The sequence below is a fragment of the Frigoribacterium sp. CFBP 8759 genome, assembly GCF_014841655.1.
Lineage (GTDB): Bacteria > Actinomycetota > Actinomycetes > Actinomycetales > Microbacteriaceae > Frigoribacterium.
In genome coordinates, this window is record NZ_JACYUH010000002.1 from 57,045 (window position 1) to 286,988 (window position 229,944).

Below are 229,944 nucleotides of genomic sequence, written 5' to 3' on the forward strand. Positions count from 1 at the left end.
CGATCGACGGGCTCGAGGACGGCGTCTACACGGCCACCGTCCGGTCGTCGACGGCCGTGGCCGTGGCCGCCCGGACCTCCACGGTCGCCGCGGACGCGGGAGGCGTCGACCTCAGCTGGGCCGCCTCGTCGCCCCGTCTCTCCGGTGACACCGAGGTGGTCGTGCCCGACGGCGAGGGCGGACGCCTCTGGCTCGCCAACCCGGGCCAGGACGCCGTCACGGCCGAGGTCACGGTGGGCGACGGCGACGAGCGGGACGTCGAGGTACCCGGTGGGTCGACGGTCGGCGTCGACGTGCAACGGGGCGACGCCGTCCGGCTCGGGAACGCCGACGACCTGCGCGCGGGCGTCAGCTTCTCGGCCCCCGGAGCCGTCGCCGCCTGGCCGGTGACCTCGCCGCTGCCGGCGTCCACCCCGGTGACCGTCTACCCCTGACGTCGGGGGCACACGCCCCGACGACCCCGACGACCCCGACGACCCCGTCGCGCGTCAGCCGTCGCGCCAGCGGTCGGGAGCGAGCTCCCACGGGTCCTTGCCGAGGAGGTCCGCGACGGCTCGGAACACGTAGCCCTCGACGAGCACCCGGTGGTTCCACTCGTCCTCGGCCGCCCCCCGCCGGTCGTGCGAGGGGGCGAGCCGTTCGATCGGCAGGCGGTACAGCACGACCCGGCCGGCGGCCCGGTCGACGGACCACCGTTCGACCCGGGTGCGGTCCGGTTCGGCGGGGAGGCCGGCGACCTCGAACGACGTGTCGGCGAGCTCGTCGGGCCACGCCTCGCGGAGGTAGTCGGCGGTGGCGGCGACGATGTCGTCGAAGAGGTCGACCCTCGTCCGCAGGAAGGGCAGGTGAGGCCCGGCGGCGGACGACCGCAGCCCGCGTCCATGGCGGTCGCGCCGACGGGAGCGGTCGGTGACGCGTGCGCGGCGGGGCCTGCTCATCAACCCATCGTAGGCCCGCCCAGGAGGCGCGGGTCGGCCCCCGAGGACCCTCGCGATAGTCTGTCGGGCAGATGAACGGTCGACCCTGCAGCAAGGTGACGTGCCACGACGAGGCCGTCGCCACGCTGACCTACGTGTACGCCGACTCGATGGTCGTGGTCGGGCCCTTGAGCGACCGCGTCGAGCCGCACGGCTACGACCTGTGCGCCCGCCACGCGGGCTCATTGTCGGTCCCGCAGGGCTGGGAGGTCCTGCGCCGGGTAGTTTTGGGTCATGACCTCTGAGAACGCCCCCGTCGACCTGACCGCCTTCGTCAAGACCTACGACGTCAGGGGACTGGTCGGCACCCAGCTCACCGACGAGGTGGTCGAGGCGTTCGGTGCGGCCTTCGCCGACGAGATCGACGGCGCCGGCCACGACCTGGTCGTGGGTCACGACATGCGGGACTCCTCGCCGGGCTTCGCCGAGGCCTTCGCCCGCGGGGCCCGGGCCCGGGGTGCGAACGTGGTCGCCCTCGGCCTGTGCTCGACCGACGAGTCGTACTTCGCCTCCGGCTCGCTCGACGCCCCGGCGGCCATGTTCACCGCGAGCCACAACCCGGCCACCTACAACGGCATCAAGATGAGCAGGGCGGGCGCCCAGGGCATCAGCCTCGACACGGGGCTGAGCTCGATCCGTGACCGCGCCTCCTCGTTCCTGGCCGACGGCATCGAGGCCGTCGCCGAGCCGGGCGCCGTGCGGGAGCACGACGCGTTGCCGGGCTACGCCGCGTACCTCCGCGGTCTCGTGGACCTCGCGGGCATCCGGCCCATCAAGGTCGTCGTCGACGCCGGCAACGGCATGGGCGGGCTCACCGTCCCGGCCGTGCTGGGCGAGGCCGCCGGGCTGCCGAAGCTGCCGATCGAGATCGTCCCGCTGTACTTCGAACTCGACGGCACCTTCCCGAACCACGAGGCCAACCCCCTCGACCCGGCCAACCTGGTCGACCTGCAGAAGGCCGTCCTCGAGCACGGGGCCGACCTGGGCCTCGCGTTCGACGGCGACGCCGACCGCTGCTTCGTCGTCGACGAGAAGGGTGACGCCGTGACCCCGTCGGCCGTGGCGGCGATCGTCGCCGTCCGCGAGATCGCGCGCGTCCGGGCCGCCGAGCCCGACGTCGAGATCTCGGTGATCCACAACCTCATCACGTCCCGCGCGGTGCCCGAGGCCATCGAGGCGGCCGGCGCGACGCCGGTGCGCACCCGCGTCGGCCACTCGCTCATCAAGGACGAGATGAGGGCGACCGGGGCCATCTTCGGGGGCGAGCACTCGGCGCACTACTACTTCCGCGACTTCTGGAGCGCCGACAACGGCATGCTGGCCGCCATGCACGTCCTGGCCGAGTTCGGGTCGCAGGCCGAGCCCCTCTCGACCCTGACCGACCGGTACACGCCCTACGCGGCGAGCGGCGAGATCAACTCGACCGTCACCGACGTGCCGGCGGCGTACGCCCGCATCGTCGAGGCCTACACCGGGGTCGGCGAGTTCGACGAGCTCGACGGCCTCACGGTCAGTGGTTCGTCCGACGACGGGTTCTGGTGGTTCAACGTCCGGCCGTCGAACACCGAGCCGCTGCTGCGCCTCAACGCCGAGGCGGCGACGCCCGCCGGCATGGAGCGCGTCCGCGACGACGTGCTCGGGCTCATCCGCGGCTGACGGTCGGCCGGGTGCGGCCGAACGGGCGGAGCGGTTACCCCCTGGGGGTATCCTGGCGGGACCGGTCGACACGGCGTGACCGGACGACACACGAGGAGGCGCGGGTGGCGCAGCAGGGTGAGCACGCGACGGCGACGCACGTCGGCTACAGCGGCGACAAGGAACAGATCGTCAAGCGCCTCCGCCGCGCCGAGGGCCAGGTCCGGGGCATCCAGCGCATGGTCGAGGACGACACGTACTGCATCGACGTCCTGACGCAGGTCAGTGCCGCGACCCGTGCCCTCGAGACCGTGGCGCTCCAGTTGCTCGAAGACCACCTCGCCCACTGCGTCGCCCAGGCGGCCCGAGAGGGAGGCGACGTCGCGGACGCCAAGGTCCGCGAGGCCTCGGCGGCGATCGCGAGGCTCGTCCGGTCCTGACGCGGAGGCCGGGCTCGACGGCGACGCGGGTCAGCGCCGGGGGAAGCCCCGGACCGTCTCGGTCAGCGCCGGGGTGAGGCGGTCGAGCAACGCGGACTCGCGAGCGAGGGCGGCGGACTCACGCCGACGCCGGAGCGCCGAGACGCCGGCCAGGAGGAACTCCGGGTCGCCGGACGGCACGGGCGAGACGTAGGGCGTGGTCTCGGCCGCCAACTCGTCGGCGACGCGTCGCCGACTGGCCGGGGAGAGCTGCGGCGCCTGCTGCAGGAACGACGCGATGCGACGGGCCAGGCCGTCGGGCAGGCGCCCCACGTCCGCGATCTCGGCCCACCCCTGCAGGTGCGCCGGCACGCCGTAGACCACGTGAGCGGCCTTGGGCACGCGTTCGTTGCGACTGTACGTGCCGGCCATGAGGTCGCCGAGACGCCGCGACGAGCCGTTCAGCAGGGCGACGACGACGGCCAGGCCGCCACTGGTGAACACGATCTCGAGCAGCCCCACCAGCGCTCGGGTGAGGGCGTGGCGCAGGCCGATCGCCCCTCCGTCGGTGCGGACGATGCGCGCGCCCACGGCGAGTCTGCCCAGGGACCGCCCGTGGCTCGCGGTCTCGACCACCGTCGGCACGACGATGAAGCAGATCGCGATCGACGCCACGAGGAACGCCTGTGACAGGGCGTCGTCGAGCACCCCGCCGTCGTTCAGCAACGAGACGAGCACCAACGCACCGACGAGCAGCAGGGCGTAGGCCAGGTAGTCGATGAGCACCCCGGCCGCGCGCAACACGAAGCTCGTCGGTCGGAGGTCGAGGGCGACCGCCTCGCCCGTGACCAGTTCGTCCCCACCCGCCGTGAAGGCCTCGACCTGGTCGGGTCGCAGCACCACCGGGGAGGCGCCTCGTGCCTTCGTGCGGGACATGCCTAGTATCTAAGCAGAATGGACATCGACGCCTACGCCGCCGCCCACGGCCACGACTGGGCCGAGCTCGAGCGCCTCGCCCGGCGCGGGCGACTGAGCGGGCCCGAGGCAGACGAGCTCGTCCGCCTGTACCAGTCGGGGGCCGGGCAACTGTCGGCGCTGAAGACCGCCACCGGCGACTCGGTCGTGGCCGACCGGCTCTCCATGACCCTGTCGCGAGCACGCCTGCGGTTCACGGGCGCGGGTCGCAACCTGTTCAGCCAATTGCCGACCTTCTTCGTCGTGCAGCTGCCGGCCGCCCTCTACCGCGTGCGGTGGCTGTCGCTCGTGTTGACGCTCGTGACGGTGGTCGTCGCGGCCGTGTTCGCGACCTGGGCCGCGAACACACCCGCGCTGCTGGCCTCGTTCGGCAGCGAGGAGTTCCGCCGGCAGTTCGCCGAGCAGGACTTCGTGAACTACTACTCCGAGAGCGCCTCGACGTCGTTCACCGGCCAGGTGTGGACGAACAACGCCTACATCGCCGCGCAGTGCGTGGCGTTCGGCATCACCGGGGTCTGGGTTCCCTACGCGATCCTCAGCAACGCCATGAACGTCGGGATCTCGGCCGGGCTCATGGCCGACCAGGGGCGGCTGGACCAGTTCTTCCTGTACATCGCTCCGCACGGTCAGCTCGAGCTCTACAGCATCTTCGTCGCCGGGGCCGCCGGTCTGATGATCTTCTGGTCCTGGGTGGCACCCGGTGCCCGCACCCGGGGGCAGGCGTTGGCCCAGGACGGACGCGCGCTCGTGACCATCGCGGTCGGGTTGATGCTCTCGTTGTTGGTCTCGGGCGTCATCGAGGGGTTCGTCACCCGGCAGGCCTGGCCCTGGCCGATCAAGATCGGCATCGGCACCGTGGCCCTCCTGGGGTTCCTGGCCTATCAGTGGCTGCTCGGCGGACGGGCCCACCGGGCGGGACAGACCGGCGACCTCGACGAGTTCGAGGCCGGGGCCACACAACTCGTGGCCGACTGATCCCGCGTCGTCGGCCACCGAGCCTGCGTCAGAGGCGGCCGGCCGCCTTGAGCGCGAGGTAGCGGTCGGCGAGGGCGGGGGGCAGGTCGGCCGGCGCTCCGGTCACGACGTCGGCGCCGACCTGACGCAGGGCGGCGGCGACCCGGCCCTGGTCGAGTCGGGCCCGCTCGGCCGAGGCGGCCCGGTAGACCTCGTCACGGGTGACCCGTCGCATCACCGTCTCGTCGAGGGCCGGATCGGTGACCGACGCGACGACCACGAGGTGCTGGCGGGTCAGTTGGGGGATCGCCGCCAGCAAGGAGCGGGAGGCACCGGGGCTGTCGACCGTGGTCGCGAGGACGACGAGCGCCCGACGGGACGTGACCGAGCGGACGAGGGCCGGCACCGCGGCCCAGTCGGTCTCGACCAGTTCGGGCTCGACGGGGGCCATGGTCTCGACCATCGACGAGAGCAGGGCGGGCCCGGTCGCACCCTGCACCCGTCCCCTGACCCGTCGGTCGAAGAGGACGACGTCGACCCGGTCGCCCGCCCGCGAGGCCAACGCCCCGAGCAGCAATGCCGACTCGAAGGCCGTGTCGAGCCGCGGTTCGTCGTCGATGCGGGCCGCGGAGGTCCGCCCCGTGTCGACCACGACGACCACCCGACGGTCGCGTTCGGGCCGCCAGGTGCGCACGACGAGGTCGTCGCGGCGTGCGGTCGCCCGCCAGTCGATGGAGCGGACGTCGTCCCCTCGCACGTACTCGCGCAGGCTGTCGAACTCGGTGCCCTGGCCGCGGATCATCACGCTCGTGCGCCCGTCGAGTTCTCGGAGACGGGCCAGACGGGACGGCAGGTGCTTGCGCGACGAGAACCGCGGGAGCACGCGGACCGCGCCCGGCACCTCGTGCGTCGCCTGTCGACCGGCGAGCCTCAGGGGACCGACCGTGCGGACGGTGACGCCGCCGGCGCGGCGTTCGCCCCGGCGGAACGGGGTCAGCGTGACGGTGAGCGTCGCGGCCCGCCCCGGTCGCAGGGACAGGCGACGGCGGGTCGGGGTCGCTCCGGCGGACGGCTGCCATGCGTCGCGCACGAGTCCGCGCAGCGTGCGTCGGCCGTCGTTCACCACGGTCAGCCGGGCGGGTGCGCTCTCGCCGAGACGGATCGCCCCCGGCAGTTCGCGCCGGATGGTGAGCGACCGGGGCGACGCCGCGAGGGCCACGTCGAGCACCGTCAGCGCGGCGACGACGCCGAGCCAGCCGACGATCGCCCATCCGCTGCCCGTCAGGACGACGGGCACGACGCCGAGCGCGACGAGCGCCACGAACCAACCGGTGATCGCCATGGCTAGAGCGGGACCCGGACCTGCTGCAGCACCGAGCGGACGATGGCGTCGGCGTCGACGCCCTCGAGCTCGGCTTCGGGCCGCAGCTGCAGGCGGTGTCGCAGCACGGGCAGGGCCATGGCCTGGACGTGGTCGGGCGTGACGTGGTCGAAGCCGGTCAGCCACGCCCAGGCCTTCGAGGCGGCGAGGAGGGCCGTCGACCCTCGGGGGCTCACGCCGATCTTGACCGACGGGCTCTCGCGCGTGGCCCGGGCCAGGTCGACCATGTAGGCGAGCACGTCGGGGGAGGCACCGACCCGGGCCACCTCCGCCTGGGCGCGGGCGAGGTCGTCGGGCCCGAGGACCGGGGTGACGCCCGCGGCTCGCAGGTCGCGGGGCGAGAAGCCGGCGGCGTGACGGCCGAGCACCTCGACCTCGGCCTCGCGCGGCGGCAGGTCGAGCGTGAGCTTCATCAGGAAGCGGTCGAGCTGGGCCTCGGGCAGCGTGTAGGTGCCCTCGTACTCGACGGGGTTCATGGTGGCCGCGACCAGGAACGGGGTCGGCAACGCGCGACTGACGCCGTCTACCGAGACCTGGCGCTCCTCCATGGCCTCGAGCAGCGCCGACTGCGTCTTGGGAGGCGTGCGGTTGATCTCGTCCGCGAGCAGGACGTTGGTGAACACCGGCCCCGCCCGGAACTCGAACTCGCCCGACTTCGCGTCGTACACGAGCGATCCGGTGATGTCGCCGGGCATCAGGTCGGGCGTGAACTGCACGCGGGCGGTGTCGAGCGAGAGCGAGTGGCTGAGGGCGCGCACGAGCAGGGTCTTGGCCACGCCGGGGACGCCCTCGAGCAGGGCGTGACCCTGGGCCAGCAGGGTCACGATCAGGCCCGTCACGGCACCGTCCTGGGCGACGACGGCCTTGCCCACCTCGGTTCGGACTCGGGCGAAGGTCTGCTGCAGTTCTGAGCTCATCTGGTGGTCTTCTCCGGGGTGGGGGTCGATGCGGGGGCGATCGGACGAGGCGGGGGAGGCGCGGGGCGGGTCACGACGGAGTCGTCGCCCGTCGGACCGCACCCTCGAGGTCGAGCAGGCTGTCGCTCAGCGCGACGAGCTCGCGGTCGTCGACCGGGTCGGCGTCGACGAGCACGTGCCGCAGGCCCCGGGGGTCGGCCGAGATCAGTGCGGCCACCCGGGCGACGATCTCGTCGACCGACGCGGTCGAGGACAGGCCCGTCGTGCGCGCGAGTCGCCCGAGCGTGCCGATGCGGAGCTGGTCGAGGGCATGGCGGCGCTGCCCGGAGCGCTCGTAGAGGCGGGCGCGCCCCTCGGTGGTCTCGGAGGCCTTGACGGTGACCGGCAGCCGCTCGACGACGAGAGCTCCGAGGCGTCGACCCCGCCACACCATCGCGGCCACTCCGGCCAGGAGGAGCACGACCAGCGACGGCGTCACCCATGACGGCGTCAGCGTGGCGAGAGTGCCCTCGCCCTCGGGCAGGTCGCCGGCCGAGGGCAGGTACCAGGTCAGCTCGGAGGACCCGCCGAGCAGCGCGAGTGCGAAGGCCGCGTCGTCGTGCGTCCCGATCGAGCCGTTGGTCAGGGCGTCCGTGGCTCCCAGGACGGACACGCGCGTGTCGCCGTCCTCCAGCTCGACGAGCCCGTAGCCGTCGTCGGTCGGCAGGCAGCGGACGGCGCCGGGGGCGTCGACGTCGTACGCGACGCCTGCGACGTCGACCCGGGACGTCTGCGCGAGGGCCGGTGACGAGCAGGCGGGCCCGGCCGTGCCCTCGTCGACCGGGCCGGTCGACGCGACGCCCGCGGCCACGGCGTCGAGCGCGGCGGGCCCCGGGGCGGGGAGCACGAGGTGGGAGGTCGCCGTGACGAGACGCCCCCACTGGTCGCCGACCAGGAACCCCGAGGCGTCGTCGACGAGGAGCGTGCCGCCACCGGACCCGAGTCGGTCCAGGGTCTCGTCGAGGGTGGTCGTGACGGTCACGTCGACGCCCTGGCGGCCGAGCACCTCGACGAGTGCCTTGGCCCCGCCGGGGGCGGCGTTCGCGGGGCCGAGGGCGCGGCCTTCTCCCGAGCCCGAGCCCACGAGGAGAGCCGCCCCGACGCCGAGGGCCAGGACGAGGGCGAGTGCGACCCAGAACCGGGCACGTCGGACCGACACCGCGACGGTGGGGGTCGAGACGGAGGTGGGCGCCTCGGACGGTGCGGCGGCGGTCACGCGGGCACCCGCCGGGACGAGGTGACGCGCCGGTCGAGCTCCGTGACGGCCCGGTAGTCCTCGTCGGTGCCCGGGCGGTCGAGGTAGCGGACGCCGTCGAAGGCCGTGGCGGCGTCCGCGAAGTCGGCCCGGAGGTCGGGGAAGACGTCGCCCGCCCGGCGGGCCACGTCGCGTGCGGTGGTGCCGGGGGAGACCGCGACGTCGCCCCGCTCGGCCAGCGAACGGGCGATCGCCCGGAAGGCCTCGGCGACGGCGAGCGTCAGATCGCCCCGGGAGGCCGCCTCCCGGGCCGCGGCCCGCATGGCGTCGGCGTCACGGACGTCGTCGTCGCCGAAGAGGGCGAGGTCACGCGCGGACCGGCGGTTGAGTCGCGGCACCCCGTAGACGAGCAGCACGACCACGACGACCACCACGACGACCGCGAGCAGCACGATCAACGCGACCGCCGGCGCCCCCTCGGTCCCTCCGAACCGGATCGACCCCAGCCAGTCCCAGAACGCCTGCGCCGCACGGTCGAGCCAGGACGGCTGCGCCGCCACGTACTCGGGCCCGGTGAGCTCGCGCAGGACCTCGCGCCGGGCGTCGTCGGCGTCGGGGGTCAGGGGAGGCCCGGCGGCGAAGGGCAGCGGGCTCACCAGCGCGGTGCTCCCGGGTGCGTCGTCGGCGGGACCGGGGCCTCGGGCGTGCGGTACGGGTCGGGCTGTCCTCCGACCGCCCGCCCGCCGCGCTCGACGTAGCGCACGAGTTCGAGGTCGAGCCCTTCGGTGCGGATGCGTCGGTCGACGTAGACGAGGCCGGCCGACGCCGCCTGCAGCACGGACCCGATCGCGCCGATGACGGCCGTGATGCCGAGGGTGACGGCGTAGGTGCCCGCCGTGAGGGCCAGGAAGGTCGGGTCGGTCACGTCCCCCGTCGGCGCGAGCGTGCCCGTCAACACGCTGAACAGCACCGAGAACGGCGTCGCGACGACCTGCGACGCGACCTGGACCATGAGGAACACCAGGGCGATCACGCCGAAGGTCCGCCAGAAGGAGGCGCGGGTCAGCGACCACGAGCGCCTCACGGCCGCGCCCAGCGTCAGCCGTTCGAGCATGATGGCGCTCGGCACGAGGGCAGTCTTCACGGTCAGCCACACGCCGAGGACGAGGAGGCCCAGGCCGAGGAGGACCGCGAGCACGACGCCGACGGCGATGCTCGGCCCGGAGCCGACGGCCACGCCGACGACGACGACGCCGGCCACGAGCGCCAGCGCCACGACGTAGGCGACCGTGAGCAGGGCGGACCACCCGACGAGCGTGCCGACGCGGCCCTTGGCCATCGCCCAGAGGCCGCCGAGTCGGAGCTTCTCCCCGAGCGTCTGCCGCGAGGTCTCGAGCACGAAGAGCCCCTGCAACAGGGCCGTGACGATCACCTGCAGGGCGATCGGCACGAGGGCCGACGCGGCGACGACGGCGACGGCGCCGGCAAGGACCGCGTCACGGTCCCGGGGGAGGGCCTGCTCGACGCGTCCGAAGGCGAGGAAGGCGCTGCCGCCGGTGATCACCACGGTCACCACGAGCAGGACGACCTGCGACAGCAGGGCCGTGCCGAACGTGGTCCGTGGGTTGCGGCGGAAGACCTGGAACGAGGCACCCAGGATCTCGCCGAAGGTGAGGGGGCGCAGCGGGACGAGGCCCGGCTTCGGCGGCGGAGCCCAGCCGGGAGCCGGCGGGGTGCTGCCACCCGGGGCGGCCCCCGGGACGGGCCCGGCGGGGACGGGGCCGGGTGACGTGGGGTCGACGCGCTCGCCCCAGCGCGGCGGGGACGTGTCGCCCCCCGGTGTGCTCCAGGCGTTCGGATCGCTCATGGTCCCCCTGGTCGTCCTGACCGTGAGGTCGTCCTCACGAGTGTGTTCATGTTTCCACACCGGACCGGGCGCTGCCAGCCGACGAGCGCCTCCTGCACTAATCTGTCCTGACGTGCCGCCTCCCGAGCGGCCCAGCCCAGACGGAGAACATGAACCCGCGCATCCTCGTGGTCGACGACGACCCGGCGCTCGCCGAGATGATCGGCATCGTCCTTCGCGCCGACGAGTTCGACCCCCACTTCTGCGGCGACGGCGCGGCCGCCCTCGAGGCGTTCCACGAGGCCTCACCCGACCTCGTCCTGCTCGACCTGATGCTGCCCGGCCTCGACGGCATCGAGGTCTGTCGCCTCATCCGGGCCGAGAGCGGCGTGCCGATCATCATGCTGACGGCGAAGGGCGACACGGCCGACGTGGTCCGCGGTCTCGAGAGCGGGGCCGACGACTACGTGGTCAAGCCGTTCAACCCGAAAGAACTCGTCGCGCGCATCCGCACCCGGCTCCGCCCGGCCACCGAGCCCACGAACGACGTGCTCACGGTGGGCGACCTCCGCCTGGACGTCGCCGCGCACGAGGTGCGGCGCGGTGACACCCCGATCGCCCTGACCCCGCTCGAGTTCGAGCTGCTGCTCGCGCTCGCCTCGAAGCCGCAGCAGGTCTTCACGCGCGAGATGCTGCTCGAACAGGTCTGGGGTTACCACTACAAAGCCGACACCCGTCTGGTGAACGTGCACGTGCAGCGGCTTCGCGCCAAGGTGGAGCACGATCCGGACGCGCCCCGCATCGTCACGACCGTGCGCGGCGTCGGGTACCGCGCCGGCGCGGGTTCGTAGCCCGGTCGGGTGGCGCTCGTGTCGACGGTCGCGGGGCCCGACCAGGGCGGACCCGTCCGCTCGGGCGGTCCGTGGTCGTGGCGGGCGCCGGCGTGGCGCACGTGGCCGACCCGGGTGGTCGGCTTCTGGCGGTCGTCGTTGTCGTTCCGCACCGTCGCGCTCACGGTGGTGCTGTCGACCGTCGCCGTGACCGTGATCGGCACGCTCATCTCGGTGACGATCGGCACGAGCCTCTACGACCAGCGCCGGGAGCAGGTCGAGGCCGAGAGCGTCCGGGCGACGCTCCTCGCGCAGAACATCTTCGACTCGGCCACCGCCACCGAGGACGCCAACCAGGTCGAGCTCGACGCGCTGCAGAACGAGGCCCAGACCGCCATCCTGGGTTCGACCTCGAGCCCGGGCGGGACGAGCATCGCGATCCTCCGGACGCCGGGGCAGAACAGCCCGCAGACCATCCAGAACATCGCCAGCCCCGACTTCCCCGACTCCGTGATCTCGCCGGCCCTCCGCGAGGCGGTGGCGGCGGACGACGAGCGTCTCTCGATGCAGTCGGTGTCGCTCCCTCCGACCTCGCAGGGCGGGGGGTCGCCGGGCATCGCGGTCGGCTCGACCCTGCAGGTGCCCACCGCGGGCCAGTACGAGCTCTACCTCGTCTACGACCTCAGCGACGCGCAGGCCACGCTCGACCTCATGCAACGGACCCTCGGCATCGGCTCGCTGGCGCTCGTGCTGTTGATCGCGGCGATCACCTACCTCGTCGTCCGCCTGGTCGTGGGGCCGATCCGCACGGCGGCCGAGACGAGCCAGAAGATCGCGGCCGGCCACCTGGAAGAACGCATCCCCGAGAAGGGGCAGGACGTCGTGGCCACGCTCGGGCGCTCCTTCAACGGGATGGCCGACGCCATGCAGCGCCAGATCTCGCAGCTGGCCGAGCTGTCGCGCGTCCAGCAACGCTTCGTGAGCGACGTCTCGCACGAGTTGCGGACGCCGCTGACCACGATCCGGCTGGCCGGCGACGTCCTCTACGACCAGCGCACGTCGTTCACGCCCTCGGCCGCCCGGACGGCGGAGCTGCTGCACACCCAGGTCGACCGGTTCGAGCTGCTCCTCGCCGATCTGCTCGAGATCTCGCGGTTCGACGCCGGTGCCGTCGAGCTCGAGACCGAGCCCGTCACGGTCGTCCGTCTCGTCGAGGACGGTGTCGACGAGTTCGGGCCGCTCGCCGACGGGTCCGGCAGCGTCGTCTCGGTCGTCGCCCGGGGCGGGTACTTCGAGGCCGAGATCGACCCGCGGCGGCTGCGCCGCATCCTGCGCAACCTCCTGGGCAACGCCATCGAACACGGCGAGGGGCGGCCGATCGAGGTCGAGGTCGACAGCGACGCCACGGCCGTCGCGGTGGCCGTCCGCGACCACGGTGTGGGCATGAGCCCGGCCGATGCCTCGCGCGTGTTCGACCGGTTCTGGCGGGCCGATCCCTCTCGCAAGCGCACCATCGGGGGTACCGGGTTGGGCCTGGCGATCAGCCTCGAGGACGCGGCCCTGCACGGCGGCCGGCTCGAGGTCTGGTCCGAGCCGGGCTCGGGCAGCCGGTTCGTCGTCACCCTGCCCCGCGTGGCGGGCGGTCGCATCGAGGGGGCGCCCCTGCCGGTCGTGCCGCCGGACCGTCGGGGCGAGACGACCGTGCCGGTGACGGGCGAACCGTGGTCGGGTTCGGTCCCGGTGGCCGAGACGCCGGGCGTGCCGATCCCGTCGCGGTCGGCGGGGGGTGCCGACGATGACTGACCCACGACGGAACGCCCGGCGGGGCCGCTGGTCCGTGGTGCTGGCGGTCCTCGTGGGCGCCGCGATCACCCTGACCGGGTGCGTCGGCATCCCGGACGCCGGTCAGGTGCAGCAGGGCGACACCGTCAGCGACGACGTGGTCAGCGACTTCGTGTTCCGGCCCAACGGGCCGGTCGCCGGCAGTTCGCAAGAGAGACTGCTGCGCGATTTCCTCTCGGCGGGCACCGGGTCCCAGGACAACTACGGGGTGGCCCGGCAGTTCCTCAGCGCCGGCTTCGCCGACGAGTGGGAGCCGCGGGCCAGCGTCACCATCAGGCCCGGGGTCGGGTCGACCTCGCGGGTCGGGGAGTCGACGCTCGACTACGCGTTCGTGGGCTCGGCGACGGTCGACTCGGCGGGGCACTACACGCCGGCCACGTCCTCCACGACGACGTCCCTGGCGTTCTCCTTCGTCCGCGAGGGCGGCGAGTGGCGCATCAGCGACGCCCCCGACGGCATCGTCCTCTCGCCGGCCACGTTCGACTCGGTCTTCCGGTCGCACGCCGCCTACTTCTACGACCCCACCTTCACCTATCTCGTGCCCGACGAGCGGTGGTTCCTCGCACGGTCGTCGACGAGCACGCGCCTCGCGACGGCCCTGCTCGACGGACCGTCGGACTGGCTGCAGGGTGCCGTCGTCTCGGCCTTCCCCGAGGGCACCCAGCTGTCGTTGACGGCCATCACGGTCGACGACGGGACGGCCCGCGTCGACCTCACCGCCGACGCCCTCGAGGCGACCCCCGCCGCCCGGGCCCGGATGCAGGCGCAGCTGCTGGCGAGCTTCTCGACCCTCGCGACCGTGACCGCCGTCGAGCTCAGCGTCGAGGGCGCGCCTCTGACCGTGCCGGCCATGCAGCAACCCGTGCCGGTGCGCGACCCCGCGGTCGACGCCCGGCCCCTCGTGCTGGCCGACGGCGTGCTGGGATTCGCCACCACGAGCGCCACGAGCCAGCTCCCGGGCCTCTCGGACGCGGTGGAGGCGCTCCGCCCCCGGTCGGTCGAGCTGTCCGCAGACCAGACGACCGCCGCCGTCGGCACCTCGTCGGGCGCGTACGCGGTCACCTCTCAGGGAGGAGCCCGGTTGGTCGACGCCCGGACCGGACTCGTCGCCCCCTCGCTCGACGACGCGGGATTCGTCTGGTCGCTCGTCGCCGACGACCCGACGAGCCTCACGGCGTACGCCCTCGACGGCACGCCCCACCCGGTGGTGACGTCGCTGCCGGCGGGGCCGAGCGTCACGACCTTCCGCATCTCGCGCGACGGCACCCGCGCGTTGCTGCTGCTCGACGACCAGGGCGAGTCGCGCCTCCTCGTGGCCGCCGTCGTGCGGGACGCCGACGGGGTCCCGCTCCGGCTGGGCCCGACCCTCGAACTGTCGGCTCCGGACGGCGCCCCCGTCGACGCGACCTGGGCCGACCAACTGACCGTCGCCGTCCTGACCACCGTCGGGGAGTCGTCACGGGTGACGATGTCCGAGGTCGGCGGGGACTCCTCGAGCGCCGGCCGTCCGTCGGGCGAGGCGGTCGCGATCGTCGGGGGCAACGGCTTCGACCGACTGCTGCTGCTGGGTGCCGACGGCGACGTGCTCGAACCCCGGGGCAGCAGCTGGCAGGCCACGGGGTTGACGGCCGACCTGGTGGCGACCCAGCGCTGACGCGCCGGGGGTCGCCTCCTCCCCAGGGCAGGTGGGGGGACGGTCGTCCTCCTCCGACGACGGAGGCGCGGCGTGCGCACCTGGGGGAGTCCACGCTGTCGGTGTGCCCCGGTCGCCGCGTCCTCGTTCCCGTCCCGCCGTCGATGCGCGGTCCGCCCTGGCGCGGGCCGCCCGCGAGGCGCTGTCCGTCGTGTCGCCCGTCTCGTGCGCGGGCTGCCACGTCCCGGACGTCGGCCTGTGCCGCGACTGCCGGGGCCGGCTCGTCCCCGAGGTCGTGCGGATCGACCTCCCCGACGGGCTGACCGTCTTCGCCGGACTCGTCTACGCCTTCGAGGCGCGGGGCGTCGTGTTGGCCTTCAAGAACGGCGGACGCGTGCGCCTGGCCGAGGTGCTCGCCCCGGCTCTCGGTGCCGCTCTCCGGTCCTGCGCCGGTCAGGTGACGGCCGAGGGGGCACCCGACGGGGACGCGCGCCCGGGCGGCCGGTCGCTGCTGGTCGTCCCGGTGCCGGCGTCACGACGGGGGCGGCGTCGGCGGGGCTACGACCCGGTCGACCTGGTGCTGCGTCGGCTCGGTCTCGTGGTGGGCTCGCGCGTCCTCGTGCCGACGGCGCGGGCCGGCGGCGGACAGAAGGGCCGCGACCGACAGCAGCGTCTGAGGGACCGCGAGGGCAGCCTCCGCGCCACCCGCGATCTCACGGGGTCGCGGGTGGTCCTCGTCGACGACGTCGTGACGACCGGGGGCACCCTCCAGGAGGCGCGTCGTGTGCTGGTCGCCCGGGGCGCGATCGTGGTCGGTGCGGCGTGCGTGGCCGCCACCCCGTCGGGCTCGGGCGCCGGTCGCCCCTGAGCGAACGGTGAACGGTGCGTGACACGGGGGTGTCCGGGTGGCTACGGTGGGGCGAAAGGCGTGAAAGGACATCCGCCTGGCTGACAGGCGGCACGTCGATAGCCACAGGAGGTCGTCATGGAAATTTCCGTCACGGGTCGAAACGTCGGCATCACCGATCGTTTCCGCGAGTACGCCACCGAGAAGGCAGACAAGGTCGCCGCGCTGGCCACGAAGGCCCTCGCCCTCGAGGTCAAGGTGTCGCGGCACCACGAGAAGTCCGGTGGGCAGGCGGGCGACGACCGGGTCGAGATCACGCTGATCGGCCCCGGCCCCCTCGTGCGGGCCGAGTCCACGGCCGCCGACAAGTACGCGGCGTTCGACCTCGCGATCGGTCGGCTCCTCGAACGGGTGCGCCGGGCGAAGGACCGGCAGAAGATCCATCGCGGGCAACACCGACCGACGTCGCTGCGCGAGGCGGCCACGGCCGACTTCAGCGGCGTGGGCGTCACCCCCGCCGCGGCGGAGACGCTCGACCAGGTCCGCACCGGGGCCGTGACGGTGGTGGGCGACGAGGCCCCCGCCGACGAACTCGAAGAGGAGTACTGCCCCGTGGTCATCCGCGAGAAGGTCTTCGCGTCGACGCCCATGTCGGTCGACGACGCGCTCTACTACATGGAGCTCGTCGGCCACGACTTCTACCTCTTCATCGACGCCGAGACCGAGCGTCCGAGCGTCGTGTACCGCCGCAAGGGCTGGGACTACGGCGTGATCGGGCTCGACCAGGACTCGCCCGACCTGCAAGAGACGGCGACGGCCCTGCGGGCGGGTCTGGCGAGCTGACCTCCTGACCCACCGGGTGGCCGACACCCCGGGAGGCGCGGGCACGTCCCTGTCGCCTCCCAGGGGGTCGGCCACTACGCTTGCTACGATCGTGGGCCGGTCCAGGACGGACCTTCGACACCTCGGTGCTCCGATGCGGATCACCTCAGCGAGACCGCGGAGCGTTCCGCGGGTTCGACCGAACACATGGGAGCACACCAGTGGCCAACGTCCTCGAGAAGGTCCTCCGCGTCGGCGAGGGCCGCACGCTGCGCAAGCTGAAGGCCTACGCCAAGGCGGTCAACGAGCTCGAGGACGACTTCACGACCCTCACCGACGACGAGCTGCGCAACGAGACCGTCGAGCTGCGCGAGCGGTACGCGTCGGGTGAATCGCTCGACGACCTCCTGCCCGAGGCCTTTGCCGCCGTCCGCGAGGCGTCCAAGCGCACCCTGGGCCTCCGGCACTTCGACGTGCAGCTGATGGGTGGCGCGGCCCTGCACCTCGGCAACATCGCCGAGATGAAGACCGGTGAGGGCAAGACGCTCGTCGCCACCACGGCGGCGTACCTGAACGCCATCGCGTCGCGCGGCGTGCACGTCATCACGGTCAACGACTTCCTCGCCAGCTACCAGTCCGAGCTCATGGGGCGCGTCTTCCGGGCGCTCGGCATGACGACCGGCTGCATCCTGTCGGGCCAGACCCCGGCCGAGCGTCGCGAGATGTACGCCGCCGACATCACGTACGGCACCAACAACGAGTTCGGCTTCGACTACCTCCGCGACAACATGGCCTGGCAGGCGCAGGACATGGTGCAGCGTGGCCACTTCTTCGCGATCGTCGACGAGGTCGACTCGATCCTGATCGACGAGGCCCGCACGCCGCTGATCATCTCGGGCCCGTCGTCGGGCGAGGCCAACCGGTGGTTCACCGAGTTCGCCACGGTCGCCCGGCGCCTCGTCGCGGGCACCGACTACGAGGTCGACGAGAAGAAGCGCACCGTCGGGGTCCTCGAACCCGGCATCGAGAAGGTCGAGGACTACCTCGGCATCGACAACCTGTACGAGTCGGCGAACACCCCGCTCATCTCGTTCCTCAACAACGCCATCAAGGCCGACGCGCTGTTCAAGCGCGACAAGGACTACGTCGTCATCAACGGCGAGGTCCTGATCGTCGACGAGCACACGGGTCGCATCCTCAGCGGTCGTCGCTACAACGAGGGCATCCACCAGGCCATCGAGGCGAAAGAGGGCGTGACGGTCAAGGCCGAGAACCAGACCCTCGCGACGGTCACCCTCCAGAACTACTTCCGCCTCTACAAGAAGCTCTCCGGCATGACCGGTACGGCCGAGACCGAGGCCGCCGAGTTCATGAGCACCTACAAGCTCGGCGTCGTGCCCATCCCGACGAACCGTCCGATGCAGCGCATCGATCAGACCGACCTCGTCTACAAGAACGAGACGAGCAAGTTCGACCAGGTCGTCGAAGACATCGTCGAGCGGCACGAGAAGGGCCAGCCCGTGCTGGTCGGCACGACCAGCGTCGAGAAGAGCGAGTACCTCTCGCGACTGCTCGCCAAGAAGGGCGTCAAGCACGAGGTGCTCAACGCCAAGAACCACGCTCGAGAGGCCGCCATCGTGGCCCAGGCCGGTCGCGCCGGCGCCGTGACCGTCGCCACCAACATGGCCGGTCGCGGGACGGACATCATGCTCGGCGGCAACGCCGAGTTCCTCGCCGTCGCCGAGATGAACGCCAAGGGTCTCAGCCCGGTGGACACCCCCGACGAGTACGAGGCCGCGTGGGACGACGTCTTCGCCGCCCAGAAGGCCGCCGTGCAAGAAGAGGCCGACAAGGTCATCGACGCCGGTGGGTTGTACGTCCTCGGCACCGAGCGCCACGAGTCGCGTCGCATCGACAACCAGCTGCGCGGTCGGTCGGGTCGTCAGGGCGACCCCGGTGAGAGCCGTTTCTACCTGTCGCTGACCGACGACCTGATGCGCCTGTTCAACTCGGGCGCCGCCGAGTCGTTGATGGGTCGCGGCAACGTGCCCGACGACCTCGCCATCGAGAACAAGATCGTGGGGCGGGCCATCCGCTCGGCCCAGTCGCAGGTCGAGTCGCGCAACGCCGAGATCCGCAAGAACGTCCTCAAGTACGACGACGTCCTCAACCGTCAGCGCGAGGCCATCTACGGGGACCGTCGCCACATCCTCGAGGGCGACGACCTGAAGGACCGCAGCCAGAAGTTCCTCGAGGACGTCGTCAACGAGGTCATCGACCAGCACACGGGTGACGGCAGCCCCGACGACTGGGACCTCGACGCCCTCTGGACCGAACTCGGCACCCTGTACCCGATCTCGATCACCATCGACGAGGTCATCACCGAGGCCGGCTCGAAGGGCAAGGCGACCCGGGCGTTCCTCGGGCAGGAGATCCTCTCCGACGCCAAGGTCGCCTACGAGGCGCGCACCGAGACCCTCGGCGAGCCCGCCATGCGCGAACTCGAGCGTCGGGTCGTGCTGTCGGTCATCGACCGTCGCTGGCGCGACCACCTCTACGAGATGGACTACCTGAAGGACGGCATCGGTCTCCGCGCGATGGCTCAGAGAGACCCGCTCGTCGAGTACCAGCGCGAGGGCTACGCGTTGTTCCAGAGCATGATGGGCCAGATCCGCGAAGAGACCGTGGGCTTCCTGTTCAACCTCGAGGTCGAGGTGCAGGGCCAGGTCGGCGCCACCGAGGCACCGGTCATCGCGGCCAAGGGGCTCGAGGCCGAGAAGCAACCGCAGGCCCAGCTGGCCTACTCGGCTCCCAACATCGACGGCGAGGTCGAGGTGCGCAACCAGCGCGGGCAGCTCGAGAAGGGTGCGACCGCGAAGGCCCAGAAGGCACAGGACGAAGCCGAGCGTTCCGATTCGCCCGAGATCGCGGCTGCTCGCGCCTCCGGTGGCCCGGCGGCACGTCAGGCCGACGACGGCAAGGTCGGCGCCTTCGGCCAGAAGACCGGCGACGGCGAGGCTCCGGTGAACCGTGCCGAGCGTCGGGCGGCCGGTAAGAAGACCCGCTGATCCCGTCGTCCGTCCGCGGTGACCGGGCCGACCGTCAGAGCACGTGCACGGCCGCTGCTCGCCACCGGCTGTCGTAGGTCTCGAGTCGGACGGCGACCGCTCGGCTCCGAGCGCGGCCGTGCACGACGACGACGGATTCGATCACCCCGTCGGCGGGCGAACTCGACCGGATGCCACCGATCGTGAACACCGGTCGCCGAACACGCATGCCATGTGCGGACCGGGCCCGGGCGGCCAGGACGACCCGCTTGTGCAGGGTGCGGTAGACGTCCTCGGTGACCCACCGCGAGACCTGGTCGAGTTCTCGTGCCCCGGCCAGGATCTCGAGGACGCAGCGGACCAGGTTCTCGACGAGCAGGTCCGGATCGTCCGGGAAGGGGGACCCGGACGAGGTGCCGACGCGAGGGACCGTGCGGACGGCAGGTCGGGGACCGGACGGTCGACCCTCCGCCGGCGCAGCGCCGGGGCCGGGGTCGGTCGGGCCTGGCGCCGCGAGCGGCGGGACGGGTCTCAGGTGCGGCCGAGGTGGTGCGGTGGGCCCCTGGGGCTCGACGAGGGCGAGGGCGTGGTGGTTCGAGGGCATGGGCAGTCTTCCTGTTCACGTGCGTCCGGGCATGACTAGAAGATATGACATGTGAGATTGCAAAACCAGACCGACTCGACGGTCTGTGGAGAAGCGGTGGTCGGGTCGTTCCGCCGGGGAGTGGCCGACGTCGCCGGACGGACCGTCGACCTAGACTGGGCGGGTGTCGACGCTCAGTGATCTCGTTCTCGCCCAGGGCCTCTCGAGCGAGGTGGACGTCGAGTGGTTGCACCTGCTGGTGGGGGACTGGCAGCTGCTCGCCGACCTCGCCTTCGCGGACATCGTCCTCTGGGTCCCCACGAAGGCCGACGGCTTCGTCGCCGTCGCCCACGCCCGGCCCTCGAGTTCGGCCACGCTCTTCTACCGCGACTTCGTCGGACAAGAGGTGCGGCCCGAGTGGCGCGAGCAGATCGAGCAGGCGTTCACGACGACCCGCATCGTCGACTCGGCCGCACCCGACTGGTACGAAGAGACGCCCACGCGCGTCCGGGCCGTGCCCGTGCTCCGCCGCCTGGGGGCCAGCCGGCCCGACGTGACCGACGCACCGATCGCCATCATCACGAGGCACACGAACCTCAGCGAGGCGCGCACGCCGAGCCGTCAAGAACTGACCTTCAACCAGTGCTCCAACGACCTCTTCGCCATGATCGCCGCCGGCGACTTCCCCGACCTGGGGGCGCCGACGGGTCCGCGACGGGGCGCACCCCGCGCCTCCGACGGGCTGCTGCGCCTCGACGTCGACGGCATGGTCACGTTCGCCAGCCCCAACGGCCTGTCGGCCTTCAACCGCATGGGGTTCGCCGGCGAACTCGAAGGCGAGTCGCTGGCCGAGGTCACCACCGGCCTGCTCGCGGGCAAGCTCGTGATCGACGAGTCCCTGCCGTTGGTCGTCACGGGCCGGGCGCCCTGGCGCACCGACATCGAGGCGCGAGGGGTCACGGTGTCGTTGCGCGCGATCCCGCTGCGTGACCGCGGTGAGCGCGTCGGGGCGATCGTCCTCTGTCGCGACGTGACCGAGCTGCGTCACCAAGAGCGCGAGCTGATCACCAAGGACGCCACGATCCGCGAGATCCACCACCGGGTCAAGAACAACCTGCAGACGGTCGCCTCGCTGCTGCGCATCCAGGCACGTCGCACCCACACCGACGTCGCCCGCGAGGCACTGACCCAGGCCATGCGCCGAGTGCAGTCGATCGCCGTCGTGCACGACACGCTGTCCGAGGGGCTCAGCCAGAACGTCGACTTCGACACCGTCTTCGACCGGGTCCTCATGCTGATCGCCGAGGTCGCGTCGAGTCACAACACGACGGTCCGCCCCACCATGACGGGCAGTTTCGGTGCCCTGCCGAGCGAGTACGCGACGCCCCTGGCCCTCGCTCTGACCGAACTCGTGACGAACGCCGTCGAGCACGGCCTCGACGGTCGCGACGGCGAGGTCGAGATCGTCGCCGACCGTCGGGCGGAAGAGTTGACGGTCAAGGTGCGCGACAACGGGGTCGGGCTGCCCGAGGGCAAGGTCGGCTCGGGGCTCGGCACCCAGATCGTCCGCACGCTGATCCAGGGCGAACTCGGTGGCACCATCGACTGGCACACCCTCGTCGGCAACGGCACCGAGGTCACCATCGAGATCCCGTTCCGCTGGCTCACCCAGCCCTGAGCCACAGCGGAGGCCGGCGACGACCCCGCCCCGGACGCGACGAAGCCCGGCACCTGCGATCAGGTGCCGGGCTTCGTCATCGGCCCCGAGGGCCGGAGGTCGACCGCAGCGGGCGGTCGACGGTCGATCAGCTGGCGCGGCGGGCGCGGGCCGCGCGGCGCTTGAGCGCGCGACGCTCGTCTTCGCTCAGGCCGCCCCAGACGCCGGAGTCCTGCGAGGTCTCGAGCGCGTACTGCAGGCAGGTCTCGGTCACGGTGCAGCGGCCGCACACGGCCTTGGCCTTGTCGATCTGGTCGACGGCGGGACCCGTGTTGCCGACGGGGAAGAAGAGCTCCGGGTCAGCCTGCAGGCAAGCGGCTTTGTCGCGCCAATCCATCGATGGGTACTCCTTAAAAGTGCAGAACCAGGCACGTCGAAGCGCCTGGTTCGGGATGGGGAAAGAGAAGAATTCGGGAGGCGCGCACCGCAATGTGCGCGTCACTTCGACCTCAAATATGGTCGCATACTGGTACGGCCAAATCAAGGATTTTTCGGAGGCTCACACGTGACCACAGCAGGCCCGGACGGCGCCCGAGACGAGACCGGTCGGTCTGCCGAGACCCGTCGACCCGCGCTGCTCTGGGTCGTGATCGTCCTGCTCTCGGCCGAGTTCCTGCTGGTCGCCGCCACGGCGGCGTTCCTGCTCGTCGAGCTGCTCGTCGCCCGTCCCGACTCGTACCCGTCGGCCGTCGCGATCTTCGTCCTGACCCTGCTGGCGACCGCCTGGCTCGGGTCCATCGTGATCGGCGCCCTGCGCGGCCGGGCCTGGATCAGGGGAGCGGCGATCGTGTGGCAGGTGCTGCAGTTCGCGGTGGGCATCGGCAGCCTGCAGGGTGTCTTCGCCAACCCGACCATCGGCCTCGCGCTCCTCGTGCCGGCCGTCGCCGTCGTGGTCCTGCTGCTCGTGCCGTCGGTCGTCGCGGCCACCTCGGCCCGCGACTCGGACCCCCACGTCTACTGACCGACCCGCCCGCCGCCGTCGCGAGGCGACACGCAGGAGGCGCGGTGCCGGTCCTCGAGACCGGCGCCGCGCCTCCTGCGCTCCTCGTCGCCGAAGGGGTCAGTCGAGGCCGAGCTTCTTGCGGAGCGACGCCACGTGCCCCGTCGCCTTCACGTTGTAGAGCGGCAGCTCGACGGCGCCCTGCTCGTCGACCACGAAGGTGGACCGGATCGTGCCCGTCACGATGCGCCCGTAGTTGTTCTTCTCGCCGTAGGCGCCGTACGCCTGGTGCACCGTCAACTCGGGGTCGCTGAGCAGCGGGAAGTTCAGCCCCTGCTCGTCCTTGAACTCCTGCAGCGCGGCGGGCTCGTCCTTCGAGACGCCCAGCACCTGGTAGCCCGACGACTTCAGCGAGTTGATGTTGTCGCGGAAGTCACACGCCTCCGTCGTGCAGCCCGGCGTCGACGCCGCCGGGTAGAAGTACACGATGACCTTCTGCCCCGAGTAATCCGCCAGCGAGACGGGCGAACCGCTCTCGTCGTCGAGGGTGAACGTCGGCGCCGCAGCGCCCTTCTCGAGCTTCGTGGACATGGTGCTCCGATCTGCGGGCGCCGCGGACGGCGCCGGTGGTTCTGAGTGGGTCAGATCTCATGCTAGTGTTGACCGTCGTTGCGAGAGATCGCAGCACGCACCTCTAGCTCAATTGGCAGAGCAACTGACTCTTAATCAGTGGGTTCTCGGTTCAAGTCCGAGGGGGTGCACGAAAGAATTGGGTCCCCCGTGTTCTGCAGTCGCAGAAGCGGGGGATTCTTTCGTCGTATGGGTCTGGTCCGCTCCGCGGACCGCGGCCCACCTCGCACGGGGAACCAGCCGGGCCCGCCAGGTCGCCGTTGCTCGGGGGTGACGTCGCTTCGCTCGTCACGGGGGGATGACATCGCTTCGCTCGTCACGGGGGTGACGTCGCTTCGCTCGTCACGGACGGGGAGCAAGCCGGGCCCGCCAGGTCGGCGTTGCTCGGGGGTGACGTCGCTTCGCTCGTCACGGGGGAGTGACGTCGCTTTGCTCGTCTCGGGGGTGACGTTGCTTCGCTCGTCACGGGGGTGACGTTGCTTTGCTCGTCACGGGGGAGTGACGTCGGGTGGGTCGTCAGCGGGGGGAGACGGCAGGAGGCGCGGGCGGGACGGCCCGCGCCTCCTGCGCTCAGGGGGTGGCGGGGTTACTGGCCGTCGCGGGGGACCTGCGAGGCGGCGTCGCGGCCGGTCACGGGGTACGGGCCCGTCATGCCCTCACGGAGGCGGGCGGCAGCCAGGATGCGGTCGCGCTGCAGGTGCCACCCGAGCATCAACAGAGGGATGATCACGACGAGCGACATGACCGTGAACGACCCGATCGGCCAGTCGATCGCCATCAGGACGACGACCGCGGCCAGGAAGGCCAGCGTCAGGTAGCTCGTGACCGGCGCCCCCGGCAGCCGGAACGAGGGCTCCTTGGCCTTGCCCTGCTTCGCCCACTGACGCAGTCGCATCTGGCAGAGGATGATCGTGCCCCACGCCGTCAGGATGCCCAGAGACGCGATGTTCAACACGATCTCGAACGCCGTGTTCGCCCCCACGATCGCGTTCAGCACGACGCCCAGGAGGGTGATGCTCGCGGTCAACAGGATGCCGCCGAACGGCACCCCGCCCTTCGACATCTTCGTCGTGAACTTCGGGGCCGAGCCGTTCATGCCCATCGAGTGCAACACGCGGCCGGTCGAGTACAGCCCGGCGTTCAGGCTCGACAGCGCGGCCGTCACGACCACGAAGTTCATGATCGACCCCGCGACGTCGCCCACCTCGGGGCTGCCGATGCTGCCGAAGAACGTGACGAACGGGCTCTCGCCCGCCTTGTACGCCGTATAGGGCAACAGCAGCGAGAGCAGCACCAGCGACCCGACGTAGAAGACCGCGATGCGGATGATGACCGTGTTGATCGCGCGCGGCACGACCTTCTCGGGGTTCTGGGTCTCGCCCGACGCCGTGCCCACCAGCTCGATCGCGGCGTAGGCGAAGACGACGCCCTGCACCACGATCACGGCCGGCAGCAGGCCGTTCGGCAGGATGCCCGACGACGCCACGAGGCCCCAGCCGGTGTCGACCGCGGCACCGTCGTGCGTCACGGGGAACGCCGCCGCGAGCCACACGACGCCGACCACGAGGAACACCACGAGAGCGGCGACCTTGATGATCGCGAACCAGAACTCCATCTCGCCGAAGACCTTCACGGCCAGCAGGTTGACCGAGAGCACCACGGCGAGGGCCACCAGGGCCAGCAGCCAGTCGGGTGCCGCGGTGAACGCGGACCAGTAGTGCAGGTACAGGGCGACTGCGGTGACGTCGACGATGGCCGTCATCGCCCAGTTCAGGAAGTACATCCACCCGGCCGCGTAGGCGAACTTCTCGCCGAAGAACTCGCGGGCGTACGAGACGAACGATCCCGAGGAGGGGCGGTGCAGCACCAGCTCGCCGAGGGCACGCAGGATGAAGAACGCGAAGACGCCACAGATCGCGAACACGATCGCGAGAGCCGGACCGGCCGAGGCCAGTCGACCGCCGGCGCCGAGGAAGAGCCCCGTGCCGATCGCCCCGCCGATGGCGATCATCTGCAGCTGACGCGGCTTGAGCCCGTGCTGGAAACCCTCTTGCTCGTGCGAGAAGTCTTGCGGGAGGTGCGTCTCGGTGGAGGCGTCGCCGCCCCCGTTCGTGGGACTCGTCATCGGTCGACCGTAGCCCCTATCGCTTTCGCCCGCATCACCGCCGCGAGACGGGCGAACCCCCAGGAGGCGCGGTGCCGATTCACATGCGGGTAACGAATGGGTGACGATGACCAGGCCCGCAGGCATGGGCGACACGCCGGGACGCAGGGTGCGCGGGGTACACCCGCGGCGACGTCGGGCCGGTTCGCAATTCGGATGGACGACGGATGTCGGCTACGGTCGTGGAGGCCCGGGAGACCGGGCCCGTCATCATCAGGACGCGCCGACCGATGGTCCGATCAGTTCGGGTTCCGGTCGTCGTACGGTCTGGTGGCGCGAGGGTCCGGTCCCATGACCGACCCGGCGGAGGACAGGTTCGCCCCGTGGTTCCACGGTGGGCTTGAGCCGACACGGTCCGCACGCGTCGTCGACCCGTTCGCCCGACCCGATCGCCGCCGACGGCGAACCGGCCCGAGCGGCCGGTGCCCCCTCGGCGCGCCTGGAGACACCTGTGACCACTACGCCTGCCGTGCGTGCCCGGAACCTGTACAAGGTGTTCGGCCGCCGACCCAAGGACGCCGTCGCCCGACTCGAGGCGGGTGCCTCCCGTTCTGAGGCCGCGGGCCTCGGCACCGCTGCGGTCATCGACGCGTCGTTCGACGTCCGGCCCGGGGAGATCTTCGTCGTGATGGGGCTCTCCGGCTCGGGCAAGTCGACCCTCATCCGCATGCTGAACGGCCTGCTCGAGCCCACGTCCGGCTCGGTCGAGGTCGCGGGCTCCGCGATCTCGGACGTCCCGGCCAAGCGGCTCCGCGAGGTGCGTCGGCAGAACGTGTCGATGGTGTTCCAGCACTTTGCGCTGCTGCCGCACCGCACCGTCATCGACAACGTCGCCTACGGCCTCGAGGTGCAGGGGGTCGCGAAGGCGGCTCGTCTGGCCAAGGCTCGGGAGGTCACCGAGATCGTCGGCCTCGCGGGTTGGGAGGACGAGCTGCCGAGCCAGCTCTCGGGCGGCATGCAGCAGCGCGTCGGCCTCGCCCGCGCCCTCGCCGCCGAGACCGACATCCTGCTGATGGACGAGGCGTTCTCGGCCCTCGACCCGCTGATCCGCCGCGAGATGCAGGAGCAGCTCGTCGAGCTGCAGGCGAAGCTCGGCAAGACGATCGTCTTCATCACCCACGACCTGAACGAGGCGATGTTCCTCGGGGACCGCATCGCCGTGATGCGCGACGGCCGCATCGTGCAGATCGGCACGCCCGAGGACATCCTCACCGACCCCGCCAACGACTACGTCGCCCAGTTCGTGCAGGACGTCGACCGGGCGCGGGTCCTCACGGCGGCCAGCGTCATGGAGCCCGCCCGGGCGGTCGTCCCGCTCACGGTCGGCCCCCGGGGCGCCCTGCGTTCCCTGCGCGACCTCCAGACCGCCGCCCTGTTCGTCACCGGCCGTGACCGCAAGCTCCTCGGCTGGGTGCGCGACCGGCACGTCATGCGCCAGGTCAAGGCGAACGACACCGACCTCGCCGCCATCGTCAACGCGGAGTTCTCGAAGGTCGGGCCCGAGGCCGCGCTGGTCGACCTCTTCGAGTTGGCGGTCGAGAGTCCGCTGCCGATCGCCGTCGTGGACGACGCCGACCGCCTGCTCGGCGTCATCCCCCGCGTGACCCTGCTCGCGGCGCTCGGCAACGTCGACACGACCACCTCGCCCATTCCCGTGCTCGAGCCCGTCACCCGCATCTCGGACGTCGAGCTCGACGCCACCCTCGAAGGAGCCACCCGATGAACGAGTACCTCCGCATCCCCTTCGGCTCCTGGGTCTCGGACGTCGTCGACTGGATCACCACCCACCTGGGCGGCTTCTTCGACGTCGTCCGCCTGGTCTTCACGTTCTTCTACGAGTGGGTCGCGTACTTCCTGGGCGCACCTCCCTTCTGGGCGGTCGTGATCGTGATCGCCGCCCTCGCCTTCGTCGCGAAGGGCTGGAAGTTCTCGATCGGCACGGCCGTCGGCCTGCTGTTCATCGGAACGGTCAACCAGTGGGACAACGCGATGTCGAGCCTCGCCCTCGTGCTCGTCGCCAGCACGCTCGCCATCGTGCTGAGCATCCCTCTGGGCGTGCTCGCGGCGAAGTCGAGCGTCGCGTCGCAGATCATCCGGCCCGTGCTGGACTTCATGCAGACGACGCCCGCGTTCGTCTACCTCATCCCCGCCCTGCTGCTCTTCCGCGTCGGAGTCGTGCCCGGCATCGTCGCGACCATCGTCTTCGCGATGGCCCCCGGCGTCCGCCTGACCGAGCTCGGCATCCGCGGGGTCGACAAAGAGGTGGTCGAGGCCGGCCAGGCGTTCGGCTCGTCACCGTGGCGCATCCTGCGTCAGATCCAGCTGCCGCTCGCGAAGCCCAGCATCATGGCCGGCGTCAACCAGGTGATCATGCTCTCGCTCTCGATGGTCGTCATCGCCGGCATGGTCGGCGCGGGGGGACTGGGCGGCGACATCGTCGCGAGCCTCAACCGCATCGACGTCGGGCTGGGTGCCGAGGCCGGCATCTCGGTCGTCATCCTGGCGATCGTCCTCGACCGCATGACGGCGGCCCTCGGGTCCGACCGTCACGCCCGACGGCTGGCCCGGGCGCAGAACCGCCGGTCCGTCCCGCCGACCCCGGCTCCCGACCGCGCCGAGGCCGAGCAGCCCCTGCCCCCGGCCGACCGCCGCGAACGCGCGACGGCCTCGGCCTAGACCCCGACCACCTGCGGGACGGGAGCAGCACGTACCCACCCGACCCGCGCCTCCTGCACCACCCGAAAGGAACACATGAAGAAGCGCACCATCGCCGCATCGATCGCCCTCGGCACCACCGCCGTCCTCGGACTGGCCGCCTGCTCGCCTCCCGGCAGCGGCTCGTCGGCCGAGGGCGAGACCCTCGACAACGGCGACCAGGCCGTCGTCGACCTCGCCGTGTTCAACGGCTGGGACGAGGGCATCGCGGCCTCGTGGCTGTGGAAGACCGTCCTCGAGGACGAGGGCTACACGGTCAACCTCGAGCCGGCCGACGTGGCCCCCGTCTACAGCGGGCTCACCACCGACGACTACGACGTCGTGCTCGACACCTGGCTGCCCACCACCCACGCCTCGTACATCGAGCAGTACGGCGACGACCTGACCGATCTCGGCGCCTGGAACGACGGCGCCAAGCTCGCAGTCGCCGTGAACGAGGACGCCCCGATCGACTCGCTCGACGAGCTGGCGGCCAACGCGGACCTGTTCGGCGGAAAGATCGTCGGCATCGAACCGGGTGCAGGCCTCACGGCCGCCGTCCAGGACGAGACCATCCCCACCTACGGCCTCAGCGACCTGCAGCTGCAGACCTCGTCGACCGCCGCCATGCTGACCGAGCTCAAGAGCGCGACCGACGCGGGCGAGAACATCGCGGTGACGCTGTGGAGCCCGCACTGGGCCTACGACGCGTTCCCCATCAAGGACCTCGCCGACCCCGAGGGCACCCTGGGCGACGCCGAGGGCATCCACTCGTTCGGTGGCAAGAGCTTCATGGCGGACTTCCCGCAGCTGACCGAGTGGCTGCAGGGCTTCGAGATGGACACCGAGACCCTGTCCTCGCTCGAGAACGCCATGTTCAACGGTGACGAGGTCGACGGCGACGACTACGCCCCCGTCGTCGAGAAGTGGATCTCCGAGAACCAGGACTACGTCGACGGCCTGACCAGCTGATCCGATCCGCCTAGGACGTCGCCCCGGCCGAGCCCCGCTCGTCCGGGGCATCGTCGTACCGGGCGCCCGGCGGGGTGCCGGGGCGGGGCCCGGTGGGTGGGTGACGGAGCCGGGTGAAACCACAGCCGGACGACACCCGACGCACAGCGAACCCCGAGGTCACACCCCGGGAGGCGCGGGTAGCGTCGTCGACGGACGTCACCGAGACGTCGTCGCACCACCCGCACGAGCACCACGAGAGGCACCACCCGTGAGCACCACCGCACCGACCGACGTCCTGAGGAGAATGGCCCGCGTCATCACGCGCACCGTCTCGTCCGACCTCGTCCAGGTGTCGACCCCGGACCGCGTGCTCGGCCACGTCCGGGCCGAGCAGGGCGCCTTCGTCGCGCTCCGCGGCGCCGACCCCCGCTGGGGCGAGGTCGTCGGGCGGTACCCCTCCGAGGGGCTCGCCCTCGAGGCCCTGCGGCAGCGCAAGCGTTCGATCTGAACCGCCGCCGGGCCCGCCCGTCCGTGCGGCGCCGCCGGTAGGAGGCCCTCGGGGGCCTAGACGCCGACGCCCGCGAAGAACGACGTGAGCTGGCGCGTGATGCGCTCGCGCGCCTCCTCGTCCGAGATCGTGGCCGAACCGTCTCCGGACTGCGCGCCGTAGCTGCCGAACTGGGCGTGGTTCGACCCGTCGATCTCGACCATCGACGCGCTGCCCGGCAGCATGTCGCGGTAGGTCGCGATCTTCGCCGGGGTGCTGAGGCCGTCCTCGGAACCACCGAGGCTGAGGACGGCCAACTCGTCGTCGTCCGAGAGGTCGGTCGTCGCGCAGTACGAGCCGAGGAGCACCAGGGCGTCCACCGACCTGTCGTCGGCGGCGTACTGACAGGCACGCACCCCGCCGAGCGAGTGACCGCCCACCGCCCACGCGTCGACCTCGGGGGCGAGGTCGGTGAAGGTCGACAGCGGGCGGGGGTCCAGGATGCCGAACCCGAGCGTGGGTCGTTCGACGACGACGGTGACGCCGGTGGCGACGAGACCCGCGAAGGTCTGCTCGTAGGCCTGCGGGTCGACCCGGGCACCGGCGACGAAGACGAGACCCTGGCCGGTGGCGGCCGTCTCGGTCGGTCGCATCACGACCGTGTCGGGTCTGCTCGTCACCTCGACCCGTTCGTCGGCGGACACCGAGGCGAGCGAGGACGCCGTCGCCGACATCGGCGTCTTGGCCATGACGAAGAACCCCGTGGCGGCGAGCACGACGACGGCGAACAGTCCGAGGGCCACGCCCTTGAGCACGCGTCGTCGCCGGGAGGCGTGACGCCGGGGAGGAGCGGGCGGGGCGGACTCGCGACGGGAAGCTGTGGATCGTCTCACCGTTCCATCGTCCCAGGGGCCAGCCGGGACGGAGCCGTGCGTCATGCGACAGGCTCGGGGGATGCCCTGGATACAACTCGTCATCTCGCTCGTCGCCGCCGTCGTCCTCACCTTCGTCATCTCGGCCGTCGTCGGCCTGGTCGTCGGCGTGGTCGCCAAGCGCAAGGAGTGGGCGCAGGCCTTCGTGACGCGCATGCGCCGCCCCTTCCGCGCCACGCTGCTCGTCGTGCTGCTCGTCGTCGCGCTGACCACGTCGTTCGACGCCCTGCTCCCCGCCGACTACCCGGGGGAGGGGTGGGTGTCACAGGCCTTCCGCTGCGCCGTCATCGTCGTCGTCGCCTGGTTCGTGGGTGCCCTCGCGATCTTCTTCGAGGACCTCGGCCTGTCGCGCTACCGGGTCGACACCCCCGACAACCGGGTGGCGCGTCGGGTCCGCACCCAGGTGCTCATCCTCCGACGGCTGACCGTGGCCCTGATCGTGATCCTGGCCGCGGGCACCGTGCTGCTCGGGTTCCCGGGGGTCGAGGCGGTCGGTGCGAGCGTCCTCGCGAGTGCGGGGCTGGTCTCGGTCGTCGCGGGCCTCGCGGCGCAGTCGACCCTGGCGAACGTCTTCGCGGGCATCCAACTGGCCTTCAGCGACGCCATCCGCATCGACGACGTCGTCGTGGTCGAGGGGCAGTGGGGCCTGATCGAGGAGATCACCCTGTCGTACGTCGTCGTCCACGTCTGGGACGACCGGCGTCTCGTGCTGCCGTCGACCTACTTCACGACCACGCCGTTCGAGAACTGGACGCGGCGCAACAGCGAGCTGCTCGGAGCGGTCGAGTTCGACCTGGACTGGCGGGTCGACCCGGGGGCCATGCGGAAGGAGCTCGACGTGATCCTCGCGGGGACGGACCTCTGGGACGGACGCACCAAGGTGCTCCAGGTCACCGACGCCCAGGCCGGCTACGTGCGGGTGAGGGTGCTTGTCACGGCCAAGGACGCACCGACCCTGTTCGACCTGCGCTGCCTCGTCCGCGAGGACCTGATCGCCTGGCTGCACGCGAAGAGCCCGCAGTCGATCCCGCGGACGCGGGTGCAGATGGTCGAGGCCGAACCGGCGCCGAAGGGACGGGCCCACCGGTCGACGTCGGAGGCCTCCGCCCTGTTCAGCGGCGACAACGCCGACTCCGAACGCACGGCGCTCTTCACGGCGGCCATCCCGATCCACGACGTCGCCGAGTACCAGGCCTCGCTCGGCGCCGAGGCGGAACACGACCCGCACGTCGCGGGACGACCCGGTGGCCTGCCGACCGGCCGTCCCGACGGCGACCCGGCCGGGCCGACGCCCGGCGTCGACGGGCGTCGCTGACGCGACCACACGGACGAGGAGGCGCGCCCCGCCAGAGCGGGACGCGCCTCCTCGGTGTCTCGGCAGACGTCAGTCGTCGTCGTTCGCGGCCTCGATGACGTTGCCCACGGCGATCGCGGTCGACGCCGCCCAGCTGATCGCCATGAGGGCGAGGCGCCAGTCACGAGGGCCGGCGCTCAGGCTCTTGAGGAGGCTGATGCCGGAGAAGATCGCGCTGATGATCGCGCCGTTGAAGAGGAATTTGCGCACGGTGGGGCTCCCAGGGGTCGTTTCGACCACGGTACCGCGTGACGTGGCACGAGTCCGGGTGGGGGTAGGTTGAGCTGCCCGGCGTCCCGTGCCGGTGCGTCCTGCGGTCGAAGGAGAATGCCGTGCGCACTGCCCTGCTCGGAGGCGTGTTCGTGTCGCTCGGCCTCGTGGCCGTGTTCACCGGCGTCCTGACCGGTGACGAACTGCTCGCGCTCGTCGAACGGGTCGCGCCCGTGCTCGGCTTCGTCGTCGGCCTGACGATCGTCGCGGAGCTCGCGGCGGAGGCCGGACTCTTCTCGTGGCTGGCGTCCGCCTCGGCCCGGCTGGCCGGAGGGCGGGTGCTCGTGCTGTGGCTCCTGGTCGTGGCGCTCGCGGTGCTCTGCACGGTGTTCCTCTCGCTCGACACGACGGCGGTGCTGCTCACGCCGGTGGTCGTGATCGTGGCCCGGCACGCCGGCCTGCCGCCGATGCCGTTCGCGCTGACGACGGTGTGGCTCGCGAACTGCGCCTCGATGCTGTTGCCGGTCTCGAACCTCACCAACCTGCTCGCGCTGCACGAGCTCGGATCACCGGCCCCCGTGCAGTTCGCCGCCTTGGTCGCACCCGCCGCCGTGGTGGGCGTCGTCGTCCCCGTCGTGGCCATCGGACTGCGCTACCGCCGTCAGCTGGTCGGCCGGTTCGAGGCGCCGGCGTCCGAGCCCGTGGCCGATCGCGTGCTCTTCGGCGTCGCCGCGGTCGCGACGGGGCTGCTCGTGCCGGCCCTGGTCTCGGGCGTCGAGGTCTGGATCCCCGCCGCCGTCGCGGCGCTCGTGCTCGTCGTCACCACGGCCGTCCGCCGCCGCGGCGTCCTCCGACTCGGGCTGGTGCCGTGGGGCACGCTGCTCTTCGCCGGTGGGCTGTTCCTCGTCGTCGAGGCCGCGCACTCGCTCGGCCTGGCCGACCTGCTCGGAGCCGTCGTGGGCACCGGCGACCGACTGCCCGACCTGCTGCGACTGGCCGGCGGCAGCGCGGTGGCCGCGAACGTGGCCAACAACCTCCCGGCCTACCTCGCCCTCGAGCCGGTGGCCGGGTCGCCGCTGCGGCTCGTCGCCGTGCTCGTCGGGGTCAACATCGGCTGCCTCGTGACGCCGTGGGCCTCGCTCGCCACGCTGCTCTGGCACTCGCGCTTGTCGTCGATGGGCGTCGAGGTCGCGTGGGGGCGGTTCGTGCTCGCCGGCCTCGGGGTGGCGGCGGTCGCCGTGCCGCTCGCGGTCGTCGCGACGGTGCTGTTCGTCTGAGGGTCCCGGGCGCCCGCGCCCGACGCGGGTGCGGTCGCGAGGTGACGGCGCGCGAAGGCGAGCGTCCGCCTCAGCTGGCCGAGCCGCGCCTCCTCGTCCCCGTCGGTGTGCACCTCGGCGGCGACGGTGCCGGCCCACCCCGACCGGGCCAGGTGGGTGAGCACCTCGGCGACCGGCTGCGTGCCGAGACCCGGCACCCGGTGCTGGTCGTGCAGCCCGCCGGGGCGGGACGAGACGACGCCGTCGGTCAGGTGGACGTGGCGCAACCTCGGCCCGAGCGCCAGGGCGAGGTCGAGCGCGTCGCGCCCGGCGACGGCGGCGTGCGAGAAGTCGAGGGTGGCCGCCTCCACGTCGAGGGACGAGGGGTCGTGTCCCGGGCGGTAGGGGTCGAACCCGGCCGGCCCGAACCTCACGGGGAACATGTTCTCGACGGCGAGGGTGACGCCCGTCTCGGTTGCGATCTCGCGGACGACGTCGACGAAGCGCGCCGCGTAGGACCGCTGCCAGACGAACGGCGGATGGACGACGACGGTCGTGGCGCCCAGCTCGCGGGCCAGTCCGGCCGAGCGCCGCAGCTTGTCGACCTGGTCACGACCGAAGGCGAAGTGCGCGACGGGCAGGACGGGGGCGTGCACCGAGAGAACGGGCAGCCCCCACCGGGCGGTCGCCGCACGGAGCAGCTCGGGTCGTCGGGTCGCCCGGTCGGCCGTCACCATCACCTCGACCCCGTCGAAGCCGGTGAGCCGCGCGAGCCGGAAGGCCTCGTCGGTCGACAGCGGGAAGACGCAGGACGTGCTCATTCCGACCGTGATCACGCGGCCAGGCTACGACCGGGGCGTCGCGGCGGCGTCGACACCGCGGTGAACAGTGCGGGAACGGCGGGCTACAGCCAGTCGCGGCGCTTGAACTGCCACCAGAGCAGGCCGCCGATCGCCACGATCAGCACGCACGAGGTGACGAAGCCGGCGGCGGACTGGAACCCCGGATACGGCACGTTCTGCCCGTAGAACCCGGTGATCGCCGTGGGGACCGCGATGATGGCCGCCCAGCTCGTCACCTTCTTCATGATGAGGTTCATGCGGTTGGACTGCAGGTTGAGGTTCGTGTCGAGGATGGTCGAGACGAGGTCGCGCAGGGAGTCGTTCTGCTCGGCCACGCGCAGCACGTGGTCGTAGACGTCCTGGAAGTACGGGTGCATGGCGGAGTCGACCTCCTTCAGGTCGCGGCGCAGCAGCGTGTTCAGCACCTCGCGCATCGGCGACGCGACCCGGCGCAGCTGGACGAGGCTCTTCCGCAGGGCGAACGAGCGCTTCTGCACGTCGATGGTCCGGGGCGCGGGGTCGAAGAGGTCGTCGGCGATGCCCTCGATCTCGTCGTCCAGCGCGTCCGTGGCGTCGAAGTGCCGGTCCACGACGCAGTCGAGCAGACCCCAGAGGAAGTACGAGACGCCGTGCGACGCCAGGTCGCGGTTCTGGTCGAAGGTCGCCTGCAGCCGGGTGACGTCGAACTCCGGATGGTGGATCGTCACGAGGGCGCGCTCCGTGATGAACGCCTTCACCTCGCTCGTGTCGAGCACGCCGCTGGCCCGGTCGAACCGCACGTCGTAGAGAGCGGTGAACAGATGGTTGTCGTAACGGTCGACCTTGGGCCGCTGTCCGTCCTGCAGCGCGTCCTCGACGGCGAGCTCGTGCAGTCCGAGTTCGTCCTCGAGCGAGGCGAGGTCGTCGGCGGTCGGGTCGGTGAGGTCGATCCACACGTGACAGCCGTCCGTCTCGAGGTGGTCGCTCACCTCGTGCAGCGGGAAGTCGTGGGCGATCAGCTGGCCCCCTCGGTAGGCGCGCGTGACGATGGTCGTGTCGGGACGGGCACCGTCGTCGGCGGGGCCGCGGGGCCCCTCGGTGCGCGGGGGACGGGTGTCGGTCATGGGGCGCATGCTATTCCCGTGACCTCCTACACGAAGCAGCGTGCCGACGCCCCCGCCGGGTTCTTCGAGGCCGAGGCGGCCGGTCTCGCCTGGCTCGCCGAGGCCACGCCCCGAGGAGGCGCGCGCACGGTCGGCGTCCAGGCCGCGTCCCCGGGGCGCATCGACCTCGATCCCGTGCACGAGGTCCGTCCCACGGCGGAGGCCGCACGGGCCTTCGGTGAGGCCCTCGCGGTGACCCACGCGAGCGGCGCGGAGGCGTTCGGTGCGCCTCCTCGGGGGTGGGCGGGGTCGTGCTTCATCGGCAGCCGTCCGATGACGGTGCGACCGAAGGCGACCTGGGGGGTCTTCTACGCCGAGCAGCGGGTCCTGCCCTACGCCCGCGTCGCCGTCCGGGCGGGCGGTCTCGACCGGGCGGGCCTCGAGGTCGTCGAGCGAGCCTGCCGCCTCGTCGCCGAGGGCGCGTTCGACGACGACCTGCCCCCGGCCCGCCTCCACGGGGACCTGTGGGCCGGCAACGTGCTCTTCGACGCCGGGGGAGTCGTGCTCATCGACCCGGCCGCCCACGGCGGTCATCCCGAGACCGACCTGGCGATGCTGGCCCTGTTCGGCTGCCCGCACCTCGAGGACGTGCTGGCGGGCTACGAGGCGCGCTCGCCGCTGGGCGAGGGGTGGCGGGGTCGCGTGCCGCTGCACCAGCTCCACCCGTTGGCCGTGCACGCCGCCGGACACGGGCCGAGCTACGGGTCGTCCCTCGTGCGGGCCGCCGAGGCGACCCTGCGCCTCGTCTGACGATCGTCCGGGTGGGGTACGCCGGTCGCCAGGAGCCGTCTGGGGCACCGCTGATAATCTGGCCGTCCCGCGTCCGTGCGGGCGATGCGACAGGAGCCGACCCACCCCATGCCCGACACCCCCGAACGTTACGGCTTCGTCGTCGTCTCCAACCGCCTCCCCGTCGACCGGGTCATCGCCGACGACGGGTCGGCGTCGTGGCAGCACTCGCCCGGGGGTCTCGTCACCGCCCTCGAACCCGTCATGAAGGCCAACGACGGGGCGTGGGTGGGCTGGGCGGGCCAACCCGACCTCGAGTTCGAGCCCTTCGAGTCCGACGGCATCGAGATCGTCCCCGTGCCGCTCAGCGCCGACGAGGTGCAGCGCTACTACGAGGGCTTCAGCAACGACACGCTCTGGCCGCTCTACCACGACGTCATCGCCGCCCCGACCTACCACCGGGTCTGGTGGGAGTCCTACGTGCAGGTCAACCAGCGCTTCGCCGACCGCGCGGCCGAGATCACCGAAGAGGGCGGCACCATCTGGGTGCAGGACTACCAGCTGCAGCTCGTGCCGAAGATGCTGCGCGAGGCCCGACCCGACGTCACCATCGGGTTCTTCAACCACATCCCGTTCCCGCCGCTCGGCATCTTCTCTCAGCTGCCCTGGCGGCAGCAGATCGTCGAGGGCCTGCTCGGTGCCGACGTCATCGGATTCCAGCGGGCGGACGACGCGTCGAACTTCTCCCGCGCCGTCCGCCATCTCCTCGGGTACTCGACGACGCGCCCCTACATCGAGGTCCCGGTCGACGACGAGTCCGCGCAGGTCTCGCGCCGGGGCACCAAGGTCCGTCGGGTGCTGGCGAAGCACTTCCCGATCTCGATCGACGCCGCCAGCTACGAAGAGCTCGCCGCGCGCCCCGACGTGCAGGCAAGGGCGCGCGAGATCCGCGAGGGCCTCGGCAACCCCAAGACGATCATGCTCGGCGTCGACCGTCTCGACTACACGAAGGGCATCCGGCACCGCATGAAGGCGTTCGGCGAGCTGCTCGCCGACGGTCGGCTCAGCGTCGAGGACGCCACGCTCGTGCAGGTCGCGAGCCCGAGCCGTGAGCGGGTCGAGACGTACAAGCTGCTGCGCGACGAGATCGAGCTCACCGTCGGCCGCGTGAACGGCGACTACGGCACCATGAGCCACACGGCCATCAGCTACCACCACCACGGCTACCCGCGCGAAGAGATGGTGGCGTTGTACCTCGCCGCCGACATCATGCTGGTCACGGCCCTCCGCGACGGCATGAACCTGGTCGCGAAAGAGTACGTGGCGGTGCGGCGCGACAACGACGGCGTGCTGGTGCTGAGCGAGTTCGCCGGCGCGGCCGACGAGCTCAAGAGCGCCCTGCTGATCAACCCGCACGACATCGGCGGCCTCAAGAACACCATCATGCGGGCCGTCGAGATGCCCAAGCGCGACCGCACCACCCGCATGCGGGCCCTGCGCCGTCGCGTCCTCGAGAACGACGTGGCCAAGTGGTCGGCGTCCTTCCTGCAGGCCCTCGAGAACGTGCGACCCGGGCAGCAGATCACGCCCGCCCCGGCCCCGGCGACGACGGACGGTGACGTCTCGTGACCGGTTCCGACCCCCTGGCCCTGAGCGACGCGCTCGGTCGTCTCGCGACGACCCCGCGCCTCCTCGTCGCGCTCGACTTCGACGGCACCCTGGCGCCCGAGGTCGACGCGCCCCTGCGGGCCCGGGCGTTGCCCGCGGCCATGGACGCGATCATGCGCCTGTCGGCACTCGACCAGACCACCGTCGCCCTCGTGTCCGGGCGCGACCTCGCCTCGTTGATCGAGGTCAGCCAGACCCCCGACGAGGTGCTGTTGGTCGGCTCGCACGGCATCGAGGTGCGGGTCGACGGTCACGAGACCTCGTTGAGCGACGACGAGAAGGCCGGCCGTGCGCGCTTGTCCGACGCCGTCCACGGTGTGGCCGAGGGGCGTGAGGGCGTCTTCGTCGAAGAGAAACCCGCAGGCCTCGCCCTGCACACGCGGCTCGCGGACGCCGCGACCACCGAGGCCGTCCACGCGGCGGCCCGCGAGGCCGTCGAGGCGCTCGGCGGCATGCACGAGCGCGTCGGCAAGAACGTCCTCGAGTTCGCCGTCCGGGCGACCGGCAAGAACGACGGCATCGACCGGCTCCGGGAGGCCGTCCAGCCCACGGGCGTCCTCTACGCCGGGGACGACGTCACCGACGAGGACGGCTTCCGCGCACTCGGCGAGGGCGACCTGTCGATCAAGGTCGGCCCGGGCGAGACGGGGGCGATGCATCGCGTCGCCGACCCCGCCGCCGTGGCGGACCTGCTCGTCGAACTGGCCGGCCTGCGTGGGCATCTCGGTCATGCCTGACAGCGCATGCCTTGAACGGGTGTGATGGCCGGGTCTGAGCATTCCCAGGTGACTGCAAGGTAGTCTGGACACCCCGCCGCGACTCCCCGCCGCCGCTCAGCCGAGCCGGTCCGACGAGGTCGCCAGCCGACGGAGGTCCTCGTGATCGTAGTCCTGACAGCGTTCGCCGTGGCGGCCGTCGTCGTGGCCTGCGTCGGCGGACGACTCGGCCGTTCGCTCTTCCTCTGGGCGTCCGTCGTCCCCTTCGCCGCCTTCGCCTTCACGGCCCTCCAGGGGCCCGCCGTGTTGTCGGGCGAGGTGCCCACCGAGGCCGTGCCGTGGATTCCGCAGCTCGCCATCTCGCTCACCCTGCGCATGGACGTCCTCGCCTGGGTCCTCGCGCTCGTCGTCACGGGCATCGGCGGCCTCGTGCTCGTCTACTGTGCGCGCTACTTCGAGCGGGACGAGGCCGGTCGGGCACGGTTCGCCGCCGAACTGGTGGCCTTCGCCGGAGCGATGTACGGCCTCGTCACGAGCGACGACGTGTTCGTCCTGTTCGTCTTCTGGGAGGCCACGAGCGTCTTCTCGTACCTGTTGATCGGGCACTACACGGCGAAGCAGGCCAGCCGCGGGGCCGCGTTGCAGGCTCTCATCGTGACGACCGCGGGCGGGCTCGCGATGCTCGTCGGCCTCGTGATCCTCGCCGTCCAGGGCGGCACGAGCTCGTTGTCCCAGCTCGTCGAGCAGCCACCCACCGGGACGGTCGTCACGGTCGCCGTCGTGCTCGTACTCGTCGGGGCGCTGTCGAAGTCGGCACTCGTGCCGTTCCACTTCTGGCTCCCGGCCGCGATGGCGGCTCCAACGCCGGTCAGTGCCTACCTGCACGCCGCCGCGATGGTCAAGGCCGGCATCTACCTCGTCGCCCGTCTCGCCCCCGGCTACCACGATCAGCCCGGCTGGCAAGAGATCATCGTCACCGTCGGGGTGGTCACGATGGTCCTCGGCGGGTACCGTGCGCTCCGTCAGCACGACCTCAAGCTCGTCCTGGCCTACGGCACGGTGAGCCAACTCGGCTTCCTGACGATCGTGGTGGGGTTCGGCACCCGCGACGCGGCCCTCGCCGGGCTAGCCCTGCTGGTCGCCCACGCCCTGTTCAAGTCGACGCTCTTCCTCGTGGTGGGGGTCATCGACCACCGGGCGGGCACGCGAGACCTGCGCAAGCTCTGCGGGCTCGGTCGACAGGCTCCCGTCCTCCTCGTGGTGACGCTCCTCGCCCTCGCCTCGATGGCCGGCGTGCCGCCGACCTTCGGCTTCGTCGCGAAAGAGGCCGTGCTCACGGCCCTCTACGACGACGCCGTGACCGGGTCGGCCTGGGGCGTCGTCGCCCTGGTCGGCGTCGTCGTCGGCTCGATCCTGACCACCGCCTACAGCCTGCGGTTCCTCTGGGGGGCCTTCGGTCGCAAGAAGGGCGTCGAGCCGGTCGACTTCGTCCGTGAGCACGTCGACTTCTTGGCGTCGCCGATCGTCCTCGCCGTCGCCGGCCTGGTGCTCGGCCTCGTCTCGTACCAGGTCGGTCCGGTCTTCGCTCGTTATGCCGACACGCTCCCCGCGGCCCCGGGCGAGCACGGCCCCTACTACCTGGCGCTCTGGCACGGTCTCGAGCCCGCGCTCGGCTTCACGGCGATCTCGCTCGGGGTCGGGGCCCTCCTCTTCTGGCAGCGCGACCGGGTGTCGCAGGTGCAGAAGGCCGTCTCGTTCCTGCCCCGCGCCTCCGACGGGTACGTGCGGATCATGGCGACCATCGACCGGACGGCGTCGCGGACGACCGCGACGACGCAGCGCGGTTCGTTGCCCTTCTACCTCGCCACCATCCTCGTCGTGTTCATCGCCTCGTCGGTGGTGACGCTGGCGCTCAACAGCGACTGGCCGACCACCGCCGTGCTCTGGGACTACCCGGCGCAGCTGGCCATCGGCGGGTTGATGATCATCGGTGCCATCGCGTCGGCGCTCTCCAACAAGAGATTCCAGGCCGTCGTCCTGGTCGGGGTGACCGGCTACGGCATGGCCGCGCTCTTCGCGCTGCACGGGGCCCCCGACCTGGCCCTGACGCAGGCGCTGATCGAGACCATCACCCTCATCGCGTTCGTCCTCGTGCTGCGTCGGCTGCCGGCCCGTCTGGGCGAGCGCAACGGCCGCACCCACCGGGCGATCCGGGCCGTCATCGGCATCTCGGTCGGGTCCGTCATGGCCGCCATCGCCGTGGTCGCCCTGGGGGCACGCTCGATCCCCACGGTCTCCGGCGCCTTCCCCGACCTCGCCGTCGACGGCGGTCACGGCCGCAACGTCGTCAACGTGACGCTCGTCGACATCCGCGGATGGGACACCATGGGCGAGATCGCGGTCCTCATCGTCGCCGCGACCGGTGTCGCGAGCCTGGTCTTCCTGACCTCCCGCGCCGACGTCCTGCCCCGGCCCGAGCGGCGTACGCGTGCCCAGCGGTTCCTGGCACGGGTCCGGCCCGTGCGCGAGCCGGCGCCGGTCGTGCCCGTCGGCGGGGCGACGGCGCAGATCGGCGACAGCACCGAGGGCGACCGCCGCGCCTGGTTGCTGGCCGGGCGCAAACTCGCCCCGCAGAACCGGTCGATCCTGCTCGAGGTGGTCGTGCGGCTGATCTTCCACGCCATCATCGTCGTCTCGATCTACCTGCTCTTCGCCGGTCACAACCTGCCCGGCGGCGGCTTCGCCGGCGGTCTGGTGGCGGGCTTCGCCTTCGTGGCCCGGTACCTCGCGGGCGGTCGGTACGAACTCGGTGCGGCCGCGCCCCTCGATGCCGGCAAGCTCCTCGGTGCCGGTCTCCTGACGGTCGCCGCGACGGCACTCGTCCCGCTCTTCTTCGGCGTCGACGCCCTGACCTCGACCTGGGTCGAGGCCGAGGTGCCGCTGCTCGGCCACGTCGAGTTCGTCACGTCGACCTTCTTCGACGTCGGCGTCTACCTGGTCGTCGTCGGGCTCGTCCTCGACGTGCTCCGGAGCCTCGGAGCCGAGGTCGACCGTCAAGAAGAGGAGGACGCGTTCGGCCACCCGAGCGAGGTGTCCGAACCCGAAGAGGAGGCGCTCCCCGTGTCCGTCGCCGGTACGCCCCCGACCGAGCGGGGCCGCGCATGAGCGTCTCCCTCGTCCTGATCGTCGTCATGGCCGCGCTGTACGCCTGCGGCGTCTACCTGCTGCTCGAGCGCAGCATGACCCGTGTGCTGCTGGGCTTCCTGCTCGTCGGGAACGCCACGAACATCCTCATCCTCCTCATGTCCGGACGGCGCGGCGCGGCCCCCGTGGTCGACGGCCAGGCCGATCCGGCCGACTTCGCCGACCCGCTGCCGCAGGCGTTCGTGCTGACGGCCATCGTCATCACCTTCGGCATCTCGGCCTTCATGCTCGCGTTGATCTACCGGTCGTGGCGGCTGGCCCAGGGAGACACCCTCGCGGACGACGCCGAAGACCTCGAGATCGGGCGTCGAGGCGTCCCGGCCGAAGAAGAGTCCGAACAGGGCGACGGTGACGACGAGGCCGGTGGCGATAGCGAGTTCGGCAGCCGTGCCGAAGCGGCCGTGCCGACGGACGACCGGTCGCTGCGCGACGACCGGCCTCACCACGACGAGAAAGGGCACCGAGCATGAACCCCAGCTACCTCGTGCCGCTCGTCGTCCTCATCCCGCTGCTCGGAGCCGCGGCGGCCCTGATCGCCGGTCGGCGGCCCCGCTCGCAGGCCGTGGTCTCGATCGTCGCCCTGGCGCTCGTCGTCGTCATCAGCCTGGTGCTGCTCGTGGTCGTCGACACGCACGGAGCGATCGCCGTGCAGGTGGGCGGTTGGCAGGCGCCGTTCGGCATCACGCTCGTCGTCGACCGACTCGCGGCGCTCATGCTCAGCATCTCGTCGATCGTCCTGCTGGCCGTCTTCGTGTTCTCTGTCGGGCAGGGCCAGGCCGACGGCGACGGCGAGGCCCCGGTCTCGATCTACAACCCGACCTACCTCATCCTCGCCACGGGCGTGTTCAACGCCTTCATCGCGGGTGACCTCTTCAACCTCTACGTGGGCTTCGAGATCCTCCTGGTGGCCAGCTACGTGCTGATCACCCTCGGCGGCACCGAGCAGCGCATCCGGGCCGGCGTGGTCTACATCGTCGTCAGCCTGGTGTCGTCCGTCCTGTTCCTCGCCTCCATCGCGATGATCTACGGAGCGCTCGGCACGGTGAACATCGCCGACATCGCCCAGAAGATGGACACCATCCCGCCCGACGTGCAGACGATCATCCACGTCATGCTGCTCACGGCGTTCGGCATCAAGGCGGCGATCTTCCCGCTGTCGTTCTGGCTGCCCGACTCGTACCCGACCGCTCCCGCCCCCGTCACCGCCGTGTTCGCCGGCCTGCTGACCAAGGTGGGCGTCTACGCCATCATCCGCACCGAGACGGTGCTGTTCGTCGAGAGCAACGTCAACGTCTACCTGCTGATCATCGCGTTGCTGACGATGATCGTGGGCATCCTCGGGGCCGTGGCCCAGGCCGACATCAAGCGTCTGCTCTCGTTCACCCTGGTCAGCCACATCGGCTACATGATCTTCGGCATCGCACTCGGGACCGTCGAGGGCCTGGCCGCCACGATCTACTACGTCGTGCACCACATCACGGTGCAGACCACGCTCTTCCTCGGGGCGGGCCTGATCGAACGGCGAGGCGGCACGGCGTCGATCACCCGCCTGGGCGGTCTCCTCAAGGCGGCACCGATCGTCGCCGTCCTCTTCTTCATCCCGGCCCTCAACCTGGGCGGCATCCCGCCGTTCTCCGGTTTCATCGGCAAGGTCGCGCTCTTCGAGGCCGGTGCCCGGCTCGACGATCCCCTCGTGTACGTCCTCATCGGAGCCGGGGCCCTCACGTCGCTGCTGACGCTCTACGCGCTCATGCGTGCCTGGAACCTCGCGTTCTGGCGCCCGAAGGCCGATGTCGACGACCACGAGTCGCCCTTCACCGAGCACCTCGAGGAGGCCCCGGGTCGGGTGGCCGTCCAGCGACGTCGCACCAACCCCCGCACCATGGTGGGCGCGACCGCGGGCATGGTGCTCGTCTCGCTCGCCCTGACCTTCGCCGCGGGCCCGCTCTACGGTGTCGCCGAACGTGCGGCCGGCCGGGTCTACGGCTCGAACGACTACGTGCAGACGGTCTTCCCGGGCGGTCAGGGCGAGACGACGCCCGACCCGTCGTCGCCCGAGCCCGAACCCGCCTCGGACTCCGCAGACGAGGGGAGCACCCCGTGACCGGCCGTCCCACCCGCGGCGAGGTCGGCCGCAGCCTCGCCCGCCAGCTCCCCCTGCTCGTCGGACTGGTCGTCCTCTGGATGGCCTTGTGGAACCAGTTCACCGTCCTGGCCTTCGTCACCGGCGTCGCCGTGGCGCTGCTCGTGACCCGGGTCTTCTTCCTGCCCCCGGTCGAACTGAGCGGCCGGTTCAACCTCTGGTACGCCGTGGTCTTCCTGGCGCGTTTCGTGGTCGACCTGGTGCGCGCCTCCGTCATCGTCGCCTGGCAGGCCGTCCGACCTCGCGGCGTGACCTCGAACGCGATCGTCGCGGTGCAGCTGCACACGAGGTCGGACTTCATCATGACCCTCGTCGCCGAGGCGATCTCGCTCGTCCCCGGGTCGCTCGTGGTCGAGGCCGACCGCGAGCGGTCGATCCTCTACCTGCACGCGCTCGCGGTCGAGGACCTCGCCGGTGTCGAGGGCGTCCGCGACGGCGTCCTGGTCGTCGAGGCCCGCCTCGTCCGGGTGCTCGGCAGCGACGACGACCGCCGTCGCATCGCGGAGGGCACCCCGGCCGCGGCCGAGGTCCACGAAGCGGTCAGCCGTTCCTCGTCCCACGAAGGAGGTCCCTCGTGACCGTCGTCGCCTACGTCGTCGGAGCGCTCTTCGCGTTCGCCGGCCTCGCGTCGGTCATCCGCATCGTGCGGGGGCCGTCCATCCTCGACCGCATGATCGCGTCCGACATGCTGCTGACCACCCTGATCTGCGTCCTCGCCGCCGACATGGTGTTCAACGGCCACACCCGGACCATCCCGGTCATCCTCGCCCTCGCCCTGACGGCCGTCCTCGGCTCCATCACGGTCGCGCGCTACGTCTCGAAGCAGGATCCCTCGTGATCCCCGAGACGGTCTACGACGTGGCGGCCTCGGTCATGCTCATCGGCGGGGCACTGCTCTCGGTCGCGGCGGGCATCGGCCTCCTCAGGTTCCCCGACGCCTTGTCCCGCATGCACGCCGCGACCAAGCCGCAGATCTTCGGCCTCATCCTGGTCCTGGCGGCGATCGCGCTCGACCAGCACACCGTGGGGACGATCGCGTCCCTGCTCGTCGTCCTCGTCTTCCAGATGCTCACCGCACCCATCTCGGCGCACATGATCGGACGGGCGGGGTACCGCAACGGCGACCTCCTGCGCGATCGGTTGGTCGTGGACGAACTCGACGACGCCGTGGCCCGGGCAGCCGGCGAGATCGCCGAGACGACCGAAGGCGACGTCGCCGATCTCGACGTGTCCGACCTGCCCGTCGGGTCGGCCGACGCGTTGGCCGTCGAGATGGACCGGGTCGGGGACTCGTCCGGGCTCGACGACAGCGAGGGTGACGACGACGCCCGCGACCACGAGGGTCGGCGGACGCGGTCGACCGGAGACGCCGCGGGGGAGCCGGGCGAGCTCTGAGGCCGTCGGCGACGGTGGACGGCGCGAGCGCGGGCACGCCCTAAACTCGACCCATGCCAGAGAAGCCCACCCCGGACGGGATCGACATCAAACCGCGCAGCCGCGTCGTCACCGACGGCGTCGAGGCCACCACGTCGCGAGGCATGCTCCGTGCCGTCGGCATGGGCGACGAGGACTGGAGCAAGCCCCAGATCGGCATCGCCAGCAGCTGGAACGAGATCACCCCCTGCAACCTGTCGCTCGACCGTCTGGCCCAGGGTGCCAAGGAAGGCGTCCACGCCGGGGGAGGCTACCCGCTCCAGTTCGGCACCGTCTCGGTGTCCGACGGCATCTCGATGGGCCACGAGGGCATGCACTTCTCGCTGGTCTCACGCGAGGTGATCGCCGACAGCGTCGAGGTCGTCATGAACGCCGAGCGGCTCGACGGGTCGGTGTTGCTCGCCGGTTGCGACAAGTCGCTGCCCGGCATGCTGATGGCCGCCGCCCGGCTCGACCTCGCCAGCGTCTTCCTCTACGCCGGCAGCGTCGCCCCGGGTTGGGTCAAGCTCAGCGACGGCACCGAGAAGAACGTCACGATCATCGACTCGTTCGAGGCCGTGGGCGCCTACAAGGCCGGCAACATGAGCGACGACGACCTGAAGGCGATCGAGTGCGCCATCGTGCCGGGCGAGGGTGCCTGTGGCGGGATGTACACGGCCAACACCATGGCCAGCGTCGCCGAGGCCCTCGGCATGAGCCTCCCCGGTTCGGCGGCCCCGCCGTCGGCCGACCGCCGCCGCGACTACTTCGCCCACCGTTCGGGCGAGGCCGTCGTCGAGATGCTCCGTCAGGGCATCACGACGCGCGACATCCTCACCAAGAAGGCGTTCGAGAACGCCATCGCCGTGGCCATGGCCTTCGGTGGCTCGACCAACGTCGTGTTGCACCTGCTCGCCATCGCGTACGAGGCCGAGGTCGACCTGACCATCGACGACTTCAACCGCATCGGCGACAAGGTGCCGCACATCGGCGACCTCAAGCCCTTCGGCAAGTACGTCATGAACGACGTCGACCGCATGGGTGGCGTCCCCGTCGTCATGAAGGCGCTGCTCGACGCGGGTCTGCTGCACGGCGACTGCCTCACCGTCACCGGCAAGACCGTCGCCGAGAACCTCGAGTCCATCAAGCCGAAGCCGCTCGACGGCGAGGTGCTGCGGACGCTCGACAACCCGATCCACGCGACCGGCGGCCTCACCGTCCTCAGCGGCTCGATGGCCCCCGAGGGCGCCGTCGTCAAGACGGCGGGCTTCGACGCGTCGGTGTTCGAGGGGCCGGCGAAGGTCTTCGAACGCGAACGTGGCGCCATGGACGCCCTCACCGAGGGGCGCATCGAGTCCGGCGACGTGGTCGTCATCCGCTACGAGGGCCCCAAGGGCGGCCCGGGCATGCGCGAGATGCTCGCCATCACCGCGGCCATCAAGGGCGCAGGGCTCGGCAAAGATGTACTACTGTTGACGGACGGACGATTCTCAGGCGGCACAACCGGCCTGTGCATCGGCCACATAGCACCCGAAGCGGTCGACTCCGGTCCGATCGCCTTCGTGCGCGATGGTGACTTGATTCGGGTCGACATCGCCGCTCGCTCGATCGACCTACTCGTCGACGCCGCAGAGCTGGAAGCCCGCCGAGACGGCTGGGCACCGCTTCCCCCGCGCTACACCCGCGGTGTCCTCGCGAAGTACGCACGCCAGGTCCGCTCCGCGGCCGAGGGCGCCGTCACCTACTGACGCGTCCCACCGCCGGTCGAGCCGTCGCGACGTCGCACCCCGTGCACGGCCGCGTCCCGCACCGTCACCATCGATCACCGACCACGAACAGGGAACCGGCACTGATGCCTGCAGAGTCCACCCCCACGCCCGGCACCGCGACACGGACGGCCCGGCCGAGCGCCGGCGCGTCCGTCGGGGCGCCGACCGCGCCTCCCGTGCTGACCGGGTCGGGCGCCATCCTCAAGTCGCTCGAGCACCTGGGCGTGACCGACGTCTTCGGGTTGCCCGGCGGAGCCATCATCCCGTTCTACGACGAGTTGATGGCCTCGACGGCGATCCGACACATCCTGGTCCGCCACGAGCAGGGCGCCGGGCACGCCGCCGAGGGCTACGCCGCCGCGTCCGGTCGCGTCGGCGTCGCGATCGCGACGTCCGGCCCCGGCGCGACGAACCTCGTCACGGCGATCGCGGACGCCTACATGGACAGCATGCCGCTGCTGGCCATCACCGGGCAGGTCTTCTCGACCCTCATGGGCACCGACGCCTTCCAGGAGGCCGACATCGTCGGCATCACGATGCCGATCACGAAGCACTCGTTCCTGGTGACCAAGCCCGAGGACATCCCGGCGACGCTCGCCGCCGCGTACCAGATCGCGAGCACGGGGCGTCCCGGCCCGGTGCTCGTCGACATCACGAAGGACGCGCAGCAGAACAGCGCACCCTTCATCTGGCCGCCCGTCGTCGACCTGCCGGGCTACCGACCGGTGACGAGGGCGCACGGCAAGCAGATCACCGCCGCGGCCCAGATGATCGCCGACGCCAAGCAACCCGTCTTCTACGTCGGCGGCGGCGTGATCCGCGCCGGGGCGTCGGCCGAGCTCAAGGCCCTCGTCGAGCTCACCGGGGCTCCCGTCGTCACCACCCTGATGGCCCGCGGTGCGTTCCCCGACACCCACCCGCAACACCTCGGGATGCCCGGCATGCACGGCACGGTGCCGGCCGTGCTGGGACTCCAGGAGAGCGACCTCATCATCGCCCTCGGCGCGCGCTTCGACGACCGGGTGACCGGCAAGGCCGAGCTGTTCGCGCCCGGTGCCAAGGTCGTCCACGTCGACATCGACCCCGCCGAGATCTCGAAGATCCGCATCGCCGACGTGCCCATCGTGGGTGACGCCAAGGTCGTCATCCCCGACCTCACGAGCGCGTTCGCCGAGGTCACGGGTGGGGTCAAGCCCGACATCGCGGCGTGGTGGGAGCACCTCGAGGGTCTTCGCGAACAGTTCCCGCTCGGCTACACCCAGCCCGACGACGGCCTGCTGTCACCCCAGGCGATCATCCAGCGCATCGGGCAGCTCTCCGGCCCCGAGGCGATCTACGCCTCAGGCGTCGGCCAGCACCAGATGTGGGCGGCCCAGTTCATCGAGTACGAGCGCCCGCACGCCTGGCTCAACTCCGGAGGCGCGGGCACGATGGGCTATTCGGTCCCGGCCGCCATGGGGGCCAAGGTCGCCCAGCCCGACCGCGTGGTGTGGGCGATCGACGGCGACGGCTGCTTCCAGATGACCAACCAGGAGTTGGCCACCTGCGTCATCAACGACATCCCGATCAAGGTCGCGATCATCAACAACTCGTCGCTCGGCATGGTGCGGCAGTGGCAGACCCTCTTCTACGAGGGGCGCCACTCGTTCACCGACCTCAACACGGGTCACGAGACGCGCATGGTGCCGGACTTCGTCAAGCTCGCCGACGCCTACGGCGCCCTGGGCATCCGGGTCCGCACCGAGGACGAGGTCGACGCGGCCATCGAGCTCGCCCTCGCGACCAACGACCGCCCGGTCGTCATCGACTTCGTCGTCAGCCGCGACGCGATGGTCTGGCCGATGGTGCCGCAGGGGGTCTCGAACTCCGAGATCCAGCACGCCCGCGCCCTCGCTCCCGAGTGGGACGACGAGGCGCCGGGCACGAGCGCCTCCGACACCACCCGCGACGGCGACATGACCGGAGAACACGCATGAGCCACGTCCTGTCCCTGCTCGTCGAAGACAAGCCGGGTCTGCTGACCCGTGTCGCCGGCCTCTTCGCCCGGCGCGGCTTCAACATCGAGAGCCTCGCCGTCGGCAAGAGCGAGGTCGAGGGGCTGAGCCGCATCACGGTCGTCGTCGACGTCGAAGAACTGCCGCTCGAGCAGGTCACCAAGCAGCTGAACAAGCTCATCAACGTGATCAAGATCGTCGAGCTGGACTACTCGCAGTCCGTGCAGCGCGAGCACCTGCTGATCAAGGTGCGCGTCGACAACACGACCCGCTCGCAGGTGCTCGAGGCCGTCACCCTCTTCCGCGCCTCGGTGGTCGACGTGTCGACCGACGCCCTCGTCATCGAGGTCACGGGCGACACCGGCAAGACGACGGCGCTGCTCCGCGTGCTCGAGCCCTACGGCATCAAGGAGATCTCGCAGTCGGGCCTGTTGGCCATCGGCCGCGGCGCGAAGTCGATCACCGACCGCGTCTTCAAGAACTGAACCCGCGGGGGGTCGCGCACCGCGCCTCCTCGCCCCGACACCCCACCGTCACCACCCAAGGAGAACCACACCGTGACTGAAATCGTCTACGACAACGACGCCGACCTGTCGATCATCCAGGGCAAGAAGGTCGCCGTCATCGGCTACGGCTCGCAGGGCCACGCCCACGCGCTGAACCTCCGCGACTCCGGCGTCGAGGTCGTCGTCGGCCTCAAGGAGGGCTCGAAGAGCCGCGCCAAGGCCGAGGAGGCCGGCTTCACGGTGCAGACGCCCGCCGAGGCCTCGGCCTGGGGCGACGTCATCGTGATCCTCGCGCCCGACCAGGTCCAGCGTCACGTGTACGCCGACGACATCGCGCCGAACCTCGCCGACGGCAAGGCCCTCGTCTTCGGCCACGGCTTCAACATCCGGTTCGGCTACATCGAGGCGCCCGAGGGCGTCGACGTGGTCCTCGTCGCCCCCAAGGGCCCCGGCCACACCGTCCGTCGCGAGTTCGAGGCCGGCCGCGGCGTGCCCGTCATCGTCGCCGTCGAGAAGGACGCCTCCGGCGCCGCGTGGGATCTCGCCTGGTCGTACTCCAAGGGCATCGGCGGCCTGCGTGCCGGCGGCATCAAGACCACCTTCACCGAAGAGACCGAGACCGACCTCTTCGGCGAGCAGGCCGTGCTCTGCGGCGGGACCTCGCAGCTGATCCAGTACGGCTTCGAGACCCTGACCGAGGCCGGCTACCAGCCGCAGATCGCCTACTTCGAGGTGCTGCACGAGCTCAAGCTGATCGTCGACCTGATCTGGGAGGGCGGCCTGGCCAAGCAGCGCTGGAGCGTCTCCGACACGGCCGAGTACGGCGACTACGTCTCGGGCCCCCGCGTCATCACCCCCGACGTCAAGGACAACATGAAGGCCGTGCTCGCCGACATCCAGTCGGGCGCCTTCGCGAAGCGCTTCATCGAGGACCAGGACGCCGGCGCGCCCGAGTTCACGGAGCTCCGCAAGAAGGGCGAGGAGCACCCGATCGAGGCCACCGGCCAAGAGTTGCGTGCCCTGTTCGCCTGGAAGCAGCAGGACTCCGACTACGTCGACGGCAGCGCTGCGCGCTGACCTCGACGCAGCACCGGAACCACCCGAGAGGGCCCCGCACCACCCGGTGCGGGGCCCTCTCGCCGTCCGCCGGCGCGGTGACGTCGTGGCATGATCTATGGCATGGCTCACAGCAAGAAGGCCGTGCACTTCGGCGCCGGCAACATCGGTCGGGGCTTCGTCGCCCAGTTCCTCCACGCGAGTGGTTACGAGGTCGTCTTCGCCGACGTGAACGACGACCTGATCGGGGCGCTGCAGTCGCAGTCGTCGTTCGAGGTGCACGAGGTCGGTGAGGACAGCCGTACGACCGTCGTCGACGGTTATCGCGCCATCAACAGCCGCACCGACGAGGCGGCCCTCGTCGCCGAGATCGCGACCGCCGACGTCGTGACCACCGCGGTCGGTGCCCGCATCCTGCCGTTCGTCGCACCGGTCATCGCCAAGGGGCTGGCCCAGCGGTCCGCCGATCGGGCGCCGCTCTCCGTCATCGCGTGCGAGAACGCCATCAACGCCACCGACTCGCTGGCGGCCGCGGTGCGCGAGCACGATCCGGCCGAGAACGCCGTCTTCGCGAACTGTGCCATCGACCGGATCGTGCCCGAGCAGGCCGGCGGCACGCTCGACGTCACCATCGAGTCGTTCTTCGAATGGGTCGTCGAGAGCACGCCGTTCGGCGAGCACCGCCCCGACATCGAGGGTGTCACCTGGGTCGCCGACCTCGAGCCCTTCATCGAGCGCAAGCTCTTCACGGTCAACACCGCCCACGCCGCGGCCGCTTACCACGGGTTCCGCAAGGGGCTCACGAGCATCCGTGAGGCCCTGGACGACGCCGAGGTCATGGCCGAGGTCCGCGGCGTCCTCGCCGAGACGAAGGGCCTGCTCGTGGCCAAGCACGAGCTCGACGCCGACGAGCAGCAGTCCTACATCGAGAAGAACCTCGTCCGCATCGCCAACCCGCACCTCCCCGACACGACCGAACGCGTCGGCCGCAACCCCCTCCGCAAGCTCAGCCGCCACGAGCGGTTCGTCGGTCCCGCGGCCCAGGCCGCCGAACGTGGACTGCCCTACGACGCACTCGTCCGCGCCGTGCGTGCCGCCCTCGACTTCTCCGTGCCCGACGACGTCGAGAGCGTCGAGCTGCAGTCGCTGCTGAGCTCGGGCCTCGCCGCCGACGAGCTGACGCGCACGCTGACCGGTGTCCAGGACGACCACCCGCTGTTCCCCGCGTTGCTCGCGGCGGTCTCGTCCAAGCTCACCGCATGACGCCAGCCGACCCGCGGGTGCCGACCGGCGGCGACGCCGACGACGCCCTGACCTGGGGTGACGAGGCCGACAGCAGCCACGTCGAGGGCCCTGCGCCGACGGGTCGTCCGCGTCGTACCCGGCGGTCGGACGGTGCAGGCGATGAGCCCGTCGACGAGTCCGACGACCCGGAGGCAGAAGACGAGGACGACGTCGACGACGGCCCTGCGGTGATGAGTTCGGCGTCGCTCGTGGTCCACGGCGTCCTCGGCGGCGTGTTCCTCCTCTGGGCCGCGGGCTGGATCGTCGCCGTGGGCGACTTCACCAACCCGTTCACCGATGCGATCTCGTCGCTCATGTGGAACCTCGGCGAACTGTTCGCCGTGGTGGCCCCGATCGCGTGGTTCGTGGCGGTCATCGTCCTCGTGCCCGTCGATCGCACGGGCCGTCGCCTCGCATGGATGGCCCTCGGTGCGCTCCTCGTGGCCCCCTGGCCCCTCGTGACGGGAGGCTCCGCATGAGCGACCACGACCACGACCACGTCGACGGCCACGTCGACGGCCACGAGCACGATGCCGTCTCGGTGACGGCCGGCGACGCGAGCGAACCGGGCCGCGCCTCCTTCTTCTTCTACCTCGCCGTGGCGATCGTCTTCGCCGTCTTCTTCGCGTTCGACCTGTTCGAGGCCATCTCGAACCTCGTGCTCGTGCCGCAGGTCTTCACGCAGAACAACGAGTTCTACCGTGAGAACGGCCTCGACGGCCTGGTGGTCTCACCCCCGTGGGTGCCGCTCATCGTGGGTGTCGTCGTGCCGCCGCTGGCCTTCGTCGGGGCGATCGTGGTGGGGCGCCGTCGTGAACTGTGGAAGTTCACGCTGGCGCTGTTCGCGGCCCTGGGTCTCGTGGCGGCCGTGTCGCTGACCCTGACGGCCTACGTCACGACCGTCTGAGCGAGCCCAGGAGGCGCGGGCCGCGTCCGTGACGCCGCCCACCGGGGACGTCGTCATGCGGACGTAACGATCCGCGCGAGTCGATAGAGTCGTCATCAGCCGCGCCCACGGCGCGTCGCGGCCCCTCACCGAACATCACCCAGAGAAGGACGTCCGCCCCGTGGCCAAGCCCGTCGTGTTGATCGCAGAAGAACTGTCACCCGCAACCGTCGACGCCCTCGGGCCCGACTTCGACGTGCGATCGGTGGACGGCACCGACCGCCCCGCACTGCTGGCCGCCCTAGGCGACGCCGACGCGATCCTCGTGCGGTCGGCGACGCAGGTCGACGCCGAGGCCATCGCCGCCGCCCCGTCGCTCAAGGTCGTCGCTCGCGCCGGCGTCGGGCTCGACAACGTCGACATCAAGGCGGCCACCACGGCCGGCGTCATGGTCGTCAACGCACCGACGTCGAACATCATCTCCGCCGCCGAGCTGACGGTCGGTCACATCCTCAGCCTCGCGCGTCACATCCCGGCAGCGCACTCCGCCCTGGCCCAGGGGCAGTGGAAGCGGTCGAAGTACACCGGCGTCGAACTCTACGAGAAGACGGTCGGCATCGTCGGCCTCGGCCGCATCGGCGCCCTCATCACCGCGCGCCTGCAGGCCTTCGGCGTGAACGTCGTCGCCTACGACCCCTACGTCACTCCGGCCCGCGCCCAGCAGCTCGGGGTCACGCTGCTGTCGCTCGACGAGCTGCTCGCCACGAGCGACTTCGTGACGATCCACATGCCCAAGACCCCCGAGACGACCGGCATGATCGGCCTCGAGCAGATGAAGGCGATGAAGAAGTCGGCCTTCGTCGTCAACGTCGCACGCGGCGGCCTCATCGACGAGGACGGCCTGTACGAGGCCCTGACCACCGGCGAGATCGCCGGTGCCGGACTCGACGTGTTCGTGAAGGAGCCCCCGGTCGACCAGAAGCTGCTGGGTCTCGAGAACGTCGTGGTGACCCCGCACCTCGGTGCCTCGACGGACGAGGCGCAGGAGAAGGCCGGCGTCTCGGTGGCCCGCTCGGTGCGGCTCGCACTCGGCGGCGAGCTCGTCCCCGACGCGGTCAACGTGGCCGGCGGCGTCATCGACCCCTACGTGCGACCCGGCATCCCCCTGGTCGAGAAGATCGGTCAGGTGTTCTCCGGCCTCGCCGACAGCCCGTTGACGAGCGTCGACGTCGAGGTGCGCGGCGACCTGGTCGAGTACGACGTCAGCGTGTTGAAGCTGGCGGCCCTGAAGGGCATCTTCACGAACATCGTCAGCGAGTCGGTGAGCTACGTGAACGCCCCGTTGCTGGCCGAGCAGCGCGGCATCACCGTGCGTCTGCTCACCGACCCGACCAGCGACGAGTACCGCAACGTCATCACGCTGCGTGGCTCGCTCAGCGACGGCTCGCAGATCTCGGTCTCGGGCACCCTGACCGGCACGAAGCAGGTCGAGAAGATCGTCGAGATCAACGGCTACGACGTCGAGGTCCCCCTCGCGGCCCACCACCTCGTGATGGTCTACACCGATCGCCCCGGCATCGTGGCGGTCTACGGTCGCGAGTTCGGTGACGCCGGCATCAACATCGCGGGCATGCAGATCGCCCGGCAGAGCGCCGGTGGTCAGGCCCTGAGCGTCCTGACCATCGACAGCCCCGCGCCCGACGAACTCGTCGAGAAGGTGCGCGTGGCCATCGACGCGAAGACGCTGCGCGAGATCGACGTCACGCTGTAGCCACGGCGGCCGACGACGAACCGCCCCTCATCCGGTCACGCCGGAGGGGGGCGGTTCGTCGTCGGGGGAGTGCCCCTCGCGGGCGGGGCTAGAGGTCGATCGACTCGTGCGCCTCGAGCTTCACGGCGTCGCCACCGATCGACTGCGCGGACGCCTTCATGCGGTCGAAGTGCATGGCGAGCCCGGGGCCGGAGAGGGTCTGCTCGTGGGTGGGGAAGGCCAGTCGGGGCGCGACCGCCGCGACGTAGTCGATCACCTCGGCCACCTTGAGCCAGGGCGCCCCGACGGGCGTCGCGAGGACGTCGACCGGCACCGGCGGGACCGTGAACTGGTCACCCGGGTAGAACAGCGATCCGTCGACGAGCACGCCGACGTTGTCGACGACCGGGATGCTTTCGTGGATGACCGCGTGGCGCGAGCCGTGGAACGCCAGCGTGAAGGGGCCGACCTCGACCGTGTCTCCGTCGCCGACCACGTGCACGTCGAAGCCCCCGGCGGCCGTGGCCACGCCCACGGGGCCGTAGACCGTCACCCCGGGGTTCGTGGCGAGCAGGTGGGTCAGCTGGTCGGGCGTCCAGTGGTCGGCGTGCTCGTGGGTGACCACGACGGCGTCGACGTCGTGCAGGTCGATGAGGGGAGCCGTGAACGACCCGGGGTCGACGACGAGCTTGCGCCCGTCCTTCTCGAGGATCAGGCAGGCGTGTTCGAGCTTCGTGAGGCGCATGACAGCGACTGTACGCGCGTCAGCTGGCTCGATCTCGACGCGCCGGTGCCTCGATTTGTGACGGGCTCGCGCGGTGTGGCATACTCGACGAGTTGCAAATACGGCCCCATCGTATAGCGGCCTAGTACGTCGCCCTCTCACGGCGGTAACACGGGTTCGAATCCCGTTGGGGTCACCAGCACCGATATGAAACCGCCAGGCTCTCGCCTGGCGGTTTCTTCGTTTCCGGTACACGGTCCGACACGGCACGGCCCCGCATGGTCTGACCCGGCACGGTCCGACCCGGCACGGTCCGACCCGGCACGGTCCGACCCGGCACGGTCCGGCGCAAGACCGGACGACATGACGAGAGACCGCCGGGCGATCGCACGGCGGTCTCTCGTGCTGCGACCGGGTTCAGCCCTTCGTGGCGCCGGCCAGCAGGCCGCGGACGAAGAACCGCTGCAGGGCGAAGAACACGATGAGCGGCACGATGATCGAGATGAACGCCCCGGCCGTGAGCAGCTCCCACGACTGGCCGTACGACCCCGAGAGGTCCTGCAGCGCCTTGGTGATCGGCAAGCCCTGACCGGACGTGAAGACCGTGGCCACGAGGAGGTCGTTCCAGACCCACAAGAACTGGAAGATGCCGAACGAGGCGATCGCGGGCATCGACAGCGGCAGCACGATGCGGAAGAACACCTGCCCGTGACCGGCGCCGTCCATGCGGGCGGCCTCGATGACCTCGGCCGGGATCTCCGAGATGAAGTTGTGCAGCATGAAGATGGCCAGCGGCAGGGCGAAGATCGTGTGGGCGATCCAGACCTTCGCGAACGAACCGTCGAGACCGTTCACCCCGAGCCCCGGCAGGATGTACAGACCGCCGATGCGCAGACCGTCCGAGAACAGTCGCAGCAGCGGCACGAGAGCCATCTGGATCGGGACGATCTGCAGGGCGAACACCAGGACGAACATCGTGTTGCGTCCCTTGAAGTCGATCCAGGCGAACGCGTACGCAGCGAGACTGGCGATCGTGATCGGGATCAGCGCCGCCGGCAACGTGATCACCAGCGAGTTCAGGAACGCCTTCCCGAGCGTGAGGCTGTCGCCCGAGTTGAGGGCGTTCACGTAGTTGTCGAGCGTGAACCCCGGGTTGGCGAAGACGGTCCACCAGCCGGTGGTCTTGATGTCGTTCGCGGGCCGGAACGACGAGATGAACAGCCCGGCCGTGGGCAGGGTCCAGATCACGGCGATGATCAACGCGGCGATGGTGGCGCCGCGGCTGGTCGTGCCCTTCTTCAGCTTGCCGCTCGAGGTCTCGATCTTCGCGATTCCTCGCTTGAGCTGTCTCTCGGTGCCCGAGCCGACGGCGACCCCGACGGGGGTGGGTGTGGCAGTCATCGGATCTCCCTCTGCTTCTGGATCTGGCGGGCGTTGTAGATGACGATCGGCAGCACGAGCACGAAGAGGATGACCGCCAGCGCCGAGCTGTAGCCGGTACGGCTGCCGAGCTGGAACTGCCGGACCATCTCGAACGCGAGGATCGTCGTGTCGTTGCGTCCGCCGGTCATGGCCGAGACGATGTCGTAGACCTTCAGCGAGGCGATCGAGATGGTCGTCAGCACGACGATGATGGTCGTTCGGATGCCGGGGACCGTGATGTGCCGGAACGCCTGGAACCCGTTGGTGCCGTCGAGCGACGCCGCCTCGAGTTGCTCGGCGGGGACGCCTTTGATCGCTGCCGACAACACGGTCATGGCGAATCCGGCCTGGGTCCAGATCAGCACGATCACGAGCAGCAGCGTGTTCCACGGTTCGAGCCCCAGCCAGTCGACGGGCTGGCCGCCGAAGGCGACGAGGATGCCGTTGAGCAGGCCGATCTGTTCTCCCTGGCGGATGTCGTAGAAGAACTTGAAGATGATCGAGGCGCCGACGAACGAGATGGCCATCGGCATGAACACGAGCAGCTTGAGGAACTTCTCGCCCCGGCTCTTGTCGATGAAGACGGCGTAGGCGAGGCCGATCGCGGTCGCCGTGATCGGTGCGAGCAGCACCCAGACGAGGGTGTTGCCGAAGGCGGTCAGGCCGTCGGGGCTCGTGAACACCCAGACGAAGTTGTCGAGCCCGGCGAAGCCCGATCCGTCGTTCTTCATGAAGGCCTGGCCGGCGGTCGTGATGGTCGGGTAGATCAGGCCGATGACGAGGAAGAACACGGCCGGGGTCATGAAGGCGATCAGCTGCAGCGAGTAGCCGGCACCGCGTTTCGAGCGGTAGTCGAGCAGGAACAGTCCGCCTCCCAGGACGGCCGCGACGGCGGCGACCCAGATGACCGAGTTGTAGAGGCCGAACGCCAGCAGCACGACGACCGGGACGACCACGCAGACGGCCAGTCGGATGATCGTGTACTGCGTGCCTCGGCGGGGGGCGAACTCGACGAAGACGAGCACCACGGCCACGAGGGCGGTGAAGGCGATGAGGATCAAGGGGATCTGCGCCAGGGGCGGGATTCCCGCCAGCCACTGGAAGAAACTGGACATCTCTGTCCTTTCACGTTCGGGTCCGAGCAGGACGCGGCCCGTCGCCGCCGCCGCTCGGAGCGGCGAGCGGGGCGGCGAGCGGGCGCGGGGTCAGGGGCCACCGACGTGCGGTGGCCCCTGTGGCGCGGGTGTTACGAGGTGTAGCCGGCCTGGATCTCGTCGAGCACCGTGTCGGTGTCGGTGCCGTCGATCCAGTCGACCATGCCCTTCCAGAAGCTGTCGGAGCCGACCGACTTGGGCATCAGGTCGGAACCGTCGAAGCGGAAGGTGGTGTCGGTGCCCTGCAGGATCTCGACGGCGCCCTTCAGCAGGTCGCTACCGGCGTTCTCGGGGTCGAGTCCCTTGTTGGCCGAGATGACTCCGCCGAGCGAGACGCGGCTGTTCGCCCAGTCGGCGCTGGCGAGGTAGGCCTGCACCTTGGCGGTGTCGTCGTCGTTCGAGAACGCCGCGACGAACTCGCCACCGCCGGTGACGGCTGCGGGGTCGCCTTCCTTCATGGGCGGGGTGAGGAAGGCCCAGACGTCGCCGTCCTCGGCGACCGTCGCCGGCTGTCCGCTGGCGTTGTTCGCCGCCGTCAGGAAGCCCTCGAAGAACGAGGCCTGGTGGGTCAGGGCGCAGCTGCCGTTCGCCACGTTGGTCGCGACGTCTCCGAAGGCCGTCGAGTTGATCGACTTCACGTCGCCGTAGCCGGCGTTGACGAGGGTCGGGTCGAGCAGGATGTCGCCGACCGAGTCGAACGCGGCCTTGATCTCGGGGTCGGTGAACTCGGTGTCTCCCGCGACCCACGAGTCGTAGGCGTCAGGTCCGGCCTCGCGCAGGACGAGGTCCTCGACCCAGTCGGTGCCGGGCCAGCCGCTGGCCTCGCCCGAGTTGAAGCCGGCGCACCACGACGGGCCGCCGGTCTTCTCCTGGATGGTCTTGGACAGGGCGACGAGTTCGTCGTAGGTCTTCGGGACCTCGACGCCCCACTCCTCGAACTTGGCGGGGGAGTACCAGACGTAGCCCTTGACGCTCGCCATCAACGGGGCCCCGTACTGCTTGCCGTCGACCTGACCGTACTTCTGCCAGTCCTCGGACCAGCCCTCCTTGACGTTGGCCAGGGCGTCGGCGGGCAGTTCTTGCACCTTGCCCGAGGCGACCGTGTCGGCCAGCAGGCCGGGCTGGGGGAAGATCGCGAGATCGGGGGTGTCGCCACCCTGCACCTTGATGCCGATCTGCTTCTCGAACTCCTTGTCGCCCGTGTACTTGATCTCGATGTCGTTGGCCTTCTCCCAGTCGGCCCACGACTGCTCGAGCAGGGTCGCCTCGTCGCCGTTGATCGTGCCGTAGACGTTGACCACGCCGTCGGCGGTTCCGACGTCACCGGCACCCGCGCCTCCGGCGTTCGGGTCGTTGGGGTCGGCCGTGCCGGAGCATCCGGCCAACAGGAAGCTCGACGCCGCCAGGATGGCCAGGGGGCCCGTGAAGCGGCGGTGCAGGGATGCTCGCATTGGTGTCTCCTCATTGAGTCGCAAGAGCGGACGGCCCGTGCTGTCGGGGTGATCGTCCGCCGCACGTCGTCGTCGACGCGCGTCGACGATGAGTGTCACATACTCGCAGGAGGCGCGCAACCGCGTCTGCTACCGAGTCCGCTCCGACGGGGCGGCGGCCGACGTGCCCCGCACGACGAGACGGGGTGCGACGAGGACGTGGGGGGCGTCGTGACGTCGACCCTCGATGCGGTCGACGAGGTCGTCGACCGCGGCGGCCGCGATGTCGGCTCCGGGAGGGTTGACGGTGGTGAGCGGCGGCGAGGTCATCTCGGCGGCGAGGTCGCCGATGCTCAGTGCGACCACCGTGAGGTCGTCCGGGATGGACCGGCCTGCCGCCGCGGCGGCCTGCACGAAGCCGGCGAGGGCCATCTCGTTGAAGGCCAGCACGGCCGTGGGGCGGGCCGTCGAGGCGGCGAACGCGTCGAAGGCCCGGCGGCCGCCCGGGACGGAGTCGGTGGCGGCGTGCGTCTCGAGCGTCAGGCCCCGCTCGTCGGCCGGGCCGCGCAACGCCCTCGTCGTGCGGTCGAGCGGACCCGATCCGCGCTCGGGGGCCCGGATGCTCTGACCCAGGAAGAACACGCGTCGGTGGCCGAGGTCGGCGAGGTGGTCGACGGCCTGTCGGGCCAGCGAGTCGTAGTCGGCGTCGACGAACCAGAGTCCCTCGACGTCGTCGGGGCGACCGATGTTCGTGAACGGCAGGCGCGACCGCGACAGCACGGCGACGCGGTCGTCGCGCGCGGTGAGCTCCATGAGGATCACACCGTCGACGAGGCCTTCGCTGACGAGGCTGCCGAGTCCTTCGACGTCGTCGATGGGGTTCGACCACAGCAGCAGGTGGTAGCCGCGCTCCCTCGCCCGGTCGGTGGCCGCCGCCACGTACTCGAACTCGGACGACGTGACGCCGCGGCGTCCGTAGGGGTAATGCAGGGCGAGGATGCCGCCCCGTGCGCCGGCGAGACCCCGGGCGAACGCGTTGGGCGTGTAGTTCAGCTCGGCCATCGCCGCCTCGACCCGGCGGCGGGTGGCGACGGAGATGGTCCGTCGCCCGCTGATGGCGTACGACACGGTGCTCGACGAGACGCCTGCCAGACGCGCCACGTCGTCACGGGTTGCCGGCATACTCGTCCACCTCGTCGTCGATCGTGTGCACAGCATACGAGCGACGGCCCCGTGGTCCGCGCGGCCGACCGGTCCGTCAGGGGCGGGCTAGGTGGGCCACACCGGTCGGAACTGCACGCTGATGCGTGGGCCGACGGCCTTCTTGGTCTTGGCGATGGCGTGCTCGTGGGTCCGCTGGCAGCTGCCGCCCATCACCAGCAGGTCGCCGTGGCCGAGCGGGAACCGCCGGGTCGTGCCGGTCGAGCGGGACCGCACCGCGAGCGTGCGTGGTGCCCCGAGCGAGAGGATGCCCACCATCGTGTCGCGGTCGATCGTGCGCCCCACGTGGTCGCCGTGCCAGGCGATGCTGTCGTCGCCCGTCCGGTAGAAACACAGCCCCGCCCGGTCGAAGCGCTGCTCGACGGGGGCGCCACGCTCGAGCGCGTAGTACGCGTTGAGGTCGTCTCGAGCCTGGGCGAGCACGGGATCGGGGAGCGCGTCGCCCGCGTCGTAGGAGGAGACGAGCCGGGGCACCTCGACCACCCGGTCGTACATCTGGCGGCGGTCGGCTCGCCACGGCACGTCGGTCACGAGACGTTCGAACAGGGCGTCGGAATTCGACGCCCAGCCCGGGACGACGTCCAGCCAGGCGCCCTCGCCGAGGTCGAGGTGGTCGACTCGCCCGACGAGCGGCGCGAGGTCGGGGCCGTCGGACAGGCCGTCCAGCAGCGAGGCGGTGAAGGGGAGGCTCATGCCGACACCCTACGCCCGATTCGAACACGTGTTCGAACGGAGCGGGCGAAGCGTCACCCCCCGGAGGAGCCCGTCGGGACGGCGAGGCGCTCGGGGGAGACCAGCACCCGCGCGACCCCCTCGACGTCCACGTCCACCAGCCGCCCCGCCCAGGCGTAGACCTGCAGCTCCGCGGCGTGCTCCCAGAGGGCGCGCCCGCTCGAGAGGTCGAACGCGACGAGGGTCGACCGCCCGCCCGAGGTGCCGTAGGCCAGGGCGTAGCCGACCGTCCGGCCCGCCGCCGCGAGGACGGCTCCGTCGGGCAGCGACAGGCGGGCGCCGGCCGAGCCGCTGGAGCCGTCGAGCGCACGGACCACCACGGGCCCCGGGCCTGCGGCGGTCGCCGTCGCGAAGACGCGGTCGTCGGTCTGGCCGGGCAGGCCGTCGACGGCGGACGAGCTCGACGCCGGGTCGGTCCACCGCACGTCTCCCGTCGCGAGGTCGAGGCAGGTCACCGTCTGCGCGCGCACGTCGGTGACGGCGAGACAGGAACGCGTCACCGAGTAGCCGCCCCGGACGTCCCGGTCCGAGCTCCAGAGGCGCTCGCCGTCGGCGGTCAACGCGACGAAGCCGGCGTCCCCTCGTCCCGTGGCCGCGCCTCCTCGGGGGGCGTAGACGACGTCGTCGTGGACGACGTAGCCGATGAGGCGGTCGAGCCGTGCCGCCCAGGGGCGCTCGGTACCGGTGGCGAGGTCGACCTGGACCGAGCCGTCGGCCCGCGCGACGACCAACCGGTCGCTCAGCGCGAGGGCGACGCCCGTGGTCGAGGCGGGTCCGCTCCACGTCACGCGGTCGAGGTCGCGGGCGTCGCGCAGGTCGTAGCGGTAGACGCCGCCGACGCCCTGCTGCCGACCGGTCACCACGACGGCCCCCACGGTCTGGAACTGGTCCCCGTCACCCGCCGAACCGGTCTCGACCACCTCGACGGGTCGCCCGGTCTCGACGGACAACGTCATCAGCACCTGCTCGCCGTCGACCGACGCCCGGACGAGCACGAGTCCCGCCTCGTGCACCGCCGTCACGGACGAGACGAGGGCCGGGCCGGTCAGGCCGAGCCCGGCGAGGTCGTCGGCGACGTCGTGCACCCAGCGGAAGGTGCCGCGGTCGACGTCGAGCGCTCCGATGCGCGTGCCGACCCCCTGGGTCGGGGTGGCGCAGTCGCCGTCGTTGGCGAATCCGTAGGTCCAGGCCCCGGCCGCGCTCACGAGTGCGAGCCCCTGCGCGACGGGCGTCGCCCGGTAGCGGAGGCACTCGGCGGGGGCCCCGGGGGCGAGAGCGGCACGGAGGTCGACGCGCCACCCGGTGGTGCCGGGTTCCTGCCGGAGGTCGTCGACGGCGATGCCCTGCCACGGCGGGTCCGACCCGTACTCGGGCTGCGTCGGCGCGACCAGCACCGTGGTCGCCAGCGCCGCCAGGACCACGGCGGCGTAGACCACGGCGAGGCGACGTCCCGCCCTCACGACGTCGCCCCGACGCGGGCGGTGTCCACGAGTCGTCGGGCGATCCCCTGGTCGTCGATGCGCACGAGATGACCGCCCCAGAACACCACGGTGCCCGAGGACGAGGTCGCCCACAGCGGCCGACCGTCGTCCAGGTCGAGGGCCGCGACGTCCCGCCCCGACGAGCGACCGTCCTCCGTCTGCAGGTAGAGCACCGACCGGCCCGCCGCCGCGAGGTCGTCGAGCAGCCCCACGGACGAGCTGAAGCGGGTGTGCCCGTCGGCGCCGTCGAGGGCGAGCAGGCGCGACCCGCCCGACCGCTGCACGACCACGAAGACGTCGGTCGCGCGCTGACCCGGCACGGCCTCGACCGCGAACGGGGCGCCGAGGTCGGTCCTCCAGCGGACCGAGCCGTCGCGGGGATCGAGGCATTCCGCGGCCGTGTCGCCGTCGGTGACGACGACCACGCAGGACGGCGTGACGGCCAGGCGGCGCCCGGAGGTGGGTCGGCTCCAGACGGCCTCCCCGTCCTCGTCGAGCGCCTCGACGGTGCCGTCGGCCCTGGTCCTCTCGATGCCGAAGGCGACGACGCGGCGCCCCTCCCCGGTCGTCACGGGCGAGCCGACGGGCGGCACGGCGATCTCGTCCGGTGAGGCCGCGAAGGGACGTTCCCGGCCCGTGGCGGCGTCGACGAACACGGTCTCACCGCCCCGTGACACGAGGGCGCCGTCGTTCAGCAGCGCCGGAGAACTGCCCGAGTCGACCCCGCCCTCCCACACCGGGTCGGCCAGACGCGAGGCCTCGACGAGTTGGTACCGATCGCCCGACCCCGCGATGCCCGAGAAGGTCCGCAACTGCAGGGGTCCCCGCGAGTCGACGCTCACGCTGGGCAGGTCGCGCCGGCCACGGGTCGACTCGACGAGCGAGCCGTCGCGCAGGTCGAGGGCGGCCAGCACGGTCGCCCCCGTCGTCTGCGTCTGGACCAGCACGCGACCGGCCGAGGGGACGACCTGCGTCGCGGGGATGCTCAGGGCGTCGGTGTCGGGGACGTCTCGGGCCAGGTCGTGCACCCAGCGGACCGTGCCCGTGGCCGTCTCGACCAGCCCGACGAGGCTCGTGCTCGCCTCGGACGCGTACGAGCGGCAGGCCGGCGCCCCCAGGGCGTCCCCGAAGTCCAGGTCGACCGAGGTGCCGACCGCCACGAGTCCGTCGACCGCGGGGGAGGTCCAGAAGTTCAGGCAGCGCCGCGGGGCGTCGGGGGCGAGCGTCGCCGCGAGGTCGAGCGTCCAACCGGTCGCGTCCGGCGACCGTCGGAGGTCGTCGACCGCGAGCCCCGTCCACGGGCGGCCGTCCCCGTAGTGCGGAGCCACCGAGACCGCCCCGGCGGCCACGAGCGTGGACGCCACGACCAGGGCGCCGAGCACGGCGGCGACGCGACGACCCGGGGAGGCGCGGTGCCAGCGACCGACGACCCGCGCCTCCCCGGGGTGGTCGCGTGCGCGCTCGGGGTGGCTCATGGTCGGCCTCCTCGTCGAGCGCAGCCGTCGTCCGCCCGACGGGTGTCGTCATGCTATTCGGAGCCCTCGTCCCACGCGCTCGCCGCAGCCCCCGGGTGCGCCGGGAATGGCCGTCCTCGGGGCGGGGTTCACCCCACGACCGTCGAGAAACGTGCCGGAGGCACTGGCGTAGACTCCACGGATCATCTTTCCGTCGATACAGGAGAAGGGGCGTGCCCGTGGGTAGGACGCTGGCCGAGAAAGTGTGGGACGACCACGTCGTCGTCAAGGGCGAAGACGGCGCCCCCGACCTTCTCTACATCGACCTCCACCTCGTGCACGAGGTCACCAGCCCCCAGGCGTTCGACGGACTGCGCCAGGCCGATCGGCCGCTGCGTCGGACCGACCTGACGATCGCCACGGAGGACCACAACACACCCACCCTGGCGATCGACAAGCCGATCGCCGACCTCACCAGTCGCACGCAGATCGAGACGCTCCGTCGCAACACGGCCGAGTTCGGCGTCCGCCTGCACCCGTTGGGCGACGCCGAGCAGGGCATCGTGCACGTCGTCGGCCCGCAGCTCGGACTGACCATGCCGGGCATCACCGTCGTCTGCGGCGACTCGCACACCTCGACCCACGGGGCCTTCGGCGCCATGGCCTTCGGCATCGGCACCAGCGAGGTCGAGCACGTCATGGCGACGCAGACCCTGCCGCTGAAGCCGTTCAAGACGATGGCGGTCACCGTCGAGGGCACGCTGCGCCCCGGCGTCACCGCGAAGGACATCATCCTCGCCGTCATCGCGCAGATCGGCACCGGCGGCGGCCAGGGCTACGTGCTCGAGTACCGCGGCAGCGCGATCCGCGCCCTCTCGATGGAGGGGCGCATGACGATCTGCAACATGTCGATCGAGGCGGGTGCCCGGGCCGGCATGGTCGCTCCCGACCAGATCACGTACGACTACCTGCAGGGTCGTCCGCACGCCCCCACGGGTGCCGACTGGGACGAGGCGATCGCCTACTGGGACACCCTGCCGACCGACGACGACGCGGTGTTCGACGCCGAGATCTTCCTCGACGCCGACACGCTCGAGCCCTTCGTCACGTGGGGCACCAACCCGGGCCAGGGCGTGTCGCTCAGCGACTCCGTGCCCGACCCCGAGACCGTCGTCGACCCCAACGAGAAGGCCGCGGCGACGCGGGCGCTCGAGTACATGGCCCTCGAGGCAGGCACGCCGATGAAGGCCATCCCGGTCGACGCGGTGTTCATGGGGTCGTGCACCAACAGCCGCATCGAAGACCTCCGTGCGTTCGCGTCGATCATCCGCGGGCGCACCAAGGCCGAGGGCGTGCGCGTCATGGTCGTGCCGGGGTCGGCTCGCGTCCGCCTCGAGGCCGAGGCCGAGGGGCTCGACGAGGTCTTCACCGCCTTCGGTGCCGAGTGGCGCTTCGCCGGGTGCTCGATGTGCCTGGGCATGAACCCCGACCAGCTCGCACCGGGCGAGCGATGTGCGTCGACCTCGAACCGCAACTTCGAGGGTCGCCAGGGCAAGGGCGGTCGGACGCACCTCGTGTCGCCCCTCGTCGCCGCGGCCACCGCGGTGCGCGGGACGCTGTCCTCGCCGTGGGACCTCCAGGCCGACGACGACGCGGCGGCCTCCACGGCCGTCCGCACGTCCGACGAACCCGTCCTCGCCGACGGCACCGATCGGGCAGGGGTCCGCTGATGCAGAAGTTCACCACCGTCACTGGTGTCGCCGCGCCGCTGAAGCGCTCGAACGTCGACACCGACCAGATCATCCCGGCTCAGTTCCTCAAGCGGGTCACCAAGACCGGCTTCGAGGACGCCCTCTTCTTCGGGTGGCGCAACGACCCCGAGTTCGTGTTGAACCGACCCGAGTTCCAGGGCGCGCGCGTCCTCGTCGCGGGTCCCGACTTCGGCACCGGCTCGAGCCGTGAGCACGCCGTCTGGGCGCTGCGCGACTTCGGCTTCGACGTGATCATCAGTTCGCGGTTCGGCGACATCTTCCGAGGCAACTCCGGCAAACAGGGGCTCCTCGCGGCGGCCGTCGCCGAGGACGACGTCGAGCGCATCTGGGCCGAGATCGACCGGCAGCCGGGCGTCGAGATCACGGTCGACCTCGTGGCGCAGACCGCCACGGTCGGCAGCCTCACCGTCGGATTCGAAGTCGATGCCTACACTAAGTGGCGACTCCTCGAAGGCCTCGACGACATCGGCCTGACCCTCCGCGACGAAGCGGCCATCACAGAATTCGAATCCCGCCGCGCCGCCTGGCGCCCGAAGACATTGCCGGTGAAGTAAGTGAACTCTCTCGTCCAAGACGCAGCAGCAGCAGGTGCCCGTGTGGGGCTCACCTCCGATGAGATCGTCATCCGGGGCGGCAAACCGCTGATCGGTCGCATCGAGGTGCGCGGTGCCAAGAACCTCGCCACGAAGGCCATGGTCGCCGCCCTCCTGGGAGACACCCCCAGCATCCTCAAGGACGTCCCCGACATCAGCGACGTCAACGTCGTCCGCGGCCTCCTCTCGGTCCACGGGGTGCGCATCACCGACCCGGCCCGCGGCGAGATGATCCTCGACCCGTCCAACGTCGAGTCCGCCCACTTCGCCGAGATCGACGCCCACGCCGGGTCGAGCCGCATCCCGATCCTCTTCTGCGGGCCGCTGTTGCACCGCCTGGGCGAGGCGTTCATCCCCGACCTCGGCGGCTGCCGCATCGGCGACCGGCCCATCGACTTCCACCTCGACGCCCTCCGCGCCTTCGGCGCCGTCGTCGACAAGTCGTACAACGGCATCCACCTCACCGCGCCCGACGGGCTCACCGGTGCCAACATCGAGCTGCCCTACCCGAGCGTCGGGGCCACCGAGCAGGTGCTGCTGACCGCGGTCCTCGCCAAGGGCGTCACCGAGCTGCGCAACGCCGCCATCGAGCCCGAGATCATGGACCTCATCGCGATCCTGCAGAAGATGGGCGCCGTCGTCTCGGTCGAGCCGAACCGCGTGATCTTCATCGAGGGCGTCGAGAAGCTCCGCGGCTACACGCACCGGGCGATCAACGACCGCAACGAGGCCGCGAGCTGGGCCTCGGCCGCACTCGCGACCAAGGGCGACATCTTCGTCGAGGGCGCCGACCAGAAAGACCTGATGACGTTCCTCAACGTCTTCCGCAAGGTCGGCGGCGACTTCGACGTCCACGAGGACGGCATCCGCTTCTTCCACCCCGGTGGCGAGCTCAAGCCCGTCGTCGTCGAGACCGACGTCCACCCCGGGTTCATGACCGACTGGCAGCAGCCGCTCATCGTCGCCCTGACGCAGGCGCAGGGCACCTCGGTCGTGCACGAGACGGTCTACGAGAACCGCTTCCAGTTCACCGAGGCCCTCAACGACATGGGCGCCGACATCACGGTGCACAAGGACGGACTGCCCGACCACGACCGTCGCGTCGCGCGTCGCGAGTTCGAGCAGGCCGCGGTCATCAACGGACCGACGGCCCTGCACGGTGCCGACATCCGCGTTCCCGACCTGCGGGGCGGCTTCAGCCACCTCATCGCGGCCCTGACCGCCGAGGGCGAGTCCAAGATCAGCAACGTCGGCATCATCAGCCGCGGCTACGAGCACTTCATCGCGAAGCTGCGCAAGCTGGGCGCCGACTTCGACTTCAAGGGCTGATCGGCCGGTGTCGACAGCCGACCCCGACGCTCCCGTCGTCCCGGTCCCGGCGCGGAGGCGTCGCAAGGAGAAGGGTGCGTTCTTCCGCGTCCTCGCGACTCCGGCGGCACCGCTCTTCGACCTGATGGCCCGGATCGAGATCGTCGACGGCGACAAGCTGCCGGCCGAGGGTGCCTTCGTGCTGACCCCGAACCACTACACGAACATCGACCCGGTGGTCGTGGGCCGTGTGATGTGGTCCCTCGGGCGGGTGCCGCGCTTCCTCGCGAAGGCGTCCCTCTTCCGGGTCCCCGTCTTCGGTCGCATGATGCACGCGATGGGGCACATCCCCGTCGAGCGGGCGGGTCGCACCCACGACCACGACCCCCTGGCGGCCGGGCGTCTGCTCGTCGCCCGGGGCGGTGGCGTGATCGTCTACCCCGAGGGCACCCTCACCCGCGACCCCGACCTCTGGCCCATGAAGGGCAAGAGCGGTGCCGTGCGCCTCGCCCTCGCCGCCGGGGTGCCGCTCGTCCCGATGGCGCACTGGGGCAGTCAGCACCTCATGGGTCGCTACTCGAGTCGGCTGCACGCCTTCCCCCGGAAGCGCATCACCGTCGTGATCGGCGACCCCGTCGACCTCTCGGCCTTCCGCGATCGTCCCCTCGACCAGGCCTCGGTCACGGCCGCCACCGCCCTGGTGATGGACGCCGTCACCGAGCTGGTCGAGCGGCTGCGGGGCGAGAAGGCACCCGCCGAACGCTGGAACCCCACCAAGAACCACCAGAAGGAGACAGGCCGCTTTGAGTAGCTCCGAGTCACGCGAAGGCGCCATCGAGGCCCTCGGAGAAGGGGCGGTCACGACCGAGGCGATCTCGATCGTCATGCGCGACTCGATCCCGCGCCGGGTCGCCGTCCTGGGGTCGGGCAGCTGGGGCACGACCTTCGCCAAGGTCCTCGCCGAGGGGGGCGCGGACGTCACGCTCTGGGCCCGCCGTCCCGAGGTGGCACGCGAGATCACCGAGAGCAAGCGCAACAGCGACTACCTGCCGGGCATCAACCTGCCCCGCACCCTCGTCGCCACCCCCTCGGTCGAACAGGCTCTGGCGGGTGCCGAGCAGGTCTACCTGTCGGTCCCCAGCCAGACGCTCCGCGACAACCTGACCGCCATCCGCGGCATGGTCCCGTCCGGCGTGCCGGTCGTCAGCCTGATGAAGGGCGTCGAGAAGGCCACCGGGTTGCGCATGAGCGAGGTGATCGAGGCCGAGCTCGGCATCGACCGCGACCTGATCGCCGTCGCGTCGGGGCCCAACCTCGCCCTCGAGATCGCGAAGCGGCAGCCCACGGCCGCGGTCGTGTCGTCGTACAGCCTCGACACGGCGACCCTGGTCGCGGCCACCGCCACCAACCCGTACTTCCGTTCGTTCGTCAACACCGACGTGATCGGCACCGAGTTCGGCGGGGTCCTCAAGAACCTGATCGCCGTCGCCATCGGCATCGTCGACGGCGTGGGGTACGGCGAGAACACCAAGGCCTCGATCATCACGCGCGGACTGGCCGAGATGACCGCGTTCGCGGTGTCGTTCGGGGCCAAGGCCGAGACCCTCGCCGGCCTCGCCGGCCTGGGCGACCTCATCGCCACGTGCGAGTCGCCCCTCTCGCGCAACAACACCGCGGGTCGACTGCTCGGTCAGGGTTACGCCTTCGGCGACGTCGTGCGCCAGATGAACCAGACCGCCGAGGGACTGGCCTCGGTCGCTCCGATCCTCGAACTCGCGCGGTCCCGCGGCGTCGACATGCCCATCGTCCAACAGGTGGCCGAGGTGCTCGCCGGTACACTCGACCCGCGCAACATCGCCCCGCACCTGACCGAGACGGACGAGCCGCAGGGCGAGTGACCGCTGGTCGGCCGTGCCGGGGCGCGTGACGACCAGAGCCCGCCCACCGCGGGTCGGCCCGCGGGCCGTGACACCGACGAAAGGCCCCTCATGGCGAGCACCGAGCCCACCACGACCCCGCGCGTCGCCGCGACCGATGCCTCGTCGGTCGGCGCCTCGGCCCCCGGGGTGGCGAAGACCGTCGTGGTCGTCCTCTTCGGCGGCCGCTCGAGCGAGCACTCGATCAGCTGCGCGACGGCCGGGGGAGTCCTCTCGGCGATCGACCGCTCCCGCTACGACGTGGTGCCCGTGGGCATCACCGTCGAGGGGGCGTTCACGCTCCAGCCCGACGACGCGGCACGGTTCGAGCTCGACGCCGAGACGCTGCCGACCGTCGTCGACAACGGCACCCGCATCCACTGGCCCGAGTCGTCCACCACCCGCGAGCTGACCGTCACCGAGCCCGACGGCACGACGCGCCTGCTGGGCGAGGTGGACGTGGTGTTCCCGATCCTGCACGGTCCGTTCGGCGAGGACGGCACGGTGCAGGGTCTGCTCGAGCTGACCGGGTTGCCCTACGTCGGCGCGGGCGTGCTCGCCTCGTCGCTCGGCATGGACAAGCACTTCACCAAGACCGTGCTGCAGGCCGCCGGCGTGGTCGTCGCCCCCTGGCGCACCGTGCGTCGTCGGGACTGGGACGCCGCGCCCGAGCGAGTGGCCGCCGACGTCGAGGCGCTCGGTTACCCGATGTTCGTCAAGCCCGCCCGAGCCGGGTCGAGCGTGGGGGTGTCGCGCGTCGACTCGCCCGCCGGCCTCCCGGCGGCCATGCGCAAGGCCTTCGCCGAGGACCACAAGGTGCTCGTCGAGTCCGCGGTCGTCGGCCGCGAGATCGAGTGCGCCGTGCTCGGCGGACGCGACGGCGCGCCTCCCCGCACCTCGGTCGCGGGCGAGATCGTCCTCGCCGGCGACACGTTCTACGACTTCGAGTCGAAGTACCTCGGCGCCCCCGGGGCCGACCTGGTCTGCCCCGCCGACCTCGCACCCGGCGACCTGACCGAGATGCAGCGTCTCGCCGCTCTGGCCTTCGAGGCCATCGACGGCACGGGCCTCGCCCGCGTCGACTTCTTCTTGACCGAGGACGGCTGGGTCGTCAACGAGGTCAACACGATGCCGGGCTTCACGCCCATCTCGATGTTCCCCGCCTGCTGGCTCGCGAGTGGCCTCAGCTACCCCGAGCTGATCGACGAGCTCATCGCCCTCGGCCTCGAGACCGAGCGCTGACGGAACCCGTCCGTCCCGGCCACCGGGCCTACGGCGTGGGTGTCGCCGACGGGTCGTCGGCCGATCCGGCCGAGCCCGGCAGGTCGCCCGCGCCGACGCACTCCTTGCCGTCGTTCGGCAGGTAGCCGACCGAGTCGGCCAGGTCGCGCAGCACGTTGCCGCCGTTCGCCTTGGTGGTGTCGACGATCACCTGCACGCCCGGCTCACGGCCGTACGTGGTGAGGATCGAGGTCTCGGCGTCGTCGGGGTCCTGGTCGACGAGCCAGTCCACGCCCTGGATGTCGTAGCAGGGCAGGTCGGACACGGCGGGCGTCTCGACGCCGCAGTGCAGCAGCACGCTCGTCGGCGAACCCCAGGCGCCGGTCGCCTGCGCGTCGGTCTCGCGGCGGTCCTGACCGTCGTCGACGACCTCGGGCAGGTGGACGGTGACCTGCGCGCAGGCCGGGTCGTTCGCCCCCGCGGCGGGCTGCATCGGGACCGCTTGCGAGCAGCCGACGAGCGTCGTCGCGAGACCGGCCCCGACGAGCACGAGGGCCGGGACGCGAAGGCGGGGACGGAGGCGCGCGGTGAGGCGCGAGGACGGGTTCGACATCGCATCCAGGCTACCGTTCAGCACATGGAACGACGCTCCACGGACCCCCGCCCGGACGACGCCGACACCGTCGAGGGCGTCGGCGAGCTCGCCACCCTCGCCCGCATCCTGCCCCGCCTGCCCCGCGGCGACGACACGCTGCTCGGTCCCGGTGACGACGCCGCCGTCGTCGCGGCGCCCGACGGTCGGTTCGTCGTGACGACCGACCTCATGGTGCACGGCCCCGACTTCCGGCGCGCGTGGTCGACGTCGTACGACCTCGGTTGGAAGGCCGCGGCGTCGAACCTGTCCGACGTCGCGGCGATGGGCGCTCGGCCCACGGCGCTGGTGGTCGCCCTCGCGGTGCCCGGCGACACGGGCGTCACCGAACTCGAGGCCTTCGCGGACGGTCTGCGCGCGGGGTGTTCCGTGATGGCCCCGGGCGCGGGGGTCGTCGGCGGCGACCTCTCGGTGTCGCCGACCTTCACGGTCGCGGTGACGGCGTTCGGTGACCTCGAGGGGCGCGCGCCCGTGCGGCGGGACGGGGCGCGCGTCGGCGACGTCGTCGCCGTGTCGGGCGCGCTCGGCCGCTCGGCGCGGGGGCTCGACCTGCTGTTCCGTCTCGGCGTCGACCACGACGGGTCGCCCGACACCGCCGCGGCCGCCGCCCTGCGCGAGCGCGACCCGGACGTCGGCTGGCACCTCGCCCCGACCCCGCCCGTGGCCGACGGCCGCTCGGCGGCGCTGGCAGGGGCGACCGCCATGCTCGACCTGTCGGACGGCCTCGCCCTCGACGCCGGTCGGGTGGCCCGCGCCAGCGGTGTCGTGGTCGACCTGTGGGGCCCTGCCCTCGGCGACGACCCACGGCTCGCGCTCTCGGGTGGTGAGGACCACTCCCTGTTCGCCACGTTCCCGCCCGACGTGGCGTTGCCCGGTGGGTTCCGCGCCGTCGGCACGGTCCGTGACCCGGCAGGAGGCGCGCCCCGCGTCACCCTCGACGGTTCCGAACCCGGCGAGGCCGGCGGGTGGGACCCGTACCGCCTGTGGTCGGGGGCGCAGGGCTGACGAGCCGACCCGCGCCTCCTGCGGGGGTCAGTCGCGCAGCGCGAACCAGACGGTCGTGTCGCCGTACTGCTTCTTCACGTCAAGGGTGAGGCCCTCGGGCCAGCCCGGTTCGCCGTCGCGCGAGGCGCGCTCGACGACGACGAGGGCCTGCTCGTCGAGCGAGGGCAGCAGGGCCGTGAGGTCGGCGGTGAGGTCGGCGGCCGACAACTCGTAGGGCGGGTCGAAGAAGACGAGGTCGACGAGAGCCGAGCCGCCCTCGAGGTAGGACCGCACGGGCTGGGTCACGACGTCGACGCGCGGGGGAGTGCCGCGCGGCGGGCGGGGAGCCCGGGCCAGCACCGACTCGACGTTGCGACGCAGCACCTTCGCGGCGCCGGGGGCCTTCTCGACCAGCACGACCGAGGCGGCTCCTCGCGACGCCGCCTCGAGCCCGAGGCCGCCCGTCCCGGCGTAGAGGTCGAGGACGCGCCGACCCCGGATCTCGTCGCGCGCGTCCAGCGACGAGAACAGCGCCTCGCGGACCCGGTCGCTCGTGGGCCGCGTCCCGACCTTGGGGACGACGAGCGAGAGGTTGTCGGCGAAGCCGGAGATGATGCGGGACATGGGGTCAACCTTGCCAGGTCGACGCCCGCCACCCGTCGCCCGTCGGGTTCGAGCATCCCGACAACGCGCGACCGTCGACTCCCGCGCCCGGTCGTCGGACCTGCACAACCGAGTTGTCGCCGCCCGCCCGCGTCGGCAGCATCGGGTCCCATGACCAGCGTCGATCGCACCGTGAGGCCCTCGTTCACCAAGTCGCTGTTCGCGGGGCGCATCGCCTCCGAACTCGCCTTCCCGTACCCGCACATGACGGCGGCCGAGAAGTCCCGGGTCGAGACGGTGTCCGCGTCCGCCCGCGAGGTGCTCGCCGGCTACGACCCGCTGAAGGCCGAACGCGAGGGGTGGATCGGCGACGACCTGGTGCGCGAGCTGGGCGAGCGGGGCCTGATGGGACTCTTCGTCGCCGAGGAGTACGGCGGCCTCGGGCTCGGCCAGAGCGCCTACTGCCGCGTGTACGAGGAGTTCGGTCGGGTCGACGGCACCCTGGCCACGGTGATGGGGGTGCACCAGTCGATCGGCACCAAGCCGCTGCACCTCTTCGGCACCGACGACCAGAAGGCCCGCTGGCTGCCCGACCTGGCGAGCGGCCGCAAGCTCGCGGCGTTCGTGCTCACCGAGCCGAACGTGGGCAGCGACGCCTACGCGCTCGAGACCCGGGCCGAGCGGCAGAGCGACGGCAGCTGGCTCCTGAACGGCGAGAAGCGGTGGATCGGCAACGGCGACAAGGACGTCCTGACGGTCTTCGCGCAGAGCGACCTCGGGCACGTCGCGCTGATCGTCGAGAAGGGCATGGAGGGGCTGAGCGCCGGCCCGCGGTTCGAGACGCACGGCCTCAAGGCCAACCACCTGCAGCGCGTGCACTTCAAGGACGTCCGCGTGCCCGCCGAGAACCTGCTGGGCGAGCCCGGTGACGGCTTCCGCATCGCCGTCAACACGCTCAACAACGGTCGCATGTCGATGGGCACGGCCATCGCGGGCGGCATGAAGCGGTTCCTCGAGCTGAGCCTCGAGCACACGGAGGCGCGGCACCAGTTCGGCAGACCGCTCGCGGACTTCGAGATGGTCGGCGACAAGCTCGCGTGGATGACCCAGCAGATCTACGGCGTCGAATCGATGTCGTACCTGACCACGGGCCTCGTCGACCGCGGCGACACCGACTTCGCCCTGGAGTCCGCCCTGACCAAGGTCGCGGCGAGCGACACCGGCTGGTACGCCCTCAACCGGGCCGTCCAGCTGCACGGCGGCGAGGCGTACATGGAAGGTCACCCGCTGTCGAAGGCCCTGCGCGACTTCCGGATCTTCCCGATCTTCGAGGGGGCCAACGACGTCCTCCGCGCGTTCGTCGCCCTCAACGGCCTCAAGACGCTCAGCGAGGAGCTGCCCGACGTGGCGTCGCTCCGCATCGGCGACCCGGGGCGGGCGCTCGGGGTGCTCGCGCCGTACGTCGCGGGCCGCGTCCAGCGCCGCATCCGGCCCGAACGGCCGGTCGGGGTCCATCCCGCGCTCGCCAAACAGGCCGCCGAGCTCGGCGACCAGGTCTCGCGGCTGCGCGAGCGCACCGAGGGCGCCCTCCGCAAGCACGGCAAGAAGGTGCAGGAGAAGCAGCTCGTGCAGAAGCGCCTCGCCGACGCGGCGAGCGGCATCTACGCGCAGACGGCCGTCCTGTCGCGGGCCTCGACGGCCCTCCAGGAGGCGCGGGCCGACTCCGACGCGGAGCGTCACCTCGCCGTCGGCTTCTGCAAGCAGTCCGCGCGCGGGGTGGGGCGGCAGCTGAGGGCCCTCGAGGTCAACGACGACGGGCACGGGGCCGACCTCGCGAAGGCGACCCGCGCCTCCGGCGGGTACTCCTTCACCCTCTGATGCCGGGCGGCGCGTCCGCCGGGGGCGGGCGCTGTCGGGGGCGCGCGCTAGCGTGGTGTGCGTGCCCGACTCACCCCTCGACGCGTCGCTGGCCGGGGCCCTCGGCGGCCGGACGGCCACCGCCCTGCAGAAGGCCTTCGGCCTGCGCACGGTCGGCGACCTGCTGACGCACTTCCCTCGGCGCTATGCCCGCCGGGGCGAGCTCACGGCCCTCGACCAGCTGCCGCTCGGCGAGTCCGTCACCATCGTGGCCCAGGTGCTCGACGTCCGCGAACGCACGATGCGGGCCCGGCGCGGGTCGATCCTTGAGGTGCGCATCGGCGACGGCCAGGGCATCCTCACGCTCACCTTCTTCAACCAGGCCTGGCGGGCGAAGGACCTCGTGCCCGGCGCCCGCGGCATCTTCGCGGGCAAGGTCGGCGACTACCGGGGGCTCCGTCAGCTCGCGCACCCCGACTACGAGCTCTTCGACGCCTCGCACGATGCCGTCGCCGGGGTCGGCGACCAGCAGGCCCAGAAGTGGGCGAAGCAGCCCATCCCGATCTACCCGGCCAGCGCCTCCGTGGCGTCCTGGCAGGTGCAGAAGTCGGTCGAGGTGCTGCTCGACGGACTGCCGCCGATCGACGACGCGGTGCCGGCGTCGGTCCGGTCCGAGCTCGACCTCATGCCCGTGTCCGAGGCGTACGAGCGCATCCACCGGCCCGAGAGCGATCGTGACCACCTCACGGCTCGTGACACCCTGCGGTTCGACGAGGCCTTCGTGCTGCAGAGCGCGCTGCTCCAACAGCGGGCCCTCGTGCGTCGATCGGCCGCGACCCCCCGTCGTGCCGCCCCCGACGGCCTGCTCGCCGTCTTCGACGCGGCCCTGCCGTTCGAGCGGACGGGTGACCAGCGCCTGGTCGGCGACGAGATCACCCGCGACCTCGAGGCCGAGGTGCCCATGAACCGCCTCGTGCAGGGCGAGGTCGGCTCGGGCAAGACCCTCGTCGCCCTCCGGGCGATGCTCGCCGTGGCCGAGAGCGGTGGGCAGTCGGCCCTGCTGGCTCCGACCGAGGTGCTCGCGGCTCAGCACCTGCGGTCGATCACGGCCACCCTCGGGCCCGACCTCGCCGCCCGACTGCGCCCGACCCTGCTGACCGGCCAGATGACGGTGGCCCAGCGCAAGAAGGCACTGCTCTCCATCGTCAGCGGGCAGGCGCACGTCGTGGTGGGCACCCACGCACTGATCAGCGAGGCCGTCGGGTTCTTCGACCTCGGCCTCGTCGTCGTCGACGAGCAGCACCGCTTCGGCGTCGACCAGCGCGAGGCGCTCCGCAAGAAGGGTGCCACGCCGCCGCACGTTCTCGTCCTCACGGCGACGCCGATCCCACGCACCGTGGCCATGACGGTCTTCGGCGACCTCGACGTCTCTACCATCGCCGAGCTGCCGAAGGGCCGTCAGCCCATCGAGTCGTTCGTCGTCCCCCTGGCCGACCACCCGACCTGGGGCGGCCGCATCTGGCAACGTTCGGCCGAAGAGGTCGCGAAGGGGCGACAGGTCTTCGTCGTGTGCCCGGCGATCGACGCGGTGACGGCCGAGCCGGGCGACCCGCCCGACGCCGAGGTCGCGCCCGGTGACGACGGTGCCGAGCCCTCCAACGCACCGGCGCCGGAACGCGCCAGTGTCGAGGGGGTCATGGCCCGGGTGCCCACCATCCCCGTGTTGCAGGGCCTGCGGGTCGAGCCCCTGCACGGCCGCATGTCGTCCGACGAGAAGGACGACGTCATGCGCCGCTTCGCGGCCGGCGACATCGACGTCCTCGTCGCGACGACGGTCGTCGAGGTGGGGGTCGACGTGCCGAACGCCTCGACCATGGTCGTGCTCGACGCCGACCGCTTCGGCGTCTCGCAGCTCCACCAGCTGCGCGGCCGCGTCGGCCGTGGCGGCCACCCGGGCCTCTGCCTGCTCGTCACCCACGCGGCGGCCGACACCGTGGCCCGCGAGCGGGTCAACGCGGTCGCGGCCACGCTCGACGGCTTCGAGCTCGCGCAGGTCGACCTCGACCTGCGCCGAGAGGGCGACGTGCTCGGCAACCTCCAGTCGGGCGGCCGCTCGTCGCTCCGGCTGCTGAGGGTCGCCCGCGACGGCGACCTCATCGGACTCGCCCGCGAGCACGCGGCCGAGGTCCTCGACGCCGATCCCCGCCTGGTCGACCACCCCGCCCTCGCCGCCGCCATCGCGCGGCGCCTCGACGACCGGGGCCGCGAGGCCATGGGCAAGAACTGAGCCGGAGGTGACGCGTGACGCGTGACGCGTCCTCGACCCGGTCCTCGCCCTGGGCATCCGTCCGGGGTCGGCGGGCTACAGTGACCGGATGAGCAGGATCGCCGTCGTCCCGGGTTCGTTCGACCCGGTGACCCTCGGTCACGTGGACGTGATCGCCCGGGCCGCCAACATCTTCGACGAGGTCCACGTCCTCGTGGTGCACAACCCCGAGAAGAGCGCGTTGTTGCCCCTGGCGCAGCGGGTCTCGTTGCTCACCGAGTCGCTTCGGGCGGCGGGGCTGCCCGACACCGTGACGGTGCATAGCTGGAGCGTCGGGTTGCTCGTCGACTACTGCACCGAGGTCGGGGCGAGCGTGCTCGTCAAGGGCATCCGCTCGCAGGTCGACGTCGCCTACGAGACCCCGATGGCGATCATGAACCGCAGTCTGGCCGGTGTCGAGACCGTCTTCCTGCTGCCCGATCCCGCCCACGCGCACGTGTCGAGCTCGCTGGTGCGACAGGTGGCCTCGCTCGGCGGCGACGTGTCGCCCTACGTGCCGGCGGCCGTCGCCGCCTACCTCAGCACGACCTGACCCCGACCCCACCCGACGAGGACGCCGCGATGACCACGACCAACGACCCCACCGTCGAGCCCGCCGCCGTCCGGGCGGCCGGCTCCGGTCCCACGATGTCGCTCGACGAGGTCCAGCAGCGGGCACGGGGCGTCCTCGAGGCCGTGGCCACCGTCATCGACGGCAAGGACGGCGCCATCTCGACGGCGCTCACCGTGTTGCTCGCCGAGGGCCACCTGCTGATCGAGGACGTCCCCGGCGTCGGCAAGACCCAGCTCGCCCGGGCGCTCGCCAAGGCCGTCGACGCGACCGTGACCCGCATCCAGTTCACCCCCGACCTGCTGCCGAGCGACATCACGGGCGTCTCGGTCTACGACCGGCAGAGCGGCGGCTTCGAGTTCAAGCCCGGTCCGGTCTTCGCCAACGTCGTCATCGGCGACGAGATCAACCGTGCCTCGCCGAAGACGCAGTCGGCGCTGCTCGAGAGCCTCGAAGAGCGCCAGGTGACGGTCGACGGCATCACGCATCCCCTCCCGTCGCCCTTCCTCGTCGTGGCCACGCAGAACCCCGTCGAGATGGAGGGCACCTACAACCTGCCCGAGGCCCAGCGCGACCGGTTCATGGCCCGCATCTCGCTGGGGTACCCGGACGCCCGCAGCGAGCTGCGCATGCTGCAGCAACGCGAGCGGGTCAGCCCTCTCGACACCCTGCGCCCGCTGGTGTCGCTCGACGAGCTCACGCGCATGATCGCGGCCGTCCGCACCGTCTACACAGCCCAGGCCGTCGAGGAGTACGCCGTGCGGATCGTCCAGGCGACCCGGGTCCACCCCGACGTGCGGCTCGGGGCCAGTCCCCGCGCGACCCTGCAGCTCATGCGCGCGGCGAAGTCCTGGGCCGCGCTCAACGGCCGCGGCTACGTGGTCCCCGACGACGTCGACGCCCTCTCCGGTCCCGTCCTCGGTCACCGGGTGATCCTCGCCGGTCGAGCCGGTGCCGGTGCCGCCTCGGCGGCCTACGACCTCGTGGCCGAGATCGTCGAGCAGACCGCCGTCCCGCTCGGCGACGCGGCCGACGCGCGCTGAGCATGGGACGGGGTGGGGTACCCAGGCCGACCGGCCGTGGCGTCGGCGTGCTCGCCGCCGGGGTGCTGGTCGTGCTCGTGGGCTGGCTGCTCCAGGCCCCCGCCCTCGTCTTCGCCGGCACGACCCTGGTCGTGCTCATCGTGGCCGTCACGATCTCCTTGCTGTTCCGGACGGCCGACGTGCGGGTCACCCGTCGCTTCACTCCCGACCGCGGCGTCGCGGGGTGGTCCGCCGTCGAGACGGTCGCGGTCCTCCCTCGTGGGGGGCGGACCTCCGGCACCGTGCGGGTCCGCGAGCAGCTGCCGTTCGGACGATTGTCCGACGCCGAGGCCGCAGCCGTCCTGCTGGTGCCGGGCCGCGCCTCCTCGGCGGTCTTCCGCCACCACGACCTGCCGCGCGGCCGACACCGCATCGGCCCGCTGCACGTCGACCTCGTCGAGTCGTACGGCGTGGCCCGTCGACGGGTCGTGGCCGCCGGCGTGGCGGAGTTCGTCGTGGTGCCCGAGGTCGTCGAGGTGGGACTCGGCCGCGAGTCCCGTGCGCTGGGCGACGGGTCGAGGCGTCAGCGCGAGCACAGCCTGGCCGGCGGCGAGGACGATCCGGTCACCCGCGAGTACCGCCGGGGCGATCCGATGCGACGGGTGCACTGGAAGGCCACGGCACGGCACGGCGAGCTCATGGTCCGGCAAGAGGAGCAGCACGGACTGCCGAGTGCGCGGGTCGTCATCGCCGTCGCGGCCGAGGGATGGCCGGACGCCCGTCCGACCCTTCCCCCGACGAGCAGGGTCGGGGTCAGGGCGGCGACGGCCGCGATCCCTCTCGTCAGCGACGCCTTCGAGTGGGCGGTGTCGTTCGCCGCGACGGTCGCGGTCGAGGTGGGCCACGCGGGCTCGGCGACCGTGCTGACGACACCCGGCGGCACGCTCGTCGCCCGGCACGATCCCGACTCGACCACGATGTTCCTCGACGACCTCGCCGACCTGCGGCTCGACGACGCGCCCGGGGCGCCCGCTCCGGCCCCGTCACCCCGCGAGCCCGTCGTGGCGGTCGTCTCCGGGCTGGGCCGACCCGACCTCGACCTGCTCGTCGCCTCGAGGGCCCCCGGGTCGTCGGCGGTCGCGGTCGTCGTCACGGCCGCGCTGCCCCTGGGCGCCGGCCTGACCTCGCGACCCACACGCCCCGCCGACGGTCGTGCTCGGGCCGACGACCGCCTGCTGGCCCCCGACGAGGTCGCCGGTGCGCTGCGCGACTCGGGCTGGCGGGTCGTCGAGACCGACTCGAGCGTCGACGTCGGCCGCCTGATCACGACGTCGGGAGTCCTCGATGACTGAGTCGCCGACCCGCACGGGGTTCTTCGGTGCCGAGCCCGCGGGCGCCGTCCGCGGGCAGACCACGGCCCTGCTCTGGCTCGTGCTCGTCCTGTCGCTCGCGAGCCTGCACCCCGTCTTCGTCGGGATCGGCTGGTGGGTGGCCGGGGCCGTGGTGGCCGCCGTCGTGCTGGGCGGTTCCCTCGTCGTGCGGGCGCTGGGGGGCGCCTCCTGGCTGGGCGTCGTCGGTGGGGCGGTGCTGGGCGCCCTCGTCACGACGGCCTTCGCCTCGGGCGGCACGGCCCTGCTGGGCGTCGTGCCGACGGGGGCCACGTTCGCGCGCCTCCCCGAGCTGTCCGCGCAGGCGAACGCGGCGATCGTCGAGGGCTCGGCCCCCGTCGAGGTCAACGACGGCCTGCTGGTCACGGTCGCCCTCTCGGTGCTCGTCGTCGCCGTCGTCACCGACCTGTTGTCGTCGGTGGGGCAGCTGCCGGTCGTGACCGGGGTCTTCCCCGCCCTCGTGCTGGCGGTGCCGACCTTCGTCCCGGGCGTCGTCACGAGCTGGCCCTGGGTGGTGGCCACCGTGCTGGCCTTCCTGGTGCTGCTGATGGTCTCCACCGGCCGACGGCCCTCCCGCGCCGGGCTCGTCGGAGCCGCCGCGTCGGTCGCCGTGGCGGGGTTGCTGACGGCCGTCGTCCCGCTCGCGGGCGTGGCGCCGCTGACCGGTTCGGGCACCGGGACCGGACTCGCGACCGGCGTCAACCCGATCATCGACCTCGGCGACGACCTCCGGCGGGGTGCCCCGGTCACCGTCCTGTCGTACCGGACCGACGACCCGCAGGGCAACTACCTCAAGCTCGTCGACCTCGTCGACTTCTCGGGCCGCACCTGGAGCCCCGCCGACGTGCCGCTCGACCCGCTCAACACGCTCGACGCGCTGCCCGACGCTCCCGGCATCGACCCCGGCACCGCTCGACGCGACGTCACGACCGACGTCACGATCGGGGCGCTCCGCAGCCCGTACCTGCCCGTGCCGGTGCCGCCCGCGACCATCGAGGGCCTGGACGACGGGTGGCGGTTCGTCGACGAGAGCGGCGTCACCGTCCGCAGCGATTCCGAGGGCACGCAGGGCCTCGAGTACGAGGTGACGAGCCGGCCCGTCGATCCCAGCCCCGAGCAGGTCGTCGCCTCGCTCGACGACACGGGGCCCGACATGGCGCCCTATCTCTCGGTGGACGAGGTGCCGCAATCCGTCACCGACCTCGCGGCGCAGGTGACGGCCGGTTCGGCGAACCCCTTCGACGCGGCCGTCGAGCTGCAGGACTTCTTCCGCGACGGCGACTTCACCTACTCGGAGGACACCCCGGTCGAGCGCGGCTACGACGGCAGCGGCCTCGACGCGATCGAGACGTTCCTGCAGGTCCGCAGCGGGTACTGCGTGCACTTCGCCTCGGCGATGGCCGTCATGGCGCGGACGTTGGGCATCCCGTCGCGGGTGGCCGTGGGCTTCCTGCCGGGCGACCTGCAGGGCGTCGGCGACGACGCCGCGTTCCGGGTCAGCAGCGACGACCTGCACACCTGGCCCGAGCTGTACTTCGCCGGGCTCGGCTGGGTCCCCTTCGAGCCGACTGTCGGCCTCGGCGCCCCGCAGCAGTACCTGCAGCAGACCGGCGTCGAACCGAGCGACGTCCCGAGCGACGACGCCAGCACCTCGCCCGACGCGAGCACGGCGCCCTCGGCGTCGGCCGCCCCGACGAGCGCGGCCCCGGGCGCGAGTGCCACGCCGACGTCCACCGCCTCCGGCCAGGGAGCCGGCGGCGGTCCCGTGCCGACGATCGCCCTGTCGGTGCTCGCGGCGCTCGCACTGGCGGCCCTCGTCGTCCCCTCGGGGCTGCGGGCCGGTCGCCGTCGCCGCCGCCTGTCGGCGTCGCCTCCCGACCTGGCCCTGCACGCCTGGCACGAGGTGGTCGACACCGCTCGGGACCTCGCCGTCCCGGTGACGGCCGCGATGACCCCTCCGGCCGTCGCCGACCTGCTGGCGCAGCGACTCGCGGTTCTCGGCGACGGTGCCGCGGCGACGGCGACGACGTCACCGGCACCGTCCCCCCGCCGGACGGCGACGGCCCAGGAGGCGCGGGCCGCGTCCGTCGCGCTGCTGGACGCCCTGCAGGCCGAGCGCTTCGGAGCCGAACCGGCCGCCCGACAGGTGCAGGCGGACGCGCGTCGGGTCATCGCCGGGCTCCGTGCCTCCTCGTCCGTGGGGCAGCGTCTCACCGCCACGATCGCGCCGCGGTCGCTCGTCGGGGGCACGGAGGCGGCGTCCGGCTCGACGGCGTAAACTCTTCGTTCGTGCCTCATTTCACCCAGACCCCCTACACCGTCCCGGTGTTCGACCTCGTGCACCGTCCGGGCGAGATGCGCGAGCACGAGCTCGACGTCGTCGTGCCCGAGAAACTCGGCGAGGGCCAGATCTCGGTGCCGAAGGGTGCCGAGATCGCGATCGACGTCAAGCTCGAGGGGCTGCACGACGGCATCCTGGTGTCCGCACACGTGTCGGGCACGGCGGTCGGCGAGTGCAGCCGGTGCCTCCGTGACATCTCCGAGCCCGTCGAAGTCGATTTCGCCGAGCTTTTCGCGTACGATGTCGACGAAGCTTTTGACTATCAGGTTCAAGACGATCACGTGGATCTTGAACCCGTGGTCAGAGACGCAGTGGTTCTGTCACTGCCCTTCCAGCCGGTCTGTCGGCCGGATTGTCCGGGCCTCGACCCCGAAACGGGCGAGCGCGTGGACGACATCCCCGACTACCAGCCCCGCGAGATCGCCGACCCCCGCTGGTCGGCACTGGCAGGGTTCCAGGCTGAATCGGCACCCGCCGACGGCACGTCACAGGGCACCGGTCACGACGACCAGCGCCCGGCCGACGAGCAGCACTGAACACCACCGCGTCACCCACCATCGTCAGACCCAGGCACCCGCGAGGGTGCCGACAGAGAGAAGAGAAACCCATGGCCGTCCCGAAGCGCAAGCAGTCACGCTCCAACACGCACGCTCGTCGTTCGCAGTGGAAGGCCACGCCGGTCCAGCTCGTCAAGACGATCGAGAACGGCAAGGTCACCTACAGCCTCCCGCACCGTGCCAAGGTCGTCGAAGACAGCGCCGGCACCGCCCTGTACATGGAGTACAAGGGCCGCAAGGTCGCCGACGTCTGATCACCGACGTGAACCCGTCCACCCTCGCGGTGAGCGCATGAGTCAGCCCGAGTCGAGCCCTGGTGCCGACCGGGCTGTTCTCTTGTCCCGACTGCAGATCGAGCTCAGCGACGACCTGATCGACCAGGCGCTGACCCACCGGTCGTACTCGTACGAGCACGGCGGCGTGGGCAACAACGAGCGCCTCGAGTTCCTCGGCGACTCGATCCTGGGCCAGGCCGTCACGGTCATGCTCTTCACCGAGAACCCCGACCTCGACGAGGGCGACCTCGCCAAGCGTCGGGCCAGCCTGGTCAGCACCGTCGCCCTGGCCGAGGTGGCGCGGATCATCGGCCTCGGCCCGCACCTGCGCCTCGGTCGCGGCGAAGAGCTGACCGGTGGTCGCGACAAGCACTCGATCCTGGCCGACACGGTCGAGGCCATCATCGGGGCGACCTACCTCGAGGCCGGCGGTGAAGCCGCCACGGCGCTCGTGCTGCGTCTCGTGGCTCCTCTGCTGGTCGACCCGGATCGCTTCGGCGCCGCGATGGACCCCAAGACCAGCCTGCAAGAACTAGCAGCGACCCTCGGTCGGGGCATGCCCTCGTACTCGGTGACCGACAGCGGGCCCGACCACGACAAGCGGTTCCACGCCGTCGTCGCCCTGGGCGACGACCAGGGAGTCGCCGAGGGGTCCGGCAGCAGCAAGAAGCAGGCCGAGATGGCCGCCGCCCTCGGGGCGTGGACGTCCCTCAACGCGTCGGCTGCCGGCGTCGCCGCTGCCCGTCGGGCCGCCGCCTCCGTCGACTGACCGTGCCCGAACTGCCCGAGGTCGAGGTCGTCCGCGCCGGTCTGCACCCGGTGGTGTCCGGTGCCGTGGTGACGGCCGTCGAGGTGCTCGACCAGCGGTCGCTCAAGCGGCACCGTGGCCCGAGCGACGACTTCGTCGACCGGCTCGTCGGCGGCACGATCGATTCGGCCGTCCGTCGAGGCAAGTTCCTCTGGTTCCCCTTCGAGCCGGTCGAGCAGCACGAGCGACCCCTGGCCCTGGTCGCGCATCTCGGCATGAGCGGGCAGGTCTTGCTCCGCAGCCGGGATGCCGAGCCCGACCGTCTGATGCGCATCCGGCTCGACGTCGAGAGCCCGTCGCTGGGCCCCGTGCGGCTCGCCTTCGTCGACCAGCGCATCTTCGGCTCGATGGCCCTCGACGAGACGGTGCCCACCCTGGACGGGCGCGCGGCGGGGTTCGCCGGCCCGCGCCTCCTGGGTTCCGACGTCCTGGCCGCGGGGGAGGCCACACCCGGCACCACGACCGCCACCACGGCCGTCGGCACCGACGCCGACCCGGCCGCCTGGGTGCGCCGCGTCCCGCAGCAGGTCTCGCACATCGCGCGCGACCCGCTCGACCCCGCCTTCGACGAAGCGCGGGTGATCACCCGTCTGCTGGAGCGCCGCACGGCGGTGAAGCGGGCGCTCCTCGACCAGGGTCTGCTGAGCGGGGTGGGCAACATCTACGCCGACGAGAGCCTCTGGGCCGCGCGGGTGCACCCCGAACAGCCCACCGAGTCGTTGTCGAGGGCTCGGGCGCGGGTGCTGCTGGCCGAGGTGCGGGTCGTGCTGCTCAAGGCCCTCGGCGAGGGGGGCACGAGCTTCGACGCCCAGTACGTCAACGTCAACGGCCAGTCGGGCTATTTCAGCCACAGCCTCGCCGCGTACGGGCAGCAGGGGCGTCCGTGCCCACGGTGCGGCACGCTCATCGTGCGCGAGGCCTTCATGAACCGGTCGAGTCACTTCTGCCCCCGCTGCCAGCGAGTGCGCACGCGCTGAACCCCGACGGCCGAGGGCGTCCGCCTCCCCGGTCCGCGGGGCCTCCGCCCCTATCCTTGAGCGCGGGTCACCACCCGTCACGAGTCCCGAGGAGGCGCGGCGCATGTACCTGAAGAGCCTCACGCTCAAGGGCTTCAAGTCGTTCGCCTCCGCGACCACGTTCGCCTTCGAGCCGGGGGTCACCTGCGTCGTCGGCCCGAACGGTTCGGGCAAGAGCAACGTCGTCGACGCCCTCGCCTGGGTGATGGGCGAGCAGGGGGCGAAGAACCTGCGCGGCGGCAAGATGGAGGACGTCATCTTCGCCGGCACGTCGACCCGCGGTCCGCTCGGTCGGGCGCAGGTCGTGTTGACGATCGACAACTCCGACGGGGCGCTGCCCATCGACTACACCGAGGTGACGATCAGTCGGACGCTCTTCCGCAACGGGGGCAGCGAGTATGCCATCAACGGCGAGGGCTGTCGACTGCTCGACGTGCAAGAGCTCCTCAGCGACTCCGGCCTCGGCCGCGAGATGCACGTCATCGTGGGGCAGGGGCAGCTCGACGCCGTGTTGCGCGCCACTCCCGAGGACCGCCGGGGCTTCGTCGAGGAGGCCGCCGGCATCCTCAAGCACCGTCGTCGCAAGGAGAAGACCCTCCGCAAGCTCGAGGCCATGCAGACGAACCTCACGCGCCTCAGCGACCTCGCGGGCGAGATCCGTCGTCAGCTCAAGCCGCTCGGGCGCCAGGCCGAGATCGCCCGCGAGGCGCAGACCATCGCGGCGGTCGTCCGCGACGCCCGCGCCCGTCTGCTGGCCGACGAGGTCGTCGCCCTCCGCGAGTCGCTCACGGCCCGGTCGAGCAGCGAGGCCGAGCGCAAGAGCGAGCGCCTCGTCCTGCAGGGCCGCCTGGACGAGAACAAGCAGCGCGAGCACCGCCTCGAGCAGGCCATGGTCGGCGACGCCGTCGACGAGGCCCGCCGGGTGGTCTTCGGACTCGAGTCGGTCCACGAGCGCCTGCGCAGCCTGTCGAGCCTCGCGCAGCAGCGACTCCAGCTGCTCGCCCAGCAGGGGGACCGACCCGCCGTGGCGACCACCGTCAGCTCGGGCATGGTCGCCGACGCCCGCGACGAGGCCGAGCGCCTGCGCGGCGACGTCTCGCAGGCCGAGGCGGCGGTGGGACAGGCCGGGGCCGACCTGGCCACGGCCCGGGCCTCCCTCGACGCCCTCGACGTCGAGATCCAGGCCCAGAGCGTCCTCGTCTCGCAGCACGACCTCGAGGCGACCCGCCTGCGCGGCGCCCTCGAGGCGGCACGGTCGGGGCTCGCGGCCGTCCGGGGCGAGCAGCTGCGGCAGCGCGCGGCACTCGAGGCCGCCGAGGCGCGTCGCGACGCCGGGCGGGCCGAGTACGCCGAGCTCGAGCAGCGGTCCCCGCGGGCCGACGCCGACGGCGTCGACCACGCCGCCGTCCAGGCCGAGGCCGAAGAACAGCTGTCGAGCCTCACGGCGAGCGTCGACGAGCGGCGCGACCGCCTGCACGCGGCCGAGCGTGAGCGCGACGCCCTCGCGGCCCGCCGCAGCGCGCTCTCGCTGGCCCTCGACCAGAACGACGCCACGGCCGCCCTGGTCGCCGCGGGCCGACCGGGCATCCGCGGCCTGGTGGCCGAGCACGTGCAGGTGAGTCCCGGCTACGAGGCCGCCGTCGCGGCGGCGCTCGGCAGCGTGGTCGACTCGGTGCTGGCCGACGACGTCGAGGCCGCCGTCGATGCGGTCGCGCACGCCACCGAGGCCGAGCTCGGTCGTGTCGAGGTCGTCGTGGCCGAGCCCGAGCGGCCCCGGTCGACGCTCGACGTCGACCTCCCGGCCGGGACCGTCGCCGCCACGGCCGTCGTCACCGCGCCTCCCGGGGTGCTGGGACTGCTGGCCGCCACCGTCGTGGCCGACGACCTCGCGGTCGCTCGCTCGGCCTGGCGGGCACTCGCCGGCCACCCGGTCCCCGTGACCGTCATCACGCGGGCCGGCGAGGTGCTGACCGACTACGTGCTGCGCGGCGGGTCGGGCGTCGAGCGGTCGCGTCTCGAGCTCGTCGCCGAGCGTGATGCGGCCGCCGAGCGGCTCACCGGCGTGGCCACCGAGATCGAGCGGCTCGCTCCCGGGCTCGCCGAGCTCCGGGAACGGCTCGCCACGACGCGCACACGCGCGAAAGAGGCAGCGGCCGCCGCCCGGGACGAGGAGGCGCGGGTCACCTCCCACGGGCAGCAGCTCGGTCGTCTGCGTGCCCGGGTCGAGGCCGCCGAGGCCGAGGTCGATCGGCTCTCGGTCGCGCTCGACGCGTCGGTCGAGGCCGTCGACGCCGCGAGCCGCGCCGTCGACGCCGCCGCGGCCGCCCACGACGAACACGCCGCCCGCCCGCGTCCGCTGCTCGACGCGTCGGCGCGCGACGGCCTGCTGGCCGAGGTCGAGACGGCGCGCGCCGTCGAGACCGAGCGCCGCATCGCCCTCGAGACCGTCCGCGAACGGGTCCGGGCCGAGATCGCCCGGGCCGAGGCCCTGCAGCGTCAACTCGACGAGCAACGGGCGGCCGCCGAACTCCAGGCCCGTCAGACGGTGGTGCGGCATCGCCAGATGGCCGCCACGTCGTCGGTGCTCGAGGCCCTGCCGCCGACCCTGGACGCCGCGGCCCGGTCGGTGGCCGAGGCGCGCGCGGTCCTGGCGAAGGCCGAGGCGGCCCGGACCGAGCAGAACACCGAGCTGCAGGCGCTCCGCGGAGCCGAGCGCGAGCTGCGCGACCGGCTCGCCACCGTGACCGAGAGCGTGCACGGCCTCGAGATGGAGATCTACGAGAAGACGCTGCACCTGTCCGGGCTGCTCGAACGGGCCGGCTCCGAGCTCGGCCTCGTCGAGGACGTCCTCGTCGCCGAGTACGGACCGCACGTGCTCGTGCCGAGCGACGACGAGGTCGCGACCCGCCCGTCCGTGGACGACGAGGTCGACCTGGTCGACGTCGACGCCGCGGGCGAGGACGACGCCACGGGCGAGGACGACGCCACGGGGGAGGGCGCTGGCCGTGCCGCCCGCGGACCCGACGGTGCCGCCGACCTCGACGACGCGACCCTCGCCGGGGCCGCCACCGCGCCTCCTCGGGGCGTGCCCTTCGATCGCGCGACGCAGCAGCGCCGGCTCGCCGTGGCCGAGAAGAAGCTCGCCCGGCTCGGCCGGGTGAACCCCCTGGCCCTCGAGGAGTTCGCGGCGCTCGAGCAGCGCCACCTCTTCCTGACCGAGCAGCTCGCCGACCTGACCGGCACCCGCGCGGACCTGCTGACGATCATCGACGAGATCGACGACAAGATGCAGACCATCTTCGCGAGCGCGTTCGCCGACACCCAGGCCGCCTTCGACCGGGTCTTTCCGATCCTCTTCCCGGGGGGCAGCGGTTCGCTCCACCTGACCGACCCCGACGACCTGCTGGCGACCGGGATCGAGGTGACGGTGAAGCCTGCCGGCAAGAAGATCGAGCGGCTGTCGCTGTTGTCCGGGGGCGAGCGGTCGTTGGCCGCCGTGGCATTGCTGATCGCGATCTTCAAGGCCCGGCCGAGCCCGTTCTACATCATGGACGAGGTCGAGGCGGCCCTGGACGACGCCAACCTCGGCCGGTTGTTGACGATCTTCGAGGACCTCCGCGAGTCGAGCCAACTGATCGTCATCACGCACCAGAAGCGCACGATGGAGATCGCCGACGCGCTCTACGGCGTCTCGATGCGTCAGGACGGGGTCAGTGCCGTCGTCGGCCAGCGCGTCGTCGCCGAGCCCGGCACCGCCGCGGGCGGCACGGCCGAGCGCGACATCGCCGACGCCTCCTGAGCCCGGCCCCGACGTGAAACGCAGGAGGCGCGACCTGCGTGGCCGCGCCTCCTGCGTTCTCGTCGCGCCCCGTGGGGCACCGGGGTGTCAGTCGATCGGCGTGTCGACGACCCCACCGTTGATGCTCAGCACGTGCCAGGCGGTGCCGTCCCACTCGACCGTGTTCGCCGCGGCGTTCTCGATGTGCGGCACCTCGCGACCGAGGATCTCGGCGAGGGTGAACCGGATGATCGTGCCGTGGCAGACGACGACGATGTGGGCGTCGTCACCGTCGAGGGGCAGCCGCGTGTCGCGGATCATCTCGAGGGCGCCGAGTCCGCGGGCCGCCACCGACTCGCGCGGTTCGATGTCGGGGTAGTCCGCGTTCGGCTGGTCGGGGATCGGCGACTCGGGGGTGCGGCCCTCGTGCGAAGCGTAGTCGCGCTCGATCAGTTCGTCGTAGGCGTCACCCAGCTCGATGCCCAGTTCGGCGGCGATGATCTCCGCGGTCTCGCGGGCACGCCAGAGCGGCGACGACACGATGGCGCTCCACTCGACGCCGGCCAGCAGGCGAGCCGCCTCGAGGGCCTGGCCGCGGCCCGTGTCGTTCAGGGGGATGTCCGAGGAGCCCTGGAGCTTGTCGGCGAGGTTCCAGTCGGTCTGACCGTGGCGGATGAGTTCGAGGCGCATCGGGGTGTTCCGTTCCGTGGTGCGGCCGCGGGGGTGCCGCGGGGGAGTGGCGACGGGCGGCCCCGGTGGGGGCCGCCCGTCGGGGGATCAGTGGTCGTCGTCGGTGCTCGCCGTGACGCCGGCCTTCGCGCGGGCGTCCCGTCGGGTCTTCGCGAGGCTGGCGACGGTCGCGACGGCGATCGTCAGCACGATGAAGCCGAGGGAGAACCAGATCGGGATCTCGGGGATCCAGGTGATCGGCTCGCCGCCGTTGATGAACGGCACCTCGTTGACGTGCAGGGCGTGGAACAGCAGCTTGACGCCGATGAAGGCGAGGATGACCGCGAGGCCCTGGGCGAGGTAGACGAGGCGCTCGAGCAGGCCCGAGATGAGGAAGTACAGCTGGCGCAGGCCGAGCAGCGAGAACGCGTTCGCCGTGAAGACGATGTAGGCCTCTTGCGTGAGGCCGAAGATGGCCGGGATCGAGTCGAGCGCGAAGAGCACGTCGGTCAGGCCGATCGCGACCATCACGAGGAAGAGCGGGGTGAAGAGGCGCTTGCCGTCGACCTTGGTGGTCAGCTTCTGGCCGTCGTAGTCCTGCGAGGTGGGGATGACGCGGCGCAGGGCACGGATGAGCTTGCTGTCCGCCTCGTCCTTCTCGTCGTCGCCGTGGCCGCCCTTGACCTGGCTGTAGGCGAGCCAGAAGAGCAGGATGCCGAAGAGGTAGAAGACCCACGAGAAGTTCTCGATGATGACGACGCCCGCCGCGATGAACAGACCACGCGACAGCAGGGCGATGGCGATGCCGACGAGCAGCACCTTCTGCTGGTAGATGCGGGGCACCGCGAAGCTCGTCATGATGATGAGGAAGACGAACAGGTTGTCTACCGAGAGGGCCTTCTCGGTGATGTAGCCGGCGAAGTACTCGCCACCGAAGGTCCAGTTCGAGAAGACGCCGACCCCGACGCCGAACAGGACGGCGATGCCGATGTAGACGCCCGACCAGATGGCCGATTCGCGGATGGTCGGCTCGTGCGGCGTGCGCACGTGACTGAAGAAGTCGAAGAACAGCAGGCCGATGATGCCGGCGATGGTGATCGCCCAGGTCAAGAAGTGGACGTCCATGTGTGTACCTCCAGTACGCAGCGGGTACCGAAGGTCTCCTCCACTCGCGACGCGTCCTGATCAGGACGGCTGCGAACCGGTGCACCGGGTCGAGATCGGTCTCTTCCGTATTGACGACGCCACCGCGTGGGAGTACTCCCCTTCAACCTGGCGAGCTTACAGCCTCTGCACGTCCGCGGTCTCGCCCGGGGCCGAATATGCTGGCCCGCATGGCTTCTCCCTGGTCCCTCTCCGGTGCCCTCCGTGGCATGTTCGCCAAGAAGACGATCGACGAGACCACGTGGGACGACCTCGAGGCCGCCCTGATCGGCGCCGACTTCGGCCCGGACGTGACCGAGCAGATCATCGACGACCTGCAGGCGAAGGTGCAGCGCTACTCGACCACCGACCCCGCCGACCTCAAGCGCATGCTGCGCGAGACCCTCGAAGAGCGCCTCTCCAAGCTCGACTCGACCCTCAAGCTCAGCGCGCGACCCGCCGTCGTGCTCATGGTCGGCGTCAACGGCGTCGGCAAGACGACCACCATCGGCAAGTTCGCCAAGTTCCTCCGCAACTACGACCGCTCGGTCGTCGTGGGCGCGGCCGACACGTTCCGGGCCGCGGCCGTCGAGCAGGTCGCGACCTGGGCCGATCGGGCGGGAGCGCGCATCGTCCGCCCGCAGCAACAGGGGCAGGACCCCGCGTCCGTGGCGTTCCAGACGGTCGAGCTCGCCATGCGCGAGGGCATCGAGATCGTCCTGATCGACACCGCCGGGCGCCTGCAGACGAAGTCGGGCCTGATGGACGAGCTCGGCAAGATCAAGCGCGTCGTCGAGAAGCAGACCGAGATCGCCGAGGTGCTGCTCGTGCTCGACGCGACGACGGGTCAGAACGGCCTCGCCCAGGCGCAGGCCTTCATCGAGCACGCCGGGGTCACGGGCCTCGTGCTGACGAAGCTCGACGGTTCGGCCCGCGGCGGCTTCGTCCTCGCGGTGCAAGAACAGACGGGCATCCCGATCAAGCTGGTCGGGCAGGGCGAGGGCATCGGCGACCTCACGGGCTTCACGCCGCACGTGTTCGTCCAGAACCTCATCGCGTAGCGAGCCCCGGCGGGCACGGGTCACACGGCCTGGCGCCCGGCCCCGGCCTCGAGCAGGTGTCGCAGGGCCTCGGGCACGACCTCGCCCCGCGCCTCGGTCGCCCTCGCCCAGAGGCGGCCCGCCCGGTACGACGAGCGCACGAGCGGCCCGGCCAGCACGCCGCTGAACCCCATGTCCTCCGCGATCTCTCGGAAGTCGACGAACTCGTCCGGGTGCACCCATCGCGCCACCGGCAGGTGTCGCGGGCTGGGACGCAGGTACTGGGTCAGCGTGATGACGTCGGTGTGCGCCTCCCTCAGGCGCTCGAGGGCGTCGATCACCTCGTCGCGTTCCTCGCCCATGCCGAGGATGAGGTTCGACTTGGTGACCAGGCCGGCGTCGTGCCCCTGCCGGATGACGTCGAGCGACCGCTCGAAGGTGAACGCGGGGCGGATGCGCTTGAAGATGCGCGGCACGGTCTCGACGTTGTGGGCGAAGACCTCGGGACGGGCGTCGAAGACCTGCGCGAGCAGTTCGGGGCGACCGTTGAAGTCGGGGACGAGGATCTCGACGCCCGTGCCCGGGTTCAGCTCGTGGATGCGACGGATGGTCTCGGCGTAGAGCCACGCGCCTCCGTCGTCCAGGTCGTCGCGCGCGACGCCCGTGACGGTCGCGTAGCGCAGCCCCATCTCGCGCACCGACTCCGCGACCGAGAGGGGCTCGCGGCGGTCGATCGGGCTCGGCCTGCCCGTGTCGATCTGACAGAAGTCGCAGCGCCGCGTGCACTGCGAGCCGCCGATCAGGAACGTGGCCTCGCGGTCCTCCCAGCACTCGAAGATGTTCGGGCAGCCGGCCTCCTGGCAGACCGTGTGCAGCTTCTTGTCGACCACGAGCTCGGTCAGGGCGCGGTACTCGGGGCCCTGCCTCGCGGTCGTCCTGATCCAGGTCGGCTTCTTCTCGATCGGGGTCTCGGCGTTGCGGGCCTCGACGCGCAGCAGGCGTCGTCCCTCGGGGGCGGTCGTCGTCATCGGTGGGCTCCCACGGGGTCGGTTCGGGCCGGCACGCGGCCGGCGGTCTCGAGGCTGGTCAGGTAGGCGGTCAGGGAGGTCTCGAGGGCGTCCGCGACGTCGGTCACGGCCACGCGCCTCCCGGAGGCGCGGGTCAGGCTGGTCACGCCGGCGTCGGTGATGCCGCAGGGCACGATCCCGGCGTACGACGACAGGTCGGCGTCGCAGTTGAGGGCGACGCCGTGCATCGTCACTCCCTCGGCGACCCGCACGCCGACCGCCGCGACCTTCTCGTCGCCGAGCGGTCTGCGCACCCAGGCGCCGCTGCGCCCCTCGACGCGGACGGCCGACACCCCGACGCCCGAGCACACGGCGATCAGGCACGCCTCGAGCGCCCGGACGTGGGCGACGACGTCCAGCGGTTCGGGCAGGCGCACGATCGGGTACGCCACGAGCTGGCCGGGGCCGTGCCACGTGATGCGTCCGCCGCGGTCCACCCGGGTCACGGGGGAGCCGTCGCGCGGCAGGTCGGCGGGCTGCGTCCGCGTGCCCGCCGTGTACACCGACGGGTGCTGGCAGAGGACGAGGGCCGAGTCCAGTCGGCCGGCCACGACGTCGGCGTGCAGCTCGCGCTGCAGGCGCAGGCCCTCGTCGTAGTCGAGTGGCGGGCCCGTGAGGCCCGTGCGTCGCGTCGTGGTCACACCCCGAGGCTAAGCCCATTGATGCACTCGGTACAACAACGACGGACCGAGGAGGCGCGGCCACGCAGCACAGGAGGCCGACGGTCGGTTAAGATGGGCGCACCATGGCCACTTTTGGAACCCTCTCCGACCGCCTCGCGGAAACGTTCAAGAACCTCCGCAACAAGGGCAAGCTGAGCCCCGCCGACGTCGACGGCACCGTGCGTGAGATCCGTCGTGCCCTGCTCGACGCCGACGTCGCGTTCGACGTCGTCAAGGCCTTCACGAACACGGTCCGCGACCGCGCCCTCGGCGACGAGGTCAGCAAGGCGCTGAACCCGGCGCAGCAGGTCGTCCAGATCGTGAACGAAGAACTGGTGCAGATCCTCGGTGGTCAGCAGCGCCGGCTCGAGTTCGCGAAGAACCCGCCGACCGTGATCATGCTCGCGGGCCTCCAGGGTGCCGGCAAGACGACCCTCGCGGGCAAGCTGGCCAAGTGGCTCGCGAAGGACGGCCACACGCCCATGCTCGTGGCGGCCGACCTCCAGCGCCCCAACGCGGTGACGCAGCTGCAGGTCGTCGGTGAGCAGGCCGGCGCCCACGTCTTCGCGCCCGAGCCGGGCAACGGCGTCGGCGACCCCGTCAAGGTCGCGAAGCAGGCCATCAAGTACGCCCGCGACAAGCAGTACGACACGGTCATCGTCGACACGGCCGGCCGTCTCGGCGTCGACGCCGAGCTCATGAAGCAGGCCGCGAACATCCGCAAGGCGGTCGATCCCGACGAGGTGCTCTTCGTCATCGACGCGATGATCGGTCAGGACGCCGTCGCGACCGCCAAGGCCTTCCAAGACGGGGTGGACTTCACCGGCGTCGTGCTCTCCAAGCTCGACGGAGACGCCCGCGGTGGTGCCGCACTCAGCGTGGCCTCGGTCACCGGCCGCCCCATCATGTTCGCCTCGACGGGCGAGTCGCTCGACGACTTCGAGCCGTTCCACCCCGACCGCATGGCGAGCCGCATCCTCGACCTCGGCGACATCCTCTCGCTCATCGAGCAGGCCCAGCAGGCCTTCGACGAAGAAGAGGCGATGGCGGTCGCGCAGAAGATCGCGACCGACTCCTTCACGCTCGACGACTTCCTCACGCAGATGCAGCAGCTGCGCAAGATGGGTTCGATCAAGGGCATGCTCGGGATGCTGCCGGGTGCCAAGGGCATGCGCGAGCAACTCGAGAACTTCGACGAACGCGAGATCGTCCGCACCGAGGCGATCATCCAGTCGATGACCAAGCAAGAGCGAGCGATGCCCAAGCTGCTCAACGGCTCGCGTCGCCTCCGCATCGCCCGCGGTTCGGGCATGACGGTCACCGACGTCAACCAGCTCGTCCAGCGCTTCGAGCAGGCGTCGAAGATGATGAAGACCGTCGCCAAGGGCGGCGTGCCCCAGGTGCCCGGCATGGGGCCGATCCCCGGGGCCTCGTACGCCGGCAAGAAGGCGCAGCCCAAGAAGAAGGGCTCCAAGGCCGGCAACCCGGCCAAGCGTGCCGCACAGAACGCCGCCCTCACCACGGGTGCCAGGTCGGCGTCCTCGGCTCCGGGCGGCTCGGGCTTCGGGCTCGGCGGCGGCGGGGCCGCCGCGGGTGGCGCGGCGCCCTCGCCCGAAGAACTCGCGTCGCTGCAGAAGATGCTCGGACGCGGCTGAGCCGACCCGCGCCTCCTGACGGTCCTCGACGCCCGCCCCGCCTGCTGCGGGGCGGGCGTCGTCGTGTTCCCGCCGCACCGCAGGCGGCTGGTCACTCGGCTGCGGACAGCCCTTCGTCGAACTCGCGGACCAGCGACGCCACGACGGGGCGCAGGTCGCCCCCGTGCGCGGCGGCGACGGTGAGCTGGCGCTGGTAGCTGGCCCCGCGGTCGGTGATCGTCGCGAGCGAGTGCAGTTCGTCGAGGCAGCCGAGGCGTTCGGCCGCCGGCTCGAGCGACGTCACGAGTTCGCGCAGGTCGTCCGTCACCAGTCGTTCGTCGCCGGCCGCGTTCTGGATCACGATGGCGTCCATGCCGTAGCGGGCGGCGCGCCACTTGTTCTCGCGGACGAACCACGGCTGCATGCTCGTCAGGGTCTCGCCGCGGTCGAGTCGCTCGGACATGTCGTCGACGAGGCACTGCACCAGTGCCGTCACGGCGGCGAGCTCGTCGGTCGTCGCGATGCCGTCGAAGACGCGCGTCTCGAGGGTGCCCCACTTCGGTGAGGGGCGGAGGTCCCAGCGCAACTCGCTGTGGTCGTCGATCACGCCGGTGTGGGTCATGTCGGCGACCATGGCCTCGTACTCGGACCAGGTCGCAAACTGGGGCGGCAAGCCCGCCGTCGGGAGCTGCTGGAACATCAGGGCGCGGTTCGAGGCGTACCCGGTCTCCTCGCCGACCCAGAACGGGCTCGACGCCGTCAGCGCCTGGAAGTGCGGCAGGTAGGTGAGCATGCCGTTGAGGATGGGCAGCACCTTGTCCTGGTCGTCGATGCCGACGTGGACGTGGACGCCCCAGATCATCATCTGGCGGCCCCACCACCGCGTCCGGTCGATCAGGGTGGCGTAACGCTCCTTGTCGGGCGTCACCTCCTGGTCGGCGTAGCGGCTGTAGGGATGCGTCCCGGCGCACATGAGGTCGGCGCCGAGCATGGAGGCCGGGCCCCGGACCAGGTCGATCGTGCCCCGGAGGTCGTCGACGGCGTCGGCGACCCGGCGGTGCACGCCCGTGACGACCTCGACCGTGTTGGTGAGCAGTTCGGTGGTCAACCGTTCCGGACCGCCGTCGTTGACGTGGGCCAGGTCGGCGAGGATCGCCGGGGCGTGCGGCGCCAGTTCTCCCGACTCGTGGTCGACGAGGGCGAGTTCCCACTCGACGCCGAGGGTCGACCGCTCTGAGGTCGTGAAATCGATGCGCATCCGCGTGGCCTTCCCGTGGGCGTCAGGGCGGTTCCATCCTGCCAGTCGGGTGCCGGTCGGGGCCGTCCGGCGGGCCGGCCTGCGCCGCCCGTGACGTCCGGTGACGCCGAGGAGGCGCGGTGTCGGACACGATGCGACGCAATTCGTGCAGATGGCCTTTCGTCTGCAACAATGGGAGGTCGAGTCTTCTGTCGTCCGACCCTCTAATCAGACGACGTTCGACTCCCATCAGAGCTTTCGAGCCGAGTGTGCCCCCACGCTCACGGCTGGCAACTCGCCCACATCACATCACACAGGAGAATTGTGGCTGTCAAGATCCGTCTCAAGCGCATGGGCAAGATCCGCGCCCCCTACTACCGCATCGTCGTCGCCGACTCGCGCACCAAGCGTGACGGTCGCGTCATCGAAGAGATCGGCAAGTACCACCCCACCGAGGAGCCCTCGTTCATCGAGGTCGAGTCCGAGCGTGCGCAGTACTGGCTCGGCGTCGGCGCTCAGCCGACCGAGCAAGTCGCCGCTCTGCTGAAGCTCACGGGCGACTGGGGCAAGTTCAAGGGCGACGCCGACGCCGTCAGCACCGTCAAGACCAAGGCTCCGAAAGAGGCCTTCGTCGCCGACGAGAAGAAGAAGCCGGTCCTCGTGCCCAAGACCGAGAAGCCCGCGGCCAAGGCCGAGGCTCCCGCCGAGTCCAGCGACGACGCCGAGACCACCGAGGCGTAGTCGGTGCTCGCACCTGCACTCGAACACCTCGTCCGGGGGATCGTCGATCACCCGGACGAGGTGCAGGTCGTGGAGAAGAACTCCCCACGAGGCGACGTCCTCGAGGTGCACGTCCACGCGGACGACCTCGGTCGCGTCATCGGCCGTGCCGGTCGCACCGCCAAGGCCCTCCGGACCCTGATCACCGCGCTGGCCGACGGCAAGCGGGTCCGGGTCGACGTCGTCGACGGCGATCTCTAGAACCGTGCCGTCCGACCGCAAGACCGAACTCCGGGTGGGGCGCCTGACCAAGGCCCACGGCCTCAAGGGCGCCCTCAAGCTCGAACTCTTCACCGACACCCCCGAGCAACGCTTCGTGCCGGGTGCCGTGTTCCGCCTCCAGGTGCCCGCCGACAGCGCCTGGCACGACAAGACCCTCACCCTCACCGAGCTGCGCTGGTACAACAGCCACCCGGTGGGCTTCTTCGACGGGGTCGACGACCGCACGGCGGCCGAGTCGCTCGTCAAGGCGATCCTCTGGGTCGACCAGGACGCCGACGAACTGCCCCACGAGGCCGACGCCTGGTACGACCACCAGTTGGTCGGCCTCCGCGTCGAGCGTGACGGCGTCGTCGTGGGCACCGTGGCCCGGGTCGACCACCTGCCGGCCCAAGACCTGCTCGCGGTCGACACCGCGTCGGGCGAAGTCCTCGTCCCGTTCGTATCGGCCCTCGTGCCGAAGGTCGACGTCGAGGGCGGCGTGGTCGTCGTGACCCCGCCGCAGGGGCTCTTCGAAGAGCTGGCCGACGACACCGACGACGAGCCGGCCTCCGACGACGTCGACCGGTCGGTCGCCGACGGTGTCGACGAGCCGGCCTCCGACGGCGAGTCCGCTCCCGACGACGAGCGCTGACCCGTGCGCATCGACATCGTGTCGATCTTCCCCGAGTTCTTCGGGGTGCTCGACATCTCGCTGCTCGGCAAGGCGCGGCAGCAGAAGCTGCTCGACGTCGAGGTGCACGACCTGCGTGACTTCACGCACGACCGGCACCGCACCGTCGACGACACCCCCTACGGTGGCGGGGCCGGCATGGTCATGCGGCCCGAGCCCTGGGGCGAGGCGCTCGACCACGTCTTCGGCGAGACGTCCACGCCCGACGACACGATCATGATCGTCCCGTCGCCGGCCGGCACGCCCTTCACCCAGGCCACGGCTCGCGAGCTCGCGTTCGCTCCGCACCTGGTCTTCACCTGCGGCCGGTACGAGGGCATCGACCAGCGCGTCGTCGAGCACGCCGCCACCCGGGCGACGGTGCGCGAGATCAGCCTGGGCGACTACGTGCTGAACGGTGGCGAGGTCGCCGTCACGGCGATGATCGAGGCCATCGGTCGTCTCGTCCCGGGCGTCGTGGGCAACCCCGAGAGCCTCACCGAAGAGAGCCACGAAGACGGCCTGCTCGAGTACCCCAGCTACACCAAGCCGGCGTCCTGGCGGGGTCTCGACGTGCCTCCGGTGCTGCTGAGCGGCAACCACGCGGCGATCGCGACCTGGCGTCGCGAGCAGCAGCTCGAACGAACCCGCCGGGTACGGCCCGACCTGCTCGACTGATCGGGCCGAGCCAGCGCGCTCCGGGCGTCCCGGCTCGACCCGCCGAGGCGGGCCCGCCGTGGACGGCCCGTCCGGGTCATCCGCGCGCGGTGAGCACGAGAGGCCCGTCCTCGGTGACGGCGACGGTGTGCTCGACGTGCGCGGCCCGCGAGCCGTCGACGCTGCGGAGCGTCCAGCCGTCGGCGTCGGTCACGATCGCGTCCGTGCCGCGCATCAGCCACGGCTCGATCGCGACGACGAGGCCCGGGCGGACCGGCCACCCGCGGCCGGCACGCCCGTCGTTCGGCACGTGGGGGTCGCCGTGCATGGTGCGTCCGACCCCGTGGCCGCCGAACTGCAGGTTGACGCCGTAACCCGCCCCGCGAGCGACCTGTCCGATCGCGGCCGAGACGTCGCCGAGCTTGGCGCCCGGCCTCAAGGCCGCGATGCCGGCGTCGAGGGCCACCTCGCACGTCTCGATCAGGCGGAGGTCCTCGGCCGACGCCTGCTCGCCGACGACGAACGACACGGCCGAGTCGGCGACCCAACCGTCCACCGAGGCGGCGAAGTCGAGGCTGAGCAGGTCTCCGTCGCGCAGGCGGCAGCGATGCGGCAGGCCGTGCAGGGCCGCGTCGTTGACCGACGTGCAGATCACCTTGCCGAACGGGCTCGCCCCGAACGACGGGTGGTAGTCGACGTAGCAGCTCTCGGCACCCGCCTCGCGGATCATGCGGTGCGCGAGCGCGTCGAGGTCGAGCAGGTCGACGCCGGGTCGCGCGGCCGCACGGGTCGCCTCGAGCACGCGGGCGACGAAGGCTCCGGCGGGTCGCATGCGTTCGATCTCGTCGGGAGTGCGCAGTTCGATCATGCAGCCATTCTTCACGAAGCCCTCGTAGCCTCGACCGCATGACGACGCGCAGGATCTTCTACCGCCTCCTCTGGGTGGCCGTCTTCGTGTTGCCGCTCTGGGTGCTGCTGGGTCGGGCGTTCTTCGGCGTCCCGCTGGGCCTGCAGTTCGTCGGCCAGTTGCTGCTCGTTCCCCTGCTCTTCGTCGGGCAGGCGGTGGCCACCGGCGTGGTGGTGGGCCGCCGCAGCGTCCGGCGGGCGAAGGCCGTGTCGTGGGCCGACGCGGGTCTGCTAGCCCTGTCCTGGCTCGGCCAGCTCGGCCTGGGGTTCTTCATCGTCGACAGCTCCGCCGAGTCCGCGTCCGCGTCGGCCTTCACGCAGGTCGCCGGCGGGGTCTCGTCCCTCGACCTCTCGACCGCCCTGTTCGCGCTCTGCGCCGTCGTGACGATCGCGGCGGGCGTGGGCCTGTTCGCCTGCGCCCTCTGGCAGTTCGTGAAGGAGGCGCGGGCCCGCATGGCCACGTCGCTCGCCGATCTCGAGCGGGTCGCGTCGGGCACCGGGGCCGCCGCGGGGCGTCGGCCCGGCTACGGCGACGACGGCCCCGTCATCACCATCACGCCGCGAGGCTGACACGGGTGCCCGCGCTGTGGCACAATAGGCGCTTGTGCCTGCGCACGACTCTGCCACAGGGGAGTCTGCCGATCCAGAGCACACCTTCTTCATCATGACGGGCGCGTGACGCGCCCCAGACACGCAGTCGACCTGTGGCGGTTGCAGAGAGCGAACGACAATGCACATCCTCGACGCGGTTGACTCCGCCAACCTCCGCTCGGACGTCCCCGACTTCCGTGCCGGCGACACCGTCAAGGTGCACGTCAACATCATCGAAGGCACGCGCTCGCGCGTCCAGGTCTTCCAGGGTGTCGTCATCGGCAAGCAGAACGAGGGCATCCGCGAGACCTTCACGGTCCGCAAGGTGAGCTTCCAGGTCGGCGTCGAGCGCACCTTCCCGGTGCACTCCCCGGTCATCGACCACATCGAGGTCGTCAGCCGCGGTGCCGTCCGTCGCGCCAAGCTCTACTACCTGCGCGAACTGCGTGGCAAGAAGGCCAAGATCAAGGAGAAGCGCGACAACTAGTCACGCCCCTCAGCGACATCACGCGAGCTCCTCGCCATCTAAGATGGCGGGGAGCTCGGGTGGTTAAATGACGAATGACACAGTGAGGCGCGCCCTGCGTCCTCGACGCGACGACGGCGGAAAGCGCGGCATCGGCACCTTCGTGCGCGACGTGCTCGTCATCTTCCTGGCGGCCCTCCTGATCTCGTTCCTGATCAAGACGTTCCTGATCCGGTCGTTCTACATCCCCTCCGGGTCGATGGAGCAGACGCTCCAGATCAACGACCGCATCATCGTCAACGAGCTCGTACCCGACCTCGTCGACGTCAAGCGGGGCGACGTGGTCGTGTTCACCGACCCGGGCGGTTGGCTCGACGGCACGGCTCCCATCAGCACGACCACCGGCAACCCGGTGTCCGACGGCTTCTCGTGGTTCCTCACGCTGGTCGGGCTCGGCGCACAAGACAGCAACGACCACCTGATCAAGCGGGTCATCGGCCTGCCGGGCGACACCGTCGAGTGCTGCAACGACTTCGGCCAGATGTCGGTCAACGGCGTCCCCCTCGACGAGCCCTACGTGAACCTGCCCCCGGGCGAGACCCGGGTCTCGGCCGACGACTTCTCGGTCACGGTGCCCGCCGACTCCCTCTGGGTGATGGGCGACAACCGCTACAACTCGAAGGACAGCCGGTACAACGGCGCCACTCCGAGCAAGGGGTTCGTCCCGATGAGCGACGTCGTCGGACGCGCCTTCGTCATCAGCTGGCCCACCGAGCGCTGGACGTGGCTCGGCGACTACCCCGACGTCTTCCGCGGCACCGAGCGAGAGGGCGAATGAGCCCCGTCGTCGACCCCACCCTCGACTACGAACGCGAGCTGCACGCCGCCGGCGCGACCTGGGTGATCGGCTGCGACGAGGTCGGTCGGGGCGCCATCGCCGGGCCCGTCGCGGTCGGGCTCGGGGCGGTCCACGTCGAGTGCCTCGACGTCCCCGCGGGTCTGCGCGACTCCAAGCTCCTGTCCGAGAAGCGACGCGAGGCCCTCTACCCGCTGGCGACGTCGTGGGTGTCCCATCACGCGGTGGGCTTCGCCGAAGCGCACGAGGTCGACCGGCTGGGCATCGTCGTCGCCCTCGGGCTCGCCGGCAAGCGTGCCCTCACGGCGCTGCACCACGCCGGTGTCGGCATCATGCAGTCCGTGGTGGTGCTCGACGGCAACCACGACTACCTGTCACCCCAGCTCGCCACCCCTCCGCGCATCACGACCAGGGTCAAGGCCGACCGCGACTGCGCGTCGGTGGCGGCGGCGTCGGTCATCGCCAAGGTCGAACGCGACCGGCTGATGATCGAGGCCGACGGCGTCCACCCGGGCTACGCCTGGGCCGGCAACAAGGGCTACGGCTCGTCGGCGCACTACGGGGCCCTGTCCGAATTGGGTCCGTCGCCGCTGCACCGCCTCACCTGGCTGCACTGACCTCGAGCACCTACGCCGGGAGCAGAGGGACGACGGCGACCGCTGCCCCGAGGGCCGCGTAAGCTCGACTCCGATGGACGAGGACGATTTCGAAGACTACGACCGCGAGGTCGAGCTCGCGCTCTACCGCGAGTACCGCGACGTGGTGTCGCAGTTCCGCTACGTGGTCGAGACCGAGCGGCGTTTCTACCTGGCCAACGAGGTCGACCTGGTCCGGCGTGACACCGAGCACGACTTCTACTTCGAACTGTCGATGACCGACGTCTGGGTCTGGGACGTCTACCGCTCCGACCGCTTCGTCAAGTCGGTCCGGGTGCTCACCTTCAAGGACGTCAACGTCGAAGAGCTCACGAGCCGCGACCTCGAGCTCCCGAAAGAACTCGCACTCGACGAGTAGTCATCCGTCGCCACGCGACCTCCTGGCGCGGGACGCGATGCCTCTCGACTCGGCTCGTCCCCAGCCGCGGCCGGGTCGGTGGTGTCCCCAGTCGATGCTCCGCCCGCCCTCCGAGGGGTGCGCCTCCGCCAGCCTGCTGGCAGGAGGTCAGACATGGCGAAGAAGGACGAATTGGGTCGGCGCGGCGAAGACGTCGCGGCCGAGTACGTCGAGGCGCAGGGCATGCGGGTCGTCGAGCGCAACTGGCGGTGCCGCGAAGGCGAGATCGACGTGGTCGCCCTGGACGGCGACGAGGTGGTCGTCGTCGAGGTCAAGACGCGATCGGGCACCGGCTACGGTCACGCGCTCGAGGCCGTGACGCCGGCCAAGCTGGCGCGTCTGCGACGGCTGGCGGGGGCCTGGTGCCAGGCGCATCCCACCTCGACGCCCCGGGGGGTGCGCATCGACGTCGTGGGCATCACGGTGGAGCGGTGCGCAGGGCACGAGCGGATCGACCACGTCCGCGGGGCCGGAGCATGAGCGTGGCGCGGACGCGGGCGGTCGCCCTGCTGGGCGTCGACGGAGCCCTGGTCGAGATCGAGGCGGACATGGGTGCCGGGCTGCCGGCGTTCGTGATCATCGGACTGCCCGACACGTCGCTGGGTGAGGCCCGTGACCGCGTCCGGTCCGCAGCGACCAACTCCGGGTGCGCCTTGCCGGCGCGCAAGCTGACCGTCAACCTGTCACCGGCGTCGCTGCCCAAGCAGGGGTCGTCCTTCGACCTCGGCATCGCCATCGCGGCCCTGGCCGCAGCCGAAATCGTCCCCGCCGAGTCCGTCGAGGGCGTCGTCCACCTGGGCGAGCTCGGTCTCGACGGCCGGCTCAGGCCCGTCGACGGGGTCCTGCCCGCCGTGTTGGGTGCGCGCCGGGCAGGGGCCGCCACCGTCATGGTGCCGACCGACAACGCGGACGAGGCCACCCTCGTCCCCGGCATCCGCGTGGTGGCCGTGCCGAGCCTGCGCGAGGCGGCGATCTGGCACGGTGCAGGGCTCGAACCCGAGCCGGTCGAGGCCATCACGCGATCGCGCACCGAACCGGCAGTGCCGGCCGAACTCGACCTCGCGGACGTCATCGGCAACGTCGACGCCGTCGAGGCGCTCGTCGTCGCCGCGGCCGGCGGCCACCACCTCCTCATGGTGGGGCCGCCCGGCGCAGGCAAGAGCATGCTGGCGGCCCGTCTGCCCGGTCTGTTGCCCGACCTCGACGCCGATTCGGCCCTCGAGGTCGCGTCGATCCGTTCGTTGGCCGGGGTCGCCGTCACGGGCGATCTCGACCGGAGGCCGCCGTTCGAGGCGCCCCACCACACCTGCAGCGCGGCGGCCCTGGTCGGCGGGGGCAGCGGGGTCATCAGGCCCGGCGCCGCGTCGAGGGCGACCCGGGGCGTGCTGTTCCTCGACGAGGCGCCCGAGTTCCGACAGACGGTCCTCGACTGTCTTCGCCAGCCCCTCGAGTCGGGCGAGACCGTCGTCCACAGGTCACGGGCGGTGGCGCGTTTTCCCGCGAGGTTCCAACTGGTCGCGGCGGCGAACCCCTGTCCGTGCGGGCAATACGGCTCTCGCGACTCCGACTGCAGTTGTTCCCCGCACCAGCGGCGTCGCTACCTGGGCAAGCTCTCCGGGCCTCTTGTCGACCGCATCGACCTGCAGTTGCGGGTGGCCCGCATCAGCTCGTCTCAGTTCCGAGCCTCGGCCGACGTCGTCCCGACGACGACACGCCAGGCCCGCGAACGCGTCGACCGGGCGCGCGGCCGTGCCGCCCGCCGGCTCGAGGGAACACCCTGGCGGTCGTCCGGCGAGGTCCCAGGAACCTGGCTGCGTGATCCGGCGAACCGCCTGGCCGCGGCGGACTCACAGCCCGTCGACCGGGCGCTCGAGACCGGTGCCCTGACGATGAGGGGTTACGACCGCGTGCTGCGGGTCGCCTGGACCCTCGCCGACCTCGACGACGAACCCGCCCCCGTCCGCCGTCACGTGGTCCGGGCCCTGAGCATGCGGCAGTCGCTGTGAGCGACCTGCTCCGGGCGACCCCCGCCGAGCTGGCCGACCTCGTCCGGCCCCTCCTGCCCGGCGCCCACGAGTTCAGCGAGGCACAGACCCTCGAGGCGTTCGCCCTGGGCGCCTGGACAGGTGTGGTCGAACCGGGTGACGCGGTGGGTGGCGTCGTCCGGTCACTGCTCGGACCGACCGTGGGGCTCCGCCTCGTGCTCGAAGCGGCGGTCGGTCACGACGACCCCCGCGCGGGTCTGCTCGCGGGGGCCCTGGTCGAGGCAGGGGCCACCCGCGACGACGTGGAGCGGCTCGACCTCGGACGGGCGCTCACGAGATGGCGGCCCCGTCTCGAGACCAGCGTGATCCTCCGGTCGTTCCGTACGGCGACCGTGGTGGGATCGAGGCTGCTCGTGCCGGGCACCCCGCTGTGGCCCGAGGCCCTCGACGACCTCGGCCATCACGCTCCCGTGGCCCTCTGGGCACGAGGTCCGGCGTCCGTTCCGGCGCCGACGTCGAGCATCGCGATCGTCGGCTCGCGGGCGGCGACGGCCTACGGCGAGCAGGTGTCGGCCGAGCTCGCCGGCGGCGTGGCCGACCGGGGTCTCGCGGTCGTCTCGGGTGCCGCCTACGGCATCGACGGTGCCGCCCACCGGGCGGCCCTGGCCGCCTCGGCGACGACGGTGGCCGTCATGGCCGGGGGAGTCGACCACCTCTACCCGGCCGGTCACGACGCCCTGCTGCGACGCGTCATCGAGACGGGTCTGGTGATCTCCGAGGCTCCGTGCGGTGGCAAGCCGTCGCGGTGGCGGTTCCTGCAACGCAACAGGCTGATCGCGGCGTTGACGGCCGCGACCGTCGTGGTCGAGGCCGGCGGCCGCTCGGGGTCGCTGAACACGGCCGCCCACGCGCAGTCGCTCGGTCGTCCGGTCGGGGCCGTGCCCGGCCCGGTCACCTCGCCGTCGTCGGTCGGCTGCCACGCCCTGATCCGGTCCGGTCTGGCCGAGTGCGTGACGGGTGCCGACGAGGTCCTCGCACTCGCGGGGGTGTCGACCGACCTCGTCGTCGCCTCGTACGAGGGCCGACGGCTCGACCCCGAGACGATGCGGGTGCTGGACGCCCTCAGCACGACGGCGACCCGCGAGACCGACGAACTGGCCGTCGCGAGCGGGCTGTCGCTCGAGACGGTCCGCGACGTGCTCGCCGAACTCGACCTGTCGGGTGCGGCCCGGCGCTCCGGCTCGGGGTGGCGACGGGTGAGGGGGCGCCGCGATGGTTAGCCTGTCGGCATGCACGAGCCGGGGTCGAGACGCGAGGGGCGGGCGCTGCCGTGACGCGCCTCCTGGGCGAGGTCGAACGGTTCGCCGACCACCTGCACGACGGCCGGGGGCTCAGCGACCACACGGTGCGGTCGTACGCGGCCGACCTCGACTCCCTCGTCGCCTTCGCCGAGAACCGGCTCGGTCGCCCGGGTGAGGTGGGCGACCTCGACCTCGACCTGCTTCGCGACTGGCTCTGGCAGGGCACGCAGGCCGGGCTCGCCCGGGCCACCCTCGCCCGGCGGTCGGCGAGCGTCCGGGCCTTCACCCGGTGGCTCGACGAGACCGACCGCACACCGGTCGACGTCGGTGCCCGACTGCGTGCGCCGAAGCCCGAGAGTCGCCTGCCGCGCGTCCTCACGCGCGAGCAGGTCGACGGCCTGTTGGCGTCCCTCGCCGTCCGGGCGGACACGGGCGACCCCGGGGCACGCCGGGACCTCGCGGTCGTCGAACTGCTCTACGGCGCGGGCCTGCGCGTGTCGGAGCTCGTCGGGGCGGACCTCGGCGACGTGGACCTCGAACGGCTGACCGTGCGGGTGACCGGCAAGGGGGCGAAGCAGCGCGTCGTGCCGTTCGGGGTGCCGGCGGCCGAGGCCCTGGGGCGGTACGTCGACCTCGCCCGCCCGACGCTCGTCACCCCGGTCACGGACGCCGCCTTCTTCGTGGCGTCGACCGGGGGGCGGCTCGGCACGAGGGCCGTCTACCGACTGGTCGCCGGGCTGCTCGCCGACCTCCCGGGCGGCGGGCCGGCGGGGCCGCACGCGTTGAGGCACACGGCCGCCACCCATCTGCTCGACGGAGGGGCCGACCTCAGGGCCGTCCAGGAGCTGCTCGGTCATGCGAGCCTCGGCACCACGCAGATCTACACGCACGTCTCGACCGACCGGCTGCGCGACAGCTACCGGTCGGCACACCCGCGCGCCTGACGACGCTCCACCCGACGACGCCCACGACGCCCGAGGACCCTCCGAGCACCCGACCGTGCTGCGGTCGTCGGCCCGGCCGGTGCCGACCGGTGCTCAGCGGGGCGTGGTCGGCAGCAGCACCGACGGCTCGATCCCGCCCAGGAACACCAGGGGCGAGACGTACTCACCGTCGATCCGCGCCCCCAGGTGCAGGCACGGTCGGTCGGGGCAGTGCCCTCGCTCGAGCACCCCGACGGTCTGCCCCCGCGTGACGGCGTCGCCCTTCGAGACACCGGCCACCACCGGTTCGACGCTGCTCAGCACCCCGCCCGGGTGGGCGATCGACAGCACCGGCCGGTCCACCACGACCCCGGCGAAGTGCACGACGCCGTCGTCCGGGGCGGTCACGACCGAGCCCTCGGCCGTCCCGACGTCGAGGCCGCGGTGCCCCGGCGACCACGGGTTCGGCGGCCCGACGAAGGGCCGGACCACCGGATGGGGCGAGGCGACCGGCCAGGCCCACACCGCGCCTCCTGCGCTCGCTGCCCGGGGGTTCGCGACCGCGGGCGTGACCGAGAGCGACCCGGCGAGGACCGTGACGAGGGCCGCCGTCGTGAGGGTGACGAGAAGCCGCGTCGTCGGCCGCAGGTGAGAGCGCATACCGGCACCTTGCCGGTTGCGCAAGCTTTCTCGGCGAGGCGTAAGGTTCACCCGTGCACGAACACCCCGTGCACATCGTTTGTGGGGGAGTCGTGGCCACGAGCCCTGCTCCTCGAGCCGTGAAGGAGTACAGGTGTCGAACACCACTGCAACGACGAAGAGCTTGAACAGGCGGGTGACCGCGCTGGCCGTGGCGGCGGCCATCGGCGGGTTCCTGTTCGGTTTCGACTCGTCCGTCATCAACGGCGCGGTCCAGTCGATCACCGACGAGTTCGGTCTCACCGAGTTCGCCTCGGGCTTCGCGGTCGCCTCGGCCCTGATCGGTTGTGCCATCGGTGCCTACGTCGCCGGCCGCCTCGCCGACAAGATGGGTCGCATCAAGGTGATGCTGATCGGTGCCGGTCTGTTCCTGATCAGCTCGATCGGTGCGGCCGCGGCCTTCGCCGTCTGGGACCTCGTCCTCTGGCGCGTCATCGGCGGCCTCGGCATCGGCATCGCGTCGGTCATCGCGCCCGCCTACATCAGCGAGGTGTCGCCCAAGGCGATCCGCGGTCGCCTGGCGTCGTTCCAGCAACTCGCCATCACCCTCGGCATCTTCGCCGCCCTGCTGTCGGACCAGCTCTTCGCGGTCACGGCGGGTGGCGCATCCGAGCCGTCGCTCTTCGGCCTCGCCGCGTGGCGCTGGATGTTCCTGGTAGGAATCGTCCCGTCGGTCGTCTACGGCATCCTGGCCTGGCGTCTGCCCGAGTCGCCGCGGTACCTCGCCGGTGACGGACGCGAGGCCGAGGCCAAGAAGGTCCTCCAGACGATCGTCCCGGCAGAGACGGTCGAGACGAGCCTGAAGGAGATCACGGACTCGATCCGCACCGAGGCAGAGCTCGAGAAGAAATCGTCGATCCGCGGCACCCGCTTCGGCCTCCAGCCCATCGTCTGGGTCGGGATCATCCTCGCCGTGCTGCAGCAGTTCGTCGGCATCAACGTGATCTTCTACTACTCGACCACCCTCTGGCAGGCCGTCGGCTTCCAGGAAGAGGACTCGTTCCTCATCTCGACCATCACCGCGGTCGTCAACGTCGCGGTCACGTTCATCGCGATCGGGCTCGTCGACAAGGTCGGCCGTCGGCCCATGCTGCTCACCGGATCCATCGGCATGTTCGTCAGCCTCGCCGTCACCGCCCTGGCCTTCAGCCAGGCGACCACTTCGGCGAGCGGCGACCCGTCGCTGCCCGGCGCCTGGGGCCCCGTGGCCCTCGTCGCGGCCAACCTCTTCGTCGTGTCGTTCGGTGCCACGTGGGGCCCGCTCATGTGGGTGCTGCTCGGCGAGATGTTCCCCAACAGCATCCGTGCCACGGCACTCGGCGTGGGCAGCATGGCCAACTGGATCGCCAACTTCATCGTGACGGTGTCGTTCCCCACCCTCGCCGCACTCAGCCTCACGCTGTCGTACGGCATCTTCGCGTTCTTTGCGCTCGTGTCGTTCTTCTTCGTGCTGGCGAAGATCCCCGAGACGAAGGGGCGCTCGCTCGAGGAGATGGGCACCTCGGCCGTCCAGGCCGATGCGGGGCGGTCGGCGAAGGCCTGAGCCCGACACGATCCACGAACGTCCCGTCCAGATCCTGGGCGGGACGTTCGTGCACGTCGGGGTCCCCGCCCGGGGTCGACCTCCACCTCACCGGGCCCGTGGTGGTGCTAACATGAGCGATGCAGCCTGCTCAGCAGGCTGACTTCGCGTGCCCTGTGCGTCCCCGGACGCACCGACGTCGAGGCGACCTGGTCGCCTCGCGCCGCTCCCGGCCTCCACGTCCATTCGGTCCGAACCGCCTCACGGTGGGCTCGGCGGACGTGTGCCCGGGCACCAGGCAGTGGCGACCGACCGGTCGCCCGACAACCGACAAGCAGGCGCACCCGCGGGTGCGCCCAGAAACAAGGAGAACGACCATGGCCGTCGTCACCATCCGCCAGCTGCTCGACAGCGGCGTCCACTTCGGACACCAGACCCGCCGCTGGAACCCGAAGGTGAAGCGCTTCATCCTCGCCGAGCGCTCGGGCATCCACATCATCGACCTGCAGCAGTCGCTCGGCTACATCGACAAGGCGTACGACTTCGTCAAGGAGACCGTCGCCCACGGCGGCACCATCCTCTTCGTCGGCACGAAGAAGCAGGCCCAGGGTTCCATCGCCGAGCAGGCGAACCGCGTCGGCCAGCCCTTCGTCAACCAGCGTTGGCTCGGTGGCCTCCTGACCAACTTCCAGACGGTCTCGAAGCGCCTCGCCCGCATGAAAGAGCTCGAGGACATCGACTTCGACGACACCACGCAGGGCTTCACCAAAAAAGAGCTGCTGATCAAGAAGCGTGAGCTCGACAAGCTCCACAAGACGCTCGGCGGAATCCGCAACCTCACCAAGACGCCGTCCGCCCTCTGGGTCGTCGACACCAAGAAAGAGCACCTCGCGATCGACGAGGCCAAGAAGCTGGGCATCCCGGTCATCGGCATCCTCGACACGAACTGCGACCCCGACGAGATCAACTTCCCGATCCCGGGCAACGACGACGCCATCCGTTCCGTCGGCCTGCTGACGCGCATCGTCGCCGACGCTGCCGCCGAGGGTCTGGTGCAGCGTCACCAGAAGCCCGAGGACGCCGACCAGCCCGTCGAGCCCATGGCCGAATGGGAGGCCGAGCTGCTCGCGCAGGGCGAGGCCAAGGCCGCCGACGCCGCCGCCGAGGCACCTGCTGCCGAGGCCCCCGTCGCCGAGGCCCCCGTCGAGGAGAACGACGCCGACGCACAGGTCGCCGCGAAGCCCCTGGGCGAGCCGGTCGTCGAGCCCGTCGCCGAGGCGACCGAGGCCACCGCGGCCGAGCCGGCCGACGCCGACTCGAAGTAGTCCTCTCCTTCACCCTTCCGACTCCACGAAAGGAAGTCAGACACATGGCCAACTACACCATCGCTGACGTCAAGATCCTCCGTGACCGCCTCGGCGCGGGCATGGTCGACAGCAAGAACGCCCTCGAAGAAGCCGACGGCGACATCGAGAAGGCCGTCGAGATCCTCCGCGTCAAGGGACTGAAGGGCGTCGCCAAGCGCGAGGGCCGTCAGACCACCGCGGGTCTCGTCGCCGCCAAGCCTGGTTCGGGGTACGCCACGCTGATCGAGCTCGCCAGCGAGACCGACTTCGTCGCGAAGAACGAGAAGTTCGTCGCCTTGGCCGACCAGGTCCTCGAGGCGGTGCACGCGGGCGGAGCCTCCAGTGCCGCCGAGGGCAACGCCGCCGCGATCGGCGGCCAGACCGTCGAGGCCTTCGTCAACGACGAGGCCGCGCTCATGGGCGAGAAGGTCGAACTGCGCACCGTCAACCGCATCGAGGGCGAGCAGTTCGCCATCTACCTGCACAAGACCTCGAAGGACCTGCCCCCGCAGGTCGGCGTGGTCGTGGGCTACACGGGTGACGACGCCGAGACCGCTCGGTCGATCGCTCAGCACATCGCCTTCGCCGCGCCGACGTACCTGTCGCGCGACGACGTGCCGACCGAGCAGGTCGACAAGGAGCGAGCCATCGTCGAGGAGACCGCGAAGAACGAGGGCAAGCCGGAAGCGGCCCTGCCCAAGATCATCGAGGGACGCCTCACCGGCTTCTTCAAGGAGATCGCCCTGCTCGACCAGGCCTACGCGAAGGACAACAAGTTGTCCGTCGCCAAGGTGGTCGCCGAGGCCGGACTGACGATCACGGGCTTCGCCCGCATCAAGGTCGGCGCCTAGACAGCACCGTGACGGGGTCCGAGACGAACGTGTCTCGGACCCCGTTCCCATGCCCGGCCGAGGTGACGACGTCGGGTGCATCATCGGCGACGGACGGCGACCAGCCCGAACTCGCTAACCTGGCTACGGCCACGACGAGACGGAGACTCGCATGACATCGGAAACGACCGGACGACGACGCGTCCTGCTGAAGCTCTCGGGTGAGGCCTTCGGCGGCGGCCAGCTCGGCGTGAACCCCGACGTGGTCGGCTCCATCGCCCGTGAGATCGCCGACGCGGCGACCGACGTCGAGATCGCCATCGTGGTCGGTGGCGGCAACTTCTTCCGCGGTGCCGAACTCAGTCAGCGCGGCATGGACCGGGGAAGGGCCGACTACATGGGCATGCTCGGCACCGTCATGAACGCCCTCGCCCTCCAGGACTTCCTCGAGCAGGCCGGCGCTGCGACCCGCGTCCAGTCCGCCATCGCGATGACCCAGGTCGCCGAGCCGTACATCCCCCGTCGCGCCGAGCGGCACCTCGAGAAGGGGCGCGTCGTCATCTTCGGTGCCGGCGCCGGCCTGCCGTACTTCTCGACCGACACCGTCTCGGCCCAGCGAGCCCTCGAGATCGGGGCCTCCGAGGTGCTCGTCGCCAAGAACGGCGTGGACGGCGTCTACTCGGCCGACCCCCGACACGACCCGTCGGCGGTCAAGCTCGACCAGCTCACGTACCAAGAGGCGCTGATGCAGGGGCTCAAGGTCGTCGACTCGACCGCCTTCAGTCTCTGCATGGACAACGGCATGCCCATGCACGTGTTCGGCATGGAAGGCGAGGGCAACATCGCCCGCGCCATCCGCGGCGAACGCATCGGAACAATCGTCAGCAACTAGACGACTAAACTCGACCGCGAACCGAACAAGGAGCACCAGTGGCGATCAACGACGTACTCACCGAGACGCGCGAGAAGATGGACAAGGCGCTCGACGCCGCCAAGAACGACTTCGGGACGGTGCGCACCGGCCGCATCAACCCGGCTCTGTTCCAGAAGATCCCGATCGACTACTACGGGACCCCGACCCCGCTGGCCCAGCTCGCCTCGCTGCAGGTGCCCGAGGCGCGCACCATGATCGTCACCCCCTACGACAAGACGGCCCTCAAAGAGATCGAGAAGGCCATCGCGACCTTCCCGAACCTGGGGGCCAACCCGACGAACGACGGCACGATCGTCCGCGTCACCATCCCCGAGCTGACGCAAGAGCGTCGCAAGGAGTTCGTCAAGCTCGTGCGCAGCAAGGGCGAGGACGCCAAGGTGCAGGTTCGCAACGTCCGTCGCAAGTCGAAAGAGGCGCTCGACGCCCAGAAGACCGAGGTCGGCGACGACGAGGTCGCTCGTGCCGAGAAAGAGCTCGAGTCGATCACCAAGGGGTACATCGACTCCATCGACGACGCGTTGAAGAAGAAAGAAGCGGAGCTGCTCGAGGTCTGATGAGACAGCGACCCGACGGCGCCGGCCCCGACGACTCGTCACCGGCTCAGAAGAGCACTCTCGGTAGTCGCCGGGCCGACTTCGACGCTCGAGCGCAAGCGGCCCGCCACGACATCGAGAACCAACTGCGGGCAGGCAAGGCGCGCCTCGACTCGCGCAACGAGAAGTTGACGGCGCGCACCGGTCGCAACCTGCCGGCCGCCATCGCCGTGGGTGTCCTGCTCGGGGCCGCGGTCTTGTTGAGCCTGATCTTCGTCAAGGCGTTCTTCATCATCGTGGCGGCGGCCCTGATCGGTTCGTTGTGCTTCGAGCTCGCCAGTGCCCTGCGCTTCGCCGGGCGCGACGTGCCCCGCCTCCCGAGCGTCCTCGCCGGCGTGGCCGTGGTCCCCGCGGCCTTCTTCGGCGGAGCCGGCGGCCAGTGGGCCGCTCTGGTGGGCGGCATCGTCGTCGTCTCCGTGTGGCGCCTCGTCGAGACGGCCCGTCCGTCGCACCGAGCCGGCGCCTCCGCGCTGGGTCGTGATCTCGGTGCCGGTGCGTTCGTCCAGATCTACTGCTCGTTCCTCGGCAGCTTCATGGCCCTCATGGCTGCTCGACCCGACGGCCAGTGGTGGACCCTGTCGGCTCTCATCGTCGTGATCGCGGTCGACACCGGTGCCTACGCGACCGGCCTGAACTTCGGCAAGCACCCGATGGCGCCCCGCATCAGTCCCAAGAAGACCTGGGAGGGCTTCGCCGGTTCGGTGGCCGCCAGCCTCATCGCGGCCGTGCTGTTGTCCGTCTTCCTGCTCGACGAGCCGTGGTGGTTCGGTCTCGTCTTCGGTGGCGTCATCATCGTGACCGCCACCATCGGCGATCTGTCCGAATCCCTCATCAAGCGCGACCTGGGCATCAAAGACATCAGCACCTGGCTTCCCGGGCACGGCGGGTTCCTCGACCGGCTCGACAGCACGTTGCCCTCGGCCGCCGCGGCCTACGCCCTGTACCTCCTCTTCGCGTGACGCCCGTCCGCCGGTACTGACCGGCCGCGCGTCCAGCGGCTTGCCATCGGCCCATGCGGCATGATGGTGGCCGTGAGCAGCACATTCCCGATCGTTCCCAAGGGCAAGCGGGGTTACGACGTCGACGAGGTCGACGCGTTCCTGGTCGAGGCCCGGAAGGCCTACGCCGGCGAGACCGGCCTCGGCATCGACTCCGCCCGCATCCGACGCACGGCCTTCGGGTTGACCAAGAACGGGTACTCGACGGCACACGTCGACGCCGCGCTCGAACGTCTCGAGGACGCCTTCGCCAGTCGGGAGCGCGAACGGGCCGTCTCGTCGGGCGCCGAGTCGACCTGGTTCTCGACCGCGCGCTCCGGGGCGGAAGACATCGTGGCCCGTCTCGAGCGACCGCAGGGCCACCGCTTCGACAGGGTGGGCATCCTCACGACCGGCTACCACCCGCGAGACGTCGACCGCCTCACCCGGCGGCTGCACGGCTACTTCACCGACGGCCGCCCCCTCAGCATCGACGACGTCCGGGCTTCGGTCTTCCGGGCGAAGCGCGGCGGTTACCGCGAGAGCCAGGTCGACCTGGTGCTCGACACGGTGGTCGACGTCATGCTGGCCGTCCGCTGACGGTCACGGCCGGGCCTCTCCTCTTCCCCCGAGCCTCCGACACGCTGACGGGTCGTCCCTGGCCCTCCGGCGTCCCATCGGTTACCCTGGACGGACTCATGGGCAGGCACGCAGCGAATCCGACCCCCGGTCCCTCTCGACGAGAGCACCCGGCCGCGGTCGAACGACCCTCGACCCGCCGGCGCATCCGCGTGCCGGCCTCGCAGAGCGTCGTGCGACGCCCCGCAGCCGGCTCCCTCGCGTTCACCGGTCCCGTCCGCGATGCCGTACCGGCCGCTCGTCGAACCGGATTCCCTCGACGGGTGGCAATTCCCCTCGTCGGTTTCTGTGCGTCGTTCGCCTTCGTGTCGGCCTCGCTCGTCAACCCCTTGGCCGGTGCCGAGGCCGCGACGACCGTTCCGGGCGCTGCGTCGGTGCTGACGGCCCCCGGTCAGACCCTCACGGTCGCCGGTGCCGCCGTGACCGTCGCCGACCGGGACGCCTACGGCGTGACCGAGTACGTGCCGCCGCCGCCCCCGCCCGTCGTGGTGGCCGAGACCGAGAAGCCCGCGGCCCCGTCGGGTGCGACGTCCGGCTCTGCCAAGAAGTCGTCGTCTGCTCCCGTGGCGGGTACCCCTGACCCGGGCAGCGCGAAGGCCGTCGCCGCCGAACTCGTGGCCGCTCGCGGCTGGGGTTCCGACCAGTACGACTGCCTGGTGTCGCTGTGGCAGAAAGAGTCGAGCTGGAACGTCTACGCGTCCAACCGGTCGAGTGGTGCCTACGGCATTCCCCAGGCCCTGCCGGGTAGCAAGATGGGCTCCGTCGGTGCCGACTGGCAGACCAACCCCGCCACGCAGATCACGTGGGGGCTGAACTACATCGGCGGCCGCTACGGCAACCCCTGTGGCGCCTGGGCCCATTCCGTCGCCAACAACTGGTACTGATCCGTCGCACGGCCCTCGACCTCGGGGGCCGTTGCTACGCTGGTCGTCATGCCCCGCAGCAACCGCTCCCGTCGCTCGCGCGACCGGCGTGACGCCGACGAGGCCTACGACGTCACCCGAGCGTCGTTCGGCGGCTTGACGGTCGAGACCAAACACGGGCGTTCGTTCAACGTCCAGTCGGTCTCGGCGACGTCGGCCGTCAAAGAGTACGTCTGCCCCGGCTGCTCCTTGGGCATCGCTCCCGCGACGCCGCACGTCGTGGCCTGGCGTGCCGACGGGCTGTTCGGTGCCGAGGACGACCTGGCGGCCCGCCGCCATTGGCACACCCACTGCTGGAGGATCTCGTGACGACCCCCGACGCCGACGCTCTCGAGATCCGCGGGGGCGTCCTGCTGCCCGCGCGCCGCGAGGACGTCGAACTGCACACCGGCGACGGTCTGACCCTGGTGGGCGAGCTGAGCCTCCCGGCGGACCGCGAGCCCGTCGGCACGATCGTCGCGCTGCACCCTCTGCCCACCGCCGGCGGGTTCATGGACTCCCACGTCATCAGGAAGGCCGCGGCCCGTCTTCCGGCCCTGGCCGACCTCGCCGTGCTCAGGTTCAACTTCCGCGGGGTGTCGTCTCCGCGAGGTCGGTCCGAGGGCGAGTTCGGCGAGGGGGTAGCCGAAGCGGCCGACCTCGCCGCCGCCGTGGCCTTCGTGGACGATCGCGGTCTGCCCACCCCGTGGTTGGTGGGTTGGTCGTTCGGCACCGAAGTCGCCTTGAAGCACGGCCTCGACGTCGAGGTGGCCGGCGTCGTGCTGCTGTCCCCACCACTGCACCGCACGTCCGACGCCGAACTCGGGGCGTGGCACGACTCCGGGCGGCCCGTGGTGGCCGTCGTGCCCGAGTTCGACGACTACCTGCGTCCCGACGAGGCGCGACGTCGCTTCGCCCTCGTTCCCGAGGCCGAGGTGGTCGCCGTCGAGGGAGGCAAGCACCTCTGGGTCGGCGAGAAGCAGACCAGTCGCGTGCTGACCGAGATCGTCCGTCGGGTCGCGCCCGGTGCCCTGCCGCTGCCGTCCACCTGGCCGCCCCGCGCCTCCTGACGGTGCCTCCGCCGGACGGCGGACTGTCCACCACGCCGGGCTCGGAGCGACCGGGGCGTGGCGCGTCTCAGAGCTGGTTCTGGCGTGGCACGTAGACCTCGCGGATGATCAGCAGGATCGACGCGGCGACGGGGATGGCGATGAGTGCGCCGAGCACTCCCAGCAGGGTGCCACCGACGAGGGCCGCGATGACGACGATCACGCCCGGGACGCGGACCGCCCGCCGCATGATGCGCGGGCTCAGCAGGTAGGCCTCGACCTGCATGTAGACCAGGTAGTAGACGGCTGTCGTCACCCAGGTGGCCGGTGATTGGGGCAACAGCGCGATCTGCGCCAGCACGATGATCGCCGAACCGCTGATGGTGCCGACGAGGGGGATGATCGACCCCAGGAACGCGATGAACGCGAAGACCGCCGGCTGTTGGGCTCCGATGATGGTGAGGAACACGAAGCTCAGGATGCCGTTGAGCGCCGCGAGCGTGAACTGGCCGATGACGTACCGACCCACCGATTGGCTGATCTGTTCGGAGATGTCGACGAACGTGGCCCGCTTCGAGGCCGGGACGAGCTGGTAGAGCGCGCGCTTGACGCTGTTGATCGACGAGGTGAAGTAGATCGTCAGGATGACCACGACGATCGTGCCGAAGAGGCCGTTGCCGATCGCGACGCCGACGGCGAGGACCCCGCCGCCGATCGTGACGACGTTGTCGGGGTTGGTCAGGAAGTCGACGATGGAGTCGAGCGCGTCCTGCACGTCGAAGACGTTCTGGGGGACGAGTTCTTGCAGGTTGTCGACGAACTGCTGGGTGGTGACGCTCTGCAGGTACGACGTCAGCGCCTGGATGAGGCTCGTGGTCTGTTGCACGATGACGGGCACGATCGCGAAGACGACGCCCACGAAGGCGCCCACCACGGCCACGAGGACGATCACGATGGCGATGCCCCTGGGCACCCGGCGCTTCTCGAGCCACGAGACGACCGGGTCGAGCCCCAGCGAGATGAACAAGGCCGCGCCCACGTAGGTCAGGATCGTCGAGAGCTGCCCGACGGCGCCCCCGATGACGAGGGCGACGAGCACTCCCAGCCCCGCGAGCAGACCGATGCGGAACGGGTTGTGGATCTTCACGGGCGGGCTCCTGTCGACGGCACGGGCCGGTCGAGGTCACGGCGGCACCGACTGCCCGACACGGCCTGTCGCCCTACTCTGACGTACCGCCGCCGACTTGTCCGATCATGCCACGCAGGTTCTCGAAGTACTCCGCGACGGCGTCGCGTTCGGCCGTGATCTCGGCCAGGCGTTCTTCGGCGTCACCGATGAGGTCGTCGGCCCGCTGCTGGGCGTCGGCCAGGATCGACCGCGAGCGTTCGTCGGCGTTGGTGAGCACGTCGTGGGCCGTCTCGTCGGCGTCCGTCCGGGTGGTGCGGGCGTACTCGAGCGCGGTGCGTTCGAGGTCGTCGGCCTCGCGCCGGACCTCGGTGGCGCGACGGGTGGCCTCGGCGAGCTGCTCGGCCGCCGCGTCGAGCAGCTCCTGGGTCTCGGCGACGGCGTGCTGGTGTCGCTGCGTGAGCTCGACCTCCGCCTCGTCGCGACGGGCCAGCAGTTCGACCTCGAGGTCGGCGCGCCCCTGGTCGACGTCGCGGCGCAGGTCGGCGACGGCCCGTTCGCGGTCGGCCTCGAGCCCGGCTCGGACCCGGACGTCGTCGGCGGCCAGGCGGGCGCGCTGGGCCTCGGTCTCGTCCGCCAGGGCGGCGCGGGCCTCGGCGGCCTCGGCGGCGAGTTCGGCGCGTGCCTGCTCGATCTCGGTCGCGAGTTCGGCCCGCCGGTCGGCGTCCTCGCGGGCGAGACGGTCGGCCTGCGCCTCGCTCTCGCGGGTGAGGCGCTCGTCGGTCTCGACGGTGATGCGCGCGATGCGTTCGCGTGACGTGGTCTCGGCGAGGTCGAGTTCGTCGCGGCGGCGCCGGGTCTCGCGGTCGAGCTCGGTGCGGGCGTCGCCGACCTCTTTCTCGAGTTCGGCACGGGCCTGTGCGATCTCGGCCGCGAGGCGGTCACGACCGGTCGCGATCTCGCGCTCGAGCTCGACCCGGGTGGATTCGACCTCGTCGGTGAGGTCGGCACGGGTGGCGTCGACGTCGCGGGCGAGGAGCGCGCGGGTCTCGGCGACCTCGTGGGCGAGCTCGGCACGGGCCGCGGCGACGTCGCGTTCGAGTTCGGCGCGCTGGGCCGCGACGTCGTCGGCCAGCTCGGCGCGGGCGGCCGTGATCTCGCGGTCGAGTTCGGCGCGGCGGGCACCGACCTCGGCGTCGAGGTCGGCGCGGGTGGTCTCGTCGAGGCGGGCCAGCTCGGCGCGGACGGTGACGCCCTCGCGCTCGAGGTCGGCGCGCTGCCGCCCGGAGTCGCTCTCGAAGACGGCTCGGGCCTCGCGCGTGTCGGCGGCGAGGGTGTCGGCCTCGTCGCGGGCCTCGGCGAGGTCGCGGGCGACGGCGGCCCGCTGCTCGGCGACCTCGTGCTCGACCTCGGCACGCAGCGCGGCTGCTTCGCGTCGAGCCGTCGAGACGTTCTGGGCCGCCTCGGTGGCGGCCGAGCCGCGGATCGAGATGGCGTCGCGCTGGGCCTCTTGCAGCAGGTCGCGTGCTTCGGCCTTGGCGCGTGCGACCAGACGGTCGGCGTCGGCGGTGGACTCGGCGACCTGCGCCGCGGCGCGGCCCCGGGCGTCGTCGAGCACGGACGTGGCCCGTTCGCTCGCGTCGTCCAGCAGGCGCTTCGCCTCGGCCGTCGAGGACGAGCGCAGGGCCTCGGCGTCGATGTCGGCCTGGCTGATCACCAGGGTGGACTGCTGTTCGGCCAGACGCAGGGTCTGCTCGAGCTTGCTGCCGAGACCGGAGTACGTGGGGGTGCCGGCCTCTTCGAGCTCGGCACGGATCTCGTCCACCCGCTGCTGGAGGAACGCGACCTCGCTCGCCCGGTCGGCCCGGTCGGCGTTGGCCTTGATGAGCTCCCGCCGCAGGTCGCCGAGCACCCGGTCGACCTCGTCCTTGCGGTAGCCCCGGAGTTCGATGCCGAAATCGGCTTCGTCAGCAGCCACGGTGTCTCCTTCGATGCAGGGTTCGGACCAGGGGAGCGCGGCCCGCGACACGATGCTAGTGGGAGGCCCTCGACGGACCCCGATCCACGGGTTAGGTGCCTCTCAGCCTCGTCGGATACGCTGAGCCGTCTTAAATTCTGCTGCCGCGCCCGGCCCCCTGGCCAGGCTCGTGCGAGGCCCGTCGTCGACCACGACGGTTCCTGGCGCCCCGACCGGGATGGTGGCTCGGAGGGAGAGAAACGTGCGTTTCATCGTCGCAGTCGTCGTCGTCGTCCTGGCGGCGGTGATGGTGGCGTTGGGCTTCGCCCAGCGCACCGTCTTCGCACCGCCGCCGAGCGTGTCGTCCCAGGTCGACACCGCCGACTCCGACGCGACCGTCACGGTCGTCCCGGCCTCGGCGCTGCACGGCCGCGACGGGCGTCAGACGGTCTCGGTGTCGGGCGGCGACACCGCCTTCGCCGCCTACGGCCGCACGTCGGACGTCCTCGGGTGGGTCGGCGACGCCAGCTACAACGAGGTCGAGTACGACGAGGCGTCCGGTCGGCTCGTCAGCCGCACGATCGCGGGCGACACCACCGAGGTGCCCGACCCGACCGACTCCGACCTCTGGTTCGACCAGTTCGCGGGCAACGACCTCACCTTCTCGCTCGACGCGCCCGACGACGTCTCCCTCGTCATCGTCTCGGACGGCACTCAGCCCGCCCCGTCCGACGTCCGCATCACCTGGCCGCTCTCGACCGCGACGCCCCTGGCCGGGCCGCTGATCGTCGGTGGGCTCGTGGTCCTGCTGATCGGCATCGGCCTGTACGTCTGGGCGATCCTGCACCACCGCCGGACGCGCGGCCCCCGTCGGCGCTCGGGTGACGGGAAACGACCCCGCCTGTCGCGTCGGGCCGGTCGCAAGGCGGTCAAGGCGCTCGACGCCGCCGGCACCGAGACCCTGGCGCCCGGCCGTGGTCGTGCCCGCGGCATCCGTCGGTTCGTCGCCGTGGCGCCGATCGTGCTGGTCTCCTCGCTCGCCCTGTCGGCGTGCACCGCCGACTACTGGCCGCAGCAGGCGCCGGCGGCGGGTTCCGACTCGTCCACCCCGACCCCGACGCCCACCTCGACCGACGGCACGGACTCCGGCGACCAGGGCAACGCGCTGCAGCCCCCGGTGATCAGCGTTGCCCAGGCCAAGCGCATCGTCGAACGCATCTCGGCCACGGCGACCGAGGCCGACGCCTCGCTGAACGCCGACCTCGCCGCCACCCGTTTCACGGGTCCGGCCCTCGAGCAGCGTCAGGCGAACTACACGATCCGTTCCAAGGACGCCGCCGCCGCCGCGCCCCTGGCGATCCCCACCGGCACCGTCACGCTGACGCTGCCGCAGCAGGCCGACTCGTGGCCGCGCTCGGCGTTCGTCGTCGTGCAGGACGCCGACGCGAGCGTGGCGCCCGTCGCCCTCACCCTCGAGCAAGAGAGCGCCCGCGACCCGTACAAGGTCGAGTACGCGGTCAGCCTGCAGACGCAGACCCCGTTGACCGTCGCCCCCGCCTCGATCGGCGCCGCCCGGCTCTCGCCCGACGTCAAGCTGCTCACGCTGCAGCCCGACCAGCTGGCCGAGGCCTACGGCGACATCCTGCGCAACGGCGACGAGAGCCAGTACGCCGCCCAGTTCCAGACCGAGGGCGACACGCTGCGCGAGAAGATCGGCAAGGCCTACAAGGACGCGAAGCGTGCGGCCCTGCCCACCACGGCGTCCATCGACTACACGTCCCAGGCCGACGACGAGACCCCCGTCGCCTTCGCCACGAACGACGCCGGTGCCATCGTCTCGGTCGCGCTGAACGAGATCGAGACCGTCAAGCCGACGGCCACGGGTGCCAAGGTCAATCCCGAGGGCACCGTCAAGACCCTGCTGGGGCTCGACGAGTCGTCGAAGGGCATCGAGGCGACCTACGGCGTCGAGCTCTTGTTCTCCGTCCCGCCCGTCGGCAGCGACGACCCCATCGTCCTGCTCGGTTTCAGCCAGGCCCTCACCTCTGCCAAGGAGCTGCCATGACCAACCTCCCTCCCGTCCCCGCCGGTCTCCGCGGCGCCGTCGACCTCTCGTCGCTCGTCAACCGTCCGCCGGCCCCCGCCCCGGCGGGTCCGTCCGCGGGGGCGCCCGTCGACGGCGCGCCCGCGGGAGGCGCGGGTGGCGTCCCGGCCCCGTCCGCCGGTCAGATCGCGGTGCCGGGCCTCGTGCTCGACGCCACCGACGCCACCTTCACGCAGGTCCTCGAGATCAGCAACACCGTCCCCGTGATCGTCGACCTGTGGGCGGAGTGGTGCGGCCCGTGTAAGCAGCTGTCGCCCGTCCTCGACAAGCTGGTCGCCGAGTACGCCGGCCGCCTGCTGCTCGTCAAGGTCGACGTCGACGCCAACCCCCAGCTGACGCAGGCCTTCCAGGCGCAGTCGATCCCGGCGGTCGCCGCCGTGATCGGCGGTCGTCCCGTCCAGCTCTTCGTCGGGGCCCTGCCCGAGGCCCAGGTCCGCGACGTCTTCGAGCAGGTGCTCGAGCTGGCCGCGCAGAACGGCGTCACCGGCACGGCGGTCGTCGACGGCGCCCCGGTGGGCGAGGCCGACGAGGTCGAGCCCGAGCCGGAACCGCTGCCCCCGCACCACCAGGACGCCTACGACGCGATCGACCGGGGCGACTACGCCGCGGCCATCACGGCCTACAAGACCGCCATCGCGCAGGACCCTCGTGACCAGCTCGCCGTGGCGGGCCTCGCCCAGGTCTCGCTGCTCGAGCGACTGCAGGGCGCGTCGCTGGCCGACGTCCGTGCGGCGGCCGCGGCTGCGCCCACCGACCTCGACGCCCAGCTCGCCGTGGCCGACCTCGACCTCAGCGGGGGGCACATCGACGACGCCTTCGACCGCGTGCTGACCGTGTTCCCGTCGCTCGACCCCCACGGCCGTGACGCCGCCCGGGCCCGCCTGCTCGAGTACTTCGAGATCGTCGGGGTGGACGACCCCCGGGTGGCGACCGCCCGTCGTCGTCTGGCGATGCTGCTGTACTGAGCCGCGCCTCCTGCACGGACGACGGAACCCCCGCGACCCGGAAGGGGCGCGGGGGTTCCGTCGTGTGCCGGCGTCGGATCAGCGGCGCAGCTTCAGCCAGACGACCCCGAGCGGCGGCAGCTGGACGTCGGCGGCCGCGGGTCGACCGGCCCAGGGCTCGTCGGTGGCGGTGACTCCGCCGAAGTTGCCCACGCCCGAACCGCCGTAGACCTCGGCGTCGGTGTTGAGGATCTCGTCCCAGCGACCGGCCTCGGGCAGACCGAAGCGCATGTGCACCGGTTCACCCGAGAAGTTCGCCAGGACGGCGATCGACTCGCCCGAGCCGGACTTGCGCATGAAGGCCACGACGCTGTGCTGCGCGGCACCGCCGTCGATCCACTCGAAGCCGTCGGTGTCGAAGTCGTGCGCCCACAGAGCGGGCTCGTCGCGGTAGACCTCGTTGAGGCGGGCCACCAGGCCGTGGAGCCCCTGGTGGGCGGGCTGGTCGAGGATCCACCAGTCGAGCCCTCGTTCTTCGCTCCACTCGCCGGGCTGACCGAACTCGCTGCCCATGAAGAGCAGCTGTTTACCGGGGTGGCCCCACATGTAGGCGAGGTAGGCCCGCACGTTGGCGAGCTTCTGCCACTCGTCGCCGGGCATCTTGTTGAGCAGGGACCCCTTGCCGTGCACGACTTCGTCGTGGCTGATCGGCAGCATGAAGTTCTCGCTGAACGCGTAGACGAACGAGAACGTGATCTCGCCGTGGTGGTGCGAGCGGTAGAGCGGGTCCTCGGCGACGTAGCCGAGGGTGTCGTGCATCCAGCCCATGTTCCACTTGAGGCCGAAGCCGAGGCCGCCCTCGCTGGTCGGGCGGGTGACGCCGGGCCAGCTCGTGCTCTCTTCGGCGATCATGACGATGCCGGGGTGGCGCTTGTACGCCGTCGCGTTCGCCTCTTGCAAGAAGCTGATCGCCTCGAGGTTCTCGCGCCCGCCGAACTCGTTCGGCAGCCACTCGCCCTCGTTGCGGCTGTAGTCGAGGTAGAGCATCGAGGCGACGGCGTCGACGCGCAGCCCGTCGATGTGGAACTCCTCGAGCCAGTAGAGCGCGTTCGAGACGAGGAAGTTGCGCACCTGCGAGTCGCCGAAGTTGAAGACCAGCGTGCCCCAGTCGGGCTGCTCGCCGCGGCGGGGGTCGGAGTGCTCGTAGACGGCGCGACCGTCGAACTTCGCGAGGGCCCACTCGTCCTTCGGAAAGTGCCCGGGCACCCAGTCCATGATGACGCCGATCCCGGCCTGGTGCAGGCGGTCGATCAGGTAACGCAGGTCGTCCGGGCTGCCGAAGCGGCTGGTCACGGCGTAGTAACCGGTGACCTGGTAGCCCCAGGAGCCGCCGAAGGGGTGCTCGGCGAGCGGCATGAACTCGACGTGGGTGAACCCGAGCTCGCCGACGTACTCGATGAGCTGGTCGGCGAGTTCGCGGTAGTTCAGGCCCGGCCGCCAGGAGCCGACGTGCAGCTCGTACACGCTCATCGGTCCGGAGTGGACGTCGTTCTCGGCCCGGGCGGTCATCCAGGCGTCGTCGGCCCAGGCGTGGGCGGCCTTCGTGACGACGGACCCGGTGAGCGGCGGCACCTCGGAGGTGCGCGCCATGGGGTCGGCGCGCTCGACCCAGACGTCGTCGGGCGTGAGCACCTCGTACTTGTAGATCCCGTCCGTGACGCCGGGCACGAAGAGCTCCCAGACGCCGTTGCCGTCGAGGCGGCGCATCGCGTGCCGCTCGCCGTCCCAGCCGTTGAGGTCCCCCTTGACGCGGACGGCGCGGGCGTGCGGCGCCCAGACGGCGAAGGAGGTGCCGGTCACGCCCTCGTGCTCGCGGACGTGGCTGCCGAGCATCTTCCAGAGCTGCTCGTGGCGCCCCTCTCCGAAGAGGTACAGGTCGAACTCGGTGACGGTGGGGGTGAAGCGGTAGGGGTCGTCCGAGACCCACGCCGCGCCTCCTTCGTAGGTCGCCTGGACGGTGTAGGCGCCCACGGGCTCGTTCGTGACGCCCTGCCAGAGGCCGTGGGCCACGTGCTCGAGGGCGAAGGACGACCCGGAGGCGCCGGTCACGGTGACGGTGTCGGCCAGCGGTCGGACGACGCGGACGGCGGTGCGACCGCCGCGGGGGTGGGCACCCAGGACGGCGTGCGGGTGGCCGTGGGTGCCGTTGGCGGCCGAGAAGACCTCGTCGTCGCCCAGGGCGAAGGAGGTGTCGGGCTCGGTCGGGGGAGTGGTGGTCATCGGGTCGCTCCTACGGGGCTCGGTTGAGGTCGACGGAGAGGACGTGCACCGGTTCGACGAAGGCGTCCAGTCGGACGTAGTTGTCGTCGCCCCAGGTCCACGACTGACCGGTGATCAGGTCGCGGACGGTGTAGGTGCCACCGGGCTGCAGGCCGAACTTCGTGACGTCGAGGTGGACGGTCGTCTCGCGCGCCGAGTGCGGGTCGACGTTGGCGACGACGATGATGCCGTCGGCGCGTCCGCTGCGGGTGTGCGCACGGGACAGGTACTTCGAGAACACGAGGATCGACTCGTCGTCGCTCGAGTGGATCTCGAGGTTGCGCAGCTGGCGCAGGGCCGGGTGGGAGGCGCGGATGCGGTTGAGCTGCGTCAGGTACGGCGCCAGCGAGGCCCCCGCCTCTTCGGCGGCGGCCCAGTCACGGGGCTTGTACTCGTACTTCTCGTTGTCGATGTTCTCTTCGCTGCCCGGGCGGGCGACGTCCTCGAAGAGCTCGTAGCCCGAGTAGACGCCCCAGGTCGGCGAAGCCGTCGCGGCGATAGCGGCACGGATCTTGTAGGCCGCGGGACCGCCGAACTGCAGGTAGGGGGTCAGGATGTCGTGCGTGTTGACGAAGAAGTTCGGGCGCAGCCAGGCGCTCGTCTCCTTCGACAGCTCGTCGAGGTACTCCTCGAGCTCCCACTTCTCGTTGCGCCAGGTGAAGTACGTGTACGACTGGTGGAACCCCACCTGCGCCAACGCCTGCATCATGGCCGGCTTCGTGAACGCCTCGGAGAGGAAGACCACCTCGGGGTTCGTCTGTCGGATCTCGTGCAGCAGCCACTCCCAGAAGCGCACGGGCTTCGTGTGCGGGTTGTCGACCCGGAAGATCGTGACGCCGAGTTCGATCCAGTGACGGACGATGCGCAGCACCTCGCGGCTGACGCCCTCGTAGTCGTTGTCGAAGTTCAGGGGGTAGATGTCCTGGTACTTCTTGGGCGGGTTCTCGGCGTAGGCGATCGTCCCGTCGGGCAGGGTCGTGAACCACTCGGGGTGCTCGGTGACCCAGGGGTGGTCGGGCGAGCACTGCAGGGCCAGGTCGAGCGCGAGCTCGAGACCGGCGTTCTTCGCCGCGTCGACGAACCAGCGGAAGTCGGCGACCGTGCCGAGGTCGGGGTGCACCGCGTCGTGCCCGCCGTCGGGCGAACCGATCGCGTAGGGCGACCCGGGATCGTTCGGCCCCGCGGTCAGCGTGTTGTTCGGGCCCTTGCGGAAGGTCGTCCCGATCGGGTGCACGGGCGGGATGTACACGACGTCGAAGCCCATGCGAGCGATCGAGGGCAGGCGGCGGGCCGCGGTGCGGAACGTGCCGCTCTTCCAGGTGCCGTCGGCCTGCTTGCGGGCGCCCTCGCTGCGGGGGAAGAACTCGTACCAGCTGCCGAGGCCGGCGCGGCTGCGTTCGACGCGGAGCGCCTCGGGGGCGCTGCGCGTGACGAGGCTCGCGAGCGGCGTGACCAGGAGGACCGCGGCGAGGCGCGGATCGGTGGCGACGCGGAGCCGCGAGGCGGGGGAGAGGGCGGGGTTCGCGAGGGCCTTGGCCGCGTCGCGGATCAGGGTCGTGTCGGGGTGGTTCTCGACGGCCTCGGTCAGCAGTCGACTGCCGAGGGCGAACGTGACCTCGACGTCGAGACCGGCCGGGACCTTGATCTCGGCCGCGTGCAGCCACGTGGCCCAGTCGTCGGTGTAGGCCTCGACCTGCCAGGTCCAGTCGCCCTCGACCTCGAGCTGCACCTGGGCCGTCCACCGGTCGGTGCCGGGGATGCCGGCGACCATGCGGTGTCGGGTCTCGGCGCCCTCGGGGTCGATCGTGACGAGGTCGGCCCCGATCAGGTCGTGACCCTCGCGGAAGACGGTCGCCCCGAAGGTGACCACCTCGCCGGAGAAGGCCTTCGTCGGGAACACTCGGTCGGGGGTCGTCGGGGTGAGGCCCGTGATGGGGATCCGCCCGACTCTGGGTTCGTATGCTGTCGCCACGTTGTCGACCGTACCCGGTCTGGCCCGCCCGGTCCCGGCCCGGGGCCCCGCAGGGCCGACGGTCGCGGATCGGGGTGCGGAAGAGGCGTTTCGGGGTACAAAAACGTGTCCGCCCTGTCGCCGACAGACACTCCGGTCCGTTTTGTCCCCCCAACTGGGTGCATGCATCGGCATGAATCCCCTGTCGGCACTTTGGGGGACCGCGTAATGTCGATCCTGTCGTCGCGGCCTGCCCGCCCGAAGAACCCGAACTCCTCGAGAGCCCGGCGCCCGACGACACCGATCGGCCGCCCGACCCGGAGCCGACAGCCCCTGCAGCGCCGTGCGCCACCCCGAAGTCGACCCGACCGACGGCGCACGGCGGTGCTCGAGCGCGCCTCGGCGCGCGGAACAGGACCGACATGAACAAGCTCGTCACGGGTGCCGTCTCCGGTGCCGCCGGCATCGCCCTCCTCCTCGGCGGCGCCGGGACCTTCGCCCTCTGGAACGCCAGCACCGAGGTCAACGCCGCCAGCGTCGCCTCGGGCACGCTCTCGCTCACCCAGTCGTCGGCGGGCAGTTGGACCGACGTGACGAACGGTCGCAGCACCGCCCTCACAGCCGCCCAGGTCGCCGCCTACAAGATCGTCCCGGGCACCAAGCTGCAGTTCACGCAGCCGATCACCATCGCCGCCTCGGGCGCCGACCTGCGCGCCGACCTGACCTACGACGCGGCCTCGGTCACGGGCAGCCTCAAGCCGTACGTGACCAACACGGTGGCCCTCTCGACGGCCGCCGGCGGCACGACCCTGCCCTCGGGCGTGACCGCGGGCAGCACGGCCGGCAGCTACGTCGTGGCTCCCGTCTCCGCGGGCAGCACCTCGGCCGTCGTGACCTTCGTCGTCGAGCTGCCCTCGACGGTGTCCGACGCCGCCAGCCAGGGCGGCACGCTCGACCTGAGCAAGCTGACCTTCACGCTGAAGCAGCGCGCCATCGCGTAGCGGGTGTCGGCGGCCCGACGGCCACCGCACCCCGTCACCCACCGGCGAACGGGCCGCACCCGACGCGGTCCGGTCGCCCCCTTCCGTCCGTCCGTCCCGCCCAGGGACCCACGGGCCGCCGCATCGCACGATCGACCACCAGGGGGTGAGACGTTGACCGGACCGTCCCGCGGACGCGCGCGTCACCGCTCGGTCGAGCGCGCCTCCTCGTCCCGCCGTCCGCTCCGCTCGCTGTGGGCGGCGACCGCCGTCGTGGCCGGCGCGGTCACCGTCGCCCTCGTGGCGACCGGGGGGACCTACGCGCTGTGGAACTCCTCCGTCGAGCCGACGGCCGTCACGGTCGGGTCGGGGACGGCGGGCCTCTCGGTCGGCGCCGTCAAGGCCCTCGACACGTCCGCGCTCGGCCCCGGCGGCGCGACCGCGGGGACGTTCACCGCGACCAACACGGGGTCGGTCGACCTGGCCATGCGGGCGTCGGCCGGGACCACCACGGCGTCCGCGTCCGCCCTGCCCGGCGAGCTGACCGTCAGGCTCGCCGCCGTGGCGAGGGCCGCGGACTGCGTCGTCGGCGTCGGCGGCTACTCCGCCCGGCCCGCCGCGTTCGACACGGGGAGCGGGTACTTCACGTTGCCGGCCGGAGTCACCGTCACCGGCTGCGTCGTCGTCACGCTCGACTCGGACGTCCCGGCGACCCTGCAGAACCAGACCTCGTCGATCGGGCTCGTCCTGACCGGGACGCAGGTGGCCCCGTGAGCGGGCGCCGGCCCCGGACGACCACGCGATCGACGTTGGCCGCCGTCGTCGTGGGCGTGATCGTCGGTGTGGCCCTGGCCTCGGGAGGCGCGGCGTCCGCCCTCTGGACGGCGTCCGCCACCGTCACCGAACAGGTCAGGACCGGCGCCGTCGGCCTCACGGCCGGCACCCTCGACGCCCTGCAGGCCGACTACGCCGGATCGACCAGGTCGCTCACGGCGCCCTGGACGTTCACGAACTCGGGGACGGTCGCGGCGTCCTACTCGACGAGCGGCAGCCTGAGCTCGGGCAGCTCCGCCGCCCTCGCCGCGTCGATCGCCGTCGTCGCGTGGCCGGTGACCGCCGCGTCCGCGTGCACGTCGACGACCGCCGTCGGCCCGGGCAGCGTCAGCGGCACCTGGTCCGCCGTGCCGAACCTCACCGGGACGTTGGCGAGCAAGGCCGCCGCGACCTGGTGCCTCCGCACCTCGATCGCGACGTCCTCTCCCACCGGGCGCGTGAACCCGGTCCTCACGGTGTCGCTCGCCTCCGGGTCGTGGGCCGCCACGCCGCAGGACCGCCGGATCGTCCAGAACAACACGATCGTCCCCCCGCAGACGGCGGTCTGCCGCACCGACGGCGAGGCCTACGCCTGGCTCGACTTCGACCCGTCGACCCGGGCGACCGCGACCCGGTACGCGACCTACGTCGGCGGCACCCGGATCTCGAACGACGAGCGGACCGGCGACTACCCGCACTTCGCGTTCACCCGCGACAACCTGCCCAGGGACCCCTTCGGCGACGGCCCGATCCACGTCGACATCCGCGTGATGGTCGACGGGCAGCCGACCGACCTCATGGCCGTCGGCACGGTCACGGTGGTCTACGACCAGTACGGCACGAGGAACATCCAGTGCGGGTGACCGGCGGTCGGGCGGTCGCGGTCGTCGTCGCCGTCGCGGCGGTCGTCCTGGGCCCCGGCGTCGTCTCGGCCGCGGCTCCCGCCACGGCCTCGACCGCGCCCCGCCTCATGGTGAGCGACGACGGCCGGCACTGGCAGGGTCGCCTCGACTCCGCTCTCTTCGGCGACGGGCTGCGGCTCGTCCCCGGGGCAGGCACGACGGGCACCTTCTTCGTCAAGAACCTCTCGAGCGAGCCCGCCGTGCTCAGCGCCCGCCTCGTCGACGTCACGACCTCGTCGCCCGCGTTCGCCGAGGCGGTCACGGTCCGCTCGCACTCCGACCTCGACGTCGGCGACCTGCCGCCCGTCACCCTGTCCGGCGACGGGTGCACCCCCGTGCTCGCGCCGGTCCGCCTCGCCGCCGGGCAGGAGGCCCCGGTCACCGTCTCGGTCGACCTCGACGCCTCCGCCGCCGCGGGCACCGGTGACCAGACCCTGGACTTCGCCGTGCTCGTCACGCTCACGGGGCTGGCCGGGTCGGCCGTGCCGGCGGGCTGCGCGTCGGCCGGGACCGCCGGCGCGGCGGACCCCGCCGAGACGAGCACAGGAGGCGCGGGAGGCGACCGTGCCTCGAGCGCGACGATCGAGGCGGTGGCGACCCGCGCCTCCTCGGCCGGTGCGGCCGGCGGGACGGCGGCCTCCGTCGGCGACGGCGCCTCGGGCGGGGCCGCCGACGGGTCGGGCGCGGACACCGAGCTGCCCGTCCACTCCCTTGACGTGCTCGACGACTTCGTGCCGGAGCCCTTGCGGGGCAGTTGGCTGCCGCTGCTGATCGCGGCGATCGCGGTGTTGTCGGGCGCGTTCGTGGCGGTCGGACGCCGTCGCCCGGACGAGGTCGACCCCTCGGGGGAGCAGCCGTGAGCGGCCGCCGAGCCGCCGTGAGCGGTCGCCGCGCCGCCGTGCGCGAGAAGGGGCTGCTGCACGCTCTCGGCCTCGGCCTCAGTGCGGGGCTGTTCGTGCTCGTGCTCGGCCTCGCGACCGTGTTGGTCGTCGTGCCGAAGGTCGCGGGGGCGACGCCCCTGACCGTGTTGACCAGTTCGATGGAGCCGCGGCTGCCCCCGGGCACGCTGATCGTGGTGAAGCCGACCCCGACCGACGAGATCCGGATCGGTGACGTCGTGACCTACCAGATCGAGAGCGGCCGCCCCGAGGTGATCAGTCACCGGGTGACCGAGATCGTGTCGTCGTCGGACGGCGGCACGGCGTTCGTCACCCAGGGCGACAACAACTCCGAGCCCGACGAGGCGCTCGTGCTGCCCGAACAGGTCCGCGGGACGCTGTGGTACTCGGTGCCGTGGCTCGGCTTCGTCAACCAGGTCGTGAACGGCGACGCCCGGTCGTGGATCGTGCCGCTGCTGGCGATCGCTCTGCTCGGCTACGCGGGCTACTCGGTGGCCGCCGGCCTCGTGGAGGCGCAGCGACGGCGGGCGGGGACGCGGAAGGCCCGCCCGGCCCCGCGCTGAGCGGGGGCCGGACGGGCCCGGGGGAGGCGTCTACTTCGTGAAGCCGACGACCGTCCAGTCCACGTCGCTGGCACCGGCGCGGGCGCCGAAGTTCGCGAGCTCGGGGCTCTGGAACGAGATGTACGGCGCCTGGATGATCGGCATCGAGTGCCCGATCTCCCAGATCTTCTCGTCGGCCTGGTTGTACAGGTCGGCAGCCTTCTCGGGGTCGCCCTCGGCCACTGCCTGGCTGAGCAGGTCGTCGATCTCGGGGCTCGAGACGCGACCGTAGTTCTGGCCCTGCTCGTCCGAGTTGTAGATGCTGACGCCGGACGCCTGGTAGCCGGTGCCGGCCCAGACGAAGATCGTCATGTCGTAGTTGCCCGGGGTGACGTTGTCCTCGAAGAACGAGTCGACGCTGACGGCGTTGATCGTCAGCTTGATGCCGACCGCGGCGAGCTGGCTCTGCATGACCTCGGACAGCTGCTGCGAGATGGGCGTGCCGGACGGGATCGTCACGGCGATCTCGAGCTGCTTCCCGTCCTTCTCGAGCACGTCGCCGTTCAGCTCCCACCCGTCGTCGGCCAGGATCTTCTTCGCCTCGTCGACGTCGTAGTTCCCGGTCTCCTTCGCGTTGTCCTGGTAGGCGCCGTCGGTGCTGAGGAACAGGTGGTTGTTCAGCGTGGTCAGCTCGTAGGGCAGGGTGCCCGTGATGACCTTGCCGAGCGCCTCGCGGTCGACCGCGTGCTGGATCGCCTGACGGATCTTCTCGTCGGCGAGCACGCCCTTCGTGCTGAAGTCGACGTGCGTGTAGCGAGCCGACGGTGCCGCCCGGATGTCGGTGTCCTTCGCGTCCTTCAGGCGGTCGTAGCGCTCCGACGAGTTGCCCGTGACGAAGTCGATCTCACCGTTCAGGTAGGCGTCGACGTCGGCGTCGCTGTCGAGGGCGCGGAAGACCACCGAGTCCAGCTTCGGCGCGTCGCCCCACCAGGTCTCGTTGGGCACGATCGTGACCGTCTGGGCGGTCGTGTCGATCTTCTCGACCTCGTAGGGGCCGCCCGAGACGGGCAGGGTGTCGACGTAGGCCGTGTTGAAGGCGTTCGGGTCGTTGTAGAGGCTCGCCGGGTAGAGCGGCGCGAACATGCTCTTCCAGTCCGAGAACGGCTCGGCGTAGGTCACGACGACCTGTTTGTCGCTCGAGCCCGCCTCGACGGAGGCCATGCGGTCGGGGCCGAGGGTGCTGCCGACGAGGTACTCGGGGTTCGAGCCGTCGAGTGCGGTCTTCCAGGCCTGGAAGTCGGCGACCGTGATCGGGGTGCCGTCGTTCCACACCGCGTCGGGGTTGATGTCGTAGGTCACGACCAGCGGGTCCTCGCTGGTGGCCTCGGCACTCGTGACGAGGTTCTCGTCGATCTGCGCGACGCCCTTCTCGTCGATGCGGAACGGCTGGGGCAGCACGGCGCTCTCGATCAGCGAGGCGTCGGCCAGGGCGCCGTCGAGCTGGCCGTAGTTCCACTGCGAGGGCAGCTGGCTGAGCGGCAGGGTCAGCGTCCCGCCCTGCTCGACATCGGCCGCCGCCGTGGCGTTGATGTCGCCGTCGGGGGACAACTGGCCGTTCTTCGCGGCTCCGTCGCCGTCGTTGCCGCCGCCACCGCTGCACGCCGTGACGACGAGAGCGATGCTGACGAGGCCGGCCGCGAGGCCGAGCTTCTTCGTGATCTTCATGGCACTCCGAACTGAAGGGTGGTGAAAAGTGCTGATCAGACGGGATGCTGCATCGTCGTCGACTCGTGCGGGCACGCGTCGCGACACCTCCCGAGAGCTGACCGCGTGTGCCCAAATGTACGGACGCCTTGAATCCACGCAAACTTTCATGTGAATTTGTTACACGCTCGAAACCTGGCCAGCTGGTCGGGCCGCGGGGTACGTCTAGTGTGATCTGCCATGGCTCGATTCCTCGCCCGCCGGCTGGTGTACTACGTCGCCCTGGTCTTCATCGCGACGTCGCTCACCTACTTCCTCGCCTCGGCGACCCTCAACCCGCGCTCCGTCTACGCCGACCGCAACCCGCGTCCGTCCACCGAGATCGTCGACGCGAAGCTCAGCTCGATCGGGGTCAACGACAAGGACCCTCTCGGCGAGCGCTACGTGCACTGGGTCGGCGGCGCCCTCACGGGCGACCTCGGGCAGACCATCCAGGACAAGCCGGTGGCGCAGGAGTTCGGGCCGAGGCTGGGCGTCAGCCTGCGCCTCCTGCTGGTGGGATCGATCCTCGGCATCGTGCTGGCCGTCGTGGTCGGCACCTGGAACGCCATCCGGCAGTACGCGTTCTCGGACCGCGTGTCGTCGGTGCTGTCGTTCGTCCTGATCTCGACGCCGGTGTTCCTCACGGCGGTGCTGCTCAAGATCGGGGCGACGAAGCTCAACGACGTCCTGGGGTACCAGCTGATCACCTTCACGGGCGAGGCGACGCCCAACCTGACCGGCGGGCTCGGCACGATCGCCTGGGACCGCATCGCCCACCTGCTGCTGCCCACCATCTCGATCGGCGTCGGCCTGATCGCCGTCTACAGCCGGTACCAACGGGCGACGATGCTCGACGTGCTGCAGGCCGACTACATCCGCACCGCCCGGGCCAAGGGCCTGCGACGTCGGCCGGCGATCTTCAAGCACGGGCTGCGCACCGCGCTCATCCCGATGACGACGCTGTTCGCCTTCGCGTTCCTCGGGGTGCTGACCGGTGCGACCTTCACCGAGAAGATCTTCGCCTGGAACGGCCTCGGCGCCTGGTTCATCGACGCCGTCCAGGCCAACGACATCAACGTCGTCGTCACCTACACCCTCTACAGCGCCGTCGTCGTGCTGCTCGCCGGCTTCGTGTCGGACGTGCTCAACGCGGTGCTCGACCCGCGCGTCCGAGCGCAGAAGTAGGGCCGCGCCATGACCCGGTTCACACCCGACCTGCTCGAGGGGCCGTCCGACGCCGTCGTGCCCGAGTCGCGAGAAGAGGTCGCCGCCACGTCGACGAACCGCTTCGCGCTGACCTTCCGTCGCCTGTTCGCCAACCGCGGGGCCACCGTCGGGCTCGTGACGATCGTGCTGCTCTTCGTCTTCGCCTTCGTCGGCCCGCTCGTCTCGCCGTACGCCTACAACTACATCGACTACACGGCCCTGTCGTCGCCGCCGACCGGGGCGCACTGGTTCGGCACGAACAACATCGGCCAGGACGTCTTCGCGCAGACCGCGCGCGGCCTGCAGAAGTCGCTGCTGATCGGCCTGCTGGTCGCCCTGTTCTCGACGGTGATCGCGGGCATGCTCGGCGCGATGGCCGGCTACTTCGGCGGCTGGATCGACCGGGCCGTGATGGTCTTCGTCGACCTGCTGCTCGTGCTGCCGTCGTTCCTGATCATCGCGATCCTGTCGCCGCGCCTCAAGCAGTACGGCTGGTTGATCCTGGTGGCCCTGCTCGCCCTGTTCGGCTGGATGATCACGGCCCGCGTGGTGCGCTCGCTCACCCTCAGCATCAAGGAGCGCGAGTTCATCCGCGCCGCCCGGTACATGGGCATCGGCCACTTCACCATCATCGTGCGGCACATCCTGCCGAACGTCGCGTCCTTCCTCGTGATCGACGCCACCATCGCCATCGGGGCCGCGGTGCTCACCGAGTCCGGGCTGTCGTACTTCGGCTTCGGCGTCCAGCCGCCCGACGTCTCGCTCGGCACGCTGATCGCCCAGAACCAGAGCGCGGCGACCACCAAGCCGTGGCTGTTCTTCTTCGCGGCCGGTGCGCTCATCGTGTTCGCCCTGGCGAGCAACCTGCTCGGCGACGGGCTGCGCGACGCACTCGACCCGACCTCGACGGCCGGCCGAACGGGCCGCCGCCGCCGCACCCGCGGGCGGACGGCCGAGAGCCGAGGAGGCGCGGTGCCGCTCGGACGCACCGGCGGCGTCTCCGAGGCCGCGAGCCCCGCCCCCGGGGCCGACGTCGGCTCGCCGGCGCCGACCCGCACGAACGACGAGAAGGGGGAGCGCGCATGACGCTCACCGAACCGGTCGACCGCACCCGCGCCTCCTCGGCTCCGGTGCTCGAGGTGCACGACCTCACCGTGACCTTCCCGACCCCGGACGGCGACGTGCGCGCCGTGCGCGGCGTCGACCTGACGCTGCGCCGCGGCGAGGTGCTCGGCATCGTCGGCGAGTCCGGCTCGGGCAAGTCGGTCACGAGCCTCGCCGTGCTCGGGCTGTTGCCGGCCACCGCCAAGGTCACCGGCTCGATCACGCTCGACGGCGAAGAACTGCTCGGCCGCGGCGACAAGGCGATGTCGGCGATCCGCGGCAAGCGCATCGCCATGGTCTTCCAGGACCCGCTCTCGGCCTTCACCCCGGTGTACACGGTCGGTCAGCAGATCGCCGAGACCGTCCTGATCCACCGCGGCGGCACGAAGAAGCAGGCTCGTGAGCGGGCGATCGAGCTGCTGGGGCTCGTGGGCATCCCCGAGCCGGAGCGACGCGTCGACTCGTTCCCGCACGAGTTCTCGGGCGGCATGCGGCAGCGCGCGATGATCGCCATGGCGATCGCGAACGACCCCGACGTCATCCTCGCCGACGAGCCGACCACGGCCCTCGACGTGACGATCCAGGCCCAGGTCATCTCGGTGCTGCGCACGGCGCAGCGCGAGACCGGGGCCGCGCTGCTGTTCGTCAGCCACGACCTCGGCGTCATCGCCGGGTTCGCCGACCGCATCGCCGTGATGTACGCCGGCCGCGTCGTCGAGACGGCGACGGCCGACGACCTCTTCGCCCACCCGCGCATGCCCTACACCGTGGGTCTCATCGGCGCGCTGCCGCGGCTCGACCAGCGGTCGGACCAGCCGCTCGTGCCGATCCCGGGGACGCCGCCGTCGTTGCTCTCGCTGGCCCCGGGCTGCCCGTTCGCGGCGCGGTGCCCGCTGGTGACGGCCGAGTGCCGAGTCGACGAGCCCGCGCTCGAGCAGGCCCCGGCGGTCGAGGCGGGTCACCGCGCGGCCTGCCTGCACGCCGACCAGCTCGTGGGCGAGGGCACCGACCCCGAGGACGTCTACGACCTGCCGCCCGTGCCGACCTCCGGCCTGGCTGCGGTGCCGCGGGCGTCGCGGGACCGGGTGCTGCACGTCGACGGGCTCGTCAAGACGTTCCCGCTCACCAAGGGGTCGGTCTTCAAACGTCGCGTGGGCAGCGTCTGGGCGGTCGACGGGGTCGACCTCGACGTGCGCGAGGGCGAGACCCTCGGCCTGGTCGGCGAGTCCGGCTCGGGCAAGAGCACGACGCTGCACGAGATCATGGACCTCCGGGTGCCCGAGGCCGGCACCATCGAGCTGCTCGGCACGGCCCTCGACCGAAAGCTCGACGGGTCGACGGTGAAGAGGCTGCGCGGTGCCGTGTCCATGGTCTTCCAGGACCCGATGGCCAGCCTCGACCCGAGGCAGCCGGTCAGCGACATCATCGCCGAGCCGTTGCTCGCGATCGGTCGGCCCCGCGACGAGGTGTCGCGTCGGGTGCCCGAGCTGATGCGCCTCGTCGGGCTCGAGCCCGCCGCCGCGACGCGCTACCCCCACGAGTTCTCGGGTGGCCAGCGGCAGCGCATCTCGATCGCGCGGGCGCTCGCCGCCGATCCGAAGCTCATCGTGCTCGACGAGCCGGTGTCGGCGCTGGACGTGTCGATCCAGGCCGGCGTGCTGAACCTGCTGGCCGAGCTCAAGGCGAAGCTCGACCTGTCGTACCTCTTCGTGTCGCACGACCTCTCGGTCATCCGTCACGTGGCCGACCGCGTCACGGTGATGTACCTCGGCCGCACCGTCGAGACGGGACCGGTCGACGAGGTGTTCGAGCACCCGCTGCACCCGTACACGCAGGCACTGCTGTCGGCCGTGCCGGTGCCCGACCCCGTCAAGGAGCGGGCACGCGAGCACATCGTGCTGCCGGGCGACCCGCCCACGCCGACCGTCAAGCAGACCGGCTGCCGGTTCCGCAGCCGCTGCCCGCTCTACGCGATGCTGCCCGAGGCCCAGCGGTCGCGCTGCGAGGACGAGGTCCCCGCGATGCTGCCGCACGGACGCGACGGTGCCGACCACACGGCGGCGTGCCACTTCGCCCGCGAGAAGCAGCTGGTCTGAGGCTCGGACGCTAGCCGACGAGCGCGGAGGCCGCGGTGACGACCGCCACGTTCACGGCGACCGTGCCCCAGAAGGCGAGCTGGAACGACCGCTTGCTCGTCTTGTGCCGCAGCAGTTGTTGCGCGGCGAGGGCCCCGGGCCAGCCCCCGAGCAGGCCGAGCAGCAGCAGGACGCGTTCGGGCACGCGGCGACGTCCTCGACGGGCGGCGGACTTGTCGACCGCGTAGACCGCCGCCGTCACCAGGCCGAGGGCGACGGCCGTGGCGACGAGCCAGGGGAGTGCCCCGTCGATCCGGGCGGACGGCCCGGTGGAGGGGACGACGCCCACCACGACCGCGACGGCCACGACGAGCAGCAGCCCGACGACCAGGGCGACCCGGCCGGCCCGTGTCGGGCGCGGGGCTCGTCCCCGGGGCGCCGTCCAGGTCGATCCGACGGCGGACACCCGCACGGCGGCCGGCCCCCGGTCGCCGTGGCGGTCGACCTCGTACGAGTAGGCGTCACCGACCCGGGGCCGGGCCGTGCCGCGGCTGAACGCCGTGATGTGGACGAACGCGCGGCCGCGCCCCGAGGCCGGGGTGAGGAACCCGAAGCCGCGGTCGTCGTCCCACGAGGTGAGCGTGCCCTCGACCCGGGCCGGGCTGCCGGTCATGCGCCCGACCCTATCCCGCGTCGCCCGTGCCGCATTCGGCCATCCCGCCACGAGGTCGACATCCCGCCACGTTTTCGCGTGGCGGATTGTTTACTTCGTGGCGGCGTGGCGGCGTGGCGGCGTGGCCGCAGATCCGAGGAGGCGCGGCGCGGGTCAGTCGCGACGGATCGCCGCGTAGGAGCCGCCGGTGGCGCGCACGAGGTCGTCGGGTGCGATCTCGATGTCGAACCCGCGCCTCCCGCCGCTGACGAAGACCGAGGCGAAGGAGGCGGCGCTCGCGTCGACCACGGTCGTCGCGGCGGTCCGCTGCCCGAGGGGGCTGATGCCGCCCACGACGTAGCCCGTGCGGCGTTCGACCAGGGCGGGGTCGGCCAGCGAGGCCTTCTTGGCCCCGACGGCGGCCGCGAGCGCCTTGAGGTCGAGGCGACCCGAGACGGGGACGACGCCCACCACGAGGGTGCCCTCGGCGTCGACCACGAGGGTCTTGAAGACGCGTTCCGCCGAGAGGCCGAGCTCGGCGGCGGCCTCCTCGCCGAAGTTCGTCGCCGTGTCGTGGTGTTCGTACGTGTGGGCCGTGAAGGGGATGCCGGCCGTGGTGAGCGCGACGGTGGCCGGCGTGGCGGGGCCGCGCGCCCCTCCTGACGCCTTGCTGGTCACGAGGCCACCTCGGTCGTCGAGGCGCGGAACACCACCACGGTCGGCCCCGAGACGAGCAGGTCGTCACCGGGGGCCGTCGCCTGCGGCAGGCTGCGGTCGTCGCTCGACCACAGGGCCTCGTACGCCGTCACCCCGTCGTGTCGGGGGAGCGTCACCGAGACGGCGGCCTCGGCCCCGTGCACCACGACGAGGACCGTGTTGGGCGCCTCGTGCTCGGGCGTCGAGGTCGCGAGGTACTGCATCGTGCGGACGGCGGGGTCGTTCCACTCGTCGGGACGCATCTCGTCGCCCGAGGCCGAGTGCCACGACATCTCGTTGGCGCTGAGCGTGCAGGCGCCGTCGAGGCCGAACCGCGACGGGCGCAGGGCGGGATTCTCGGCTCGCAGCCGGGACAGCGTGGCGACGTCGTCGTGCAGGTCCCGGTGCCAGGGTTCGTCGGACCAGTCGACCCAGGTGAGCTCGCTGTCGGTGCAGTAGGCGTTGTTGTTGCCGTGCTGGGTGCGGCCGCGTTCGTCGCCGGCGGTCAGCATGGGGATGCCGGCCGACACGAAGAGGGTGGCGAGCAGGTTGCGCATCGAGCGGCGCCGGGCGTCCGAGATCCAGGGGTTGACGCTGTCGCCCTCGACGCCGTGGTTGAACGAGCGGTTGTCGTCGGTGCCGTCGCGGTTGTCCTCGCCGTTGCTGAGGTTGTGCTTGCCGTCGTACGACACGAGGTCGAGCAGGGTGAAGCCGTCGTGCGCCGTGACGAAGTTCACGCCCGACAGCGGACCGCGCTCGTGGGCGTAGATGTTGCTTGACCCGCTGAGCTTCGACGCGAAGCTGCCGAGCCCGGACGGGGGAGCGCCCTGCGACCGGGCCGCGGCGATGTCGGTCAGCCAGAAGTCGCGGGCCCGGTTGCGGAACCGGTCGTTCCACTCGATCCAGCCGTCGGGGAAGGCACCGGTCTGCCAGCCGCCCATGCCGACGTCCCACGGCTCGGCGATCATCTTGACGCCCTCGAGCGCCGGATCGTCCACGATCGCGCTCAGCAGCGGGTGCTCGGGGTCGAAGACGTGGTCCGCACCGCGTCCGAGCGTGGCGGCGAGGTCGAAGCGGAAGCCGTCGATCTGCACCTCGTCGGCCCAGTACCGCAGGGAGTCGAGGACGAGCCGCGAGGCGGCCGGCGTGCTCGTGTCGAGCGAGTTGCCGCACCCCGTCACGTCGACCGGCCGACCGTCGGCGTCGTGTCGGTAGTAGCCGGAGCCGTCGAGACCGCGCAGGCTCGTGACCGGGCCGCCGACCTCGCCCTCTTCGGCCGTGTGGTTGTAGACCACGTCGAGGTAGACCTCGATGCCGGCCTCGTGCAGCAGGCGCACCATGCCCTTGAACTCGCGGAGGATCGCCGAGGCGCCGGCGAGCTGCGCGTCGCGGCTGGCGTAGGCGGCGTGCGGGGCGAAGTAGCCGAGGGTGTTGTAGCCCCAGTAGTTCTCGATGCCCTGCGCGACGAGGCGCTGCTCGTCGACGTGCTGGTGCACGGGCAACAGCTGCACCGCCGTCACGCCGAGGCCGGTCAGGTAGGCGATGGTCGACTCGGCGGCGAGGCCGGCGTAGCTGCCGCGCAGCTCTTCGGGCACGAAGGGGGCCAGGCGGGTGAGGCCGCGGACGTGCGCCTCGTAGACCACCACCCGGTCGAGCGGCGTGCGGGGCTTGGACACCCCACCCCAGTCGAACGACTCGTCGACGACGGCCGACTGCCACGTGCCGCGTCCGGTGCGACCGAGCCCACGCGCGTAGGGGTCGAGCAGCTCGAGCGAGGGGTCGAAGGCGTTGCCGCCCCCGGCGGGGCCGTCCGCCCGCAACCAATACCGCCGCCCGGGGGTGAGGGCGCCGTCGGTGGCGCTCCACACGTCGTGTGCGTCGCGGACCATCGGGACGACACGGTCGTGCGGGGCGTCGTCGATCACGACGTCGATCCGGGACGCCGACGCGGACCAGACGCGCAGCGTCGGCCCGTCGGGGCCGGAACGGATGCCGAGATCGCGCAGGGGGTCGGGGTCGGTCACGCGTTTACAGTAGAGGAGGCGCGTGTCGGCCCCGAAATCATCGAGCGTCAGCGCCCCACCCAGCCTGAGGACCCGAACATGAGCGTCTACCTCGACCACGCGGCCACCACGCCGATGCACCCGGCGGCGATCGCCGCCTACGCCGAGGCGCTCGGCACGGTGGGCAACCCGTCGTCCATCCACTCGGCCGGCCAGAACGCCAAGCGCGTCCTCGAAGAGGCCCGCGAGCGCGTGGCCGCGACCCTCGGCTGCGACCCGATTGAGATCGTCTTCACCTCGGGCGGCACCGAGGCGGTCAACCTCGCGATCAAGGGACTGTGGTGGGCGAGGCAGTCCGACCGACCGCGGCCGCGCCTCCTCGTCCCCGCCGGCGAGCACCACGCCACCGTCGACACCGTCGAGTGGCTCGAACGGTACGAGGGCGCCGTCGTCACCTGGCTGCCGCTCGACGAGCAGGGCCGGTTGCGCGTCGACGCCCTCGCCGCGGCCCTCGACGAGCACGACGACGTCGCCCTGGTCAGCCTGCTCTGGGCCAACAACGAGGTCGGCACGATGCAGCCCGTCGACGAGGTCGTGGCGCTCGCCGCCGCCCACGGGGTGCCGGTGCACTCGGACGCCGTCGCGGCCTACGGGCAGGTGCCGATCGACTTCGCGGCCTCCGGGCTCGCGGCGCTCAGCGTCAGCGCCCACAAGATCGGTGGGCCCATCGGCATCGGCGCGCTCGTGCTGTCGCGGTCGGCGACCGTCGTGCCCCTGATCCACGGGGGCGGACAGCAGCGACAGGTGCGCTCGGGCACGCAGGACGCCCCGGCCGCCGTCGCCTTCGCCGTGGCGGCCGAGCAGCCGCACGGGGCCTACGAGCCGCTGCGGGACCGGCTGATCGCCGGGGTGCTGGCGTCGGTGCCCGGGGCCGTGCTGCGGGGCGACCCCGTCGACCGGCTGCCCGGCAACGCCCACTTCACCTTCGACGGGTGCGAGGGCGACTCGTTGCTGTTCCTGCTCGACGCCGCCGGGGTCAGCGTCTCGACCGGATCGGCCTGCCAGGCGGGCATCCCCGAACCGTCCCACGTGCTGCTCGGCATGGGCCTGCCGGCGGACGCGGCCCGCGGTGCGCTCCGCATGACGATCGGCCACACGAGCACCGAGGCCGACGTCGACGCGCTGCTCGCGGCGCTCCCGACCGCCGTCGCGCGCGCCACGACGGCCGGTTACGCCGACCGCGCCCCGGTGCTCGGCGCCCGCTGATCCGGCCGCCGGGCAGGGCACCCCGGCCACGACCCCCGAACGGGTGGGTTGTCGCCCCCACGCGGGGGTGGTGTACTCGACCCCAACACACGTGAGCACGCCTCACCGGCCGGGCCCCACCACCCCGCGCCGCCGCCGCATCCCGGCCCGCCGCCCGCTCACCACGGGCGTCCATCGCACCACCCCGAGCGCCGCCCCCACCAGGCGACGCGGATCAGGAGCACCACCATGTCGCAGCACCGCTCTGCCTCCGACACCCCTCACGGCGAGGTCCCGCGCGACGACGTCGCGACGCACGACCGGTCGGCGCCGAGACCTCGTCGCCTCCGCAAGGTCGCGGCGCTCGCCGCAGGCGGTGCGCTGGTCGTCGGCGGACTCGGCTACACCGTCGCGGCCTGGACCGACAGCGAGTGGGTCTACGCCGGGGACGGCACGGGCGGCCCCGGCATAGGCACCGGCACGTTCGAGGTGCAGCAGAGCGTCACCTCGCCCTACACGGCGGGCTTCTCCGACTACGAGACCGCACCGGGTCGCGGCACGGTCTTCACGCCGGGCGCGCAGACCCTGAGCCCGGGCGAGAGCGTCTACTCGGGCGTGGCCCTGCGGACGACGGCCACGACGAGCGTCCCCGCCGACGTGCAGGTCCGGGCCGCGGTGCCCGCCACCGGCGTGACCGTGGCCGATGCCGGGGGAGCGCTCTTCAGCGCCCTGACCGTCCGCGTCGCGACCGTCGAGGTCACGGCCGGGGGTGCCGCGCCGACCTGCACCGCCGCCGCGTTCACCGCGCCGACGACCATCGCCACGGGTTCGCTCTCGACGACGGGCGCCACGGCCACCCAACGACTCGCCGCCGCGTCCGGCACCACGCAGTTCTACTGCTTCGAGGTGACCCTGCCGGCGAGTGCCGCCACGTCGGCGAGCTCGACGCTCCAGGGCCGTACCGCCGCCCCGGCGTGGGAGTTCGCCTCGACCAGCGTCGAGTGACGGGCCGACCGGTGGTCGACACCGTGACCCGGCCCCGGGCGGAACGTCGGGGCCCCGAGGTCGAGCCGCGCCGGGCGGATCGCCGTGAGCGCCGTCGCCGACGCCCTCGCCGCCGACCGGTCGACGTCGTCAGCACGCTCCTGCTGTCGGTGGTCGGCCTCGTCGGCGCGGTCTGCCTCCTCTGGCTCGCCGTCTCGACGGTCCTCGGCCTCTCGCTCGTGGTCGTCCTGACCGGCTCGATGAGTCCCACCGTGCCCGCGGGCGGCGCCGTCGTCACCCGGGCGATCGCGGCGGCCGACGTGCGGCCCGGCGACGTGGTCACGGTGCCCCGACCCGGCTTCGACGTCCCCGTGACCCACCGGGTCGTCTCGACGACCGCCGTGCCCGGCGACGCCGCCGCGCGCTCCCTCGTGCTGCGGGGCGACGCCAACGACTCGGACGACCGCGACCCCTACGTCGTGCGCGACGCCCGGATCGTCGTCGCCTCGGCCCCGGGCCTCGGCTTCGTCCTGACGACGATGTCGACCCCGCCGGCCCGCGGGCTCGCGGTCGCCGTCGTCGGTGCCGCCGTCGTGCTGGCCTTCTGGCCGACGCGACGCGGCGCCGTCCGCCGAGGCTGAGGACGACCGTGGACGGGGAGTCGAGTGGCGGCGCGCCCGGCGGGCCGAGCGGCGAGCACCACGGCCGCGGTGCGCACCGCGGACCCACGACCCGCGGGCACCGCACCGCGACGACGCTCCTGGCCGTCGTGGGGACGGCCGCGTTCGTGCTCGGCGGGGCCCTCACCGTCCAGGCCGGCACCGCCCGTGCCCTCGAACCCGTGCCCGAGACCGGCCTCGACGGCCACCTCGTGCTGGCCGACGAACTGACCGGCACCGAGGACATCGCGCCCGCGGCCCCGGGCCGCTGGCAGATCGCGACCGACGTCACGACCGGCGACCGGGTGGCACTCGGCCTCGAGCTCGTCAGCTCGGGGTCGCTCGTCGACGACGAGGCCGGATTCACGCTGGGGGTCGAGACCTGCGACGTCGAGTGGCAGCGGGTCGAGACGACGCCGCTCTGCGCGACCGGGGCACGGACCGTGACCGCCCCGACCCGCGCCTCCGCGTTCGTCGACGGCAGTCCCTCGTGGCCGGTGCGCTCGGTCGGGGGCTCGGGCCGGGTCTTCGTGCTCGTCAGCCTCGGTCTCGCCGGTGGGCGCGGCGACGACGCCTCGTCCATGGGCCGGAGCGCCCGGGTCGGCGTCGGCATCACGGCGACGGCGCTGGACCCCGTCGCGACCCTCCCAGCCGAGCCCGAGCCCGAGCCCGAGCCCGAGCCGACCGTCACGACCGCCGTGCCCGGCGACCCGGCCGGTCCCGGCCCGGGCGGGGCGGACCCGGCGGCGCCCGGCACCGGCGGCACCGGCACCGGCCCCGGCGGCGTCGCCCCCGTCATCGACTCCGCCGGCGACGGACGCCCCGTCGACGTGACCCTCAGCGGCGTGGACGCCCCGCGGGCGCTCGCCTTCACCGGCGGCCTCTCGTCCGGCCCGGCCATCGCGGGTGCCGGTGCCCTGGTCGTCGGCCTCTCGCTGCACCTCCGCGGACGACGCCGGGCGGTGACGTCGTGACCGGCACGCACGGCCGCCGTCGCCGTCGCCCCACGGGTGTCGCCCGCCTCGTCGCGGCGCTCACCGCGCGACGGGCCGTCGTCGCCGTGGCGGCCGTGGTCGCCGTCGTGGGTGCCGTCATCGTGCCCCCGCCGCCCGTGACGACCGCCGCCTGGACCGACTCCGAGCGCACGTACGGGCTCGTCGGCACCACGAGGTTCACCTGCGGCACCGACACCGGGTACGCCGCCGCCGCGTCCAGCCGTTTCGTGCGCGGCAGCCTGGCCGGCACCGACCTCGACACCGTCGCGGCCGTGCGTGGGGCGGACCTGACGCGCACCCGCTCCGGCGTCGTCACCGCGGTGCCGGCATCGCCCGCCCCGACCACGGACGCGGGAGGCACGACGACGTTCCGCAATCCCCTGTCGGCGAGCGCGGGGTCGGGTCTCGTCGGCCTCGACCTGACCGGGCTCGGCACGAACCTGCCGGCGGGGTCGGCCGGAGCCCTGAAGCAGTTCACGCGGGTCGCCCCGACCGGCACGGCGGCCGCCGCCGCGGGTCTTGTGAGCGACTCGGGCGGGCTCGGCGTGACGCCGACGACCCCCGCCTCGTCACTGCCCGGTCCTGCCCGCATCGGCCTCACCTCGGTGCTGCCCGCCTCGACCGCCCTCGACCGGGCCGACCTGACCGTGGGCGCGGTGGCGTCCACGGCGACCCTCGACGGCTGCCGAGCCCTCGAGAGCCGCATCTGGGGCGACGGCAGCGTGACGGGGGTGACCCGCGACTACGGCATCGCCGGTCTCGCCCTCGAGCTGCACAGCCCGGCGGTGGCGGGACTGTCGGGTCAGGTGTCGAGCACGGTCACGAGCCTGAACACGGCCGCCGCCGGCCTGACGGGCGTCAACGGCACGATCTCGAGGACCGTCCGGGACGGCGTGCTCGCCACCGTGAACGGCCTCACGAACCTGCTGAGCCTGGGCGGGGTCACGGGTTCGGTCACCCTCACCGGCCTGGCCCTGCAGTCGGCGGTTGACCCGGTGCTCGCGGGGTCGGTCACCAGCACGGACGGCACGGTCACCATCACCCCGTCGACCGGTGTGGTGTCGGTCGACCTGGCCACGCTGGTCGGCCAGCCCGGCGGGCTGAACGGGCTCGCCCCGAACACGGAACTCGTGCTGAGCGCGGCGGCGATGGCCTCGATCACGACCACGGTCGCGTCGATGCTCGACGGCCTGACCCAACGGGTCGTGGCGGCGCTGCAGTCCGCGGTGTCGGCGGCGCAGCTGTCGGTGGCGTTGACGGTGACGTTGCGGGCGACGGTGCTCGGCGTCCCCGTCGACGTGCTCGCCGTCGACGTCGCGATGGGGGGAACGCTCGGCCAGTTGCTCGCGTCCCCGTCCACCGCGACGGCGGTGGTCACCACGCGGGTGCTGAGCGGGGCGCTCTCCACCGTGCTCGGCAGCGTGCTGAACCCGCTGCTCGCCGCGTTGACGGGCTCGGCCGGGTCGCTGCTCGCGTCGGTGGTCACGCTCGTCCGCTCCACGCTCGTCGCGCCGATCACCACCCTCGGCAGCACCCTCTCGACCACGCTCGCCCCGGTGCTCACGGCGCTCGGCACCCTGACCACCCGCCTGCCGTCCGTCCTGTCGCTGCGGGTGAACCTGCGCCCCGACCAGGCCGGCTACCCGGGCGGCGTCGTGACCGGCGTCCCGCCCGACAAGTGGACGACCGTCCCCTACCAGGTGGGGGCGTTGCGGGTGGCCCTGTCGGCCGGAGCGACGACGGTCACCTCGCTCGACCTCGCGACCTCGCGGGTGGGACCCGTCAGCACCGTGCCCCGGTAGTCGTCGTCTCCGACCCGAGGAGGCGCGGGTCGCGCCTCGCGGGCCGCCTCGCGTCAGACTGGGGCCATGCAGCTCTACTCGGCCTCGCCCCTCGTCCGGACCCGCCAGGTGACCGGAGACGTCGTGGCCGTGGGCCTCGTCGTCCTCTTCGTCGTGCTCGGGGTGAGCATCGCGACCTTCATCGGCACCTTCGCCGACCTCGGGAGGCAACTCGAGGAGGCGGGGGCCGGCTTCCAGGGCACCATGCAGGACGCGTCGCGCGCGCTGGAAGGGCTGCCCCTGGTCGGCGGTGCGGCCAGCGCCCCGTTCGACGGGGCCAGCGGGGCCGGAGAATCCCTCGCCGACGCCGGACGGCAGCAGCAGGACGGCGTGGCCCGGGCGGCGCTGGTCGCCGGCCTCGTCGTCGCCGGGGTGCCGAGCCTCGTGGTGCTGTGGGTCTGGCTGCGCGGGCGGATCGCGTTCGTGCGCCGCGCCTCCTCGGTCCGTGCGCTGCTCGCCCTGCCGGGCGGCGAGGACCTGCTCGCGTTGCGGGCACTCACCGGCCGCGACGCGAAGGCCGCCCTCGCCGTGTCTCCCGACCCGGTGGCCGCCTGGCGCGCGGGGGATGCCGCGGTCGTCCGCCGCCTCGCCGACGTGGCCCTGCGGGAAGCGGGCGTCGCCCGGCGCTGAGGAGCGGGCGAGCGATCGGCGCGGGGCACGGGCAGGCCCGGCCCACGCGGGCCGGGTAAGCTCGGGGACCATGATCGCACTGGATTTCTCTGAGCAGATTGCCGCCCTCCGGGCCACGTTCGAAGACATCCGTGCGGTGATCGGGCAAGACCGTCTCGTCGCCGAGATCGCCGAGCTCAGCGAACAGGCCTCGGCCCCCGACCTGTGGGACGACACCGACAACGCGCAGAAGGTCACCAGCGCCCTCAGCCACCGGCAGTCCGAGCTCGAGAAGCTCGAGACCACCGAGGCGCGGCTCGACGACCTCGAGGTGCTCGTCGAGATGGCGAACGATGGCGACGACCAAGAGAGCGCCGACGAGGCCCAGGCCGAGCTCAGGGCCCTGCAGAAGATGATGGACGTCCTCGAGGTGCAGACGCTGCTCGACGGCGAGTACGACCCGCGCCCGGCCGTCATCACGATCCGCGCGGGGGCCGGCGGGGTCGACGCCGCCGACTTCGCCGAGATGCTGCTGCGCATGTACCTGCGCTACGCCGAGAAGCACGGCATGTCCGCCACCGTCATGGACACCAGCTACGCCGAAGAGGCCGGCATCAAGAGCGCCACCTTCGAGATCGACGCCCCCTACGCCTTCGGCACGCTCAGCGTCGAGGCCGGCACGCACCGGCTCGTGCGCATGAGCCCCTTCGGCGCCGCCGGCAAGCGCCAGACCAGCTTCGCCGCGGTCGAGGTCATCCCGCTGATGGAAGAGACCGAGTCGATCGACATCCCCGAGAACGACATCCGCGTCGACGTCTTCCGGTCCTCGGGCCCCGGCGGTCAGAGCGTCAACACGACCGACTCGGCCGTGCGGCTGACGCACATCCCGACCGGCACCGTCGTCTCGATGCAGAACGAGAAGAGCCAGATCCAGAACCGCGCCGCGGCCATGCGCGTGCTGCAGTCGCGCCTCCTGCTGCTGCAGAAAGAAGCCGAGAACGCCAAGAAGAAAGAGCTGGCGGGCAACATCACCGCCAGCTGGGGCGACCAGATCCGCAGCTACGTGCTGGCGCCTTACCAGATGGTCAAAGACCTGCGCAGCGAGCACGAGGTCAACAACCCCTCGAACGTCTTCGACGGCGATCTCGACGGCTTCATCTCGGCGGGCATCCGCTGGCGCAAGCGCGACGACCAGGACTGACCGGGCGTCGCCCGCCCGGCGGCTCCCAGCACATCCATAGCCGCCCCGCCGCAGCGAGTCGCTGCGACGATCGTCGCCGGCCGCACTTAGGGTGATCCCCGTCATGATTCGGTTTGATGAAGTCACCAAGGTCTACGTCGGCAACCCCCGGCCCGCGCTGAACGCCGTCACCCTCGAGATCCTCAAGGGCGAGTTCGTGTTCCTCGTGGGGGCGAGCGGCTCCGGCAAGTCGAGCTTCCTGCGGCTCGTGCTGAAGGAAGAGAAGCCGTCCCAGGGCCAGATCCACGTCCTCGGGCAGCGTCTGGGCACGCTCTCGAGCCGCAAGGTGCCGTATTTCCGGCGCAACCTCGGCGTCGTGTTCCAGGACTTCCGGCTGCTGCCGCAGAAGAACGTCTTCGACAACGTCGCGTTCAGCCTCCAGGTCATCGGCAAGAGCAAGGGCTTCATCCAGGAGGCCGTGCCCGACGTCCTCAAGATGGTCGGCCTGGTCGGCAAGCAGCACCGTCTGCCGCACGAGCTCTCGGGCGGCGAGCAGCAGCGCGTCGCCATCGCCCGTGCGATCGTCAACAAGCCGGCGATCCTGCTGGCCGACGAGCCCACCGGCAACCTCGACCCGTCGACCAGCGCCGGCATCATGACCCTGCTCGAGCGCATCAACGCCGGCGGCACGACGGTCATCATGGCGACCCACGACGCGGGAATCGTCGACCAGATGCAACGACGGGTGATCGAGCTCAGTGCGGGCAACATCCTCCGCGACGAGCGTCACGGCGGCTACCAGACCCAGGCGGTGCCCATCCAGGCCATCGGGGTCGAGGACCTCAGCACGAGAGGGGCCGACGCATGAGACTCGGACTCGTCATGAGCGAGGTCGGCAGCGGCCTCCGTCGCAACGCCTCGATGGTCATCTCCGTCGTGCTCGTCACGTTCATCTCGCTGACCTTCGTCGGCACCGCGGCCCTGCTGCAGATGCAGATCACGCAGATGAAGGGCTACTGGTACGACAAGGCCCAGGTCGCCGTCTACCTCTGCACCGACACCGACACGACCGGCAACTGCACCGGGGCGATGGCGACCAAGGACCAGATCGACGGCGTCCGCGCCCAGCTCGACAGCGACGTCCTGACGCCCTACGTCGACAAGTTCTACTTCGAGGACCAGACCCAGGCCTACGACCGCTTCAAGCAGCAGTTCGCCGACAGCCCGGCCACCGAGTTCGTGCAGCCGGCGTACCTCAACGAGACCTTCTGGGTGAACCTCAAGGACCCGACGCAGTCCGACGTCCTCACCGAGAGCCTGTCGAGCCTGGCCGGCGTCCAGAGCGTCGTCGACCAGCGCGGGTACCTCGACCCGATCTTCTCGGTGCTGAACGCGGCGAGCTACACGGCCATCGGCATCGCCTCCCTCATGTTGATCGCTGCCGTGCTGCTGATCGCCACGACCATCCGGTTGAGCGCGTTCAGCCGGCGTCGAGAACTCGGCATCATGCGCCTGGTCGGGGCGTCCAACCGGTTCATCCAGACGCCGTTCATCCTCGAGGGGGTGATCGCGGCCCTCGTGGGCTCGTTGCTGGCCGGTGGGGCGATCGTCGCGATCGTCAACTTCTTCGTCAAGGGCTACCTGGCGGTGACCTTCCAGGGCACGCCGTTCATCGGCCTGCGAGACGCCGCCCTGGTCGTGCCGATCGTCATCGTCGTCGGCATCCTGCTCGCGGCCCTCAGTGCGAACGTCGCCATCAGGCGCTACCTCAAGGTCTAGAAGCCGGCCCCGTGAAGGAGGCGCGGTGTCCGTCAGACGGGCACCGCGCCTCCTTCGCTGTATACTGAACGGCTGCCTGTCGGCAGCACCCCCACCCGAACGACCAGGAGGCCAGCGTGGCGAAAGAACGCGGTGAGAAGGTCGTGGCCACGAACCGCCGCGCGCGCCACGACTACACGATCGAGACGACGTACGAGGCGGGCATCGTCCTGAGCGGCACCGAGGTCAAGTCGCTGCGGCAGGGCCGCGCGTCGCTGGTCGACGGGTACGCGTTCGTCGACGCCGGCGAGGCCTGGCTCGACGCGGTGCACATCCCCGAGTACACCGAGGGCACCTGGAACAACCACGCACCCCGGCGCAAGCGCAAACTGCTGCTGCACCGCCACGAGATCGACAAGATCGGGCAGAAGACCAAAGAGGGCGGCTTCACGGTCGTCCCGCTCAAGATCTACTTCAGCGACGGCCGGGCCAAGGTCGAGATCGCCCTCGCGAAGGGCAAGCGCGAGTACGACAAGCGCCAGACCCTGCGCGAGCGCACCGCGACGCGCGAGGCGCAGTCGGCGATGTCGGCGCGCAAGCACCTGGGGGAGTGACCGGTCGGTCGTCGGGCACGGGCGGGCGGGTCGCCGACGGTGGCGCGAACGCGTCGGACGACGTAGACTGATGGGCCGCACGGAAACGTGCGTTGGTAATTCAAGAGCGTGTGACGACGGCCCCCTCATGGGGATGATCGGTTTCGACATCGCCTGTGTGCGAACGAGAAGCGGGCCGAGGATCCAGGGTTATCTCGTAAACGATCTCTGGAAAACAATAAGTGCCAATAACAAGCGCACTGACTTCGCTCTCGCTGCGTAAGCAGTAGAGCCACATGGAGTCCGTCAGTCTGGTGACCGCCTTCTAACCAGATCCTGACGTCATTTAGATGGCTTGCTGTGTGACTACGCCTGGGGGTCACACGGGACTTGCACTCGGGCTGGGCTCGTCGACCTAGAAGCCAGTAACAAAGGTCGGAGCCGAGCAGAACGCCTCATCTGGCTACGCCCGTAGAATGCGTGCAATCTCAGCGATGGACGGGGGTTCAATTCCCCCCATCTCCACCACCGGTCGTCGTCACACCTCTCGAACACCGAACGCCCCCGCCTCTCGAGGCGGGGGCGTTCGTGCGTCCCGGGCCTGAGCGGTCCACCTGCGATGGGAACCGGGGGAACCGGGGGCCGGGGGTGGCCGCCGCCGGACGCGGAACAGCCCCCGGCGCTGCCGAGGCAGCGACGGGGGCCGTCGTCGTGGTGCGGGTGTTACTCGCCGGCCACGTCGGTGGTCGCGAGCTTCGCGCGGCGGCGAGCGAGGACCATCAGCGTCGAGCCGAGCAGCAGGACGGCGGCGCCGATGCCGATGGCGGCCTCGGTGCCCTCGCTACCCGTGTACGCCAGGCCCGTGGTGCCGGTGGCGATCGGGGTGGCGGGCAGGGCTGCGGGCGTCACGGCGGCGACGAGGCTGAACGCCACGTCGGCCGAGGGGTCCGAGACGATCGGCTGACCGGCGGCGTCGAGCACCGGCAGGCCGTCGGCGTCGAGGAGGAACGACACGGCGGCAGCCGTGTAGTCGTTCGGCGTCAGGGCGAGGGTGACGGTCCAGTTGCCGGCGGCGTCGACCACGATCGGGTCGGCGGGGTCGGCGGGGACCGCAGCGGCGGCGGCGCGTCCGTTCTCGGCGGCCTCGAGCTCGTCCAGCTGGTCCGTCGGGACGACGGCCAGCAGGATGTTCGAGCCGGGGGTGCCGGTGCCCTCGAAGGTGACCTGGTCACCGACGACGACCTGACCCTGGGTGGGCGAGGTGATGACCGGGGCGTCGAGGACGACGTCGGTCGGCGGGACGACCACTGCGGGCAGGTTGAACGAGCGGGGGACGTCACCCGAGCCCGCGCCGCCCGTGACCTGGGTCACGCGGACGGACTGCGCCACCGTGGCGTCGTCCGGGTAGGTGTAGTCGAGCGTCCAGCGGCCGTCGATGACGACGATCGCACCGGTGCCGGGGAGGCGGTTGCCGTCGGCGCCGAGGACGTTGACGGTCGAGCCGGAGGTGCCGGTTCCCGAGAAGGTGACGGTACGCGTGGCGGTGGTGGTGTCCGCGGCGGGCGTCTCGACGACGAGCGTCTGGCCCTGCGGCAGGACGAACGCGACGGGGGCGTCGCCGGTCCCGGAGCCACCCGTGACCTGGGTCACGCGCACGCTCTGGTTGCGGTCGACGGTCTCGGGGTAGGTGTACTGGAGCGACCACTGGCCGCCGACGACGGCGACGGCGCCGGTGCCGGGGAGGCGGTTGCCGTCGGTGCCGAGCACGTTGACGGTCGAACCCGAGATGCCGGTGCCCGAGAAGGTGACGGTGCGCGAGGCGAGCTGCTGGCCGACCTCGGGGGTCGTGACCGCGAAGACCTCGACCGGGGCGACGGCGGGCAGGCTGAACGAGCGCGTGACGGTCGGGTCGAAGCCGCTGAAGCCCTTCTCGCCGTCCACGAAGATGGTCTGCGCCACGATCGCCGTGTCGGGGTACTGGATCGTCGTCGAGAAGGCGCCGGTGGCGTCGGTGGTCGTGCGGGCGAGCACGGCTCCGTCGGTGTCGGTGTCCTTGATGATCACGTTGGCGTCGGCGATCGCCGTACCCGCCACGGTGACCAGACGCGAGTCCGTGGTCGAGGCGGCGGTCGGCGAGGTGACGATCAGGTCACTGTCGACGGCCTGGGCCGCCGTGGTGGAGAGGAGGGCCCCTCCGAGGGCGAGCGTGAGGACGGCCGGGACGGCCACCGCACGGCGCCAGGAGAACTTGGTGATCACGTGGTGAGTGCTTTCTTGATCGGTGGTGCAAGCGTCATCGCTTGTCCGCCCCCGGCCCAGCGCCGGGTGAGACGCGCAGCACGAAGGGAACCCCCCGTGCCCATCGAACCTATCCGTAAGCTGAGTGAAACCCACTGATCTGTCCGGAATGCGCAGGGTGGTTGTCGCGTCACCTCTGTTTCACCTGGGTGAGAGTCGACGCCCGGACCGGCTGTCCGGCAGGAGCATCAGACCGGCGCGGGCCCCGACGACCCTCGCCGCACGAGCGACGCGGGTGGCGCCTCGACCGACGCCACGGCCTCACCCGCCAGCACGCCGAGCAGCATGCCCGCGGCCACCTCGCCGAGGCGTTGCACGTCGTGGCTGACCGCCGAGAGCGGGGGCGTCGACAACTGGCACTGCGACGAGTCGTCCCACGCCACGAGCGTCAGTCGCGTCGGCACCTCGACCCCGAGTCGTTGCGCCGCGGCGAGGCCGCCGAGCGCCATCTGGTCGTTGTCGAAGACGACGGCCGTCGGCGGCGTCGGCCCCGAGAGCAGACGCGAGAGGGCGGCCGCGCCGGCGTCCCACGAGTAGTCGCCCTCGATCGTCTCGACCACGGACGAGGAGGCGCGGCTCGCGGCGACCAGCGCCTCCTGCCTGACCTGCGTGTGCAGCAGCGCTCCCGGGCCCGACACGTGCGCGAGTCGACGGTGTCCGTCCGCGACGAGCGCGGCGACGGTGTCGCGCATGGCGACGCCGTCGCCGGTCCAGACGGCGGGCAGGTCTCCCGAAAGGGCGGGGTCGCCGAGCACGACCGCGGGCAGGCCGAGCTCGCGCAGCAGGGCCGGTCGGGGGTCGTCGTCGGTGAGGTCGACGAGCACGACCGCGCCGAAGTCGCCCGAGGCCGCCCACCGCCGGTAGGCCGACAGCTCGGCGTCGCGGTCGGCGAGGGCCTGCAGCAGCAGGGTGTGGCCGCGGGGGCGCAGAACCCGTTCGATGCCGGCGATGAGTTCGTGGTAGAACGGCTCCGCCCCCAAGATCTCGCCGGGGCGGACGAGGGCGAGACCGACACGACGGCGGTCGCCCGGCCCGGCAGGGGCCACCCGGGTGTCGACGATCGAGTCGGTCATGCGCCCGAACCTACAGCCCCCGACAGGTCGGAGCGACGCCCGTGGTGACCCGCGACCCCGACCGGACCCCGACGCACCCCCCTGCCCGGCCCGCGACGCCGTGGCGGTCGCACACCTCGCCGCCCACCCCGGCACAGCCCACGACGCAGCCCGCCTCGCAGCCGGCGCCCCAGCCCGCGCCGCAGACCAGCCGCGAACTCGTGGTCGACCTCGTGCGGTCGTCGGGCCCGATCAGCCGCGTCGAGCTCGCCCAGGCCAGTGGACTGACGCAGGCGTCGATCTCGACGATCGTCCGGCGGCTGCTGGACGAGGGGCTCGTCCGGGAGACCGGCCGGGTCGCGTCGACCGGTGGCAAGCCGCGCACGATGGTCGAGATCAACCCGCGTGCCGTCTACGGCATGGGCGTGCAGATCGGCGAGGACGCGCTCACCTACGTCGTCACCGACATGCGCGGGGGAGTCGTCGGGCGCCTGCAGGTCGACGCCGGGCCCGCCGCGTCCGACGACGTCACGGCCGCCGCGGTCCGCATCGTCGACGGCTTCCACGACGTCGTCGGCAGCCTCGGCCTCGCGAGCGGGGCGGTGGCCGGCCTGGCCGTCGTCGGTCCCCGTGCCACCCTCGCCCACGGGGTACGCACCGGGCCCCGGTCGACCGAGAGCGCCCTCCACGCCGGGCTGCACGCCGCGCTGGCCCTGCGCCTCGGCCTGCCCGTGATCGTCGACAACGATGCGGCGGCCGCGGCGCTCGGCGAGTTCTGGAGTCGGCAGGTGCCGCGCTCCGAGACGTTCGCCTGCGTCTACCTCGGCACGGGGGTCGGCTCGGGCATCGTGCTCGACGGGGCCCTGCACCGAGGCGCGAGTTCGGGCGCCGGAGAGCTCGGCCACGTGTCGATCGACCTCGACGGCGAGCCCTGCTACTGCGGCAACCGCGGCTGCCTCGAGCTCGCGGCGTCGCCCGGGGCCGTCGTCGCCCGGGCCCGTCGCGACGCCGCCGCGTTCGACGACCTCGGCCTCGCCTGGGCGCCGGGCGGGGTCGCGCGCGACTTCGACCTGCTCGCCCGCGCGGCGATCGCCGGTCACGCCGCGGCCGACGGGCTCGTCACGCGCGCCGCCGAGCAGCTCGCCGCCGGGGTCGTCACGCTCGCCAACCTGCTCGACCTCGACCGCGTCGTGCTGAGCGGACCCGGGGTCGCGGTCGCCGGCTCGATCTACGCCCGGGCGGCCGTCGAGGCCCTGGCCCGCACGGCGTTCTCGCGGGGCGTTCACACCACGAGGGTCGAGGTCTCGACCGACCCGCGCGACGCGGCCGCGATCGGTGCGGCCGCCCTCGTCGTGCAACGCGCCATCTCGCGCTGACCCCGCGACGGTGCCCGGACCCGGCCCGCGCCTCCTCGGCCCCGCGAGTCGTGCACTGCACCGCGTCCCGTCGGCTGCCCCGGCGGGCCCACACGCCTCCGCGCCGCGTGTCGTACAGCGCATCGCGTCTAGTCGGGGTGCCGTGCACGAAACGCGGTGTGGTGCGTGGGGAGGTGCGCCGCACTGCGTGCACCCGTTGCCCGGGCGGGCCCGCACGTCCCCGCGCCGCGTTCCGTGCAGCACACCGCGTCTAGTCGGGGTGCCGTGCACGAAACGCGGTGCGGTGCGGGCCGGCCCAGCGCGGGCCGGGCCGGTGTGGTTCGCCTCGGCACCGCAGGAGGCGCGGGTCACGATCCCGACACGTCCTCACGACTTTCTTGACTCGCTTACGTAAGTCGTCTAAGAAAGACCCCGGGACCAGGCGACGACGCCTGGCACGACGAAGGGTCGACGATGCCTCTCTCCATGACCAACCGCCGACGGGTCGGGTTCGGTGCGATCGCACTCGCGACCGCCGCGGGCCTCGCGCTCACCGGCTGCACCGCCTCGAGCGGCGGCGACGAAGGCGGCATCACCGCCAACACGGGCCCGGCGGGCGACCTCACGGCCAACTTCAACCCGTTCTCGGCCACGGCCGACAGCACCTCGCAGGGCCTGCTCTACGAGCAGCTCTTCTACTACAACGTGCTCACCGGCGCCGACCCCAAGCCCATGCTGGGCGAGGAGTACGAGTGGAACGACGACGGCACCGAGCTGACCGTGGACCTGCGGACCGGCGTGCAGTGGAGCGACGGCGAGGACTTCACGGCGGACGACGTCGCGTACACGTTCCAGACGATGCTCGACAAGCCCGAACTGAACCGCGTCGGCTTCGAGGGCACCGTCGAGGCCACGGACGACGACACGGTGGTCTTCACCTTCGCCGACACCTCGTTCGTCAAGGGCCCGGACATCCTCGGCCAGGCCGCGATCGTGCCCGAGCACGTCTTCTCGAAGCTCTCCGACATCGCGACCGACCCGGTCGAGAAGCCGATCGGCACCGGGCCGTACATGCTCGACACCTTCACCCCGCAGAGCTACGTCTACAAGGCGAACCCGAACTACTGGCAGTCGGGCAAGCCCGAGGTCAAGAGCATCCGGTACATCGCCCTGGCGAACAACACCTCGGCCACCGACGCGATCGTCGGCGGCGACCTCGACTGGTCGAGCATCTTCATCCCCGAGGCCGACAAGGTGCTCGGCAGCAACCCCGACGTCAGCTACGTCGCCACCCCGCTGCAGCAGATCACGTTGATGACCTGCTCGAACGCCGACCTCGGCTGCACGGGCCCGCAGACCGACCCGGCCGTGCGCCAGGCGATCTACAAGGCGATGAACCGCGACCAGCTGAACGACCTGGCCTTCTCGGGCACGAACAAGCAGATCTCGCCGACCTTCATGACCCTCGGTCGTGACGACGACTACATCAGCCCCGACGTCGAGAAGGAGACGCCGATGACGGCCGACACCGCGGGCGCCGACGCGCTCCTGCAGTCGGCCGGCTACGCGAAGGGCTCGGACGGCATCTACGCCAAGGACGGCCAGAAGCTGCAGCTCGAGATCCAGGTCGTCACCGGCTACTCGGACTACATCGCGGCGATCGACGCCATGGCCGAGCAGCTGCGCGCGGTCGGCATCGAGATCACGCAGAGCGCCAAGTCGTACAACGAGTGGGTCGCCGCCCGCAACAACGGGCAGTTCCAGCTGACGATGGACTCGCTCGGACAGGGCCCCTCGACCGACCCGTACTACCTCTACAACGGCAACTTCGACTCGACGACGACCTCGCCGGTGGGCGAGCAGGCGATCAACAACTTCGCCCGCTACTCGAACCCGACCGTCGACGCCGCGATCGTCGCGGCCGAGCAGACCGACGACGTCGCGGCCAAGACCGAGCAGTACTTCACGATCCAGAAGGAGATCGTGGCGGACATGCCGTACATCCCCGTGCTGCTGCAGTCCACGCTCACCGAGTTCAACAGCGCGAAGGTGACCGGCTGGCCCACGGGCGACGACGACACCGAGAACTTCCCGGCGACGTGGAAGACCTGGGACAACGCCCAGACCGTCCTGAACCTGAAGCTCAAGTGATCGTGGTCGGGACCGAGAAGGTCAGGAGGCGCGGATGAGGTACGTCGCGCAGAAGGTCGGCTTCTACGCGGTCGCGTTGTTCGCGGCCCTGACGCTGAACTTCTTCATCCCGCGGTTGCTGCCCGGTGACCCGGTGGACATCCTGCTGGCCAAGATGCAGCAGAAGGGACCGGTCAGCGAGGCGACCGTGACCAGCCTGCGCCTCCTTCTCGGTTCCGACTCGGACGAACCCCTGTTCTCGCAGTACGTGCAGTACCTCGGCAACCTGGCCCGGGGGGACCTCGGCATCTCGGTGTCGTACTTCCCGGCCGGGGTGTCGACCATCATCGGCCAGGCCATCCCGTGGACGATCGCCCTGATCGGCATCGCGACGATCCTGTCGTTCGTCTTCGGGGTGGGGCTCGGGACCCTCGCCGGGTGGAAGCGTGGCTCGGTGCTGGACAACTTCATCCCGGTGACGACGATGTTCCAGGCGGTGCCGTACTTCTGGCTCGCGCTCATCCTGTTGTACGTGTTCGGCAGCGTCCTGCGGGTGTTCCCGCTGTCGGGCGGCTACAACGTGTACGAGGCGACGCCGGGGCTCAACTGGACGTTCGTCCAGAGCGCGGTGCTCTACGGCACGCTGCCGGCGTTGACGATCATCATCTCGTCGGTCGGCGGCTGGCTGCTCGGCATGCGCAACATGATGGTGTCGACCCTCAGCGAGGACTACATCGTCACCGCCGAGGCCAAGGGCCTGTCGCCGATGCGCATCCGCCAGAGCTACGCGGCCCGCAACGCGGTGCTGCCGCAGTTCGCGGGCTTCGCGATCTCGCTCGGGTTCGTCGTGTCGGGCTCGATCGTGACCGAGCAGGTGTTCTCGTACCCGGGCATCGGCAACGCGCTCTTCACGGCGACGCAGAACAACGACTACGCGCTGATGCAGGGCATCTTCCTGGTCATCACCCTCGCCGTGCTGGGGACGAACTTCATCGTCGACCTGATGTACGGCTTCATCGACCCGCGCACGCGCGCCAAGCGTTAGGACGACGAGCATGTCCACGATCGACCTCGGCCAGCTCGCCGACCCGAACTCTCCCACCGGCGACAGCGGCGCGGGCACCGGCCGGAAGGGCCTCAAGCGGGTCTTCCCGCACGTGACGCCCAAGCTCTGGGTGGGGGCGGGCATGATCGCCGCCATCGCCCTGTTCGGCCTGGTCTTCCCGTTCGTCGTCCAGAACCCGCAGGCCATCAGCGACGTCGGCCTGAGCGCCCCGAGCGGGGAGCACCTGCTCGGCACCACGCAGACCGGGCAGGACGTCTTCGCCCAGCTGGCCTACGCGACCCGCGGCTCGCTGCTGATCGGCGTGCTGGTCGGCGTCGTCGCGATGGCGTTGGCCATCGTCTTCGGCGTGATCGGCACCTACGTCGGCGGGTTCGTCGACGAGGCGTTCTCGCTGTTCTCGAACGTCGTGCTGGTCATCCCCGGCCTGCCGCTCGCCATCATCGTGTCGAGCTACGTGCCGCAGAAGGGCCTCGTGGTGATCGCCTTCGTGATCGTCATCACGAGCTGGGCGGCCAGCGCCCGGGTGCTGCGCGCCATCACGCTGAGCCTGCGGTCGCGCGACTACGTCGCCGCGTCGCGGGTGTCGGGCGAGAAGACCTGGCGCATCGTCGCCGTCGAGATCCTGCCCAACGTGCTGCCCGTGCTGGCCAGCCAGTTCTTGTTCGCGGTGATCTTCGCGATCCTCGCCGAGGCGGGACTGTCGTTCCTGGGGCTCGGCGTCTCGGGCCAGTTCACCTGGGGCTCGATGCTCTACTTCGCGCAGAACGGGCTCGCGCTGCGACTCGGCGCCTGGTGGTGGTTCGTGCCGCCGGGGCTGATGATCGCGCTGCTGGGGTGCGCGCTGTCGTTGATGAACTTCGCCATCGACGAGATCATCAACCCGAAGCTGCGCGACCAGACCCGGGCCGGCGTCAGCCGGGCCGACCGCAAGCGACTGGCGCGGGCCGAGGCAGCCGCCGGCACCACCGAGGGGGCCACCGCATGAGCACCGTCCTGACCGTCGAGGACTTCAGCGTCGACTACGCCGTCGAGCACCCCGTGCACGCCGTCAAGAACGTCAGCTTCGAGCTGGCCCGGGGCGAGATCCTCGGGCTGGCGGGCGAGTCGGGTTGCGGCAAGACGACGCTCGCCTACGGCATCAACCGGCTGCTCAAGTCGCCGGCCGTGATCACGGGCGGTCGGGTGGTCTTCCACGATGCCGAGGGCGCCGACATCCTGCTGCCCGAGCTCGACGACAAGGCGTTGCGGGCGTTCCGCTGGGACAAGCTGTCGATGGTGTTCCAGGGGGCGATGAACGCGCTCAACCCGGTGACGACGATCCAGGCCCAACTCGAGGACGTCTTCAAGACGCACCGGCCGTACTGGAAGAAGGCCGACCGCGTCGAGCGGGCGGGCAAGCTGCTCGAGACCGTCGGGGTCGACCGCAACCGGCTCCGGTCGTATCCGCACGAGCTCTCGGGCGGCATGCGCCAGCGCGTGATGATCGCGATGGCGCTCGCCCTCGGCCCGCAGATGATGATCATGGACGAGCCGACCACCGCCCTCGACGTCGTGGTGCAGCGCGAGATCCTGCGCGAGATCGGGCGGTTGCGCGACGAGTTGGGCTTCGCGGTCATCTTCATCACGCACGACCTGCCGTTGCTGCTCGAGATCAGTGACCGCATCGCCGTGATGCGCGCGGGCGAGATCGTCGAGATCGGGGAGTCCACCGAGCTCTACACGAACCCGCAGCACGAGTACACGAAGAAGCTGCTCGGGTCGTTCCCGAGCCTCACGGGCGACCGTGGGGCGTTCATCCGCAGCGGGGTCGACGAGACGGCCGGGGACGGCGCGACCCGCGCCTCCTCGGGGCACGAACCGGCGACGTCCGTCGCCACGAGCACAGGAGGCGCGGCGTGAGCACGCTCGAGTTCCGGAACGTCGTCAAGGACTACCGGGTGCGCGGGGGCCGGGGTGAGAAGGGTCGCCTGCGCGCGGTGGACGACGTCAGCTTCACGCTGGAGGCCGGCAAGACGGTGGCCCTGGTCGGTGAGAGCGGCAGCGGCAAGTCGACCATCGCCAAGATGCTGCTGCAGCTCGAACGGCCGACGAGCGGCTCGATCGTGCTCGACGGTGCGGTGGCGCCCCGGCACGGCGAGGCCCTCCGGCGCTACCGCAGCGACGTGCAGATGGTCTTCCAGGACCCGTTCGCCTCGCTCAACCCGTTCCACTCGATCGGGCACCACCTGGCGCGGCCGCTGCTGCTGCACGGCAAGGCGACCCGCTCGACGGTCGACGAGAAGGTGCGCGAGCTGCTCGGGCGGGTGCAGCTCGGCCCGGCCGCCGACGTCGCCGCGCGTCGACCGCACGAGCTGTCGGGCGGGCAGCGGCAGCGCGTGGCGATCGCCCGGGCCCTGGCGCCCGAGCCGCGCATCCTGATCGCGGACGAGCCGGTCTCGATGCTCGACGTGTCGATCCGGCTCGGGGTGCTCAACCTGCTGGCCGACCTGCAGCGGCAGGAGGACCTCGGCGTGCTCTACATCACGCACGACCTGGCGACGGCCCGCCACTTCTCGGACGAGATCCTCGTGATGTACAAGGGGCAGGTGGTCGAGCGCGGGACCCCCGACGAGGTCATCCTGAACCCGCAGCACCCCTACACGCAGCAGCTCGCCGAGGCCGCGCCCGACCCCGAGAAGCGCATCGCCGAGCGGCGCGCCGCCCGCGCCTGACCGGCACCGCCCCTCCTGCGCCTGAACCGCGCCCCATCCGCCCGGCCATGAACCCGGTTTCGAACGTTGCACCCCGTTGCTTCCGGGTGTTTCGTTCGAAACGGGGTTCATGGTGGGCGGGCCCGACCCCACGCCACACCCTCGATCGCTGGGAGCGACATGAGCACCACCGAGACCACCACCGGCACCACCACCCGCGCGACGCAGCGCGCCGTCCGCCCCCTGCACACCGGCTGGAGCCTGCGCAGCACCGCGGGCCCCGTGCCTCCCGAGATCGCGGCCGTCGACGTGCCCGCGACCGTCCCGGGCACGGTGCACACCGACCTGCTGGCGGCCGGCCTGATCGTCGACCCGTACCTGGACGCGAACGAGCACCTGCTCGCCTGGATCGGCCAGGCCGACTGGTCGTACGCGACGACGTTCGACTGGCGGCCCGACGGGCACGACCGTCACGAGCTGGTCTTCGCGGGCCTCGACACCGTGGCCACCGTGCTGCTCAACGGCGAGGTCGTCGCCGAGACGCGCAACCAGCACCGCACCTACCGGGTCGGGGTCGACGGACGGCTCCGCGAGGGGTCGAACGACCTCGAGGTGCGCTTCGGGTCGCCCGTGGCCTACGCCGACGCGCAGAGCTTGGCGCTCGGCTACCGGCCGCACGTGAACCACCACCCCTACAACGCGATCCGCAAGATGGCGTGCAGCTTCGGCTGGGACTGGGGGCTCGACACGGCGACCTCGGGCATCTGGAGGCCGGTGACGCTCGAGTCGTGGTCGTCGGTGCGGCTGGCGTCGGTTCGACCGGTCGTGACGGTCGATGGGTCGCGGGGCGTCGTCGACGTGCACGTCGACCTCGAGCGCGCGGGGGCGTCGGTCGGGGACGCGGCCGCGCCGGTGACCGTCCGGGCGACCGTCGGCGCCGTCACGCAGGAGGCGCGGGTCGAGCCGGGCGCGGACTCCACGGTCGTGCAGGTGGTCGTCGACGACCCCGAGCTGTGGTGGCCGCGGGGTCACGGCGGGCAGCCGCTCTACGACGTGAGGGTCTCGGTGACCGGGGGAGGGGACGGGGACGCGGGCCGCGCCTCCTCGGGGGATGACGGCGACGGGGTCGACGGGACCCGCGCCTCCTCGGCTGACGGGGAGACGGCAGGCGACGTGCTCGACCAGTGGTCGTCGCGGATCGGGTTCCGCACCGTCGAGGTGCGGGTCGAGCCCGACGACATCGGCACGAGCTTCACGGTGGTGGTGAACGGTGAGCCGCTGTGGATCAAGGGGGCGAACTGGATCCCCGACGACGCGTTCCCGCACCGCATCGGACGCGACCGCTACCGGGAGCGCATCGAGCAGGCCGAGTTCGGCAACGTGAACCTGCTGCGGGTGTGGGGTGGCGGTATCTTCGAGTCCGACGACTTCTACGAGCTGTGCGACGAGCGCGGCATGCTCACCTGGCAGGACTTCCTCTTCGCCTGTGCCGCCTACGCGGAGGAGGACCCGCTGCGCGGCGAGGTCGAGGCCGAGGTGCGCGACAACGTGACGCGGCTCATGACCCACCCGAGCCTGGTGCTGTGGACGGGCAACAACGAGAACATCTGGGGCCACGACGAGTGGGGCTGGGAGCGCCGGCTCGACGGGGCGACCTGGGGGCTGGGCTACTACCTCGACCTGCTGCCGGCGCTGGTGGGCGAGCTCGACCCGGGGCGTCCGTACGCGGCGGGCAGCCCCTGGTCGGGCAGCCTCGACGTGGCGCAGAGCGACCCCGACCACGGGTCGGTCCACCTGTGGGAGCAGTGGAACCGCAAGGACTACCCGACGTACCGCGACGTCGTGCCGCGCTTCGTGGCCGAGTTCGGCTGGCAGGGGCCGCCCACCTGGTCGGCGATGACCCGGGCGATCCACGACGAGCCGCTGACGCCCGAGTCGCCCGGCATGATCGTGCACCAGAAGGCCATGCAGGGCAACGACAAGTTGACCGACGGCCTGCTGGCGCACTACCGGCTGCCCGACGAGATCGAGGCGTGGCACTGGGCGATGCAGCTGAACCAGGCGAACGCGGTGCAGGTGGCGCTCGAGCACTTCCGTTCGCACGCCCCGCGGTGCAGGGGAGCCGTGGTGTGGCAGATCAACGACTGCTGGCCGGTGACGTCGTGGGCCGCGGTCGACGGCGACGGGCAGCGCAAGCCGCTGCTCTACGCGATGCGGCACGCGTTCGCCGACCGGCTCGTGACGATCCAGCCCCGCGACGGCGGCCTCGCCGTGGTCGTGGTCAACGACACCGAGGAGGCGCTGGCCGGCCCGGTCACGGTGCGCCGCGTCGCGTACGACGGTCGCGTCCTCGCCTCGGAGCAGGTGTCGCTCACGGTGGCGGCCCGCGACTCAGTGACCGTTCCGGTGCCCTCGGCCGTGGCGGCGTTCGGTGCTCCGGAGTCGGAGCTGCTCGTGGCGTCGCTGCCCGGGGTGACCCGCGGACTGTGGTTCCCGGTCGAGCCGCGGGACTCGGCGCTCGCCGCGGCGTCGCTGTCGACGTCGGTGACCGCGCTGAGCGAGGGATCGGGGTCGGGCGCGGGCTACCGGGTCGAGGTGACGGCGGGTGCGCTCGTGCGCGACCTGGCCCTGCTCGTCGACAAGGTCGACCCTGCCGCGACGGTGGACGAGATGCTCGTGACTCTGCTGCCGGGCGAGGCGGCCGTGTTCACGGTGGCGTCCGAGGTGGTGGGCGTGGGGGAGGAGTTCGTCGCGCAACGGGTGTTGCGTACCGCGAACGAGTTGGTCGGGTGAAGGAAGCCGTCGTCCGGGGCGGGGAGGTCCGGCGAGGAATCGTCGGCTCCTTGTTATAGTCAGGTGCGCTGTGGCCGAGATCCGTGACCGAGTGCTAGGGGAGCGAGCCGCATGAGCGACATCTTCACGCTGACGCCGGACGAGGGCGACGGTGGCGAGCCGACGCCGCAGAAGAAGCGCGGGCGTCGTCGCTCGAAGCCGGTCATCGCTCTGATCACGCTGGCGTCGGTGCTGGTGGGGGTCATCGTGATCGTCGGGGTCGTGGGTGGCGTCTACGCGTCGCGGCTGGCGAACTCGTTCAACGACAACGCGACGAAGATCGAGCAGGCCTTTCCCGAAGAGTCGACGCGTCCGGCACCGGCACCCGACGGGGCGATGAACATCCTGTTGATGGGTTCGGACTCACGGGCCGACGCGACGACCATCGACGATCCGTCGTCGTCGGACCAGCGGACCGACTCGATGATGCTCGTGCACGTCGACGCCGACCGCGAGAACGTCTACGTGATGTCGATCATGCGCGACCTCTACGTGCCGATCCCCGGCCACGGCTCGAACAAGATCAACGCGGCCTTCGCCTACGGCGGCTCACCCCTGACTGTCCAGACTGTCGAGCAGCTGCTCGGCGTCCGCATCGACCACGTGGCCATCATCGACTTCGAGGGCTTCAAGGGCATGACCACGGCGTTGGGCGGGGTCGACGTGTTCTCGCCGCAGGCGTTCTCAGCCGGTGAGTACTCGTACGTAGCCGGTCTGAACAAGCTCGAAGGCGACCGGGCTCTCCGCTTCGTCCGGGAACGTCATGCTTTTGCCGATGCGGACTTCACCCGCGTCAAGAACCAACAGGCGTTCGTCAAGGGCCTGGCGAACACGGTCCTGAGCCGGTCGACGCTGACCGACCCGGGCAAGGTCTCGGCCTTCGTCACCGCGATGTCGCCCTACCTCACCGTCGACAAGCAATTCGACATCGGAACGATCGCCTCGCTCGGTGTCAGCCTGCGGTCGATCGACACGTCCAAGATGCACTTCTTCACCGTCCCGACGGCCGGCACCGGCTCGGTCGGAGGCCAGTCCATCGTGAACGTCGACCAACCAGGCCTCGACGCCGTCAAGGCCGCCCTGGCCAACGACTCGTTGAACACCCTGCCCATCAGCCAGTAGCAGCACTCATCTGGCAATCACGCCGCATCGCACGTGTTCGCGTCGTCGCGTCACGATCAAAAGAGAGTCACGAAAATGAAGACGGTCATCGTAGGTCAGGGGTACGTGGGACTGCCGGTCGCCATGAGGGCGGTCGAGGCAGGCCACGTCGTCGTAGGCATCGACCTCGACGTCAATCGAATCGAACTGCTTCAAGCGGGCACATCGTACGTCGATGACATCAGCGATGCCACGCTGACCAGCGCGCTTGACAGTGGTCGCTATCTGGCGACCACCCAATACGATGACGTCGAGGGCTTCGATTTTGCGGTCATCACCGTACCCACCCCGTTGCGGGATTCCCTGCCCGATCTCAGTTTCATCGAGAAGTCAGCCGCTTCACTGGCGCCATTCGTCAGGCCTGGGGTCACGGTCATTCTCGAGTCGACGACCTACCCGGGCACCACAGAAGAACTCCTGTCTCCCATTCTCGAAAGCGGATCAGGCCTTCGAGCAGGCGTAGATTTCTACGTTGGATACAGCCCAGAGCGCATCGACCCCGGCAATAAAGTCTGGGGATTCAAGGAGACGCCGAAGGTCGTCTCGGGCATGAATCCAGTTTCGCTGAAGAGCGTTCAGGGCTTTTACGACGAACTCGTGGACACCACCGTGCCAGTGTCCGGTACGAAGGAGGCCGAGCTCACGAAGTTGCTGGAGAACACTTTTCGACACGTCAACATAGCCCTCGTGAACGAGTTGGCCATCTTCGCCGATCAACTCGGAGTCAACGTCTGGGAGAGCATCGAAGCAGCGTCGTCGAAGCCATTCGGATTCATGAAGTTCACACCGGGCCCGGGCGTGGGGGGTCATTGTCTTCCCGTCGATCCGAGCTACCTTTCCTGGCAGGTACGCAAGCAACTCGGTATGAATTTCCGCTTCGTCGAGCTTGCGAACGACGTGAACGACCACATGCCGAATTATGTGGTACAGCGGGTGATGACCATGCTGAACGATCGATCGAAGTCGGTTCGAGGAGCCCGGATCAGTCTCGTTGGACTCGCGTACAAACCGAATACTGGTGACATCAGAGAAGCGCCGTCTATCCGAATCATCGAGCTCCTCCTCGGTCTCGGTGCCGTCGTGAGCGGCCTCGACTCCCACGTCGAAGACCACCGATGGCCGTCGGGCGTCGTCCGGGTCCCCTCAGTCGAGGCCGCGGTCGACGAAGCGGACTTGGTCATCGTCTTGACCAACCACGCTGACATCGAACTGAATGTGTTGTCGACGTCGGGAGTCCCCGTCTTCGATGCGAGGAACGTGGTCACGGGGCCAGAAGTGGAAAGACTCTGATGGTCTGTTCCGTGATCCGTCTCCGAGACGTGGCCTAGGGTGCCGGTGGCTGCCGGCACGTCTGCCCCGAAATTGTCACAGGGCTTGCCCCGAGACAACAACTTCGATTTCCTCCGGCTGCTCGCAGCGCTGACCATCGTGGTGCATCACGTCGTCTTCTACGTCGATGTCCAATTCCTGTGGGTCACTCGGGAGAACAATTGGTGGTTTTCGGGCGGAGTGCCTCTCTTCTTCATCCTGAGTGGCATGCTCATCTACGCCTCCGCGGAGAAAGCATCCGACACCGGCCGCCGTTGGCGCGAGTTCTACTTCAACCGCTTCCTTAGGATCGCTCCCGCTCTCTACATCTGTCTTGCGGGAACACTTCTCATCCTCGCCGCTGCGGGATCCTTGACCGCAGCCAGCCCACGGGAGGTTCTGGCGCTCGTCGGTAGTTACCTTTTCTTCGTCCCGGTCTACAACCCGGACTTTGTCGGCGCTTTCGGCGGCGGAATCGTCAACAGCAGCCTGTGGACGATTCCGGTCGAGGTGTCCTTCTACGTCGTCGTGCCCCTGCTGGTCAAGATGCGGGCCAAGACGAATTGGCGTTGGATGATCGCCGTCGTTCTGGTCGTCGGCATAAGCAGCCTCCTCCTCTATGCCGCTGTGGGTGGCAACGCGGCGGCGTCTCGCCTCTGGCTCCTGTTCGGGCTGTCCTTTGCCCCGTACCTCTTCTACTTCGCCCTCGGCATGATCATCGGCCACACGTGGCGGAGCATTCCTTGGCGTGGTGATGTAGCCCTGATCGCTGTGGTGCTCTACTTCGCCATCACGATCAACGGGTTGGGTATCTCGCCGCAGGCAGATCTACTCGTCAATGCTGCCGCGGCGATTCCGCTTGCTTACTCCGCCACTTGGCTCGGGCTGAAAGGGCCACGCGTTCTACGGCGCTTCACTTCCAGGGTCGGCGACCTGAGTTTCAGTTCTTACCTCTGGCACCAGGTGTTCATCAACGTGGTTCTCCTGACCGGCTTCGCCCGCCTCCTCACCGGCGAGGCCCTCGTTGCGATGGTGCTCGCTGCAACGGTCGCAGTGGCGTTGCTGTCTTGGTGGTTCGCGGAGAAGCCCGCTCTCCGCCTGAAGCGGTATTCACTCCGGTCCTGACGGGCCGCCCTCGCCAGCAGGCTCTTGGCCTCGCCGGTGACTCGACGGGTGATCACCGTCGATGATCGAACCTCACGCCCTCAGATACGACGGGAGGGAGGCCCTGCGAGGGGTTTGTTGATGATGGTCGCGAAGGGGCTCGCTGGTCGGGACGCATCGAAGCCCGAAGGGGTGGGCGCTTCCCGCGGTGTCAGGAGGCCTTGGCCCAGCACGATGGAGAGCAACAAGACCTTCGACAAGCCGACGTAGAGGCCGTCCGGCTCGAGCAGCGAAGTCATGAGCACGATGATCGCCATGCAACGAACGACGAACACATGCCCCCCACCCGGTATCGGGCGCCTGAACAGAACGATGGACAAGGCGACGGTGAGGAGGACAGCCACCATCAGCCCGACGAAGCCTGCCTCGATCGCGAACGTCAAGAACGGAGTGTGCGGGTTGAGGGACTCGAGATCGTTGGGCGTTGCCCCGAAGACCGGGTCTGCGACGAACGCCTGCCACGCCTTCGCGTTGAGGTCACCACGGCCTGTCGTGACATCCGAGGAGTCGGACCTCAGGATCAGCGTCTCGAGCTGCGACCTGAAGCGGACCATGACAGCGAGACCGAGCCCCGCGAGGAGCGCGATGCGAATGCGGCTCCGGCGGCTCTTGTGCAGGAGCATGGCTCCGACCGCCACGGCGAGTGAGAGGACCCCACCACGACCTTGGCTCTCGTAGAGGCCACCGAGGAGAACTGCCAGTACGACAAGTCGGAAGGTCAGCACGATCAAGCGTGCCCCGCCTTGCGGTCGCGGCCACAACCACGAGGACAAGGTCAGGACTGCGGCGATGGCGAGCAACGGGGCCAGGGTCGTGCTGTTGAAGCTGAAGCCCGAGTACCTGAAACCGAATGCGCTGGGCATTCCGAAGAAGGGCAGGCCGGCGACTTGGAGGGCGATGTCGGCTGCGCTGGCGGCCATTCCGAGGATGAAACCGCGCAGGAGGTCCTTGTGGAGCCCCCGCCTCTGAGACAGCAGTACTCCTGCCAGCGCGGAGAGTATCCCGATGATTCCACGAACTAGTTGTTCCGGACTGCCATCGAGTCCTTTTGCGACGGAGGCCAGGCCGATGAAGACGAGACCGGCGAAGCACATCAAGACGAACGGGTTTCCGTCCCGCGAAGTGTCACGGCGGGTTCGAACGAACAGGATGATGAGAAGCCCGTAGCGCGAAGCATCGAGGTACGTCGGGTTGACGCCGGAGATGAAGTCGATCGGCAAGATGACTCCGAGTGCGAACGCGACGGCCCTCTTCGGGAGGAGGAAAGCGGTGGCTATCCCGAGAACGGCGAGGAATGCGAGAACCAAGGTCATGTCAAGTCCGTTCCCGTCGGAGCCTCGAGGAAGCGACGACCACAAGGCGCACCGCAGCGTCGAACACATGGGACGCCATTCGTACCCGTGTGTGCACCACCGGGCCCAAGGCTCGACGCGTGCGGGGCGACAGGTTGCCGTCGTGTAGCCGGCGATGGACGGTCACTTCGGGTGCGTGCCTCAGGCTGCGACTCACGATTCCCAAGATGGCGAGCCAATGGTCATGCGCCTGGGTCGCCGGCGGGAAGGGGAGCGCGAGGGTGATGAATTCCCTTGTGAAGACCATCGTGCAGCCGTAATAGGGTCGTCTGCCGAGGGCCAGGCCCACGAGATCGCCCACAGTGGATGACGAGGCTTTCAGTCGGCGCTCGGAAGGTTCTCCACTGGCGAGAGACACATGGTCGAAGTTCGAGGCGACCATGCCCACCCCCTCGAGTTCATGGAGCAGGTAGGCGACACGACCCTCGGCCCAGACGTCGTCTTGATCACTCAACATGAGGACGTCCCCGGATGCAGCTGCGAGAGCTCGTTCGAAGGTGCGAACGTGGCCGGCATTGTGCTCGTTGACCATGAGGCGAATGCGAGCGTCGCCGAACGAGGCGACGATCTGAGCGCTCTCGTCCGTCGAGGCATCGTCCACGACGACGAGTTCGTCCCCGGCCTGTAACTGTCTCAGAATGGACTCGATCTGCTCCGTCAGGTACAGGGCACCGTTGAACGTAGCCATGCACACGCTCACACGAACGCGTTCGATCATCATCGGTCACTTTCCGTGGTGGGGACGGTGGATGTGTGTCGGAGTGCAAGCAGCACTATTGCGATGGCTTGTAACACGTAGGCGATGGTCAAGCCGATCGATGCGCCGACGGCGCCGTTCAGTGACGCCCCGGAGAAGACCCCTGCCAAACAGACGATGGTGAAGCCGATCGCGACGACCGCAGCCATCCTCGCCAGGCCCCAGCCCTGGAGAGCCGAGGTCAACAGCGCGGTCAGGGACGCGAAAGGCAAGCCGATCAGCACGATCTGGATGACGAGGATCGATGGAACGTAGGCGTCTCCGAGAACGAGCGGCACGACGTACGGTACGAGCAGCGCCAGCGAGACATAAGCAATGCTCGTGACGGCCAGGAAGACGAGCGAAGCGTGCACCATCCTGAGCCGGGCCGTGCTTCTCGTTGCGAACGGGAGAAGGACTGTCGCCGCCGCACTCGCAACGAGCTGAAGAGGGCCCGTCAGGCGGGTCGCTGACGCGTAGAACCCCGCTTGGGTGGTACCCGAGACCGCGGAGGTCATCAGGACGTCGAAGTTTCGGGCTTGGACGGCCATCGAATTGAGCCAGAACGGCAACCCTGCTCGGAACACGAGTCGGAAGGGAACTGAGGTCGCCGGCTGCACCCTGGAGGACGCGTAACGACGAGCCAGGACGGCAGAAACCAAAGCAGCCAGCATCTCTCCAGCCGAAAAGGCGAAAAGTGGATCAAGCCCGAGTGACGTGGCGGAGACGAACACGAGGAGAGACAGGGTGCGACGCAGGATGATGTTCGTCGTGTTCACGGACGCCTGCTGGTTGGCAAGGGCGATGCTCAAGAACGTATCCGCGTTCTTCTCCGCAGCGGCAGCGACGGCCAAGGGCAACAGATAGAGGAAGCGCGAATCGGCGGTCAAGCCGGCTCCCAGCAACATGATGATCAGGAGCAGAGCCAGCAGTGCCGAGAGGCGTGAATTCGTCCGCAGCGCCGCCGACACGAGGGCGTGATCCACCCTCGCGCTGTGTTCCCGCAAGATCAGCTTTGCCAGGCCCAGATCGGTCATGGCCTGAGCGATCACGATGGCAGCCGCCACTGACGAGAAGAATCCGAAATCGTCCGGCAGAGCAAGCCGCGCGAGAAGAACGAGTGCGACAGCACGGATGATTGCGCTTCCGACATACCCGCTGAGGACGGCTGTGAACTGTCTCGCAAATCGATTCGTCAGTAGCCCTGAGGTCTTCATTTGGCGCTGGGAGACTTCACGTCCCACTCGTCTCGGATCGCCTCGAGTATCCGGCCCGCTTGTGATCGGGCCGTCCATCGCTCCTCGACTTCGGCCAGGCATGCAGCGGCAACACCTGATCGATCTGCCGTGACTCGACTCATGACACGTGCCAGTGCGTTCACCAATGATGCGATGTCGCCGTGTTCAAAGATGCCCCCGGTCTCATTCGTGACCGCTTCCCACTCGGGCCCCTGGCCATAGACGTCATCGTCCGTCACGACGGGAACGCCATGGCCGAGGCTCTGGATGATGCTGAGACCGGCGTAGGTGGGGATGACGGTCACGTCGAGTGAGTCGTAGAAGACCTTCGTGTCCTCTGCACCGTAGACCGGGCCGGTGAGCGTGAGGTCGACTCCGAGGTCTGCGGCCAGATCGTAGAGAGGGCGGTGCTCAGGCCCCTCACCTCCTAGAGTGACGCGTACGGGAGTCCCGCTTCGGGTCAGCTCGGAGGCCGCGTGAAGCAAGAGGTCGAAGCGCTTGGCACTCTTCAGTCTCGCAATGGCTCCTACGTTGACCACGCGATGAGTCGGCACTGCGCCCTGCTCGTCAGAACGGATGGGTACCTGCCCGACGCTGTTGTAGATCACGGTGATGCGGTCCTCCGGGTAGCCGGCAGCAGCCCCGAGTCGCTTCGCGGTGTTGCCGTAGACCATCAGACGGGTGGCTAGCCGATAGAACGCCAGTCGAACGAGCGATTTTATGCCCCCCTCCGGGCGATGCCACCCGATTGTCCAGAACAGGACAGGCTTCCCGCGCAAGCGGGCGACGATTGCACCCACCCACGTGCTCAGGACCGATACGTCGCCCGTGAAGATGTACGAGTCGTACCTCTTCGACAAAGCCATGCGGGTGACGCCGGACTGCCATGTAGCTCGGCCCCAATAGCGGTTCTTGAGCACGAGGTGTTCCCGGAGTCCATCCGGAGACATCGTCTTGAGGGCGTAGTGAGATCCGTCAGGGTCTGAAGCGAACACGAAGTCCAACTCGCTGCTCTCGTCGAGTTGTTTGTGAACCGCCTCTCGATAATGAGCCATGACCTGGCAGATGACAGCCACGCGTGGTTTTCGTTCGCGTTCCGTCATCAGTTGCTTTCTGCCTCGCGGGCCGAAGTCCGGATTCCCGTCCGTGCGTGGTGAGAGGGAAGGGACGACAAGATGTTCCCCAGAACGCGGTGAGAGGTGTCGTCGATCTGATAATCGGTGGGCACCGCTCCGGTTGACGAACCCTGCAGCACGTAGTCGACGGCCCTCTGGATGCCCGAGGACGTGGTGCCGGTCAGGATGATGCTGCCCGTGTCCTCGGCCTCCGGACGCTCGATGGCGTCACGCAGGGTCACCGCTCTGAACCCCATGAGGGAAGATTCCTCGGCGATCGTTCCGCTGTCCGACAGAACGAGCCGGGCCGACGCCTGCAGGGCCAGATAATCGTGGAATCCGAACGGCTTGTGGAACACCAGCCGCTCGAAGGATTCACCCAACTCCTCGAGCCGTTTCCTCGTCCGCGGGTGGGTCGACACGAGGACGGGGAGGTCGTACCGGACACCGACGTCGTTGAGTCCTCGCAAGATGGAGGCCAGACGACCGGCATGGTCGACGTTCTCCTCACGGTGCAGGCTGACCAAGAAGTAACCGTCTGCCTCCAGATGCTCGTCGGCGAGCACCGTGCTGCCGGCGACGCCGTCGGCGTTCTGGGCCAACACCTCCTTCATCGGCGAGCCGGTGAGGCGGATGCGCGAAGGGTGCAGGCCCTCGGCGAGGAGGTTGCGGCGGGCATGCTCGGTGTAGACGAGGTTGTAGTCGGCCACGTGGTCCACGAGCCGCCGGTTGGTCTCTTCCGGGACGTTCTCGTCGAACGACCGGTTGCCGGCCTCCATGTGGAAGACGGGGACTTTCATCCGCTTGGCGATCACGGCCGAGATGCTGCTGTTCGTGTCTCCGAGGATCAGCATCGCGTCGGGCTTCTCTGCGAGAAGAACCTGCTCGGTCTTGACCAGGATCGAGCCGAGGACGGCGCCGAGGCTGCTCGTGTCGGCCTCGAGGAAGTGGTCGGGCCGTCGCAACCCGAGGTCTTCGAAGAACACCTCGTTGAGTTCGTAGTCGTAGTTCTGACCGGTGTGCACGAGGACGTGGTCGACGTGCTGGTCGAGACGCTTGATGACGGCGGAGAGACGGATGATCTCGGGTCGCGTGCCGACGACGGTCAAGACCTTCAGTCGAGGGGCAGGGGTGTTCATACTGTCTCCGGAATGGTGTCGGGGGCGGCCGGATCGAAGATCTCGTTCGACCAGAACATCGTGAAGAGGGTGTCGTCACCGGTGTTGGTGATCGAGTGGGCCCAGAAGGTGGGCATGTCGACCGAACACGGTGCCGTACCGTCGACGGTGACGGTGACCACCTCGTCCGAGAACAGGCGCCGCAGCCGGATGTCGGCCGTTCCGGCCACCACGGTGAAGCGCTCCATCTTCCGCCGGTGGTAGTGCTGACCTCGAGTCACGCCGGGCGCCGTCGTCGAGAACGACGTCTGCCCAGACCCGCCGTGTGACCGGATCACCTCGGTGAAGCTGCCCCGGGCGTCGGTGTTCTGGGTCAGCGGGATGACGTGTGACGCCTCGAACGCGAACGACCTGTAGGTGTTGAACAAGTCGCGCTCGAAGTCGGACGCCAACACGGGCACGTCGCCCTTCGAATACGCCGAGGCGAATCGCGACAAGGTCGCCAACAACTCCGACACCGTCGTCGACGTCGCGCGGGCGAGGACGTCCTCGGCCCCGTCGAGGCCGACGAGCGCCTCGGCGGCGTGCTGCGCGTGCAGCAGGCTCAGCTCGCGGTCGACGTCGACCGATGGGGTCTCGCCGCGGCTCAGCAGGTGGCAGAACGTCGCTGTCACGGCGTTGTAAAAAGGGCGTCCGTGCTCGCCGAACAGGTTCGGGAGGTGCACGTCGACGAAACGTGCCCCGACGTCCGCGGCAGCGTCACGGATGATGCGTGCCGCCGCCTCCTTCGCGACGCCATAGGTCGAGCCGTTGCCGACTTGGGTGGAGTTGGCGAAGACGATGCAGGCCGGCGCCACCTCGGCGGCGCGGATGACCCGGGCGGCCTGCTCGGCGAACAGGACGTTTCCCGCGTGGACCTCGTCATCCGTGCCACGGTTGACGCCCGCGATGAGGACGAGTCGATCACTGCACGAGACGGCCTCCGCCGCCTGCTGAGCATCGAATCGATCGCCGACGGCGAACGGATGGACGACGGGTTCACCCAGCGAGTGGAGGAGGGCGCGGGTGTGCCACCCCAGGAAGCCACCGGCCCCCGTCATCGCGATCTTCACGCGGTGACCTCGGGGTGGTGGATGCCCGCGAGGGCCAGCTCCGAACGTACCTCGGGCAGGGCCAGGAGCATCGCCTCGACATCGGTCACCGTCATGCGGTCGACCGTGTGGGAGTCGTAGTCGGAATACTCGACCTGCTCGGGGTCGCCCTCCTCGAAGAACGCGCCGTAGTTCAGGTCGCGCTTGTCCGCCGAGATGCGGAAGTAGTCGCCCATGTCCTCGGCGCGCGAGAGTTCCTCGCGGTTGGCCAGCGCCTCCGAGACCTTCTCGGCGTGACGGGTGCCGATCACGGTGACGCGTCGCTCGCTCTGGAAGATGTTGATGACCGCCTGGGCGAGGTCGCCCATGGTGCAAGCCGCCGCCTTGCGGATGAAGAGGTCGCCCTGATGGGCATTGCGGAAGGCGTGCTCGACGAGGTCGACGGACGACGGCAGCGACATCATGAAGCGCGTCATCGACGGATCGGTCACCGTGAGGTCCTTCCCCGCCTTGAGCTGCGAGATGAACAGGGGGATCACCGAGCCGCGCGAGTACATGACGTTGCCGTAGCGAACGCACGACACCGTGGTCACGGCGTTCGGGTTGTTCAGGCCGTGTGACTGCGCGACCTTCTCCATCATCGCCTTGCTCATGCCCATGGCGTTGACCGGATAGACGGCTTTGTCGGTGCTGAGGCAGACGAGGGACTCGACCCCGGCGGCTTCGCTGGCACGGACGACGTTCTCGCTGCCGAGCACGTTGGTCTTGACCGCCTCGATGGGGAAGAACTCGCACGACGGGACCTGCTTCAGGGCAGCGGCATGGAACACGTAGTCGACGTCTCTCACGGCCCGCTCGACGCTCAGGTGGTCGCGGACGTCGCCGACGTAGAAACGGACCCTGGCGTCGCCCAGGTCGTGACGCATCTGGTCCTGCTTCGCCTCGTCGCGGCTCAGGACGCGCACCTCGCCGACACCACGGCTCAACAGCTTCTGCGTGACGGTACGGCCGAACGAACCGGTGCCGCCCGTGATGAGAATTTTCTTGCCGACGTAATCGGCGGAGGCATCAGTGGTCAAGATCGGTCCTTCGTGGCGTGCTGGTCGGAACTCGTGGGTGACGTTGCGTCAATGATGGCGGCTGCTGCGCGATCGGCCGAGAAATGGGCGTCGTAGTGATGGCGACCCGAGCGGCCTCGACCCCGGAGGTCCTCCGTCGTCAGGTGGGTCAGCGAGATGAGCGCGTCCTGCAGCGCGCCAGCGTCGCCCGGGGGGACGACGGTGCCGGCACCGGACTCGGTGATCAAGAGGGCACCGTCACCGGCGATGACGCCGACTACCACGGCGCCGGACGCGAGCAACGACGGGATCTTGCTGGGCGTCGTGTGCTCGAGGAACTCCGACGCCCCGAGGGAGACCAGGTGAGCGTGGGCTTGCTTCATGAGACCCGGCACGCGTTCCTTGGGCACCCGGCCGACGAACTCGATGCGCCCTCCATCGTCGACTCGTGAGGCGAGAGCTCTGAGGCGATCGAGGGCGATGCCGTCACCGACCAGGACGAGCCGCAGATCGACGTCCGAGGGCAATGCCCCGACGGCCTCGACGACGTTCTCGAGCCCCTGGACGTCCCCGATGGCACCCGAGTACATCAGGACGAACGGTTCCCCGTCGCGACGCTCGCGCACCTCGTCGAACGTGAAGAGGCCCTCGTCGGTCGGGTTCGGCACGTAGACGACGTCGTCCGGCCCGACGTGACGGTTCCGTCGCTGGATGAGATCCGCGACGCTGGGCGAGATGACCCCGACCCGTCGCGCCAGGCGTTCCGTCAGCGACACCGTCTTCGAGACGGCGGCCAGGGCGAGGCGTCCGGCGCGACCGTCCGGGAACATGCCGCTGTGGACGAGCGAGTCGGGCCACAGGTCCTGCACGTGCAAGAAGTACGGCAGACGCCCCCATCGGGTGTGGACGAGCAGGGGCAACGCCACCGTCGCCGGCGAGTTGTAGACCCAGACCATGTCACAGCCACGCAGCGACCTCGCCCCGAGGACCGTGGCCGAGACGGCAAAGCTCAGGTAGTTCAGCGCTCGTCCGACGGCGGACGAGTCATGGCTCGCGTACAGCGGGACGCGGGTCACCGTGACACCGTCGACCGTGCTCGTCCTCCGCCACGTCTGGCGGTGACCGGGGTACACACGCCCCGTCGGGTAGTTCGGGAACCCCGTCAGCACGCGGACCTCGTGCCCTGCCGCCGCGAACTCGCGGGCCAGGACACCCGGGATCGCAGCTGGCCCCGGTTCGGGGTCGTACCACTGGGTCAAGATGCCGATCCTCACGCGTCACCCCCGCGGAGCAGGTCGGCGACGGCGGGCGTCGGACGGATGCCCACGCTCTCGGCCCAACCGCTCGTCTGGCCCTGACCGAACCACATCAGCTCCACCCGTCGGATCGGCCCGGCGAGGCGTCCACCGATCAGTCGCGAGACGACGCGGGCAGAACCCACGACGAAACGGCACAGCAGGCGTGGCAGGCGTCGGGGTGACCGCCCGCCGGCCGCCTCGAGCACGGAGGAGACCGTGAGCCCCTCCCAGGGCTGCAGGACGACGGCGGGCACGATTCCGTCGAAGGTCCCGACCGCCGTCACGAACTCGGCGAGGGCCGCGACGCTGGTCACGGGCGTGGGTGCGTCGCCCGGTGAAGCGACCGATGCGAGGGGTGACGCCGCGAGGCGTCGGAGACGGTCCGTCGTGGGGCGCCCGGGCCCCTGCACCGAGGTGGCACGCACGACGACGACCTCCGTCACGTCGTCCGGGGCGCCCTCGGCGCGCGCCTCGACGAGCAGTTGCTCGCCCCAGGCCTTGCTCTGCGAATACGGCGAGAAGGGCAGCGTCCGTGTCGACTCGTCGAGGACGGGCACCGGGCCCTGGACGGCGGCGGAACTCAGGTGCACGAACCTCCTCGCACCGCTCCGACGAGCGGCGGCGAGTGCGACGAGGGGAAGGACAGCGTTGGCGCCGACGAGGGATGCCGACATCTCGGCGTCGGGGGTCGCGAGGCCCGCCGCGTTGACGACGACTTCTACCCCGCGGAAGGCGGCGGCGAGCTCGTCCACGACGTCGACGGCACCGGCCGCAGCTGCCCGTACTGACGCGGCCGCCGCGGGCACCGCCTCCAGCCGGGGCGCCGCGAGTTCGACGACCGTGATGCCTCGAGAGCGGGCGTCGGCGACGATCCGACTCCCGACGAAGCCACTCGCTCCGATCACGACCCAGGTCGTCGCGTCACGGGTTTCAGACATGCTCGACACGAGCCTCTCGATGGGTGAGCCGCAGGGTCCAACTCGGAAGTGACAGGTAGACGGCCGCGATCACCGCGAAGAGGACGACCGCTGCGACGGCACCGACCGGACCGACGAACGCGAGCGAACCGGCCGCGGCACAGGCCACGGTGGCCGTGGTCACGATCGACGACGCGGGCACGTGGCCGTGGCGACGCGCCAGCACTTGGTACACGTGGGTGTTGTGTGCCTCGAACCAGCGCTCGCGCCGCGCCACCCGGCGGGCGAGGGTGCTGGACGTGTCGACGAGGTAAGGCACGAGCGGTGCGACGACGGCGACCAGCGGCACACCGATGGCGATCGCGCCCACGGCTGCCACGGCGATCGTCCCACCCAGCAGGTAACTTCCGACGTCACCGAGGAACATCCGTCGACCCACGACGTTCCAGGGGACGAACGCCAAGAAGGCCAGGGCGATGCACGTGCCGAGTCCCGTGAGCCAGGGCTGTCCGGCCAACGCCCCCGACACCACGAACGAGGCTCCTACGACGGTTCCGTGCAGGCCGGACACCGTGTTGATGCCGTCCATGAAGTTCGCGACGTTGACGTAGCCGGCGACGGCGACGGGGCCCAGGACGTACAGCCACCACGGGCCCTCGGCGATCGTCACGATCGCGGCGCAGGCCACGGTGGCGATGACCATCTGGACGACGGCACGGCTGAGGGAACCGAGGCTGCGCACGTCGTCCGCGAATCCCAGGATGGCGAAGGCTGCGCTGGCGACCGCGATCACGACGAGCAGTCGACCGCTGACGCCCGGGACCGCGGCCGCCAGGACGAGGGTGCCGAGGACGATCCCCATGCCGGGGGCGATCCCACCCCCGCGAAGAGTGGGGCGGACGTGGGATGAGCGTTCGCTCGGGACGTCGACCACGGCGAAGCGGTACAGGAGCGGTCGCACCGCGAAGGGGAGCAGCGCCGAGGTGAGCAGGCAGAGTACAGCTGCGGTCCAGAAACCGACGCTCACGCGGGGTCCTCGACGTGCGTGGGTGACTCCGAGGCGCCGGGTCGCGCGAGCTCCGCCGTCCACGGGCCCACGTGGGCGTGCACGCCGTCGAGCTGCGACGGGTGCAGCGCGGGCACGGTGGTGTGCGAGATCTTCGGGTGCACGGGCCGGTTGTCGCTCTCGCCGAGGCCGACGAGCTCCTCGTGCATCTTCTCGCCCTCGCGCAGGCCCGTGTAGACGATGCCGATGTCCCGGCCCGACATGGCGATCATGCGTTCGGCGATGTCGAGGATGCGCACGGGCTCGCCCATGTCGAGGATGAGCACCTCGCTGGGCGAGCCGATCCCGCCCGCCTGCACCACGAGATGGCACGCCTCGGGGATGGTCATGAAGAACCGCGTCACGTCGGGGTGCGTGATCGTCAGCGGGCCACCGGCCTCGATCAGGGACGTGAACACCGGCAGCATCGACCCGCGGCTGCCCAGCACGTTGCCGAACCGCACCGACAGGTAGCGGGCACCGGTCTCGTCGGCGGTCCAGGCCGTGAGCCGCTCGGCCAGGCGCTTCGAGTGCCCGAGCACGCTCGTCGGGTTCGCCGCCTTGTCGGTCGAGATGTTGACGAACGTCGTCACCCCCACGGCCTTGCTCGCGTCGAGCACGTTCTGGGTGCCGAGCACGTTCGTCTTCCACGCCTCGTCGGGGTACTGCTCGAGCATCGGCAGGTGCTTCAGCGCCGCGGCATGGAAGACCACCTCGGGTCGACGGTCCTCGAAGATCGCTCGCAGCGCCTCCGGGTCCCGGATGTCGGCCAGCACGACCTCCTTGGTGTCGAGCAGGCCGTTGCCCGAGATCGACAGCTGCGACTGCTGCAGGCCGGTCTCGTCACGGTCGAGCATGATCAGCTCGGCAGGGCCGAACTTGGCGATCTGACGGCACAACTCGCTGCCGATCGACCCGCCGGCTCCCGTGACGAGGACGCGCTTGCCCGCCAGGTAGCCCGCGATCGACTCGACCTGCGTGTCGACCGGGTGACGGCCGATGATGTCCTCGATGGCGATGTCGCGCACGTCGCCGAGTCTCGACTTGCCCTCGAGGATCTCGTCGAGCAGGGGGAGGACCATCACGCGGAGTCCGGCCTCGGCGGCCCGGTCGGTGACGTCCTGCAGCAGGGGGGCGTCGGCCTTTGCGATGCCGATGATGATCGCCTTCGCCCCGCTCCGCTCGGCGGCGGCGACGAGGTCCTGTCTCGTCCCGAGGACGCGCACGCCCTCGATGCGCAGGCTCGACCGCGTGCGGTCGTCGTCGATCAGGCCGACGGGGAGGTACGGCGAGGCCGGGTCGGTCAGCATGCGGCGGACGAGGTGGTTGGCGAGACGACCCGCTCCGAAGATGAGCGTCGGTTGGGCACTCTCGCCGGGGCGGCTCTGCGTCTCGACGTAGAGCCTGGCCACGTAGCGCAGGGCACCCATGAAGACGAAGACGACCGGCATGGCGATGAACACGGTGCTGCGCGCCAACATGATCTCGGTCCCGATCGCGAGGACGGGGATGCCGACGATCAGCCCGGTCGCGACGACCACCGCGACGATGGTGCGCACCTCGGCGAAGCTGCCCGGCACGAACCGGCGACGATACAGCCCCGTCGCGTAGCCGAGTGCCGCTCCGACGACGACCGTCACGGCGGCGACGGCGAAGACCGCTGACCAGGTGACGTCGCCGTACCAGAAGTCGTAGCGCAGCGACACGGCGAAGAAGATCGCGACGACCCACGAGAGGGCGTCGAGCCCTACCTGCAGGGCGGTCCGTCGCGCCGGTGAGGCCATGAACCGGTCGATCACCAGGTCACCCCGCCGTCCGTCGACACCGACACGACGTCGTCGGCCCAGAGCCAGACCGCCGCTGCCGAGGCCGAGAGCGCGATCGCTCCGGGCGTCTCGGACGACGCCGGCGCGCAGCCCACGGACGTCGCGGCCGCGCCCGACGCGGTCGGCGGCGTCACGACGGCCGTGCCGTCACAGTCGGCGGCACCGGTCGAGGCGACCAGGTACGAGCCCGAGGCAGCGGTGACGGCGACGGCGCCGTCGACGACGGTGCCCGCGTCCCAGGTGGTCGCGCCGTCACCGGTGCGGAAGAACGTCCGGTCGCTGCACAGCACCCCGGCCTCGGCGTCGCTCACGACCGCGAGGTCGACGACGGTCGGGCACGGGGCCGCACGGTCACCCGAGGGGGAGTGCACGGTGCCGGGCGCGGTCCGGGCGACGTACCACGACGCCGCCAGTCGCTCGGGGTAGTCGCGGTACTCGGCACCCCCGCTGAAGGTCTGGGCGAACGCCGGCGCGCAGTCGTCCCCGGCCGGTCCGACGACGAATGCCGACGACGCGTCCGTCGCCTGCAGGCGGTCCAGGCCGGCGAGGGAGCCACCGGTCGCGACCGACGTGGCCGACCAGGTGGCGCCTCCCGACGTCGTCTGCTCGACGACGGGCGGCGACGCGACGGTGCCGGGGGTGCAGCTCGCGGCCTGCGCGCGCCAGGCGGTCCCCGCGTCGACGACCGACAGGAGGCGCGTCGGCGTCACGGCCTCGGCGGCGGTGGTGGGGGTCGCGGTGGGCGACGGCGTGCTCTCGGTCTCGACCGGGCGAGGCGTCGACGTGGCGGCGGGCTCGGCGTCGGCAGCCAGACCAGACGGTTCGCGGGTCAGCGCCAGGGCGACGAGTCCGAGGTCGACGAGGACGAAGGCACCGATCCCGATGATGGCCAGGCGGCGGCGGGCGCGTGCTCGTGAGCCCCTCTTGCGGCGTGCGTCGGGCATCAGCGGTCACCCCCGTCGAGGGCGGCGGCGCGGGTCAGCAGGTCCACGAGCACGTCGGCCGCCGGCACCAGCTGGCGCCCCGACTCGGTGAACGTCTCGTCCGACCGGCGGTAGGGATCGACGACGTCGTCGTCCAGCGCGTCGTCCGGTGCCTCGACCGTGCCGCGGCGCGAGGCCAGCAGGGCCACGGTCGCACGCAGTCGGTCGGCCACGGTGGACGCGTCGGCGGGCAGGGCGTCGACCAGCTCGGCGTCGGTCACGTCGCGGGCGAGGCGGGCGGCCTCGCGCAGGGTGAACGTGTACCGGCTGGCGCGGGGGTGCATCGAGACGACGGCCCGGCGGTGTTCGCGGGCGAGCGCCACGACGAGGTCGGCGTCGCGGACGTCGCGCTCGAACAGGAACCGGGCCCGGTGGTCGTCGGGCTCCAGGTCGAAGGACCGGGCGAGGGCCCGGGCCTGGTCGGGCATGACGTCGTCGTCGACGGCCATGGTGCCGGCGCTCGACACGGTGACGTCGTCCCACGACGAGAGACCGCGGCGGAGGTACAGCTCGGCCAGGGGGGACCGGCAGATGTTGCCGGTGCAGACGGTCAGCAGCGAGAACGTGGTCGAGGTGCGGCGGGGGATCACGAAAGACACGGGGCCGCCTACTTCGCCGAGCGCGAGCTCGTCTTCGGGGCCACGGGCAGGTCGCCGACGCCCGCCTCGGGGGCGTCCTGCTCCATGCCGTAGTACGCCCCGTAGTTGCCGTAACCGTAGGCGTCCGGCCCCTTCGTCGGCAGCATGGTCAGCACGATGCCGTGCACCTTGCTGCCGATGTGCTCGAGGTTGCGCAGCGCGGACTGCAGCTCGTTGCGGGTCGTGCGGCCCGCGGCCGACACGACGATCGCCCCACCGGTCAGCTTACTGAGGATGGCCGCGTCGGTCACCGGCAGCAGGGGAGGCGCGTCGATCAGCACGTAGTCGAACGACGTCGTCAGCGACTCGATCAGCGACGACATCGCCTTCGAGCCGAGCAGCTCGCTCGGGTTCGGGGGAACGCGACCGGCCGGCAGCACGTACATCGTGCCGCGGCCCCAGGGCTGCAGGACGTCCTGGAGGTCGGCCCGACCGATCAACACGTCGGTCAGGCCGACGACGCCCTCGAGCCCGAGGGTGTCGGCGAGGCGGGGCAGGCGGAGGTCGCCGTCGACGACGGCCACCGTGGCACCGGTCTCGGCGAGGGCCACCGCGAGGTTGGCCGTCGTGGTCGTCTTGCCCTCGCCGGGCAGCGACGAGGTGACGACGAAGCAGCGGCTGGCCGACTCGACGTTGACGAACTGCAGGTTGGTCCGCAGGGTGCGGAACGACTCGGCGCGCGGGTTGCGCGGGTCGACGTGCACGATCAGCGGGTGCTTCTTCGCACCGGGGTCGTAGCTGATGCCACCGACGATCGGCGCGTCGGTGACGAGCTCGACGTCGTGCGAGCCGTGGATGCGGGTGTCGAGGGTGCTGCGCAGCACGGCCGCTCCGACGCCCAGGGCGAGGCCGATCAGGAGGCCCAGGCCGAGGTTCAGCGTGGTGCGCGGGGTCGAGGGGGCCGAGGCGACCGACCCGGGGACGATCGTCGCGATCTTGACCAGGCTCGCGCCTCCACCGGTCGGCGTCTCGAGCTCGTTGACGACGACGTCCGTGAGGGAGGCGCCCACCGCGTTGGCGACGTCGGCGGCGCGCTGGGCGTCGGTGTCGGTGACCGTGATGTTGATCAAGACGGTGTTCAGGGGCGACTCGGCCGTGATCTTCGAGGCGAGGCCCGCGGCCGTGGTGTCGAGGCCGAGCTGGTCGATGACCGGGTCGAGCACCGCGTCGCTCGTCACGACGTCGACGTACGACCGGACCTTCTGCTGGGCCGCACTGCTGCCCTGCACAGCGTCGACCGTGGTCGACGAGTCCTGCGCCTGCACCGAGACGAACAGCCGGGTCGACGACACGTAGGTCGGCGTGGCCAGGATCGAGCTCAGCGCCCCGGCGGCGAGGCCGACGAGCGTGAGGGCGGCGATGAAGATCCAGCCCTTGCGGAGAATGCGGATGTAGTCACGGAGTTCCACGTGGCTGAGGTCCTGTCCTGATCGGGTGCGGGCACCGCGGCAGGCACCCCGGCAGTCGTCGCACGAACCATGCCTCCCGGCACCCTGATGGCTCCCCGCGACTCTGCGCCGTGACCAATACTCACACACGGGACGGCCAGACGGGGTACATATGTTGCCCGATCCGGCGAAGTGGCCCCCGAACGGGGGTGCAGCGGGCCGTACCGCGACACCCGTCGCTGATCGTCCGCCTGAACGCTGGCTGTGATTCGGGCGCACCGCCCGACCCGCGCAATAGCCTGCCGACGACGGGCACGTCCCGTGCTCGCTCGTGATCAAGGAGGATCACCATGGCAACGAATCACGCGGTCGCCTACAAGGGCCCCGGCCAGGTCGAGGTCATCGACGTCGACTACCCGACCTTCGAGCTCAAGGACGGCCCCGGCGTCAACCCGGCCAACGTCGGGCGCAAGGTCAACCACGGCGCGATCCTGCGCACGGTCGCCACCAACATCTGCGGTTCCGACCAGCACATGGTCCGCGGCCGCACGACCGCCCCGACGAACCTCGTGCTCGGCCACGAGATCACCGGCGAGGTCGTCGAGGTCGGCCCCGACGTCGAGTTCATCAAGGTCGGCGACATCGTCTCGGTGCCGTTCAACATCGCCTGCGGCCGGTGCCGCAACTGCAAGGAACGCAAGACCGGCATCTGCCTCAACGTCAACCCCGACCGCCCCGGCAGCGCCTACGGCTACGTCGACATGGGCGGCTGGGTCGGCGGCCAGGCCGAGTACGTGCTCGTGCCCTACGCCGACTGGAACCTCCTCAAGTTCCCCGACGCCGACCAGGCCATGGAGAAGATCCTCGACCTGGCGATGCTGTCCGACATCTTCCCGACCGGCTTCCACGGTGCCGTCACCGCGGGCGTCGAGGTCGGCTCGACCGTCTACGTCGCCGGAGCCGGCCCCGTCGGCCTCGCCGCCGCCACCGGAGCCCTGCTGCTCGGTGCCAGCGTCGTCATCGTCGGCGACATGAACGCCGACCGCCTCGCCCAGGCGCGCAGCTTCGGCTGCGAGACCGTCGACCTGACCAAGGGCGAACCGGGCGAGCAGATCGACCAGATCCTCGGCGAACCCCTCGTCGACTGCGCCGTCGACGCGGTCGGCTTCGAGGCCAAGGGCCACGGAGGCGGTTCGGGCGAGGAAGCACCGGCCACCGTGCTGAACTCGCTGATGGACATCACCGCGGCCGGAGGCGCCATGGGCATCCCGGGGCTCTACGTCACCGGCGACCCGGGCGGCATCGACGCCGCCGCGCAGAAGGGCTCGCTGTCGCTCAGCCTCGGCACCGGCTGGGCCAAGTCGTTGTCGTTCACCACGGGCCAGTGCCCGGTGATGAAGTACAACCGGCAGCTGATGATGGCGATCCTCCACGACCGCACGAGCATCGCGAAGAACGTCCACGCCCAGGCGATCAGCCTCGAGGACGCCCCGCGCGGCTACGCCGAGTTCGACCAGGGCGCGGCCACGAAGTACGTCCTCAACCCGAACGGCCTGATCAAGGCGGCCTGACCGTCGTCGCCACCCGCGCCTCCTCGGCTCTCGGTCCCCTCGACCGTCGGAGCCCGGGAGGCGCGGGTCGGCGCACCCGCGCCCCTCGCGTTCCGCAGGCACCCGCGTCGTTGCAGGCCGTGCACGGTGTATGACGGAACGATCCCATGACGAAGACATCCGACACCCCTGCCCCGGGAGGCGCCGACGCCGCCCGCCCCGCCTCCGGCCGCGCCGCCCGCTCCGACGAGGAACGCCAGAAGTGGCGGGCCTTCGCCGTCTGCGTCGGCGTCGCCGCCCTGACGATCCTCGACCTGTCGAAGGTCAACGTCGGCCTGCCCAGCATCGAGGCGTCGCTCGGCGCCGGCCCCACCGCCCTGCAGCTGATCGTCGCCGGCTACGCGCTCGCCTTCGGCCTCTCGCTCGTGCCGTCCGGCCGTCTCGGCGACCTCAAGTCGCGCCGCATGATGTTCGTCATCGGCCTGACCTCCTTCACCGTCGCGAGCCTGCTCTGCGCCCTCGCGCCGACCATCGAGTTGCTCGTCGCCGCGCGCATCCTGCAGGGCGTCGCCGCCGGCATCCAGATGCCGCAGGTGCTCGGGCTCATCCAGCAGCTCTTCCAGGGCAAGGAGCGCGGTCGCGCGTTCGGCTTCTTCGGCGCCATCATCGGCGTCAGCACGGCGTTCGGCCCGACCCTCGGCGGCCTGCTCATCGCCATCGGCGGCCCGCAGGACGGTTGGCGCCTGCTGTTCTGGATGAACATCCCCCTCGGCCTGATCGCCATCTTCTTCGCCCTGAAGCTGCTGCCGAAGACGCGGACGGCCCCCAACGGCCACAACGAGCTCGACCTGTTCGGCATCGTGCTGCTCGGCCTGACGATCTTCACCCTGATGCTGCCGTTCGTGCTGACCACCGGACAGGGCGACGACCCGCTGCGCTGGCTCTTCCTGATCGGTTTCGTCGGCTTCGGCGCCGCGTTCGTCTGGTGGGAGCAGCGCTACAAGGCCCGGGGCAAGTCGCCCGTCGTGCACTTCAGCCTGTTCTCGCTCGCGTCGTACCGCAACGGCACCCTGATCGCGACGGTCTACTTCTGCGCCCTGCCCGCGACCTTCCTGCTGACGACCCTGTACCTGCAGCAGGGGCTCGGCCTCGAACCCGTCTACGCCGGCATGGTCACCATCCCGTTCGCCCTGACCAGTGCCGTCGCGGCGTTCTACGGCGGACGCCTCGTCGACCGGTTCGGTCGCAGCCTGGTCGTCCTCGGGCTGATCCTGGTCGCGGTGGGCTTCGTCGCCCTGCTGCTCGCGGCCGTGCTCACCCCGCGCGACATCACTCCCTACGCCATGGGCGTCGGCATGCTGATCGCCGGCACCGGCGGTGGCTTCGTCATCTCGCCGAACCAGACGCTGACGCTGGCCGAGGTGCCCGTCGAGATGGGCGGCGTCGCCGGCTCGATGGGGCAGGTCGGTCAGCGGGCCGGCACGGCCATCGGCACGGCGGCGGCGGTCTCGACGTTCTACTCGGTCATCGCCGGCTCCGGGGGAGCGGACGGGGCGAACCTCGACGTCTACCACGAGGCCTACCGCAACGGCTTCTTCGTCACGATCGCCCTGGTGGCCGTGGCGCTCGTGCTCGGGCTGATGGACCTGCGCGCCCGCAAGAAGGGGCGCGTGGGCGAGGGGGCCGCGGCCTCGTAGCCGGCGACCGCTGTCGGGGAGGCGACCCGCGCCTCCTCGGGGGCCGCGCCTCCCGGGCCGTCGGACCGTCGGGCGGCGGATCGTGGCGGATCGTCAGGAGGCGAGCCGCCGGGTGACGGTCGGGTCAGAGGCGGGCGAAGGCCTCGACGACGTAGCTCGTGACGTCGACCTGACGCGTGGTCGGCAGGGCGATCGACGCGGGGTCGATCGAGCCGGCGACCGTGCTGGTGGTGGCGGAGACGGAGACGGCGGGCGTGACGAACATGATGGGCCTTTCGGTCGGCTGGTGACGCGGTTGGCGACGCGGTCGGTGACGCGGTTGGCGAGGCCCGGCCGCCCGTGCAGGGACACGGGCGGCCGGGCCCCTGACGACCCTGCCCGAGCTGCTCGGTGCCCCTGTGCGGAGCCGGTGACGTCGTGTGATCAGTCAAGCCGTCCGCACGTTGCGTGAACATAAGCGCAGGGCTGAGTCGCCCTCCGTCGCAGGGATGAACCTCGTCCGCCGGTGCCGATCAGGCAGGAGGCGCGGCCACGACCCCGAGGACGCTCTCGTGCAGCAGTCCGTTCGTCGCCATCGCGGTGCCGTGCCAGGGGCCCGGCCGGCCGTCGGCACTGGTGAATCGTCCGCCGGCCTCCTCGACGACGACCGCCACGGCGGCCATGTCGTAGGGCTGCAGGTCGAACTCGCCCGCGACGTCGAGCGCGCCCTCGGCGACGAGCATGTACGACCAGAAGTCGCCGTACGCCCGCGTCCGCCAGACCCGGCTCGTCAGGTCGAGCAGCTGCGGCAGGCGCCCGGCGTCGATCCAGTACTCGAGTCCGTTGAAGCTCAGGGACGCGTCGGCCAGGTCGCGCACGCCCGACACCCGCAACGGCCCGTCGTGCTCGGTCGAGAACGCCCCGCCGCCCTGCGTCGCCCACCAGCGCCGGCCGAGCGCGGGAGCACTGACCACGCCCACCACGGGCACCCCGTCGACGACGAGCGAGATCAACGCCGCCCAGACCGGCACCCCGCGCAGGAAGTTCGCCGTGCCGTCGATCGGGTCGACCACCCACTGGCGGTGCGAGGGAGCGTCGTGGCCGTACTCCTCGCCGTAGAAGGTGTCGGCGGGCCGCGCGGCGGCGACCCGGTCGCGGATCGCCCGCTCGACGGCCTGGTCGGCGTCGGTCACGTGCGAGCGGTCGGGCTTGAGCGACACGTGCAGGTCGGCCGACCGGTACCGCTCGGTGCTGATCGCGTCGGCCAGGTCGGCCAGCTCGAGGGCGAGCGCCAGGTCGTCCGCCCAGGGCGTCCCGGTGGATCGGTCGGACGAGGAGGCGCGGGTCGGCTCGGCAGCATCGGTCACCCCGTCAGCGTACCCAGCCCGCCCTGCTCGACCGCGCCCTGTCCGCCGACCCGGCCCGCGCCTCCTGCACCCACCGCACCGCTGCCCCCGGTCCGCCCCGCGCCTCACTGCACCGCCGTCCCGGCCCGCCCTGCACCTCACTGCACCGCGTTTCGTGCACGGCACCGCGACTAGTCCAGGTGTGTTGCACGAAACGCGGTGCGATGTCGCGCGGTCGGCCCCAGCGCGGATCGGCCGACGCCGAGCGACCGAGCGCGGTGCGACGTGGCGGCGAGCTAGCCGAGTTCGTCGCTGCGGGCGTCGTCGGCCGCGGCCGCGAGGTCGCGCGCGCTCACGCCGCCCTTGGACGCGAGCAGCGACTGCAGCGACTCGAGCCGTTCGCGGCCGACGTCGCCGAGTTCGCCGGCCTCGATGCGGTCGACGATCTCCCAGTCGTGGGCCTCGGCCAGCGGGATGCCGTCGACCGGCTCGCCCTCGGCCGGGATCGCGTGCGCCGCGAACGACTTGAGGATGTTCTCGGGGTCGACGTGCCCGAGACCGAACGACCGCACGCCGGGGGTGTCGACGATCCAGCCGCCGGTCGGCACCTTGAACGACACGGTCGACGACGAGGTGTGCCGTCCGCGACCGGTGACCGCGTTGACCACGCCCACCTCGCGACGCGACCCGGTCAGGGCGTTGACGAGGGTCGACTTGCCGACGCCCGAGTGGCCGACCGTGACGGTCACGTGGCCGTCGAGGACGCCGCGCAGCTCGTCGAGCGCGGGGGAGACCTGCCCGCCGGGTGCGACCTCGTCGAACGAGGTCGAGGTCGTCGTGACGATGCGCAGGTCGAAGCACGAGAAGTGCGCCGCGAACGGTGCCGGGTCGGCGAGGTCGGTCTTGGTGATGCAGAGGATCGGTTCGACCCCCGCGTCGAACGCCGCCACCATGTAGCGGTCGACCAGGCGGGGCCGGGGCTCGGGGTCGGCAGCGGCCACGACGATCAGCATCTGGTCGGCGTTGGCGACGATGACGCGCTCGACGGCGTCGCTGTCGTCGGCACTGCGCCTCAGCAGGGTCGAGCGGTCGTGCACCTTGACGATGCGGGCGAGCGACCCCTCGGAGCCGCTCGTGTCCCCGACGACGCCGACGCGGTCACCGGTCACGACGCTCTTCTTGCCGAGCTCGCGGGCCCGCGCCGTCGTGATCTCGCGTTCGTCGGGGGTGCCGGCGTCCATCAGCACGCCGTAGCGGCCACGGTCGACCGTCCAGACGACGCCTTCCTCGGCGTTCGCGTAGGCCGGGCGCTGCTTGGTGCGCGGCTTGTTGCCCTTGGGGTTCGGGCGCACCCGCACCGAGCTCTCGTCGTACTGGGCGTAGTCGCCCTCGTCCTCCGCGTCGTCGCCGTCGCTCCACCAGCTCATCGTGCCTCGCCCATCGTCGACCGTGCCCCGCTCGTCCTGCGCCGTGCCCCGCTCATCGTCGTCGGCCCGGCGCCTAGAGGAAGCCGAGCAGGTCGATGTCGGCGGGGCTCTGGCGGACGGACCGGCCGAGCATCTCGTCCCACAACTCGACGAACTGCGGCAGCGTCTTGCCGACGACCCGGACGTCGTCGAGCTCGACCCCCTCGACCGCGAGGCCGATGATCGCCGCCGCCGTCGCCATGCGGTGGTCCTCGTAGGTGCGCCACTGGCCCGCGTGAAGCGGGGACGGTTCGATGCGCAGGCCGTCCTCGAGTTCGGTCACCGCGCCTCCGAGGGCGTTGATCTCGGCGGCGAGGGCCGCGAGGCGGTCGGTCTCGTGGCCGCGCAGGTGGCCGATGCCGGTGATCGTGCTCGGGCCCGACGCGAGGGCGGCGAGGGCGACCAGCGCCGGTGCGAGCTCGCCACCGCGGGACAGGTCGACGTCCACGCCGGGCAGCGAGCCGCCGCCGACGAGGCCCACGCCGCCGTCGACGGTGAGGGTGTCGCCGTCGAGCGTGACGGACGCACCCCAGAGCGGCAGCAGCTCGATGAGGTCGGCCCCGACCTGGGTCGTGTCGGCGGGCCAGTGCGGGATGGACACGGTGCCGCCCGCGACCAGGGCGGCCACGAGGAACGGCGCCGCGTTCGACAGGTCGGGTTCGATGACGACCTCGCGCCCTGCGATCGGCGTCGGCGGCACGATCCAGGTGCCGACGGCGGGCGAGGCGACCTCGACCCCGCGCTGGGCGAGCGCGTCGATCGTCATCTCGATGTGGGGCAGGCTCGGCAGGCGTTCGCCGGTGTGGGTCAGGGTGAGGCCGCGCTCGAAGCGCGGGGCCGACAGCAGCAGCCCCGAGACGAACTGGCTCGAGGCCGACGCGTCGATCTCGACGTTGCCGCCCTCGACCTCGCCGGTGCCGTAGAGGCTGAAGGGCAGCGCGCCCCGGCCGTCGTCGTTCACCTCGACGCCGAGGGAGCGCAGGGCGTCGATCGTCGTGCGCATGGGGCGCTTGCGGGCTCCGGCGTCGCCGTCGAAGGTGACCGGTCCGAGGGCGAGTGCGGCGACCGGGGGCAGGAAGCGCATGACCGTGCCGGCCAGGCCGCAGTCGATCGTCGCGCCGCCCTGCAGCTCGCCGGGCGTGACGACCAGGTCGGGGCCGAAGGGGGAGTCGTTCGGGAACTCGGCGACCGTCGTGCCCAGGGCCTTGAGCGCCTCGATCATGAGCGCCGTGTCGCGGGAGTGCAGCGGCAGCCGCAGCGTCGACGGCGACGAGGCGAGCGCCGACAGCACGAGTTCGCGGTTCGTCAGGGACTTCGACCCGGGCAGGGACGAGGAGGCGCGCAACGGCCCGGAGGCGGTGGGCGCGACCCAGCGCCCCTCGTCGACCTCGGGAACCTTCCCGTCGCCGTAGGGAGAGAACTCGGGCCCGGAATACCTGTACACCTGCATCGGTTCACCACAGTAATGCAGCAAGAACCTGGAGGACCTGTGCCTGTCGCACTCGCACCGAGGGAAATCACCGTCGCCGAACTAGAATCGGCCCTGATGAGCACCCCCGAGGGCCACGAGCCCACACCGACCGCCGCCGTCGAACCGACCGAGGCCGACGTCGACGCCGCCCTCGAGGCGGTCGACGCCGACTCCGAGAAGCGCGCCCTGTTCGAAGAACAGGCTCTGCCGTTCATGGACCAGCTCTACGCCGCGGGCATGCGCATGACGCGCAACCCGGCCGACGCGAGCGACCTCGTGCAAGAGACGTTCGTCAAGGCCTACGCGGCGTTCGCGCAGTTCCAGCAGGGCACCAACCTCAAGGCCTGGCTCTACCGCATCCAGACCAACACGTTCATCAACACGTACCGCAAGAAGCAGCGCGACCCGTACCAGGGCACGATCGACGAGTTGGAAGACTGGCAGATGGGCGGCGCCGAGTCGGCGACCCGCGCCTCCGGCTCGACCCGCTCGGCCGAGGCCGAGGCGATCGACCACCTCCCCGACAGCGCCGTGAAGGACGCCCTGCAGAAGGTCCCCGAAGACTTCCGCATGGCCGTGTACTTCGCGGACGTCGAAGGCTTCTCGTACCAAGAGATCGCCGACATCATGAAGACCCCCGTGGGCACCGTGATGAGCCGCCTGCACCGCGGCCGTCGCCTGCTCCGTGAACTCCTCGCCGACTACGCACGCGATCGTGGCATCGCCGTTCCCGTCGGCTCGTCGAAGGGCGGAAAGAAATGACCGACTGTGGTTGCACCAAGGCCAAGGCCGAGCTCGAAGATTACCTGCACAACGAGTTGTGCCGCGAGGACGCGGCCGACATCCGCGAGCACATGGCGCACTGCGGCGACTGCTCGGGCGAGCACAAGGTCGGCGTCGTGCTGACCGAGGCCGTCCAGCGGGCCTGCCGCGAGACTGCACCCGAAGACCTGCGTGCGACCGTGTTGGCGCGCTTGCGCGAGCTGCAGTCCGCCCACCGCTAGTCGTCGCGCTCCGTGCCCGGCCGGTCGTCACATGACGAACGGCTGCGCTAGCGTCGTGGCATGACCGCAACGGTGCAGCCCCTCGGCATCCCGACCGCCAGCGACCTCGACGACCTCGTGTCGTTGATCGGCCTGCTCGGTTACACGCTCGACGCGGACGTCCTGTCCGCACGCCTGACCCGGCTCACGGCCGACGCGGGGCACGAGACGTGGGTCGTCCGCGGCGACGACGGGCGCATCACGGCCGTGGCCGGCGGTCACGTCGTGTGGGCGTACAACGACGACGCGCCGACGGCCGAGCTGCTGCTGCTCGTCGTGTCGGCCGAGGCCCGCCGCGACGGCGTCGGCTCGTACCTGCTGGGGCACTTCGAGACTTGGGCGCGGGGTCACCAGGCGCGCGTGCTCAACGCCGTCTCGGCCGCCGCGACCGACTCGGCCAACCGTTTCTACCGCAAGCGCGGCTACCACGAGGCCGGCGTCCGCTACTCGAAGCTCGTCTGAGCGCGGAGGTCCCGTCTCCTCCTGACGCTGACCGCCCTCCCGGTGCTGGCCGCGGCGACCCGCCGATGGCCGCGTCGTCCGGTGCTAACCGTCCCGCCTCAGGCCGTGCCGCCCCGCCGCAGGCCGTCCCGCCCCGCCGCAGGCCGTGCCGTCCCGATGCTTGGCCACGCCGTCCCGCCGCTGGCCCAGCCATGAGGCGCGGTCCTTCCCCGCGGTGCCGACTGCTTCCGCGGCCAGCGGTGTCGCGGAGAAAGCGTTGTGCCTGGTGCGTCGGCAACTCCTGGCTGGTGTCGTCCTGACGCGGCTGGAGGGGTGCTGCGCACGCAGGAGTCCTGACTTGCCGACCGTCGACAGGGCTGTGCTCGCCGGTCGACCATCAGTGCCGGTGCGGTGCGGTGCGGTGCCGATGCCGATGCCGATGCCGATGCCGGTGCCGGTGCGGTGCCGGGCCGGGTGCCGGTGTCGATGCGGGTGCCGTTCGTCGCACGCATGTGTCGGCAACTCCGGAGAACGGTCGCACATCGGGGTTCTTGCACGCGCTGCGGCGGCAGGAATCCGGAGTTGCCGACTGTGCGGCGCGGACTCGAACCCGAGACCGGCCCGGGCCGATGTACGTGCCGTCCGCCGGCCCGTCCCGCGGTTCCGCATCGATCCGCGTCGGCAAGTCAGGACTCTTGCCGCCGTGCCGCCCTGGACAGACCCCGGCGGGCACGTTTCTCCTGAGTTGACGACGCGCGAGGTCGGCGACGTGCGGGAGGCGGGAGACGGGAGGCGGCAGACGAGACGCGAGACGGGAGGCAGGGGAGAGGCGACGGGAGGTGGAGGCCGGGGGCGGGCGCCGGGAGGCGGTGGCCGGGGCCGGGGCCGCGCCGGGCGGCGGGAGACCGGAGGGTGGGACCCGCGAGACGACCGTGGCCGCGCCTCCTGATGGAGGCGCGGCCACGGTCGGTCGGATAGCCGCCTACAGGTCGAGCGCCTCGGCGATCAGGGTCGCCTGCTGCGCAGCGCTCGCCTTGTTCGAGCCGGCGGCCGGCGAGGCCGACGCAGGACGCGACGCGACGCGGATCTGTCGGTCGAGGTGCTTCTGCAGCTCGAGCACGACGAACGGCCAGGCCCCCTGGTTCTCGGGCTCTTCTTGCGCCCAGACGAGTTCGGCGGACGGGTAGCGGTCGAGCACGCGGCGGATCTCGTCGAGGGGCAGCGGGTAGAGCTGCTCGAGGCGGACGAGCGCGACGTCGTTCTGCACGCCTCGCTTGTCGAGCTCGGTCGAGAGGTCGTAGTGGATCTTGCCGCTGTGCAGCACGACGCGCTTGGTCGACTCGGGCTCGGAGACCCTAGTGCAGTCGAGCACCGGCTCGAAGCGACCCGAGGTGAAGGCGTCGACCCCGCTGGTCGCGCCACGCAACCGCAGCATGGCCTTCGGGGTGAAGACCACGAGCGGACGACGCGGGCGGGCGTAGGCCTGACGACGCAACAGGTGGAAGTACGAGGCGGGCGTCGACGGCCGCGCGATCGTCATGTTGTCCTCGGCGCAGAGCTGCAGGAAGCGTTCCATGCGGGCGGACGAGTGGTCGGGGCCCTGCCCCTCGTAGCCGTGCGGCAGCAACAGCACGACGCTCGAGCGCTGACCCCACTTCTGCTCGGCCGACGAGATGAACTCGTCGATGACCGTCTGGGCGCCGTTGCTGAAGTCGCCGAACTGCGCCTCCCACAGCACGAGCGCGTCGGCCCGCTCGACCGAGTAGCCGTACTCGAACGCCATGGCCGCGTACTCGCTGAGCAGCGAGTCGTAGATCCAGAGCTTCGCCTGGTTGTCGGCGACGTTCTGCAGCGGCAGCCACTCCTGGCCGTTCTCACGGTCGTGCAGCACCGAGTGCCGCTGCACGAAGGTGCCGCGTCGGCTGTCCTGGCCCGCGAGGCGCACGGGAGTGCCCTCGGTGAGCAGCGAGCCGAAGGCGAGCAGCTCGGCGAAGGCCCAGTCGATGCCGCCGTTGCGGCTCATGTCGACGCGCTTCTTGAGCAACTGCTGCAGCTTGGGGTGGACCGAGAACCCGGCCGGCGGGTTGTCGTGGGCGTCACCGATGTCGTGGACGAGCTCGAGCGACACCCCCGTGGTCTCGGGTTCGCCCCGGGCGTCGTCCTGCTGGGCCACGGGACGCTCGAGGTCGGCGACGTCGCCGTCGTCGTTCGTCACGACGGGGATCGACCCTGTCTGCGCGGCGTGCGTCTCGGCGAAGGCGCGCTCGAGGCGCTCCTGGAAGTCCCGGTGCGCCCCGTCGTACTCGTCTTGCGTGATGTCGCCCCGGCCGACGAGGGCCTCGGTGTAGAGGGTGCGCACCGAGCGCTTCTGCTCGATGAGGTTGTACATCAGCGGCTGGGTCATCGAGGGGTCGTCTCCCTCGTTGTGACCGCGTCGGCGGTAGCACACGAGGTCGATGACGATGTCGCGCTTGAACTGCTGACGGTACGAGAACGCGAGCTCGGCGACGCGGGCCACGGCCTCGGGGTCGTCGCCGTTCACGTGGAAGATCGGAGCCTGGATCGTCTTCGCGACGTCGGTCGAGTACACCGACGTGCGCGACTCGGACGGCGGGGTGGTGAAGCCCACCTGGTTGTTGATGACGATGTGGATGGTGCCGCCGACGCGGTAACCGCGCAGCTGCGACATCTGCAGCGTCTCGACCACGACGCCCTGGCCGGCCATGGCCGCGTCACCGTGGATCAGGATCGGCAACGTGCTGAAGGCTCCTGGCGTGCCGCGGTCCTGCTTGGCGCGCACGATGCCCTCGAGCACGCCGTCGCCGGCCTCGAGGTGCGACGGGTTCGCCGCCAGGTACACGGGGATGGTCTCGCCGACGGCACTCGTGAACTCGCCCTCGGTGCCGAGGTGGTACTTGACGTCGCCCGAGCCCTGGACCGTCTTCGGGTCTTGCGTGCCCTCGAACTCGCGGAAGATCTGACCGTAGGTCTTGCCGGCGATGTTCGTCAGCACGTTGAGACGGCCGCGGTGGGCCATGCCGATGGCGACCTCGTCGAGGCCTTCGCGGGCGGCGTGCTGCATGACCGTGTCGAGCAGCGAGATGGTGGACTCGCCGCCCTCGAGGCTGAAGCGCTTCTGGCCGACGTACTTCGTCTGCAGGAAGGTCTCGAAGGCCTCGGCCTCGTTGAGCTTCGCGAGGATGCGCATCTGCTCGTCGTGCGAGGGCTTCGTGTAGGGCACCTCGAGGTGGTCCTGGATCCATTTGCGCTGCGCAGGATCTTGGATGTGCATGTACTCGACGCCGATGGTGCGGCAGTACGAGTCGCGCAGGATGCCGAGGATGTCGCGCAAGAGGGCGTGGGTACGGCCGCCCAGGCCACCGGTGACGAACTCGCGGTCGAGGTCCCAGAAGGTGAGCCCGTGGCTCTCGATCGCGAGGTCGGGGTGCGTGCGCTGGCGGTACTCGAGCGGGTCGATGTCGGCCATCAGGTGGCCGCGCACGCGGTAGCTGTTGATCAGCTCTTGGACGCGGGCCGTCTTGCTGACGCGCTCGGCCAGGTTGACGTTGATGTCGGCGTTCCAGTGGATCGGCTCGTAGGGGATGCGCAGCGCCGCGAAGATGTCCTCGTAGAAGCCGCGCTGACCGATCAGCAGCTCGTGCACCTTCTTGAGGAACTCGCCTGAGCCCGCGCCCTGGATGACCCGGTGGTCGTAGGTGCTGGTGAGCGTGATGGTCTTGCCGATGCCCAGTTCGACGAGCGTCTTCGAGGCCGATCCCTGGAACTCGGCCGGGTAGTCGAGTGCACCGGCACCGATGATGGCGCCCGCGCCCTTCATCAGGCGGGGCACGCTGTGGACGGTGCCGATGCCGCCGGGATTGGTCAGCGAGATCGTGTTGCCCTGGAAGTCCGCCGCGGCGAGCTTGTTGTCGCGGGCGCGCTTGACGATGTCCTCGTAGGCGGTCAAGAACTCGCCGAAGTGCATTTCTTCGGCCTTCTTGATGCCGGGAACGAGCAGGGCACGGGTGCCGTCGGGCTTCGGGATGTCGATCGCGAGGCCGAGGTTGACGTGCGCGGGGGTGACGACCGACGGCTTGCCGTCGACCTCGTCGTAGAAGACGTTCTGGCTGGGGAACTCCTTGAGGGCCTGGACCAGGGCCCAACCGATCAGGTGGGTGAACGACACCTTGCCGCCGCGGGCGCGCTTGAGGTGGTTGTTGATGACGATGCGGTTGTCGATCATCAGCTTCGCCGGGATCGTGCGGACGCTCGTCGCGGTGGGCACGGTGAGGCTGGCGTCCATGTTGGTGGCGAGGGACTTGGCCATGCCGCGCAGCGGCGAGACCACGTTCTCGGCCTCGGGCGTGGGCTGCTCGCCGGCCGAGGCGGGCTTCGCCTTGGCCTTGTCGGGCACCTGGGCCGGGATCGGCTTCGCCGCCGGCTCGATCGAGGTGGTGCGCGCGGCGGCCTTCTGGCCGGCGGTCGCAGCGGCGGCGGGTGCGGTCGCCTCAGCGGCCGGAGCGGCAGCGGACGACGCAGGAGGCGCGGGTGCGGTCTCGACGGACGGTGCGGAGGGCGACGTGGGGGCTGATCCGCCCTCGGGCGGCGTGTAGGCCTCGAGGATCGGCCACCACGACTCGTCGACCGAGTTCTTGTCGACCACCCACTGCTCGTAGAGCTCGTCGACGAGCCACTCGTTGGCCCCGAACTCGGCTGCAGCGCCGTCGTCAGTTGTACCGGTCACGTGGCTTGACACAGCCGATCGCCCACTCTCCGTTGATTGTTGATCAGTGCGTGGGCTGCGACGCCCACCTCCACCACCTTAAGCGCAAACGGCCGGTCCTCGGCGGGACGACTCACAGGGATTACCGTGGACCCATGCGGTTCTACGAGACGACCCCCACGCACGATCTGACCTACTCCGACGTGTTCCTCGTCCCGAGCCGGTCGTCGATCACCAGCAGGCTCGACGTGTCCCTCTCCCCGGGCGACGGCACCGGTGCCACGATCCCGATCGTGTCGGCCAACATGAACTCGGTCACGGGCCCGCGCCTGGCGGCGACGCTGGCGCGTCGGGGCGGCCTCGGTGTCCTGCCGCAGGACATGCACCTGCAAGACCTCGACGCCGCGATCCGTTGGGTCAAGGACCAGCCCGTCGACTACGACACGCCCTACTCGCTCGACGCGGGGCAGACCGTCGAGCAGGCGCTGTCCGTAGTCCCGGCCGTCGAGGGCCACGGCATCGTCCTGCACGACGGCACGGGGGCGTACCTCGGCTGCATCGCCACCTCGCGCCTGGCCACGGCCCCGCGGGACGCGGTGCTCGGCGACCTGCTGCACGGCGCCCTGACCTCGCTCGACGCGGACGACGTCGACAGCCCCCGAGACGCGTTCGACCGCATGGTCGCGGCCGACATCCACTTCGCGCCCGTGCTGCGGCACGGTCGGGTCGTCGGCACGGTGAGCCGCAAGAGCGCGCTGCGGTCGACGATCTACCAGCCCGCGGTCGACGCCGACGGTCGGCTGCGCGTCGCCGCGGCGGTCGGCATCAACGGCGACGTCGCCGGCAAGGCGAGGGCACTCGCCGCCGCGGGCGTCGACGTGCTCGTGATCGACACGGCCCACGGCGACCAGGACGGCATGATCCGGGCCGTCAAGGCGGTCTCGGCCCTCGGCCTGGGCCTGCCGATCGTCGCCGGCAACGTGGTCACCGAGGAGGCCGTCCGCCACCTCGTCGCGGCCGGCGCCTCGATCGTCAAGGTCGGCGTCGGGCCGGGCGCCATGTGCACCACCCGCATGATGACGGCCGTCGGCCGTCCCCAGTTCTCGGCCGTGCTCGAGACGGCCGCCACCGCCCGTTCCCTCGGCGCGCACGTCTGGGCCGACGGCGGGGTGCGCTACCCCCGCGACGTCGCGCTCGCCCTCGCGGCGGGTGCGTCGTCGGTGATGATCGGATCGTGGTTCGCCGGCACCATCGAAGCGCCGGGTGAGCTGGCGAGCGACGAGCGCGGCCTCTACAAAGAGAGCTGGGGCATGGCCTCGACCAAGGCCGTGCGCGGTCGCTTCGAGTGCCTCGACCCCTACGAACTGGCCCGCAAGACGCTCTTCGCCGAGGGCATCTCGTCGTCGAAGATCTACCTCGACCCGCTGCGTCCCGGAGTCGAGGACCTCCTCGACATGATCACCTCGGGCGTCCGCAGCTCGTTCACCTACGCGGGGGCTCGGTCGGTCCCCGAGTTCGCCGAGCGAGCGCTCGTCGGCGTCCAGTCGGCGGCGGGCTACGAAGAGGGCAAGGCGCTCCCCGTCAGCTGGTGAGACGGGGCCGAGGTCGCGCGACGGAAAGGGTGCACGTGCCGTAAGATCTCCCGTCTATGGATGACCCTCCGTCTCAGACGACCGCACCCACGCACCATCGCACGCCGCGCCTCCTGACCTCGGGCGCCATGCCCTCCGAGCGGGGTGACGGAACCCGGTGAACGAGTGGATACTGCTCGCCTTCGGCCTGCTGCTCACCGTGGGCACCGGACTCTTCGTCGCCAGCGAGTTCTCGTTGGTGAACCTCGACCGGTCCGACCTCGAGGCCCGTCAGTCCCGAGGTGAGAAGGGGCTCGCCCCGACCATCGGGGCGCTGCGCATCACGTCGACGCACCTGTCGAGCGCCCAGCTCGGCATCACGCTCACGACCCTCCTGACCGGCTACACGATGGAGCCCGCGATCTCGCGCCTCCTGTCGCCGCCGCTCACCGCGGTCGGCGTGCCCGAGGGGGTCGTCGCGGTCGGTGCCCCGATCGTCTCGATCGTCGTCGCGACCCTGCTGTCGATGATCATCGGCGAGCTCGTGCCCAAGAACTTCGCCCTGGCCCTGCCGCTGAAGACGGCGAAGCTGGTCATCCCGTTCCAGGTCTTGTTCACCACGGTGTTCAAGCCCGCGGTCGCCCTGCTCAACAACACGGCCAACGCCGTGCTGCGCGCCATGGGCATCGAACCGAAAGAAGAGCTGTCGGGCGCCCGGACGGCTGAAGAGCTGTCGTCGCTGGTGCGACGCTCGGCCACGGAGGGCAGCCTCGACCGTGACACGGCGACCCTGCTCGCCCGCACGCTCGTGTTCAGCGACCACACCGCGTCCGACGTCATGACCCCGCGGCCCCGGCTCTCGACCGTCGCGCGCGGCGACTCGGCCGAGACCGTCCTCGAACTGGCGCGACGCACCGGCTACTCGCGGTTCCCGGTGACCGACGACGGCATCGACGACGTCGTGGGCCTGGTCCACGTCAAGCAGGCCGTCTCGGTGCCGCGCGAGAAGCGGGCCGACGTGCCCGTGTCCGCCTTGCTGACCGATGCCGTCCGCGTCCCCGAGACGATGACCCTCGACAACCTGCTGGGCGAGGTGCGGGGTCGCGGCTACCAGATGGCCGTCGTCGTCGACGAGTACGGCGGCACCGCCGGTGTCGTCACCCTCGAGGACCTCATCGAGGAGCTCGTCGGCGAGGTCAGCGACGAACACGACCGCAGCCGGGTCGACGTCGTCCGGTCGCGCAACTGGCTGACCTTCCCCGGTCTGCTGCGTCCCGACGAGCTGCTCGAGCGCGCCTCGGTCAAGGTGCCGGAGGACGGCCCCTACGAGACCGTCGGCGGCTGGCTGATGAGCGAGCTGGGCCGCCTGCCCAAGGTCGGCGACGTCGTCGAGACCGACGACGGCGCGTTCCGCGTCGAACGGCTCGACGGGCGGCGCATCGATCGCATCCGCTTCACGCCCACGCCCGACGACGTGGTCGAGGCCACGGCGACCGAGCCGGGCCGCCGCGACGGGCGTGACGAGCGCGACCGGTCGGGCCGACGCGACCCGAAGGTGCTGCCCGAGAAGGTGCGCACGGGCGTCGAGGACGACCGTCGCGCGGTCCGCACGAGAGAGGTGACCCGATGAGCAGCGACTGGTGGGGCATCGTCTGGCTCGTCGTGTTGTTGGCCGGCAACGCGTTCTTCGTGGCCGCCGAGTTCGCCGTCATCTCGGCTCGTCGTTCGCAGATCGAGCCCAAGGCCGAGGCCGGCAGTCGCGCGGCGAAGACCACGCTGTGGGCCATGGAACACGCGACGATGATGCTCGCGACGACGCAGCTCGGCATCACCATCTGCTCGCTGCTGATTCTCAACGTGTCCGAGCCGTCGATCCACCACCTGCTCGAGGGGCCGCTCGCCTGGACCGGGCTCAGCCCCGAGCTGGTCAGCGTCGTCGGCTTCGTCATCACGCTCGTGCTCGTGTCGTTCCTGCACGTCGTGTTCGGCGAGATGGTGCCGAAGAACATCTCGTTCTCGCTCCCGGACCGTGCCGCCCTCCTGCTGGCCCCGCCGCTCGTGGCGATCGCGCGCGTGCTGCACGTGGTCGTTCTGGCCCTCAACCACTCGGCCAACGCCGTGCTGCGGGCCTTCAAGGTGGAGCCGAAGGACGAGGCGACCAGCGCCTACACGGTCGACGAGGTCGCGACGATCGTCGCCCAGTCGCAGCGCGAGGGCATGATCACCGACGCGACCGGCACGGTGCGCGCGGCGTTCGAGTTCACCGAGAAGACCGTCGCGCAGACGGCCGTCCCGATGGCCGAGCTCGTCACCCTGCCCGAGGACGCCACGCCGCACGACGTCGAGCGGGCGGTCGCCCAACGCGGCTTCTCGCGGTACGTGCTGGTCGACGACGGCGGCGACCCCACGGGGTACCTGCACCTCAAGGACGTCATCGACCTCGACGAGGACGAGTTCGCCGACCCGGTGCCGCCGAAGCGCATCCGTCAGCTGATCTCGATCTTCCAGGGGACCGAGCTCGAGGACGCCCTGGCGACCATGCGCCGCAGCGGCGTCCACGTCGCCCGCTCGTTCGACGAGACCGGTGCCACGCGCGGCGTGCTGTTCCTCGAGGACATCCTCGAAGAGCTGATCGGCGAGGTCCAGGACGCGACCCGGCGTCGCTGAGCGAGCCCGCGCAGACGACACGACCCGCGCCTCCTGACCCCGAGGGGTGAGGAGGCGCGGGTCGCGTCGTCCGGGACCGTCACGGTCCCGGGCGGCCGGCCGTGCTGGGCCGGCCGCGCCCGGTTCAGTGCGCGCGGAAGGGCGCCCGCTGGTACTGCGGCGGCGTGTAGTCGAGCTCGATCCCGAGCTCGGCCGCGGCGCGGAGCGGGAAGTGCGGGTCGCGCAGGAACTCGCGCGCCATCAGCACGACGTCGGCCTGGCCACTGGCCACGACCTCGTTCGCCTGCTCGGCGCCGACGATGAGGCCGACGGCGCCGGTCTCGACGCGCCCCTGCGTCCGGACGTGCTCGGCGAAGCGCACCTGGTAGCCGAGGCCCACGGGGATGCTCACGCCGGCGACGAGGCCGCCGGTCGAGATGTCGAACAGGTCGGCGCCGGCCTCGTGCGCCCAGGCCGCGACGGTGGCGGTGTCGTCCTCGTCCCAGCCGCCGTCGGCCCAGTCGGTGGCCGAGAAACGGACGAGCAACGGGTACTCGTCGCCGACCTCGGCCCGGACGGCCGCGACGACCTCGAGCAGGAAGCGCGCACGGTTCTCGAGCGACCCGCCGTACTGGTCGTCGCGCGAGTTGCTCAGCGGCGAGAGGAACTGGTGCAGCAGGTAGCCGTGGGCGGCGTGCAGTTCGATCAGTTCGAAGCCGGCGTCGATCGAGCGGCGCGCGGCGACGCGGAACGCCTCGACGAGGTCGCTCACCGCCTCGGTGGTCAACGCGACGGGCTCGTCGTAGCCCTCGAAGGCGACGGCCGACGGGGCGACGGTGGTCCAGCCGCCCTGGTCGGCGGGGACGGTGCCCTGCGTCTCGCTCCACGGGCGGAAGGTCGAGGCCTTGCGGCCGGCGTGCGCGAGCTGGACGCCGGGCACGGAACCCTGCGAGCGGATGAAGGCCGTGATCGGGCGGAACGCCTCGACCTGGGCGTCGTTCCAGAGACCGAGGTCCTGCGGCGAGATGCGACCCTCGGGCGTGACCGACGTGGCCTCGGCGATGACCGCACCCGCGCCTCCCCGGGCGAGCGAACCCAGGTGGACGAGATGCCAGTCGGTGGGGACGCCGTCCTCGAGCTCGGCCGAGTACTGGCACATCGGAGCGACCCAGAGGCGGTTGCGGAAGGCCTGGCCGCGCAGGGTGATGGGGTCGAAGAGGCCGACGGGGGAGTCGGAGGGGGTCGTGGGGGCGGGTGCCGTCTGTGCTGCGTTCGTCACGAGTGTGGTCATCGCCTTTCGGTGGGGAGGGTCGCGAGCCCCTCGACGAAGCGTCGGAGCGGCTCGGGCCCGGTGAACAGGTGCCCGATGATCCCGAGCGCCTGGGCGGCCTCGACGTTGTCGGACCTGTTGTCGATGAACACCGTGTCGGCGGCCGTTGTTCCGAGTTCGGCGAGGACGTGCTCGAAGATCGTGGCCGACGGCTTGAGGTCGTCGAGTTCGGCGCTGACGAAGACCTGCTCGAACAGCTCGCCGAGGGGCGAGTGGCGGAACGGCGACGCGAAGTCGAGACCGGCGTTCGAGAGGATCGCCAGTCGCGTGCCGCCGTCGGCCAGGTCGGCGATCACCTCGAGCGTGCCGGGCTCGGGCACGAACCACGACGGGAAGTCGGCGGCCCAGAGCTCGTGCACGCGGGTGCGGGTCCAGTCGGCGCCGGTGTCGGCCGCGATGGCGCGCCAGTACGCCCCGGCGCTCAGCGTGCCTCGGTCGAGGGCGTGGCGGTGGCGGCCGTAGCTGGGCCAGAGCACGTCCGGGTCGACGCCCGCGAGCTCTTCGAGGCGGCGGCGCGACGCGTCGTCGGGGAACCGCGCGATCACCTCGCCGTAGTCGAAGACGACGGTGCGGCCGGGGAGTGAGATGCTCATCGACCCACCGTATCGGCGGGCGCGGGTCGGGCGGGGCCGGGCGGGGCTCGGCCGACTACCGTCGGGGCGTGACCTCCGACACCCGCTTCACCGACTGGACCCCCTCCGACGCCGCCGCCCAGATCGCCGTGCCGGCCGTCGACGACGACAAGTACAGCCGAGGCGTGCTCGGCGTCGTGACCGGCTCGAGCGCCTACCCGGGCGCCGCCGTGCTCGGCGTCGAGGCCGCGTTGCACACCGGCGTCGGCATGCTGCGGTACCTGGGCCCCGCCCGCGCCTCCGACTTCGTGCTGCACCGTCGGCCCGAGGCCGTGACGAGCCCGGGTCGCGTGCAGGCGTGGTTGCTCGGCTCGGGCGTGGACCCGGACCACCTCGACGACGAGACGCGCGACGGCTTCGCGACCGGCGCCTCCTCGGGGCTGCCGCTCGTGCTCGACGCCGGAGCGCTGTCGCTCCGCGAGCAGGCCACCGGGCCGGTGGTGCTGACGCCGCACTTCCGCGAGCTGGCGAAGGCTTCGGGCCGCGAGGTCGCCGACGTGGCCGCCGATCCGGCCGGTGCCGCCGAGCGCGCGGCGGAGGAGTGGGGCTGCACGGTGCTCGTCAAGGGGCACCGCACGTACGTCGCCTCGCCCGGCGGCACGCGCCTCGTCGCGGCCAGCGCGCCGACGTGGCTGGCCACCGCCGGCGCGGGCGACGCACTCGGGGGAGTCCTGGGGGCCCTGGTCGCGACGCACGCCGACGAGATCGCCCGGGACGAGGAGGCGCTGGCCCGGTCGGCCGCGACCGCTGCGGTGCTCCACGGCCTCGCGGCCTCCCGGGCGGGTGCTGGCGGACCGTTCACGGTGCTCGGCCTGGTCGACGCCCTGCCCGCCACGATCGCGGAGCTGTTGCGCCGGGGCTGAGCCGGGCCCAGGCGCACGGCACCACGAGTTGAGCGTCGCACCGCCGACATCGGCGGTGCGACGCTCAGGTCGTGGTGCGGCGCTCGACGCGCGAGCGCCCGGGACTCAGGAGGCGGGGGTCGCCGCCACGAGGAACTCGACCGTTCCCTGGTCTTCGACCTTGACGAAGCCGAGGCTCGGCGCGTCGACGCCGTAGTCCGAGAAGGTCACCGGGATCGACCCGCTCACCTGGACGCCGTCGCCCGACAGGGCCGCCTGCAGGGGCACCGTGACGGTCTTCGTGACGCCGTGCATGGTCAGCTCGCCGGTCGCGTCCACCTTGGCCACGTCACCGTCGGAGGGGACGGCCGCCTCGATCGGCTGGGTCAGCGTGAACGTGGCCGTGGGGTACTGGTTCACCTGCATGGCGGTGCCCCGGAAGTAGTCGTCACGGTTGCCGCTGTCGGTCGCGATCGAGGCGACGTCGACGTCGATGGTGGCGGCCGAGATGGTCGTCCCGTCGACGGTGATCGTGCCGGAGACCTGGTCGGTCTTGCCGACGACGGTGACGTCGGTGCCGTTCAACACCTCGTCGACGCGGTAGCCGGCCGTGCTGCCGTCACCGATGCTCCAGTCGCCCGCGAGCTGGTTGGGGTCGAGCGTGCTCGACCCGGGGGTGAGGGAGGCGGTGGGCGCGGCCTCGGGTTCGCCGACGATCACGTCGCGGTAGAAGGCCGGCCCGGCGAAGGCCGCGGTGGCCCCCAGGACGACGACGACGGCTGCGGCGACGCCGAGCCCGATCTTGGTCTTCTTCTTCATGGTCTTCGTCCTTCGGAGGGGTCGGCGTGACGCGCGGCGAGTCCACGGGGCTGAACCGATGGTGACGCGTCTCCTTCGCAAGAACCTGGGAGGCGCAGGTGAAGACGGTGGGCGCCCGGGGCGGGCCGAGGGCGACCGGGCAGGGCCCAGGCCCGGCCCTGGCCCGGGGCGGGTGCCGGTGCCGGCGCCGGGCGATCCGGGTCAGTGAGCGGTGAACCGCGTGAGGAACTCCTGGGTGCGCACCTCGCGGGGGGCCGTGAAGAGCTGCGCGGGCGGACCCTGCTCGGCGATCCGGCCCCGGTCGAGGAAGACGACCCGGTCGGCGACGTCGCGGGCGAAGGCCATCTCGTGCGTCGCCATGAGGATCGTCGTGCCGACCTCCTTCAGCGTGCGCACGAGGTCGAGCACCTCGCCCACCAGCTCGGGGTCGAGGGCGCTCGTGATCTCGTCGAGCAGCAGCACGGCGGGTCGCGGGGCCAGGGCCCGGGCGATGGCGACCCGCTGCTGCTGTCCGCCCGAGAGGCGGTCGGGGTAGGCACCGGCCTTGTCGCCGAGACCCACGCGCGTGAGGACCTCGAGGGCGCGCTCGTTCGCCGCGGCCTTGGGCTGGCGCAGCACGTGGCGACTGGCCAGGGCGACGTTGTCGAGCACGGTCAGGTGCGGGAAGAGGTTGAAGTGCTGGAAGACGACGCCGATGCGGGCCCGGACGGCGTCGACGCGCACCCGGGGGTCGGTGATGTCGTCGTCGCCGAGCACGATGCGTCCGTCGTCGATCTGCTCGAGCAGGTTCACGGTGCGGAGCAGCGTCGACTTGCCCGAGCCGCTGGCGCCGATCAGCGCCACGACCTCGTCCCGCGCGACGTCCAGGTCGATGCCGTCGAGCACGACCGTGTCGCCGAAGGACTTGCGGACCCCTTCGAGGCGCAGCACCGTCTCGGGGCCGAGGGCTGCGGGGGTGACGGGCACCGCGCCTCCTGGGGTGGGGTCGGGGGTGGAGATGCTCATACGACGCTGCCCGCCTGTTCGCGACGACGGAGGCGCGCCGACAGCCAGTCGGTCAGCCAGATGGTCGGCAGGGCCAGCAGCACGAACAACAGCCCGGCCAGCACGTAGGGCGTGAAGTTCGCCGCGGTCGCGGTCTCGATCTGGGCGGCGCGGACGGCGTCGACCGCTCCGAGCACAGAGATGAGACCGACGTCTTTCTGCATCGAGACGAAGTCGTTCATGAGGGCGGGCGTGACCTTGCGCAGTGCCTGCGGGAACACGACGAGGCGAAGGGTCTTGGCGTGGCTGAGGCCGAGCGACCGGGCCGCGAGGCGCTGCGACGGGTGGACGGCGTCGATGCCGGCGCGGATGACCTCGGACACGTAGGCCGAGTAGGTGAGGACCAGCGCGATCGTGCCCCAGAACTCGGCGGGCAGGCGTGGGATGCCGAGCCCGAGGCCCGGCACGCCGAAACCGACGAGGTAGAGCACGATGATCAGCGGCATGCCGCGGAACAGGTCGGTGTAGCCCCGCACCAGCGCCCGGACGGGGAAGAAGACCGGACCCCGCAGGGTGCGCAGTGCCGACAGGACGGTGCTGACGACGGCCACGCCGACGGCGGCGACCAGCAGGACCCGCACGTTCAGCCAGAGGCCCTCGATCACGCGGGGCCAGGCCGACGCGAAGGTGGCCCCGTCGAGGAAGCTGAACTGCACTCGGGACCAGCCGGGCGTGCTGGTGACCGCCCACCACGCGAGGGCGGCGAAGGCGACCGTGCTGACGGCGGCGATCACCACGGAGCGGGTCGACTGTCGTCGACGGAACGCGCGCCGGTCGAGTTCGAGGTCGCTGACGGCCACCGGGCCGGCCGCGACCGTGCGAGGCGCTACGACAGCTCTTTCACGTCGTAGTCGGCCAGCCACTGCTTCTGCAGCTCGGCGAGCGTGCCGTCGGCCCGGAGGTCGTCGACGGCCTTCGTGACGTCGGCGGTCAACGAGCTGCCGAGCGGCAGGACGATGCCGAGCTGGTCGCTCGCCCCGTCGGTGGCGGGCAGCTGGCCGAGCACGACGCCGCCCTCGACGAAGTACGTGGCCGTGGGGACGTCGAGCACGATGGCGTCGACCTGGCCGGCCTCGAGGGCCGCCTTGGCGTCGTCGTTCGAGTTGTAGGCCTGGACGCCGCCCTCGGGGTCGATGGCGTCCTCGGCGGCGGTGAAGCTCGTCGTGCCGCTCTGGGCGCCGATGGCGAGGCCCTTCAGGTCGGCGATCGAGGTGGCGTCGGCCGCGGAGGTGCCGGGCAGGGTGACGACCGCCTGGCGCGTCTCGTAGTAGGCGGGCGAGAAGTCGACGGCCTTCTTGCGCTGGTCGGTGATCGAGAACTGCTGCAGGTTGAGGTCGAAGGTCTTCGGCCCGGGGGCGATGGCCTCGTCGAACGTGGTCCGCACCCAGACCACGTCGGAGTCGTCGTAGCCCAACTTCTCGGCGACCGCGTAGGCGACGGCGGCCTCGTAGCCCTTGCCCGAGGTCGGATCGTCGTCCTCGACCCACGGGCCGTAGGCCGGTTCACCCGTCGAGACGGTGATCTTGCCGTCGGTGACCGGAGCGACGGCCGCCCCGCCGGCACCCGAGCCCCCGTCGGACGAGCAGGCGGCGAGCGACCCGGCCAGCACGAGGGCGGCGGCGGTCGCGACGAGTCGGAGGGAGGCGGGTCTGCGCATGAGAGGGATCGTAGCGGCGACCGCCGACGTCGGCCGACGCATGACGCCGGGCGTCGGGGCCGGCGGCTAGCCTGTGGGCATGCCGACCTCCGTGCCCCCCGCGTCGGCCACCCCCGGGGCACCGATCGTCCGCGCGGCGCGGAAGTCGGGCACCCGGCCCGTCGCCGACGGCCCGACGACGTTCGTCGACCGGGCGAGGTCGTTCGTGACGTCGCCGGTCGTGCTCGGCATCGCCTTCGTGCTCGTCCACGCCTGGCTCGTCCGGCTCAACCTCGTCGGCGGCAACCGCACCCTGGGCGACGTCGACGTCGTCTACCGCACCTGGATGCAGCAGGGCGTCGGCGGGGGCGACTGGGTGGGCGTCGACCGACCGTGGGTCTACCCGCTGCTCGCCGCGGTGCCGATGCTGCTCGCCCGCCTGGGGGGCGACTCCGGGTACGGGGCCGTGTGGCTCGTGCTGGTGTCCCTGCTGAACGCCGGCGCCTTCGTCGTGCTCGTGGCGCGGCGGCGTGCCGGGTCCGTGGTCGCCGCCTGGTGGTGGCTGGCGTTCCTCGTCGCCCTCGGGCCGATCGCCCTCGGCCGCATCGACGCCGTCACGGTCTCGATCGCGCTGGTGGGACTGTTGCTCGTCTCGACGCGGCCCTCGGCGGCGTCCGCCCTGCTCACGATCGCGGCCTGGGTCAAGGTCTGGCCCGCCGCTCTCGTGGTGGTCGCCGTCCTCGCCCTGCGTCGTCGGGTCGAGGTCGTCGTGGCGGCGGCGGTGACGAGTGCGGTCGTGGTGTCCGTCTCGCTCGTGCTCGGCAGCGGGTGGAACGTCTTCGGCTTCATCGGCCAGCAGGCCGGTCGCGGTCTCCAGGTCGAGTCGCCCGCAGCCGTGCTCTGGCTCTGGCGCGCGGCCGCGGGGGTGCCCGGCACCTTCGTCTACTACGACCGCGAGATCCTGACGTACCAGATCGCCGGCGACGGGGTCGGGTTCGCCGCGAAGGCGATGAGCCTCGTGATGGCCGCGGTCGTGCTCGGCATCGTGCTGCTGGGCTTGCGGGCCGTGCGCCGCGGGGTGACGGCCACGCGCCTCCTGGGTCCGTTGTCTCTCGCCGTCGTCGTCGCCCTGATCGTGACCAACAAGGTGGGTTCGCCGCAGTTCGTGGCCTGGCTCGCGGTGCCCGTCGTCGTCGGGCTCGTGCTCGCACGATCGGGCGGGCCGCGGTTCGTCGTGCCGGCGGTGGCGGCCGTGGTCGTCGCGGGGCTGACCCAGGTGGTCTACCCCCTCGAGTACGACGCCCTGCTCGCCGCGCGACCCGACCTGGTGGCCGTGGTCACCGTGCGGGCCGTGCTCGAGCTCGGACTGCTGGGGTGGACGGTCGTGACGCTCTGGCGCCTGCGGCCCGTACACGCGAGGATGGACGCATGATCGTCGCGTTCTCCGTCTCGCCCAGTGGTGCCGCCCCCGAGGGCGGGCCGTCCGCCGGCTCCGAGCCCGACTCCGTCCACTCGGCCGTGGCCGCCGCCGTCGCGGTCGTGCGGGCGTCCGGGCTGCCGAACCACACCTCGTCGATGTTCACCGAGATCGAGGGCGAGTGGGACGAGGTGATGGCCGTCGTCAAGGCCGCGACCGAGGCCGTCGGCGCCTTCGGCTCGCGCGTCTCCCTCGTGCTCAAGGCCGACATCCGGCCGGGACGCACCGGCGAACTGACCGGCAAGGTCGAACGACTCGAAGCCGCACTCGGCGACGCCTGACCGCATCACGCAGGGCCGGACCACCGTCGCGTCGGTCCGGCGTGGGGAACGGGACGCCGCCGTCAGCAGGCCGTGAGGGAGTCGACCCGCGACGAGAGGGCCTGCTGGCCTCCGAGCAGGACCACGTGCTCGGCCTGGAGGACGTCGAGGTCGTGCAGGATCGATGCCGGCACGCACGTGCCCGGCACGATGAACAGTGGCGACGAGGTCCGGGCTGCGAGGGCTGCGCCCGACAGCGCGTCGGGGTAGTTGACGCCGGTGGCGAGATAGACCGTGCCGGCTTCGTCGAACGCCCCGCGTGTGGTGTGGTGGGACACCTCGTAGCGATCGGCGCCGACGATCTGCCCGCCGCGGTCGGTGCCCGACAGGGACGTGGCGATGCCGGGGGACATGGCCCGCGGGCCTCCCACGCCGATGGCTGCAGGGCTGCCCAGATCGCCCCACAGCTCGCGCGTCGCGTCGTCGGCGCGTGCCGCCCGGCCGTCCACCATCACGAGCGGGGCGTCGGCCTCCGCAGCCGCGGCACCGGCCGAGAGGGCGTCCGCGAACCCCGAACCCGAGGCCAGGTACAGCACGCGGCCCGGTGAGGTGGCCGTGGTCGCGGCAGGGGCGTCGGACGAGACGAAGGCATAGCGCGCGATGGCTCGGGACGTCGCGTACCGATCGGCGCCGCCGATCCGCACCACCGTCGAGCGCGGACCGCTCGTCGGGGTGGCCACGACGCCGAGGGCCTTCTCGACGTCCGGCGAGATCGAGACGGGACCACCGACGACGACGACCGTCTTCGGTCGCAGGCGCTTCAGCTCGGCGGCGACGACGTCGGGAACGGTGGTCGGGGTGACCAACAGGAGGGGGGCGTCGAGATGCGCCGCGGCCGGTCCGGCCGACAGCGCATCGGGGAAGCCCAGCCCGTTGGCGACCACGACCGTGCCGCCGGTCTCGGTGAACCGCGAGGACATGGCCGCAGCGACGGCGAAGCGATCGGGGCCGGAGATGCGGGTGGTGGTCTGACGAAGGGGCGGGAGGAGGACCGTTCCCACCGAGCGCGTCTCACCGCTGGCGACACGGAAGCGCGTCGCGTCGTCGCGGTTCTCCACACCGGGTGCGTAGCGTGGCGCGACGGCGGGGGCGGAGTCGTCGGTGCGGTTCAGGGGGAGGCCCGTCAACCGCACGACGTAGTCACCCGCCGGCAGCCCGTGGAACGCGAACGTCCCCTTCCGGATCGCCGCCCCCGTCGCGAGGTACCAACGACCTCCCGAGTCGGTCGTCCACGCTTCTGCGCTGAAGCCGACGTCGAGGGGGTCGTCGAGGACCGGGGTCACCGAACCCGTCAGGACGGCCGACTTCTCGACCTGCAGGTCGAGTCCCGAGAGCCGGGCGTCCTTGGCCACGGTCACGATCGTCGCGTCGGATTCGGCCGCGGCGCCCCCGAACCACGACGTCGAGAGGTCCGGCGCGTCGGGTGAGGGCCTGACCGAGGCGCGGATGCGGTAGCGGCCGGGGTCGACCGCGACCGAGTAGGCGCCTCTCGAGTCGGTCAGGGCCGACGAATGGTCGCCGGTGTCGACGTTGACGACAGAGATGTCGGCGTTGCCGACGGCGGCGGAGTCGTCACGACCCCCGCCGAGCCACACACGCCCCGCCAGGGCCTCCTGGACGACCAGGCGGGCGTCGACGTCGGTGACGGTCTGGCCGTCGGCCACGTCGAACCAGCGGGCTCCGGTGAGATCGTGGGCTCCACCCCAGTACTGGCTCCGGCGCGTGTCACCGTCCTTGAACAGCACCGTGTAGCGACCGGCGGTCACGACCTCGAGGGTGTAGGCGCCCGTGGTGCGGTCGACGAACTGGGTCGAGCCCACCTCGGCTCCGTCGGGGCGGATCAACCGTGCCTCGGCGATGAAGTCGCTCCGCGCGGGATCGGTCCCCGTCAGGTGCCCGGTCACGTACCCCGTAGTCGCTGCGTGCGCCGGAGGGGGTACCGCCAGGCCGACCAGCGTGGAGACCAACACGAGCGCGACGACCGTCAGGGCCCCGACGAGGGTCCGCGTGGGAGGCCGGATCGGGTCGCCGGAGCCCCCGAGCCCTCGGTGGGTGGCGGCGGGGGAGGAGCCGGGTGTGGACATGCGAGAACCCATCGGGAAGGAACGGAACGCTCGAATCTAGCGGCACGGAGCGGCTCGACGCCAGATCGCTGGATGCGGGTGTTTCGCCGGACGGGTCGGAGTCCCGGCGGACGGTTGGCAACCGCCGGTCGAATCGATACGATCAGGAGGGAGGCGCGACGTGTCGCTCCTCCGCAGATGCCCTGCTCGATGACGAGCGAAGGTCGTTCCTCCCTTCTCCTCTGGCTCTTCTCGATCCGCAAAGGCCCGCTCGTGACCCACCTCTCCCGCCGTCGTCGCACGGCCGCCTTGATCGCCCTCGCCCTCGGCGGGTTCGGAATCGGCTCGACCGAGTTCGTGGCCATGGGCCTCCTGCCGAACATGGCGGGCGACCTGCTGCCCGATCTCTACTCGCGGTCGGCCGACGCCGGCATCGCCCAGGCCGGCTGGTTGATCAGCGCCTACGCCCTCGGCGTCGTCGTCGGGGCCCCGACCATCGCCGCGATGTCGTCGCACTTCCCGAAGAAGAAGCTGCTCCTGGCGCTCCTCGCCGCCTTCACGGTCGGCACGATCGCGTCGGCCCTGCTGCCGTCGTTCGGCTGGGTGCTGGCCGCACGCTTCGCCGCGGGTCTGCCGCACGGCGCGTACTTCGGCATCGCGTCCATCGTCGCCGCGTCGATCATGGGGCCGGGCAACCGGGGCAAGGGCGTCGCGCTCGTCCTCAGCGGCCTGACGATCGCGAACGTCATCGGCGTGCCCTCGATCACCTGGCTCGGCCAGCAAGCCGGGTGGCGCGTCGCCTACCTCGCCGTGGCCCTCATCTTCGCCCTGACCTTCGCCGCCGTCGCCCTCGCCGTGCCGCACCAGGACGGCGACGCGTCCGCCTCGATGAAGCGCGAGCTGCGGGCGTTCAAGCAGCCACAGGTGTGGCTCGTGATGGGCATCGGAGCCATCGGCTTCGGCGGGTTCTTCGCGGTCTACAGCTACATCGCCAACGCCGTGACCGAGGGCGCGGGCGTGTCCCAGGGCGTCGTGCCCTGGGTGCTCGTCACGGTCGGCGTCGGCATGACCATCGGGAACCTGCTCGGCGGTTGGCTGGCCGACCGGTCGCTCAAGCTCGCCATGTACCTCGGCTTCGTCGGCCTCATCGCCGCGCTCTCGGCATACGCGCTCACGTCGAGTTCGATCGTCGGCATCTTCGTCAGCACGTTCTTCGTCGGCCTCGTCGGCTCGAGCGTCGGTCCCTCGGTGCAGTCCCGCCTGATGGAGGTCGCGGGCGAGAGCCAGGTCATCGGAGCCGCCCTGAACCACTCGGCCATGAACCTCGGCAACAGCTTCGGCGCGTACCTCGGCGGCGCGGTCATCGCGGCGGGCCTCGGCTTCTCGGCACCCGGGTGGGTCGGCGTCGTGCTCGCCCTGGCCGGGGTCGTCCTGACCATGATCAGCTTCGGCATGCAGCGAGTCGACGACCGGCGCGGAGCGGCACGCGTCACGGCCGCCGAACGCGAGTCGGTCTCGGCCTAGCCTCCCTCGCCCCGCCGATGCGGGACGACGGGTCCCGAGGAGGCGCGGGTCGGGCAGACGACGAACGGCCCGGTTCCGAGGAGGCTCGGGTCACGCAGACGACGAACGGCCCGGCCCCTGAGGGGGTCGGGCCGTTCTCCGCGTGAGGCCGGGCGTCAGAAGCTGGTCTGGGCCGGCGTGTCGGTCTGGAGCAGGATGCCGTCCTGGATGGCGCGCTTCCGGAGGGCGACCTTGGTGCCCACGTCGTAGCCGGCGACGCGGTACTTCTCGCGGATGCGCTTGAGGTAGCTCTTGGCCGTCTCTTCGCTGATGCCGAGCTGGTAGGCGACGGCCTTGACCGGCTCGCCACCGCCGTAGAGAGCCATGACGCGGCGTTCCTGCGCGCTGAGCTTCGGCACACCACCCACCTCGGCGGCGTTGAGGGCCAGGTCGAGTTCGGCCGAGATGTACGACTCTCCCTTGGCGGCCGAGCGGATGGCCTCGACGATCATCTCGGCGTCCTCGCTCTTGACGAGGTACCCCAGGGCGCCGGCGGCGAGGGCCTCGCGCACCACGTTGGGCTCGGAGTAGGTGCTCATCAGCACGGTCTTGACGCCCGTCGTCTTGAGCGTGTTGATCTTGAGCGAGATCGGGATGTTGTCCTTCAGGTCGAGGTCGAGCAGGACGACGTCGACCGGGAACTCGGGGTGTGTGAGCAGCTCGGGCCAGGACGCGACGGCGGCGACCATCGAGATGTCGCTCGCGGCACCACGGATCCACTCGCTGAGGGCGCCCAGGAGCATCTTGTGGTCGTCTACGAGGGCGAGGCGGATGCGGTCGTCGTGGTCTGACACGTCGGGACCTTCTTTCAGGACGGAGTGGGGTTCATGCTACGGGCGGGGGTGGTGATGGGGCCGGGCCACGCGGGGTGCTCGGCGGGTCAGGCCTCGGCGGGGTTGTCGACGATGCAGTTGACCGAGATCTTGACGCTCGACTCGTGGGTCGAGACGACGTACTCACCGGCACGCTCGAGGGCGTTCCAGGTGGCGGGCGTGACGCGGTTGCGGCGGATGCCCGTGGTAGAGAGCACGACGGGCACGCAGACGCTGCGACCGGCGAAGGACTGGGACGCGGCGGTCACCGGGCCGAGGGTCAGCTGGATCGTCGTGCCCGGTGCGCGGCTCTTCGAGTCGCCGAGCAGCAACCAGACGCCCTGGAGCAGTCCGTCGCGCTGTGCCGGGGCGAGCAGGCCGGCGAGCGACGACGGGTCGACCAGCGCGACCGACCGGCCGAGGTACTCGGACTCGGTGACGGCGTGGTGCAGCCAGGTCTCGCGCCGGCCCTCGATGAGGTGCAGGCGCAGTTCGGTGGCGAGCGACGCGGCCTGCGACGCGACCTTGGGCGACAGGGGCAGGGGCACGTCGCCGTTCGCGACGCCGTCGAGCAGTTTCTCGGCCGCGAGGTCGAGTCGTGCCAGTTCGTCGCTGGCGAGCATGCCCACCGCGAATCGGGGCTGTGACACGTTGCTCTGCACGAGCACCCGGTCGAGTTCGACCTGCACCATGCGACGGAAGCGGTGCACGGCGAAGGTGGCGATGGCGCTCGGCAGGACGGCCAGGGCCACGACGGTGATCTGCTGCGGGCCCGAGTCGCTGGTCACGGGGGTCGAGAGGGCCACCATGACGACGAACGCCACGAAGAGCAGGGCGGTGGCCGTGACGACCTCCCGCACGGGCCTGAGGGTGACGATGGGCAGCAGGCCGAAGCCGACGGCGACGCTCGACGTGGCATAGGCGCCCACGTCGTGCAGCGGCCAGATGGCGACGAAGTCCAGCGTGACGACGACGGCCAGGACCACCCCGATCACGGCGAACACGCCCGTGGTCAGCCGCTCGCCCCGGACGGTCACGAGCACGGCCGTGCCGATGAAGGTCGCCACGTAGAGCAGCCATGAGATCAGGACGGGGGGCGACGTCGGGATAGGCCGAGAGGTGGCTGAGGAAGAAGGCGAGACCGTACACGGCCTGGAGCGCGGCGACCACGGCCGCACCGACGCCCAGGTACCCGGTGCCGAGGGTGGCACCGGCCGCACGGGCCTGGCGCAGCGAACGCGCTCCGGTCGAACTGATCGGCAGGCCGCGAGCGGCCCGGCGGCCCCGGACGATCCCGAAGGTGTTCTCGTCGACGCTCATCGCGGTGCCTCCAGGACGACGGTGGTGCCCGACCCGGGCGACGAGAACAGCCGGGCGCTGCCGCCGACCTCGTGCAGCCGGCCGACGACGGACTCCTTGAAGCCCAGGCGCTCTTCGCTGATGCCGGCAAGGTCGAACCCGACGCCCGCATCCGTGACCATGGCACGGACCATCGAGTCGTCGTGGATGATCGTGACGTGGGCCTCGGTCACGCCGGCGTGACGCCGCACGTTCTCGAGGCACTCCGCGAGGGCCAGCAGGAACGCGTCGAGCACGTGGGTGGGCAGCAGGACCTGGCCGGTGCCGTGCCAGCTCACCTCGAGGCCCATCCGGCCGAAGCGCTGCTTGACCGACTCGAGGGTCTGACCGAGCGGGGACTCCTCGACCGTCTCGAGGCTGTAGTCGCCCGACGCCTGCGGCTGCGGCGTGCCACCGAGACGGAGGTGGCGCAGCAGGCGTGCGTCCTCGGCCGCCTGGTCCTGGAGCGCCTGGGGCGTGACGCCGAACCCCGAGTGGGCGAGGAGGGTCAGCGTGGCCAGCACGGTGTCGTGCAGCAGGCGGGCGCCCTGCCGCCGCTGGGCCTCGGTCTCGCTGGCCTGACGTTCGGCCCGGTGGGCGTTGCCGATGCTGTAGATGCGGCGTGCCGCCAGGGGGACGGCCCGTCCGAGCCAGAGGCCCGTGACGAAGCAGGACACCCAGCCGAGCAGCACGGCCGCGACCGGGAAGGTGAACGGCGAGCCGGTCGCCAGGGCCACCAGGGTCAGTTCGACGACGAAGGCCACGACCGCCGTGGTCAGCCGTGGGCGACTGGACGAGAGCATGAGGCTGAAGGCGGCGGTCGCACCACCGGCCAGGGGGATGATCGCGGTGGCGAGCGGACCGTCGTCGGGGCCACCGGCGGGCAACAGGGCCACCACGGTCGCCGCGATGCCCGAGGCCAGCCCGACCGGGACCCAGACGCGGGCGCGCGGCCCGGTGACGAAGAGCAGCGACACGACGAGCAGAGCGGCGAGCGGGGCGATCGCCGCGAGGTGCAGGGGGTCGGTCACGCCGGGGATCGCCAGGGCCACGACCGAGACCGCCGCGCAGGCGAGCCCCAGGGTGCGGGTCGTGCTGCTGAGCAGACGATCGCGCTCTTGGGCGAAGATGTCCATGATTCGTGAGTGGCTTCCGACGGTGGCGTCACGGCTGCCGGGTGGCTGGCGACTCCTCATGTTTTCACACCCAGCCCCCTCTCAGGGGGTCGTGCACGGCCCGAAACGCGGATTGTCGGGGTAACGATCCGGTCGCGATGCGGAACTGTACCCCGTGGTGTCCACCGAACTGGGGTCAGTCGAGCAGACGGCGCAGCTGGGCGCCCACCGCGTCGCCTTCGATGAGGAATCCGTCGTGCCCGTAGGGGCTCTCGACCACGGCCACGCCGTCGCCGTCCAGGCCATGCCGCAGGTGTCGTGCGATGACCCGCTGGTCGGACACGGGGAAGAGCCGGTCGCTGTCGACGCCGAGCACCAGCGTCGGAGCCGTGATGCGGTTCAGCGCCGCCGCCACGCCGCCCCGGTCCCGCCCGACGTCGTGCGAGTTCATGGCACCGAGCAGGGTCACGTAGCTGCCCGCGTCGAAGCGGCGGGTGAACTTGTTGCCGTGGAAGTCGAGGTAGCTCTCGACCTGGAACCGTCCCGGACCGCCCAGCGGTGAGATCTCGCTCTGCCAGCTGCGACCGAAGCGGGCGTTCAGTTCGTCGGGCGAGCGGTAGTTGAGCAGGGCCATCCGCCGGGCGAGGGCGAGGCCGCGGTACGGGCCGTCGACCGCGTCGTAGTAGTCGCCGCCGTCGAAGGCGGCGTCCATCCGGATGGCCTCGTACTGCACCGTGTTCAGGGCGATCTGGTCGGCGCTCACGACCGGCGGCGCGGCCAGCACCGCGAGCCGGGCGACGCGCGAGGGGTGAGTGATCGCCCACTCGAGGGCGTGCATGCCGCCCATCGACCCGCCGACGACCGCGGCCCACCGCTCGATGCCGAGGTGGTCGGCCAACGCCGCCTGGGCGGCGACCTGGTCCCGGATCGTCAGGTGGGGGAACCTCGACCCCCACTCGACGGCGTCCGGAGCGAAGGACGAGGGGCCGGTGCTGCCCTGGCAGCCCCCGAGCACGTTCGGTGCGACGACGAACCAGCGGTCGGTGTCGATCGCGAGTCCCGGGCCGACGACGCCGTTCCACCAGCCCGCCGTGGGGTGGCCGGGGCCAGCCGCGCCGACGACGTGGCTGTCGCCGGTGAGGGCGTGCGAGACGAGCACGGCGTTGCTCCGCCCGGCGTCGAGTTCGCCCCAGGTCTCGACGGCGAGCCGCGGTCGGGGCAGCGTGACGCCGCTCTCGAGCACGAGGTCGTCCAGGGTCACGAACGACCGCCCGCCGGGGTCGTCGCCGTCGCGCCAGGCTCCGGTGACCGGCGGCCGGCCGAGCATCGCCAGGCGCGTGCGCTCGCTGATGACGCTCGACGGGACGGTGTCCTCGGGTGTGCTCTGCCAGTCCATGTGACGTCCATCCTGGACGAGCCGAGGAGGCGCGGTGCGTTTGTTACGCACACCGCGCCTCCTCGAGTCCACCGCGCAAGCCCCCACCGGCCGCCGCCCGTCCTAGCTGCTGCGGAGCGCCTCCCGGGTGACGGCGCGCGCCGCCGCGAAGCCCGCGTCGAGGTCGGCCTTCAGGTCGTCGACGTTCTCGAGGCCGACCGAGAGGCGGACGAGCCCCGGCGTGACGCCGGTCGTGAGCTGCTGCTCGGGGGTGAGCTGCGAGTGCGTCGTCGAGGCGGGGTGGATCACGAGGCTGCGCACGTCGCCGATGTTCGCGAGGTGGCTGAAGAGCTCGAGCGCGTCGACGAGCGCTCGGCCGGCGTCGACGCCTCCCTTGAGCTCGAAGGACAGCACGGCCCCGACGCCCTTGGGTGCGTACTTGTTCGCCGCCGCGTACCACGGGCTCGTCGGCAGGCCCGCGTAGTACACCGCGGCGACGTCGTCGCGGGCGTCGAGCCACTCCGCCACCTCTTGCGCGTTCTGGACGTGTCGCTCGATCCGCAGGCTGAGCGTCTCGATGCCCTGGATCAACGAGAAGGCCGTGTCCGGGCTGTTGGACGCCCCGAGGTCGCGCAGCAGCTGCACGCGCGCCTTGATGACGTAGGCGAGAGCGTCGCCGACGGCCTGCGTGTAGACGGCCCCGTGGTACGACGGGTCGGGCTGCGTCAGACCGGGGAAGCGCTCCGCGTGGGACGACCACGGGAAGGTCCCGCCGTCGACGATGAAGCCGCCGATGACGGTGCCGTGCCCGCCGAGGAACTTCGTCGCCGAGTGGACGACGATGTCGGCCCCGTGCTCGAGCGGCCTGATCAGGTACGGCGTCGCGATCGTGTTGTCCACGATCAGCGGGACGCCCTCGGCGTGTGCCACCCCGGACACCTTCTCGAGGTCGAGGATGTTGATCTTCGGGTTGCCGATCGTCTCGGCGAAGAACAGCTTCGTGTTCGGACGCACGGCGCGGCGCCACTCGTCGGCGTCGTCCTGGTTCTCGACGAACGTCGTCTCGATGCCGAGCTTCGCGAGCGTGTACTTGAAGAGGTTGTACGTGCCGCCGTAGATCGACGACGACGACACGATGTGGTCGCCCGCCTCGGCGATGTTCAGCACGGCGAAGGTCGACGCGGCCTGGCCCGACGACACCAGCAGGGCACCCGTCCCGCCCTCGAGCGCGGCGATGCGCTTCTCCACGACGTCGTGGGTGGGGTTCATGATGCGCGAGTAGATGTTGCCGTTCTCGGCGAGGGCGAAGAGGTCCTGCGCGTGTTGCGCGTCCCGGAAGACGTACGACGTCGTCTTGTAGATCGGCGTGGCGCGGGCATGGGTCGTCGGGTCGGGCTGGGCCCCGGCGTGGATCTGCTGCGTCTCGAACTTCCAGGCGGGCTGGGCGTCGGTCATGGTGTGCTCCTGCGGTCGGGGTGCGTGGGCCGGGGTCGTCGGCGGGGGTCTGCGGTGACAGCCACGGTACGGACCGTGCCCCCGACCGTCCACGATGCCGGACACGGGACGTAACGGGGCCGCTAGCGTGGGGCGGTGCGCCTGCAGCGGGCGCCGACCACGAACGAGGCAACAGGAGGCAGACGTGGCGAAGCGGGTCGTGGTGACGGGAGCGAGCTCGGGCATCGGAGCGGCGACGGTGCGGTCGTTCCGCTCCCGCGGCTGGGAGGTCCTGGCCGTCGCGCGACGCGAGGACCGCCTCCGGGCGCTCGCCGACGAGACGGGGGCGGCCTGGTTCCGGGCCGACCTCACCAGCGACGACGACGTGGCCGCCCTGCGGGCCCACGTCGAGGAGACCGGACCGTTGCACGCCCTGGTCAACAACGCGGGTGGGGCGTTCGGACTCGACAGCGTCGAGAACGGCTCGATCGACGACTGGCAGCGCATGTTCGACGTCAACGTCCTGGGCACCAAGCGCGCGGTCACCGCCTTGCTGCCGTCGCTCCGCCGCGGAGCCGAGGAGGCGCGGGGTGCCGACATCGTGACCGTCACGTCGATCGCCGGTCACGTCGCCTACGAGAACGGCGGTGGCTACAACGCCTCGAAGTTCGCCGAGCACGCCCTCGTGGCCGTGCTGCGGCTCGAGCTGGCCGGGGAGCCGATCCGGGTGATCGAGATCGCGCCGGGCATGGTGCACACCGAGGAGTTCTCGCTCGTGCGCTTCGGCGGCGACCAGGACCGCGCCGACGCGGTCTACCGCGACGTCGAGTCGCCGTTGACGGCTGACGACGTGGCCGAGTCGATCGTGCACTCGGTCGAGCTGCCGGCCCACGTCAACCTCGACCTGGTGACCATCAAGCCCGTGGCTCAGGCGGCGACGTACAAGGTGGCCAAGGGCGAGCTGAGGGTCAAGAAGGACTGACCGAGCCGGCCCCGCCGTCCGTGCGGCTCTCGCGCAGGGCCGCGAGGTCGCCCTCGACGAGGTCGCGCAGGCGCTCGTGGCGCCCGTCGTCGTAGTCGTCGGCCGGGCGCGCGGCCCAGCCGAGCCGGTCGACGACCGTCTGCCCGACGTCGTCCCACGCCCGCGACCGGGCGTCCGCGACGACCTCGGCCACGAAGTCGTCGTCCTCCCGGCGGGCGGCCAGCGCCCGGGCCACGCCCTTCGACGCGGCCTCGCGGAGCTTCAGGGCGTCGGCGTCCTCGGGACGGTAGTCGAACTGGTGACGGGACTGACCGTACGACCGCCCGGTCATCCGACGCAGTCTGCGGACGCGCACCGCGGCCGACGTCTGCTCGGCCGTCAGGCGGTCGATCTCGTCGCGGGTGACCCGCGTCGCGACGTCCTCGTCGAACGGGAGGCGCTCCTGCAGGGCACGGCGGATGATCTGGTTCGTGACGGCCACCACCAGGGCCGCCCGGACGATCAACAGGCCTTCGTCGACCGCGCGCTCGAGCGCCGTGCGTTCCGCGCGACGGCGCGTTCCCGGTCCGTGGGGCACTGGTCGACGTCCTCTCGTGGTGGCGGGTCAGGCCCCGACCCTACCGGCGCGCGGGGGAGCGACGACCGGGTGGGCGGACCGCGCGACGGGTGGGCGGACGACGCGTCACACGGGTCACCAGCGGGTGGTTCCGGCGGGGGACGACCCGCCCGGCGACCGGGGGGACGTCGCCGACGGTGCCCGCGCCTCCTGCCGTCCGGGGCCCGGAGGGCCGCAGAACCGCGCGGGACGGCGAGCCTCACCCGGGGGGAGCGGACGCGGACCGGCCCCCACCCGGCCCCCACCCGGCCGCCACCCGGACGTCACCCGGACGAGGCCCCCTCGAACGGGGGACCCCCTCGTTCTTCGTCTTCCCAGGAGGGACCCGTACCGTTGTGGAGGTCAGGACGTCCCGAACCCGAATCCGGGACGTGCCTCTGCCGTGGTCGCCCGAATCGACCGCCGGCCGACGACGTCGGGCCACCCCTCCCGACGACGCCACCCGAACGCACCCTCCGACGAGGGTCGCCACCCGAACGCGACGCCCTGCGGCGCGACGGCGATCGTCGACGAACCCAGAGGAACCCCCGTGACCCTCCGCGTCCGCACCTCCCTGCCTTCCGTCCCCCCGGCCCCCCGCGTCAGCGTCGTCGTCTGCGCCGACGAATCCACCCCCTTCGACGGCCTGACGGCCACGCTCGACTCCGTCCTCCGCGACGGCGACGTGCACGACGTCCTCGTGGTCGTCGATCGGGCACCGCGACTCCGCGACCACCTGCGCCACCGGTACGACGACCTGCTCGTCGTCGACAACACCCGCACCCCGGGGCTCGCCGGCAGCCGCGACACCGGCATCGAGTCGGCACGCGGCGACGTCGTCGCGTTCCTCGACGCGGACTGCGTCGCCCACGCCGGCTGGGCCCGGGCGCTCGCCGCCCCGTTCGACCAGGTCGACGTCATCGCGGTCGTGGGACGGACCGAACCGACCTGGCCCGGTGCGGCCTCGTCCGCCCTGCCCGACGACCTGCTCTGGGCCGTCGACTGCACGCCCCGTACGCGACCCGACGGCCTCGTCGGCTTCGACGACGTGGCGGGAGCGACCGTGGCCTTCCGACGATGGGACCTGCTGCAGGTCGGTGGCCTGGCCAGCGGTGTCGACGCCCGTGAGGGCGTGCCCCGCGGCGCCGAGTTCGTCGAGCTGTGCCTGCGCCTCGCCGCGGACGAGCCGGAGGCGCGGGTCGTGTCGACCTCGTCGGCCAGGGTCTCGCGCACCGTGCGTCCCTCGCGGACCCGCCGGAGCGCGGTCGTCGGCGCCGCCGTCGACCGCGGCGTCACCCAGGCCGCGCTGCGACGCTCCCTCGGCGGAGAAGCCGACACCGCCGTCGTCCCGGGCGTCACGGCCGCTCGCCTGGCCTCGGGCGCGTGGCGTTCGTTCGTCGGTCGTCGGCGCGGCACGGCGGTGCTGGCCGCTGCGGCCGTCGGTCTCGTGGCCGGTCGCCTGCTCGGGCTGCTGCGCGGAACGCACGTCGGTCTGCCGATCGACCAGCTCGAACCGCTGCGTTCGGCCACCGTCCGCCACTGACGTCTCCTGATCGCGAAGGCGTTCCCCGGGCCCCCACGGGTCCGGGGTCGCACGATGGACGTGTGATCGTCCCGACCAGAGTCGCCGGCCTCGAGGCCCTCGACGAGTTCCTGCCCCTCGCCGGCTCCGCCTACGCCCGTGACCGGAACCACGACCTCGGGGTCTCACGCCGCACCGTCTCGGGACTGTCGCCGTACCTCCGCCACCGTCTCGTGACGGAACGCGAGGTCGTCGGCGCAGTCCTCGAGCGTCACACGCTCGGTGCGGCGGAGAAGTTCGTGCAGGAGGTGTTCTGGCGCACCTACTGGAAGGGCTGGCTGGAGCAGAACCCCGAGGTGTGGCGGCGGTACCGACGGGACGTCGACCGCGCCGTCGACGCCGGCGTCCCCGCGGGGTACGACGAGGCGGTCGCCGGCCGCACCGGCATCGACGCGATGGACGCCTGGGTGCGCGAGCTCGTCGACACCGGGTACCTCCACAACCACACGCGCATGTGGTTCGCCAGCATCTGGATCTTCACCCTCGGCCTTCCGTGGCACCTGGGCGCCGACTTCTTCCACCGCCACCTGCTCGACGGGGACGCGGCCTCGAACACCCTGTCCTGGCGCTGGGTGGCGGGCCTGCAGACCGCCGGCAAGACCTACCTCGCGACGGCCTCGAACATCTCGCGCTTCACCGACGGTCGGTTGTCGCCCGAGGGTCTCGCCACGACGGCCAGGGCCCTCGACGAGGAGCCGTTGCCGCCACGGACGCCCGTCGAGGCCGCCGACGTCGTCGGCTCCCCGGGTGGGCGGGTCGGGCTGCTGCTCCACGAGGAGGACCTCGAGCCCGAGAGCCTGCTCGCCGAACGCCCCGGTCTCGTCGCGCGGCTGTCGGCCGTGGCCGTCTCCGCCGACCCCGGAGGCCGGTCCCCACAGGGCGCCTCCGCCGCCGTCGTGGCCTTCACGACGGGCGCTCGGGACGACGCGGCGACACGGACGCGGGACGCCGACGGTCGGCCCGCCCGGACGCTCACCGACGCACGGCCCGCCGCCGTCGTCGAGTGGGCGCGGTCCGAGGGGCTCGACACGGTGGTGACGCCGTACGCCCCGGTCGGTCCCGTCCAGGAGCGACTGACGTCCGTGCGCGGAGCCCTCTCTGCCGAGGGGATCGACCTCGTCACCGTCCGGCGGCGGTGGGACGGCGAGGCGTGGCCGTCCGCCTCCCGGGGCTTCTTCCCGTTCCGCGGTCGCATCCCCGAACTCGTCCGCCAGCTCTGAGGCGGCCCGGGGAGGGCCGGGGGCGGCAGCTCGTCCGAGGCTGTGGACCGCCCAGGCGGTCGCCCGTACCGTGGGCCACATGGACCAGACCATGCCGGGGGCCGACGCCGATCCGGTGTCCCGCACCGCGCCTCCGTTGCTCCGCCCCGCGTTCATCCGACAGCACTGGGGCGGCCTGGCCTTCGCGCACTGGCGGGTCGAGCCCGATCGCGTCGCCCCGCTGCTGCCGCCCGGCACGCGGCCCGACGTGTTCGACGGGTCGACCTGGGTCGGGCTCATCCCGTTCAAGCTGACGGGCAGCGCCTTCGGGCCGCTGCCCGCGGTGCCCTGGGCCGGGGACTTCCTCGAGACGAACGTGCGGCTGTACTCGGTCGACGCCCTGGGCCGACGCGGCGTGGTGTTCCGCACCCTCGAGGCGCAGCGCCTCGTCTCGGTGCTCGCGGCGAACGTGGGCCTCGGTCTGCCGTATCGCTGGGCGTCGATGCGCGAGTCCCGGGTCGACGGGGTCGTGACGTACCGCAGCACCCGGCTCGGGCCGGGGACGAACCCGTCGTCGCGGCTGTCCGTCCGTCCCACCGACGAGGTGGTCGACGGCGACCCGCTCGCCGAGTTCCTCACCGCCCGCTGGGGCATGCACGTCGCGCGCGGCGGGCGCACCCGGTACTGGCCGAACCGGCACGACACCTGGTCGCTGCGCCGGGCCGAGCTGGTCGACCTCGACGACGAGCTCGTCGCCGACGGCGGCCTGCCGGGCGTCACCGACCGCGAGCCCGACTCACTGCTGTGGTCCGACGGCGTCGACACGGTCTTCGCGCCTCCCGGGGGTGCCTGGGTCCCGGCGTGACGCGGGGAGCCCTGCGCGCGTTACGGTTGTCGGCATGGTCACCCCACCCGACGACAGCCAGGCCGCCCCCGCACGACCCGAGGTCGAGGCTCCCGAGCGGGAGGTGCTGGGCTGGCTCGAGTTCGGTGAGGCCGCTCGCCACCTGGCCTCCGACGTCGTCCAGGCGGGGTTCACGCCCGACGTGATCGTCGCCGTCGCCCGCGGGGGGCTCGTGCTCGCCGGTGCCGTGGCCTACGCGCTCGACACCAAGATGTGCGGTTCGATCAACGTCGAGTTCTACACGGGCGTCGACGAGCGGCTGCCCGAGCCCGTGCTGCTGCCCCCGACCCTCGACGCCCCGTCGCTCGAGGGCAAGAAGGTCCTCGTCGTCGACGACGTGTCCGACTCGGGGCGCACCCTCGTGCTCGTGCGCGACCTGCTCGCCGAGGTGGCCTCCGAGGTCCGCACGGTCTGCCTCTACAGCAAGCCCCGCACCGTGCTCGAACCCGACTTCGTCTGGAAGCGCACCGACCAGTGGATCACCTTCCCGTGGAGCGCACTGCCGCCCGTCACGCGTGAGGTCGGAGCGGGGGCGGGCGAGTGAGCATCCACCTGGTGGGCGGCGGCTGGTCGCCCGACGACACCGAGCTGTACGACCTCTTCGTCGCCGAGGCCGCCGTCCGCGGTGCCGCCGTCGGTCGGAGCGTGCCGCGCATCGCCGTGCTGATCGTCGTGGCCGACGACTCGCCGTCCGCCGAGTTCCGTGACGGCTACCCCGCCATGCTGGCCGCCGGGGGGCGCTGTGAGGCACTCACGACCATCGTCTCCGCCGGGGACGAGTTCGACACCCGCGTGCTGAGCGACGTCGACGGCCTGCTCGTGGCGGGTGGGCTCACCCCCGCCTACCTCGACGCGGTCGCTCCGTTGATCGACCAGGTGCGCCTCCTGGTGGCCGACGGGCTGCCTTACCTCGGTTTCTCGGCCGGCGCCATGATCGCCGCGGACCGCGCCGTGCTCGGCGGCTGGTTGATCGGCGACGTCCCGGTCTGCCCCGAGGACGCGGCAGAAGACCTCGACGAGGTCACCCTCGCCGACGGCCTCGGCCTCGTCGACCTCGCCATCGACGTGCACGCCGCCCAGTGGGGCACCCTGACCAGGCTCATCGCCGCCACCGAGGCGGGACTCGTCCGTGGCGGCGTCGCCATCGACGAGAACACCGCCCTGGTCGTCGGCGAGGGCGCCCTCGCGGTGCTCGGCACCGGCAGCGTCTGGCGGGTCGAACCGCAGCTCGACGACGACGGCGAGATCGTCGGCGTCTCGGTCGGCACGCTCGGGGTCGAGTGACCGTCGAGGCGCACGACCACCGTCGACCGCTCTCGGAGCAGATCGACCCCTCGTGGGCGACCGCGCTCGAACCCGTGGCCGACCGCATCACCGACATGGGCGAGTACCTGCGAGCCGAGGTGCGCGCGGGGCGCGGTTACCTGCCCGCCGGCGAGGACGTGCTGCGCGCCTTCCGACAGCCGCTCGACGAGGTGCGCGTCCTGATCGTCGGTCAGGACCCCTACCCGACGCCCGGCCACCCGATCGGGCTGTCGTTCGCCGTCGACCCGCACGTGCGCCCGGTGCCGCGCAGCCTCGCGAACATCTATCGCGAGCTGCACGACGACCTCGGCGTCCCCGTCGTCGAGCACGGTGACCTGACCTCGTGGTCGCGCCACGGCGTGCTGCTGCTCAACCGGGTGCTCACGGTGCGTCCGGGCGAGACGGCGTCGCACCGCGGCAAGGGCTGGGAGCCGGTCACCCAGCGCGCGATCGAGGTGCTCGCGGCGCGGGGAGGGCCCCTCGTGGCCATCCTCTGGGGCCGTGACGCGTCGGCGCTCAAGCCGATGCTCGGCGATGTCCCCTCGATCGAGTCGCCGCACCCGAGCCCCCTGTCGGCGTCGCGCGGATTCTTCGGCTCGCGGCCGTTCAGCCGGGCGAACGAGCTGCTCGTCGCCCAGGGCGGCGACCCCGTCGACTGGACGCTCCCGCCCGCCGTCTGACGGTCCCGCACCCGGCGTGGCAGAGTGATCACGTGCTCGAAGAGGAATACCAGCCCCGGCGTCGGCTTCCCCGAGCCCTCCGCCCCCCGGCCCCGGTCGAGCCCGGCTTCACGTTCGAGATCCGACCCGCGACGCCCGCCGACCTGCCCTACGTCCAGGAGATCTACAACCACTACGTGGCGAACTCGTCCGTCACCTTCGACGAGGACGCGATGACCCTCGCCGAGTGGCGCCGCAAGTTCGCCTTCGTCACGACGCTCGGCATGCCGTTCCTCGTCGCGGTGAACCCGTCCGGCGAGGCCCTCGGCTATGCGCTCGCGACCCCGTGGGGCGGCAAGGCGGCCTACCGCTACACCGTCGAGAGCTCGATCTACCTGCGGGCCGCCTCGACCGGCAAGGGCCTCGGCCGTGCCCTGCTCGAGGCGCTCGTCGAGGCCTGCCGGGACGCGGGCATCCGCGAGATGATCGCGGTCATCGCCGACAAGAACGCCGAGGCGTCGATCGGCCTGCACGAGCAGCTCGGCTTCACCGAGGTCGGTCGCATGGGCCGGGTCGGCTTCAAGTTCGGCCGCTGGCTCGGCACGATCACGATGCAGAAGTCGCTCAAGAAGCGCCGCCGCGCCTGAACCTCAGGGCAGCGGGCCGACGATCTCCCGCAACATGCGTTCGGTCGCGTCGACGGTGCCGGGCTCGCCGCGCCAGAGCATGCGGACGATCAGGCCGTCGACGGCGAGGGCCACGACGTCGAGCCGCTCGCTCGGCACGCCGGTCCGCCTCAGCACGTGCTCGAGCGACGAGTACCAGAGGTCCGCGTCCTCGCGCAGCGACTCGTCCCGCATGGCGGTGAAGAGCAGCTCGTACTGCGCCCGGGCCGACCCGCGCTCGGTGATCGCGTACCGGACGAGCGTCTCGGCCAGGTCGGCCAAGGAGGTGCGCTCGAGTCGGTCGAAGGACCGCACCCAGTCCGTGGTCGCGTGGCGCAGCGCCGCCCGCAGCAGGTCGTCGCGTCCGGCGAAGTAGTACGTGGCCGCCGAGACCGGGACGCCGGCCGCGCGGGCCACCGCGCGGTGCGTCACGGCCGAGGGGCCGCCCGCCTCGAGGACGGCCAGGACGCCGTCGAGCAGCGCGCGCCTCCTGGTCTCGCCCTTCGGGGTCAGGGCCTGGCCACCGGGGCCGACGGACCGCTCGCCCGGCCCCGGGGCGACCGACGCCCGCGCGCCCGAGGTGTCCGGGGCAGGGGCGTCCGAGGCGTCCGGGGCGGGACGGTCACCCGACGTCGTGTCGGTCACGGGGTCAGGCCGCGGCCTCGTGGCGACCGCCGAGCTCGAGCATGGTGACGCCGCCGATGACGAGGACGATGCCGCCGAGCTGGACGAGGGTCAGGGGCTCCTTGAAGAAGATCCAGCTGATGAGGGCGACGAGGACGACGCCGACGCCGGCCCAGATCGCGTAGGCGATGCCGAGCGGCACGCCCTTGCTCAGCGACTGCGAGAGCATCGCGAACGCGAAGACGTAGCCGACCACGACCGCCGCGTACTGCCACCACTTGGCGTCGGGGCCGCTGGTGACCTTGAGGAAGCTCGTGGCGAAGACCTCGCCGACGATGGCGAGCGCGAGGAAGAGGTAACCCATGACGGTGTCCTGTCGAGACGTGCGACGGTCCCGGAGGCGACCTGCGGCCGGGGGAGCACGAATGGGACAAATGTACCAGAAAGCGAGATCCGTGGCCGGAGCCGCGGCCTAGGCTCGACGGGTGTTCGAACTCCACCACCTGAGCGCCCACGAGCAGTGGGACTGGCTGCGTCGCGGCGAGGTCTCGCCCCGTGAGCTGACCACCCACTACCTGGAGCGCATCGCCCGCCTCGACGGCGACGTCGGCGCGTTCGTGACGGTGACCGGCGAGGCCGCCCTCGCGCGGGCCGACGCCCTGGCCGCCGGAGGCCCCTCGGTCGCGCCGCTCTGGGGGCTGCCGCTGGCCGACAAGGACCTGAGCGACCGCGCGGGCGTGCCGACCTGGTCGGGCTCACGCCTCAGCAGGGGCCGGGTGCCCGAGACGTCGGCCGAGATCACCGAGGCGCTCGACGAGGCCGGCGCGATCAGCGTGGGCAAGACGGCCACGTCCGAGTACGGGTTGACCGCGTACACCGAGACGCTCGTGGGCCCTCCGACGCGCAACCCGTGGGCGCCCGAGACGGGCGCGGGCGGGTCGAGCGGCGGCGCCGCGGCCGCCGTCGCCGCGGGGTTGTTGCCGTTCGCACCCGGGTCCGACGGCGGGGGCAGCATCCGCATCCCGGCCGCCGCCACGGGCCTCGTCGGGCTCAAGCCCTCCCGGGGACGCGTGCCGGCGCAGTCGGGTCTGACGAGCCTCGCGGGCCTGCCGGTCGGCGGGGCCCTGGCCCGGTCGGTGGCCGACGCCGCCCTGCTGCTCGACGCGATGGTGTCGCCCGACGGGCGCGAACCGCGGCACCACCAGGCCCTCTGGGCACCTCCGTCACCCGACGGCGCCTACCTCGGCACGGCCGTGCGGGGTGAGGGACGCTTCCAGGTCGCCGTCATGACGACGAGCCCGTGGGACGACGCGTTCGACGTCCGGGTCGACCCGCGCCTCCTGGGCGTCCTCGGCGAGACCGCCGACCTGCTCACGACGATGGGGCACGGCGTGGACGAGACCACCCTGCCGGCGTCCGACTACCCGGCGTTGTTCCGCACGATCTGGCAGGCGGGGGCGGCGGGCATCCCGGCCGAGACCGAGGCCGACCTGGCGCTGCTCGAGCCCGTCACCCGGTGGCTGGTCGAACAGGGGCGACGCGTCACGGCGCGAGAGCTGTCGGCGGCGCTCGTCGGGCTCGCGGCGTTCGAACGAGTCGTCGTCGAGCGGTTCTCGGCCTTCGACGCCGTCCTGACGCCGACCCTGGCGATGCTGCCGCGCCCGCTCGGCTGGTACGACGCCGAGGACGCCGAACGCAACTTCGAGCAGCAGTGCCTGTACTCGCCGTTCACGTCGTTCGTCAACGTGGCCGGGCTGCCGGCGATCAGCCTCCCGGTGGGCGAGGTCGACGGCGTGCCCGCGGGCGTGCAGCTGATCGGGCGACCGGGGCGCGAGGACGTCCTGCTCGCGCTCGGCGCCCAGCTCGAGCGGCGGCTGCGGTGGCAGCGTCGGCACCCGCCGATGTGGTGAGCCGCGTGGGCACCGCTGACGAGCCGGGGCTCAGTCGAGCGTCGGCACCGAGTCGACCAGCGTCCGCGTGTAGTCGTGCCGCGGTCGACGCAGCACGTCGTCGGTGAGGCCCTGCTCGACGATGTGACCGTCTCGCAGCACGGCGACCCGGTCGGCGAGGTGCTGCACGAGTCCGATGTCGTGCGACACGAGCAGCAGCGACAGCCCGCGTTCGTCGCGCAGCTCGCGCAGCAGCTCGAGGATCTGCGCCCGCACGGTGACGTCGAGCGCACTCATGGGCTCGTCGCCGATCAGCAGCCGCGGCCCGTGCACGAGGGCCCGGGCCAGGGCGATGCGCTGCCGTTGGCCCCCGCTGAACTCGTGGGGCCAGGCCTCGGCGTCGTGCGCCGAGAGGCCAACCCGTTCGAGCATCTCTGCGACCAGGCGGTCGTGGTCGCCCTCGACGCGGAGGGCGCGCAGCGGCTCGGCCACGGTGTCGCCCACGCGCATGCGGGGGTCCAGCGAGGCGTAGGGGTCCTGCAGGACGATGCCCGTCTGGCGCCGCAGCCAGCGCAGGCGCGAGGCGCGGTCGGGGGCGACCGTGCGCCCGTCGAAGGTCACCGTGCCGGACGTCGCCCTGTCGAGGGCCAGCAGCAGGCGCACCAGCGTGGACTTGCCCGAGCCGGACTCACCGATCAGCGCGACGCTCTCGCCGGCGGCGACCTCGAGGTCGGCGTCGACCAGGGCGTGGCGCACCGGGCCCGGT

206 protein-coding genes, 2 tRNA genes, 1 other RNA gene and 1 pseudogene (2 of these 210 running past the window's edge) are annotated in these 229,944 nt (G+C 71.1%); 133 read left to right on the top strand and 77 right to left on the bottom strand.

All coding sequences use genetic code 11. The annotated features are described in order from the left end of the window. Positions 1-434, top strand: partial view of a DUF5719 family protein gene (locus tag IFT79_RS05580; RefSeq protein ID WP_192123205.1) — the end only. The gene continues 982 nt to the left of window position 1, outside the view; only the last 434 of its 1,416 coding nucleotides appear in the window; the start codon falls outside the window, past its left edge; its stop codon occupies positions 432-434. Between the two features lie 54 nt (positions 435-488). Here the strand turns inward: IFT79_RS05580 and IFT79_RS05585 are convergent, their stop codons facing one another. Further along, positions 489-938 carry a metallopeptidase family protein gene (locus IFT79_RS05585; RefSeq protein WP_056046308.1) on the bottom strand — a complete coding sequence of 150 codons (450 nt, stop codon included), beginning with the start codon at positions 936-938 and terminating at the stop codon, positions 489-491. Between the two features lie 71 nt (positions 939-1,009). Between IFT79_RS05585 and IFT79_RS05590 the strand changes: the two genes are divergently transcribed. The 3 genes from IFT79_RS05590 to IFT79_RS05600 all read left to right on the top strand — a co-directional run bounded on the left by IFT79_RS05590 (position 1,010) and on the right by IFT79_RS05600 (position 3,052). Further along, the gene (locus IFT79_RS05590; RefSeq protein WP_056046306.1) at positions 1,010-1,222 is read left to right on the top strand and encodes a DUF3499 family protein; all 213 of its coding nucleotides are present in this window, start codon (positions 1,010-1,012) and stop codon (positions 1,220-1,222) included. After that, a complete protein-coding gene (locus IFT79_RS05595; RefSeq protein ID WP_192123207.1) occupies positions 1,212-2,633 on the top strand; it encodes a phosphomannomutase/phosphoglucomutase in 1,422 nt (473 codons plus the stop codon). The genes IFT79_RS05590 and IFT79_RS05595 overlap by 11 nt, the downstream gene beginning before the upstream one ends. Positions 2,634-2,800: 167 nt before the next feature. After that, positions 2,801-3,052, top strand: coding sequence for a metal-sensitive transcriptional regulator (locus IFT79_RS05600; RefSeq protein ID WP_233568399.1), 252 nt, complete (start codon positions 2,801-2,803; stop codon positions 3,050-3,052). Between the two features lie 30 nt (positions 3,053-3,082). Here IFT79_RS05600 and IFT79_RS05605 read toward each other — a convergent pair whose 3' ends face one another. After that, the gene (locus tag IFT79_RS05605) at positions 3,083-3,967 is read right to left on the bottom strand and encodes an RDD family protein (RefSeq protein ID WP_082460291.1); all 885 of its coding nucleotides are present in this window, start codon (positions 3,965-3,967) and stop codon (positions 3,083-3,085) included. An 18-nt stretch (positions 3,968-3,985) separates the two neighbouring features. Between IFT79_RS05605 and IFT79_RS05610 the strand changes: the two genes are divergently transcribed. Next, complete coding sequence (locus IFT79_RS05610; RefSeq protein WP_056046300.1) at positions 3,986-4,981, top strand: stage II sporulation protein M; 996 nt, start codon at positions 3,986-3,988, stop codon at positions 4,979-4,981. A 28-nt stretch (positions 4,982-5,009) separates the two neighbouring features. Here the strand turns inward: IFT79_RS05610 and IFT79_RS05615 are convergent, their stop codons facing one another. The 5 genes from IFT79_RS05615 to IFT79_RS05635 all read right to left on the bottom strand — a co-directional run bounded on the left by IFT79_RS05615 (position 5,010) and on the right by IFT79_RS05635 (position 10,359). Continuing rightward, the gene (locus IFT79_RS05615; protein ID WP_173151159.1) at positions 5,010-6,302 is read right to left on the bottom strand and encodes a DUF58 domain-containing protein; all 1,293 of its coding nucleotides are present in this window, start codon (positions 6,300-6,302) and stop codon (positions 5,010-5,012) included. Positions 6,303-6,304: 2 nt separating this feature from the next. Next, a complete protein-coding gene (locus tag IFT79_RS05620; protein ID WP_056046296.1) occupies positions 6,305-7,258 on the bottom strand; it encodes an AAA family ATPase in 954 nt (317 codons plus the stop codon). Between the two features lie 70 nt (positions 7,259-7,328). After that, entirely contained in the window at positions 7,329-8,513 is a 1,185-nt protein-coding gene (locus IFT79_RS05625; protein WP_056046289.1) for a DUF4350 domain-containing protein, read from the bottom strand. Next, entirely contained in the window at positions 8,510-9,148 is a 639-nt protein-coding gene (locus IFT79_RS05630; protein ID WP_173151155.1) for a DUF4129 domain-containing protein, read from the bottom strand. The genes IFT79_RS05625 and IFT79_RS05630 overlap by 4 nt, the downstream gene beginning before the upstream one ends. Further along, on the bottom strand, positions 9,145-10,359 hold the full coding sequence (locus tag IFT79_RS05635) for a hypothetical protein (protein ID WP_192123209.1): 1,215 nt from the start codon (positions 10,357-10,359) through the stop codon (positions 9,145-9,147). The genes IFT79_RS05630 and IFT79_RS05635 overlap by 4 nt, the downstream gene beginning before the upstream one ends. Before the next feature lie 149 nt (positions 10,360-10,508). Between IFT79_RS05635 and mtrA the strand changes: the two genes are divergently transcribed. From mtrA to secA, 6 genes are all read left to right on the top strand, one after another. Further along, on the top strand, positions 10,509-11,189 hold the full coding sequence (mtrA, locus tag IFT79_RS05640; protein ID WP_056046282.1) for an MtrAB system response regulator MtrA: 681 nt from the start codon (positions 10,509-10,511) through the stop codon (positions 11,187-11,189). 9 nt (positions 11,190-11,198) lie between these two features. After that, positions 11,199-12,971, top strand: coding sequence for an MtrAB system histidine kinase MtrB (mtrB, locus tag IFT79_RS05645; protein WP_342211777.1), 1,773 nt, complete (start codon positions 11,199-11,201; stop codon positions 12,969-12,971). Beyond that, positions 12,964-14,664 (top strand): LpqB family beta-propeller domain-containing protein, encoded by a 1,701-nt coding sequence (locus tag IFT79_RS05650; protein WP_192123211.1) that lies wholly within the window; start codon positions 12,964-12,966, stop codon positions 14,662-14,664. Before mtrB ends, IFT79_RS05650 begins: the two co-directional genes overlap by 8 nt. Before the next feature lie 103 nt (positions 14,665-14,767). Then, on the top strand, positions 14,768-15,511 hold the full coding sequence (locus IFT79_RS05655) for a ComF family protein (RefSeq protein ID WP_342211778.1): 744 nt from the start codon (positions 14,768-14,770) through the stop codon (positions 15,509-15,511). 117 nt (positions 15,512-15,628) lie between these two features. Beyond that, the gene (hpf, locus tag IFT79_RS05660) at positions 15,629-16,333 is read left to right on the top strand and encodes a ribosome hibernation-promoting factor, HPF/YfiA family (RefSeq protein ID WP_056046276.1); all 705 of its coding nucleotides are present in this window, start codon (positions 15,629-15,631) and stop codon (positions 16,331-16,333) included. A gap of 200 nt (positions 16,334-16,533) precedes the next feature. Beyond that, positions 16,534-19,380, top strand: coding sequence for a preprotein translocase subunit SecA (secA, locus tag IFT79_RS05665; protein ID WP_056046274.1), 2,847 nt, complete (start codon positions 16,534-16,536; stop codon positions 19,378-19,380). A gap of 34 nt (positions 19,381-19,414) precedes the next feature. On the opposite strand, the gene IFT79_RS16245 is transcribed toward secA, so the two are convergent. Next, a complete protein-coding gene (locus tag IFT79_RS16245; protein ID WP_249407865.1) occupies positions 19,415-19,963 on the bottom strand; it encodes an Rv3235 family protein in 549 nt (182 codons plus the stop codon). Positions 19,964-20,126: 163 nt separating this feature from the next. On the opposite strand from IFT79_RS16245, the gene IFT79_RS05675 reads away from it, so the two are divergent. Further along, positions 20,127-21,620: a sensor histidine kinase gene (locus IFT79_RS05675; RefSeq protein WP_056046272.1), complete on the top strand. Its 1,494-nt coding sequence runs from the start codon at positions 20,127-20,129 to the stop codon at positions 21,618-21,620. Between the two features lie 127 nt (positions 21,621-21,747). Here the strand turns inward: IFT79_RS05675 and IFT79_RS05680 are convergent, their stop codons facing one another. Then, positions 21,748-21,996: a WhiB family transcriptional regulator gene (locus IFT79_RS05680; RefSeq protein ID WP_043594001.1), complete on the bottom strand. Its 249-nt coding sequence runs from the start codon at positions 21,994-21,996 to the stop codon at positions 21,748-21,750. A 168-nt stretch (positions 21,997-22,164) separates the two neighbouring features. Here IFT79_RS05680 and IFT79_RS05685 point away from each other — a divergent pair, with 168 nt between their 5' ends. Continuing rightward, positions 22,165-22,620, top strand: coding sequence for a hypothetical protein (locus IFT79_RS05685; protein ID WP_056046270.1), 456 nt, complete (start codon positions 22,165-22,167; stop codon positions 22,618-22,620). A gap of 99 nt (positions 22,621-22,719) precedes the next feature. On the opposite strand, the gene bcp is transcribed toward IFT79_RS05685, so the two are convergent. After that, positions 22,720-23,190, bottom strand: coding sequence for a thioredoxin-dependent thiol peroxidase (bcp, locus tag IFT79_RS05690; RefSeq protein ID WP_056046268.1), 471 nt, complete (start codon positions 23,188-23,190; stop codon positions 22,720-22,722). Between the two features lie 97 nt (positions 23,191-23,287). On the opposite strand from bcp, the gene IFT79_RS05695 reads away from it, so the two are divergent. Then, positions 23,288-23,360 (top strand) — tRNA-Lys (locus tag IFT79_RS05695). Between the two features lie 455 nt (positions 23,361-23,815). On the opposite strand, the gene IFT79_RS05700 is transcribed toward IFT79_RS05695, so the two are convergent. After that, the gene (locus IFT79_RS05700; RefSeq protein WP_123570384.1) at positions 23,816-25,354 is read right to left on the bottom strand and encodes an amino acid permease; all 1,539 of its coding nucleotides are present in this window, start codon (positions 25,352-25,354) and stop codon (positions 23,816-23,818) included. Positions 25,355-25,844: 490 nt separating this feature from the next. Here IFT79_RS05700 and IFT79_RS05705 point away from each other — a divergent pair, with 490 nt between their 5' ends. The 4 genes from IFT79_RS05705 (at position 25,845) to IFT79_RS05720 (ending at position 29,549) form a co-directional block, all read left to right on the top strand. Continuing rightward, positions 25,845-27,116: a quaternary amine ABC transporter ATP-binding protein gene (locus IFT79_RS05705; RefSeq protein WP_200412242.1), complete on the top strand. Its 1,272-nt coding sequence runs from the start codon at positions 25,845-25,847 to the stop codon at positions 27,114-27,116. After that, entirely contained in the window at positions 27,113-28,069 is a 957-nt protein-coding gene (locus IFT79_RS05710) for an ABC transporter permease (RefSeq protein ID WP_192123214.1), read from the top strand. The genes IFT79_RS05705 and IFT79_RS05710 overlap by 4 nt, the downstream gene beginning before the upstream one ends. A 75-nt stretch (positions 28,070-28,144) precedes the next feature. Continuing rightward, entirely contained in the window at positions 28,145-29,059 is a 915-nt protein-coding gene (locus IFT79_RS05715) for a glycine betaine ABC transporter substrate-binding protein (protein WP_192123216.1), read from the top strand. 250 nt (positions 29,060-29,309) lie between these two features. After that, positions 29,310-29,549 carry a hypothetical protein gene (locus tag IFT79_RS05720; protein ID WP_148053626.1) on the top strand — a complete coding sequence of 80 codons (240 nt, stop codon included), beginning with the start codon at positions 29,310-29,312 and terminating at the stop codon, positions 29,547-29,549. Positions 29,550-29,605: 56 nt separating this feature from the next. On the opposite strand, the gene IFT79_RS05725 is transcribed toward IFT79_RS05720, so the two are convergent. Continuing rightward, positions 29,606-30,421 (bottom strand): alpha/beta hydrolase, encoded by an 816-nt coding sequence (locus IFT79_RS05725; RefSeq protein WP_342211779.1) that lies wholly within the window; start codon positions 30,419-30,421, stop codon positions 29,606-29,608. A gap of 61 nt (positions 30,422-30,482) precedes the next feature. On the opposite strand from IFT79_RS05725, the gene IFT79_RS05730 reads away from it, so the two are divergent. Further along, entirely contained in the window at positions 30,483-31,775 is a 1,293-nt protein-coding gene (locus tag IFT79_RS05730) for a mechanosensitive ion channel family protein (protein ID WP_082460288.1), read from the top strand. A gap of 69 nt (positions 31,776-31,844) precedes the next feature. Here the strand turns inward: IFT79_RS05730 and IFT79_RS05735 are convergent, their stop codons facing one another. Next, on the bottom strand, positions 31,845-32,024 hold the full coding sequence (locus tag IFT79_RS05735; protein WP_043593989.1) for a hypothetical protein: 180 nt from the start codon (positions 32,022-32,024) through the stop codon (positions 31,845-31,847). 122 nt (positions 32,025-32,146) lie between these two features. Here IFT79_RS05735 and IFT79_RS05740 point away from each other — a divergent pair, with 122 nt between their 5' ends. Continuing rightward, on the top strand, positions 32,147-33,301 hold the full coding sequence (locus IFT79_RS05740; RefSeq protein ID WP_192123224.1) for an SLC13 family permease: 1,155 nt from the start codon (positions 32,147-32,149) through the stop codon (positions 33,299-33,301). A 71-nt stretch (positions 33,302-33,372) separates the two neighbouring features. Here the strand turns inward: IFT79_RS05740 and IFT79_RS05745 are convergent. Together IFT79_RS05745 and IFT79_RS05750 are read right to left on the bottom strand one after the other, a co-directional pair. Next, a pseudogene (locus IFT79_RS05745) lies at positions 33,373-34,101 on the bottom strand (sugar phosphate isomerase/epimerase family protein); the annotation flags it as partial. Between the two features lie 83 nt (positions 34,102-34,184). Further along, a complete protein-coding gene (locus tag IFT79_RS05750; RefSeq protein ID WP_192123225.1) occupies positions 34,185-35,225 on the bottom strand; it encodes a magnesium transporter CorA family protein in 1,041 nt (346 codons plus the stop codon). An 18-nt stretch (positions 35,226-35,243) separates the two neighbouring features. On the opposite strand from IFT79_RS05750, the gene IFT79_RS05755 reads away from it, so the two are divergent. From IFT79_RS05755 to serA, 17 genes are all read left to right on the top strand, one after another. Then, complete coding sequence (locus IFT79_RS05755) at positions 35,244-36,014, top strand: fructosamine kinase family protein (protein WP_192123227.1); 771 nt, start codon at positions 35,244-35,246, stop codon at positions 36,012-36,014. A gap of 108 nt (positions 36,015-36,122) precedes the next feature. Continuing rightward, positions 36,123-37,622, top strand: coding sequence for an alpha,alpha-trehalose-phosphate synthase (UDP-forming) (otsA, locus tag IFT79_RS05760; RefSeq protein WP_192123229.1), 1,500 nt, complete (start codon positions 36,123-36,125; stop codon positions 37,620-37,622). Beyond that, positions 37,619-38,398, top strand: coding sequence for a trehalose-phosphatase (gene otsB, locus IFT79_RS05765; protein ID WP_192123231.1), 780 nt, complete (start codon positions 37,619-37,621; stop codon positions 38,396-38,398). The genes otsA and otsB overlap by 4 nt, the downstream gene beginning before the upstream one ends. A gap of 141 nt (positions 38,399-38,539) precedes the next feature. Continuing rightward, a complete protein-coding gene (locus IFT79_RS05770) occupies positions 38,540-41,542 on the top strand; it encodes a Na+/H+ antiporter subunit A (protein WP_192123233.1) in 3,003 nt (1,000 codons plus the stop codon). Next, on the top strand, positions 41,539-42,051 hold the full coding sequence (locus tag IFT79_RS05775; RefSeq protein WP_123570375.1) for a Na(+)/H(+) antiporter subunit C: 513 nt from the start codon (positions 41,539-41,541) through the stop codon (positions 42,049-42,051). The genes IFT79_RS05770 and IFT79_RS05775 overlap by 4 nt, the downstream gene beginning before the upstream one ends. After that, positions 42,048-43,685 (top strand): Na+/H+ antiporter subunit D, encoded by a 1,638-nt coding sequence (locus tag IFT79_RS05780; protein ID WP_192123235.1) that lies wholly within the window; start codon positions 42,048-42,050, stop codon positions 43,683-43,685. Before IFT79_RS05775 ends, IFT79_RS05780 begins: the two co-directional genes overlap by 4 nt. Further along, the gene (locus IFT79_RS05785) at positions 43,682-44,302 is read left to right on the top strand and encodes a Na+/H+ antiporter subunit E (protein ID WP_192123237.1); all 621 of its coding nucleotides are present in this window, start codon (positions 43,682-43,684) and stop codon (positions 44,300-44,302) included. Before IFT79_RS05780 ends, IFT79_RS05785 begins: the two co-directional genes overlap by 4 nt. Beyond that, positions 44,299-44,562: a monovalent cation/H+ antiporter complex subunit F gene (locus IFT79_RS16250; RefSeq protein WP_054145652.1), complete on the top strand. Its 264-nt coding sequence runs from the start codon at positions 44,299-44,301 to the stop codon at positions 44,560-44,562. Before IFT79_RS05785 ends, IFT79_RS16250 begins: the two co-directional genes overlap by 4 nt. Then, positions 44,559-45,119, top strand: coding sequence for a monovalent cation/H(+) antiporter subunit G (gene mnhG, locus IFT79_RS16860; protein WP_277958958.1), 561 nt, complete (start codon positions 44,559-44,561; stop codon positions 45,117-45,119). The genes IFT79_RS16250 and mnhG overlap by 4 nt, the downstream gene beginning before the upstream one ends. A gap of 53 nt (positions 45,120-45,172) precedes the next feature. Beyond that, positions 45,173-46,885, top strand: coding sequence for a dihydroxy-acid dehydratase (gene ilvD / locus IFT79_RS05800; RefSeq protein ID WP_056046252.1), 1,713 nt, complete (start codon positions 45,173-45,175; stop codon positions 46,883-46,885). Between the two features lie 104 nt (positions 46,886-46,989). Beyond that, the gene (locus IFT79_RS05805) at positions 46,990-48,882 is read left to right on the top strand and encodes an acetolactate synthase large subunit (protein ID WP_082460282.1); all 1,893 of its coding nucleotides are present in this window, start codon (positions 46,990-46,992) and stop codon (positions 48,880-48,882) included. Further along, on the top strand, positions 48,879-49,385 hold the full coding sequence (ilvN, locus tag IFT79_RS05810; RefSeq protein ID WP_043593980.1) for an acetolactate synthase small subunit: 507 nt from the start codon (positions 48,879-48,881) through the stop codon (positions 49,383-49,385). Before IFT79_RS05805 ends, ilvN begins: the two co-directional genes overlap by 4 nt. 72 nt (positions 49,386-49,457) lie before the next feature. Then, the gene (gene ilvC, locus IFT79_RS05815; protein ID WP_056046250.1) at positions 49,458-50,483 is read left to right on the top strand and encodes a ketol-acid reductoisomerase; all 1,026 of its coding nucleotides are present in this window, start codon (positions 49,458-49,460) and stop codon (positions 50,481-50,483) included. Between the two features lie 102 nt (positions 50,484-50,585). After that, the gene (locus tag IFT79_RS05820) at positions 50,586-51,725 is read left to right on the top strand and encodes a mannitol-1-phosphate 5-dehydrogenase (protein WP_123570815.1); all 1,140 of its coding nucleotides are present in this window, start codon (positions 50,586-50,588) and stop codon (positions 51,723-51,725) included. Next, positions 51,722-52,225, top strand: coding sequence for a hypothetical protein (locus tag IFT79_RS05825; protein WP_192123239.1), 504 nt, complete (start codon positions 51,722-51,724; stop codon positions 52,223-52,225). Before IFT79_RS05820 ends, IFT79_RS05825 begins: the two co-directional genes overlap by 4 nt. Beyond that, entirely contained in the window at positions 52,222-52,653 is a 432-nt protein-coding gene (locus IFT79_RS05830) for a hypothetical protein (RefSeq protein WP_192123241.1), read from the top strand. Before IFT79_RS05825 ends, IFT79_RS05830 begins: the two co-directional genes overlap by 4 nt. Before the next feature lie 160 nt (positions 52,654-52,813). Next, positions 52,814-54,403, top strand: coding sequence for a phosphoglycerate dehydrogenase (gene serA, locus IFT79_RS05835; RefSeq protein ID WP_192123243.1), 1,590 nt, complete (start codon positions 52,814-52,816; stop codon positions 54,401-54,403). 88 nt (positions 54,404-54,491) lie between these two features. Here serA and IFT79_RS05840 read toward each other — a convergent pair whose 3' ends face one another. Next, complete coding sequence (locus tag IFT79_RS05840) at positions 54,492-55,127, bottom strand: MBL fold metallo-hydrolase (RefSeq protein WP_123570369.1); 636 nt, start codon at positions 55,125-55,127, stop codon at positions 54,492-54,494. 102 nt (positions 55,128-55,229) lie between these two features. Here IFT79_RS05840 and IFT79_RS05845 point away from each other — a divergent pair. Further along, positions 55,230-55,305: transfer RNA gene (locus IFT79_RS05845), tRNA-Glu, on the top strand. Positions 55,306-55,523: 218 nt separating this feature from the next. Here IFT79_RS05845 and IFT79_RS05850 read toward each other — a convergent pair. The 7 genes from IFT79_RS05850 to IFT79_RS05880 form a co-directional block, all read right to left on the bottom strand. Continuing rightward, complete coding sequence (locus tag IFT79_RS05850; protein ID WP_043593968.1) at positions 55,524-56,507, bottom strand: carbohydrate ABC transporter permease; 984 nt, start codon at positions 56,505-56,507, stop codon at positions 55,524-55,526. Next, positions 56,504-57,643, bottom strand: a complete 1,140-nt coding sequence (locus IFT79_RS05855) for a carbohydrate ABC transporter permease (RefSeq protein ID WP_056046238.1) — start codon at positions 57,641-57,643, stop codon at positions 56,504-56,506. The genes IFT79_RS05850 and IFT79_RS05855 overlap by 4 nt, the downstream gene beginning before the upstream one ends. Before the next feature lie 131 nt (positions 57,644-57,774). Then, the gene (locus IFT79_RS05860) at positions 57,775-59,133 is read right to left on the bottom strand and encodes an ABC transporter substrate-binding protein (protein ID WP_056046236.1); all 1,359 of its coding nucleotides are present in this window, start codon (positions 59,131-59,133) and stop codon (positions 57,775-57,777) included. A 129-nt stretch (positions 59,134-59,262) separates the two neighbouring features. Further along, on the bottom strand, positions 59,263-60,294 hold the full coding sequence (locus tag IFT79_RS05865) for a LacI family DNA-binding transcriptional regulator (protein WP_056046235.1): 1,032 nt from the start codon (positions 60,292-60,294) through the stop codon (positions 59,263-59,265). Between the two features lie 87 nt (positions 60,295-60,381). Next, a complete protein-coding gene (locus IFT79_RS05870) occupies positions 60,382-61,026 on the bottom strand; it encodes an alpha-ketoglutarate-dependent dioxygenase AlkB (protein WP_056046233.1) in 645 nt (214 codons plus the stop codon). Between the two features lie 53 nt (positions 61,027-61,079). Beyond that, a complete protein-coding gene (locus tag IFT79_RS05875) occupies positions 61,080-62,525 on the bottom strand; it encodes a PQQ-binding-like beta-propeller repeat protein (RefSeq protein WP_192123245.1) in 1,446 nt (481 codons plus the stop codon). Next, a complete protein-coding gene (locus IFT79_RS05880) occupies positions 62,522-64,021 on the bottom strand; it encodes an outer membrane protein assembly factor BamB family protein (protein ID WP_159826251.1) in 1,500 nt (499 codons plus the stop codon). The genes IFT79_RS05875 and IFT79_RS05880 overlap by 4 nt, the downstream gene beginning before the upstream one ends. A 218-nt stretch (positions 64,022-64,239) precedes the next feature. Between IFT79_RS05880 and leuC the strand changes: the two genes are divergently transcribed. From leuC to IFT79_RS05910, 6 genes are all read left to right on the top strand, one after another. Beyond that, positions 64,240-65,730, top strand: coding sequence for a 3-isopropylmalate dehydratase large subunit (gene leuC / locus IFT79_RS05885; protein WP_056046229.1), 1,491 nt, complete (start codon positions 64,240-64,242; stop codon positions 65,728-65,730). Then, positions 65,730-66,326, top strand: a complete 597-nt coding sequence (gene leuD / locus IFT79_RS05890) for a 3-isopropylmalate dehydratase small subunit (protein WP_056046227.1) — start codon at positions 65,730-65,732, stop codon at positions 66,324-66,326. The genes leuC and leuD overlap by 1 nt, the downstream gene beginning before the upstream one ends. Further along, the gene (murA, locus tag IFT79_RS05895; RefSeq protein ID WP_043593953.1) at positions 66,327-67,694 is read left to right on the top strand and encodes a UDP-N-acetylglucosamine 1-carboxyvinyltransferase; all 1,368 of its coding nucleotides are present in this window, start codon (positions 66,327-66,329) and stop codon (positions 67,692-67,694) included. A 7-nt stretch (positions 67,695-67,701) separates the two neighbouring features. Then, entirely contained in the window at positions 67,702-68,484 is a 783-nt protein-coding gene (locus IFT79_RS05900; RefSeq protein WP_342211780.1) for a lysophospholipid acyltransferase family protein, read from the top strand. A gap of 73 nt (positions 68,485-68,557) precedes the next feature. Further along, positions 68,558-69,571, top strand: a complete 1,014-nt coding sequence (locus IFT79_RS05905; RefSeq protein ID WP_043594016.1) for an NAD(P)H-dependent glycerol-3-phosphate dehydrogenase — start codon at positions 68,558-68,560, stop codon at positions 69,569-69,571. 168 nt (positions 69,572-69,739) lie between these two features. Next, the gene (locus IFT79_RS05910) at positions 69,740-70,831 is read left to right on the top strand and encodes a D-alanine--D-alanine ligase family protein (protein ID WP_342211818.1); all 1,092 of its coding nucleotides are present in this window, start codon (positions 69,740-69,742) and stop codon (positions 70,829-70,831) included. A gap of 28 nt (positions 70,832-70,859) precedes the next feature. On the opposite strand, the gene IFT79_RS05915 is transcribed toward IFT79_RS05910, so the two are convergent. Continuing rightward, positions 70,860-71,423, bottom strand: coding sequence for a DUF3515 family protein (locus tag IFT79_RS05915; RefSeq protein ID WP_056046223.1), 564 nt, complete (start codon positions 71,421-71,423; stop codon positions 70,860-70,862). Positions 71,424-71,447: 24 nt separating this feature from the next. On the opposite strand from IFT79_RS05915, the gene thiL reads away from it, so the two are divergent. Further along, positions 71,448-72,467, top strand: a complete 1,020-nt coding sequence (gene thiL / locus IFT79_RS05920) for a thiamine-phosphate kinase (RefSeq protein ID WP_192123251.1) — start codon at positions 71,448-71,450, stop codon at positions 72,465-72,467. Between the two features lie 27 nt (positions 72,468-72,494). Here thiL and rsmD read toward each other — a convergent pair whose 3' ends face one another. Continuing rightward, positions 72,495-73,070: a 16S rRNA (guanine(966)-N(2))-methyltransferase RsmD gene (rsmD, locus tag IFT79_RS05925; protein WP_159826259.1), complete on the bottom strand. Its 576-nt coding sequence runs from the start codon at positions 73,068-73,070 to the stop codon at positions 72,495-72,497. A 150-nt stretch (positions 73,071-73,220) separates the two neighbouring features. Between rsmD and IFT79_RS05930 the strand changes: the two genes are divergently transcribed. From IFT79_RS05930 to IFT79_RS05980, 11 genes are all read left to right on the top strand, one after another. After that, positions 73,221-74,927 (top strand): acyl-CoA dehydrogenase family protein, encoded by a 1,707-nt coding sequence (locus IFT79_RS05930; protein ID WP_159826261.1) that lies wholly within the window; start codon positions 73,221-73,223, stop codon positions 74,925-74,927. Between the two features lie 61 nt (positions 74,928-74,988). Continuing rightward, the gene (locus IFT79_RS05935; RefSeq protein ID WP_192123253.1) at positions 74,989-77,193 is read left to right on the top strand and encodes a helicase-related protein; all 2,205 of its coding nucleotides are present in this window, start codon (positions 74,989-74,991) and stop codon (positions 77,191-77,193) included. A gap of 88 nt (positions 77,194-77,281) precedes the next feature. Then, positions 77,282-77,764 (top strand): pantetheine-phosphate adenylyltransferase, encoded by a 483-nt coding sequence (gene coaD, locus IFT79_RS05940; protein WP_056046215.1) that lies wholly within the window; start codon positions 77,282-77,284, stop codon positions 77,762-77,764. Between the two features lie 29 nt (positions 77,765-77,793). Further along, positions 77,794-78,825: an AAA family ATPase gene (locus IFT79_RS05945; protein WP_369794384.1), complete on the top strand. Its 1,032-nt coding sequence runs from the start codon at positions 77,794-77,796 to the stop codon at positions 78,823-78,825. Between the two features lie 47 nt (positions 78,826-78,872). Continuing rightward, the gene (locus IFT79_RS16645) at positions 78,873-80,156 is read left to right on the top strand and encodes a DUF58 domain-containing protein (protein WP_192123255.1); all 1,284 of its coding nucleotides are present in this window, start codon (positions 78,873-78,875) and stop codon (positions 80,154-80,156) included. Then, positions 80,149-82,470, top strand: coding sequence for a transglutaminase family protein (locus IFT79_RS05955; protein WP_192123257.1), 2,322 nt, complete (start codon positions 80,149-80,151; stop codon positions 82,468-82,470). The genes IFT79_RS16645 and IFT79_RS05955 overlap by 8 nt, the downstream gene beginning before the upstream one ends. A 77-nt stretch (positions 82,471-82,547) precedes the next feature. After that, positions 82,548-83,069, top strand: coding sequence for a YceD family protein (locus IFT79_RS05960; protein ID WP_082452364.1), 522 nt, complete (start codon positions 82,548-82,550; stop codon positions 83,067-83,069). 71 nt (positions 83,070-83,140) lie between these two features. Further along, positions 83,141-83,344 carry a 50S ribosomal protein L32 gene (gene rpmF, locus IFT79_RS05965; protein WP_043593937.1) on the top strand — a complete coding sequence of 68 codons (204 nt, stop codon included), beginning with the start codon at positions 83,141-83,143 and terminating at the stop codon, positions 83,342-83,344. A 37-nt stretch (positions 83,345-83,381) separates the two neighbouring features. Further along, positions 83,382-84,134 (top strand): ribonuclease III, encoded by a 753-nt coding sequence (gene rnc / locus IFT79_RS05970; protein ID WP_056046210.1) that lies wholly within the window; start codon positions 83,382-83,384, stop codon positions 84,132-84,134. A gap of 2 nt (positions 84,135-84,136) precedes the next feature. After that, positions 84,137-85,150, top strand: a complete 1,014-nt coding sequence (locus IFT79_RS05975; RefSeq protein WP_192123259.1) for an Fpg/Nei family DNA glycosylase — start codon at positions 84,137-84,139, stop codon at positions 85,148-85,150. A gap of 103 nt (positions 85,151-85,253) precedes the next feature. Continuing rightward, positions 85,254-88,988: an AAA family ATPase gene (locus IFT79_RS05980; RefSeq protein ID WP_192123261.1), complete on the top strand. Its 3,735-nt coding sequence runs from the start codon at positions 85,254-85,256 to the stop codon at positions 88,986-88,988. 87 nt (positions 88,989-89,075) lie between these two features. Here the strand turns inward: IFT79_RS05980 and IFT79_RS05985 are convergent, their stop codons facing one another. Beyond that, positions 89,076-89,657, bottom strand: a complete 582-nt coding sequence (locus IFT79_RS05985) for a histidine phosphatase family protein (protein WP_192123263.1) — start codon at positions 89,655-89,657, stop codon at positions 89,076-89,078. A gap of 87 nt (positions 89,658-89,744) precedes the next feature. Next, positions 89,745-90,761: a TerC family protein gene (locus IFT79_RS05990; RefSeq protein ID WP_056046204.1), complete on the bottom strand. Its 1,017-nt coding sequence runs from the start codon at positions 90,759-90,761 to the stop codon at positions 89,745-89,747. 197 nt (positions 90,762-90,958) lie between these two features. On the opposite strand from IFT79_RS05990, the gene ftsY reads away from it, so the two are divergent. Beyond that, entirely contained in the window at positions 90,959-91,840 is an 882-nt protein-coding gene (ftsY, locus tag IFT79_RS05995) for a signal recognition particle-docking protein FtsY (RefSeq protein WP_369794381.1), read from the top strand. Between the two features lie 20 nt (positions 91,841-91,860). Here the strand turns inward: ftsY and lipA are convergent, their stop codons facing one another. Together lipA and lipB are read right to left on the bottom strand one after the other, a co-directional pair. Then, positions 91,861-92,847: a lipoyl synthase gene (lipA, locus tag IFT79_RS06000; protein ID WP_173151092.1), complete on the bottom strand. Its 987-nt coding sequence runs from the start codon at positions 92,845-92,847 to the stop codon at positions 91,861-91,863. Continuing rightward, complete coding sequence (gene lipB / locus IFT79_RS06005; protein ID WP_192123265.1) at positions 92,844-93,527, bottom strand: lipoyl(octanoyl) transferase LipB; 684 nt, start codon at positions 93,525-93,527, stop codon at positions 92,844-92,846. Before lipB ends, lipA begins: the two co-directional genes overlap by 4 nt. 104 nt (positions 93,528-93,631) lie before the next feature. Here lipB and ffh point away from each other — a divergent pair, with 104 nt between their 5' ends. Beyond that, complete coding sequence (gene ffh / locus IFT79_RS06010; protein WP_173151088.1) at positions 93,632-95,203, top strand: signal recognition particle protein; 1,572 nt, start codon at positions 93,632-93,634, stop codon at positions 95,201-95,203. A gap of 91 nt (positions 95,204-95,294) precedes the next feature. Here the strand turns inward: ffh and IFT79_RS06015 are convergent, their stop codons facing one another. Beyond that, positions 95,295-96,440, bottom strand: a complete 1,146-nt coding sequence (locus IFT79_RS06015) for a glutamate--cysteine ligase (protein WP_192123266.1) — start codon at positions 96,438-96,440, stop codon at positions 95,295-95,297. Between the two features lie 303 nt (positions 96,441-96,743). Here IFT79_RS06015 and rpsP point away from each other — a divergent pair, with 303 nt between their 5' ends. Genes rpsP through trmD form a run of 4 tightly spaced genes read left to right on the top strand, consistent with a single transcriptional unit; the run spans position 96,744 to position 98,748 of the window. Continuing rightward, the gene (gene rpsP, locus IFT79_RS06020; RefSeq protein WP_123570351.1) at positions 96,744-97,160 is read left to right on the top strand and encodes a 30S ribosomal protein S16; all 417 of its coding nucleotides are present in this window, start codon (positions 96,744-96,746) and stop codon (positions 97,158-97,160) included. 3 nt (positions 97,161-97,163) lie between these two features. Then, positions 97,164-97,400, top strand: coding sequence for an RNA-binding protein (locus tag IFT79_RS06025; protein ID WP_043596309.1), 237 nt, complete (start codon positions 97,164-97,166; stop codon positions 97,398-97,400). A 4-nt stretch (positions 97,401-97,404) separates the two neighbouring features. Then, entirely contained in the window at positions 97,405-98,052 is a 648-nt protein-coding gene (gene rimM, locus IFT79_RS06030; RefSeq protein WP_233568352.1) for a ribosome maturation factor RimM, read from the top strand. A gap of 3 nt (positions 98,053-98,055) precedes the next feature. Then, the gene (gene trmD, locus IFT79_RS06035) at positions 98,056-98,748 is read left to right on the top strand and encodes a tRNA (guanosine(37)-N1)-methyltransferase TrmD (RefSeq protein ID WP_054145618.1); all 693 of its coding nucleotides are present in this window, start codon (positions 98,056-98,058) and stop codon (positions 98,746-98,748) included. Between the two features lie 76 nt (positions 98,749-98,824). On the opposite strand, the gene map is transcribed toward trmD, so the two are convergent. Further along, the gene (gene map, locus IFT79_RS06040) at positions 98,825-99,595 is read right to left on the bottom strand and encodes a type I methionyl aminopeptidase (RefSeq protein ID WP_192123268.1); all 771 of its coding nucleotides are present in this window, start codon (positions 99,593-99,595) and stop codon (positions 98,825-98,827) included. Between the two features lie 38 nt (positions 99,596-99,633). Between map and IFT79_RS06045 the strand changes: the two genes are divergently transcribed. From IFT79_RS06045 to IFT79_RS06085, 9 genes are all read left to right on the top strand, one after another. Next, positions 99,634-100,203 carry a hypothetical protein gene (locus tag IFT79_RS06045; RefSeq protein ID WP_056046186.1) on the top strand — a complete coding sequence of 190 codons (570 nt, stop codon included), beginning with the start codon at positions 99,634-99,636 and terminating at the stop codon, positions 100,201-100,203. A 160-nt stretch (positions 100,204-100,363) separates the two neighbouring features. After that, on the top strand, positions 100,364-100,711 hold the full coding sequence (rplS, locus tag IFT79_RS06050) for a 50S ribosomal protein L19 (RefSeq protein ID WP_043596315.1): 348 nt from the start codon (positions 100,364-100,366) through the stop codon (positions 100,709-100,711). A gap of 67 nt (positions 100,712-100,778) precedes the next feature. Continuing rightward, positions 100,779-101,528, top strand: coding sequence for a signal peptidase I (lepB, locus tag IFT79_RS06055; RefSeq protein WP_056046184.1), 750 nt, complete (start codon positions 100,779-100,781; stop codon positions 101,526-101,528). Continuing rightward, complete coding sequence (locus IFT79_RS06060) at positions 101,525-102,163, top strand: ribonuclease HII (RefSeq protein ID WP_123570348.1); 639 nt, start codon at positions 101,525-101,527, stop codon at positions 102,161-102,163. Before lepB ends, IFT79_RS06060 begins: the two co-directional genes overlap by 4 nt. A gap of 73 nt (positions 102,164-102,236) precedes the next feature. After that, positions 102,237-102,560, top strand: a complete 324-nt coding sequence (locus tag IFT79_RS06065) for a DUF2469 domain-containing protein (RefSeq protein WP_056046179.1) — start codon at positions 102,237-102,239, stop codon at positions 102,558-102,560. A gap of 153 nt (positions 102,561-102,713) precedes the next feature. Beyond that, a complete protein-coding gene (locus IFT79_RS06070; protein WP_123570347.1) occupies positions 102,714-103,079 on the top strand; it encodes a YraN family protein in 366 nt (121 codons plus the stop codon). Continuing rightward, positions 103,076-104,605, top strand: a complete 1,530-nt coding sequence (locus IFT79_RS06075) for a YifB family Mg chelatase-like AAA ATPase (protein WP_123570346.1) — start codon at positions 103,076-103,078, stop codon at positions 104,603-104,605. Before IFT79_RS06070 ends, IFT79_RS06075 begins: the two co-directional genes overlap by 4 nt. Next, a complete protein-coding gene (gene dprA / locus IFT79_RS06080) occupies positions 104,602-105,864 on the top strand; it encodes a DNA-processing protein DprA (RefSeq protein ID WP_199736206.1) in 1,263 nt (420 codons plus the stop codon). The genes IFT79_RS06075 and dprA overlap by 4 nt, the downstream gene beginning before the upstream one ends. A gap of 50 nt (positions 105,865-105,914) precedes the next feature. Beyond that, on the top strand, positions 105,915-106,829 hold the full coding sequence (locus IFT79_RS06085) for a tyrosine recombinase XerC (RefSeq protein WP_123570345.1): 915 nt from the start codon (positions 105,915-105,917) through the stop codon (positions 106,827-106,829). Between the two features lie 93 nt (positions 106,830-106,922). Here IFT79_RS06085 and IFT79_RS06090 read toward each other — a convergent pair whose 3' ends face one another. Continuing rightward, positions 106,923-107,468 (bottom strand): murein hydrolase activator EnvC family protein, encoded by a 546-nt coding sequence (locus tag IFT79_RS06090; RefSeq protein ID WP_192123270.1) that lies wholly within the window; start codon positions 107,466-107,468, stop codon positions 106,923-106,925. Between the two features lie 133 nt (positions 107,469-107,601). Here IFT79_RS06090 and IFT79_RS06095 point away from each other — a divergent pair, with 133 nt between their 5' ends. The 10 genes from IFT79_RS06095 (at position 107,602) to IFT79_RS06140 (ending at position 116,320) form a co-directional block, all read left to right on the top strand. After that, positions 107,602-109,050, top strand: a complete 1,449-nt coding sequence (locus IFT79_RS06095) for a sugar porter family MFS transporter (protein ID WP_056046168.1) — start codon at positions 107,602-107,604, stop codon at positions 109,048-109,050. A gap of 356 nt (positions 109,051-109,406) precedes the next feature. Next, positions 109,407-110,354 carry a 30S ribosomal protein S2 gene (gene rpsB, locus IFT79_RS06100; RefSeq protein WP_056046166.1) on the top strand — a complete coding sequence of 316 codons (948 nt, stop codon included), beginning with the start codon at positions 109,407-109,409 and terminating at the stop codon, positions 110,352-110,354. A gap of 44 nt (positions 110,355-110,398) precedes the next feature. Next, complete coding sequence (gene tsf / locus IFT79_RS06105) at positions 110,399-111,226, top strand: translation elongation factor Ts (protein ID WP_056046164.1); 828 nt, start codon at positions 110,399-110,401, stop codon at positions 111,224-111,226. Positions 111,227-111,377: 151 nt separating this feature from the next. Continuing rightward, positions 111,378-112,097 (top strand): UMP kinase, encoded by a 720-nt coding sequence (gene pyrH, locus IFT79_RS06110; protein ID WP_056046162.1) that lies wholly within the window; start codon positions 111,378-111,380, stop codon positions 112,095-112,097. Positions 112,098-112,174: 77 nt separating this feature from the next. Then, complete coding sequence (gene frr / locus IFT79_RS06115; protein WP_054145670.1) at positions 112,175-112,693, top strand: ribosome recycling factor; 519 nt, start codon at positions 112,175-112,177, stop codon at positions 112,691-112,693. Then, positions 112,693-113,691 carry a phosphatidate cytidylyltransferase gene (locus IFT79_RS06120; RefSeq protein WP_123570341.1) on the top strand — a complete coding sequence of 333 codons (999 nt, stop codon included), beginning with the start codon at positions 112,693-112,695 and terminating at the stop codon, positions 113,689-113,691. The genes frr and IFT79_RS06120 overlap by 1 nt, the downstream gene beginning before the upstream one ends. Before the next feature lie 63 nt (positions 113,692-113,754). Further along, positions 113,755-114,309, top strand: a complete 555-nt coding sequence (locus tag IFT79_RS06125) for a DivIVA domain-containing protein (RefSeq protein WP_056047652.1) — start codon at positions 113,755-113,757, stop codon at positions 114,307-114,309. Between the two features lie 302 nt (positions 114,310-114,611). Next, entirely contained in the window at positions 114,612-115,232 is a 621-nt protein-coding gene (locus IFT79_RS06130; RefSeq protein ID WP_056046159.1) for an aggregation-promoting factor C-terminal-like domain-containing protein, read from the top strand. Between the two features lie 48 nt (positions 115,233-115,280). Next, positions 115,281-115,580 carry a hypothetical protein gene (locus IFT79_RS06135; protein ID WP_056046157.1) on the top strand — a complete coding sequence of 100 codons (300 nt, stop codon included), beginning with the start codon at positions 115,281-115,283 and terminating at the stop codon, positions 115,578-115,580. Beyond that, a complete protein-coding gene (locus tag IFT79_RS06140; RefSeq protein WP_342211782.1) occupies positions 115,577-116,320 on the top strand; it encodes an alpha/beta hydrolase in 744 nt (247 codons plus the stop codon). The genes IFT79_RS06135 and IFT79_RS06140 overlap by 4 nt, the downstream gene beginning before the upstream one ends. Before the next feature lie 67 nt (positions 116,321-116,387). Here the strand turns inward: IFT79_RS06140 and IFT79_RS06145 are convergent, their stop codons facing one another. Together IFT79_RS06145 and IFT79_RS06150 are read right to left on the bottom strand one after the other, a co-directional pair. Continuing rightward, positions 116,388-117,446: an AI-2E family transporter gene (locus tag IFT79_RS06145; RefSeq protein WP_123570340.1), complete on the bottom strand. Its 1,059-nt coding sequence runs from the start codon at positions 117,444-117,446 to the stop codon at positions 116,388-116,390. 73 nt (positions 117,447-117,519) lie between these two features. Continuing rightward, positions 117,520-119,403 (bottom strand): hypothetical protein, encoded by a 1,884-nt coding sequence (locus tag IFT79_RS06150; RefSeq protein ID WP_192123272.1) that lies wholly within the window; start codon positions 119,401-119,403, stop codon positions 117,520-117,522. A 241-nt stretch (positions 119,404-119,644) separates the two neighbouring features. Here IFT79_RS06150 and IFT79_RS06155 point away from each other — a divergent pair, with 241 nt between their 5' ends. Both IFT79_RS06155 and IFT79_RS06160 read left to right on the top strand, forming a co-directional pair. Continuing rightward, the gene (locus tag IFT79_RS06155) at positions 119,645-121,447 is read left to right on the top strand and encodes a hypothetical protein (protein ID WP_159826304.1); all 1,803 of its coding nucleotides are present in this window, start codon (positions 119,645-119,647) and stop codon (positions 121,445-121,447) included. Further along, a complete protein-coding gene (locus IFT79_RS06160) occupies positions 121,444-122,451 on the top strand; it encodes a tetratricopeptide repeat protein (RefSeq protein WP_159826306.1) in 1,008 nt (335 codons plus the stop codon). The genes IFT79_RS06155 and IFT79_RS06160 overlap by 4 nt, the downstream gene beginning before the upstream one ends. Positions 122,452-122,529: 78 nt before the next feature. Here IFT79_RS06160 and glgB read toward each other — a convergent pair whose 3' ends face one another. Next, on the bottom strand, positions 122,530-124,710 hold the full coding sequence (glgB, locus tag IFT79_RS06165) for a 1,4-alpha-glucan branching protein GlgB (RefSeq protein WP_192123274.1): 2,181 nt from the start codon (positions 124,708-124,710) through the stop codon (positions 122,530-122,532). Between the two features lie 10 nt (positions 124,711-124,720). After that, positions 124,721-126,721, bottom strand: coding sequence for an alpha-1,4-glucan--maltose-1-phosphate maltosyltransferase (locus IFT79_RS06170; protein WP_307785116.1), 2,001 nt, complete (start codon positions 126,719-126,721; stop codon positions 124,721-124,723). 401 nt (positions 126,722-127,122) lie between these two features. Between IFT79_RS06170 and IFT79_RS06175 the strand changes: the two genes are divergently transcribed. The 5 genes from IFT79_RS06175 (at position 127,123) to IFT79_RS06195 (ending at position 130,857) form a co-directional block, all read left to right on the top strand. Beyond that, on the top strand, positions 127,123-127,701 hold the full coding sequence (locus IFT79_RS06175; RefSeq protein WP_192123278.1) for an alternate-type signal peptide domain-containing protein: 579 nt from the start codon (positions 127,123-127,125) through the stop codon (positions 127,699-127,701). 153 nt (positions 127,702-127,854) lie between these two features. Next, positions 127,855-128,454, top strand: coding sequence for a TasA family protein (locus IFT79_RS06180; RefSeq protein ID WP_192123279.1), 600 nt, complete (start codon positions 127,855-127,857; stop codon positions 128,452-128,454). Beyond that, the gene (locus tag IFT79_RS06185) at positions 128,451-129,356 is read left to right on the top strand and encodes a hypothetical protein (RefSeq protein WP_192123280.1); all 906 of its coding nucleotides are present in this window, start codon (positions 128,451-128,453) and stop codon (positions 129,354-129,356) included. Before IFT79_RS06180 ends, IFT79_RS06185 begins: the two co-directional genes overlap by 4 nt. Beyond that, positions 129,347-130,255: a hypothetical protein gene (locus tag IFT79_RS06190; protein WP_192123281.1), complete on the top strand. Its 909-nt coding sequence runs from the start codon at positions 129,347-129,349 to the stop codon at positions 130,253-130,255. Before IFT79_RS06185 ends, IFT79_RS06190 begins: the two co-directional genes overlap by 10 nt. Continuing rightward, positions 130,252-130,857, top strand: a complete 606-nt coding sequence (locus tag IFT79_RS06195) for a signal peptidase I (RefSeq protein WP_342211783.1) — start codon at positions 130,252-130,254, stop codon at positions 130,855-130,857. The genes IFT79_RS06190 and IFT79_RS06195 overlap by 4 nt, the downstream gene beginning before the upstream one ends. Positions 130,858-130,887: 30 nt before the next feature. Here the strand turns inward: IFT79_RS06195 and IFT79_RS06200 are convergent, their stop codons facing one another. Continuing rightward, positions 130,888-132,561, bottom strand: a complete 1,674-nt coding sequence (locus IFT79_RS06200) for an ABC transporter family substrate-binding protein (RefSeq protein ID WP_159826322.1) — start codon at positions 132,559-132,561, stop codon at positions 130,888-130,890. Positions 132,562-132,780: 219 nt separating this feature from the next. On the opposite strand from IFT79_RS06200, the gene IFT79_RS06205 reads away from it, so the two are divergent. The 3 genes from IFT79_RS06205 to IFT79_RS06215 are packed head-to-tail and all read left to right on the top strand — an operon-like array spanning position 132,781 to position 136,988. After that, positions 132,781-133,767, top strand: coding sequence for an ABC transporter permease (locus IFT79_RS06205; protein WP_056046129.1), 987 nt, complete (start codon positions 132,781-132,783; stop codon positions 133,765-133,767). 9 nt (positions 133,768-133,776) lie between these two features. Beyond that, positions 133,777-134,874, top strand: a complete 1,098-nt coding sequence (locus IFT79_RS06210; protein ID WP_192123282.1) for an ABC transporter permease — start codon at positions 133,777-133,779, stop codon at positions 134,872-134,874. After that, positions 134,871-136,988, top strand: coding sequence for an ABC transporter ATP-binding protein (locus IFT79_RS06215; RefSeq protein WP_192123283.1), 2,118 nt, complete (start codon positions 134,871-134,873; stop codon positions 136,986-136,988). The genes IFT79_RS06210 and IFT79_RS06215 overlap by 4 nt, the downstream gene beginning before the upstream one ends. A gap of 10 nt (positions 136,989-136,998) precedes the next feature. Here the strand turns inward: IFT79_RS06215 and IFT79_RS06220 are convergent, their stop codons facing one another. The 3 genes from IFT79_RS06220 to glgX all read right to left on the bottom strand — a co-directional run bounded on the left by IFT79_RS06220 (position 136,999) and on the right by glgX (position 140,339). Then, entirely contained in the window at positions 136,999-137,640 is a 642-nt protein-coding gene (locus IFT79_RS06220; protein WP_192123284.1) for a DUF1294 domain-containing protein, read from the bottom strand. Positions 137,641-137,793: 153 nt separating this feature from the next. Beyond that, a complete protein-coding gene (ybaK, locus tag IFT79_RS06225; RefSeq protein WP_056046122.1) occupies positions 137,794-138,297 on the bottom strand; it encodes a Cys-tRNA(Pro) deacylase in 504 nt (167 codons plus the stop codon). Next, positions 138,294-140,339 carry a glycogen debranching protein GlgX gene (glgX, locus tag IFT79_RS06230; protein WP_192123286.1) on the bottom strand — a complete coding sequence of 682 codons (2,046 nt, stop codon included), beginning with the start codon at positions 140,337-140,339 and terminating at the stop codon, positions 138,294-138,296. Before glgX ends, ybaK begins: the two co-directional genes overlap by 4 nt. Positions 140,340-140,417: 78 nt before the next feature. On the opposite strand from glgX, the gene IFT79_RS06235 reads away from it, so the two are divergent. From IFT79_RS06235 to ssrA, 11 genes are all read left to right on the top strand, one after another. Further along, positions 140,418-141,584 carry a cysteine desulfurase family protein gene (locus IFT79_RS06235; protein WP_056046118.1) on the top strand — a complete coding sequence of 389 codons (1,167 nt, stop codon included), beginning with the start codon at positions 140,418-140,420 and terminating at the stop codon, positions 141,582-141,584. A gap of 228 nt (positions 141,585-141,812) precedes the next feature. After that, positions 141,813-142,568 (top strand): acyl-CoA dehydrogenase, encoded by a 756-nt coding sequence (locus IFT79_RS06240; RefSeq protein WP_192123288.1) that lies wholly within the window; start codon positions 141,813-141,815, stop codon positions 142,566-142,568. Between the two features lie 11 nt (positions 142,569-142,579). Continuing rightward, on the top strand, positions 142,580-143,188 hold the full coding sequence (locus IFT79_RS06245) for a signal peptidase I (protein ID WP_159826335.1): 609 nt from the start codon (positions 142,580-142,582) through the stop codon (positions 143,186-143,188). Between the two features lie 8 nt (positions 143,189-143,196). Beyond that, positions 143,197-144,180, top strand: coding sequence for a hypothetical protein (locus IFT79_RS16865; RefSeq protein ID WP_192123289.1), 984 nt, complete (start codon positions 143,197-143,199; stop codon positions 144,178-144,180). Next, positions 144,177-146,003, top strand: coding sequence for a choice-of-anchor G family protein (locus IFT79_RS06255; RefSeq protein ID WP_192123290.1), 1,827 nt, complete (start codon positions 144,177-144,179; stop codon positions 146,001-146,003). The genes IFT79_RS16865 and IFT79_RS06255 overlap by 4 nt, the downstream gene beginning before the upstream one ends. Before the next feature lie 66 nt (positions 146,004-146,069). Continuing rightward, the gene (locus tag IFT79_RS06260; protein ID WP_123570323.1) at positions 146,070-146,672 is read left to right on the top strand and encodes a hypothetical protein; all 603 of its coding nucleotides are present in this window, start codon (positions 146,070-146,072) and stop codon (positions 146,670-146,672) included. Between the two features lie 70 nt (positions 146,673-146,742). Beyond that, on the top strand, positions 146,743-147,852 hold the full coding sequence (prfB, locus tag IFT79_RS06265; protein WP_056046106.1) for a peptide chain release factor 2: 1,110 nt from the start codon (positions 146,743-146,745) through the stop codon (positions 147,850-147,852). Positions 147,853-147,955: 103 nt separating this feature from the next. Then, positions 147,956-148,699 carry a cell division ATP-binding protein FtsE gene (gene ftsE, locus IFT79_RS06270; protein WP_043593759.1) on the top strand — a complete coding sequence of 248 codons (744 nt, stop codon included), beginning with the start codon at positions 147,956-147,958 and terminating at the stop codon, positions 148,697-148,699. Next, the gene (gene ftsX, locus IFT79_RS06275) at positions 148,696-149,610 is read left to right on the top strand and encodes a permease-like cell division protein FtsX (protein ID WP_056046104.1); all 915 of its coding nucleotides are present in this window, start codon (positions 148,696-148,698) and stop codon (positions 149,608-149,610) included. Before ftsE ends, ftsX begins: the two co-directional genes overlap by 4 nt. Before the next feature lie 116 nt (positions 149,611-149,726). After that, positions 149,727-150,203, top strand: a complete 477-nt coding sequence (gene smpB / locus IFT79_RS06280) for an SsrA-binding protein SmpB (protein ID WP_056046102.1) — start codon at positions 149,727-149,729, stop codon at positions 150,201-150,203. 129 nt (positions 150,204-150,332) lie between these two features. Further along, positions 150,333-150,710: a transfer-messenger RNA gene (ssrA, locus tag IFT79_RS06285) on the top strand. Between the two features lie 195 nt (positions 150,711-150,905). Here the strand turns inward: ssrA and IFT79_RS06290 are convergent. Then, complete coding sequence (locus tag IFT79_RS06290; RefSeq protein WP_056046100.1) at positions 150,906-152,441, bottom strand: hypothetical protein; 1,536 nt, start codon at positions 152,439-152,441, stop codon at positions 150,906-150,908. Between the two features lie 227 nt (positions 152,442-152,668). Next, positions 152,669-153,553: a LacI family DNA-binding transcriptional regulator gene (locus IFT79_RS06295; RefSeq protein WP_192123291.1), complete on the bottom strand. Its 885-nt coding sequence runs from the start codon at positions 153,551-153,553 to the stop codon at positions 152,669-152,671. A 41-nt stretch (positions 153,554-153,594) separates the two neighbouring features. On the opposite strand from IFT79_RS06295, the gene IFT79_RS06300 reads away from it, so the two are divergent. From IFT79_RS06300 to IFT79_RS06345, 10 genes are all read left to right on the top strand, one after another. After that, on the top strand, positions 153,595-154,908 hold the full coding sequence (locus IFT79_RS06300; RefSeq protein WP_199859509.1) for an ROK family protein: 1,314 nt from the start codon (positions 153,595-153,597) through the stop codon (positions 154,906-154,908). A 465-nt stretch (positions 154,909-155,373) separates the two neighbouring features. Then, complete coding sequence (locus IFT79_RS06305) at positions 155,374-157,038, top strand: ABC transporter substrate-binding protein (protein ID WP_192123292.1); 1,665 nt, start codon at positions 155,374-155,376, stop codon at positions 157,036-157,038. Between the two features lie 34 nt (positions 157,039-157,072). Next, complete coding sequence (locus IFT79_RS06310; protein ID WP_123570318.1) at positions 157,073-158,062, top strand: ABC transporter permease; 990 nt, start codon at positions 157,073-157,075, stop codon at positions 158,060-158,062. Between the two features lie 10 nt (positions 158,063-158,072). After that, a complete protein-coding gene (locus IFT79_RS06315) occupies positions 158,073-159,068 on the top strand; it encodes an ABC transporter permease (protein ID WP_082460275.1) in 996 nt (331 codons plus the stop codon). Then, positions 159,065-159,982, top strand: a complete 918-nt coding sequence (locus IFT79_RS06320) for an ABC transporter ATP-binding protein (RefSeq protein ID WP_192123293.1) — start codon at positions 159,065-159,067, stop codon at positions 159,980-159,982. Before IFT79_RS06315 ends, IFT79_RS06320 begins: the two co-directional genes overlap by 4 nt. Continuing rightward, the gene (locus tag IFT79_RS06325; RefSeq protein WP_123570316.1) at positions 159,979-160,794 is read left to right on the top strand and encodes an ABC transporter ATP-binding protein; all 816 of its coding nucleotides are present in this window, start codon (positions 159,979-159,981) and stop codon (positions 160,792-160,794) included. Before IFT79_RS06320 ends, IFT79_RS06325 begins: the two co-directional genes overlap by 4 nt. Positions 160,795-160,953: 159 nt before the next feature. After that, on the top strand, positions 160,954-163,566 hold the full coding sequence (locus tag IFT79_RS06330; RefSeq protein ID WP_192123294.1) for a glycoside hydrolase family 2 protein: 2,613 nt from the start codon (positions 160,954-160,956) through the stop codon (positions 163,564-163,566). 111 nt (positions 163,567-163,677) lie between these two features. Beyond that, complete coding sequence (locus IFT79_RS06335) at positions 163,678-164,727, top strand: LCP family protein (RefSeq protein WP_056046089.1); 1,050 nt, start codon at positions 163,678-163,680, stop codon at positions 164,725-164,727. Between the two features lie 75 nt (positions 164,728-164,802). After that, positions 164,803-166,056, top strand: coding sequence for a nucleotide sugar dehydrogenase (locus IFT79_RS06340; protein WP_056046087.1), 1,254 nt, complete (start codon positions 164,803-164,805; stop codon positions 166,054-166,056). A 45-nt stretch (positions 166,057-166,101) separates the two neighbouring features. Then, on the top strand, positions 166,102-167,199 hold the full coding sequence (locus IFT79_RS06345) for an acyltransferase family protein (protein WP_162234602.1): 1,098 nt from the start codon (positions 166,102-166,104) through the stop codon (positions 167,197-167,199). Between the two features lie 80 nt (positions 167,200-167,279). Here IFT79_RS06345 and IFT79_RS06350 read toward each other — a convergent pair whose 3' ends face one another. From IFT79_RS06350 to IFT79_RS06415, 14 genes are read right to left on the bottom strand one after another with little or no spacing between them, the layout of a single operon-like run. Then, positions 167,280-168,551, bottom strand: coding sequence for an O-antigen ligase family protein (locus tag IFT79_RS06350; protein WP_192123295.1), 1,272 nt, complete (start codon positions 168,549-168,551; stop codon positions 167,280-167,282). A gap of 1 nt (position 168,552) precedes the next feature. Then, positions 168,553-169,311 carry a glycosyltransferase gene (locus IFT79_RS06355; protein ID WP_056046081.1) on the bottom strand — a complete coding sequence of 253 codons (759 nt, stop codon included), beginning with the start codon at positions 169,309-169,311 and terminating at the stop codon, positions 168,553-168,555. Beyond that, positions 169,308-170,543 (bottom strand): lipopolysaccharide biosynthesis protein, encoded by a 1,236-nt coding sequence (locus tag IFT79_RS06360; protein WP_192123296.1) that lies wholly within the window; start codon positions 170,541-170,543, stop codon positions 169,308-169,310. The genes IFT79_RS06355 and IFT79_RS06360 overlap by 4 nt, the downstream gene beginning before the upstream one ends. After that, positions 170,540-171,667, bottom strand: coding sequence for a glycosyltransferase (locus tag IFT79_RS06365; protein WP_192123298.1), 1,128 nt, complete (start codon positions 171,665-171,667; stop codon positions 170,540-170,542). Before IFT79_RS06365 ends, IFT79_RS06360 begins: the two co-directional genes overlap by 4 nt. After that, positions 171,667-172,818: a non-hydrolyzing UDP-N-acetylglucosamine 2-epimerase gene (wecB, locus tag IFT79_RS06370; protein ID WP_056046074.1), complete on the bottom strand. Its 1,152-nt coding sequence runs from the start codon at positions 172,816-172,818 to the stop codon at positions 171,667-171,669. Before wecB ends, IFT79_RS06365 begins: the two co-directional genes overlap by 1 nt. Then, the gene (locus IFT79_RS06375; protein WP_056046072.1) at positions 172,815-173,909 is read right to left on the bottom strand and encodes a polysaccharide biosynthesis C-terminal domain-containing protein; all 1,095 of its coding nucleotides are present in this window, start codon (positions 173,907-173,909) and stop codon (positions 172,815-172,817) included. Before IFT79_RS06375 ends, wecB begins: the two co-directional genes overlap by 4 nt. Beyond that, on the bottom strand, positions 173,906-174,967 hold the full coding sequence (locus IFT79_RS06380) for an SDR family NAD(P)-dependent oxidoreductase (RefSeq protein WP_056046070.1): 1,062 nt from the start codon (positions 174,965-174,967) through the stop codon (positions 173,906-173,908). Before IFT79_RS06380 ends, IFT79_RS06375 begins: the two co-directional genes overlap by 4 nt. Then, positions 174,964-176,205, bottom strand: a complete 1,242-nt coding sequence (locus IFT79_RS06385; RefSeq protein ID WP_162234600.1) for a glycosyltransferase family 4 protein — start codon at positions 176,203-176,205, stop codon at positions 174,964-174,966. The genes IFT79_RS06380 and IFT79_RS06385 overlap by 4 nt, the downstream gene beginning before the upstream one ends. An 11-nt stretch (positions 176,206-176,216) precedes the next feature. After that, positions 176,217-177,182 (bottom strand): NAD-dependent epimerase/dehydratase family protein, encoded by a 966-nt coding sequence (locus tag IFT79_RS06390; RefSeq protein ID WP_192123300.1) that lies wholly within the window; start codon positions 177,180-177,182, stop codon positions 176,217-176,219. Then, positions 177,175-178,188 carry a glycosyltransferase family 4 protein gene (locus tag IFT79_RS06395; RefSeq protein ID WP_192123302.1) on the bottom strand — a complete coding sequence of 338 codons (1,014 nt, stop codon included), beginning with the start codon at positions 178,186-178,188 and terminating at the stop codon, positions 177,175-177,177. The genes IFT79_RS06390 and IFT79_RS06395 overlap by 8 nt, the downstream gene beginning before the upstream one ends. Then, positions 178,185-180,005 (bottom strand): polysaccharide biosynthesis protein, encoded by a 1,821-nt coding sequence (locus IFT79_RS06400; protein WP_342211784.1) that lies wholly within the window; start codon positions 180,003-180,005, stop codon positions 178,185-178,187. The genes IFT79_RS06395 and IFT79_RS06400 overlap by 4 nt, the downstream gene beginning before the upstream one ends. Further along, complete coding sequence (locus IFT79_RS06405) at positions 180,002-180,976, bottom strand: hypothetical protein (protein WP_192123304.1); 975 nt, start codon at positions 180,974-180,976, stop codon at positions 180,002-180,004. The genes IFT79_RS06400 and IFT79_RS06405 overlap by 4 nt, the downstream gene beginning before the upstream one ends. Continuing rightward, complete coding sequence (locus IFT79_RS06410; protein WP_056046059.1) at positions 180,976-181,614, bottom strand: arsenate reductase/protein-tyrosine-phosphatase family protein; 639 nt, start codon at positions 181,612-181,614, stop codon at positions 180,976-180,978. The genes IFT79_RS06405 and IFT79_RS06410 overlap by 1 nt, the downstream gene beginning before the upstream one ends. An 8-nt stretch (positions 181,615-181,622) precedes the next feature. Next, positions 181,623-183,062: a polysaccharide biosynthesis tyrosine autokinase gene (locus IFT79_RS06415; RefSeq protein WP_056046057.1), complete on the bottom strand. Its 1,440-nt coding sequence runs from the start codon at positions 183,060-183,062 to the stop codon at positions 181,623-181,625. A gap of 329 nt (positions 183,063-183,391) precedes the next feature. On the opposite strand from IFT79_RS06415, the gene fdhA reads away from it, so the two are divergent. Both fdhA and IFT79_RS06425 read left to right on the top strand, forming a co-directional pair. After that, positions 183,392-184,612: a formaldehyde dehydrogenase, glutathione-independent gene (fdhA, locus tag IFT79_RS06420; RefSeq protein ID WP_056046055.1), complete on the top strand. Its 1,221-nt coding sequence runs from the start codon at positions 183,392-183,394 to the stop codon at positions 184,610-184,612. Positions 184,613-184,758: 146 nt separating this feature from the next. After that, entirely contained in the window at positions 184,759-186,288 is a 1,530-nt protein-coding gene (locus tag IFT79_RS06425; RefSeq protein WP_192123306.1) for an MFS transporter, read from the top strand. 124 nt (positions 186,289-186,412) lie between these two features. On the opposite strand, the gene IFT79_RS06430 is transcribed toward IFT79_RS06425, so the two are convergent. From IFT79_RS06430 to aroA, 4 genes are all read right to left on the bottom strand, one after another. Continuing rightward, complete coding sequence (locus IFT79_RS06430; RefSeq protein WP_157485316.1) at positions 186,413-186,553, bottom strand: hypothetical protein; 141 nt, start codon at positions 186,551-186,553, stop codon at positions 186,413-186,415. A gap of 247 nt (positions 186,554-186,800) precedes the next feature. Beyond that, positions 186,801-187,562, bottom strand: coding sequence for an inositol monophosphatase family protein (locus IFT79_RS06435; RefSeq protein WP_199859560.1), 762 nt, complete (start codon positions 187,560-187,562; stop codon positions 186,801-186,803). A gap of 347 nt (positions 187,563-187,909) precedes the next feature. Then, complete coding sequence (gene rsgA, locus IFT79_RS06440) at positions 187,910-189,040, bottom strand: ribosome small subunit-dependent GTPase A (protein WP_123570299.1); 1,131 nt, start codon at positions 189,038-189,040, stop codon at positions 187,910-187,912. A gap of 73 nt (positions 189,041-189,113) precedes the next feature. Then, on the bottom strand, positions 189,114-190,529 hold the full coding sequence (gene aroA / locus IFT79_RS06445; protein ID WP_192123309.1) for a 3-phosphoshikimate 1-carboxyvinyltransferase: 1,416 nt from the start codon (positions 190,527-190,529) through the stop codon (positions 189,114-189,116). A 96-nt stretch (positions 190,530-190,625) separates the two neighbouring features. On the opposite strand from aroA, the gene IFT79_RS06450 reads away from it, so the two are divergent. Genes IFT79_RS06450 through IFT79_RS06460 form a run of 3 tightly spaced genes read left to right on the top strand, consistent with a single transcriptional unit; the run spans position 190,626 to position 192,055 of the window. Then, positions 190,626-191,312, top strand: coding sequence for a sigma-70 family RNA polymerase sigma factor (locus IFT79_RS06450; RefSeq protein ID WP_192123312.1), 687 nt, complete (start codon positions 190,626-190,628; stop codon positions 191,310-191,312). Further along, complete coding sequence (locus tag IFT79_RS06455; protein WP_192123314.1) at positions 191,309-191,554, top strand: zf-HC2 domain-containing protein; 246 nt, start codon at positions 191,309-191,311, stop codon at positions 191,552-191,554. Before IFT79_RS06450 ends, IFT79_RS06455 begins: the two co-directional genes overlap by 4 nt. Before the next feature lie 60 nt (positions 191,555-191,614). Further along, a complete protein-coding gene (locus IFT79_RS06460; RefSeq protein WP_192123315.1) occupies positions 191,615-192,055 on the top strand; it encodes a GNAT family N-acetyltransferase in 441 nt (146 codons plus the stop codon). A 961-nt stretch (positions 192,056-193,016) separates the two neighbouring features. On the opposite strand, the gene IFT79_RS06465 is transcribed toward IFT79_RS06460, so the two are convergent. After that, entirely contained in the window at positions 193,017-196,790 is a 3,774-nt protein-coding gene (locus tag IFT79_RS06465; protein ID WP_192123317.1) for a multifunctional oxoglutarate decarboxylase/oxoglutarate dehydrogenase thiamine pyrophosphate-binding subunit/dihydrolipoyllysine-residue succinyltransferase subunit, read from the bottom strand. A gap of 122 nt (positions 196,791-196,912) precedes the next feature. Here IFT79_RS06465 and guaB1 point away from each other — a divergent pair, with 122 nt between their 5' ends. The 3 genes from guaB1 to IFT79_RS06480 all read left to right on the top strand — a co-directional run bounded on the left by guaB1 (position 196,913) and on the right by IFT79_RS06480 (position 200,995). Continuing rightward, complete coding sequence (guaB1, locus tag IFT79_RS06470) at positions 196,913-198,349, top strand: GMP reductase (protein WP_192123319.1); 1,437 nt, start codon at positions 196,913-196,915, stop codon at positions 198,347-198,349. A gap of 157 nt (positions 198,350-198,506) precedes the next feature. Next, positions 198,507-199,958: a hemolysin family protein gene (locus IFT79_RS06475; protein WP_082460269.1), complete on the top strand. Its 1,452-nt coding sequence runs from the start codon at positions 198,507-198,509 to the stop codon at positions 199,956-199,958. Beyond that, the gene (locus tag IFT79_RS06480) at positions 199,955-200,995 is read left to right on the top strand and encodes a hemolysin family protein (RefSeq protein ID WP_056046041.1); all 1,041 of its coding nucleotides are present in this window, start codon (positions 199,955-199,957) and stop codon (positions 200,993-200,995) included. Before IFT79_RS06475 ends, IFT79_RS06480 begins: the two co-directional genes overlap by 4 nt. 124 nt (positions 200,996-201,119) lie before the next feature. Here the strand turns inward: IFT79_RS06480 and IFT79_RS06485 are convergent, their stop codons facing one another. Together IFT79_RS06485 and IFT79_RS06490 are read right to left on the bottom strand one after the other, a co-directional pair. Continuing rightward, positions 201,120-202,265 (bottom strand): NADH:flavin oxidoreductase/NADH oxidase, encoded by a 1,146-nt coding sequence (locus tag IFT79_RS06485; protein WP_192123321.1) that lies wholly within the window; start codon positions 202,263-202,265, stop codon positions 201,120-201,122. After that, positions 202,262-202,897, bottom strand: a complete 636-nt coding sequence (locus IFT79_RS06490) for an HAD family hydrolase (protein WP_123570291.1) — start codon at positions 202,895-202,897, stop codon at positions 202,262-202,264. Before IFT79_RS06490 ends, IFT79_RS06485 begins: the two co-directional genes overlap by 4 nt. A gap of 68 nt (positions 202,898-202,965) precedes the next feature. Between IFT79_RS06490 and IFT79_RS06495 the strand changes: the two genes are divergently transcribed. Beyond that, entirely contained in the window at positions 202,966-203,799 is an 834-nt protein-coding gene (locus IFT79_RS06495) for an NAD(P)H-hydrate dehydratase (RefSeq protein WP_192123323.1), read from the top strand. A gap of 105 nt (positions 203,800-203,904) precedes the next feature. On the opposite strand, the gene IFT79_RS06500 is transcribed toward IFT79_RS06495, so the two are convergent. From IFT79_RS06500 to IFT79_RS06515, 4 genes are all read right to left on the bottom strand, one after another. Continuing rightward, the gene (locus IFT79_RS06500; RefSeq protein ID WP_192123325.1) at positions 203,905-204,597 is read right to left on the bottom strand and encodes a YceI family protein; all 693 of its coding nucleotides are present in this window, start codon (positions 204,595-204,597) and stop codon (positions 203,905-203,907) included. Positions 204,598-204,798: 201 nt separating this feature from the next. Then, on the bottom strand, positions 204,799-205,602 hold the full coding sequence (locus IFT79_RS06505; protein WP_192123327.1) for an amino acid ABC transporter ATP-binding protein: 804 nt from the start codon (positions 205,600-205,602) through the stop codon (positions 204,799-204,801). Then, positions 205,599-206,441 (bottom strand): amino acid ABC transporter permease, encoded by an 843-nt coding sequence (locus tag IFT79_RS06510; protein ID WP_056046032.1) that lies wholly within the window; start codon positions 206,439-206,441, stop codon positions 205,599-205,601. Before IFT79_RS06510 ends, IFT79_RS06505 begins: the two co-directional genes overlap by 4 nt. A gap of 26 nt (positions 206,442-206,467) precedes the next feature. Continuing rightward, complete coding sequence (locus IFT79_RS06515) at positions 206,468-207,298, bottom strand: ABC transporter substrate-binding protein (protein ID WP_192123329.1); 831 nt, start codon at positions 207,296-207,298, stop codon at positions 206,468-206,470. A gap of 79 nt (positions 207,299-207,377) precedes the next feature. Here IFT79_RS06515 and IFT79_RS06520 point away from each other — a divergent pair, with 79 nt between their 5' ends. Beyond that, on the top strand, positions 207,378-208,709 hold the full coding sequence (locus IFT79_RS06520; RefSeq protein WP_192123331.1) for a glycosyltransferase 87 family protein: 1,332 nt from the start codon (positions 207,378-207,380) through the stop codon (positions 208,707-208,709). Then, positions 208,706-209,035: a thiamine-binding protein gene (locus IFT79_RS06525; protein WP_056046030.1), complete on the top strand. Its 330-nt coding sequence runs from the start codon at positions 208,706-208,708 to the stop codon at positions 209,033-209,035. The genes IFT79_RS06520 and IFT79_RS06525 overlap by 4 nt, the downstream gene beginning before the upstream one ends. A gap of 62 nt (positions 209,036-209,097) precedes the next feature. Here IFT79_RS06525 and IFT79_RS16655 read toward each other — a convergent pair whose 3' ends face one another. Next, complete coding sequence (locus IFT79_RS16655; protein WP_207116409.1) at positions 209,098-210,978, bottom strand: cell wall-binding repeat-containing protein; 1,881 nt, start codon at positions 210,976-210,978, stop codon at positions 209,098-209,100. A 432-nt stretch (positions 210,979-211,410) separates the two neighbouring features. On the opposite strand from IFT79_RS16655, the gene IFT79_RS06535 reads away from it, so the two are divergent. After that, positions 211,411-212,661: an MFS transporter gene (locus IFT79_RS06535; RefSeq protein ID WP_236556851.1), complete on the top strand. Its 1,251-nt coding sequence runs from the start codon at positions 211,411-211,413 to the stop codon at positions 212,659-212,661. Positions 212,662-212,816: 155 nt separating this feature from the next. Here IFT79_RS06535 and IFT79_RS06540 read toward each other — a convergent pair whose 3' ends face one another. The 5 genes from IFT79_RS06540 to IFT79_RS06560 all read right to left on the bottom strand — a co-directional run bounded on the left by IFT79_RS06540 (position 212,817) and on the right by IFT79_RS06560 (position 218,795). After that, on the bottom strand, positions 212,817-213,494 hold the full coding sequence (locus tag IFT79_RS06540; RefSeq protein WP_043593728.1) for a response regulator transcription factor: 678 nt from the start codon (positions 213,492-213,494) through the stop codon (positions 212,817-212,819). Positions 213,495-213,580: 86 nt separating this feature from the next. Then, on the bottom strand, positions 213,581-214,579 hold the full coding sequence (locus tag IFT79_RS06545; RefSeq protein WP_192123335.1) for a hypothetical protein: 999 nt from the start codon (positions 214,577-214,579) through the stop codon (positions 213,581-213,583). A gap of 249 nt (positions 214,580-214,828) precedes the next feature. Continuing rightward, on the bottom strand, positions 214,829-215,986 hold the full coding sequence (locus IFT79_RS06550; RefSeq protein WP_056046025.1) for a sensor histidine kinase: 1,158 nt from the start codon (positions 215,984-215,986) through the stop codon (positions 214,829-214,831). A 175-nt stretch (positions 215,987-216,161) separates the two neighbouring features. Continuing rightward, positions 216,162-217,361 carry a homoserine O-acetyltransferase MetX gene (gene metX / locus IFT79_RS06555; protein WP_192123337.1) on the bottom strand — a complete coding sequence of 400 codons (1,200 nt, stop codon included), beginning with the start codon at positions 217,359-217,361 and terminating at the stop codon, positions 216,162-216,164. 102 nt (positions 217,362-217,463) lie between these two features. Further along, the gene (locus IFT79_RS06560; RefSeq protein WP_159825286.1) at positions 217,464-218,795 is read right to left on the bottom strand and encodes a bifunctional o-acetylhomoserine/o-acetylserine sulfhydrylase; all 1,332 of its coding nucleotides are present in this window, start codon (positions 218,793-218,795) and stop codon (positions 217,464-217,466) included. 184 nt (positions 218,796-218,979) lie between these two features. On the opposite strand from IFT79_RS06560, the gene IFT79_RS06565 reads away from it, so the two are divergent. Continuing rightward, on the top strand, positions 218,980-219,756 hold the full coding sequence (locus IFT79_RS06565) for an SDR family oxidoreductase (RefSeq protein WP_233568346.1): 777 nt from the start codon (positions 218,980-218,982) through the stop codon (positions 219,754-219,756). Here the strand turns inward: IFT79_RS06565 and IFT79_RS06570 are convergent. Next, a complete protein-coding gene (locus tag IFT79_RS06570) occupies positions 219,743-220,333 on the bottom strand; it encodes a hypothetical protein (protein ID WP_192123341.1) in 591 nt (196 codons plus the stop codon). The genes IFT79_RS06565 and IFT79_RS06570 overlap by 14 nt on opposite strands. A gap of 568 nt (positions 220,334-220,901) precedes the next feature. On the opposite strand from IFT79_RS06570, the gene IFT79_RS16870 reads away from it, so the two are divergent. The 7 genes from IFT79_RS16870 to IFT79_RS06605 all read left to right on the top strand — a co-directional run bounded on the left by IFT79_RS16870 (position 220,902) and on the right by IFT79_RS06605 (position 226,647). Beyond that, entirely contained in the window at positions 220,902-221,894 is a 993-nt protein-coding gene (locus IFT79_RS16870) for a glycosyltransferase (RefSeq protein WP_192123343.1), read from the top strand. Positions 221,895-221,956: 62 nt separating this feature from the next. Beyond that, positions 221,957-223,153: an FAD-binding domain-containing protein gene (locus IFT79_RS06580; protein WP_192123344.1), complete on the top strand. Its 1,197-nt coding sequence runs from the start codon at positions 221,957-221,959 to the stop codon at positions 223,151-223,153. A gap of 79 nt (positions 223,154-223,232) precedes the next feature. After that, a complete protein-coding gene (locus IFT79_RS06585; RefSeq protein WP_235452558.1) occupies positions 223,233-223,997 on the top strand; it encodes a YqjF family protein in 765 nt (254 codons plus the stop codon). A gap of 34 nt (positions 223,998-224,031) precedes the next feature. Continuing rightward, the gene (locus tag IFT79_RS06590) at positions 224,032-224,580 is read left to right on the top strand and encodes a phosphoribosyltransferase (RefSeq protein WP_056046006.1); all 549 of its coding nucleotides are present in this window, start codon (positions 224,032-224,034) and stop codon (positions 224,578-224,580) included. Next, on the top strand, positions 224,577-225,320 hold the full coding sequence (locus IFT79_RS06595; protein WP_233568344.1) for a Type 1 glutamine amidotransferase-like domain-containing protein: 744 nt from the start codon (positions 224,577-224,579) through the stop codon (positions 225,318-225,320). Before IFT79_RS06590 ends, IFT79_RS06595 begins: the two co-directional genes overlap by 4 nt. After that, entirely contained in the window at positions 225,317-226,021 is a 705-nt protein-coding gene (locus IFT79_RS06600; protein WP_056046001.1) for a uracil-DNA glycosylase, read from the top strand. The genes IFT79_RS06595 and IFT79_RS06600 overlap by 4 nt, the downstream gene beginning before the upstream one ends. Before the next feature lie 32 nt (positions 226,022-226,053). Beyond that, positions 226,054-226,647, top strand: coding sequence for a GNAT family N-acetyltransferase (locus IFT79_RS06605; protein ID WP_192123346.1), 594 nt, complete (start codon positions 226,054-226,056; stop codon positions 226,645-226,647). Between the two features lie 3 nt (positions 226,648-226,650). Here the strand turns inward: IFT79_RS06605 and IFT79_RS06610 are convergent, their stop codons facing one another. Beyond that, positions 226,651-227,310 (bottom strand): TetR family transcriptional regulator, encoded by a 660-nt coding sequence (locus tag IFT79_RS06610; RefSeq protein ID WP_192123348.1) that lies wholly within the window; start codon positions 227,308-227,310, stop codon positions 226,651-226,653. A gap of 4 nt (positions 227,311-227,314) precedes the next feature. Further along, positions 227,315-227,653, bottom strand: coding sequence for a DMT family transporter (locus tag IFT79_RS06615; RefSeq protein ID WP_056045992.1), 339 nt, complete (start codon positions 227,651-227,653; stop codon positions 227,315-227,317). Between the two features lie 121 nt (positions 227,654-227,774). Between IFT79_RS06615 and IFT79_RS06620 the strand changes: the two genes are divergently transcribed. Beyond that, on the top strand, positions 227,775-229,199 hold the full coding sequence (locus IFT79_RS06620; RefSeq protein ID WP_192123350.1) for an amidase family protein: 1,425 nt from the start codon (positions 227,775-227,777) through the stop codon (positions 229,197-229,199). A gap of 30 nt (positions 229,200-229,229) precedes the next feature. Here IFT79_RS06620 and IFT79_RS06625 read toward each other — a convergent pair whose 3' ends face one another. Next, on the bottom strand, positions 229,230-229,944 hold the 3' portion of the coding sequence (locus tag IFT79_RS06625; RefSeq protein WP_192123352.1) for an ABC transporter ATP-binding protein. 92 nt of this gene lie beyond the right edge of the window; the window shows 715 of its 807 coding nt (coding positions 93-807); its start codon lies beyond the right edge, outside the window — the gene reads right to left on this strand; it ends in the stop codon at positions 229,230-229,232.

Bases quoted from the DNA above. Each gene is read 5' to 3' on its own strand.
- IFT79_RS05585 (WP_056046308.1), bottom strand. From the start codon at position 938: ATGAGCAGGCCCCGCCGCGCACGCGTCACCGACCGCTCCCGTCGGCGC.
- IFT79_RS05590 (WP_056046306.1), top strand. From the start codon at position 1,010: ATGAACGGTCGACCCTGCAGCAAGGTGACGTGCCACGACGAGGCCGTC.
- IFT79_RS05595 (WP_192123207.1), top strand. From the start codon at position 1,212: ATGACCTCTGAGAACGCCCCCGTCGACCTGACCGCCTTCGTCAAGACC.
- IFT79_RS05605 (WP_082460291.1), bottom strand. From the start codon at position 3,967: ATGTCCCGCACGAAGGCACGAGGCGCCTCCCCGGTGGTGCTGCGACCC.
- IFT79_RS05610 (WP_056046300.1), top strand. From the start codon at position 3,986: ATGGACATCGACGCCTACGCCGCCGCCCACGGCCACGACTGGGCCGAG.
- IFT79_RS05615 (WP_173151159.1), bottom strand. From the start codon at position 6,302: ATGGCGATCACCGGTTGGTTCGTGGCGCTCGTCGCGCTCGGCGTCGTG.
- IFT79_RS05620 (WP_056046296.1), bottom strand. From the start codon at position 7,258: ATGAGCTCAGAACTGCAGCAGACCTTCGCCCGAGTCCGAACCGAGGTG.
- IFT79_RS05635 (WP_192123209.1), bottom strand. From the start codon at position 10,359: ATGAGCGATCCGAACGCCTGGAGCACACCGGGGGGCGACACGTCCCCG.
- mtrA (WP_056046282.1), top strand. From the start codon at position 10,509: ATGAACCCGCGCATCCTCGTGGTCGACGACGACCCGGCGCTCGCCGAG.
- IFT79_RS05650 (WP_192123211.1), top strand. From the start codon at position 12,964: ATGACTGACCCACGACGGAACGCCCGGCGGGGCCGCTGGTCCGTGGTG.
- hpf (WP_056046276.1), top strand. From the start codon at position 15,629: ATGGAAATTTCCGTCACGGGTCGAAACGTCGGCATCACCGATCGTTTC.
- IFT79_RS16245 (WP_249407865.1), bottom strand. From the start codon at position 19,963: ATGCCCTCGAACCACCACGCCCTCGCCCTCGTCGAGCCCCAGGGGCCC.
- IFT79_RS05680 (WP_043594001.1), bottom strand. From the start codon at position 21,996: ATGGATTGGCGCGACAAAGCCGCTTGCCTGCAGGCTGACCCGGAGCTC.
- bcp (WP_056046268.1), bottom strand. From the start codon at position 23,190: ATGTCCACGAAGCTCGAGAAGGGCGCTGCGGCGCCGACGTTCACCCTC.
- IFT79_RS05700 (WP_123570384.1), bottom strand. From the start codon at position 25,354: ATGACGAGTCCCACGAACGGGGGCGGCGACGCCTCCACCGAGACGCAC.
- IFT79_RS05710 (WP_192123214.1), top strand. From the start codon at position 27,113: ATGAACGAGTACCTCCGCATCCCCTTCGGCTCCTGGGTCTCGGACGTC.
- IFT79_RS05715 (WP_192123216.1), top strand. From the start codon at position 28,145: ATGAAGAAGCGCACCATCGCCGCATCGATCGCCCTCGGCACCACCGCC.
- IFT79_RS05730 (WP_082460288.1), top strand. From the start codon at position 30,483: ATGCCCTGGATACAACTCGTCATCTCGCTCGTCGCCGCCGTCGTCCTC.
- IFT79_RS05750 (WP_192123225.1), bottom strand. From the start codon at position 35,225: ATGACCGACACCCGTCCCCCGCGCACCGAGGGGCCCCGCGGCCCCGCC.
- otsA (WP_192123229.1), top strand. From the start codon at position 36,123: ATGCCCGACACCCCCGAACGTTACGGCTTCGTCGTCGTCTCCAACCGC.
- IFT79_RS05775 (WP_123570375.1), top strand. From the start codon at position 41,539: ATGAGCGTCTCCCTCGTCCTGATCGTCGTCATGGCCGCGCTGTACGCC.
- IFT79_RS05780 (WP_192123235.1), top strand. From the start codon at position 42,048: ATGAACCCCAGCTACCTCGTGCCGCTCGTCGTCCTCATCCCGCTGCTC.
- ilvD (WP_056046252.1), top strand. From the start codon at position 45,173: ATGCCAGAGAAGCCCACCCCGGACGGGATCGACATCAAACCGCGCAGC.
- IFT79_RS05805 (WP_082460282.1), top strand. From the start codon at position 46,990: ATGCCTGCAGAGTCCACCCCCACGCCCGGCACCGCGACACGGACGGCC.
- ilvN (WP_043593980.1), top strand. From the start codon at position 48,879: ATGAGCCACGTCCTGTCCCTGCTCGTCGAAGACAAGCCGGGTCTGCTG.
- IFT79_RS05820 (WP_123570815.1), top strand. From the start codon at position 50,586: ATGGCTCACAGCAAGAAGGCCGTGCACTTCGGCGCCGGCAACATCGGT.
- IFT79_RS05825 (WP_192123239.1), top strand. From the start codon at position 51,722: ATGACGCCAGCCGACCCGCGGGTGCCGACCGGCGGCGACGCCGACGAC.
- IFT79_RS05830 (WP_192123241.1), top strand. From the start codon at position 52,222: ATGAGCGACCACGACCACGACCACGTCGACGGCCACGTCGACGGCCAC.
- IFT79_RS05840 (WP_123570369.1), bottom strand. From the start codon at position 55,127: ATGCGCCTCACGAAGCTCGAACACGCCTGCCTGATCCTCGAGAAGGAC.
- IFT79_RS05850 (WP_043593968.1), bottom strand. From the start codon at position 56,507: ATGACTGCCACACCCACCCCCGTCGGGGTCGCCGTCGGCTCGGGCACC.
- IFT79_RS05855 (WP_056046238.1), bottom strand. From the start codon at position 57,643: ATGTCCAGTTTCTTCCAGTGGCTGGCGGGAATCCCGCCCCTGGCGCAG.
- IFT79_RS05860 (WP_056046236.1), bottom strand. From the start codon at position 59,133: ATGCGAGCATCCCTGCACCGCCGCTTCACGGGCCCCCTGGCCATCCTG.
- IFT79_RS05865 (WP_056046235.1), bottom strand. From the start codon at position 60,294: ATGCCGGCAACCCGTGACGACGTGGCGCGTCTGGCAGGCGTCTCGTCG.
- IFT79_RS05870 (WP_056046233.1), bottom strand. From the start codon at position 61,026: ATGAGCCTCCCCTTCACCGCCTCGCTGCTGGACGGCCTGTCCGACGGC.
- IFT79_RS05880 (WP_159826251.1), bottom strand. From the start codon at position 64,021: ATGAGCCACCCCGAGCGCGCACGCGACCACCCCGGGGAGGCGCGGGTC.
- leuD (WP_056046227.1), top strand. From the start codon at position 65,730: ATGCAGAAGTTCACCACCGTCACTGGTGTCGCCGCGCCGCTGAAGCGC.
- IFT79_RS05905 (WP_043594016.1), top strand. From the start codon at position 68,558: ATGCGCGACTCGATCCCGCGCCGGGTCGCCGTCCTGGGGTCGGGCAGC.
- IFT79_RS05915 (WP_056046223.1), bottom strand. From the start codon at position 71,423: ATGTCGAACCCGTCCTCGCGCCTCACCGCGCGCCTCCGTCCCCGCCTT.
- thiL (WP_192123251.1), top strand. From the start codon at position 71,448: ATGGAACGACGCTCCACGGACCCCCGCCCGGACGACGCCGACACCGTC.
- rsmD (WP_159826259.1), bottom strand. From the start codon at position 73,070: ATGTCCCGCATCATCTCCGGCTTCGCCGACAACCTCTCGCTCGTCGTC.
- IFT79_RS05930 (WP_159826261.1), top strand. From the start codon at position 73,221: ATGACCAGCGTCGATCGCACCGTGAGGCCCTCGTTCACCAAGTCGCTG.
- coaD (WP_056046215.1), top strand. From the start codon at position 77,282: ATGAGCAGGATCGCCGTCGTCCCGGGTTCGTTCGACCCGGTGACCCTC.
- IFT79_RS05945 (WP_369794384.1), top strand. From the start codon at position 77,794: ATGACCACGACCAACGACCCCACCGTCGAGCCCGCCGCCGTCCGGGCG.
- IFT79_RS05955 (WP_192123257.1), top strand. From the start codon at position 80,149: ATGACTGAGTCGCCGACCCGCACGGGGTTCTTCGGTGCCGAGCCCGCG.
- IFT79_RS05960 (WP_082452364.1), top strand. From the start codon at position 82,548: ATGCGCGAGCACGAGCTCGACGTCGTCGTGCCCGAGAAACTCGGCGAG.
- rpmF (WP_043593937.1), top strand. From the start codon at position 83,141: ATGGCCGTCCCGAAGCGCAAGCAGTCACGCTCCAACACGCACGCTCGT.
- rnc (WP_056046210.1), top strand. From the start codon at position 83,382: ATGAGTCAGCCCGAGTCGAGCCCTGGTGCCGACCGGGCTGTTCTCTTG.
- IFT79_RS05980 (WP_192123261.1), top strand. From the start codon at position 85,254: ATGTACCTGAAGAGCCTCACGCTCAAGGGCTTCAAGTCGTTCGCCTCC.
- IFT79_RS05985 (WP_192123263.1), bottom strand. From the start codon at position 89,657: ATGCGCCTCGAACTCATCCGCCACGGTCAGACCGACTGGAACCTCGCC.
- IFT79_RS05990 (WP_056046204.1), bottom strand. From the start codon at position 90,761: ATGGACGTCCACTTCTTGACCTGGGCGATCACCATCGCCGGCATCATC.
- ftsY (WP_369794381.1), top strand. From the start codon at position 90,959: ATGCTGGCCCGCATGGCTTCTCCCTGGTCCCTCTCCGGTGCCCTCCGT.
- lipA (WP_173151092.1), bottom strand. From the start codon at position 92,847: ATGACGACGACCGCCCCCGAGGGACGACGCCTGCTGCGCGTCGAGGCC.
- ffh (WP_173151088.1), top strand. From the start codon at position 93,632: ATGGCCACTTTTGGAACCCTCTCCGACCGCCTCGCGGAAACGTTCAAG.
- IFT79_RS06015 (WP_192123266.1), bottom strand. From the start codon at position 96,440: ATGCGCATCGATTTCACGACCTCAGAGCGGTCGACCCTCGGCGTCGAG.
- map (WP_192123268.1), bottom strand. From the start codon at position 99,595: ATGATCGAACTGCGCACTCCCGACGAGATCGAACGCATGCGACCCGCC.
- IFT79_RS06045 (WP_056046186.1), top strand. From the start codon at position 99,634: ATGACGACGCGCAGGATCTTCTACCGCCTCCTCTGGGTGGCCGTCTTC.
- rplS (WP_043596315.1), top strand. From the start codon at position 100,364: ATGCACATCCTCGACGCGGTTGACTCCGCCAACCTCCGCTCGGACGTC.
- lepB (WP_056046184.1), top strand. From the start codon at position 100,779: ATGACGAATGACACAGTGAGGCGCGCCCTGCGTCCTCGACGCGACGAC.
- IFT79_RS06060 (WP_123570348.1), top strand. From the start codon at position 101,525: ATGAGCCCCGTCGTCGACCCCACCCTCGACTACGAACGCGAGCTGCAC.
- IFT79_RS06065 (WP_056046179.1), top strand. From the start codon at position 102,237: ATGGACGAGGACGATTTCGAAGACTACGACCGCGAGGTCGAGCTCGCG.
- IFT79_RS06070 (WP_123570347.1), top strand. From the start codon at position 102,714: ATGGCGAAGAAGGACGAATTGGGTCGGCGCGGCGAAGACGTCGCGGCC.
- IFT79_RS06075 (WP_123570346.1), top strand. From the start codon at position 103,076: ATGAGCGTGGCGCGGACGCGGGCGGTCGCCCTGCTGGGCGTCGACGGA.
- IFT79_RS06090 (WP_192123270.1), bottom strand. From the start codon at position 107,468: ATGCGCTCTCACCTGCGGCCGACGACGCGGCTTCTCGTCACCCTCACG.
- rpsB (WP_056046166.1), top strand. From the start codon at position 109,407: ATGGCCGTCGTCACCATCCGCCAGCTGCTCGACAGCGGCGTCCACTTC.
- tsf (WP_056046164.1), top strand. From the start codon at position 110,399: ATGGCCAACTACACCATCGCTGACGTCAAGATCCTCCGTGACCGCCTC.
- pyrH (WP_056046162.1), top strand. From the start codon at position 111,378: ATGACATCGGAAACGACCGGACGACGACGCGTCCTGCTGAAGCTCTCG.
- frr (WP_054145670.1), top strand. From the start codon at position 112,175: ATGGACAAGGCGCTCGACGCCGCCAAGAACGACTTCGGGACGGTGCGC.
- IFT79_RS06120 (WP_123570341.1), top strand. From the start codon at position 112,693: ATGAGACAGCGACCCGACGGCGCCGGCCCCGACGACTCGTCACCGGCT.
- IFT79_RS06125 (WP_056047652.1), top strand. From the start codon at position 113,755: ATGGTGGCCGTGAGCAGCACATTCCCGATCGTTCCCAAGGGCAAGCGG.
- IFT79_RS06135 (WP_056046157.1), top strand. From the start codon at position 115,281: ATGCCCCGCAGCAACCGCTCCCGTCGCTCGCGCGACCGGCGTGACGCC.
- IFT79_RS06160 (WP_159826306.1), top strand. From the start codon at position 121,444: ATGACCAACCTCCCTCCCGTCCCCGCCGGTCTCCGCGGCGCCGTCGAC.
- glgB (WP_192123274.1), bottom strand. From the start codon at position 124,710: ATGACCACCACTCCCCCGACCGAGCCCGACACCTCCTTCGCCCTGGGC.
- IFT79_RS06175 (WP_192123278.1), top strand. From the start codon at position 127,123: ATGAACAAGCTCGTCACGGGTGCCGTCTCCGGTGCCGCCGGCATCGCC.
- IFT79_RS06200 (WP_159826322.1), bottom strand. From the start codon at position 132,561: ATGAAGATCACGAAGAAGCTCGGCCTCGCGGCCGGCCTCGTCAGCATC.
- IFT79_RS06205 (WP_056046129.1), top strand. From the start codon at position 132,781: ATGGCTCGATTCCTCGCCCGCCGGCTGGTGTACTACGTCGCCCTGGTC.
- IFT79_RS06210 (WP_192123282.1), top strand. From the start codon at position 133,777: ATGACCCGGTTCACACCCGACCTGCTCGAGGGGCCGTCCGACGCCGTC.
- IFT79_RS06215 (WP_192123283.1), top strand. From the start codon at position 134,871: ATGACGCTCACCGAACCGGTCGACCGCACCCGCGCCTCCTCGGCTCCG.
- IFT79_RS06220 (WP_192123284.1), bottom strand. From the start codon at position 137,640: ATGACCGGCAGCCCGGCCCGGGTCGAGGGCACGCTCACCTCGTGGGAC.
- IFT79_RS06235 (WP_056046118.1), top strand. From the start codon at position 140,418: ATGAGCGTCTACCTCGACCACGCGGCCACCACGCCGATGCACCCGGCG.
- IFT79_RS06240 (WP_192123288.1), top strand. From the start codon at position 141,813: ATGTCGCAGCACCGCTCTGCCTCCGACACCCCTCACGGCGAGGTCCCG.
- IFT79_RS06260 (WP_123570323.1), top strand. From the start codon at position 146,070: ATGCAGCTCTACTCGGCCTCGCCCCTCGTCCGGACCCGCCAGGTGACC.
- prfB (WP_056046106.1), top strand. From the start codon at position 146,743: ATGATCGCACTGGATTTCTCTGAGCAGATTGCCGCCCTCCGGGCCACG.
- ftsE (WP_043593759.1), top strand. From the start codon at position 147,956: ATGATTCGGTTTGATGAAGTCACCAAGGTCTACGTCGGCAACCCCCGG.
- ftsX (WP_056046104.1), top strand. From the start codon at position 148,696: ATGAGACTCGGACTCGTCATGAGCGAGGTCGGCAGCGGCCTCCGTCGC.
- IFT79_RS06295 (WP_192123291.1), bottom strand. From the start codon at position 153,553: ATGACCGACTCGATCGTCGACACCCGGGTGGCCCCTGCCGGGCCGGGC.
- IFT79_RS06305 (WP_192123292.1), top strand. From the start codon at position 155,374: ATGACCAACCGCCGACGGGTCGGGTTCGGTGCGATCGCACTCGCGACC.
- IFT79_RS06310 (WP_123570318.1), top strand. From the start codon at position 157,073: ATGAGGTACGTCGCGCAGAAGGTCGGCTTCTACGCGGTCGCGTTGTTC.
- IFT79_RS06315 (WP_082460275.1), top strand. From the start codon at position 158,073: ATGTCCACGATCGACCTCGGCCAGCTCGCCGACCCGAACTCTCCCACC.
- IFT79_RS06320 (WP_192123293.1), top strand. From the start codon at position 159,065: ATGAGCACCGTCCTGACCGTCGAGGACTTCAGCGTCGACTACGCCGTC.
- IFT79_RS06330 (WP_192123294.1), top strand. From the start codon at position 160,954: ATGAGCACCACCGAGACCACCACCGGCACCACCACCCGCGCGACGCAG.
- IFT79_RS06335 (WP_056046089.1), top strand. From the start codon at position 163,678: ATGAGCGACATCTTCACGCTGACGCCGGACGAGGGCGACGGTGGCGAG.
- IFT79_RS06340 (WP_056046087.1), top strand. From the start codon at position 164,803: ATGAAGACGGTCATCGTAGGTCAGGGGTACGTGGGACTGCCGGTCGCC.
- IFT79_RS06350 (WP_192123295.1), bottom strand. From the start codon at position 168,551: ATGACCTTGGTTCTCGCATTCCTCGCCGTTCTCGGGATAGCCACCGCT.
- IFT79_RS06355 (WP_056046081.1), bottom strand. From the start codon at position 169,311: ATGATGATCGAACGCGTTCGTGTGAGCGTGTGCATGGCTACGTTCAAC.
- IFT79_RS06360 (WP_192123296.1), bottom strand. From the start codon at position 170,543: ATGAAGACCTCAGGGCTACTGACGAATCGATTTGCGAGACAGTTCACA.
- IFT79_RS06365 (WP_192123298.1), bottom strand. From the start codon at position 171,667: ATGACGGAACGCGAACGAAAACCACGCGTGGCTGTCATCTGCCAGGTC.
- wecB (WP_056046074.1), bottom strand. From the start codon at position 172,818: ATGAACACCCCTGCCCCTCGACTGAAGGTCTTGACCGTCGTCGGCACG.
- IFT79_RS06390 (WP_192123300.1), bottom strand. From the start codon at position 177,182: ATGTCTGAAACCCGTGACGCGACGACCTGGGTCGTGATCGGAGCGAGT.
- IFT79_RS06405 (WP_192123304.1), bottom strand. From the start codon at position 180,976: ATGCCCGACGCACGCCGCAAGAGGGGCTCACGAGCACGCGCCCGCCGC.
- fdhA (WP_056046055.1), top strand. From the start codon at position 183,392: ATGGCAACGAATCACGCGGTCGCCTACAAGGGCCCCGGCCAGGTCGAG.
- IFT79_RS06425 (WP_192123306.1), top strand. From the start codon at position 184,759: ATGACGAAGACATCCGACACCCCTGCCCCGGGAGGCGCCGACGCCGCC.
- IFT79_RS06430 (WP_157485316.1), bottom strand. From the start codon at position 186,553: ATGTTCGTCACGCCCGCCGTCTCCGTCTCCGCCACCACCAGCACGGTC.
- rsgA (WP_123570299.1), bottom strand. From the start codon at position 189,040: ATGAGCTGGTGGAGCGACGGCGACGACGCGGAGGACGAGGGCGACTAC.
- aroA (WP_192123309.1), bottom strand. From the start codon at position 190,529: ATGCAGGTGTACAGGTATTCCGGGCCCGAGTTCTCTCCCTACGGCGAC.
- IFT79_RS06450 (WP_192123312.1), top strand. From the start codon at position 190,626: ATGAGCACCCCCGAGGGCCACGAGCCCACACCGACCGCCGCCGTCGAA.
- IFT79_RS06455 (WP_192123314.1), top strand. From the start codon at position 191,309: ATGACCGACTGTGGTTGCACCAAGGCCAAGGCCGAGCTCGAAGATTAC.
- IFT79_RS06460 (WP_192123315.1), top strand. From the start codon at position 191,615: ATGACCGCAACGGTGCAGCCCCTCGGCATCCCGACCGCCAGCGACCTC.
- guaB1 (WP_192123319.1), top strand. From the start codon at position 196,913: ATGCGGTTCTACGAGACGACCCCCACGCACGATCTGACCTACTCCGAC.
- IFT79_RS06480 (WP_056046041.1), top strand. From the start codon at position 199,955: ATGAGCAGCGACTGGTGGGGCATCGTCTGGCTCGTCGTGTTGTTGGCC.
- IFT79_RS06485 (WP_192123321.1), bottom strand. From the start codon at position 202,265: ATGACCACACTCGTGACGAACGCAGCACAGACGGCACCCGCCCCCACG.
- IFT79_RS06490 (WP_123570291.1), bottom strand. From the start codon at position 202,897: ATGAGCATCTCACTCCCCGGCCGCACCGTCGTCTTCGACTACGGCGAG.
- IFT79_RS06500 (WP_192123325.1), bottom strand. From the start codon at position 204,597: ATGAAGAAGAAGACCAAGATCGGGCTCGGCGTCGCCGCAGCCGTCGTC.
- IFT79_RS06505 (WP_192123327.1), bottom strand. From the start codon at position 205,602: ATGAGCATCTCCACCCCCGACCCCACCCCAGGAGGCGCGGTGCCCGTC.
- IFT79_RS06515 (WP_192123329.1), bottom strand. From the start codon at position 207,298: ATGCGCAGACCCGCCTCCCTCCGACTCGTCGCGACCGCCGCCGCCCTC.
- IFT79_RS06520 (WP_192123331.1), top strand. From the start codon at position 207,378: ATGCCGACCTCCGTGCCCCCCGCGTCGGCCACCCCCGGGGCACCGATC.
- IFT79_RS06525 (WP_056046030.1), top strand. From the start codon at position 208,706: ATGATCGTCGCGTTCTCCGTCTCGCCCAGTGGTGCCGCCCCCGAGGGC.
- IFT79_RS06550 (WP_056046025.1), bottom strand. From the start codon at position 215,986: ATGGACATCTTCGCCCAAGAGCGCGATCGTCTGCTCAGCAGCACGACC.
- metX (WP_192123337.1), bottom strand. From the start codon at position 217,361: ATGGACTGGCAGAGCACACCCGAGGACACCGTCCCGTCGAGCGTCATC.
- IFT79_RS06560 (WP_159825286.1), bottom strand. From the start codon at position 218,795: ATGACCGACGCCCAGCCCGCCTGGAAGTTCGAGACGCAGCAGATCCAC.
- IFT79_RS06585 (WP_235452558.1), top strand. From the start codon at position 223,233: ATGGACCAGACCATGCCGGGGGCCGACGCCGATCCGGTGTCCCGCACC.
- IFT79_RS06590 (WP_056046006.1), top strand. From the start codon at position 224,032: ATGGTCACCCCACCCGACGACAGCCAGGCCGCCCCCGCACGACCCGAG.
- IFT79_RS06615 (WP_056045992.1), bottom strand. From the start codon at position 227,653: ATGGGTTACCTCTTCCTCGCGCTCGCCATCGTCGGCGAGGTCTTCGCC.